Below are 230,686 nucleotides of genomic sequence, written 5' to 3'. Positions count from 1 at the left end.
GATGTCGCCGGGGCGGCCGAGATCCTCGGCCGCCCGCACCGCGTCGAGGGCATCGTGGTGCGCGGCGCGCAGCGCGGCCGGGAGCTGGGCTTCCCGACGGCCAACGTCGAGACCCTGCCGCACACCGCGATCCCCGCCGACGGCGTCTACGCCGGCTGGCTGGAGGTCAACGGCGAGTCGATGCCCGCCGCGATCTCGGTCGGCACGAACCCGCAGTTCGACGGCGTCGACCGGACGGTGGAGGCCTACGCCATCGACCGGGTCGACCTGGACCTGTACGGGCTGCACGTGGCCGTCGAGTTCCTCGCGTACGTCCGCGGCATGCTGAAGTTCGACACGATCGACGACCTCCTGGTCGCCATGGCCGCCGATGTGAAGCGCTCCAGCGAGCTGATCGCCGCGTACGACCGAGCGCACTGACGACAGGCCCCACGCCCACCGTGCGTCCCGCCCCGGGACGGCGGATGCTGACAGGGTGCGCGACATCCTGTCCGATCTCCGTGCCCGGTGCGCCGACGGCGTCCCCTTCGCCCTGGCGACCGTCGTCGCAGTGCACGGCAGCGCGCCCCGCGACCCCGGCGCGGTCATGGCCGTCGACGCGGCGGGCACGGTCCTCGGCAGCGTCTCCGGCGGCTGCGTCGAGGGCGATCTGTACGAGGTGGCCCGCGAGGTGCTCGCCGGGGCGGGGCCGCGCGTGGTGTCGTACGGGATCAGCGACGACGAGGCGTTCGGTGTCGGGCTGACCTGCGGCGGCACCATCGAGGTCCTGGTGCGCGCGTACGCCTCGGAGGGCGAGCGGGCCGAGCTCGCGGACCTGCTCGACCTGATCGCCGCCGACCGGCCGGTGGCCGAGGCCACCGTTCTGTCCGGCGAGGCGGAGACCGGCGCCCGCCTGGTGGTCCGCCCCGCCGACGCCGGGCCCACCACCGGCACGCTGGGGAATGAAGGGCTCGACGCCGCCGTCACCGACGACGCCCGGGGCCTGCTGGCCCAGGGGCTCACCGGCATCCAGCGGTACGGAGCGCACGGCCGGCGCCGGATGCAGGAGGTCGCCGTCTTCGTCCGGACGTACGCCGCGCCGCCGCGCATGCTCGTCTTCGGCGCGATCGACCACGCGGCGGCCACCGCCCGCATCGGCTCGTTCCTCGGCTACCGCGTCACCGTCTGCGACGCCCGCCCCGCCTTCGCCACCCGGGAACGCTTCCCCACCGCCGACGAGGTGGTCCGCGCCTGGCCGCACACCTACCTGGAGTCCACCGAGGTCGACGCCCGCACGGTGATCTGCGTCCTCACCCACGACCCCAGGTTCGACGTGCCCCTGCTCGTCGCGGCCCTGCGCACGCCCGCCGCGTACATCGGCGTGATGGGCAGCCGCCGCACCCACCACGACCGGCTGGCCCGGCTCCGCGCGGCCGGGGTGGACGAGGCGCATCTCGCGCGCCTCGCCTCACCCGTGGGCCTCGACCTCGGAGCCCGTACGCCGGAGGAGACGGCCGTCTCCATCGCCGCCGAGATCATCCAGCACCGCTGGGGCGGCACGGGCCGCCCGCTCGGCGATCTGACCGGCGCGATCCACCGGGACCGATGAGTTCCGGCCGGTCGGGAGGTCATCACACCGGAACATCCGCAGACCTGTACGCGCAGACCGCTGCACGCGCAGCCGGAGGACCCCATGGCCAAGCTCATCTACTCCATGATGACCTCGCTCGACGGCTACGCCGAGGCGGCGGAGGGCGGCCTCGGCGCCGGGGCCGAGGACCCGGAGGTGACACCTTCGTCAACGACCTCTTCCGCCCCGTCGGCACCTACCTCTACGGCCGGCGGATGTACGAGACGATGGTCTACTGGGAGACCGCGCACACCGAGCCCGACCAGCCGCCCCACATCGTGCAGTACGCCCGCGACTGGCAGGCCGCCGAGAAGGTCGTGTACTCCACGACGCTCGACTCGGTGTCCAGCGAGCGGACCAGGATCGAGCGGACCTTCGACCCGGACGCGCTCCGCCGGCTCAAGGCCGGGGCGGACGCCGACCTCACCGTCGACGGCCCGAACCTCGCCGCCCAGGCCATCGCGGCCGGCCTGGTCGACGAGTACCACCTCTTCGTCACCACGAGCGTGGTCGGCGGCGGCAAACGGTTCTTCCCCGACGGTGTGCGCCTCGACCTCGAACTCGTCGAGGAGCGTGCCTTCGCCGCAAGTGGGCTGATCCACGCCCGCTACCGGACCCGCTGAGGAGCACCGGCCTCAGTTCGCCGGCAGCTCGGCGCTCTCACCGCACGCCGCCGCCCAGTGGCATGCCACCTGGGTGTCCCCGCCCCCGTTCAGTACCGGCAGATCCACCGTGCGGCACGCCTCCGCCACCCCCGCCCGCTCCGCCTCGCCCGAGGCCAGCACCTGGCAGCGGACGTGGAACCGGCAGCCGGAGGGCACCTTCGAGGGGTCCGGCGGCTCCCCGGCCAGTACGACCGGTTCGCCCTCCGCCTCCGGGAGCACCGACAGCAGGGCTCGGGTGTACGGGTGCTGAGGGGCCGTGAGCAGCTGCTCGACCGGGCCCGTCTCGACGATCCGGCCCAGATACATCACCGCCACCCGGTCCGCGATGTTCCAGGCGAGCCCCAGATCGTGGGTGACCACCAGCGCGGAGAGCCCCAGCTCGTCGCGGAGCCGCAGCAGCAGCGCCAGGATCTCGCCCCGTACCGACGCGTCCAGCGAGGCCACCGGCTCGTCGGCCACGATCAGCTCCGGCTCCAGCACCAACGCCCCGGCGATCACCACGCGTTGACGCTGACCGCCCGACAGCTCGTGCGGGAAGCGCAGGAAGAACCGCTCCGGCGGGCGGAGACCGGCCCGGGAGAGGGCTTCCGACACGGCCGCCCGCTCGTCGCCCGCGTACCCGTGGATGCGCAGCCCCTCGGCCACCGCGTCGTACACCGTGTGCCGGGGGTTGAGCGAGCCGCTCGGATCCTGGAGGACCAGCTGCACGCGCTTGCGGTACGCCTTGAGCGCCCGGCCCGTGTAGTCGAGCGGTGCACCGCCGAAGGTGACCCGCCCCGAGGTGGGCGGCACCAGGCCGAGCAGCGACCGGGCGAGCGTCGTCTTGCCGCAGCCGGACTCGCCGACCAGCGCGACGATCTCGCCGGGCCTGATGTCGAGGTCGACGCCGTCGACGGCCCGGGCGGTGGCGGCCCCGCGCCGGCCGGGGAAGGCGACCTTCAGCGTCTCGGCGCTGAGCAGGGGAGCGGTGCCGGCCGGGGAGAGCCCGGCCTGAGGGGTGGTGCTCATCGGGTGCTCCTCGCTTCTTCGTCCCCGTGCCGTGCGCGGTCCGCTCCGACCAGCACACAGGCCGCCCTGCGCTCGGCCCCGGCCTCCCGCAGCTCCTGGTCCTCGGTGGCGCAGGGGTCGAGCGCCACCGGACAGCGCGGATGGAACGTACAGCCGCCCGGCAGCGCCGCCGGGTCCGGCGGGTCGCCCGGCAGCCCGCGCGGGGCGTGCCGGGAATACGGGTCGCCGATCCTCGGGAAGGCGGCGGAGAGCGCCTTTCCGTACGGATGGCGGGCGTCCGCGTACACCTGCCGGGCCGGGCCCTCTTCGACGACCCGGCCCGCGTACATCACCGAGAGCCGGTCGCAGGTGTCGGCGAGCACCGCGAGGTCGTGGCTGATCATGATCAGCCCGACGTCCTGGTCGGCCACCAGCTGCTCGATCAGCCGCAGGATCTGCGCCTGGATCATCACATCGAGGGCGGTGGTCGGCTCGTCCGCGACGATCAGGCGCGGATCGCAGGCCAGTGCCATGGCGATCATCACGCGCTGCCGCTGCCCGCCGGACAGCTCGTGCGGATAGGCCTGGGCGCGGGCGGCGGGCAGCCCGACCTGCTCCATCAGCTCACCGGCCCGCTTGCGGGCGGCGGCGGGCGTGGCCCTGCCGTGCAGCAGGATCGGCTCGGCGATCTGGTCGCCGATCCGGTGCACGGCGTTCAGCGAGTGCATCGCGCCCTGGAAGACGATCGACGCCCCCGCCCAGCGGACCGCCCGCAGCCGGCCCCACTTCATGGTCAGGATGTCCTCGCCGTCGAGCAGGATCTCGCCGGACAGCGTGGCCGTCGTCGGCAGCAGCCGCAGCAGCGCGAGGGCCAGCGTCGACTTGCCGCAGCCGGACTCCCCGGCGATGCCGAGCTTCTGCCCGGCCTCGACCCGCAGATCGACGCCCCGTACGGCGGGCACGGCGTCGGCCCCGCTCCCGTAGGTGACGGTCAGGTTCCGCACCTCCAGGAGCGGCGGATCACCGGTGGGCTTCGTCGTGCCGGGCGAGCCGGACGGGTCCGGGTTCGGTGTGGTGGTCGTGGTGGCGGCGGTCAACGGGACACCCCCAGTTTGGGGTTGAGCACGGACTCGATGGCGCGGCCGCACAGCGTGAAGGCGAGGGCGACGACGGCGATGGCGAGTCCGGGCGGAGCGAGGTACCACCAGTTGCCGGAGCTGACCGCGCCGGCCTCGCGGGCGTCCTGGAGCAGACCGCCCCAGGAGACGATCGTGGGATCGCTGAGCCCGAGGAAGGCGAGGGTCGCCTCGGTGAGGATGGCGGTGGAGATCACGAGCGTGGTCTGGGCCAGCACCAGCGGCATCACATTGGGCAGGACGTGCCGCGACATGATGTGGCGGTGTCCGCCGCCGAGCGCGCGGGAGCGTTCGATGTACGGGCGGGACTCGACGGACAGCGTCTGGGCCCGGACCAGCCGGGCGGTCGTCGGCCAGGTCGTCACGCCGATCGCCAGGATCGTCGTCCAGACCGACCGGGACAGGACCGTGGCCAGCGCGATGGCCAGCACCAGGGTCGGCATGACCAGGAACCAGTCCGTCACCCGCATGACGACGGTCGCGTACCAGCCCTTGAAGTGGCCCGCGGTGATCCCGACCAGGGTGCCGATCGCCACCGACAGGAACGCGGCGAGCAGCCCGACGGTCAGTGAGACCCGGGTGCCCCAGAGCATGAGAGCCAGCAGACTGCGCCCGAACTGGTCGGTACCGAGCGGGAACTCAGCGCTCGGCTCCTCCATCGGGCCGCCCGGAGCGTTGGTCACGCTCTGCGAGTCGGCCCCCACCAGCAGGGGCGCGGTCAGCGCGAGCAGGGCGATCACCGCGAGCACGGCGAGGCCGACGAGCCCGGCCCGGTGCGTGCGGTACTGCCGCCAGAAGCGGGCCACCGCCTGCCGCCGCCGGGCCCGGGTGAGCGCCCGCGGGCCCGGTCCACGGACCTCCCCGGGGGTCTTCGAGGGCTTCTCCATCGACGTCGTCATCGGCCCACCCGGGGATCGAGCAGCGGATAGATCACATCGGCGAGCGTGTTCATCAGGATCACCGCGGCGGCGAACACGAAGAACAACGCCTGCACCAACGGCAGGTCGGGCACGCTCAGCGCCTGGTAGAACAGGCCGCCGAGGCCCGGCCAGGAGAACACCGTCTCCACCAGGATCGCGCCGGCCACCGTCGTACCGAGGTTCACGAAGAGCAGCGTCACGGTCGGCAGCATCGCGTTCGGCACGGCGTGCCTGCGGCGCACGAGGTCGTCGCGCAGCCCCTTGGCGCGGGCGGTGGTCAGATAGTCGCTGCCCATCTCGTCCAGCAGCGAGGAACGCATCACCAGCAGGGTCCGCGCGTACTCCACGGCGACCAGCGTGACGACGGGCAGCACCAGGTGGTGGGCGATGTCCAGCACCCGGTCGAAGCCCTCGGTGTTCCCGGACTCCATCCCGCCGGTCGGGAAGAGCCCGGGGATCGGGCCGATGCCCACCGACAGCGTGATGATGAGGAGCAGACCGAGCCAGAACGAGGGCACCGAGTACAGCGTCAGCGCGAACGCCGTGTTGGCCCGGTCCCCGGCGCTGCCGTTGCGCCAGGCGGAGCGCGCGCCCAGCCAGATGCCGAGCAGCGTGTAGATCACGAAGGCGGTGCCGGTCAGCAGCAGGGTGGCGGGCAGCGCCTCGGCGACCTTGTCGATGACCGGGGCGCGGAACTGGTACGACGTACCGAAGTCGCCGGTCAGCGCCTTGCCGCAGTACTGCGTGAACTGCTGCCACAGCGGCAGGTCGAGGCCGAACTCGCGGCGCATCGCCGCGATCTGCTCGGTCGACACCTGACGGCCGCCGGTCATCTGCTTGACCGGGTCGCCGGGGATCAGCCGGAAGAGGAAGAAGCTGGTGACGAGGACGGCGAAGAGGGAGACGGCCGCACCGGCGAGCTTGCCCGCCGCATAGCGGGCGTAGGCGGCGGTGGAGCGGGAGCGCGGGGAGCGGGCCGACGGCCCGGCCGGAGCCGGGCCGCCGGATTCGGTGCTCTCCACGCCTGCCGCGCCTTTCAACAGCGCGGGAGTGCTTTCTGAGCTCATGGACTATTCACGGTCTTCCGCGGTGGAGCGGCGACGCATGGCGAACAGCAGTCCGCCACCGGCGAGGACGACGACGGCGATCCCGACCCCGATGAGCACCCCGGTGGAGGAGCCACCGGAGTCGGAGGAACCGGACGAGGAGGCCCCGGCGGCCGGGACCGCCGACCACCAGCTCCAGTAGCCGTCCTGGCCGTAGATGTTGCCCGCGGCCGACGGCATGGTGGTGATGGACTCGATGTGGTCGGTGCGGTAGGCCTCGACGGCATTCGGGTACGCCATGACGTTCATGTACCCGGTGTCGTACAGCCGCGACTCCAGTTGCTTGACCAGATCCGCCCGCTTGGCGGGGTCGTACTCCGCCAGTTGCTTCTTGTAGAGCTCGTCGTACTGCTTGTCGCAGATGAAGTTGTCGGTCGCGGCCGACTCCTTCGCCTTGGACGGCAGGGCGGCGCAGGTGTGGATGGAGAGGACGAAGTCGGGGTCCGGGTTGACGGACCAGCCGTCGAAGGCGAGGTCGTACTCACCGGCGTACCAGGGGTCGGAGACGTTGTCGAGGCAGTCGACCTTCAGCCCGATGCCCTGCGCGCCCCACCACTCCTGGAGGTACTTGCCGATCGCCTTGTCGTTGGGGTCGGTGGCGTGGCAGAGGATACGGAAGTCCAGCGGCTTGCCGTCCTTGCCGACGCGCTTGCCCGCGCCGTTCTTCTTGTACCCGGCCTCGTCGAGGAGGGAGGCCGCCTTCGCCGGGTCGTAGGCGAGCTTCTGGCCGTCCGCCGGCTTCCAGAAGTAGTCGCCGAAGCGCGGCGGGATGTAGCCCTCGCCCTCGACGGCGTGGCCCTGGAAGACCTTGTCGATGATGGTCTTGCGGTCGACCGCCATGAACAGCGCGTGCCGCACCTTCTGGTCCAGCAGCGCCGGGTGGCCGTCGCCGAACTTCTGTCCGTCCTTGGTCCGGGCTCCGGGGTTGACGGCGAGCGCGAAGAAGCGGCGGCCCGGGGCGTCGTTCACCTTGATGTCCGGGGCGCTCTCCAGCGAGGCGGACTGGGCGGGCGTCAGGCTGGGGCTGCCCGCGACGAAGGAGACCTCACCCTTGCGCAGGGCGGCCACCGCCGCGTCCTGGTCCTTGTAGTAGCGGAAGACCAGCTCGTCGAACTTGGGCGAGCCGCGCCAGAAGTCCTTGTTGGCCTTGAGCTTCACATAGCTGTCGACCTTGTAGTCCGTCAGGATGAACGGACCGTTCCCCACGATGGGGAATTCCTGGTCGTTGTTGAACTTCGAGAAGTCGTCGACCTTGTCCCAGAGGTGTTTCGGGACGATCGGGACGTCGAGCGCGGCCATCGTGGCCTGCGGCTCCTTGAGCTTGATGACCAGCTTGTCCTTGCTGGGCGCGGTCACTTCCTCGAAGTTTCCGACGAAGCTGCCGTTGGAGGTCGCGGCGCCCTCGTCGGTCATCATCGTGTTGAACGTCCAGGCCGCGTCCTCGGCGGTGGCCTGCTGCCCGTCGGACCACTTCGAGTCCGAGCGGATCGTGTACGTCCACGTCAGCTTGTCGGCGGAGGGCTCCCACGCGGTGGCGAGGCCCGGGATCGCCTTGTTGTCCTTGGCGTCGTAGTTGGTGAGGTAGTCGTACATCAGCCGGTGGATGCTCGTGCTGACCAGCCGCTGCGCGAGGAACGGGCTGAGCGAGTCGACGCTCTGCGCGACGGCGACCGTGAGCGTCGTCTTCCCGTCGTCGGCGCGGGCCTCGGAGGGCGTGGGCGCGAGCGGATTTCCCGGGACGACGGACCCGGCGGCGAGCGCCAGGGCGGCCGCGCCGGAGGCCAGCAGGAGGCGCAGACGTCGGCGTGGCCGGGAGGAGCGGGTGGGGACTCTTGTGACCATGGACGGGGACCTCGCGTCATCACTCGCTGGGAGAAGGCGGGTAGATCTCTGGTTCGCCAGTTGGTGAAGCGAAGGTTTATCAGCGGTGGTCGAGGCTCGTCAACGGTGTGTCAAACCGCGTGTGGGCTGCGGGAATGCGGAAGGGCTCGCACCGCGTGAGCGATGCGAGCCCTCATTGGTCTAAACCACTTTGGCCGGGTGGCGGCCTGCCGCCGGGCTTACTGCCGAGGCGCCGGCGGCGGCTGCGGAGGCGTCTGCTGCCAGCCGGCGGGAGGCACCGGACCGTGCGGATCGGGCTGGCCTGCCGGGTTGCCCTGACCGCCCTGCTGTTCCGGCTGTCCCTGCTGCGGCACACCGGCCCCGGGCGCACCCGGCCCGGCCTGCGGCGGCGGCGCCTGCTGCCACCCGTTCTGCGGTCCGCCCGGCGCCGCCTGCGGAGGGTAGGGGGCCTGCGGAGCACCCGGCTGACCCGCCGCCTGATATCCCCCGTACGGCGGCTGCCCGCCGTACGGCTGCTGCCCACCCTGGGGCTGCTGCGGCGCGTACGGCTGCTGACCGGGCATCGGCTGGCCCGGGATCTGCTGGCCGGCTCCGGGCGGTCCGGGAACCTGCTGTCCGGCTCCTGGCTGCCCCGGGATCTGCTGGCCGGGCATCGGCTGGCCCTGTCCCGGGTAGCCCTGCTGGCCGGGCAGCGGCGGGGCGTACTGCGGCGGCGGGTTCTGGCCGTCCGCCGTCCACAGCCCCTGCTGCTGCTGGGCCCGCGCGAAGTCCTCGGCCACCAGCGCCGAGAGGTGGAAGTACGCCTCACGAGTCTTGGGCCGCATCATGTCGAGGTCGACCTCGGCACCCGCCGCCAGGTGCTCGTCGAACGGCACGACGACGACACCGCGGCAGCGCGTCTCGAAGTGCTGGACGATGTCGTCCACCTTGATCATCTTGCCGGTCTCGCGGACGCCCGAGATGACGGTGAGCGAACGCTGCACCAGGTCCGCGTACCCGTGCGCCGAGAGCCAGTCCAGCGTCGTGGAGGCGCTGGACGCGCCGTCGACCGAGGGCGTCGAGATGATGATGAGCTGGTCGGCGAGGTCCAGCACCCCGCGCATCGCGCTGTAGAGCAGCCCGGTGCCGGAGTCGGTGAGGATGATCGGGTACTGCTTGCCGAGCACCTCGATCGCGCGCCGGTAGTCCTCGTCGTTGAACGTCGTGGAGACCGCCGGGTCCACGTCGTTGGCGATGATCTCCAGACCGGAGGGCGCCTGCGAGGTGAACCGCCGGATGTCCATGTACGAGTTGAGGTACGGGATCGCCTGGACCAGGTCGCGGATGGTCGCCCCGGTCTCGCGGCGCACCCGTCGGCCGAGCGTGCCCGCGTCCGGGTTGGCGTCGATGGCGAGGATCTTGTCCTGCCGCTCGGTGGCCAGCGTCGAACCGAGGGCGGTGGTCGTGGTGGTCTTGCCGACACCGCCCTTGAGGCTGATGACGGCGATCCGGTAGCAGGACAGCACCGGCGTACGGATCAGCTCCAGCTTGCGCAGCCGCTCGGCCTCCTCCTTCTTGCCGCCCAGCTTGAACCGGGAGGCGGCGGAGGGGTTACGGCTGCTCTTGGCCTTCTGCTTGCCGCGCACCAGCCGGTCGGAGGAGAGCTCGACGGCCGCGGTGTACCCGAGCGGGGCGCCGGGCACCGACCGCTCGCGCTGGTCGTGCGCGACCGGGGTGGGCCAGGCCCCGCCCGTACGCGGGTCGACGGGCGGCTGCTGCTGGTGCGGCGGCCGGCCCTGGGCCGGGGGCTGCTGCTGCCCGTACGCCTCCGGCTGCTGCGGGGCGACGGGCGCGGGGAGGTTCGGAGTGCCCTGGGCCGGGAACGGCGCGTTGGGCTGGGGCGGGTTGAGGGGCTGCCCCGGCTGGCCCTGCTGGGGCGCCGGGCCGGGCTGTCCGGGCTGGGGGAAGCCGTAGCCGCCCTGCGGCGGGAAGCCGTAGCCGCCCGCGCCCTGGGGAGCCTGGGGGTGCGCCTGCGGGGGCAGCGGTACGCCGGGCTGACCGGGCTGGCCGGGGTACGGCTGCAGCTGGTGCGGCGGCTGGGGTGCCTGCGGCGGCTGGGGTGCCTGGGCGGCCTGCGGGAAGCCGTAGCCGCCGGGCGCCTCGTTCGCCGGTGCGGAACCGGGCCACTGCGCCGCCGGCTGCGGCGCGGAGGGCGCCGGAGCGGCGGGCCGGAAGGCGGGCGGCAGCGGCGGCAGCGCACCGCCCTGCGCGGGCGGCGACCACGGCACCGGCGCGGCGGCGGGCTGCGGGGCGTCGGCGGCGGGCGTCGACGGCGCGTGCTGCGGCGGGGCGTCCTGGGGGACCGCGTCCGCGACGGCGTCGGTTACGGCGACGGGGCCCGGGGCCTCGTCGGAGCTCGCCCCGGCCGCGTCGCCGTCCTCGGAATCCGCGGAGCCCGCGTCCGTACGGGAGACGGCCAAGGAGTCGGTGTCGCCGGGCGCGGGAAGAGAGGCGGAAGGCTCGGAGGGCTTACCGGACGGGGACGCGTCCTCCGAGGACGTGACGGAGACGGGGGACGCGGGGGCGGATACAGGGGAGACGGGGGTGGATTCGGAGACGGAGGCATCGGCCTTCTCGTCGTTCCTGTCCCTGCCGTCCTCCTTGTCCTCCTTGTCCTTCGCTCCGGCACCGGCCTGGGCGGCGGCCTCCGCACCGGCCTGGGCGGCGGCCTCCGCCTCGCGCTCCGCGATCTCCCGCTTGAGCGCGGCGGGCGAGAACCGCATCGTCGCGCCGCTTTCCACATCGCCGCCGCCGAACGGACCGGTGTTCCCGGTCGCGTCGGTGACCGGAGGGGGCGGCGTCTGTACGGCCGGGGTCTGTGCCTGCGGCGTCTCCGGTACGGCGGGGGAGACCGGGGCCTCCGGAACCGCGGGAGCCACCGGCTCGGCCGGCGTCGGTGCCGGCGGTGCGGGCGCCCAGTTGGGGTCGAATCCGCCGGGCGCCGCCGACGGGTCGGGCGCGGCCACGGGTGTCCCGACCGGCGGCGGAGGGGGCGCCAGATGCGAGCCCGCTCCGCCCGAGGAGTCCCCCGCCGCGTTCTGCGTGTACCAGGCGGGAGGGGTGTAGTCGATGGTGAACTCACCCGTCATCTCGGCGGGATCCGCGTCGGACGACTCGTCGACGGGCAGGTCCCATCCGTCGCGGATCTCGTTCCGATCGCCGTTCACTTTGCCTCCTGATGTGGTCGAGCACCCTTGTGCCGTGGTGGGTGGGGGCGACCGTTCCCGACGTACCGGTCCGCCCGGCTCTCCCCCTTGCGACGCGCATCACCTGCTCGCAGGTTTCCTCTGCCGCGCCCCACCCACCCTAATCGCCATCCGGTGAACTCAGGCAGGCCGTTCGGCATCGCTCAACCTGTCCGTTACGTCACCGGCCGGCCAGGAGCGAACAGGGAGCGGTACGAGAACGGTCCAAGAGCGGCACGGGTGTGCAAAGTCCCCACAGGACCCGCGCACGCCGGCCGGGACGGTGACGAGCGTCTCCGGGCCGGAGCGCGGGGCCGCCGTCCGCTCAGTCCATCCGGCGTGCGGCGCCCAGCAGCCCGGATTCGGCGTCCGTGGCCTGGGTCATCACGAACTGGCGGTCCCGGTCCGTGCACCACAGGGTGACACCGTCGGCCAGGGTGGACAGCGCCTGGGTCTCGGCGGGCGAGAGGTTCATGATGCGGCCGATCTGCGCCGCCTCGTCCGGAGAGACCCGCTGGACGCCGACCAGCGCCGACTTCTTCATCAGCCGCGGCGCCACCGGGCTGAGATAGGGGAGCAGCGTCACCACGGACTGCCACGGCCCCGACACCACCCGGCCGCGCGGCGGCCGCATCCCGCAGTCGCGGACGACGACCACCGGCGAACCGGCGGAAGCGCCCTGCGGCGGCACCCGGCCGACGTCGTGCAGCGACATGCACGGCTGCCCGCCGCCCGCCGCCTGCGCCAGCGACGTCCAGGCCTGGGCCCGGCCCGTCTCCACCGCGATCCGGGCCCCGGTCGCGGCGGCGCGCAACGCCAGGACCTGGGCGGTCCAGATACCGCCGATCAGCGTCACCTCGTACGGGGTGGGCCGGTTGATGCCGATCACCGCGGGGCGGCCCTCGGCGTCGACCCCGATCACCGTGCCGTCGTCGCCGACCGGCAGCCCCAGCGTGGCCAGTTCGTCGAGGGAGACCGTGTGACGGCCGCGGCGGGGGCCGATCAACCCGAAACCGCGCCGGGCACGGCCGGCCGCCTGGGCGGGCCTCGTCGGAGTGGACATCAGTACCTGCTCCCGTACGTCCCGGTGACCATGACCGCGTTCTTCCCCGTCTTCTGCGCCGCAGGCTTCCTCGCCGTCGGCCGCTCCGCTGCCGTCTTCTCCGCCGCCGGCATCAGCGGGTCCCTCCCAGCGGCAGCGTGGCCAGGACGCCGGGCAGCTGTTCGCGGTCCAGCCGCACCAGCGCCGTCTTCACGCCGCGTGCGGTGCGCTCCAACTCATGGCGCGCGGCCACGAGTTCCTCGTCGCTGCGGCCGGTGATCCGGACATGGCCGGTGACCGAGACCTCGGAGCGGTTGCCCTGCGCGAGCGTCAGGCTGAACGTGGTGGCCAGCGCCGGGAGAGAGGTGAGCAGCGCCACGAGCTGCGGCATCGACGCACCGCCGCCTCCCAACTGCGGCCAGCGCGCCACCCAGTAGGTGGTGTGCCGCCGGTCGTCGCAGCGCCAGGTGCGCGCCGTCTCCTGGGTCCGCCGGCCCGGCGTCTCGGCGCGGCTGGCGTGGGTCATCGCCATCGGGCTGACGCAGGCCGACGTGGCGATCGCGGAGGTCAGCTCCTGCTCGGTCAGCACCGTCGCCCGGAATCCCGCGCCGGTGAGCCTGCTCGCCAGCTGGTCCGCCACTCGTACCGCGCACTTCTGGGCGCCGACGATGCCGCCGCCGCGTGCCGCCACGGCCTCCGGGCACAGCTCCGGGTCGACTTTCAGGGCGATCCAGGTGATCCGCAGCGCCGGGGAACCGGTCTGGGCCTGCAGCGGCGCGTAGTTGCGCGCCGCGACGGACTGCTGCGGGAGGTGCGGTGCGGGAGCGGGCTGGGTGTGCTGGACGACCTGCGCGGACTCCAGCCGGATGCCGTCGACCTCCAGCACGTCCCGGATCAGCGTCAACGGCAGCGGACGGGCCGAGCGGTCGGGCCGCAGCGCCGTGGCGTCCGATTCGACCTGCACGACCGCCGTCACGAACGTACCGTCGCCGATGATCCCGACCGGCCGCCGGTCGCCGTCGCTGAAGGAGAGTGTGCGCAGCGCCGGATCGCACTCGACGGCCGGCGCCAGCCCCGGCTCGACGTCCGGCGGCAGCGTCGACGAGGCCGCCCGGCGCGTACGGGCCCGCAGCGCGATGACCGTGCTCAGCCACTCCGGCAGCGACCGGCGGTGCCTGCGGACCACGGCCAGCAGCACCAGCACCGCCGCGATCATCCCGGCCGGAGCGAGCATCAGCGGATCGATCACCCAGGCGGTGAGCAGCAGACCGGCGGCGATTTCGATGAGTACGAGCTGTTGCAAACGGAACGAACCGAACTGTCCGGCACGTCCGTTCAGCCGTGGGGCGGCCGCTCCGCCGGTCCGGGCCGCGGGGCTCGACGGGCCCCGGGCGGCGGAGCGCGAACCCCGGCGTCCCGCCGGTGGCCCCCCTGCTCCGCGGACCCCCGAAGAGGCCCCGCGCCCGGCCTGACGTGTCCGCGTTGCGGATGCCATCATTCCGGCATTCCCCCGTTCGTAAGGCCCCAAGTCAACCCGATCGCCCCTGCCCCGCCGGGGGCTTGGGGGCTGGATCACCCTACCCGGCCCACCGGGGCCGGGCGTCAGCAGGCATAGTAGGGGGCCGGTCCGGCAGCAGGGTCCGGCATCGGGGGTCCGGCACGGGAGCGAGGGCATCGCCCGCTCCCGGGGCCGCGCGGGGAGACACGGGAGACAGACAGACTCATGGCATCACGGCGGGATGAGCTCAACGCGTACACCTTTGCGAAGAAGCGCACGGTCGCCGCATTCCTCCAACCGTCGGCCACCGGTACCGAGGAGGGCGCCCCCCGGCCGCTGCGCGCCGTCGTTCCCAGCCTGATCGTCGGTGCGCTGGTGCTGGCGGGCTTCGGCGCCTGGGGCATGTTCAAGCCGACCGCGCCCAAGGGCTGGGACAAGGCCGGATCCAAGGTGATCGTCGGCAAGAAGTCCACCACCCGTTACGTGGTGCTCCCCACCGGCAAGGGCAAGGACCGCAAGAACCTCCTCCACCCCGTGCTCAACCTCGCCTCGGCCCGGCTGCTGCTCACCCCGCAGGAGTTCGGCGTCATCCAGGTCGCCGACAACGTCCTGGACGCGGGCAAGCCGCCGCGCGGCCCGATCCTCGGCATTCCGTACGCGCCGGACCGGCTGCCGGAGGCGACCGACGCCGGCACCGGCAAGCGCTGGGCCGTCTGCGTACAGCCGGGCGGCAAGGGCAACACCGTGCAGAAGGCGGCCTTCGTCTTCGCGGGCCGCGACAACAAGCTCACCGAGGGCGCCAAGCAGCTCAGCGGCGGTCAGGTGCTGTACGTCCAGGGCCAGAAGGGCAAGGCCCGCTACCTCGTCGACGCGACCGGCACCAAGTACCTGGTGAACGAGACCGCCGCCGACAACGGCATCCTCACCAACGCGCTGGTCGGCAGCCGCGCACCGCAGCCCGTCACCGACGACTGGCTCGCGACCCTCCACAAGGGCAGCCCGGTCGCCTTCCCGGAGATTCCCGGTGACATCGGTGCGCCGGCGGGCGTGCAGGGGCAGCTCTCCGCCGGGGAGAACAAGATCGGCATGGTGCTCAAGACCCGTACCGGAGAGGGCACTCAGCACTACGTGGTCCTGGCGGGCAAGGTCCAGCCGATCTCCGAGTTCACCGCCTGGCTGCTCATCAACTCGCCGCAGACCGCCGAGCTGAACCTCAACAGCGAGGCCCGCGCGGTCGGCCTCCAGGACTTCGTCCCGGACGGCGAGACGTTCGCCGGACAGGGCCGGCGCTGGCCGGAGCGCAAGGCGGCGCAGGTCAACTCGACCGGCGGCGAGGGCAGTCGGGACACCGTCTGCAATGTGCTGACCAAGGTCGACGAGCGCGGTCGCACCACACTGACCACCTGGGCCGGCACCGCCTATCCCGCCGACATCAACGCCGGCGGCACCAGCACCTACGTCACTCCGGGCAGCGGTCTCCTCTACACGCAGATGCGGACCGGCCAGACGCGGCCGGACGGCTCGCTGTTCCTGGTCACCGACACCGGACTGCGGTACGCCGTGCAGGCCAACGGCGACAGTGACGCCGAGCGCTCCGACATCGGCGCCGGAGGCCAGAAGACCCAGGACGGCCGGCCCGAGCCCAGCCAGGCCCAGATCCGCCTGGGCTACGAGAAGGTGACACCGTCGCTGGTCCCGATCGAGTGGTCGGACTGGCTCTCCAAGGGGCCGCGGCTCGACACCAACAGCGCCCGCCAGCCGCAGGGCTCCTGACCGGCCGCCGGGCCGGACGCGCGATACCGTACAACTCGGGGGAGAGGAACAGATGGTGGACCGGAAGACCGCACGGCTGCCGATGGTGACGGCCGCCGCACTGGCGGTCCTGGCCGTGCCGCACGCCGCGTACGCCGTCGAGGGACCCGGTGCCGTGGGCCTCGGGATCGACGGCAGCGGCGAGTGCTCCTTCCCGATGAAGAAGCAGTTCGAGGGGCGGCCCTGGTCGCTCCAGCGCGTCCTGCTCGACGAGCTGTGGCAGGACACCAAGGGCAAGGGCGTCCGGGTCGCGGTCATCGACACCGGCGTGGACAACGTCAATCCGCAGCTCAAGCCGGCCGTCGACACGAGCGCCGGACGCAACCTCCTCAAGGGCGGCAAGGCGGACGGCACCGGCGACACGATCGGCCACGGCACGAAGGTCGCCGGCATCATCGCCGCACGCCCCGCCAAGGGCACCGGATTCGTGGGCCTGGCCCCCGAGGCCACCATCATCCCGATCCGGCAGAACGACGAGAAGAACAGCGGCAAGGACACCACCATGGCCACCGCGATCGACCACGCGATCGCCAAGAAGGCCGACGTCATCAACATCTCGCAGGACACCACCAAGCCGCTCACCGCCGACTCGGCGCTCGGCAGGGCCGTGGCACGGGCGATCCGGGCGGAGATCGTGGTCGTCGCGTCCGCGGGCAACGACGGTGTGGACGGCAAGCAGAAGAACACCTATCCGGCGGCCTTCGATGGAGTCCTCGCCGTCGCCTCCTCCGACCGCAACAACGAGCGGGCCGCCTTCTCGCAGGCCGGCGAGTTCGTCGGGGTCGCCGCACCGGGCGTCGACATCATCTCCACCGTGCCCGGCTTCGGACAGTGCAGCGACAACGGCACCAGCTTCTCCGCCCCGTACGTCGCCGGAGTGGCCGCCCTCCTCGTCGCCAAGTACCCGTCCTGGAAGCCCGCCGAGATCATCGCGCGGATCGAGCAGACCGCCGAACGCTCCGTCACCGGCCACGACCCGTTCGTCGGATGGGGCGTCGTCGACCCGGTCCGCGCCCTCGCGGGCGACAAGGACGACGTCCCGCAGCCCGCGCCGAAGCCCGATCCCCCCATGCCGAAGGCCCCCGCACCCGAGCCCGCCCACCTGGCCATGTCCGAGACGCCGCAGGAGCGCAGCGAGCGCTACGCCACCTACGCGCTCGCCCTCGCGGCCGTGCTCGTCTCCGTCGTGGCGGGCACCGCGACCGTCGTCCGTGATGTCCGGCGACGGAGCACTTTGCGTTGGGAGGGGCGGCGGGTGAGGTAGCTCTCTCCCGATAAACCGCAGTTGGGGTGAGATGACGAAGTGGCTAGGGTGGTAGCAGACTTCACGTGTGTGATGGGGGAACGAGAAGTGGCCGAGTCCGATGTCCGGGGGCGTGGGAACACCGCCACGCACCTCAGGGACCTGCCTGAACCCCACTCCTGATCCGGATCACACGGGGGACAGAGAACCTGCCCGCATCGCGCGGACAGGCCCGGAAAGCGAGAGAGAGGACCTCGGATGAGCACGCCCAACCCCTCGGCCAACTTCGGACTGGCCGACGACCCGGTCGTCCAGGCGAAGAACAAGATCATCGAGACGGCCACCGCCGTGTCCCGGCAGTCCCGGGAACTTGCCGACATCCTCGCCACCGCGAGCGCGGGCTGGACGGGTGTCGGAGCCGCGGGATTCGCGTCCGCGCAGATCCAGCTCAACGAGGACCACGACGTCATCCGGCGCCTCCTCAGGGTGCTCCTGGACGCCGTGGGCCAGACCAAGAACCTCAGCAACGCCAATGACGAAGAGGTCTACGCGGCCTTCGCCAAGGCCAAGAACAGCTCCGCGCTCAACGGCATCTGAGCCGTTCCACCACACCCATTACCGCCGCACACAGGGGAGACACCGATGGCCGGGGATCCGAGCAACACCAAGGTCAGGTACGACAGCGTCCAGGAGATGGCGAACCGCATCCGCCAGGTCTCGGCCAACATCGCCAAGGACCTGCAGGAGATGGACGCCGCCCTCAAGGTCGTCACCGGCACCTGGGACGGTGAGGCGCACGCCGAGTACGTCATCCTCCAGGGCAAGTACAAGAAGCGCGCCGACGACATGCACCTGCGCCTGAAGTCGGTCGCCCAGATCATCGAGAACGGCAAGGACAGCTACCGTTCCACGGACGTCAAGTCCTCGCGCCTGTTCACCGAGGCGTTCTGAACCACCCTCCGCACCATCGCGTGCGGACGGCAGAGAGGGGCACGCTCCACCGTGAGCGTGCCCCTCTGGCGTGCCGTACCGGCTACTTCAGGTCGAACTCCCCGTCGCGCGCCCCGAGTACGAAGGCGGTCCACTCGGCCTCCGTGTAGCGCAGCACGGTGTCCGGATCCAGCGAGGACCGCATCGCCACGGCACCACCCGGCAGATGAGCGATCTCCACCCGCTCCTCCGCCTCCTCCGTCCCCGGGGCGCTCAGCCACTCCACCCCCGAGATGTCGAGTGCGTACAGCTCGTCCTTCTCCTGCTGGGTGCCCATCGGCTGCCTCTCTCTCGCGCTGCGGGAACGTGCTCATCGCCCCGTCGCAGATTATCTCCGTCCCCGGCGCGCGGGGACGGAGATCGGCCATCGGCCGGGCCCCGCACAGCAGGTCACACCGCGCGCAGGACTCTCAGCGCACGTGAGGCGGTCCCGGACGCGTTGCTGAGGCACTGGTCCGTGGCCGCGGTGAGACCGGCCGCGTCGAGCATCACCGCGCACTGACGCTCCACGACCGCGTCCCGCTCCGACTCCGGTGCCCGGGTGAGCGCGCGCTGCCAGGCCCGCTCGATCCGCTCGGCGGCAGGCGCCGCCGCTTCCCGCGTGGCCGTCCCGGCGCTCAACTTCCGTACCACGGCGGCGTTCCACTCCCGGGCCTCGTCCTGGGAGAGCCCTTCTCGCACATGGTCGGCCACACCGTCCAGCTTCCCCAGCGCCCGGGCGCCGACGCTCCACCGCAGCACCTCGGAACCGGCCGGGAACGCGGCCAGCCGCCCTGCCTCCCAGGAGGTCCGCGCCTGACGGACCACCGCGTACGCCGCCGGGTCCATGGACACGGCCCTGATCACCCGTACGAGCGTGTCGTCGTTCACCGCCAGGTGAAAACCGTCCTCCGCCTCCCACGGCCCACGGGAGAAGAGACTCTCCCGTACATAGACGGAGTCCGTCGGGTCGGTGAGCATGACGTTGACGTCCGCGTAGGAGGCGAGCGACTCCGCCAGAGGCCGCCGCAGGGCCGCGTCGACACCCAGCTGCTCCCTGCGCCGGATGTCGTCGTCCACGGCCGGCAGGATGTTCTTCATCGCGGCGGCGGCTTCCCGGGTGTGCCCGTCCGCGGAAGAACCGGGCACGGCCGCCCGCTTCATGGCCCGGCCCAGCTCCTCGCATGCCATGCCCGGCCGGTGCGCCTCGCCCAGAGCCGTCCGCACGCGTGCGTCACGGCCCAGCTCCTCGCAGCCGGACGCGTCACCGCCGAGCCCCCGGCCGAGGAACAACCAGCGGCCCCCTGCCGCCACGGCCAGTACCGCACACCCGGCGACGAAGATCCTGGGAAGCGACTGCCTCCTTGAGCGGTTCAAGAACCCCATTCCCTCACCCACTCCCTGTCCTGCCCGCTCGTGTCTTGTCGGCCATCGGCCCGACAGCGGTGGTCACGAGAGACTCCGAACCACGTCCTGGTAGGAGTCCTCCGCCCGCTCACGGCAGTCGGAGACGTAGGCGGCACGCTTCTCCGCCGTGAAATCGTGGGCGTCGCTCCACGCCCTGCACGTGTGGGCGCCCTGCTTCTTCAGATGATCGATCCGTCCGCCGCCCGGAGCGGTGGTGAGAGTTTCGCGCCAGCTCCTGGTGATCTCGTCGGACACCGCGGTGGACGGCAGGGCACGGGGCAGGAAGCGCGACGGCTCGCGCAGGGCCCCGTAGACGGTGTCCGCCCACTCCTCGCCCGACGTTCCCTTCTTCGCCCGGACGACGTCCGCCGCGATGCCGTCATAAGTGCCCAGCGCGGCGGCGTTCACCGTGCCAAGCGTCGTCAGAGCGGCATCGGACGAATCCGCCGGGGCCGCTGAGAGCGTGCGTGCTCCCCAGTCGGTCTGGGCATTGCGCAGCACGGCGTACGCTTCGGGGCTTTCCGACAGAGCGCGTAGTACGGGGACCAGCGACGTCTTGTACACGGAGACGTGGAACCCGTCCGATCCCTTCCACACGGCCCCGGAGGGGCCCCCGGCGTTGTGGTAGCGCGAGTTCGTACCATCCAGGACTTCTTGGAGGTCATCCGTATAGCCCGCCAGGGCTTCGGCGAGGGGCCGACGAATCCCAGCCGGAAGACCATGGCCGTCTTCAACGCTGTTGCTGACCGCGTTGAAGACCTTCTTCATAGCCTTGGCCCGCTCTTCGGGCCGAGGCCCGGAGCTGTCACCCGTGGTGGCCGCCTTCACCGCGTCGCCCAACTCCGGGCACGTCATATCCCCGGAGTGGCCCTGTCCGAGTGCGGAGACCATGGCTGGGTTTCGGGCCAGGGACCCGCAGTCCGAGGTGGTGTCACCACTTACGACGAGACGCCATACACCCGTCGCAAGCACAAGGGCGGTGAGACCGGCGAGCACGGTGTAGAGGCGTCTACGACTGAGCGAAGGATTCATGGACGCTCCGGACATGCGAGTTCCTAACCGGATGAGTGCGGGCTGCGGATCAGTTGGTCGTGTCGGTCAGGTACGTGCCGGCCAGATCGCTGCCGGCCGTCCGGCCGGTGAGCCTCGCCCAGAGCCGTCCGCACGCGTGCGTCACGGCCCAGCTCCTCGCGGCCGGCCTGGTCGCGGTTCGCCTCCGGGCCGAGGAAGAACCACAGGCCCCCGGCTGCCACGGCGAGCACGGTGAGCCAGGCGACAAGGATCCTGGGATGCGACCACTTCCCAGAGCGGTCCACGAGGCCCCTCCCGTCACTCATCCCCTGCCCTGCCCGCCGGGGTTCTGCCGGTGGTCGCGCAGGCCCCGAACCGGACACGCATCAGTCTCCGCTCAGCGCGGCGACGGCGTCCTCGAAGCCGCCCTGCGCGTTCTTACGACAGTTGAGAAGCGTCGCGTCACGCTCCGGGGCGGGCAGCTTCCGGGCATCCGCCCACAGGGCGAACAGCCGCTCACTGCGCTGAAGCAGCAGATCCGCACGGTCCGGCTCCGCCGCTGCCCGCAAGGAGGACTTCCAGGACCCCGTGAGGTGACCGCCGATGTCCGACGCCGCCGACGGGACCTGTCGGCTGCCTTCGGTCAGAGTCGCGAAGACCTCCCCGTACCAGCGGTCCGCGCCTCCGCTCGCCCTCTTGGCCACCTGGTCGGCCACTCCGGCGAGGGCTCCCGTGACGCGGGCGTCGGTCGCGGCCACGGCCGTTGTCGCGCTTCCCCGTGCGTCCTTTGCCAGGGCGGCGAGCCGTCGTACGCCCTCGTCGTCCAGCGCGGAGCGGAGCGCGGCATACTCCGCCGGTTCGTCGGAGACGGCGCGGACGGCCCGGAGCGCGGTGTCGGCGGGCACGGCGAAATGCGCGCCCGTCTCGTCCTCCCAGGGACCGGACGAGGGGACTGCCGCAGTGTTGACGTAGGCGGGGTTCAGGCCGTGAAGGATCTCGTAGAGGTCACCGGCGTACCCCTGCAGCGCCTGCCCGAGCGGTCGGCGCAGTGGCGCGGGAACAGCTCCGCCGTCCCGCCCTGCCGCGCTTTCCACCGCGAGCACCACGTTCTTCATCGCACCGGCCTGCTCCGCCGTGCGCGGCCCCGGGGCATCGCCGCCGGTGACAGCGACGATCGCCGACCCGAGCTCCTTGCACCCCGGGCCCTTCGGCGCCTGGGCACCGAGAGCGGTCCGCATCCGCTGCTGCTCCACCAGACGCCCGCAGTCCGTCGGCCCGTCATCGGAGTCCGCGGTCACCAGCCACGTTCCCGTGGCGAGGGCCCCGGCGGCCAGGACGACGCTCACCGTTGTCAGGATGCCTCGCCGAGTGCGGCGGGAACTGCGCGGGCGCTGGGCGGTGTCGGGCATGGACGTTTCCTCGGGGCAGGCGGAGCCGAACGTGGGCGCGGGTCAGTTGGACGTATCGGACAGGTACTTGTGGGCCTGCTTCTCGCCTCGGTCGGAGCCGCCCAGCATCGTCGTCTTGAGGGTGGTCACAGTGTCCTTGTCGGTCGCGTTCGTGAGGTCGAGGTCGTTGCGCCCATTGGCCCAGCCCTGGACGGTGTTGGTGATCTGGCTGGAATCCTGGAGGTACAGGTCGGCGACGGCGGCGTTGGCCTTGGCGTCGTGCCCGCCCTTCATGTCGTTGCCCCACTGCCAGGCCCAGGTGTCCACACCGCGCTGGAGGGCGTCTCCGACCACGAGCGAACCACCCGCTGTGGGGATGGCCATGGGGGTCACGATGCCGCCGATGATGTGGTACGCCACCTTGGACTTCCAGTCGGCCTCGCTGTACCCGGCCATCCGCTCGTCGTTGATGACGTCCTCGCGGATCGCCGTGTACGTGCCGAGTACCGCCCCCGCCCGGTCCCAGTTGCCGCTCTGGGCGAAACCGGTCGCGCCCTCGGGGATCCGGTCGAGCTCGTTGTTGATGTGCCGCGCTTCGGCCTTGTGCAGCGCGGCGTAGGCGTCCGGATCCTCGGACAGCCCCCGCATCACCTGGGTGAGGTCCTTGGAATTGGTCGCCAGGTGACCGTTCCCGCCCTCGTCGAAATACCCCTCGGCCGCGGCATTGCTGTAGTCCTCGTTCACGAGGCCGAGGATCTCGTGGGTGTCCGACGCGTATTCCGCCAGAGCGTTCGCGACGGGGCGCCGGAGGTTCGCGGGTACTTCGGCGTCGGTGCCGTCGTTCTCGCCGGGGGCGAGCTGGTCGAGGATCCCGTTCATGACCCGGGCCTGCTCCTCGGTGTGCTTGGCTTCGGGCCAGGGGTCCTGCCCCGAAGCCAATGGCTCGCGCCCGGTCGCCGCGGCTTCCAGGGCCAGCCCCAGACCCATCCTGCTGGTCGGGTCGTCGTAGGTGACGTTGGCGATCCCCGTCACCGTGTGGCGGGGCCAGTCACGGGCGTTGTCGCCGTCGCCCACCAGATAGGCGAGATGCTTGTTGCCGACGTGGTTCTCCCCGCTGCCGTTACCGTCCGGGTCGAAGAACGCGGTGGCCGCGTCGGGGTTCCTGCTCATCACACCGAGCAGGCCGTCGATGGCGTCGGTCGTGATTCCGTCGTGGCCGGGGCCCCACTTGGTGAAGATTCCCGGCTTGTCCCCCTCCACCTCGATCATCTTGTCCCCCATCTCGTAGAGGAACTGATCGTCGAACTTGGTGTCGGCGTGCTGCATCAGGCTGACGAACGACTGGTACCCGTACAGCGGGTTGGTGTTCTTCGCCGTGTTCGTGGTGCCCTCGCGGTGCAGCTCACCGGTGAACTCCCGGTAGAACTTGCCCTGGTCCGACGCCACCCAGTCCTTGAACGCCTTCGATCCGGGCGGCGCGTCCTTGACGCTGCCCGGCACCTGGGTGGCGGTGGCGACGGTGTTGGCCAACCCCTTCTGGATCTCCAGGTACTGGCTCTTGTTCTTCGTGTCCGAGTCGTAGGCGCGGTCGTTGAGCTTGTTGTTGGTCTTGATCAGCCCGTCCGGGCCCAGGCTGTTGAGCAGCGTCTCGGAGAAGCGCTTGTCGTGGCTGTTGTCCCGCACCGAGCGCTGGAACTCCGCGATCTCGGCCGCGGAGACGTCGTCGCCGTTGTTGAGGCGGGTGGCGATGTCCGCGGTGTTCGCCGCCTCGTACGCCTCGACGTCGCCTTTCGCGTTCCCGTTGAAGCCGATGCCGAGCGTGTTGTCGTTCTTGTCGCCGTAGCCGTCCTTGGTGACGGCCTCCAGCGCGATCTTCACGCCCTGGTCCGCGTCGTCCACCGCCTTGACGCAGTCGTCGAGCGCCTTTGACCAGGATGCCACGGCCTTGCGGATGCTCTCCATGTAGTCCGGGTCGTGCCGGGCGGCGGACCGCTCGCCCTCCGTGAGGCGTTGGTAGTCGAACGAGACGACACCGCCCTCGGAGACGTTCATGCCCGCCTTGACCGCCGCGGCGCGCTGATTCTCCAGATTCCGCTTCAGCCGTACGAAGTCGTTGTGCGCGTCGCGAAGCAGCGAGGCGATGGCCTTGGCCTGGGTCTGCGCGGCGGTGTACTCGTAGCGCGTGGCGGCGAAGTTGAGCCCCGCGTCGCTCGCGCTCCGGCCCAACCAGGACGGGCCGATCGTGATGCGCTGGACGCTGTCCTTGTAGCGGGTCTCGACCTTCTTGATCTCCGCGGCCACGTCGTCCCACTTGTCCGCGGCCGTCGTCAGCTTGCCCAGGTCGGTCGTCATGACCTCGCTGTAGGTGAGCATCTCTCCCCCTTTGATGCGGTGTTCGTCGAAGCGGAAGGGCGGCGGGAACCGGGCCGTCCGCTGGCGGCGCCCGGTCAGCCGAGCTGAGCGTGCAGCGCCGATGCGAGGGCGGTGAGCTTCTCGCGGCCAGGCCCGGCGCCGTCGCCCTCGCCCGCCGTCACCACCAGTGCGGCGTCACCGGCGTCGACCGGCTTCACCCGAACGGTCACGCAGCCGCCGTTCTCGGTGGCCACCGCCTCACCGGGCGCGGCGGACGCCGTCCGCTCCAGGTACGACGTGCTGTCATAGAGCGAGAGCTCGCCGATGTTCATGATCACCGGCGTCAGCACGGTCTCGGCCGTCCGCGACTCCGTGGCGACCGTGTGGACCTCGACGCTCTCGCCGCCGACATGGAACAGACAACTGATCAGCGCTCCGGGATGGGTCGCGAAGCCGGCGGGCCCGTCCACGGCCCACTTGGACTCGCCGGTGACGGCGGGATCGTCCGAGTCGTCGCCCTGCGCGGGCCCCGCACCCGCCCTCCCGGACAGTCCGGCCTTCTTCGCCGCCTCGGCGATGTCGTACGGCAGAGGACACGTGTCCGCTCCGTCCGGCCCGACCTCGTCGACCGCCGCCCGCAGCGCGGACACGCTCACGGTCCCGTCCGCCGCGGTACCGGACGCACCGTCGTCGTCGCCCTGCCCGCAGCCGGTCAGCAGTGCCGCCGCGAGCAGCACACCCGGAGTGCCGCCGCGTCGGAGCCGTGTGCGTTCCATGGAGGGGGACCTTTCGTCTTGCACGTACAGGAAGGAGGAGGCGAAGAGGAAGCCGACATCGCGGCCCTAGGGCTTTCCGTCGCCGACCGAAGTCCCCGCGCCGTACGGGGATATGGGGAGCGAGTTGAACTGGTATCTGACGTCCAGTTCGAGCCCGGCGAAGTTCTTCGCCGTCCCGCTCAGACCGTCCCTCTCCGTCTGGAGCCGGTTCATCAAGGTCTTCACCTGCTTGTCCCAGGTCTCGTCCAGCTTCTTGATGGCCGGCCCCGTGGCCCAGTCGGTGAACTCCCTGGCCGCAGCCTTCGACGACTCGTCCGCCGTGTTCGTGGCCTTGGCGGTGCTGCCCAACAGCTCGTCCTGGATCGTCCGGGACGCCGCAGCCTTCTCCTGCGGCGTCGAAGCCAGGACGTTGTTCCCGAAGCCGGGGCCCGGCTCGTCGGGAACCCCGTTGAGCTGCATGTTCGTCGCCTGCCGCTGCGTGGCCTCGGCCCGCAGCTGCGCCCACTCCTCGTCGAAACCCATCACCATCCCCCTATCCGCCGGTCATGGCCGGTGCGGCCCTTCGTACGCACCGTTGGATCATCCCTCGGGCACCAGTACATCGTTCCGGTGTACGGCCCCGGGTCTCGGGTCTGTCTCAGTGCTGTTCCGGAAGCCGCCCGATCTGCACCATCGGCGCCCCGCGCCGCCGCGAGACGAAGTACCCGCGCCCCGGCGGCATCGCGTGGCCGCGCACCGTGCCGATCAGATCGCCTTCGGCCGGATCGCCCGAGAGCACCACACCCTGCGCGCCCAGCTCCTTGATGCGCTGCATGAACCCCTCGTACATCGCCCGCGACGCACCCGCCGAACTGCGCGCGATGATGAACCGCACCCCGGTGTCCCGGGCGAACGGCAGATACTCCCCGAGCGCCGCCAGCGGGTTGCCCGCGTTCGTCGCCACCAGGTCGTAGTCGTCCACGATGATGAAGATCTGCGGACCGGTCCACCAGCTGCGGTCGCGCAGCTGCTGCGGCGTCACGTCCGTCGGCGGCTGCCGCCGGGAGAACACCCCGGCCAGCGCCTCCATGTGCATCTGCATCGAGCTCGCCATCGGCGCGTACTCCAGCAGATGCTGCTCCGGCAGCGCGCCCAGCAGCGCCCGGCGGTAGTCGCCGACGACCAGCTTCGCCTCGTCGGGGGAGTAGCGCTCCGCGATCTGCTTGGCGATCAGCCGCAGCAGGTTCGTCTTGCCCGACTCGCTGTCGCCGAAGATCAGGAAGAACGGATCCGTCTCGAAGTCGACGAACACCGGCTCCAGCGCCGTCTCGTCGATGCCGATCGCGATGCCCCGCTCCGGGAACTCGAACCCCTTCGGCAACCGGTCCGCGTCCAGCTTGCGCGGCAGCAGCCGTACGGCGGGCGCCGACGGGCCCGACCAGTTGGCCTTCAGCGTGGAGACGAACGCCTCCGTGCCCTCCGACAGGTCCGCAGCGTCGCTGACCGAGTCGATACGTGGCAGCGCACCCATGAAGTGCAGCTTCTCCGGCACCTGACCGCGGCCCGGCACCCCCGTGGGGACGTTCGCCGCGACCTTGCGGTCGAACTCGGAGTCCATGGTGTCACCGAGACGCAGTTCGAGCCGGCCCAGCATCTGGTCCTTCAGCGCCGCGCGCATCTCCATGTACCGCGCCGCCGTGGCGATCAGGTGGATGCCGTACCCGAGGCCGCGCGAGGCGAGATCGGTGACGACCTCCTCCAGCATCTCGTACTCGGTCCGGAACGCGCTCCAGCCGTCGATGACCAGGAACACGTCGCCCCACGCCTCACCGGGCAGCTCACCACGGGCACGCCTGCGCCGATAGGTGGCCATGGAGTCGATGGAATTGGCCCGGAAGAACTCCTCGCGCCGGTTCAGGATCCCCGCGACCTCGGCGACCGTACGGCGTACCCGCTCGGGATCCAGCCGCGAGGCCATCCCGCCGACATGCGGCAGCCCCTCCAGCGAGACCATGCCGCCACCACCGAAGTCCAGCCCGTAGAACTGCACCTCGGCCGGGGTGTGCGTGAGCGCGAACGACGAGATCAGCGCACGCGCCAGCGTCGACTTGCCGGACTGCGGACCACCCACGATCAGCAGATGACCGGCCGAACCGGAGAAGTCCCGGTACAGCACCTCACGCCGCTGCTCGAACGGCTTGTCGATCAGACCCAGCGGCACGACCAGCCCGCCCGGACGCGTGTACTCGGTCGAGGTGAACCCCCGGTCCGCCGTCGGCGCGAGCCCCGGCAGCAGCTGGTCCAGGGTCGGCGCCCGGTCCAGCGGCGGCAGCCACACCTGATGCGCCGGCACCCCCTGGCCCTCCAGCCGCCGCACGATCACATCGAGCACGGTGTCCGCCAGCGCGTCGTCCTCCGCCTGCGCCCGCGCCGCCTCCGCGGCCAGCAGCTCGGGATCCGGCGCCCGGTACACCACCGGGACCGGCGCGGCCGAGAACACCGCCGGCCGCCGGTCGACCGACAGCTGCCCCACCGACAGATCCGCACCGCCCGTGCGGTACGTCCCCGACACGTACGCCGCCTTGAAGCGGGTCATCTCGTCCGTACCGAACTTCAGATAGCCGGAACCCGGCACCGACGGCAGGTGGTACGCGTCCGGCACACCCAGCGCCGTACGCGACTCCGACGCCGAGAAGGTCCGCAGACCGATCCGGTACGACAGATAGGTGTCCAGACCGCGCAGCTTGCCCTCCTCCAGACGCTGCGAGGCCAGCAGCAGATGCACACCCAGCGAACGGCCGATCCGGCCGATCTGGATGAACATGTCGATGAAGTCCGGCTTGGCGGTGAGGAGTTCGGAGAACTCGTCGATCACCAGAACCAGCGAGGCCAGCGGCTCCAGCGCCGCGCCCGCGGCCCGCGCCTTCTCGTAGTCGTGGATGTTGGCGTAGTTGCCCGCCGATCGCAGCAGTTCCTGCCGCCGCTGGAGCTCACCGCGGATCGCGTCGCCCATGCGGTCCACCAGCGTCAGGTCGTCCGCCAGGTTCGTGATGACCGCCGCCACATGCGGCATCTGGGACATACCGGCGAAGGTCGCGCCACCCTTGAAGTCCGCGAGCACGAAGTTCAGCGTCTCCGACGAGTGCGTCACCGCCAGACCCAGCACCAGCGTCCGCAGCAACTCCGACTTGCCGGAACCCGTCGCGCCGACACACAGCCCGTGCGGTCCCATGCCCTCCTGCGCGGCCTCCTTGAGGTCCAGCATCACCGGCGCGCCGCCCTCGCCGATACCGATCGGCACCCGCAGCCGCTCCGACACCGACCGGGGCCGCCAGGTACGCGCCACATCGACCGAACCCGCGTCACCCAGATTCAGCAGATCCGTGAAGTCCAGGTTCGCCAGCAGCGGTTCGTCGTCGTCGCCCCCGCCCGTCCGCAGCGGCGCCAGCTGCCTGGCCAGCGCCTCGGCGGCCGGCAGCGACAGGGTGTCCGGCACACCCTCGTACGCCAGACCCGCCCCCGACTCCAGCCGCAGCAGTCCCGGTCGTACCACCACCGACAGACCGCCGCGCTGCTCGTCCAGATCGCCGGAGATCACCTCGACGATGGTCACGCCCTGCAGTCCCTCGGCCGCCGCGAACAGCGAGTCCGGCGGCACCATCCCGCCGTCCAGGACCACCACGATGTGCGGCTGGTCCAGCACCGGCTGACTGTCCCGGCCGAACCGCGGCCGGCCCTCCAGACGGCCGGCCAGCAGCTGCTCCAGCTCCCCGAGGTCGTCGCCGAACAGCCGCTTCGTACCGGCCCCGTCGATCTGACCCGGCACCTGCGCGTGCGGCAGCCACTTCGTCCAGTCCCAGCGCTCCACCGCACCCGGGGCCGCCACCACGGCCACCATCAGATCCTCGGGGGAGTGCAGCGTCACCAGCTGCGCCACCATCGAACGCGCCGTGGACTGCGCCGCCTCCGGATGACCGGAGACCGTCACGTGGTAGAAGGCCCGCATCGAGACCGCCATCGGCAGCCCGTCCAGCGATCCGTGCACCGCCAGGAACCTCTGCATCGCGCCGGCGCACATCGGCTCCAGCTCGTCCACCGGCGCGGTGTCCGGAGCGACCAGCGGCGTCGACAGCTGCTGTGCGCCGAGGCCGATCCGCACCTGCGCGAAGTCCTTGTCGCCCACGCGCCGCTCCCACAGCCGGGAGCCCTCCGCCACCACCGACCACAACTGCTCGGGGGACGGGTGCAGATACAGCTGCACATCGCGCTGCTTGCGCGCCGTCCGCCGGACCGTGCGCCGCGTCTGCGCCAGGTACTTGAGGTAGTCACGGCGGACATCTGCCATTTGCCCCTGCGTACCGCGGCGATACCGGACAAGCTGGGCGACCACCATGCCGACCGTCGAGACGAGCATCAGAACACCCATGATCCGCATGAACGGAGGGGCCTGCGGAGAGAAGAAGAAGACCACCGACGAGCCCATGCCGAGCACCGGCAGGATCTGCATCAGCATGCCCTCCTGCTGCCCGCGCGGCAGCTCCGGAGGGGTCTCCAACGTCAATTCGTCCGCCGGTACTTCCGGCGGCAGGGACCGCGGAGGTCGTTTCACGACGATCTGGCTCACCGGAACATCAATCCCTCGATACGGACGGGCGGAAGGCCGGTCTTGATCCGCACCGACGCCCCCGTGGCTGCGTGCGCGCACAACTTCCGTCCGCGCGACGGCGATCCTACTTGCAGGCCGCCCGGCACCCTCCCGGTAGGGTGGCGCGCGCACCGTGCGCAACCGCGAATCAGGGGGACCAGACACGTGAGTACGACCGCAGCTACGGGCTTCTGCCGCGTCACCGTCGTGGCACCCGACAGCCGGATCGACGTCGCCCTGCCCGAAGACATCGCCGTCGCCGACGTCTACCCCGAGATCCTGCGTCTCACGGGCCAGACCCAGGCCGCCGGAACACCCACCGGCTACCACCTCGTCCGCCGCGACGGAACGGTTCTGGACGGCGCCCGCAGCCTCGGCGCCCAGCAGGTCCTCGACGGCGAGATCCTCAGCCTGCGCCCCTTCGCCCAGTCGCTGCCGCCCGCGGTCTTCGACGACGTCTCCGACGCCGTCGCCTCCGCCGTCACCCGAGACCGCCACCTGTGGAGCGACGAACTCCTGCGCGGCGCGGGCCTGGTCGGCGGCGTTCTGCTGCTCGTCCTGATGGCCTTCGTGATCTGGTTCGCCGACCCGGTGCGCCACGACATGCACAGCCTGCCCGGGATCATCGCGGGATCCGCCGGGCTGCTCCTCACCGCCTTCGCCGGCGTACGCGCCCGGGTCTACGGCGACCGCTCCACCGCCGTCGCCCTCGGCCTCGGCGCCCTCCCGCTCGTCCTCATCGCCGGCTCCGGAATCATCGGCCCGGACGCCGGCCAGGGGCCCGGCCGCCTGCAGTTCCTGCTCGGCTGCGTCGCCGTGCTGATCGCCTCGGTGGTCCTGGTCGCCCTGACCCCCAGTGGCGACGCGCCCTTCGTCGCGACCACCTTCCTGGCCACCGTCGGCACCCTGGCCACCTTCGTCGCGATCCTCACCGAGGCCTCCGCCACCGAGACCGCCGCCGTCTGCGCCCCCGTCGCCCTCGGACTCGTCGCCTTCCTGCCCGGCCTCTCCGCCCGCTTCGCACGCCTGCCCATCGGCTACGCCTCGCCGCGCACCGCTCCGGCCGGTTACGACGACACCGACCCGAACACCCCCGAGGGCGACCCGGAGCCCGTGGACGCCGAGCGCATCGCCGCCCAGGCCCGCCGCGGCCACGAGATGCTCCTCGGCCTCGTCGGCGGCTGCGCGGCCGTGGTCGTCGGCTCGGCCGCCGTCCTCGGCTTCTCCGACAGCATCTGGGGCCAGATCCTCGCCCTGGCCGCGGGCCTCGCCATGCTGCTGCGCGCCCGCCTCTTCCGCTACACCTCCCAGGTCGCCTGCGTCCTGGTGGCCGGCATCGGGGCCATCGGGCTCCTCGTCCTCGGCCTCTCCCTGAACCCGCCGACCGACCTCCTGTACGAGCTGGTCCGCTACGGCGACCGCGGCGCCCTGGACATCCGTACGATCTGGCTCTCCGCCGCCGTCGCCGCCGGAGCCGCCCTGCTCACCGCGATCGGCCTGGTCATCCCGCGCAAGGGCCTCTCACCGTTCTGGGGCCGTCTCCTCGACCTGACCGAGAGCGTGGTGCTGCTCTCACTGGTCCCGCTCTGCCTGGCGGTCCTCGACGTCTTCGTCCGGGCCCGCGCCCTCACCGGCTGATCACCCGCCGCCCCGCCGCCTGACCAGCGGCGGGCGGCGGGGCATGACCCGGACGGCTGGTAGTCTGTCCCGTGGCCGTTTGTGTACGCGTCCTCGGATCATCCTGGGGGCTGCGCTCATCGGACCTTCGCCTCCGAGTCACGGAAGCTCTCCTGAGATCAAGACCAGGGGCACTCGTGGGCGCTTCGAACACCAAGAGGAGTACGCGTGCCGCTCGACGCCGCTACGAAGAAGCAGATCATGTCCGAGTTCGCCCAGAAGGAGGGTGACACCGGATCCCCCGAGGTCCAGGTCGCCATGCTCTCCCGCCGGATCTCGGACCTGACCGAGCACCTCCGGACGCACAAGCACGACCACCACTCCCGTCGTGGTCTGCTGATCCTGGTCGGCCAGCGTCGCCGCCTCCTGCAGTACCTGGCCAAGAAGGACATCCAGCGCTTCCGTGCGCTCGTCGACCGCCTCGGCATCCGTCGTGGCGCGGCCGGCGGCGCCAAGTAAGGACGCTGTGGAAAGGGAGCGGTGCCCGCGTTCGAGGGGACCGCTCCCTTTGCCGTACGTGCACGACCGGTGTCAAGCTCAGTAACCTGGGCGTAGCGACACCCGCACGACCCGCAAGACCCGCGCGACGCATCACGCGCGACCCGCAGGAACGAGCAAGAACGAGGGAGAGGCGCTACGACGCCGCCGCCGGTCCTCGGTAGTGGCCCCCGGGAACATGCCCGGGAGCTTCGATCGAAGACCGGCCCGCATCCACGGTGCGCCTCTCCCGCACCGTCCCGCGCCATACGGGCGTGCGGACGAAAGACGACGAGTATGGAGAAATCACTAGTGGAGAACGAGACCCACTACGCCGAGGCCGTCATCGACAACGGCACCTTCGGCACCCGCACCATCCGCTTCGAGACGGGCCGCCTGGCCAAGCAGGCCGCCGGCTCCGCCGTCGCGTATCTGGACGACGACACCATGGTGCTGTCGGCCACCACCGCTTCCAAGCGGCCCAAGGACAACCTCGACTTCTTCCCCCTCACGGTGGACGTCGAGGAGCGGCAGTACGCGGCCGGCAAGATCCCCGGCTCCTTCTTCCGCCGTGAGGGCCGGCCCTCCGAGGACGCGATCCTCACCTGCCGCCTGATCGACCGCCCGCTGCGCCCCTCCTTCAAGAAGGGCCTGCGCAACGAGATCCAGATCGTCGAGACGATCATGGCGCTCAACCCCGACCACCTGTACGACGTGGTCGCGATCAACGCCGCCTCCTGCTCCACCATCCTGGCGGGCCTGCCCTTCTCCGGCCCGATCGGCGCCACCCGCGTCGCCCTGATCAAGGGCCAGTGGGTCGCGTTCCCGACGCACACCGAGCTCGAGGACGCCGTCTTCGACATGGTCGTCGCCGGTCGCGTCCTGGAGGACGGCGACGTCGCGATCATGATGGTCGAGGCCGAGGCCACCGAGAAGACCATCCAGCTCGTCAAGGACGGCGCCGAGGCTCCCACCGAGGAGATCGTCGCCGCCGGTCTGGACGCCGCGAAGCCCTTCATCAAGGCGCTCTGCAAGGCCCAGTCCGACCTCGCCTCCAAGGCCGCCAAGCCGGTCGGCGAGTTCCCGGTCTTCCTGGACTACCAGGACGACGTCTTCGAGGCGCTCGCCAAGGCCGTCACCTCCGAGCTGACGCAGGCGCTCACCATCGCCGGCAAGCAGGACCGCGAGGCCGAGCTGGACCGCGTCAAGGAGATCGCCGCCGAGAAGCTGCTCCCGGCCTTCGAGGGCCGCGAGAAGGAGATCTCCGCCGCGTACCGCGCGCTGACCAAGAAGCTGGTCCGCGAGCGCGTCATCAAGGACAAGGTCCGCATCGACGGCCGTGGCGTCACGGACATCCGTACGCTCGCCGCCGAGGTCGAGGCCATCCCGCGCGTGCACGGCTCGGCGCTGTTCGAGCGTGGCGAGACCCAGATCCTGGGCGTCACCACCCTCAACATGCTCCGGATGGAGCAGCAGCTGGACACCCTCTCCCCGGTGACCCGCAAGCGCTACATGCACAACTACAACTTCCCGCCGTACTCCGTCGGCGAGACCGGCCGCGTGGGCTCGCCCAAGCGCCGCGAGATCGGCCACGGAGCGCTCGCCGAGCGCGCCATCGTGCCGGTCCTGCCGACGCGCGAGGAGTTCCCCTACGCGATCCGCCAGGTCTCCGAGGCGCTGGGCTCCAACGGCTCGACGTCCATGGGCTCGGTCTGCGCCTCCACCATGTCGCTGCTGAACGCCGGTGTGCCCCTCAAGGCCGCCGTCGCCGGTATCGCCATGGGCCTGATCTCGCAGGAGATCGACGGCAAGACCCACTACGTCGCCCTCACCGACATCCTCGGTGCGGAGGACGCCTTCGGCGACATGGACTTCAAGGTCGCCGGCACCAAGCAGTTCGTGACCGCGCTCCAGCTCGACACCAAGCTCGACGGCATCCCCGCCTCGGTCCTGGCCGCCGCGCTGAAGCAGGCCCGTGACGCGCGTCTGCACATCCTGGACGTCATGAACGAGGCCATCGACGTCCCGGACGAGATGTCCCCGAACGCCCCGCGGATCATCACCGTCAAGATCCCGGTGGACAAGATCGGTGAGGTCATCGGCCCCAAGGGCAAGATGATCAACCAGATCCAGGAGGACACCGGCGCCGACATCACGATCGAGGACGACGGCACCATCTACATCGGTGCCCAGCAGGGCTCGCAGGCCGAGGCCGCCCGCGCCACGATCAACGCGATCGCCAACCCGACCATGCCGGAGGTCGGCGAGCGCTACCTGGGTACGGTCGTCAAGACCACCACCTTCGGTGCGTTCGTCTCGCTCATGCCGGGCAAGGACGGTCTGCTGCACATCTCGCAGATCCGCAAGCTCGCCGGCGGCAAGCGCGTGGAGAACGTCGAGGACGTGCTCGGCGTCGGCGCCAAGGTCCAGGTCGAGATCGCCGAGATCGACTCCCGCGGCAAGCTCTCCCTCATCCCCGTCATCGAGGGCGAAGAGGACGAGAAGAAGGACGACACCGACAAGTGACGTCCCGTAGTTCCGCGACGACGGCCCGCACCTCCTCGGAGGGGCGGGCCGTCGCCCGTACCCAAACGCTTCTCAAGGGCAGCAACGGCATCGGAACGGTCCGCCGGACCGTCCTCCCCGGCGGTCTGCGGATCGTCACCGAGACCCTGCCCTCCGTCCGGTCCGCCACCTTCGGCATCTGGGCGAACGTCGGCTCCCGCGACGAGACGCCCACCCTGAACGGCGCGACCCACTACCTCGAACACCTCCTCTTCAAGGGCACCGCCAAGCGCACCGCCCTCGACATCTCCTCCGCGATCGACGCGGTCGGCGGAGAGATGAACGCCTTCACGGCGAAGGAGTACACCTGCTACTACGCGCGGGTCCTGGACACCGACCTGCCGCTGGCCATCGATGTCGTCTGCGACATGCTGACCGGCTCGCTGATCGCCCCCGAGGACGTCGACGCCGAGCGCGGCGTCATCCTCGAAGAGATCGCGATGACCGAGGACGACCCGGGCGACTGCGTGCACGACCTGTTCGCGCACACCATGCTCGGCGACACCCCCCTCGGCCGCCCGGTCCTCGGCACCGTCGACACGATCAACGCGCTGAACCGGGGCCAGATCGCCCGCTTCTACAAGAAGCACTACGACCCCACGCACCTGGTCGTCGCCGCCGCGGGCAACGTCGACCACGCCACGGTCGTACGCCAGGTCCGCAAGGCCTTCGAGAAGGCCGGCGCCCTTTCCCGTACGGACGCGGTGCCCATGGCGCCCCGCGAGGGCTCCCGCACCCTGCGCACCGCGGGCAAGGTCGAGCTGCTCAACCGCAAGACCGAGCAGGCCCACGTGGTCCTCGGCATGCCCGGCCTTGCCCGCACCGACGACCGCCGCTGGGCGCTCGGCGTCCTCAACACCGCCCTCGGCGGCGGCATGAGCTCGCGCCTCTTCCAAGAGGTCCGGGAGAAGCGCGGCCTGGCCTACAGCGTGTACTCCTACACCTCGGGCTTCGCCGACTGCGGCCTCTTCGGGGTGTACGCGGGCTGCAGGCCCAGCCAGGTCCACGACGTCCTGAAGATCTGCCGCGACGAACTGGACCGGGTCGCCGCACACGGCCTGGACGACGACGAGGTCGCCCGCGCCATCGGGCAGCTCTCCGGCTCCACCGTCCTCGGCCTGGAGGACACCGGCGCGCTGATGAACCGTATCGGCAAGAGCGAGCTGTGCTGGGGCGAGCAGATGTCGGTCGACGACATGCTGGCCCGCATCGCGGAGGTCACCCCCGACGACGTACGGGAGGTGGCGGGCGAGCTCCTCACCCACCGCCCCTCGCTCTCGGTCATCGGCCCGCTCAAGGACAAGCAGGCGGACCGCCTCGACGAAGCGGTCTCCTAATCCCTTAAGGAATCACCATGAGTAAGCTGCGCGTAGCCGTTCTCGGTGCGAAGGGCCGTATCGGCTCCGAGGCCGTACGGGCGATCGAGGCCGCCGACGACCTGGAGCTGGTGGCGGCCCTGGGCCGCGGCGACAAGCTGGAGACCCTCGCCGACGCGGGCGCCCAGGCCGTCGTCGAGCTCACCACCCCCGCATCGGTGATGGGCAACCTCGACTTCTGCGTCCGGCACGGCATCCACGCCGTCGTCGGCACCACGGGCTGGACCGACGAACGGCTCGCGCAGCTGACCACCTGGCTGGACAACTCCCCGGGGACGGGCGTCCTGATCGCCCCGAACTTCTCCATCGGCGCCGTCCTGACCATGAAGTTCGCGGCGCAGGCAGCCCGCTGGTTCGAATCGGTCGAGGTCGTCGAGCTCCACCACCCCAACAAGGCCGACGCCCCCTCCGGCACCGCCACCCGCACCGCCCAGCTCATCGCGGCGGCCCGCGCCGAGGCGGGCAGCGCGCCCCAGCCGGACGCCACCGCCACCGCCCTGGACGGCGCGCGCGGCGCGGACGTCGACGGCGTCCCGGTCCACGCGATCCGGCTCCGCGGCCTGCTGGCCCACCAGGAAGTGCTCCTCGGCGGCGAGGGCGAGACGCTCACCATCCGCCACGACTCCCTGCACCACAGCAGCTTCATGCCGGGCATCCTGCTCGGCGTCCGCCGCGTGGCGACCACTCCCGGCCTCACGTTCGGCCTGGAACACTTCCTCGACCTGAACTGACTGAGCCCACCATGCGCGCAAAGATCACCTACCTCGTCACGGCCGCCGTCCTGGTCTTCTACTTCGTCCTGGTCGGCAGCCGCGGCCTGATGCTCATCCGGCACGGCACGCTCGTCACGGTCACGTTCGGCATCGCCGTGCTGATCCTGCCGGTGATCGGCGTCTGGTTCCTCTGGAAGAACACCCAGTTCGTCCGCCGCGCCAACGCCCTGGCGGCCGAGCTGGACGCGGAGGGCGGCCTGCCGGTCGACGACCTGGCCCGCACGCCGTCCGGACGCATCGACCGGGACGCGGCGGACGCGGTCTTCACCAAGCGCCGCGAGGAGACCGAGGACGCCCCGGACGACTGGCGCACCTGGTTCAGACTGGCGGTCGCCTACCAGGACGCGAGGGACACCCCCAGAGCCCGCAAGGCCATGCAGAGGGCCATCGCCCTGCACCGCTCCGGCCCGCGCTCCCCTTCAGCTCATCCCGCCCCCTCCAGCGCACCGGACACCCCCGCACCCTCCAGCCCGTCCGGTGCTTGAGGACACCGATCAAGCCCGTCCGGCGATCGAGGACATCTTTCCCGCCGTACGCAGATGAGCCCGGGACCGACAAACGGCCCCGGGCTCACTCACGTACAGGCGACGGCAGGAAGAACCTCACCCCTGCCGATACTCATCCGCCCAGGCCTCCACCGCATCCGTCGCCCGCTCGAACGCTTCCTCACGCCCGAGGAAATCCGCGTTGTGATCGGTGGCCAGCGGCGGCAGCGTCTCACCGCTCCGCCGGACCACGACGAGCGCCTGGCCCTGGACCGTACGGGGAAAGCCCATCCACTTCACGGGCTGCTGGACCGTACGAACCGCCGACGTGCCGCTCCAGGCCACCGTGGTGGTCACGAAGAAGCCGACACGCCGCACACCGTGGCGGCTGACCCACGCGCCGACCCGCAGCAACCGCAGGGCAGCGGCGATCACCGCACCGGCCAGAACCAGACACACGGTGGCGCCCGAAGGCGCTCCGGCCACACCGATGATCATGGCCGCGAGCAGAACGAACGAGGCCAGCAACAACAGGGTGGCCGCCGCCGCGACCCGCCACGGGCCGGGGCGGTAGGGCCGCCGCCAGCTGTCGTGGTCGTCGAACGGCAGCGCAACGTCCTCCGCGCTCGCATCGAATGCGCGGTCGGCCGTCAGAAAGGGCAGGGGCACGACTCATCCTCACTCACAAGCACGCTCGATTGCTGTGCCCGGTGAGGCTACCGAGGGTGCCACCGACCCGACCACCCCAGGGGGTCCGTACGAGTCAGCGGCTCACGTGGCCGACGACGGGGGAGTCAGCGGCCCTGGGACGCGGTGGACTGCTTGCCGTGCTGCGCGGACTGCCCGGAGTCGAGGGCCGGAAGCCCCAGCAGCAGTGAGCCCACGAGACCGGCGACCACGGTCAGCCCGACGAGGGACCGCCCCAGCAGCTCGGGAACGGTGACGCGGGCGGAGGGAGGGGGAGTGACATTACTGCGGAATCGGTCGGACTCGGCGACGAACGAGAACGGGACGGCTTCACGCCGGCGGAACATGAGGAAACTCTCCTTGATCTGCATGACGGGTGCTGCTATTGAGTCAGACGTACGACAGCCCGAATCGGTGCCCGAATCGCCGTACTTGTTGGGGGAACTCCACGAACGGCTGCCCGAGACCGCGACGTACCTGCACGGTCCCTCGGCCCGTAAAGTGGTCGCCGCCCGAGCGATGCCCCTGGAAGGACCCCTGTCGGTGACCGACACCCCCGAACCCGCAAAGCCCCACTTCCGCAGCGATGTCACCGTCGAGCTGGTGAAGAGCGACGCGCGCGACGCGGACGTGCTGTTCGCCGCCCGGGTCTCCACCGTCGGCGAGCAGTCGCTCGAAGAGGTCACGAAGGACCCCGAGCGCTCCAAGGGGCTCATCAACTACCTCATGCGGGACCGGCACGGCAGCCCGTTCGAGCACAACTCGATGACCTTCTTCGTCAGCGCCCCGATCTTCGTGTTCCGCGAGTTCATGCGGCACCGCGTCGGCTGGTCGTACAACGAGGAATCGGGCCGCTACAGGGAGCTGGAGCCGGTCTTCTACGTGCCCGGAACCTCCCGCAAGCTGGTCCAGCAGGGCCGCCCCGGCAAGTACGTCTTCGTCGAGGGCACCGAGGAGCAGTACGACGTCACCACCCGCGCCATGGAGGAGTCCTACCGGGCCTCCTACGCGGCCTACCAGGAGATGCTGGCGGAGGGCGTGGCCCGTGAGGTCGCCCGCGCGGTCCTGCCGGTCGGCCTGTTCTCCTCGATGTACGCCACCTGCAACGCACGCTCCCTGATGCACTTCCTCGGCCTGCGCACGCAGCACGAGCTGGCGAAGGTCCCGTCCTTCCCGCAGCGCGAGATCGAGATGGTCGGCGAGCAGATGGAAGCCCACTGGGAGCAGCTCATGCCGCTGACTCATGCGGCCTTCAACAAAAATGGACGCGTAGCCCCGTAGGCGGTGTCCGTATTGCGGCGTTTCGAGAAGTTCATCTAGGCTGATCAAACGGACCCGGCACTGCTTGAACCCCCGAGCAGGCAGTGCCGGGCTCCTCTTCCCCGTCCCCCCGAGGGGACCCCGCGCGCTGAGCAGCGAGTAGCGTGTTACCCATGGCTCCGATCTCCACTCCGCAGACCCCCTTCGGGCGGGTCCTCACCGCTATGGTCACGCCCTTCACGGCGGACGGCGCTCTCGACCTCGACGGCGCCCAGCGGCTCGCCGCCCACTTGGTGGACGCAGGCAATGACGGCCTGATCGTCAACGGCACCACCGGTGAGTCCCCGACCACCAGTGACACGGAGAAGGACCAGCTCGTACGAGCGGTGCTCGAAGCGGTCGGCGACCGGGCGCATGTCGTCGCCGGCATCGGCACCAACGACACCCGCCACAGCGTCGAGCTCGCCCGGACGGCCGAGCGCACAGGCGCCCACGGCCTGCTCGCCGTCACGCCGTACTACAACAAGCCGCCGCAGGAGGGCCTGCTCCGGCACTTCACGGCCATCGCCGACTCCACCGGCCTGCCCGTGATGCTGTACGACATCCCCGGCCGCAGCGGCGTCCCGATCGACACCGAGACCCTCGTCCGGCTGGCCGACCACCCGCGGATCGTCGCGAACAAGGACGCCAAGGGCGACCTGGGCCGCGCCAGCTGGGCCATCGCCGAATCGGGACTGGCCTGGTACTCCGGCGACGACATGCTCAACCTGCCGCTCCTCTCGGTCGGCGCGGTCGGTTTCGTCTCCGTGGTCGGCCACATGGTCACCCCGGAGCTGCGGGCCCTGATCGAGGCGCACCTGAGCGGTGACGTCCAGAAGGCCACCGAGATCCACCAGAAGCTGCTCCCGGTCTTCACGGGCATGTTCCGCACCCAGGGGGTCATCACCACGAAGGCCGCCCTGACCCTCCAGGGCCTCCCTGCCGGACCGCTGCGCCTGCCCCTGGTGGAGCTCACCGCCCAGGAGACGGCCCAGCTCAAGATCGATCTCGCCGCCGGCGGGGTACAGCTCTGATCACAGACTTCACAACTGAACACGCGAGGCGACTCGCATCGAGCATCACCCCAAGACAACAGCAAGTGCACGAATGACATGCGCGCCACGTGCCTCAGCGGTACGTGGCGTGCGTGGTAAGGAGAGTCTTTTGAGTCATCCGCATCCTGAACTCGGTACCCCGCCGAAGCTCCCGAAGGGCGCCCTGCGGGTCACCCCGCTCGGCGGCCTGGGCGAGATCGGCCGCAACATGACGGTCTTCGAGTACGGCGGCCGCCTGCTCATCGTCGACTGCGGCGTCCTCTTCCCCGAAGAGGAGCAGCCGGGCATCGACCTGATCCTCCCGGACTTCACCACGATCCGGGACCGCCTGGACGACATCGAGGGCATCGTCCTCACGCACGGCCACGAGGACCACATCGGTGGTGTCCCGTATCTGCTGCGCCTGAAGCCGGACATCCCGCTCATCGGCTCGAAGCTGACCCTCGCGCTCATCGAGGCGAAGCTCCAGGAGCACCGCATCCGCCCGTACACCCTGGAGGTCCAGGAAGGGCAGCGCGAGCGCATCGGTGTCTTCGACTGCGAGTTCATCGCGGTCAACCACTCGATCCCGGACGCGCTGGCCGTCGCCATCCGCACCCCCGCGGGCATGGCCGTGGCCACCGGTGACTTCAAGATGGACCAGCTTCCGCTGGACGGCCGTCTCACCGACCTGCACGCCTTCGCCCGGCTGAGCGAGGAGGGCATCGACCTCCTCCTCTCCGACTCCACGAACGCCGAGGTTCCCGGCTTCGTACCGCCGGAGCGGGACATCTCCAACGTCCTGCGCACGGTGTTCGCGAACGCCCAGAAGCGCATCATCGTGGCGAGCTTCGCCAGCCATGTGCACCGCATCCAGCAGATCCTGGACGCCGCCCACGAGTACGGCCGTCGGGTCGCCTTCGTCGGCCGCTCGATGGTCCGCAACATGGGCATCGCCCGCGACCTCGGCTACCTGAAGGTGCCCGCGGGCCTGGTCGTCGACGTCAAGACCCTCGACGACCTCCCGGACGACGAGGTCGTGCTGGTCTGCACGGGCTCGCAGGGCGAGCCGATGGCCGCCCTCTCCCGGATGGCCAACCGCGACCACCAGATCCGGATCGTTCCCGGCGACACGGTGATCCTGGCGTCGTCCCTCATCCCCGGCAACGAGAACGCGGTCTACCGCGTGATCAACGGCCTGACCCGCTGGGGCGCCAACGTCGTCCACAAGGGCAACGCCAAGGTCCACGTCTCGGGCCACGCCTCGGCCGGCGAGCTGCTGTACTTCTACAACATCTGCAAGCCGAAGAACCTGATGCCGGTCCACGGCGAATGGCGCCACCTGCGGGCCAACGCCGAGCTGGGCGCGCTCACCGGCGTACCCAAGGACCACATCGTCATCGCCGAGGACGGCGTGGTCGTCGACCTCATCGACGGCAAGGCCAAGATCGTCGGCAAGGTCCAGGCCGGTTACGTCTACGTCGACGGCCTCTCCGTCGGCGATGTCACCGAGACCTCCCTCAAGGACCGCCGCATCCTCGGCGACGAGGGCATCATCTCGGTCTTCATCGTGGTCGACAGCTCCTCGGGCAAGATCGTGGGCGGCCCCCACATCCAGGCCCGCGGCTCCGGCATCGACGACAACGCCTTCGTCGGAGTGACCCCGAAGATCCAGGAAGCCCTGGACAAGTCGGCACAGGACGGCGTGATGGAGCCCCACCAGCTCCAGCAGATGGTCCGCCGGACCGTCGGCAAGTGGGTCTCCGACACGTACCGTAGGCGCCCGATGATCCTTCCGGTCGTCGTCGAGGTCTGACCCCTCGCAACCGCCTGACCTGGAGCGGGGCCCTCGATTTGCATCGGGGAGCCCCGCTCCAGTACGTTTACGTCTCCGCCTGAACGGGAAGCACCGCGCGCACTCATGCGCCTGGAAACTCCCGAACGAGGCGGGAATTCCGACTCAGAATCTCTGATAAAGTCGGATCCGCCGAAAGGCAAGGCCACTCCACAGGCCACCGGAAATCGAATTCGGACCGGAAACGGAACGAAAAAGAGTCTGGTAAAGTTGGAACCGCTGGAAAGGGAAAACGCGAAAGCGAAGGACCTGGAAAGCGAGAACTGCTTGACCCGCTTCGGCCGGGAATCGGACACGAAAGAGTCTGATAGAGTCGGAAACGCAAGAACGAAGGGAAGCGCCCGGAGGGCCCCGGTGAAACGGGACCGAAGGAAGCGTCCGTTCCTTGAGAACTCAACAGCGTGCCAAAAGTCAACGCCAGATATGTTGATACCCCGGCCTGCTTCGGCAGGTTGGTGGTTCCTTTGAAAGTCCTACCGGGTTCACTTCGGTGACCGGGTAGGCAATTACACAGCGAGGACGTTGTGAACAGCGGGTCTTATTCCGACCGGTTGTTCCGCTCTCGTGATGTGTGCACCCGATTACGGGTAAACATTCACGGAGAGTTTGATCCTGGCTCAGGACGAACGCTGGCGGCGTGCTTAACACATGCAAGTCGAACGATGAAGCCTTTCGGGGTGGATTAGTGGCGAACGGGTGAGTAACACGTGGGCAATCTGCCCTTCACTCTGGGACAAGCCCTGGAAACGGGGTCTAATACCGGATAACACTCTGTCCCGCATGGGACGGGGTTAAAAGCTCCGGCGGTGAAGGATGAGCCCGCGGCCTATCAGCTTGTTGGTGGGGTAATGGCCTACCAAGGCGACGACGGGTAGCCGGCCTGAGAGGGCGACCGGCCACACTGGGACTGAGACACGGCCCAGACTCCTACGGGAGGCAGCAGTGGGGAATATTGCACAATGGGCGAAAGCCTGATGCAGCGACGCCGCGTGAGGGATGACGGCCTTCGGGTTGTAAACCTCTTTCAGCAGGGAAGAAGCGAAAGTGACGGTACCTGCAGAAGAAGCGCCGGCTAACTACGTGCCAGCAGCCGCGGTAATACGTAGGGCGCAAGCGTTGTCCGGAATTATTGGGCGTAAAGAGCTCGTAGGCGGCTTGTCACGTCGGATGTGAAAGCCCGGGGCTTAACCCCGGGTCTGCATTCGATACGGGCTAGCTAGAGTGTGGTAGGGGAGATCGGAATTCCTGGTGTAGCGGTGAAATGCGCAGATATCAGGAGGAACACCGGTGGCGAAGGCGGATCTCTGGGCCATTACTGACGCTGAGGAGCGAAAGCGTGGGGAGCGAACAGGATTAGATACCCTGGTAGTCCACGCCGTAAACGTTGGGAACTAGGTGTTGGCGACATTCCACGTCGTCGGTGCCGCAGCTAACGCATTAAGTTCCCCGCCTGGGGAGTACGGCCGCAAGGCTAAAACTCAAAGGAATTGACGGGGGCCCGCACAAGCAGCGGAGCATGTGGCTTAATTCGACGCAACGCGAAGAACCTTACCAAGGCTTGACATATACCGGAAAGCATCAGAGATGGTGCCCCCCTTGTGGTCGGTATACAGGTGGTGCATGGCTGTCGTCAGCTCGTGTCGTGAGATGTTGGGTTAAGTCCCGCAACGAGCGCAACCCTTGTTCTGTGTTGCCAGCATGCCCTTCGGGGTGATGGGGACTCACAGGAGACTGCCGGGGTCAACTCGGAGGAAGGTGGGGACGACGTCAAGTCATCATGCCCCTTATGTCTTGGGCTGCACACGTGCTACAATGGCCGGTACAATGAGCTGCGATGCCGCGAGGCGGAGCGAATCTCAAAAAGCCGGTCTCAGTTCGGATTGGGGTCTGCAACTCGACCCCATGAAGTCGGAGTTGCTAGTAATCGCAGATCAGCATTGCTGCGGTGAATACGTTCCCGGGCCTTGTACACACCGCCCGTCACGTCACGAAAGTCGGTAACACCCGAAGCCGGTGGCCCAACCCCTTGTGGGAGGGAGCTGTCGAAGGTGGGACTGGCGATTGGGACGAAGTCGTAACAAGGTAGCCGTACCGGAAGGTGCGGCTGGATCACCTCCTTTCTAAGGAGCACTTCTTACCAGGCTTCGGTTTGGTCAGAGGCCAGTACACCGGCGAATGTTCGGTGCTGGTTGCTCATGGGTGGAACGTTGACTATTCGGCACGACAGGTTGATTACTGCTAGTACTGCTTCGGCGTGGAACGTGGTGAGAGATCGGTTGTGTCGGGCACGTTGTTGGGTGTCTGAGGGTGCGGCCGGAATGGCTGTCCTTCTGATCCGGCCCCAGTGAACTCGCCTGTGAAGGGTGGGGTGATGGGTGGCTGGTCGTTGTTTGAGAACTGCACAGTGGACGCGAGCATCTGTGGCCAAGTTTTTAAGGGCGCACGGTGGATGCCTTGGCACCAGGAACCGATGAAGGACGTGGGAGGCCACGATAGTCCCCGGGGAGCTGTCAACCAAGCTTTGATCCGGGGGTTTCCGAATGGGGAAACCCGGCAGTCGTCATGGGCTGTCACCCGCTGCTGAACACATAGGCAGTGTGGAGGGAACGAGGGGAAGTGAAACATCTCAGTACCCTCAGGAAGAGAAAACAACCGTGATTCCGGGAGTAGTGGCGAGCGAAACTGGATGAGGCCAAACCGTATGCGTGTGATACCCGGCAGGGGTTGCGCATTCGGGGTTGTGGGATCTCTCTTTCATAGTCTGCCGGCTGTGAGACGAGTCAGAAACCGTTGATGTAGGCGAAGGACATGCGAAAGGTCCGGCGTAGAGGGTAAGACCCCCGTAGCTGAAACATTAACGGCTCGTTTGAGAGACACCCAAGTAGCACGGGGCCCGAGAAATCCCGTGTGAATCTGGCGGGACCACCCGCTAAGCCTAAATATTCCCTGGTGACCGATAGCGGATAGTACCGTGAGGGAATGGTGAAAAGTACCGCGGGAGCGGAGTGAAATAGTACCTGAAACCGTGTGCCTACAAGCCGTGGGAGCGTCGCTGGCAGTACTTGTGCTGTCAGTCGTGACTGCGTGCCTTTTGAAGAATGAGCCTGCGAGTTAGCGGTGTGTAGCGAGGTTAACCCGTGTGGGGAAGCCGTAGCGAAAGCGAGTCCGAATAGGGCGTTTGAGTTGCACGCTCTAGACCCGAAGCGGAGTGATCTAGCCATGGGCAGGTTGAAGCGGAGGTAAGACTTCGTGGAGGACCGAACCCACCAGGGTTGAAAACCTGGGGGATGACCTGTGGTTAGGGGTGAAAGGCCAATCAAACTCCGTGATAGCTGGTTCTCCCCGAAATGCATTTAGGTGCAGCGTCGTGTGTTTCTTGCCGGAGGTAGAGCACTGGATAGGCGATGGGCCCTACCGGGTTACTGACCTTAGCCAAACTCCGAATGCCGGTAAGTGAGAGCGCGGCAGTGAGACTGTGGGGGATAAGCTCCATGGTCGAGAGGGAAACAGCCCAGAGCATCGACTAAGGCCCCTAAGCGTACGCTAAGTGGGAAAGGATGTGGAGTCGCAGAGACAACCAGGAGGTTGGCTTAGAAGCAGCCACCCTTGAAAGAGTGCGTAATAGCTCACTGGTCAAGTGATTCCGCGCCGACAATGTAGCGGGGCTCAAGCGTACCGCCGAAGTCGTGTCATTCACACATATAGGGCCAACGCCTGTGTGGATGGGTAGGGGAGCGTCGTGTGCCGGGTGAAGCAGCCGCGGAAGCGAGTTGTGGACGGTTCACGAGTGAGAATGCAGGCATGAGTAGCGATACACACGTGAGAAACGTGTGCGCCGATTGACTAAGGGTTCCTGGGTCAAGCTGATCTGCCCAGGGTAAGTCGGGACCTAAGGCGAGGCCGACAGGCGTAGTCGATGGACAACCGGTTGATATTCCGGTACCCGCTTTGAAACGCCCAGTACTGAATCAGGCGATGCTAAGTCCGTGAAGCCGGCCCGATCTCTTCGGAGTTGAGGGTAGTGGTGGAGCCGATGAACCAGACTTGTAGTAGGTAAGCGATGGGGTGACGCAGGAAGGTAGTCCAGCCCGGGCGGTGGTTGTCCCGGGGTAAGGGTGTAGGACGCACGGTAGGTAAATCCGTCGTGCATATAGTCTGAGACCTGATGCCGAGCCGATTGTGGTGAAGTGGATGATCCTATGCTGTCGAGAAAAGCCTCTAGCGAGTTTCATGGCGGCCCGTACCCTAAACCGACTCAGGTGGTCAGGTAGAGAATACCGAGGCGTTCGGGTGAACTATGGTTAAGGAACTCGGCAAAATGCCCCCGTAACTTCGGGAGAAGGGGGGCCATCACTGGTGATCCGATTTACTCGGTGAGCTGGGGGTGGCCGCAGAGACCAGCGAGAAGCGACTGTTTACTAAAAACACAGGTCCGTGCGAAGCCGTAAGGCGATGTATACGGACTGACGCCTGCCCGGTGCTGGAACGTTAAGGGGACCGGTTAGCTGACTTTCGGGTCGGCGAAGCTGAGAACTTAAGCGCCAGTAAACGGCGGTGGTAACTATAACCATCCTAAGGTAGCGAAATTCCTTGTCGGGTAAGTTCCGACCTGCACGAATGGCGTAACGACTTCTCGACTGTCTCAACCATAGGCCCGGTGAAATTGCACTACGAGTAAAGATGCTCGTTTCGCGCAGCAGGACGGAAAGACCCCGGGACCTTTACTATAGTTTGATATTGGTGTTCGGTTCGGCTTGTGTAGGATAGGTGGGAGACTTTGAAGCGGCCACGCCAGTGGTTGTGGAGTCGTCGTTGAAATACCACTCTGGTCGTGCTGGATGTCTAACCTGGGTCCGTGATCCGGATCAGGGACAGTGTCTGATGGGTAGTTTAACTGGGGCGGTTGCCTCCTAAAGAGTAACGGAGGCGCCCAAAGGTTCCCTCAGCCTGGTTGGTAATCAGGTGTTGAGTGTAAGTGCACAAGGGAGCTTGACTGTGAGACCGACGGGTCGAGCAGGGACGAAAGTCGGGACTAGTGATCCGGCAGTGGCTTGTGGAAGCGCTGTCGCTCAACGGATAAAAGGTACCCCGGGGATAACAGGCTGATCTTCCCCAAGAGTCCATATCGACGGGATGGTTTGGCACCTCGATGTCGGCTCGTCGCATCCTGGGGCTGGAGTCGGTCCCAAGGGTTGGGCTGTTCGCCCATTAAAGCGGTACGCGAGCTGGGTTTAGAACGTCGTGAGACAGTTCGGTCCCTATCCGCTGTGCGCGTAGGAATATTGAGAAGGGCTGTCCCTAGTACGAGAGGACCGGGACGGACGAACCTCTGGTGTGCCAGTTGTCCTGCCAAGGGCATGGCTGGTTGGCTACGTTCGGAAAGGATAACCGCTGAAAGCATCTAAGCGGGAAGCCTGCTTCGAGATGAGTATTCCCACCCTCTTGAAGGGTTAAGGCTCCCAGTAGACGACTGGGTTGATAGGCCAGATGTGGAAGCCCGGTAACGGGTGGAGCTGACTGGTACTAATAGGCCGAGGGCTTGTCCTCAGTTGCTCGCGTCCACTGTGTTAGTTCTGAAATAATGAACAGCCGTGTAAACATCCGGTGTTCAAATTTTCATAGTGTTTCGGTGGTCATTGCGTTAGGGAAACGCCCGGTTACATTCCGAACCCGGAAGCTAAGCCTTTCAGCGCCGATGGTACTGCAGGGGGGACCCTGTGGGAGAGTAGGACGCCGCCGAACAATTTTTCCGGGAAAGCCCCGCACCTTTTGGTGCGGGGCTTTCCTGCGTTCCAGGTGCGATCGGCCGGCCTGTGCTGCACGGGGCCGGTACCCCGAGCGCCTTGCACCCTGACCGTATGGCCTGGTGGGAGAGGGTGCGGAGCCGTCAGGCGGGGGCCGGGCGCGATTATGAGCATCTCCGGATCCCGTGTATGGTTTACCTCGTTGCCACAGCGCAACGAGGCCCCAATAGCTCAGTCGGTAGAGCGTCTCCATGGTAAGGAGAAGGTCTGCGGTTCGATTCCGCATTGGGGCTCAGAACATAACGAAAGGCCCCCGCCATCTGGCGGGGGCCTTTCGCGTTGGTGGAGCGGGGCTCAGACGAGGGGCGGTTCCGGGACGCGCATGGCGAGGATGGCCATGTCGTCCGAGGCCGGCTCGGCGGCGAAACGCTCCACGGCCCGCAGGATGCGTGAGGCGACCGCTCCGGCCGTCAGGCCCGTACACGTCGACAGGACGTCCGCGAGGCCGTCGTCGCCCAGCATGCGGCTTCCCTCGCGGCGTTCGGTGACGCCGTCCGTGACGCACAGCAGGACGTCACCGGGGTTGAGGACGACTTCCTGCTCGTACAGGTCGAGGTCCTCGATGACGCCGAGCAGGGGCTGCGGTTCCGCGGCGGACTCCACGGAGCCGTCCTGGCGCAGGCGCAGCGGCAGCGGGTGGCCGGCACAGACGACCTTCAGGAGGGCGCTGCCGTCCTCCTGGGGCCACAGCTCGCCGTACAGAAGGGTCAGGAAGCGGCTGCGGGCCCCCTCGTCGAGGATCGCCGCGTTGAGGCGCTCCAGGACCGCGGGGCCGCCGAAGCCCTCGCGGGCGAGCAGACGCAGCGCGTGGCGGGCCAGGCCCGTGACGGCGGCCGCCTCCGGGCCCGTACCGCACACGTCGCCGATGGCGAAGCCGTATGCGCCGTCGCTGATCGGGAAGACGTCGTAGAAGTCGCCGCCGACCTCGTTGCCCTCGCCCGCGGCGCGGTAGATGACCTCGATCTCGACGTTCGGCACGTCGGGGAGGCCCGGGGGCAGCAGGCTGCGCTGGAGGGACTGGCTGATCGCCATGCGCTCCGAGTACAGGCGGGCGTTGTCCAGGGCCAGGGCGGCCCTGCGGGAGAGGTCCTCGGCCAGTTCCAGGATCTCCTGGCGGAAGTGGTCGTCCGAGGGCTTCCCGAGCGTCAGCATGCCGATCACGCGGTTGCGGGCGACCAGCGGGAGGACCACCGTCTCGCCGCCGACGGCCTGGGCCGTGGCGAGCGTCGTGCGGGTGGCCGTGCTCATGCTCAGCGGGGCGTCGTGCTGCAGGCTGCGGGTGGACGTGGACAGGGCCGCACGGTGGCCCGCCTCCGACGGGGCGGCCCAGACGCGGGCGCCCGGGGTCGGGACCGGATCCGGCGGGGCGATCTTGGAGAGCAGGGCCTTGAGGCCGTCGATGAGGTCCTCGTCCTCGTGCAGCACGTACGAGAGGTACGGCTCGGACGACTGGTCCGCGATCGTGTATACGGCGCACCAGGTGGCCAGCGTCGGGACCGTCATCTGGGCCATCAGCGCCAGGGTCTGGTCCCGGTCGAGCGTGCCGGCCAGCAGGTCGGAGGCCTCGACGAGGAAGGACAGCGAGCCTCGGCGCAGCCGTTCCAGCTCGCCGAGGCGGGCGGACTCCACGGCGAGCGCGATGCGGTCGGCGGCGAACTGGAGGCGCAGGGCCTCCTCGTTGGAGTAGCGGCCCGCGCCCTCCGCCGCGACGCCGAGGGAGCCGGTGAGGCGGCCCTCGACCTTCAGCGGCACGGTGACGACCGAGCGCATCCCGGTGTCGGTGAGGAGCGGGACGGCGCCGGGGACGGCGGTCAGGTCCTCGTGGACGGCGGGCATACGGGCGGAGCCGTAGCGTCCCGTACCGGCCTCGACCGGGACCCGGGCGAAGCGCTGGCGGGCCGAGGGCAGGCCCGTCGTGGCGCGGACCTCCAGCTCCGTCTCGTCGTCCGTGGCGAGCAGGAGGAACGCGGCGTCGGCGTCGAGCATGTCCCGGGCCCGCTCGACCGTCCGCTGGAGCAGGCCGTCCAGGTCGTCCGGGGCCGGGGAGCCGATGAAGACCTCGAACGGGTCCGCGGCGCGGCTGTCGGGAGAGGCGTCGGAGACCGGGGCGCGGACCGGGCTCTGGAGCACGGCGCGCTCGTCGTCGCGGACGAGGAGGCAGACCGTGGACGGGGCGCCGTCGTTGTCGCGGACCCGCAGGTGCGAGGCGTAGACGGCGATGGTCCGGCCGTCCGCGCCACGGATCCCGTAACTGCCCTCCCAGCGGGAGAGCTGAAGGGCGGCGGCGATGCCGGTGTTGGTCCCCGGGGTGTGCGGCCAGGCCACGAAGTCGGTGAACTGCTTGCCGGTGACCTGCTCCGCGGTGTGCCCGAAGACATACGCGGCGTCGTCGTTCCACGCGCTGATCGCGCCGGTGCTGTCGATCTGGACGACGGCGACCCGGACCCGCTGGTCGGTGACGGGGAGGAGCGAGGTGGGCAGGACCGGGCCGGCGGAGCGGATGCCCACCGGCCGGTCGGGCAGGTCCAGCTGGAACCAGACGTGCTTACGGGTGGGGGAGTACTCGACGCCCCAGCGGGAGGCCAGGGCGGCGCAGAGCAGCAGACCGCGGCCGTTCTCGCGGTCGGGGCTGCCGAAGTCGAGGCCGTTGCTCTGGAGCGGGACCTCGCGTTCCGGATAGTGGTCGGAGACCTCGACCCGGACGCCGTCCTCGGTGCGCAGGCACAGCACGTCGGCCGCGGTCCCCGCGTGCACGACGGCGTTGGTCACGAGCTCGCTGGTGAGCACGACGGCGTCGTCGACGACATCGTTGTAGCCCCACCCCTGGAGCGTGTCCCGGACGAAGGCGCGGGCGGTCGCGACGGAGCGTCCGACCGGTTCGAAGGTGGCGGCCGCGCGCGCGGTGATCACAGCACTCCCCATATTGGTGTCTCGTCGCTTCCCCGAGTCCTGTGCCCGTTTATCGCCGCTTCGATTCGCTTGCCAGGCTAGACGTATCTCAAGGGTGCCGGGTACACGAGGGCCGAGTTCGGGACAGAGCGGTCCGGCGGTGGTGCGCGGGCGCACAAGTATGGACTCCTGGTGCAAGGGATGGGGGGCAACCGGTGCAGGTTGCCCGCCGACCGGTTCCGGCCTGGTACGTTGCCATGATTTGACGTCCGCCCGGTCGCCCGTTGACGGTGTGCAGTGGCGGTGAGCCAAAGTGGAACTGGGCAAGCTTCCGGATAGGCCCGAGTGAAACGGTCAACCCCTGCGGGAGGGACACGGTGGAGTCTGGCGTGGCGGCGCAGGGTTCGAAGGCGCGTACAAAAGGCGGACAGTCCGTGAAAAAGCAGCGCAATGGCACCGTCGAAGTGGACGCGGCAGCTCTGAACAGAGTGCTCGCGGGCCTCGTGGCGATGCGCGACGGCAACTTCCGCCGGCGGCTCACCGTCTCCGGCGACGGTGTGATGACGGAGATCGCGGCGGTCTTCAACGAGGTCGCCGACCGGAATCTCCACCTCACCGGTGAGCTGGCGCGCGTCCGGCGGGTGGTCGGGCGCGAGGGCAAACTCACGGAGCGGCTGGAGACGGGCGCCTGCGAGGGCTCCTGGGCCGCCGCGATCGACGCCTCCAACGAGCTCGTCGACGATCTCGCGCGACCGGTGTCCGAGGTGGGCCGGGTGCTGTCGGCGGTCGCCGACGGTGATCTGGAGCAGCGGATGGAGCTGCGGTCGCACACGACGGACGAGACGGTCCGGCCGCTGCGCGGCGAGTTCCTGAAGGTCGCCCGTACGGTCAACAACCTGGTCGACCAGCTGTCGGTCTTCACCGAGCAGGTGACCCGGGTCGCCGTGGAGGTGGGCACCGAGGGCAAGCTCGGCGGTCAGGCGCAGGTGCGTGGGATGTCCGGGTCCTGGAAGGACCTCACGGACTCCGTGAACACCATGGCGTACCGGCTGACCGCCCAGGTGCGGGACATCGCGCTGGTGACGACGGCGGTCGCCAAGGGTGATCTGTCGCGGAAGGTCACCGTCCATGTGGCCGGCGAGATGCTCCAGCTGAAGAACACCGTCAACACGATGGTCGACCAGCTGTCCTCGTTCTCCTCCGAGGTGACGCGCGTCGCCCGTGAGGTGGGCACGGAGGGCGAGCTGGGCGGTCAGGCGACCGTGCCGGGTGTGGCCGGCGTGTGGAAGGACCTGACCGACTCCGTCAACACGATGGCGGGCAACCTCACCTCCCAGGTACGCGGTATCGCCGAGGTGACGACGGCGGTCGCCAGCGGTGACCTGACGCAGAAGGTCACCGTGAGCGCGCGCGGCGAGGTCGCCCAGCTCGCCGAGACGATCAACCAGATGACCGAGACGCTGCGCACCTTCGCGGACGAAGTGACGCGGGTGGCGAGCGAGGTCGGTGGCGAGGGGCTTCTCGGAGGTCAGGCGCAGGTGCCGGGCGCCGCGGGGACCTGGAAGGACCTCACCGACTCGGTGAACACGGTCTTCCGGAACCTGACGACGCAGGTGCGCGACATCGCGCAGGTCACCACGGCCGTGGCCAGCGGTGACATGTCGCAGAAGGTCACGGTCGACGTGGCCGGGGAGATGCTGGAGCTGAAGAACACCGTCAACACGATGGTGGACCAGCTCCAGTCGTTCGGTTCCGAGGTGACCCGGGTGGCCCGGGAGGTCGGCGTCGAGGGACGGCTCGGCGGCCAGGCCGAGGTGCCGGGGGCTGCCGGCACGTGGAAGGACCTCACCGACTCGGTGAACACCGCGTTCCGCAACCTCACCGGTCAGGTCCGGGACATCGCGCAGGTCACCACGGCGGTCGCCAACGGTGACCTGTCGCAGAAGGTCACCGTGGACGTGGCCGGGGAGATGCTGGAGCTGAAGAACACCGTCAACACGATGGTGGCGCAGCTGTCCAGCTTCGCCGACCAGGTGACGCGGATGGCCCGCGACGTGGGTACCGAGGGCCGCCTCGGCGGTCAGGCGCGGGTGGACGGTGTCTCGGGTACGTGGAAGGAACTGACGGACTCCGTCAACTTCATGGCGGGCAACCTCACCTCCCAGGTGAGGCAGATCGCCCAGGTGACGACGGCGGTGGCGCGGGGCGACCTGTCGCAGAAGATCGACGTGGACGCCCGGGGCGAGATCCTGGAGCTCAAGAACACCATCAACACGATGGTCGACCAGCTCTCCGCCTTCGCCGACCAGGTCACCCGGGTCGCCCGAGAGGTGGGCACGGACGGCCGGCTCGGCGGTCAGGCGCAGGTGCCCGGTGTGGCCGGAGTGTGGCGCGATCTCACCGATTCGGTGAACGGCATGGCCGGGAACCTCACCGCTCAGGTCCGTAACATCGCGCAGGTCGCCACGGCGGTGGCGCGCGGTGACCTGTCGCAGAAGATCGACGTGGACGCCCGGGGCGAGATCCTGGAGCTGAAGAACACCCTCAACACGATGGTGGACCAGTTGTCCAACTTCGCGGAGCAGGTGACGCGGGTCGCCCGTGAGGTGGGTACGGAGGGCATCCTCGGCGGACAGGCCGAGGTGCAGGGCGTGTCCGGTACGTGGAAGGACCTCACCCAGTCCGTCAACGGCATGGCGAACAACCTGACCCTCCAGGTCCGCAACATCGCCGAGGTCACCACCGCGGTCGCCAAGGGGGATCTCTCCAAGAAGATCACCGTCGACGCCAAGGGCGAGATCCTCGAACTGGTCACGACCGTCAACACGATGGTCGACCAGCTGCTGAACTTCGCCGACGAGGTGTCCCGGGTGGCCCGTGAGGTGGGCACCGAAGGGATCCTGGGCGGTCAGGCGCGGGTGCGCGGGGCGACCGGCATCTGGAAGGACCTGAGCGAGAACGTCAACCTGATGGCCAACAACCTGACCAGCCAGGTGCGGAACATCTCCCGGGTCTCCTCCGCGGTCGCCAACGGCGATCTGACGAAGAAGGTCACCGTGGAGGCGCGCGGCGAGGTCGCGGAGCTGGCCGACACGGTCAACACGATGGTGACGACGCTCTCCTCGTTCGCCGACGAGGTCACGCGGGTGGCCCGTGAGGTGGGCACCGAGGGCGAGCTGGGCGGCCAGGCCCGGGTGCCGGGAGTCGCCGGTACGTGGAAGGACCTCACCGAGTCCGTGAACTCGATGGCTTCCAACCTGACCGGTCAGGTGCGGCAGATCGCCACGGTCACCACCGCCATCGCCAAGGGCGACCTGACCAAGAAGATCGACATCGACGCGCGCGGTGAGATCCAGGAGCTGAAGAACACCATCAACACGATGGTCGACCAGCTGTCCTCGTTCGCCGAGCAGGTGACCCGGGTCGCCCGCGAGGTGGGCACCGAGGGGCAGCTGGGCGGTCAGGCGCGGGTGCGGGACGTGGACGGCACCTGGCGCGACCTCACCGAGTCGGTGAACGAGATGGCCGGGAACCTGACCCGTCAGGTGCGTGCCATCGCGGCCGTCGCCACCGCGGTGACCCGCGGCGATCTGAACCTCAAGATCGATGTGGACGCGGCCGGTGAGATCCAGGTCCTCCAGGACAACATCAACACGATGATCGCGAACCTGCGCGACACCACGCTCGCCAACAAGGAGCAGGACTGGCTGAAGGGCAACCTGGCCCGGATCTCCGGTCTGATGCAGGGCCGCCGCGATCTGGACGACGTGGCTTCGCTGATCATGAGCGAGCTGACGCCGGTGGTCTCGGCGCAGCACGGTGCGTTCTTCCTGGCCATGGCCGCGGGTGACTCGGACGAGGTGGGTCCGGACGACGGTGAGGCCGGCGCGTACGAGCTGCGGATGCGGGGGAGTTACGGCTACTCCGCGGGTTCGATGCCGACCTCCTTCCGGCCCGGTGAGACGCTCATCGGGACGGCGGCCGAGGAGAAGCGGACGATCCAGGTGGACAACGTGCCGCCGGGCTATCTGAAAATCTCCTCCGGTCTGGGTGAGGCCCCTCCGGCGCACGTGATCGTGCTGCCGGTGCTCTTCGAGGGCAAGGTGCTCGGCGTGATCGAGCTGGCCTCGTTCCAGCCGTTCACGCATATCCAGCGGGACTTCCTCAACCAGCTCGCCGAGATGATCGCGACGAGCGTCAACACGATCAGCGTCAACACCAAGACCGAGAAGCTGCTGGAGCAGTCGCAGGAGCTGACCGAGCAACTACGCGACCGTTCGCAGGAGTTGGAGAACCGGCAGAAGGCACTTCAGGCGTCCAACGCCGAACTGGAGGAGAAGGCCGAGCTGCTGGCCCAGCAGAACCGCGACATCGAGGTGAAGAACACCGAGATCGAGGAGGCGCGGCAGGTGCTGGAGGAGCGCGCCGAGCAGCTCGCGGTCTCGATGCGCTACAAGTCCGAATTCCTGGCGAACATGTCGCACGAGCTGCGTACGCCGCTCAACTCACTGCTGATTCTGGCCAAGTTGCTGGCGGACAATGCCGAGGGCAATCTCTCGCCGAAGCAGGTGGAGTTCGCCGAGACGATCCACGGGGCCGGTTCCGACCTGCTCCAGCTGATCAACGACATCCTGGACCTGTCGAAGGTCGAGGCGGGCAAGATGGACGTCAGCCCGACCAGGATCGCGCTGGTCCAGCTGGTCGACTACGTGGAGGCGACCTTCCGCCCGCTCACGGCGGAGAAGGGGCTCGACTTCTCCGTACGGGTGTCGCCCGAGCTTCCCGCCACGCTGCACACCGATGAGCAGCGTCTGCTCCAGGTGCTGCGCAACCTGCTGTCCAACGCGGTGAAGTTCACCGACAGCGGCGCGGTGGAGCTGGTGATCCGGCCCGCCGGCGCCGATGTGCCCAACGCGATCCGTGAACACCTGCTGGAGGCGGGTTCGCTGCGGGACGCGGACGCCGATCTGATCGCCTTCTCGGTGACCGACACCGGGATCGGGATCGCGTCCAGCAAGATGCTGGTGATCTTCGAGGCGTTCAAGCAGGCGGACGGCACGACGAGCCGGAAGTACGGCGGCACCGGCCTCGGTCTCTCCATCAGCCGGGAGATCGCACGGCTGCTCGGCGGCGAGATCCACGCGGCGAGCGAGCCGGGGCGCGGTTCCACCTTCACCCTGTACCTGCCGCTGCACCGCGCCGAACTGCCGCCCCAGGGCTACCCGCCGGTGGGTTCCGGTTCCGCCGAGGTGCTGGGCGGTACGGGCGAGATGGGGCAGCCGCAGTCCCCGCAGGGCCAGTCGGCTCCGTACGGCGATCCGGCCAACTCCGCCGGTATGTTCCGGCGGCGGCGCAAGGCGCTCGGGGAAGCGGCGGGCAGGGCCGCGCTGCCGGCCGGCCGCACCCCGTCCGAGAGCGCCTCGCAGCAGGAGGGGCGGGTGCCGGGGAGCCAGGGCGAGGGGCAGGTTCAGGGCCAGGCCGCGGCGGAGGAGCCGGCGCCCCGGCGGACGTTCCGCTTCCGCGGCGAGAAGGTGCTCATCGTCGACGACGACATCCGCAATGTCTTCGCACTCACCAGCGTGCTGGAGCAGCACGGACTGTCGGTGCTGTACGCGGAGAACGGCCGTGAGGGCATCGAAGTGCTGGAGCAGCACGACGATGTGACGGTCGTACTGATGGACATCATGATGCCCGAGATGGACGGCTACGCGACGACGACCGCGATCCGGCGGATGCCGCAGTTCGCAGGGCTGCCGATCGTGGCGCTCACCGCGAAGGCGATGAAGGGCGACCGGGAGAAGGCCATCGATTGCGGGGCTTCCGACTATGTGACGAAGCCGGTCGATCCCGATCACCTGCTCGCGGTGATGGAGCAGTGGATGCACGGAGAGTGATCGAGAACTGAACGAATTGGCGTGATTTGTTGACCGACTGTGCTCGAACGGGTGTGAACGCGCTGCATTCGGGGAACCTTCTGGTCTCCCACCGCGTTTGCGGTATGTGCACAGTGACATCGCGGTGACAGGGTGTGGTGACGGGCGGGGTGCGGCTACCATGACCGGCACAAGGACGGACGGCGCAAGGGAGTCGTCCCCTGGGGCGGCACCCGGTGCATTTCCGGGGCGAGGAGGGCGGGCCATGGTACAGAAGGCCAAGATCCTCCTGGTCGATGACCGGCCGGAGAATCTGCTGGCGCTGGAGGCCATCCTCTCTGCGCTCGATCAGACACTGGTCCGGGCATCGTCAGGGGAGGAGGCGCTCAAAGCGCTGCTCACGGACGACTTCGCGGTCATTCTGCTGGACGTCCAGATGCCGGGCATGGACGGTTTCGAGACCGCCGCGCACATCAAGCGGCGGGAGCGGACCCGGGACATCCCGATCATCTTCCTCACCGCGATCAACCACGGTCCGCACCACACCTTCCGCGGCTACGCGGCCGGTGCGGTGGACTACATCTCCAAGCCGTTCGACCCGTGGGTGCTGCGCGCCAAGGTCTCGGTCTTCGTCGAGCTGTACATGAAGAACTGCAAGCTCCGCGAGCAGGCCGCTCTGCTGCGGCTCCAGTTGGAGGGCGACGGCCACGCGGGTGGCGAGCACGAGAAGGAGCCGGCCGGTCTGCTGGCCGAGCTTTCCGCGCGGCTCGCGGCGGTCGAGGAGCAGGCGGAAGCGCTCTCCAAGCAGCTCGACGACGAATCGGCGGACGCCGCGGCGGTCGCCACCGCGGCCCACCTCGAACGCAAGCTGACCGGCCTGCGCCGCGCGCTCGACGCGCTGGAGCCGGGCACCGGCGGGGGCACGGGCGTGCTGCCCGCACAGGGCTGACCCGCTGCCGCTGCCGCTGCCGTGAGGCGGCGTCAGTTCCCGGCCGTCCGGAGGCGACACGGTCGAGTGAACCAGTAGGCGAACGTGTTCACGGGCGACGACAGCGGTAACCTCGGCATCATGGCCTCACGTACGTCCGGCAAGGGTTCCCAGGGCACGGCGGGCACCGCGAAGCGCGTCGGCCGTACCTCGGGCCCGGCGAAGAAAGCCGCGCCCGCCAAGAAGACCGCGCCGAAGAAGTCGGCGGCTCCCGCGAAGAAGGCCCCCGCGAAGAAGGCGGCGGCGAAGAAGCCCGCGCCCAAACCCGCGCCGTCACCCACCGGGGGCATCTACCGGTTGGTGCGGGCGGTCTGGCTCGGGGCGGCGCACGGCGTCGGCGCGCTGTTCCGCTCGATAGGGCGTGGCGCCAAGGGACTTGACCCCGCCCACCGCAAGGACGGCCTCGCGCTGCTGCTGCTCGGACTGGCACTGATCGTCGCCGCGGGCACCTGGTCCAATCTCCAGGGGCCGGTCGGCGACCTGGTCGAGATGCTGGTGACCGGGGCCTTCGGCCGGCTCGATCTGCTCGCGCCGATACTGCTGGGCGCGATGGCGGTACGGCTGATCCTCTATCCGGAGCGGCCCGAGGCCAACGGACGCATCGTCATCGGGCTGTCCGCGCTGGTCATCGGAGTCCTCGGCCAGGTCCACATCGCCTGCGGTTCGCCGGGCCGGGACGAGGGCACCGAGGCGATGCAGGACGCGGGCGGGCTGGTCGGCTGGGCCACCTCCAAGCCGCTGATCTTCATGATGGGCGAGGTCCTCGCCGTACCGCTGCTGGTGCTGCTGACCGTGTTCGGACTCCTCGTCGTCACCGCCACCCCGGTCAACGCCATCCCGCAGCGGCTGCGTCAGCTCGGCGTCCGCCTCGGCATCGTGGAACCGCTGCCCGAGGCCGGCGAGGAGTACGAGAACGACGACGAGCGCTACGACGAACAGTGGCGCGAGGCGCTGCCCGAGCGGCACCAGCGGCGTGGCGCGCGCCGCACGGACCCGGCGCACGACCACGACCACGACCAGGCCGAGGCGGAGGCGCTCACCAAGCGCAGGAGGTCCCGCAGGCCCTCCGTGCAGCCCGCGATGAACCGGCCGCTGGACGCGGTGGACGTCGCGGCCGCCGCAGCCGCCGCGCTCGACGGGGCCGTGCTCAACGGCATGCCGCCCTCGCCGATCGTCGCCGACCTGACCCAGGGCGTCTCCGTGGACCGCGAGCGCACGGGCACGCCCGTCCCCGGCGCCCGGGAGGCCGAGCGGGACGGAGCGGGGAAGAGCGGGGCGGGCCGGCGGTCCGGTGGCACCGACGAGCCGACCGGTGGTGACCGTTCCGGTGGCGCCTCCGACCGGTCCGGTTCCGTTCCCGACCTGACCAAGCCCGCACCGGAGCGTTCCGAGGGCCTGCCCGCCCGCGCCGAGCAGCTCCAGCTGTCCGGCGACATCACGTACTCGCTGCCCTCGCTCGACCTGCTGGAGCGCGGCGGACCGGGCAAGACCCGCAGCGCCGCCAACGACGCGGTCGTCGCCTCGCTGACCAACGTCTTCTCGGAGTTCAAGGTCGACGCCGCGGTCACCGGCTTCACCCGGGGCCCGACGGTCACGCGTTACGAGATCGAACTCGGCCCCGCCGTGAAGGTCGAGAAGATCACGGCCCTGGCCAAGAACATCGCGTACGCCGTGGCCAGCCCGGACGTGCGGATCATCTCGCCGATCCCGGGCAAGTCCGCCGTCGGCATCGAGATCCCCAACTCCGACCGCGAGATGGTCAACCTCGGCGATGTACTGCGCCTCGCGGACGCCGCCGAGGACGACCACCCGATGCTCGTGGCGCTCGGCAAGAACGTCGAGGGCGGCTACGAGATGGCCAACCTCGCCAAGATGCCGCACGTCCTGGTCGCCGGCGCCACCGGCTCCGGCAAGTCCTCCTGCATCAACTGCCTGATCACCTCGATCATGGTGCGGGCCACCCCGGACGACGTGCGGATGGTCCTCGTCGACCCCAAGCGCGTCGAGCTCACCGCGTACGAGGGCATCCCCCACCTCATCACCCCGATCATCACCAACCCCAAGAAGGCCGCCGAGGCGCTCCAGTGGGTCGTGCGGGAGATGGACCTGCGCTACGACGACCTCGCCAACTTCGGCTACCGGCACATCGACGACTTCAACCACGCGGTGCGCAACGGCAAGTGCAAGGCGCCCGAGGGCAGCGAGCGCGAGCTGTCCCCGTATCCGTATCTGCTGGTGATCGTCGACGAGCTGGCCGACCTGATGATGGTGGCCCCGCGCGACGTCGAGGACTCGATCGTCCGCATCACCCAGCTGGCGCGCGCGGCCGGCATCCACCTGGTGCTCGCCACCCAGCGCCCCTCGGTCGACGTGGTGACCGGCCTGATCAAGGCGAACGTGCCCTCCCGGCTCGCCTTCGCGACCTCCTCCCTCGCCGACAGCCGGGTCATCCTCGACCAGCCCGGCGCCGAGAAGCTCATCGGCAAGGGCGACGGGCTCTTCCTCCCGATGGGCGCCAACAAACCCACCCGCATGCAAGGCGCCTTCGTCACCGAGGACGAGGTCGCCGCCGTCGTCCAGCACTGCAAGGACCAGATGGCCCCGGTCTTCCGGGACGACGTCGTGGTGGGGACGAAGCAGAAGAAGGAGATCGACGAGGACATCGGCGACGACCTGGACCTGCTCTGCCAGGCCGCCGAGCTGGTCGTCTCCACCCAGTTCGGATCGACCTCGATGCTCCAGCGCAAGCTCCGGGTCGGCTTCGCGAAGGCGGGCCGGCTGATGGACCTCATGGAGTCCCGCAACATCGTCGGGCCCAGCGAGGGATCCAAGGCGCGGGACGTCATGGTGAAACCCGACGAGCTCGACGGGGTGTTGGCCGTCATCCGCGGGGAATCCGCTCCGTAACGGAATTCGCTCCGTAGAGGTTTTGTGGGCAACCGTTTCGTACGGTCGTACGTCCAGTTGAGGGGAGGGACGGAACCGTGCTCCTCCCCGCAGCCCGCTCCGTCGTCACCTCACCCGTACCCCCACCCCGTTCGGCCCACTACAGGTTGCCCAGTCCTCGATCGGGGCTGTGTTCCGCTCCCGCTCCGCCTCGGAGCCGGTGGCGGGGCCGTCCGGCGAGCCCGATGGCGTACAAGTCGTCCCTCCCGGTTGCCCCTCCCTTTCGTACCCCCCCTAGACTGAACATCCAGCAGGTGGCTCACGCTCGAAAGGCGCCCCCGTGTCCATCGGCAACTCCCCCGAAGACGACCGGCCTTCGATCGGTCGTGCCCTCCAGCAGGCTCGTATCGCCGCAGGTCTGACGGTCGAGGAAGTCAGCAGCTCCACCCGGGTGCGCATCCCCATCGTGCACGCGATCGAGCAGGACGACTTCTCCCGCTGCGGCGGCGACGTCTACGCCCGCGGTCACATCCGCACGTTCGCCCGTGCGGTCGGCCTCGATCCGGAACCGCTGGTCGAGAAGTACGACGCCGATCACGGCGGCCGTCCCGCACCGACCCCCGCGGCACCGCTGTTCGAAGCGGAACGCATCCGTTCCGAGCCCCGGCGGCCCAACTGGACCGCGGCCATGGTCGCGGCCATCGTCGCCGTCGTCGGGTTCGTCGGCTTCACGCTCTTCGACGGCGAGGACGAACCCTCCAACACCGCACAGATCGCGGAGGGCTCCAAGCCCGACAAGGCCACGGCCAAGCCCACCGCCCCCAAGCCCTCCGACCCCGAGCCCTCCGAGAGTGCCATCGCCGCCGCCCCCCGGGACAAGGTGACGGTCAAGCTCAGCGCGGAACGGGACAAGAGCTGGATCTCGGCCAAGGACCACAACGGCCGGCCGCTCTTCGACGGGCTGCTGCTCCAGGGCGAGTCCAAGACCTTCCAGGACAAGGAGCGCATCGACCTCGTTCTCGGCAACGCCGGGGCGATCGACCTCTTCGTCAACGGCAAGCAGGTCGAGGACCGCGGGCCCGGCCCGGTCGAGCGGCTCTCCTACACCAAGGGCGATCCCGAGGCCGGCTGATCCGCCGCCCTTCGTTCCCGTAGACGTCCGACGGGCGTCCGGCCTCGCGCCGGGCGCCCGTCGGCGTTCCCGGCCCGGTCCGCCTGCTACGGGGAGTAACAGCGGCGAGGGCAGGCAACCCTGCACGGCAGGGGGGCCGCCGGGACAAAGTAGTCTTGAGTCCATGCCCGAACGCCGTACCGTCGCCCTTGTCACTCTTGGCTGCGCCCGTAACGAGGTGGACTCGGAGGAGCTTGCAGGCCGCTTGGCAGCGGACGGCTGGGACCTCGTCGAGGATGCCTCCGACGCGGATGTCGCAGTCGTCAACACCTGTGGGTTCGTCGAAGCCGCCAAGAAGGACTCCGTCGACGCCCTGCTCGAAGCCAACGATCTGAAGGATCACGGCCGCACCCAGGCCGTCGTCGCCGTCGGCTGCATGGCCGAGCGCTACGGCAAGGACCTCGCCGAGGCCCTGCCGGAAGCGGACGGCGTCCTCGGATTCGACGACTACGCCGACATCTCCGACCGGCTCCAGACCATCCTCAACGGCGGCATCCACGCCTCGCACACCCCCCGCGACCGCCGCAAGCTGCTGCCGATCAGCCCCGCCGAGCGGCAGGACGCCGCCGTGGCGCTGCCCGGCCACGCCCAGGAGACGCCCGCCCCGGCCCCCGAGGACCTGCCCGAAGGCGTCGCACCGGTCTCCGGGCCGCGGGCGCCGCTGCGCCGTCGGCTCGGCACCAGCCCCGTCGCCTCGGTGAAGCTCGCCTCCGGCTGCGACCGCCGCTGCTCCTTCTGCGCCATCCCCTCCTTCCGCGGCTCGTTCATCTCGCGCCGCCCCTCGGACGTCCTCCAGGAGACCCGCTGGCTGGCCGAGCAGGGCGTCAAGGAGGTCATGCTCGTCTCCGAGAACAACACCTCCTACGGCAAGGACCTCGGCGACATCCGCCTCCTGGAGACCCTGCTGCCCGAGCTGGCCGACGTGGACGGCATCGAGCGGATCCGGGTCAGCTACCTCCAGCCCGCCGAGATGCGCCCCGGCCTCATCGACGTCCTCACCTCGACGCCGAAGGTCGCCCCGTACTTCGACCTCTCCTTCCAGCACTCCTCCCCGAGCGTGCTGCGCACGATGCGCCGCTTCGGCGACACCGACCGCTTCCTGGAGCTCCTGGACACCATCCGGAGCAAGGCCCCCGAGGCCGGCGCCCGCTCCAACTTCATCGTCGGCTTCCCCGGCGAGACCGAGGCGGACCTCGCCGAGCTGGAACGCTTCCTCACCGGCGCCCGCCTCGACGCGATCGGCGTGTTCGGCTACTCCGACGAGGAGGGCACCGAGGCGGTCGGCTACGCGAACAAGCTCGACGCCGACACCATCGCGGAGCGCCTGGCCCATATCTCCCAGCTGGCCGAGGAGCTGACCTCGCAGCGGGCCGAGGAGCGCGTCGGCGAGACCCTCCAGGTGCTGGTGGAGTCCGTGGAGTCGGAGGACGACGGCGAGGTCGCGATCGGGCGTGCGGCGCACCAGGCCCCCGAAACGGACGGCCAGGTGGTCTTCACCACACGCGAGGGACTCGTGCCGGGCCGTATGGTCGAGGCAAAGGCAGTGGGCACCGAGGGCGTCGACCTGGTGGCCGAACACCACGAGCTTGCGGAGGCAGCCAGATGACCGGAGTCCCGGCATCCGCGGCAGGCGGCTCCGGCGCGAAGCCGGTCCGCGGCGGCAAGCTGGGCACTGCGGCCGTCAACCAGGCCAGCCTCTGGAACATCGCCAACATCCTGACCATGGTGCGGTTGCTGCTCGTACCCGGCTTCGTGCTGCTGCTGTTCCACGACGGCGGATACGACCCGGTCTGGCGCTCCTTCGCCTGGGCGGCCTTCGCCATCGCGATGATCACCGACCTGTTCGACGGTCATCTGGCACGGGCGTACAACCTGGTCACCGACTTCGGGAAGATCGCCGACCCGATCGCCGACAAGGCGATCATGGGCGCGGCGCTGGTCTCCCTCTCCGTCCTGGGCGACCTGCCCTGGTGGATCACCGGCGTGATCCTCGCCCGTGAGCTGGGCATCACGCTGATGCGGTTCTGGGTGATCCGCCATGCGGTGATCCCGGCCAGCAGAGGCGGCAAGCTGAAGACGCTCGCGCAGGGGACGGCGGCCGGGATGTACGTCCTGGTGCTCACCGGGCCGCTGGCGACGCTGCGCTTCTGGGTGATGATGGTCGCCGTCGTGCTGACGGTCGTCACCGGACTCGATTACGTACGCCAGGCCGTCGTCCTGCGCCGCAAGGGCCTCGCCGCCGAGCGCGCCGCCGCCGCCGAGCGGGCCGCGGAGGCCGTGGAGGCCCTGCAGGCTCCTGCGGGCACTGCGGTCGGCACCGGTCAGGCCGCCGGTGCGGCGGGCCGTGTGACGGATGTACACGGTGCCGACGTGCGGAGCGCTGACGTACGCGGTGCCGACGTGCGCAGTGGCGCCGAGGCGCGCGACGCCGCGGAGGCCGAGCGGTGACAGCCGCTGCCCGGGTGCTCCGGCTGCTCGGAGCGCGGGGCGAGACGCTCGCCGTCGCCGAATCGCTCACGGGCGGCCTGGTCGCCGCCGAGCTGACCTCCGTACCCGGCGCTTCCCTGTCCTTCCGGGGATCGGTGACGGCATACGCCACCGTCCTCAAGCGGGACGTCCTGGGCGTGGACGGGACCCTCCTGGCTGAGCGCGGAGCCGTGGACCCCGAGGTCGCGCTGCAGATGGCGGCCGGTGTGCGCCGGGTTCTCGACGCGGACTGGGGCGTCTCCACCACGGGGGTCGCGGGGCCGGAACCCCAGGACGGGCAGCCGGTCGGCACCGTCTACGTTGCCGTGGCAGGGCCCTCCGGCGTCGAGAAAGTGACGGCACTGCGGTTGAATGGTGGGAGGGCGGATATCCGTAATGAGAGTGTGCGAAGCGTCCTCGACCTGCTCGCCGGCGAACTCGGTGAGAATGCGCGGGCACAGGATACGGAACAACACGGGGGGAATTGATGTTTGCAGCCCTGAGTGAACACGACATCGCTCCCCGCACGGCCGCAGCACAAGGCGGTACGGTAGGGCGTGAAGGATGCGGCTACGCGGTCCGAGGAGGGAGCCACCGATGATTCTGCTCCGTCGCCTGCTGGGTGACGTGCTGCGTCGGCAGCGCCAGCGCCAAGGCCGTACTCTGCGCGAAGTCTCCTCGTCCGCCCGGGTCTCGCTCGGTTATCTCTCCGAGGTGGAGCGGGGGCAGAAGGAGGCATCCTCCGAGCTGCTCTCCGCGATTTGCGACGCGCTTGACGTACGGATGTCCGAGCTCATGCGTGAAGTGAGCGATGAGCTCTCGCTCGCTGAGCTGGCCGAGTCGGCAGCTGCCAGTGATCCGGTCCCAGTACCGGTTCGTCCCATGCTCAATTCGGTCTCCGTCTCTTCGGTCGCAGGTGTGCCGTCGGGACGGGTGACCATCAAGGCGCCCGCGGAAGCGGTGGACGTCGTCGCCGCCTGATCCACGCGGCACCAGTGCTCGACCGGAGTCCCGGTCGGCCCCTGACGGGGGCCGGCCGGGATTTCTGCGTTCTGTGTGTGAGGCGGAGGTCAGTGGGCACACGGAGGACAAGGCCCGCATGACCGTTTTGGTTCAAATGTGCCATCGTGGGTTGATGCACCGAGACGGTCAGTGAAAGCTGACGGATGGGAGTAGCGCACATGTCTGTGGTCAAGAGCACGTTGTCCGAGGGCGATCTCAAGGTCGTGGGAACAGCGCTGCAAGGCGCTCTGGTCGACCTCGTCGACCTCTCCCTGGTGGCCAAGCAGGTCCATTGGAACGTGGTCGGTCCGCGCTTCCGCTCCGTACACCTTCAGCTCGACGACGTCGTCGTCACGGCCCGGCAGCACTCCGACACGGTCGCCGAGCGCGCCTCGGCGGTCGGGGTCAACCCGGACGGGCGCTCCGGCACGGTCGCCAAGGAGACCGCCATCGCGTCCGTGCCCGAGGGCTGGATCAAGGACACCGACGCCGTGCGGATCCTGGTGGACGCGCTGGGCGTGGTCATCGGCCGGATGCGGGAGCGCATCGAGGCGACCGACGAGCCGGACCCGATCACCCAGGACCTGTTGATCGGGCTGACGGCAGAGCTTGAGAAGCACGCGTGGATGTTCCAGGCGGAAAGCGCCTGACCGGCGTCTGAGCGAACCCGCGTGACCGAGTGATCCGAGTGAACGAGCGAGAGGGAGCGACATCGTGAGTGGTGACAGCGCCATGGACAAGCTCAAGGGCAAGGGCAAGGAAGCGGTCGGCAAGCTGACCGGCGACCACCGCAAGGAGGCCGAGGGCAAGACCGATCAGGCGAAGGGCCGGGCCAAGGACGCGGTGGACGAGGCCGGCGACCGCGCGAAGGGCATCAAGGACTCGCTCGGCGACGACGACAAGTAGTCCTTGGGCCCTGCTGTCCTGCGGACGCGTACCAGGGCTTGCGTGGCATCGGAGTGCCCCCGCCGGGATCGGCGGGGGCACTCCTGTCTGGGTGGCCCTTCGGCCGGACGTTCTGGATGCACCGCCGCCGCAGCCAGGGGAAACTGCCGGAAAGGACGTCGGCCGCAGGAGGCAGCGATGAAACGGCGTTGGGTGCCGGCGCTGGTCCTCGGCGGGCTGTGGTGGTGGGCGGTGCTCCGGCTGGCGCTGCAACCGGAGCAGGCGGGGCTGGTGGAGGGGGCGGTGGCGGCGGGAGGCTGGGGGCTGAGCCTGTTGCCGGTCCATGTCGCGTCGGTGGGCTCGGTGGGCTCGGTGGGGTCGGTGACGCCCGTCGGGCCGGTGGGGCCGGTGGGGCCGCCAGGGGTGGCGGGTCTGTCGGGGCTGCCGGGTTCGGTGGGGCCGGCGAGGGTGTCGGGTCCGGTGGGGTGGGTTCGGTGGTGGGGGCGGTCTTTCGGGCTGTTCACCAGGGCATGGCGACGCCGCCGTTCGGGCGGAGGATCTGGCCGGTCATGAAGGCCGAGGCGTCCGAGGCCAGGTGCAGCACGGTGTGGGCGACGTCGTCGGGTTCGCCGACCCGGCCCAGCGGAGAGATCCGGGCCATCGTCGCCTCCGTGCGGTGCTGACCCTCGGCATCGCGCCGGTCGGTCATCGGCGTACGGATCCAGCCTGGCGCGACGGCGTTCACCCGTATGGCGTGGGGCCCCAGCTCGGTGGCGAGCGTCTTGGTGAGCTGTACCACGGCGGCCTTCGCGACGCTGTAGCAGAGGAGGCCCGCGCTCGCGGAGTCCACGGCTCCGGACGCCATCGTGATCAGCGAGCCGGGGGCGGAGCGGGCCGTCATGGAGCGGGCCACTTCCTGGCAGGCGTACAGCACGCCTTTGAAATTGACCGCCAGCACCCGGTCCAGGTCCTCGTCCGCCGTCCCCAGCACGCTGCTCGTGTGCATGATCCCGGCCACCGCGACCAGGATGTCGAGAGGCCCGGCGGCCTCTACGGCCGCCCTGACCTGGTCGCGGTCGGTGACGTCCAGGGGGTGTGTACGGGCGCTGCCGCCCGCGTCGGCGATCCGGTCGTACGTCCGGCGCAGGCCCGTCTCGTCACGGTCCGCGCAGTGCACCGTGGCTCCGGCCGCCGCCAGCAGCAGGGCGCTCGCCCGCCCGATACCGCTCGCCGCACCCGTGACGAACGCGGCGCGGCCCGTGAGGTCGTACGCGGAGAGGGGCATGACGGGACCGTACGACCGGATCTGACGGGGCGTCAACTAGGGCGTCGGGCCTGATTGGCAGCCGGGGCACCAGTAGGTGGGCCGGTCGTCCTGGTCGGCGAGGCGGATCGGGGCGCCGCAGCGCAGACAGGGGCGGCGGGCGCGCCCGTAGACGTACAGCCGCTCCTGTACGCGAACGGGTGGCCGGGTACGGCGGCGGAGGTCGGCGGCCGTGGTGGGGCTCGGGGCCGCGCCAAGGGCCGGGGCAGGCCTCGGGGCCGGTCCGGGGCTCGTGTTCGGTGCCGGCGGGGTACGGAGTTCGGAGGTGATGGTCGTGGTGCGGGTGGGGCGGTCGCGGTTGGCGTGCAGCAGGCGCTCGGCCAGGGTGACGAGCCGGGGGAGTACGCCGTCGGGGAGGGCGCCCACGGGGAGCCAGGGGGTGACGCGGGCCAGGAAGCACAGCTCGCATTTGTAGACGTTGCCGATGCCCGCCAGATTGCGCTGGTCCAGGAGCGCCTCGCCGAGAGGGCGCTCCGGCGCGGCGAGCAGGTGGTCCACGGCGAGGCCAGGGTCCCAGTCGGGGCCCAGCAGATCCGGGCCCAGGTGACCCACGGCCCGGCTCTCCTCGCTGGTGCGGAGCAGTTCCAGCACGGGGAGCCGATAGCCGACCGCGGTGTGCTCCGCGTTGGCGAGGATCGCGCGGATCTGGTGCCCCGGGCCGCCCCGCCAGCGCTCGTCCGGGGCGTACACCCGCCAGGAACCGTCCATCCGGAGGTGGCTGTGCAGCGTCAGGCCGCCCTCGATCCGGGTCAGCAGGTGCTTGCCGCGCGCGGTGACGTCCAGGACGGTGCGGCCGGTGAGGTCGGCGGTGGCGAAGCGGGGGACGCGCAGGTCCGACCGGGTCAGCACCTGCCCCGCCAGGGCCTCGTGCAGCCGGGCGGCGGTCTGCAGGACGGTGTCTCCTTCGGGCATGCCTCCATGATGGGTGCGTCGGGGCACCCGTGCGTGTGCCGGGGGCGCCCGTGCGTCGTCCCGTGTCCGCCGACGGGCCGGGGAACGCGTCCCCGGTGTCCGGCGGTGGGCCGGTGAGTGAGCCTCCGTGTCCGCCGGCGGGCAGGGGCGCGGTCAGGTGGCCCGGGTCAGGCGCGCAGACGCAGGCCTCTCGGGGTGGCGAGGAACCCGGCCGCCTCCAGCGTCCGGCCCAGCGGCGAGGTGAGGGAGGAGACGCCGTTCGTCCGCTCCACCGTCACCGTGCCCAGGGCGCCGGCCCGGGCCGAGGCTGCCAGCGCCTCGGCCGCCGCGCGCAGGGCGGGCGCCTCGGGGTCGGACGGCCAGGCCAGGAGGGTCTTGCCGCCGCGCTCCATGTAGAGCGTCAGCTCACCGTCGACCAGGACCACCAGCGCCCCCGCCTTGCGGCCCGGCTTGTGTCCCGCGCCGTCCGGGGACTCCGGCCACGGCAGGGCCGCGCCGTACGCGTTGGCCGGGTCGGCGGCGGCGAGCACCAAGGCCTGGGGCGCGGTGTCCGGATCCCGGCGGTCCCGTGCGGTGGACGCCGCCCGCAGCCGGTCCACCGCGCCGTCCATCGCGAACTGGGCGGCCCCCAGCCCTTCGACCACATAGCCGCGCCGCGCCTGCCCGTTGTCCTCGAAGGCGGCCAGCACGCGGTACGTCGCGGAGAAGCCGCCCTCCACCCCCTCGGCCTGCACCGCGCCCCGGGTCACCACACCGTGCCGGTCGAGGAGGGTGCGGGCCAGGGCGTGGGCGCGGTGGGTCCGTTCCGGTTCGACCGGGGGCAGCAGCGACCAGCGGCCCGAGACCGTCGGCGGGCCGGTGCGGGACGCGGGGCGGGCAGCCGCGGTGAGCGAGCCGTAGCGACCGCGCGGGACGCTGCGCCGGGAGCGGTGGGCGGTGGAGCCCGCCGTCCGCCCCGAGCCCAGCAGCGAACGCAGCGGGGCCAGGGTGTCGTTGGTCAGCCGCCCGGACCAGGCCAGGTCCCACAGGGCGTCGGCCAGCTGCTGGTCCGTGCAGTCCGGGTGGGTGGTGGCCCGGACCTGGTCGGCGATCTGGCGGAAGAAGAGGCCGTAACCGCCGGTGAGCGTGGTGAGCGCGGACTCGTGGAGTGCCGACAGCTCCAGCGGGTGCGGGGGAGGCAGGAGCAGCGGCGCGCTGTCGGCGAGGTAGAGGGAGACCCAGCCGTCCTTGCCGGGCAGCGCTCCCGCACCTGCCCAGACGACCTCGCCCGTGGTCGTCAGCTCGTCGAGCATCGCCGGGTGGTAGCCCGTGACGCGGCTCGGCAGGATCAGTTTCTCCAGCGCCGACGCGGGCACGGGCGCGCCCTGGAGCTGCTCGACGGCGCGGGCCAGCCCGTCGATGCCCCGCAGGTTGCCGGAGCCGAAGTGCTGCCACTGGGGGAGGAAGGAGGCGAGGGCCGCGGGCGGCACCGGCTCCAGCTCCTGGCGGAGCGCCGCCAGCGAACGGCGGCGGAGCCGGCGCAGCACCGTGGCGTCGCACCATTCCTGGCCGATGCCCGCCGGGTGGAATTCGCCCTGCACGGTCCTGCCGGAGGCCGAGAGGCGTTGCAGCGCGCCGTCGGTGACGGCGGTGCCGAGCCCGAAGCGCTCGGCGGCCCGGGCGGCGGTGAACGGGCCGTGCGTCCGTGCGTACCGGGCGAGGAGGTCGCCGAGCGGATCCTTCACCGGCTCGGTGAACGCCTCGGGAACGCCGACCGGAAGCGCGGTGCCCAGGGCGTCGCGCAGCCTGCCCGCGTCCTCGATCGCCGCCCAGTGGTCCGCGCCGGCGATGCGGACCTGGATCGCCCGGCGGGCCGTCGCCAGCTCCGGCGCCCAGGACGGCTCGGCCCCCCGCTCCGCCAGCTCGCCGTCGGTGAGCGGGCCGAGCACGCGCAGCAGATCGGCCACCCCCTCGACGTCCCTGATCCGCCGGTCCTCGGTGAGCCACTGCAGCTCCCGCTCCAGCTCGGTGAGGACCTCGGGGTCGAGCAGTTCGCGCAGCTCCGCCTGGCCCAGCAGCTCGGCCAGGAGATGGGAATCCAGGGAGAGGGCGGCGGCGCGCCGCTCGGCGAGCGGTGAGTCGCCCTCGTACAGGAACTGCGCCACGTAACCGAAGAGGAGCGAGCGGGCGAACGGTGAGGGCTCCTGGGTGGTCACCTCGACCAGCCGGACCCGGCGCGCCTCCAGGTCGCCCATCAGTTCCGTGAGCCCGGGGACGTCGAACACGTCCTGCAGGCATTCGCGGACGGCCTCCAGGACGATCGGGAACGAGCCGAACTCCGAGGCGACCTGGAGCAGCTGGGAGGCCCGCTGGCGCTGCTGCCAGAGCGGGGTGCGCTTGCCGGGGGAGCGGCGCGGCAGCAGCAGGGCGCGCGCGGCGCACTCCCGGAACCGGGCGGCGAACAGGGCCGAACCGCCCACCTGGTCGGTGACGATCTGCTGGACCTCGCCCTGGTCGAAGACGACGTCGGCGGCCGCCACCGGTGGCTGGTCGCTGTCGTACGCCACGGATCCCGGCGCCGGTCCGCCGTTCCCGGAGTCCGGGGCAGGCGGGGCGTCGAAGTCGAGCAGATCCAGGCCCATCATGTCCGCGTCGGGCAGCCGCAGCACGATGCCGTCGTCGGCGTGCATCACCTGGGCGTCCATGCCGTACCGCTCGCCGAGGCGGGCCGAGAGGGCGAGCGCCCACGGGGCGTGCACCTGGGCGCCGAAGGGGGAGTGCACGACCACCCGCCAGTCGCCCAGCTCGTCCCGGAACCGCTCGACCAGGATCGTCCGGTCGTCCGGCACATGGCCGCAGGCCCGGCGCTGCTCGTCCAGATAGGCCAGGATATTGTCCGCGGCCCAGGCGTCGAGTCCGGCGGCGAGCAGGCGCAGCCGCGCATCCTCGTCGGACAGGCCGCCGATCTCGCGGAGGAAGGCCCCCAACGCGCGGCCGAGCTCCAGCGGGCGGCCCAGCTGGTCGCCCTTCCAGAACGGCAGCCGCCCCGGAACGCCCGGGGCCGGTGAGACCAGGACCCGGTCCCGGGTGATGTCCTCGATCCGCCAGGACGTGGTGCCCAGGGTGAAGACGTCGCCGACGCGGGATTCGTAGACCATCTCCTCGTCCAGCTCGCCGACCCGGCCGCCGCCCTTCTTCGGGTCGGCCCCGGCCAGGAAGACCCCGAAGAGCCCCCGGTCGGGGATGGTGCCGCCCGAGGTGACGGCGAGCCGCTGCGCCCCGGGGCGGCCCGTGACCGTACCCGCCACCCGGTCCCACACCACCCGGGGGCGCAGCTCCGCGAAGGCGTCGGAGGGATAGCGTCCGGCGAGCATGTCGAGCACGGCGGTGAACGCCGATTCCGGGAGCGAGGCGAACGGGGCGGCTCGCCGGACCAGGGCCAGCAGGTCATCGGCCTGCCAGCTGTCCAGGGCCACCATGGCGACCAGCTGCTGGGCCAGCACGTCCAGCGGATTGGACGGGATGCGCAGCGCCTCGATGGCCCCCTCGCGCATCCGCTCGGTGACGACGGCGGCCTGCACCAGATCGCCGCGGTACTTCGGGAAGACCACCCCGGTGGAGACCGCGCCCACCTGGTGCCCGGCCCGCCCCACCCGCTGGAGGCCGGAGGCGACGGAGGGCGGGGACTCCACCTGGATCACCAGGTCGACCGCGCCCATGTCGATGCCGAGCTCCAGGCTGGAGGTGGCGACCACGGCGGGCAGCCGGCCCGCCTTGAGGTCCTCCTCGACCTGGGCCCGCTGCTCCTTGGAGACCGAGCCGTGGTGGGCGCGGGCCAGCAGGGCGGGGGCGCCCCTGCCGGCGCCGGACTGGGCCATGATCTCCGCCGGCGCATGGGCCTCCGGGAGCGCGGGGGCCGGGTTGTCGGGGTCGAACGCGGTGCCGGTGGCCCGTTCGTACACGATCTCGTTCAGCCGGTTGCACAGCCGCTCGGCCAGCCGCCGGGAGTTGGCGAAGACGATGGTGGAGCGGTGCGACTGGACGAGATCGGCGATGCGCTCCTCGACATGCGGCCAGATCGAGGGCTTGTCCGCCTGGCCGGAGTCGCCGTCGGTGGCGGGAGAGCCGCCCAGCTCGCCCAGATCCTCGACCGGGACGACGACCGACAGGTCGAACTCCTTGGTGGACCGGGGCTGGACGATCTCCACCTTGCGCTGCGGCGACAGGAAACGGGCCACCTCGTCGACCGGCCGGACCGTCGCGGACAGGCCGATGCGCCGGGCGGGGCGGGCCAGCAGCTCGTCCAGACGCTCCAGGGAGAGAGCGAGATGGGCGCCGCGCTTCGTCCCGGCGACCGCGTGCACCTCGTCGAGGATCACCGTCTCGACGCCGGCCAGCGCGTCCCGGGCGGAGGACGTCAGCATCAGGAACAGCGACTCGGGCGTGGTGATCAGGATGTCCGGGGGTCTGGTCACCAGGGAGCGCCGCTCGGCGGGCGGGGTGTCCCCGGACCGGATGCCGACCCGCACCTCCGGCTCCGGCAGCCCCAGACGGACCGACTCCTGCCGGATGCCGGTCAGCGGCGAGCGGAGGTTGCGCTCGACGTCGACCGCGAGGGCCTTGAGCGGGGACACGTACAGCACGCGGCAGCGCTTCTTCGCCTCGGCGGGCGGCGGCCCGGCAGCCAGCCGGTCCAGCGAGGCGAGGAACGCGGCCAGCGTCTTCCCGGAACCGGTCGGCGCTACGACCAGGACATCGCTGCCCTCGCCGATGGCCCGCCAGGCGCCCTCCTGCGCCGCGGTGGGCGCGCTGAAGGCCCCGGTGAACCAACTGCGGGTCGCGGGCGAGAAGGCGTCGAGAGCGGAGCCGGTCATGTCCCCCATCGTGCACCCCGCCACTGACAACCGGCCGGAGCGACCTCCCGCGACCGCCCGTTCACGCCCCGGCGCACAGCCGGGACCTGCGAGAATGTCCCCATGACGGGAGCGGACGGCACGGCGGAATGGGCGCGGCACTGGCAGTACGCCGCCCTGCCCGACCTGGATCTGCTGCGCGCCCGGTACGTCCGCCACACCTTCCCCCGGCACAGCCACGAGGGCTACGTCTTCGGTGCGGTCACCGGCGGGGTGGAGGACGTGGGACTGCCGGGCGGCACCGTCCACGCGGTCCCCGGAACCGTCGTCATGATCAACCCGGAGGTGCCGCACACCGCCCGCTCCGGGGCGCCCGAGGGCTGGGTGTACGCCACGCTCTACCCGTCGGCCCAGGTCGTCAGCGACATCGCGGCCGAGGTGACGTCCCTGCGCGGCACGGTCGGCTTCGCCGAGAGCCGGGTGACCGATCCCCACGCGTCCCGGCTGATCACCGAGGTGCACCGGGCGGCGGAGGAGGGCAACGCACTGGCGGCCGACAGCCTGCTGCGGGTCCTGGTCACCCGGCTTCTCAGCCGGCACGGCAGCCCGTTGCCCGGCCTGACCACGCACGCCGGGAGCGCGCGGAACGCCGTACGCGCCCGTGCCGCGCTGGAGGAGCGCATGGCCGCCCCGCCCACGCTGGAGACGCTCGCCGCGGAGCTGGGCACCGGCCCGTTCGCGCTGCTGAGGGCCTTCAAGAAGGAGTACGGCATGCCGCCCCACACCTGGCTCACCGACGCCCGGGTGCGCAGGGCCCGCCGCATGCTCGACGCCGGTGTCGCCCCCGCCGAGGCCGCGACCGCCGTCGGCTTCACGGACCAGCCGCACCTCAATCGCCACTTCACCCGGATCGTGGGGGTGCCGCCCGGCGCCTACCAGCGCGAGCGCGGTGTGCTGCGGCCCGGTGGATGAGAACCCGATCGCCGGGTGGGTGAGAACCCGGTGGCGCCGGTGAGTGAGAAACCGGTGGCGCGGTGGGTGTGCAAGAACGTACAAGACCCGGCCCGAACGATCCCCGTAGCGTTCCGGGCGTGGCAGAACAGGCAGCACCCCCAGAGAGCACCGGCGCACCCGGTGCCATATCCGCCGGTCCGCCCGGCCCGGCGGCCGAGGTCCGACCGGACAAGCCGGACGCGGCGGTCGTCCGGGACGCGCTCGGAGTCGGCATCGCCGTCGGGCTCTCCGGTTTCGCCTTCGGCGTCACCTCCGCCGGCTCCGGCCTCAGCCTGCTCCAGACCTGCGTCCTGAGTCTGCTCGTCTTCACCGGCGCCTCGCAGTTCGCCCTGGTAGGCGCGCTGGCCGCGGGCGGCAACCCCTACACCGCGGCGGCCGGGGCGTTCTTCCTGGGCGTGCGGAACGCCTTCTACGGTCTGCGGCTCTCCCAACTGCTCGCCCTTCCCCGTGCGGTGCGCCCCTTCGCCGCCCACTGGGTCATCGACGAGACGACCGCGGTCACCCTGCCGCAGCCCACCCGGCGAGCCGCGCGCATCGGCTTCACGGTCACCGGGCTCACCCTGTACGTGCTCTGGAACCTCACGACCCTGGTGGGTGCTCTGGGCGCCGAGGCGCTGGGCGACACCGACGCGTGGGGCCTGGACGCGGCGAGTCCGGCGGTGTTCCTCGCACTGCTCGCGCCGATGCTCAAGAGCACCACCGAACGCGTCACGGCGGGCCTGGCGGTTCTGCTGGCCCTGACGCTCCTGCCCGTACTGCCGGCCGGTGTGCCCGTACTGCTGTCGGCGCTCGCGGCGCCGGTCGTCCTCTTCCTGATGGGACGTGCGAAGCGGGGACCGGGCACCGGGGACGAGGACGACGCGGTGACACAGCGGAAGAAGGGCGGGCGGCGCTCATGAACGTCTGGATCGCCATCGGACTGACCGTGGCGGGCTGCTACCTCGCCAAGCTCCTGGGCCTGCTGGTGCCCGCGGGCGTGCTGGAGCGACCGCTGGTCCAGCGGATGGCCGCTCTGCTGCCCGTGGCGCTGCTGGCGGCACTCACCGCGCAGCAGACCTTCGGCGACGGCCAGCAGCTCGTCCTCGACGCCCGTGCCGCGGGTCTCGCGGCGGCCGCGCTCGCCCTGGTCCTGCGCGCTCCGTTCCTGGTGGTCGTCGGTGCGGGCGTCCTGGTCACGGCGGTCGTACGCGCGCTGGCCTGAGCGAGTGGCCCCGTACCGCCCGGCCGCGCTTCCGTGGTGGTCAGCCGAGCGGGCGACCGTACGAACGGAGCGTCTCCAAGGCCCTGAGCGTCACCAGGGGACGTCCTTCCAGCGCGGTGCCCGGGGCCCACCGGCGCCAGTTCACGGGCCACCCGCCGTCGTCCTGCTGCTCGGCGGCCAGGTGGTCGAGCGAGCGCTCCAGCTCCTCGTCCGTGAACCAGCGGCGGGCCAGCGACCCGGGCGTACGGGCGTAGTCGTGCGGGAAGTGGTGCTCGCCCGGGGCGTAGCCCGTCGCCACCGGGTAATCCGCCGGCCGGGAGGGGTCGAGCACCGCGAGCCGCTGTTCGCGCACCAGGCGGCCGAGCCGGTCGGCCGCCGCCTCGGCGCGGGCCCGGTCCGGAGCGCCGTCCAGAAAGGCGATCGCGGCCTCGACCTCGTAAGGATGGGACTGTTCCAGCGCATCGACGGCGCTCCAGCAGAAGTCCGTCGCCCGGAACAGCCAGGCGTGCCACACCTGATTGGCGTGCAGCAGCCCGACGACCGGTCCGGTCGTGAGCAGCTCCGCCGGCGGATCGTCCACGATCGGGATGAACGGTGCTGCGGGATAGCCGCGCTGGGTGGGCAGCAGAGCGGGCAGTGCGCCTTCTTTGGTTGACACATCGGTCAGATAGCGACAGATCCGTTCCACGCGCTGTCCGTCGCAGCGGCCGATCGAGTCAAGAACGCTCAGTGCGTGGGCGGTGTGCAGCGGCTGGCTGACCGGACCCCGGAGGTCGGGTTCCAGCGCGTGACCGTAGCCGCCGTCCTCGTTCAGATAGGCGGAGAGGGCCGTCTCGACGGCGTCGGGGCCTGCGCCGAGGAAGCCATGGGCGAACCTCCGCTGTTCGAGGACGCGGGCCGTGAGCCAGATGAACTGCTCGGCGCGGGCGAGGGTGTTTGCTCCGGTTCCAGCCATGGACCGACCGTAGAGGGGAAAGGCGCCTGGCATGTGCCGGGCGGGTCGGCTGCACTCTCAGGAGCGGGATACTGGTGGCATGCGGTTGACGATTTTCTGGGAGCGGATGGCCGACCACTTCGGTGCGGCGTACGCGGACTCCTTCGCCCGTGACCACGTGATGGCCGAACTCGGCGGCCGCACGGTGCACCAGGCCCTGGACGCGGGCTGGGACGCCAAGGACGTCTGGCGCGGGGTCTGCGCGGCCATGGACGTCCCGGCGGACAGGCGCTGAACAGGAGAGGTCGACTCGGGGCGGGGGGACCGGTGGCCGGAGGCATGGGCCAGACTTGTCGCGTGCCATCGACAGACGAGACCGTCCCGGTCCAGCCGTCCGCATCCCCGCCCACCCCGCCGGCCGCGCCACCCGCGCCGCCGTCCGGTGCCGGCGGGGTCCGTATGCCCGGCTGGCTGCCGCGTGCGATGGTGCTGGCCCTGGCGCTCTACGCCTGCTTCCAGCTCAGCAGCTGGGCGTTCGACCAGCTCATCGGGCTGCTGACGAACGTGCTGATCGCGTTCTTCCTCGCGCTCGCCATCGAGCCCGCGGTCGGTCGGATGGCGCATCGTGGCATACGCCGAGGGCTGGCCACGTTCCTCGTCTTCCTCTGCCTGATGATCTTCGGTGTCGGGTTCGTGGTGCTGCTGGGGTCGATGCTCGCGGGCCAGATCGTCGACATGGTCGACGAGTTCCCCAAGTACATCGACTCGGTGATCAACTGGGTCAATCAGACCTTCCGCACCGAACTCTCGCGGGTCGAGGTCCAGGACAGCCTGCTGCACTCCGACTGGTTGCAGAAGTACGTCCAGAACAGCGCCACCGGAGTGCTCGACGTCTCCACCACGGTCATCGGCGGGCTGTTCCGGCTGCTGACGATCTTCCTGTTCTCGTTCTACTTCGCGGCCGACGGCCCCCGGCTCCGCCGCGCGCTGTGCTCCGTCCTGCCGCCGGCCCGGCAGACCGAGGTGCTGCGCGCCTGGGAGATCGCGGTCGACAAGACGGGCGGGTACATCTACTCGCGCGGTCTGATGGCATTGATCTCCGGCGTCGCGCACTACATCCTGCTGGTGATCCTCGGCGTGCCGTACGCCCCGGCGCTCGCGGTCTGGGTCGGACTCGTCTCGCAGTTCATCCCCACCATCGGCACGTATCTCGCGGGCGCTCTGCCCATGCTGATCGCCTTCACGGTCGACCCCTGGTACGCGGTGTGGGTGCTCGGGTTCGTGGTGATCTACCAACAGTTCGAGAACTACGTGCTCCAGCCCAAGCTGACCGCGAAGACCGTCGACATCCACCCCGCGGTCGCCTTCGGGTCGGTCATCGCCGGCACGGCCCTGCTCGGTGCGGTCGGCGCGCTGGTCGCCATCCCCGCCGTCGCCACGCTCCAGGCGTTCCTCGGCGCCTATGTGAAGCGGTACGACGTCACCGACGACCCACGGGTGCACGGCGGAAGCAGCCGCGCTCCCCGCAGGCCGTTGCCGTCACGGGTACGCCGTCTGCTGAACGGCCGCGGGGGAGCGGAGGACGGGCCGCGCCGGCGGTAGCCGGTCACAGGGGGCCGCCTCAGCGGTAGCCCGTCACGTCGGGCCGCCTCAGCGGTAGCCCGTCACGTCGGGCCGCCTCAGCGGTAGCCCGTCACGTCGGCCGGCAGGCCCGGGTCCTGGACCTCGGTCAGATACCGCCAGGCGTCGGGCCGGTCCCCGTCCACATCGGTGAAGCCGTACACCTGGGCGAGCTGTCCGCTGGAGAGCGACCTGCCGTTCCAGCGGGCCACGTCGGGATCGCCGGCGAGGGCGGCCACGGCGCGGCCGACGTACGCGGGGGACTCGGAGATCGCGAAGTGGGGCGCGTGCGCCACGGCGTCGCGCCAGGTGGCCTCGGTCACCCCGTGGGCCTGGAGCATGGCCTCGGACCGGAGCCAGCCGGGGGTGAGCGCCACGGCCGTCGCGCGGTGCGGTGCGAGTTCATGGCCGAGGGCGAAGGCCATCCGGTTCACCGCGGCCTTGGCCAGGTCGTAGAAGAACGAGACGCGGTAGTGGGACGCGTTGTACTCGTCCGTCCCGTCGGTCATCTCGACGACCAGGCCGCCCGGAGTCTCGATCAGCAGCGGCAGCGCGAAGTGACTGGTGATGGCATGGGTGTCGACGGCCAGCCGCAGGGTGTGCAGCCCGGTGTCGAGCGACGACTCCCACACCGGCCTGTTCCACTCGATCTCGGCGCCCCAGATGTCGTTCACCAGGATGTGCAGGGCCCCCTGCTCGCTCGCGATCCGGGCCACGAGCGCCCTGACCCGGTCGGGCACCAGATGGTCGACCTGGACGGCGATACCCCGTCCGCCCGCCGCGTCGACCAGGGCCGCGGTCTCCTCGATCGTCTCGGGCCGGTCCATCTCGGAGCGCTCGGACCCGCTCGTACGGCCGGTCACGTACACGGTCGCACCGGCGGCGCCGAGCTGGACGGCGATCCCGCGACCCGCCCCGCGGGTACCTCCGGCGACGAGCGCCACACGGCCCGCCAGGTCGGATGCGGGGGCCTGCCCTCCGTGGGGTGTTCCGGGTTCCGCGGTCGCTCCCATAACGATCGAATATAGGGCGATACGTTCCGGTGCGCAGGCGCTGCCGAGAGGGCGGGAGACGCTCCGGCTGCTCCAGTACCGTGCATGCGCATGACCGACACCGAGACCGAGAACAGGACCGAGTCCGGAGCCGAGATCACCGCAGAGCTGGTTCGGGACCTGTTGCGGGAGCAGCATCCGGACCTCGCGGGGCTGGCCGTCCGCGAAGTGGCGGGCGGCTGGGACAACCAGCAGTGGCGGGTCGGGGACGAGCTGGCCGTACGGATGCCGCGTACCGAACGCGCCCCCGATCTGCAGCGCAAGGAGCGGCGATGGCTGCCCGTCCTGGCCCCGCGCCTGCCTCTCCCGGTCCCGAACCCCGTGCGGACCGGTGAACCGTCCGCGCTCTTCCCGAAGCCCTGGACCGTCATGACGTGGGTCCCCGGAGAGCCCCTGGACCACACCTCCATCAGCAGTGGCGACCACGCGGCCGAGGCCTTGGCGGGCTTCCTCCGGGCGCTCCACGTGGAGGCGCCCGCCGGGGCGCCGATCGGCTCGGACCGCGGTGCCCACCCCAGCGGATGCACGGACGGCTTCGGCGATCTCTTCGAGGCCGTTGCCCCCGGCGGCGACATCGCCGATGCGATCCGGGCCGTCTGGGCCGATGCCGTCGCAGCCCCTGCGTGGGAGGGGCCGCCGGTATGGGTGCACGGTGACCTGCACCCGGCGAATGTCGTCGTCTCGGACGGGACGCTCTCCGGTGTGATCGACTTCGGCGACATGTTCGCCGGTGATCCGGCATGGGATCTGGCGGCCGCATGGGTGATCCTTCCGGCGGGCGCCGCATCGCGGTTCTTCGACGCCTACGCGCGTGCGGACGAGGGGACGATCCGGCGCGCCCGCGGACTGGCCGTTCTGAAAGGGCTGGTCCTCATGCTCGTGGGCCGGAACGGGGACCAGGGCCTTCCCGGCGGCAAGCCCACATGGGGGCCTGCGGGCCGGGCGGCCCTCGACCGTGTCCTGGAAAGCGCTCGGTAGTGCGCGTGGGGTCGGCGTGGTGCGCTTGACACCAAAATCGAACATCCATTCTGATGGGATTCCGGCCGGGTTTTCCCGGGCCCGACCGTGGAGTTGTCCACAGGCCGGGAGGACGTCGAGGCCCATTGTCAGTGGCAGGGGTTAGCGTCTGTGACGTGAAGCGATCGACTCAAGCAAATCGGGTGGAACCCATGGCAGGCAACGACCGCGAGAAGGCGCTGGACGCCGCACTCGCACAGATTGAACGACAGTTCGGCAAGGGCGCGGTGATGCGCCTGGGCGAGCGGCCCAACGAGCCCATCGAGGTCATTCCCACGGGATCGACCGCCCTCGACGTCGCCCTCGGCGTCGGCGGTCTCCCGCGCGGCCGTGTCGTGGAGGTGTACGGACCGGAGTCCTCCGGTAAGACGACGCTGACGCTGCACGCCGTGGCGAACGCGCAGAGGCTCGGCGGCTCGGTGGCGTTCATCGACGCCGAGCACGCGCTGGACCCGGAGTACGCGAAGAAGCTCGGCGTCGACATCGACAACCTCATCCTGTCCCAGCCGGACAACGGTGAGCAGGCGCTGGAGATCGTCGACATGCTGGTGCGCTCCGGCGCCCTGGACCTGATCGTCATCGACTCCGTGGCGGCCCTGGTGCCCCGTGCGGAGATCGAGGGCGAGATGGGTGACTCGCACGTGGGTCTGCAGGCCCGTCTGATGAGCCAGGCGCTCCGCAAGATCACCAGCGCGCTCAACCAGTCCAAGACCACCGCGATCTTCATCAACCAGCTGCGCGAGAAGATCGGCGTGATGTTCGGTTCCCCGGAGACCACCACCGGTGGCCGGGCGCTGAAGTTCTACGCCTCGGTGCGTCTGGACATCCGGCGTATCGAGACGCTGAAGGACGGGACCGACGCGGTCGGCAACCGCACCCGCGTCAAGGTCGTCAAGAACAAGGTCGCGCCGCCGTTCAAGCAGGCGGAGTTCGACATCCTCTACGGCCAGGGCATCAGCCGCGAGGGCGGACTGATCGACATGGGTGTGGAGCACGGCTTCGTCCGCAAGGCCGGCGCCTGGTACACGTACGAGGGCGACCAGCTCGGCCAGGGCAAGGAGAACGCCCGCAACTTCCTCAAGGACAACCCCGACCTCGCCAACGAGATCGAGAAGAAGATCCTGGAGAAGCTGGGTGTCGGCGTCCGTCCGGACGCCGAGACGGGCGAGCCCGCCGCGGACGCCGCCGCGACCGCGGCACCCGCGGCCGACGGGGCGGCGAAGCCGGCGACCACCGCGGCCGCCAAGGCCAAGCCGGCCAAGACCGCGGCGGCCAAGAGCTAGGCCGTGACACGTCGTACGGAGTGGCCGGGCAGCCCTGCCGAGCCCGGTGGCGACCTCGAATCCGGTTACGGTCACACCGACGCGTCCGCCGCCGCGCGGGGGGCGGCAGCGGACGACGTCGGGGCGCGGTCCGGGCGCCGCTCACGTGGAGCGGGCGCCGGGAGCGGATTCGGCGAAGGGGCGGGCCGCCGTGCCCGCTCCGGCAGCAGAAGCAGCGGCTCCCCTTCCTCGTCGAGGGCCGAGAAGGGGGAGCCGCGAGACCCGGTCGAGCAGGCGCGCAACATCTGTCTGAGACTGCTCACCGGGACACCGCGTACGCGCAAGCAGCTCGCGGACGCCCTGCGCAAGCGGGAGATCCCGGACGAGGCGGCCGAGGAAGTGCTCGCGCGCTTCGAGGACGTCGGGCTGATCGACGACGCGGCGTTCGCCGGGGCATGGGTGGAGTCCCGGCACCACGGCCGGGGGCTCGCGCGGCGTGCCCTCGTTCGTGAGCTGCGGACGAAGGGCGTGGACTCCGCCGTGATCGACGAGGCGGTCGGGCAGCTCGACGCGGATCAGGAGGAGGAGACGGCCCGCGAGCTCGTGGCCCGCAAGCTCCGCTCCACGCGGGGCCTGGACCGTGACAAGCGGCTGCGCCGTCTGGCGGGGATGCTCGCACGCAAGGGGTACGGGGAGGGCATGGCCCTGCGGGTGGTGCGACAGGCGCTGGAGGAGGAGGGCGAGGACACGGAGGGCCTGGACGAGCCCTTCTGAGGTCTGGACGCGCCTTTCGAGGAGAGCGGGGGACAGGATCCGTCGGTTCGAGGACAGCGGGGGAGAGTCCGTCGGTACGGGGCGAGCGGGGCAGGATCCGTCGGCCGGTCAGTGCCCGGCCGAGGCCGCGCGGCGGGCGGCCCCGTCGACGAGAGCCAGCGCGTCCGCCGCGGTGCGGCCCGGCACGCGGTTCCAGGGGCCGATCAGCCCGGGCCAGCCCTGCGCGCGCAGCTCCGTGATCAGCCAGGCGCCGGCCCGGTCCACGGTGTCGCGGGAGCCGTAGCCGAGGCGGTGCGCCGAGATCAGGGCGCCGCAGACGCAGCGTGCGCCACGGGCGTTCCGCAGCCGGTACGGGGTGTTCTGCCAGCCCCACTCGGCGAGGATCTGCCGTGCGTAGCCGAGCTGGGTCGAGGGGCGCAGGTCCCCCTGCCCGACCCGTCGCCAGAGGTGGATGCGGTCGGGCAGCATCGCACCCAGCCGCCCGGGCAGCGGGCGCTCGTCCGGAGGCGGGGCGGGCAGCGTCCGCAGCGTGTCGTCGACGAGCCGGTCCACGGGCACGGACAGCAGGCTCCGCCAGTCGAAGGGGCCCGCGGGCGAAGGTTCCGCCGGACTCGCGGGGGTGAGCGCGGGCTCGGGGGCGGTGTACTCCCACCCCGTGACGATCTGCTGCCACGCCTGGGTGTCGTGCAGCCGGGAGGCCTGGTCGTCGAGCAGTTCCGGGGTGAGGACAGCGATCGCCATGAGTGCGTCATCTCCGTACATTTCGGACCTCTGTGTGAGGCGAATGTCGGTCACGCACGGCGATCGCTCCAGTGGAACGTGGCGTTCGGGTGTGCGACACCCGGGGCCCGACACCCGAACTCAGGTGTCAGGCCCCAGATGTCAGGTCCCAGGCGTCAGACGGAGGTGACCGGGAGTCCCGCGGCCCGCCACGCCTGGAAGCCGCCGATCAGGTCGGTGGCCCGGTGCAGACCCAGCTGCCGCAGCGAGGCGACCGCGAGGCTGGAGGCGTACCCCTCGTTGCAGATGACGACGATCCGGAGGTCGTGGCCGACCGCCTCGGCGGCGCGGTGGCTGCCCTGGGGGTCGAGCCGCCACTCCAGCTCGTTGCGTTCGACGACCAGCGCGCCCGGGACCAGTCCGTCCCGGTCGCGGAGGGCCGCGTACCGGATGTCCACCAGCAGTGCCCCGGCCTCCGCCGCCGCGGCTGCCTCGGACGGGCCGATCCGGTCGTAGCCGGCCCGGACCCGCTCCAGCAGCTCGTCGATGCCCACCGGCGCAGTGCCCACTGGCGCAGTGCCCACTGGCGCAGTGCCCACCGGCGCAGTGCCCACCGGCGTCGAGGCGTCCTTCAGCGCCCCGGTCCGGTCCGCGCTCACTGCCAGTCCTCCGGGCGCTCGGTCTGCTCCAGGCGGAGCACCGCACCGGTGCGGCTGAACCGGCGGATCCGCGGCAGCGGCGGGTAGTAGGCGTGGACGGAGACCGCGTGGGTGTCGGTGGACTCGTTGAGGACCTCGTGGACGTGGTTCTGACCGAACGCCCGGCCCTGACCGGTCGCCAGCACCCTCGACCGGTCCACCCCCTCCGTCAGCTCCAGCGTCTTCCAGCCGTCGGTGGGCAGCCGCACGGCCAGCGAGTGTTCCTTGAGGGCGCCGGACGCGGTGGTGAACGCGCCGAACGAGTCGGCGTGATCGTGCCAGCCCGTGCCGGTGCCCGGCGGCCAGCCGATCAGCCACGCCTCGCTGCCGCCCGGTCCGTCGAGCCGGATCCAGGTGCGGCCCTCCGGATCGAGTGGGAGCGAGGCGATGAGGGTCTCGTCCCGGGCGGCGTCGCGGACGAAGTCCGTCAGCTCCGCGACCGTCGGCGCGGCAGTGGAGGACCCGGCAGGGGAGGACCCGGCAGGAGAGGACCCGGCGAGGGAGGACGCAGCGGCGGCCACGGGGGCGGAAGGGGAAGGAACGGAGACAGCCGTGGGCACGGCGGAGTGAGGGGAAGACACGAGGACCGTCCTGAGAGTTCGCAAGGGATCCCGGCCGTGCGGAAAGCGGCACGGACCGGCAGCGGAAAGCGATTCAGCAGGACGGGCGACACACGCAGCCTGCGTAACGGACGAGGTCCATATGGACCCTCCGCCACAGGCGCACATCGGTGTCGGTCATGATCCGGAGTACACCATGCGCGCCTGTGCCGGTCAATCGGTCAGGTGATCGCTGCGGTCCCGTCGGCGTGCACCCGTGCCCGTGCCCGGGGCGGCCGCTCGTGGTCCGTGTCCCGTCCGCCCTCGCCGCCCTCGCCGCCCTCGCCTTCCTCCGGTTCCGCGGGCTCCCGCGCGCCGTGTGGCGCACCGCCCAGCGCGGCCCGTGCCGCGGTGTACAGCTCCGCGGGCCGTACGCCGCCGAAGGCCGCCACCAGATGTCCGTCGGGCCTGACCAGCAGAACGGTATGGGCCGATGCCCCCGGATAGCTCTCGGTGACCAGCAGCTCCGTAGGCCCCGGGAGTGCCGCGACGGCGTCCGTGAGGCGGGGCATGACGCCGGCCGTCCGCCAGTGCCGCCGGTCCCAGACGCCGGTCCCCGGTGCGACCAGGATCACCAGCGGTCTGCCCTGCCCGAGCCGCTCCCGCAGCCGCGCCGTCGTTCCGTCCGGCGCCGTCACCGTCACATCGGTGACCGGCGCACCGGGGGGCGTACCGACAACGGTGTGCGCCTCGGCGTGCGGAGGCGCAAGAGGGGAGTGCGAGTACGAAGGAGGCGCACCGAGGGCCCCACAGCCCAGATGGCCGTCGGAGAGCAGGGTGTCGTGACCGCGCGCGGCGCCCGGGACCAGGGTCCGCAGGCCGCCTCCGCCGCGCAGTATCGGCAGCGACTGGTCGGCGGCGCGCAGCCGGGCGGCCACCGCGGCCCGGCGCTCCGCCTGGTAGCTGTCGAGCAGCTGCTCCGCCGGTCCGTGGTGCCAGGCGTGGGCCAGCTTCCAGGCCAGGTTCTCGGCGTCCCGGAGCCCCTCGTCAAGACCCTGCGTGCCCAGCGCGCCCAGCAGATGTGCCGCGTCCCCGGCGAGGAACGCCCGCTGCCTGCGCCAGCGCCGGGCGAGCCGGTGGTGGAGCGTGTGGACGCCGGTGTCCAGCAGTTCGTACGCCGGGGTCTCGCCGCACCAGCCGGCCAGCGTGTCCCGGATGCGGGTGACCAGGGCTTCGGGGGTGACCAGTTCGCCGCGCGGCGGCAGCAGCCAGTCCAGCCGCCAGACGCCGTCCGGCAGCGGCCGGGCGGAGATCTCGGCACCCCCGGTCCGCCAGGGAGGCTGCCGGTGCAGAACAGCCTCGTCGGGCCAGGGCAGTTCGGCCCGGAGCGCGGCGACGGCATGCCGCTCCACCGCCGTACGACCGGGGAACCGGATGTCCAGCAGCTTGCGCACGGTCGACCGGGCGCCGTCGCAGCCGACCAGATAACTCCCGCGCCACCAGGTCGATCCCGGCTCCCGGGTGTGCACCGTGATGCCGTCGGGGTCCTGCTCCAGCGTGTCGATCCGGCTCATCGGCACCAGCCGGACCAGCGGCGCCTTGTCCACCGCCGCACGCAGCGCGCCGCTCAGCGCGTGCTGCGGAACATGGAGCGGCGCGGGAAGGAGCCCGGGGAGCGGCTCCTCGGCCTCCTCGTGCCCGCGGCCCCCGTTCAGCGGCACGTTCCGGACCAGCTGCTTCCGGCGCATCGAACGCCATCCGGCCCAGCGCAGCCCGACGCGGTCCAGCTCCCGGCAGCCCAGGCGGCTCACCAGGTCGGCGGTGTCCTCGCGCAGCACGACCGTGCGGGCGGGACGGGGCTCCTCCGTGCCGGGCCCCTCGTCGAGGACGACGGAGGGGACGCCCTGGGCGGCGAGGGCCAGCGACAGCGTCAGGCCGACGGGCCCGGCGCCGACGACGATCACCGGGTCCACGGCGCGTACCCTCCGGCCCGTACGGTCATGCGGAACGTGGCATAGGAAGCCGGGTGCGTGATCACAGAACGTATGCAACCCACTGGTGGTGCTTGCGTCAAGTGACCGAGGCAGCGACGCGTGCGCCGCTGCCTCGAATGCTCCTGCCCGGAGGGGCCGGCGGGGCCCCGGGGTGGTCAGCCCTTCGTCACTCCGGCCCCACCGGCACCGCCGTCCGTCGGGCCTGCGCCCCCTGCGCCCCCGAGGTCCGGGCCGGGAACGGCGTCCACCGTGGGGATGCCGGCGGCCGGGTCGCCGGGCGCCACCTTGATGCCGGTCTTGGCGCGGCGGCCGCGCTTCTCGATCCAGGTCGCCAGCGCCGAGAGCAGCAGACACATCGCGATGTAGAGGGTGCCGATCACGACGATCGTGGAGACGTACGGGTACTGGCCGTTCACCTGGGTGTTGGAGGCGATCAGACGCGCGGTCTGGAGCAGCTCCGGGTACAGGATGATGAAGCCGAGCGAGGTGTCCTTGAGGGTCACCACGAGCTGACCGATGATCGTCGGCAGCATGGACCGGACGGCCTGCGGCATCAGGACGCTGACCATGACCTGCGTCTTGCTCATGCCGAGCGCGTACGCCGCCTCGCTCTGCCCCTTGGGCACCGAGTTGATGCCGGCCCGCAGCACCTCGGCCTGGACGCAGCCGTTGTAGACGGACAGGCCCGCCGCGAGCGCCCACATCGAGTAGTCGGTGAGGAAGCCGACCCAGATGGCGTAGATCGTGATCAGCAGCGGCAGCGAGCGGAACAGCTCGATGAAGGTGGTCGCCGCCCAGCGGATCGGCTTGTGGTCGGAGAGCCGGCCCACCACCAGGAGCACACCGAGGACCAGCGAGCCGATCGCGGCGAGACCGAACGCCTTGAGCGTGGCGATCAGGGCGTCGGCGATGTTCTGCCGGATGCCCGCGTAGTTGAAGATGTCCCACATCTCGGGGGCGAGGTGCCCCTTGTCGGCCAGCCGAAGGATGCTGACGACGATCAGCGCCGCGATGGCGAGGCTGCCGCCGACGGCGTAGATCCGGTTGCGGACGACGGCCTTGGGGCCCGGGGCGTCGTAAAGAACGCTGGCGCTCATCGGGCGACCTCCATGCGACGCTCCAGCAGCCGGAAGAGGCCGCTGATGGTAAAGGTGATGATCAGGTACCCGATGGCCACCCAGATGAAGACGGGGACGATGTCGTAGCCCTTGTCACTCATGAGCTTCTGCCAGCCGAACAGTTCGGCGTTGCTGAAGGCGCCGGCGATCGCGGAGTTCTTCGTCAGGGCGATGAAGATGCTGCTCAGCGGCGGGATCACCGTGCGCGTGGCCTGGGGGAGCACCACGATCTGCAGGGTCTGGGCGAACGTCATGCCGATCGAGCGCGCGGCCTCCGCCTGCCCCAGCGGCACGGTGTTGATACCGGAGCGGACCGCCTCGCAGACGAAGGACGAGGTGTAGAAGCCGAGGGCCAGGGAGCCGAGGACGAACGGGCTCATCCCCGGGAAGAGGATCTCCGGCACGACGAAGAAGAAGATCAGGAAGAGCAGCGTCAGCGGGGTGTTGCGCATCAGCGTGACCCACGCGGTGCCGAAGTACCGCAGCGGCGGCACCGGCGAGACGCGGAATCCGGCGACGACGACACCGAGAACCAGGGCGATAAGCGAGCTGACGGCGGTGATCGACACAGTTCCTATGAAGCCGTCGCGGAACGCTGGGAAATTGTCGAGCAGTACGTTCATGAGGTCTCCGCGTCGGCGGTCATCGGCATCGGGGCAGGGGAAGGAGCGCCCCGTACGACCGCCGCCCCAGGGGAGAGGGGTACGGCGGCGGAGTACGGGACGCCTGGGTCACTCGCGAGGCGCCGTGACGGGTGTCGGCGCTCGGGCACCGGGAGGTGCCGGGCGCCCGACAGTGCCGGGCGCCCGAGGGCGTCAGTAACGCTCGATGGCCGGCGGGGCGACGTAGTCCGAGCCGGACAGGCCGAGGGTGGCCTCGTAGATCTTCTTGTACGTGCCGTCCTTCACGCGGTCCTCCAGCGACTTGCTGATGGCCTCGCGGAGCACCTTGTCGTCCTTGTTCAGGCCGACGCCGTAGGGCTCGTCGGTGAACGGCTTGCCGACGACCTTGAGCTTGCCCTTGTTGGCGGCGGCGTAGCCCTTGAGGATCGAGTCGTCAGTGGTGACGGCGTCGACCTGCTTGGTCAGCAGCTGCTGCACGCAGTCGGAGTACTTGGCCAGCTCGACGACGCTCGCGCCGTACTCCGGCTTCTTGATCTCCTGCAGCGGCGTGGAGCCGACGATCGAGCAGACCTTCTTGCCCTTCACCGACTCCTTGCCGGTGATCGACGTCTCGTCCTTGCGTACCAGGAGGTCCGCGCCGGCCTTGTAGTACGGACCGGCGAAGCCGACCTGCTTCTTGCGCTCGTCGTTGATCGTGTAGGTGCCGACGTAGTAGTCGACCTGGCCCTTGGAGATGGCCGTCTCGCGGACACCGGAGTCGACGGTCTTCCACTCGATCTGCTTCTCCGAGAAGCCGAGGTCGGCGGCGACCATCTTGGCGATCTCGATGTCGAAGCCCGAGCGCTCCTTGGTCGACTGGTCCTCGAAGCCGAGGTACGGCTGGTCGGCCTTGGCGCCGATGACCACCTTGCCGCGCTCCTTGGCCTTCTTGAAGACCGGGGAGTCCAGGTCGACACCGGTGGCCGCGGTGTAGGTGGGGAGCGCGGGGGCGTCGGAGGAACCCGGCTTCGTGCCGCCCGGTTTGTCACCGGCGGAGCCCTCCTTGCCACCACACGCGGTGGCGGTCAGTGCGAGGACGGCGATGGCCGCGACGGCGGCGGACTTACGGAGCTTCATGTGAACAATCCTTAAGTTCGTAGGTCGTTGTCGTCAGTGGTGAAGGATCTTCGACAGGAAGTCCTTGGCCCGGTCGCTGCGCGGGTTGCTGAAGAACTGTTCGGGGGTCGCCTCTTCGACGATCTTCCCGTCGGCCATGAACACGACGCGGTTGGCGGCGGAACGGGCGAAGCCCATCTCATGGGTGACGACGATCATGGTCATCCCGTCCCGGGCCAGCTGCTGCATGACCTCGAGGACCTCGTTGATCATCTCCGGGTCGAGAGCCGACGTGGGCTCGTCGAAGAGCATGACCTTCGGGTCCATCGCCAACGCCCGTGCGATCGCGACGCGTTGCTGCTGGCCACCGGAGAGCTGCGCCGGGTACTTGTCGGCCTGTACGCCGACGCCCACCCGGTCGAGCAGCGTCCGGGCCTTCTCCTCCGCCGCCTTCTTGTCGGCCTTGCGGACCTTGACCTGGCCCAGCATGACGTTCTCCAGCACCGTCTTGTGTGCGAAGAGATTGAACGACTGGAAGACCATGCCCACGTCGGCGCGCAGCCTCGCCAGCTCCTTGCCCTCCTGGGGCAGGGGCTTGCCGTCGATCGAGATCGCTCCCGAATCGATCGTCTCCAAGCGATTGATCGTGCGGCACAGCGTGGACTTGCCGGACCCGGAAGGCCCGATGACGACCACGACCTCGCCACGGGCGATGGTCAGGTCGATGTCCTGGAGCACATGCAGCGCGCCGAAGTGCTTGTTGACGTTGCTCAGTACGACCAGGTCGTTCGCCGCGGGCGCGGCATCCTCGGCGTCCTTGGTCACTGAAACTCCGCTCATCGGCTTCTTGCTCCGTCCTCCTCGGTTGAAGAAGGACACTAATGACGCAGTGCGACCAACGTCATTACATCTGAGCGGAAATTGAGCATAACGATCCGGCGGCAACCGGACACTCCGCGTGAACAGGACGCCACGCGCCGCCCCGGGGCGTACCGGGTGCATAACGGAAACCCTGCTGTAACCGGCAGGCTCTTGACTGGTGTGCCGCTCATCGGCGTGGATGCCTTGAGCAAGGAAGACGCGAAGCGTCGACGAACGGAAGGTCTCGCAGACGATCTTCCGGATGAACCGGCGTGAAACGTGAGATAACACCTGGTGACACCGCGCAACGGTGGCGCCGACAAACCCGAGGAGCCGGACGGCCCCGGGAGACACGGAGAGGAGGGCCATGAGACTGCTGCTCGTCGAGGACGACGACCATGTCGCGGCGGCCCTGTCCGCCGTGCTCGCCCGGCACGGATTCCAGGTCGTGCACGCCCGCAACGGCGAGGAGGCCCTGCGCGCGCTGCTGCCCGCCGAGAAGAGGCCCTTCGGGGTGATCCTCCTCGACCTCGGCCTGCCCGACCAGGACGGCTACGAGGTGTGCGGAAAGATCCGCAAGCGCACCGCCACCCCCGTGATCATGGTCACCGCCCGTGCCGACGTGCGCTCGCGCATCCACGGACTCAACCTGGGCGCCGACGACTACGTCACCAAGCCGTACGACTCCGGCGAGCTGCTCGCCCGTATCCACGCGGTCGCCCGGCGCACCACCAGCGGCGAGGACACCGCGCCGACCCCCGTCGCCGCGCTGCGTCTCGGGCCGGTCGCCATCGAGCTGCCGACCCGCCGGGTCAGCGTCGACGGCGAGGAAGTCCAGCTCACCCGCAAGGAGTTCGACCTGCTGGCGCTCCTCGCCCAGCGCCCCGGCATCGTCTTCCGCCGCGAGCAGATCATCAGCGAGGTCTGGCGCACCAGCTGGGAGGGCACCGGGCGCACGCTGGAGGTCCATGTCGCCTCCCTGCGCTCCAAGCTGCGGCTGCCCGCCCTGATCGAGACCGTACGGGGCGTCGGCTACCGGCTCGTCGCGCCGTCCGCGTAACCGGCGGGTACGTTTCCCCGGTGCGCTCCCGTCTGCTCCCGCTGCTCATCGTCCTGATGGCCGCCATCCTGCTCACCCTCGGCCTGCCGCTCGCGGTCAGCGTGGCGGCGGCCGAACAGCAGCGCCTGGTGATCGACCGGATCGACGACACCGCACGGTTCGCCGCCCTGGCGCAGGCCATCACCGACACCTCCCCGGACAGCGAGGAGCGCCGCCGCACCCTCCAGACCGACCTGGAGGTCTACACCTCGGTGTACGACATCCGCGCCGGCGTCTTCTTCCGGGACGACCGGGCCCTGGCCAAGGCCCCCAGCTTCTGGGGCCTGCCCGCCGAGGGCGAGGGGCGTACGGCTTTCGACGAGGCGCTGCTGGGCCGACGCTCGCACGATCCGCCGCAGGTCTGGCCCTGGCGCGACGGCCGTGTCGTCGTCGCCTCGCCCGTGGTGCGCGACGGCGACGTGGTCGCCGTGGTCGTCATCGACTCGCCCACCGGCGAGATGCGGTCGCGGATCCTGCGGACCTGGCTGCTCATCGGCCTCGGCGAGGCGCTGGCGCTGCTGGTGGCGGTCGGCGCGGCGGTCCGGCTCACCGGCTGGGTCCTGCTGCCCGTGCGGACCCTGGACGCCGCCACCCACGACATCGCCGGCGGCCGCATGCGCTCCCGGGTCGCCGCCTCCGCCGGGCCGCCGGAGCTCCGACGCCTGGCGCGCTCCTTCAACGAGATGGCGGACAACGTCGAGGACGTGCTGGAGCAGCAGCGCGCCTTCGTGGCCGACGCCTCGCACCAGCTGCGCAACCCGCTCGCCGCCCTGCTGCTGCGCATCGAGCTCCTCGCTCTCGAACTGCCCGAGGGCAGCGAGGAGATCGCGGCCGTGCGTACCGAGGGCAAGCGGCTGGCCCGGGTCCTCGACGACCTCCTGGACCTCGCGCTGGCCGAGCACGCCGAGGCGGACCTCCAGCTGATCGACATCGTCCCGCTCACCGCCGAGCGGGTCGCCTCCTGGCGGCCGATGGCGGAGCGGGAGGGGGTGACCCTCACCCTGGACGGGGCCCCGGCGGCCACCGCCTGGGCCGACCCCATCGCGCTCTCCAGCGCCCTGGACGCGGTGATCGACAACGCCCTGAAGTTCACCCCGGCAGGAGAGGACGTCACCGTCACCGTCGCCGCCGGAGCCGTCGCGGCGACCGTCGTCGTCGCCGACCGGGGCCCCGGCCTCACCGAGGCGGAGCTGGAGCGCGTCGGGGACCGCTTCTGGCGCAGCACCCGCCACCAGAACGTCAGCGGATCGGGCCTGGGCCTCTCCATCTCCCGGGTGCTGCTCGCGGCGGGCGGCGGCTCGATCGCGTACGAGCACCACCCACCGCACGGCCTGCGGGTGACGGTCTCCGTCCCCCGCGACCTGCCGTCCGGCGGCTGAGCCGAGGACGGCAGGGGCCCGGGGCAGGCCGGGGTTCACACCCGACGCCGGTTCACGCGCAGCGACGGCTCACGGCTTCACCGAGCGGTAGTAGTCCTTCGCCCCGTCGTGCACATCCAGCGGATCCGTGTAGATCGCCGTCCGCAGATCCACCAGCTGCGCCGCGTGCACCTCGCGGCCGATCCGGTCCCGGCTGTTGATCACCGTCCGGGTGAAGGCCTCGGTCATCGCCGCGTCCGTGCGGTCGGTCGTGACGAGCAGATTGGCGACGGCGACCGTCGGCACCGACTGACCCTGCTGGGCCTCCGGATAGGCGTCGGCGGGCATCATCGCCGACCGGTAGAAACGGGTGGGGCCGGTCGCCGCCTGCAACTTCGCGACCAGGGCCGCCTCCAGCGGCACCAGCCGGATGGCGAAGCGCTGCGACAGCTCCTGCACGGCCGCGGTCGGCAGCCCGCCCGACCAGAAGAAGGCGTCGAGCCGGCCCTGCGTCAGCCGTACGGGCATGGTGTCGATGCCCACCGGCACCGGTGTGATGTCCTCGGCCGGATCGAGCCCCGCCGCCACCAGCAGCCGGTCCGCGACCAGCCGCACCCCGGAGCCCTGCTGGCCGACGCCCACCCGCTTGCCCCGCAGGTCGGAGGGGGTGCGGATGTCGGAATCGCGGGGGACGACCAGCTGGACGTAGTCGTCGTACAGCCGGACGCAGCCGCGCAGCCGCTGGGCCCCCGGCCGCCCGTCACGCAGATAGGTCGCCACGGCGTCGGCGGTGGCGATGGTGAAGTCCGCCTCGCCGGTCGCCACCCGGGCGAGGTTCTGCTGCGACCCCTCGCTGGTCCGCAGCCGTATGGACACCTCCGGCATGTCCTTGGCGAGCGCGCCCTCCAGCCGCTCCCCGTACCGCTGGTAGACGCCGCTGGGCACCCCGGTGGAGAAGGTGAGCGACCCGCTCGGGTCACCCCCGTCCCCTTGGGGCTGGAGCCACCACGCGAGCAGCCCGAGCACGACCGCGAGGACGGCGCCCGTCTGCAGGGTGCGCCGGCGGCCGAATCGGGACAGAGCGTGGAACATGCGCGCGATCCTGCCAGCTCACCCGCCCCCCTGGCCAGGCTTCCCCGTGAGGCCCGGCCCACAGCGGACGGCCACGGGAGGGGCGGCGGAAGGTTGCGGAAGGCTACGGGAGGGGCCTGCCCGGCAACCGCCTACCCTTGTCCCATGAGCAGCGGCAACCGGAGCGAAGCAGTGGACGTCCAGAAGAGCTACGAGGTGCGCACCTACGGGTGCCAGATGAACGTCCACGACTCCGAACGGTTGTCGGGTCTCCTGGAGGGCGCCGGCTACGTCCGGGCGCCCGAAGGTTCCGACGGCGACGCCGACGTCGTCGTCTTCAACACCTGCGCGGTGCGCGAGAACGCCGACAACAAGCTGTACGGGAACCTCGGCCGCCTCGCGCCCATGAAGACCAAGCGCCCCGGGATGCAGATCGCCGTCGGCGGCTGTCTCGCGCAGAAGGACCGCGACACCATCGTCAAGCGGGCCCCCTGGGTCGACGTCGTCTTCGGCACCCACAACATCGGCAAACTGCCGGTCCTCCTGGAGCGCGCCCGCATCCAGGAGGAGGCGCAGATCGAGATCGCCGAATCGCTGGAGGCCTTCCCCTCCACGCTCCCCACCCGCCGCGAGTCCGCCTACGCCGCGTGGGTCTCCATCTCCGTCGGCTGCAACAACACCTGCACGTTCTGCATCGTCCCGGCCCTGCGCGGCAAGGAGAAGGACCGCCGCACGGGCGACATCCTGGCCGAGATCGAGGCCCTGGTGGCCGAGGGCGTCTCCGAGATCACCCTGCTCGGCCAGAACGTGAACGCGTACGGCTCCGACATCGGCGACCGGGAGGCCTTCTCCAAGCTGCTGCGCGCCTGCGGCTCCATCGAGGGCCTGGAGCGCGTCCGCTTCACCTCGCCGCACCCCCGCGACTTCACCGACGACGTCATCGCCGCCATGGCCGAGACGCCCAACGTGATGCCGCAGCTCCACATGCCGATGCAGTCCGGATCGGACCGCATCCTGAAGGCGATGCGCCGCTCCTACCGTCAGGAGCGCTTCCTGGGAATCATCGAGAAGGTGCGCGCCGCGATGCCGGACGCCGCCATCTCCACGGACATCATCGTGGGCTTCCCCGGGGAGACCGAGGAGGACTTCGAGCAGACGATGCACGCCGTCCGCGAGGCGCGGTTCGCCAACGCGTTCACCTTCCAGTACTCCAAGCGCCCCGGCACCCCCGCCGCCGACATGGACGGCCAGATCCCCAAGGAGGTCGTCCAGGAGCGCTACATGCGCCTGTCCGCCCTCCAGGAGCAGATCTCCTGGGACGAGAACAAGAAACAGGTCGGCCGCACCCTGGATGTCATGGTCGCGGAGGGCGAGGGCCGCAAGGACGGCGCCACCCAGCGCCTCTCCGGCCGTGCCCCCGACAACCGGCTGGTCCACTTCACGCAGCCCGAGGAGGCCGTGCGCCCCGGTGACGTGGTGACCGTCGAGATCACCTACGCCGCCCCCCACCACCTGCTCGCCGAGGGCACGCCGCTCGCCGTACGGTCCACCCGCGCGGGCGACGCCTGGGAGAGGCGCACCACCGAGGCGGCCGCCAAGCCCGCCGGAGTGATGCTCGGCCTCCCCGGCATCGGCGCCCCGGACCCGCTCCCGGCCCCCGCGGCCCCGGCCTGCGGCATCGGCTGACGGCCCCGGGCCCGGCATCGGCCGGCGCTCCGGGCCTGCGAGGTCCACGGCCCGCGACATCGGCCGACGGCCCCGGGCCGCTGAGGTCCCCGCCGACGGACCCCGGCCCGCGGTCCGGGGCCGGTGGCCCCGGACCCGGCCGACACCCCGGGCAAGTACGCTGACCCGCATGCTTGTCGCCGCCGCCGTGTGCCCCTGTCCGCCGCTCCTGGTGCCCGAGGTCGCCGCCGGGGCCGCCCCCGAGCTCGACGCCGCGCGGGACGCGTGCCTCGACGCCGTGGGGGTGCTCGCCGCCTCACGCCCGGATCTGCTCGTCGTGGTGGGACCGGGCGACGACCGCTCCGCCGGGCGCTACCCGGCAGGAGCGCACGGCACCTTCCGGGGCGTCGGCGTGGACCTCGATGTGATGCTCGGCGACGCACCGCGGGGCGCGGCGGTCCCGGACCGGCCGCTGCCGCAGTCCCTCACCGTGGGTGCGTGGCTGCTGGGCCGGGCCCGGTGGACGGGCGCTCCCGTCGAAGGGCTCGCGGTGGCCGAGCGGGAGTCCGCCGAGGAGTGCGCGTCGGCCGGACGCGCACTCGCCGGACGTGCCGAGCGGGTCGCGCTCCTGGTGATGGGCGACGGCAGCGCCTGTCGCACCCTCAAGGCGCCCGGCTACCTCGACGAGCGGGCCGCCGCGTTCGACGCAGGGGCCACCGAAGCGCTCGGCTCCGCCGATCTCGACGCCCTCGCGGCGCTCGACGCCACGCTCGCCCACGAGCTCAAGGCGGCCGGCCGGGCCCCCTGGCAGCTGCTCGGCGGTGCCGCGCGGGACGCCGGGCTCGCCGGACGGCTGCTGTACGAGGACGCCCCGTACGGCGTGGGCTACACCGTCGCCGCCTGGTCCTGAACAGGACGGCGGCGGGCACGGAGCAGTCGGCTCCGTGCCCGCCGCCGGGGTACTGCCACCGCGTCAGGAAGCGGGCGGCGGCGGAGGCGGAGTGCCCCCGTCCTTCTGCCCCAGCTTGTCCACGGCCTCCTTGGCCTTGCGCGTACCCGAATCGATCTTGTCGCTGTACTTGCCCTTGGTCTTCTGGTCGACCGTGCGCGCGGCCTTGTCGAGGCCCTGCTCGATCTTGCCCCCGTGCTGCTGCGCGAGGTCGCCGACCTTGTCCTTGGCCGGACCCAGCTTGGCCTTCAGGTTGTCCAGGAACCCCATTGGGTCACCTTCCGTGCAGTGAGGACTGTTCGCGGGAGCGTTCTCCCGCCCCCATTGTCCGTCACCTGTCCGTTCCTGCCGTTTTTACTCGCCCTATAGCGCCCGCCGGCGTTTTCCGAGCGCATCCTTGACGTCGCTCTCCGCACCCGGCGGCGCCCCCCGCCCCGCCCGACGTGTTCGGGGCGGCCCGGATATTTGGGAGACTGTCCGGGTGACCCCTCCCACCTCCGCCCCCCGCGTCATCACCGTCGTAGGCCCCACCGCAGCCGGAAAATCGGATCTGGGGGTCTTTCTGGCCCAGCGGCTGGGCGGTGAGGTGATCAACGCCGATTCCATGCAGCTCTACCGGGGGATGGACATCGGCACCGCGAAGCTGACGCTCCCCGAGCGCGACGGCGTGCCGCACCGGCTGCTGGACATCTGGGACGTCACCGAGGCCGCCAGCGTCGCGGAGTACCAGCGCCTGGCCCGGCTGGAGATCGACCGGCTGCTCGCCGAGGCGCGCACACCCGTCCTGGTCGGTGGTTCCGGGCTCTACGTGAAGGGCGCCATCGACGCCCTGGAGTTCCCCGGTACGGACCCCGAGGTCCGCGCCCGCCTCGAAGCGGAACTGGCCGAGCGCGGCTCCGGCGCCCTGCACGCCCGCCTCGCCGCCGCCGACCCCGACGCCGCCCGGTCCATCCTGGCGAGCAACGGCCGCCGCATCGTGCGCGCCCTCGAAGTCATCGAGATCACCGGCAAGCCCTTCACCGCCAACCTCCCCGGCGACGAGCCGGTCTACGACGCCGTGCAGATCGGCGTCGACGTGGACCGCCCCGAACTCGACGAGCGCATCGCCCTGCGCGTGGACCGGATGTGGGAGGCCGGACTTGTGGACGAGGTGCGCGCCCTGGAGAAGTCCGGGCTGCGCGAGGGCCTCACCGCCTCCCGGGCCCTCGGCTATCAGCAGATCCTCGCGGCGCTCGCGGGGGAGTGCACCGAGGACGACGCGCGGGCCGAGACCGTACGCGCCACCAAGCGCTTCGCCCGCCGTCAGGACTCGTGGTTCCGCCGCGACCCGCGTGTCGTGTGGCTCGGCGGCGGACACCGTGACCGGGGGGAACTCCCGCACCGGGCGCTGACGTTGGTCGAACGAGCGGTCACAGCTTGATCGCATGTCCGAAGAGCGACGTGCAGTAGGGGCCCTCGGTACCGCATCGACGCAGTTCAGGAAGGACCCTGAGTCGCGAGGCCTCACCAGGCTTCGACAGCCAGGAACAGCCACTGCGGATGCGGGCCGTCCGCTTGCCGACTTCGCTGATGGGCAGTCGGTTGCGCGAGCGATGGGCGGGGGGCCCTGGTACCTGCCGCGCCATCCGGCCGTGATCCGGCCCGGCGTCGTGGCGGGGGTCCGACGACGACGCGAGGGATCCTCGGTTCGGCCGGCCGGGGGTCCGGACCAGGAGAGCGTCAGGGGAGACGCTGGCCGGGGGCGGCATCGAGGCGCATGGGAGCGATGGGGCGCCCGGAATGCGTGTGGGTTCGGGCCGCTCCGTTCCCGACGATTCCCGCGGCAGCGCACAGGCGCCGCAGAGTGCGGGAGAGCGCGGTGGCGTGCCGCCTCACGATCTCCGTACCTTGGTCGGCGTCCGGGAAGCGGGCGGTGACGGCATAGTGGCGGTTGCGGACCTGGATGGTCGCCATGGGCGTTGCCCGGAGATCCTGGTACCAGGCCGCATCAGGAGTGGAAGCCAGGGTCCAGTGCCCCCGCTCCGCGTCGTACGCGATGACCTCCAGCACCGTGTGGTGGATACAGCCACTGGCCCTGTCGGTGTGGTGCAGAAGCAGCAAACGCCGGCCGAGAACCGCCCCGAAGCCCCCGCGGTAGAGAGCTATGGGCAGCCGTGCGAGGCGCGACTGCCAGCCACGCCGCGGTAGAGAGCTGTCCTGGCCGGTGTGTCGTACTGGCGTCATCGAGCCGCCTCCTGGGGCAGTGCAGGGAACCGATTGCGTAACGGAAGCCAGAGTCAACCCTTAGCATAGGCAAGCTTTGCATAGTCTAAAGCTTGTCCGCTGAGGGGAAGCGGTCCTCTTGAACGTCGCCGATCTGCTGGGAGCACCGTGATCACCGAGAAGCGAAGGGACGGTTGGACGGGCCTGTCCTGGCTGCCGATCGTGATGATGGCGGTCGTGGCGGGGATGGATCTCACAGCCGGCCCGGAGGGCGGCTTCCTCCCGCTGGTGGCGCTCGGCCCCGCCTTCGCAGGGTTGATCGGCACCTGGCGGCGTACAGCTCTCATCGGCGCGCTGGCTCTGTTGCTGTGCGCCGGCCTGGGAATGTACGACGGGCTCTTCGATACCAGGCGTGGCTACACAGCGATGGCATCGGTCGCCGGAGTCACGGTTGCCGGCGCCTTGGCCGCGGGGTCGCGTATGCGGCGCGAGGCGGAGCTGGCCGGCGTACGCTCGATCGCCGAGGTGGCCCAGAGCGTGCTGCAAAGGCCCGTGCCTCGCCATGTCGGAGGGCTGAGGGCCGCTGCCTCCTACACATCCGCGGCCGCGGAGTCACGTATCGGCGGCGATCTGTACGAGGTGGTGGCGTCGCCGTACGGAGTCCGCGTCATCATCGGGGACGTCCAGGGCAAGGGGCTCGCCGCGGTGGAGACGGCGGCCTCGGTCCTGGGCGTATTCCGTGAGGCGGCGTACGACGAGCCCGACCTGACCGCGCTCGCCGCCCGGCTGGAGCGCACAGTGGCCCGCGAGGCGGACGGAGAGAAGTTCGTAACCGCCGTCCTCGCCGAGATACACACGGAGCAGGGGGTCGCTGTCTTTCTGAACTGCGGGCATCCCCCGCCCGTCATCGTCCGCGCGGACGGCTCCGTCGACCTTGCCGGCCCACCCGTCCATGCCCTGCCTCTGGGGCTGGGCGCGCACGGTGGAGAGCCACCCCGAACCTACCGGTCCGGTCTTGCTCCGGGCGACCAACTTCTCCTCTACACCGACGGAGTCACCGAAGCACGTGACGCCGACGGCACCTTCTACCCCCTGCGGGAACGAGCTGGACTGCTGTGTACCGCAGAGGCCGAGGAGGGTCTTGAAGCGCTTCGCGAGGACGTGGTGAACCACGCCGACGGTCCCTTGCACGACGACGCGGCGATGCTTCTGCTGCGTCACCGGCGGCGGTGAGCCATGGACGCCGTTGATCGCGGTGCGCACCGCGTCGGGAGCAAGGTAGAAAGGTGTCATGGCCAGGAAAGTCGCTCCCGCGGAGCGTATGGACGATGTGGATGCGGTGACCGGGGCGGTGCTGACGGCCTCCCGGTTGCTGGTCGCGGTGTCGGCGCGCTCGCTGGCGGAGGTCGAGGAGCGTGTGACGCTGCCGCAGTTCCGGATGCTGGTGGTGCTCTCCACGCGTGGTGCCACCAAGCTCGTCACGCTGGCGGAGCTGTTGGGGGTGGCGCCGTCGACGGCGATGCGTATGGTCGACCGGCTGATCGCGGCAAGGCTCGCGGACCGGCAGACCAATCAGCACAACCGCCGGGAGACGCTGCTCCGGCTCACGGAGGAGGGGCACCGCACGGTGGAGAACGTCACAGCGCGCCGGCGCCAGGAGATCGCGTCGATCGTTCAGCGTCTCGCTCCGCACCAGCGGACGGCGCTGATCGATGCACTGGCCGACTTCAACGAGGCGGGCGGCGAACGGCCGGCCCCGCTGCTGGACGAAGGTACCGGGCCTCACCCACTGGGCTGGGGCGAAACAGCAGGCTGACCAGGTGCGTTCTTGGTCTTCCTGTTCCGCATCCGGGAAGAAAGGAGACCTGGACAACATGACTCGTCGACCCGCAGATTCGTCTTCACGGTTCGGCCGGACACACAGGTCGCGCGCCGTGTTCCGCAACTCGACGGTGCGCGGCGCCAAGGCGGACCTACCGCCTCCCGTCATCGTGCACACCGCACACGAGGACGGCGGCCGATACGTAACGGTCCGAGGCAAGCAACTCGGCCTGGCCCGCTCGGTCTCCGATGTCATCGACTTCCTGTGCGCGGTGGGGATCGATCTCGACGGAGAGGAGATAGCCACGCCGGCGTTGGTCGAGTGGCGAGGAGGGGGCCCTGAGCAGTGGTGATCGGCTGTCCAACGGCGGCAGCACGCGCCTGCGGGTGCCCATCCCGCTCCTGGCCGCCGCTACTTCTCTTTTCAGGTCGGGTCAGCCGACTTCATGGCCCGGGGCCCGGCTGGACCGGACGCGAGCGAGGACATCGACAGAGCCCTGAAGACCAACTCAGGGGATCAAGAAGGCGATGAACAGGGCGAGCGGGAGGCCTATGAGGATCGCCGCAAAGAGCCAGCCCGTCCTTGCCGAGGTTTTCGAGCCGACCAGCGCGCAGAAAATCGCCGCGAGGGCGAGAAGGAAGAACAGCGGAACTGCGATGACGACGCTCGCACCGGATCCCATAGTGCATGCCTTTCAGTGTGGTGTCCCGGGGCCGCCATGAAGGCGGCCCCGGGTGCGTCAGCCTTGAGGCGTGACGTTCTTGCTCATGGCTCTATGGAGTGATGTTCTCGATGAATCCCTTGGACGGATCGTCGCAGTGCACGACTCCGGCCGGACGCTTGCCCGGGCCGTCACCGATAAACGGCACGGGCGGATCTATGATCCACGGGTTACCGCCGCTGCCGCGCTCGACGACGTCACACTTTCCGTACGCGTGGCCGTTGCCCGCAGGAAGGTTACCGAAGTTCCTCCAGTCGCCCTTCTCGATCGGCTTGCTCGACGGACGGCCAAGATTGTCGGTCATGGTGTCGTCGATGTAGAGGTACAGGTCGGGCATGTAGCTCTGGTAGACGATGCCGTTGGACGGGTTCGCGTCACGGTTGTCGGCCTTGTGCGTCGGTTTTACGCTGCCGTCCGCGCAGAAGGCGGCCGCGATGTCTTGCCAGATGGGCGGGGCGTTGCCGATCAGGCTGCCGAAGGCATTGTTGTTGCCGTCGTTCTTGAAGAACATCGAGTAGATGTCTCCAGCGAAGTCGGCGATGCCCTTGTTCATCTCAGGGTGCGCCTTGACCTTGTCGACCCATGCCTTGACATTGTCGTTGACGTGTTTGTTCGCGACCATCGGGCGGTAGCCATGGACTCCGCCACCGACGGCACGGATGTCAACGCACGTGTTGTCCTCGTTGACGCGCGCACCCCGCAAGTGCGGGAAGTATGCCTGCCCGGGAGTGTCGCCGTCCGTGTACGGGCGCACCTGCTGGTCACGTCCGTACTCGAGAGCGTCCTGGGTCGTGTAGTCGATGTACGGGGCAGTGATCCCGTAGTCCGCCTCGATGGCCTTGATGATGTTGGTGACGAAGTGCGGCAGATGCGCGTTGCCCACCCGGGCCCGGTAGCTTGCCGACTCGCTGCCGGAGACGATCTTGCCGGTGGAGTTGTCGACGATGAAGCTCACCTCGACATCACTTTTGATCTTGTAGGCGTTGTCGTCCTTCAGCGCGACGCTCGCGGGCTGCGACGGGTCGGGCCGCTGGTTGGACATAGCCATCCATACCGGGATGGACATGGACGGCTCCGAGTCATCTGCCCGCGGCTCCTTCCCGCCGGCCTTGATGTCCTTGGCCCACTGGTCGGCGGCGTCATAGGTCTTCTGCCCGCTGCACTCGCCCCGCGGCGTTGTGGTTGTGCAGCGTGCGCGCCAGGTGATGCCGAAGTGGTCAGCCTCCGGGTTCTGCCAGTCGGGCCCCGATTTCGCATGACCCATGGCCCAGTTGTACAAGGTGGTCATCGTGCGTAGCGGCGTCTTCAGCTCCTCCGGCATGTTGGAGTCGAGATTCTGGTTCGGGTCGAAGATCGCCGCAGCGGTCAGGTTCCGCTCGACGAACTTGCCATTGATCGGTGAGATGGCAATGGCGTCGAATGCGATGTCTTCGTCACCCGTGCCGTCCGGGGTGATGGTCGACAGCGTCACCTTGGGCTTGCCGCTGAACATGAACGCGCCGAGGGAAGCCCAGCGGTTCTTGTCGCCCTTCTGCGCCACGGTCCGGGTTTTCACGCCCTTGGCCGTGTGGATCTTGTACGTGGCGTACTTGGTGTGGGCGCCGTGGTCCGGCAGGTGCACCATGACCTTTGCGGGGCCGTTGACCTCCTTGTCCAGGGTCCAGGTGCCGGTGAACTTGAGCCGGTTGCCCTGCAAGTCATCCTTGCGGGTGTGGCCAAAGTAGAAGTGACTGCCGAATCCCGCGCCGAGCTGGTGCAGGTCGACCTTGGCCGGCCACTTCGTGTATGAGGTGGTGGGGTGGCTGCCGGATTCTCCGTCGCCGAAGTCGAAGGAGAAGGAACCCTGGTTGGTCCAGTCGGCGTTGCTGCACCCTGATCTGACGACTGGAGTGCCCTCCGGCAGGTCATCGATGATCATGGCGTTCGACGGCAGGCCCGAGGTGGAACAGTTGGGCGGGTAGGCGGTGCCGTCCGGTTCCTCGGCCCAGCTGGTGGGGAAGCGGGTGAAGTCGTTACCGCAGGAGTAGTCGCAGTCGTCCTTCCACTCCACCGGCAGGTGCCACCAGCACTTGAAGTCACTGCGGGTGCAGGGGCCGGCGCCGGCCTCGTTCTGAGTGCCGTCACCGATCTTGCCCGGATCGCAGCCGTTGCCCGCCGTGCAGAAGGTGTCCTCGGCGGGCTTGACCTGCGCGCGGTTGTACTTGGCCGAGCCTTCGACCTTGGCCGTGCCCTCGGTGCCGTTCCACCAGGCTGCGCGGAAGGCGGGCACCATCGTGCCGGGGGATTCCAGATAGGACGGCGGGTGCGCGGCGAAGCCGAGGACCTTCTCCTGGTAGGGCCAGTCCTGCGGGTGCGCGGCGTCGGAGGCTTCCTCGTTGCCGTAGAAGTCCTCCATGAACGGCGTGCGTCCGGCGTCCCACTCGGGGTTCGCAGGGTTGTTGGCCCAGCCCACGCCCCACGGGCTGCCGTCACCCTTGTTGGGGTAGAAGCCCGAGTTGTAGGCCCACAGGGCGAACGTCCAGTTCTCCAGCTTGGCCGGGTTGCCGTTGTTGATCTGGAGTCCGGCCTTGCGGGTGGTGTTCCACTTGTCGATCAGGATCTGCAGGCCCGCGGCGACGTTGGCGGCGTAGTCGAGCGCGACCGCGCGCTGCTTCTGGTAGTCCCAGGCGGCGCCGCCCTTGCCGTCCTCCTTGCCTGCCATACGCATGTGGTCGGTGACCTGGGTGATGCCGTAACCGCAGTCAGCCTCGGACCAGTCGATGTCCCACTCGTTGGAGGTGTCGCCGTCGTAGTAGTCGATGCCGTAGTAGTTGCCGATCAGCGGGTTGCCCGTAACTCCCGGTACAGCGACGCGGGAGGCCTGCCACATGTTGGACTCCTGCGCGGTGACGCCGAGCATCACCTGCGCGGGCACCGTGTCGCCCAGCCCGCCGCCCTCCAGTGGCATGCGGGGAAACAGTGACTGAGGCGAGTACACCGGCATCCCGAGGTTCTTCCAGTTGGCATGGCGGGTCGCATGCCGGTCCAACTCACCCCGGATGGCCTGGTTCACCGCCCACTCGACCTGCCGCGGCTTGGGCTGCATCGCCTGGTTCCCGGGGTCGTTGCGGGGTACCGAGCACACCCGCTCCGACTCCACGACCTCATTACGGTTCCCGGCCGCCAACACCTGAGCGCCGACCAGCTGGGTGCTCAGACCGTCGGCGGAAGACTTCTTCGCCGTGCGCTTGCCCTTGCCCGCAGGCCCCTTCAGGGCCGGTGTACGTTCCCGGCCCTCACCGATCCTGCTGCTGGGACGCTTCTCGGGATCGACCGTGAATGCCGCCGTCTTGCCGCTGTCCAGCGTGGTCATCTCGACGTTGACCGGACGCGTCGCCTGGTCCTCGAACTGGATCAGCGCGCCCTGGCCATCGCTCCAGGCGGTTTTTGTCAGCACCGCCGCGCCGTGGGTGCTGACCTTCGCGTCCTTGGGCGCCTTGGCCAGGTGGCGCACCGTTCTGGGCAGCTTCTTGCCGGAGACCTGCTCGGCCTTGCCGGTCAGAAAGACGGTGCCCGCACTCCGGGTGAGACCGGTGTCGGCCACCGGCCCCTCCGCCAGCACGGACGGCTTGGCCTTCCTGGCGTCGGGCCTGCCGATTTCACCGCCGGTGAGGCGCTTGGCCCGTGTCTTGTCCCCTGTGGTCGCCTTGCGGCTCTTGCTCTTCGTGGCCGGCTGCTTGTCCAGGAAGACGAGCCCGCCGTCCGAATCGGGCACCAGCCTGTAGGGCACCGCGTCCGTGTTGGCCACCGCGGTCTGCTCACCCTTGGTGTCGATCCTGACGATCTGAGGGCCAGACGCGCCGACGATCGCTCCGCTCTTGGTGATGACCGAGGACGTGACCTGGCCTTCGGTCACAATGGGCTCGGACAGCTTGCTCGTTGCCGCATCCAGCTTGATCAGCCGGGTCGCGGCCTTGTCCTCCCCGCCGGACTGGGTCAGCACCGCGCTCTCGCCGACACCGCAGCCCGGGTTGTAGTACGACAGTGATGCCCGCAGCGGCAGTTTGGTGACCTCACCGGTGTTCAGTTCGACCACCGCCGTGAAGGCGCCGCGGGCCATCAGTTCCGGCTTGTTGGTGAACGTACGTGGCGCGTACACCACCACAGCACGTTTGCCTGAGCCAGTCAGACACGCGTTGCCGATCCAGGCGTCGGTGTCGAAGCCCGGCTCCGACAGCGACGCTGTGGTCTGCCACGTGTACCCGTCCTTCTCCCGGGCGGTCAGCAGATGGAAGCCTTGTGCGTCACTCGTCGTCGTCCAGGCCAGGTCACCGGACTTCGTGTAGTCCTTGCCCAGCACTGCTGCACGCTCTGCAGGGGGCACCGTGTCCGGCTGCTTGCTGTCCGCCTTCTGGACGGACGGCTTCTTGCCGACGGGCTTGTCGGGGCCGAGCTCCTCGGCCCGGGCCGTAGCCTGCACCAGTCCCCCCAGCACGGCCGTGGCAGCTACGACCACCAGCGGGATCCGTGCTCTTCTTTGGAATCTCAAGTCTCTCCAGAACTAGTGGTGGTTCCCGCACGGCTGAGCGGTGCGGTGAGCCGGCCCCGCAGTCGGGGCCGGGGCTTGTGGCGACGCTTGGCGTCGGAGTGCCTCGACCGGTGAAACCCGGGAGGCGCGCCAGGCCGGGTGGAGACCGGCAAGGAGGCCGGCGGTCAGGGCCAGGGAGGGTGCGGCGGCCTGGTTTTCCGCGTCGATGACCGGCTGCTGACGGTGTGCGTTCACCGGTCGGCGTCGAGTACGGCGCGGGTGATGATTCCGGCGCTCGTGACGCCCTGGCCGGCGGCAGGCGCTACTGATGCGACGGCTACGTCCCCGTTGAACGCGGTGAACCACCCATGAGCTGCCTGACCGGCGCCCTGATCGGCCAGCCCAGCCATGGATCCGAATGAGCCGTCGCTCCCCGTCATGACTTCGGCCCCAGTGCCGTGTGACGCGTTGTGGTTCATCATCGCGCGCAGTTGCTGCGCGGTCCTGTCGGAGAGCGGGCGCTCGGCCTGTAGCCGTTCGGTGCCTGCCACGTCGGCGGTCACGAGGAGGGGTTCCTTGAAAGCGCCGCTTTTGACCGTGGCCGTGATGGACGCGAGGTTGAGTACGTTGAGGCGGACTTCGCCGCGGCCGACTGCCGCCGCCGCTCCGTCCGCGCCGGTGAGTTCTGGGACGGCTCCGTCCGATGTGGTGACGCCGGTCTGCCAGTTGAGACCGAGGCCGAAGACGTTCTTCGCCTCCTTGGCCAGTGCCCCCGGCGCGAGTTCGCCGGCCAGTTCCGCGAACGCGGTGTCACAGGAAGCCGCGAAGACATCGGTGAATGTGCCGCCTGTACCGGCGTTCTTCAGATTCTGGTTGGTGAAGGAGGTTCCGGCCACTGTGGCACGGTCGGGGCAGGCCACGGCAGAGGTCGCTGAGACCGCCCCCTGCTCCAGCAGGGCGGCGGAGGTCACGATCTCGAACACGGAGCCTGGTGCTTCGACACCTTCCAGAGCAGGGTTCACTTCACCCTTCGCTGAGGTCGCCACCGCCAGGATCTCTCCGGTGCTGGGCTGTACCGCGACGACGGAGGCTCCGGAGTTTTCGACGACTGCTGCCTCGGCCGCCTGTTGAAGGGCGGGATCGATGGTGGTGCGGATCGTGCCGGGCTTGCCCTTGATCACGTGCGCGATGGTCGTGCTCTCACCGTCGCCGAACTGCGGGGTCATGCGGACGTCGAGGGTTTCTGTGCCCGCTTGCGAGGTGTAGCGCTCCCTGAGCTGGTCGATGACCTGGGAGAGCCCGGGCTGATCCTGCTTGTTCAGCGCGGTGCCCTCGCGGCTGAGGACGGATGTCTCGGGGGCCGTCGTCACGGCTTTCAGCGTGTAGCCGTCGTGGCCGGCCAACTCCGGATGGATGAGGGAGGGCTTCCACACGACGCGTTCGCCTCCTTGCGGGTCGTCGCGGACGTCGAGTTGCGACTCGTACGACCAACTGCCTTTGGCGTCCCGGGTGGAGATGTGCGCTGTCACGGTGAAGGGAACGTGCCACCCTTCGACATCGTGGGCGGTGAAGTTCACGCCCGTGGTGGGCACGTGGTTCTTGTACGCCTTCAGGGCCAGGAGCGCCGCATGCGGGTCCGTGGTGAGCTTCGAAGCCTTGTCGAGGTCTCCGTCGGACCAGGCGGCGAAGAACTCCTCTGCGGCGTCCGGCACGTTCTCCGACACGATGAAGGAGGCTATGCCGTAGGCCCCGGCGGCGATGGCCCCGGTGACCGCAAGGGTGAACGCGGTCGTCCGTAGGGTGAAACGCATAAGTACTTCCTGTGGGGGTGAGGGCGGAAACGAAGGGGTTTCAGCGGCGCAGGGCCTCGACGGGCTGGATACGGCTCGCACGCCACGCCGGATACAGGCCGGCGGACACTCCTGTCGCGAGTCCGATGACCGGGGCGACAGCCACGACCATGGGGTCGAGGACGGGCGTCCACTCCCGGACCATCGCCACAGAGACGACGGTGACGGTCCCCAGCGACGTACCGACCAGCCCGCCCAGAGTTCCGAGGACCCCGGACTCGGCCAGGAACTGGCTGGTGATGTGGCGACCGCGCGCGCCCAACGCGCGACGTAGCCCGATCTCCCCGGTGCGCTCCAGCACAGCCACCAGCGTGGTGTTGGCTATCCCGATGGTTCCGATGAAGAGACAGATGGCCGCCAGGAGGAGGAAAAGCTGGTCGAGGTCCCCACTGACGTCATCGCGTAGGGCTCTGGGGTCCGGGGGCGGAATGACCTTGAAGTACTCGGCGTGAGCGGGGTCGAGAGCGATGGCCACCTCCCCGGCCGCCTGAGGAGCCGCACCCAGCCGGGTGGAGATCAGCATGGAAGCGGCGCTTTTCGGCGGCCCCCAGAGCTCGTAGGCGGTGGATCGAGGAATGATCACGCTGAGCAGCAGATCGGGCTTGCGTTCGACCGTCTCGACAATGCCCACCACCGTGAACGCCTCGTCACCGATGAACAGCGCTGGACGGGTCTCCAGGGTGGTGATGCCGAGCCTGGAAGCGATACCGGGCCCCACCACGGCGACGCGCTGTCGTGTCCGGTCGTGCCAGGTGTTCAGCGACCTGCCCTGCACGACGGTGGGTTCTGCCGCGGCAAGGACTCCGGACGAAGCGGCAAGCACAGGAATGCTCCGGCTGACGGTTCCCACGGTGACAGGCGAGGAGCGCACCTGCTCGTCGACGCCCAGATTCACCGGCCAGTGCACGCCGGCGTGCTGAACCCCGTTCAGCCTCTGCGCCCGTTCCTCCGCGTCTTCGGGAAAGCCCAGCTCCACAAAGGGGTTGGACTGTCGGGCGATGTCCTCGACGGTTATCTCGGTAGCGGTCAGGGCGTCGAAGTGTTCGTCGATCTGCGATGAGGCTGTCGACGTCAGACCCAGGATCGCAACGAACGTACCGACACCGAGCACAGTGCCCAGGGACGTGAGCGCTGAGCGTGCGGGGCGTTGCAGTACTCCCGCCATTGCCTCGGCCAGCAGGTCTCGCAGCGCCATACGGGAAGGGCGTACCACTGCAGGCCGCCTTCGGAGGTGCGCTTTCATCGCCGCGCCTTTTCGTTCAGGTATCCGTCTCGAATGCTGACTGTGCGCCGGCCTCGCGACGCCACCGTCGGGTCGTGCGTGATGACGATGACGGTCATGCCGTCATCGTGTAGTTCGTCCAGGAGATGCAGGACCGACTGAGCGGTGGCGGAGTCCAGATTTCCGGTGGGCTCGTCGCACAGCAGCAGCGACGGACGCCCGACCAAGGCACGGGCGATGGCCACGCGTTGTCGCTCCCCTCCAGAGAGAGTGGTGGGAAGAGCATCCATCCTGTGGCCCAGGCCCACCTGCTCCAAAGCGCTCCTCGCGAACGCTGCTCTCTCCTTGCGGGCGGTGCCACCGTAGGTCAGGGCCATGGCCACGTTCTCGCATGCCGTCCGATACGGCAGCAGGTGGAACGACTGGAACACAAAGCCGATGCGCCTGCCGCGCAACGCCGTGCGCTGCGCGTCGGACAGGGATCCCGTGTCAATACCGTCCAGCAGAAAACTCCCTGTGGTAGGGGTGTCCAACAGTCCGAGAACATTCAGGAACGTGGATTTTCCTGCTCCTGAAGGCCCGACGACGGTGACGAACTCTCCTGGCCGCACCAGAAGGTCGCAGGGCGACAAGCCCGTCACAGGAGGCGGGCCCGGGTAGGTGAGACCGCACTGGCGGAGTTCGATGACAGCAGGCGTGGGGGCCGACGTCACTGTGACGCCTTGCCGGTCACGTGCGTATCGCGAACTCCTGTGAGTACGTGGTCCCCCTGGTGCAGCTCTTCCTTGCCCTCGGCACGCACTTCTACGTATCCGTCGCCCGAGGCGCCGACCGTGACCGCGATGCGACGCTGTGATCCGTCAGGCTTCCGGACCGTCACCGCGGTCCGGCCGTCCGCACCGGCGGCGATGGCTGACACGGGGACCACCAGCGCCTTGCCCTTGGTCGACGCGGCGCGCACGGTGAGGCGTACATCCTGGCCCGCCATATCGCGGGGGAGTCGTTCGGTGGGCTTGACCACCATCAGATATCCCTTGGCTCCGGTCGCTGCGCGCTCATTGCTCTCCGAGGGGACGGTGCTCTGTTCGCTCGCGGCTGCTTCGGAGACGGAGGAGACGGTGGCGGCGGCGGACCTCCCGGTCAGTTCGGAGAAGACCTCTACATGTTGCCGTGGCCGCACAAGGCCCTTTTCGTGAGGCTGGAGATAGCCCTGAACCGTCAACGCGCCGGCAGAGAGTTTCAGCGCCCTGCCAGTGACGGTTGAACCGACCTTGGTGTCGATACCATCCACCCGTGCCGGGAACTCCGAAAGGAAGACGACTTCGGAGGCCGGCAGCATGGGCCCTGCAATCATCTCGGCCTGTGACAACTTCTCGCGTGCCTCGCGCAAGTCGTCCTTGGCGCGCTCAAGCTGCTTACGCAGGTCACTCGGCGTATCGACGCCGCCGGTCCGGTCCAGGGCGCCAGGTGCCGGCGCCGAATCCGGCGGAGACGCGGAAGGACCGGCCGGTGCGACACCTGTACGCGGAGCTTCGACGTTGGTGGCCGTACCCCGCGAGTCCTCCAGTGCATCCCGTGCATCTTCCACCGCACGCTGTGCATCCACGACCACGCCTTCGGCCTCTGAGACACCTGTCTCCCCCTCGGGGGCGGCGGGCCGCGGTTCGTAGCCCAGCTTCTTGTAGAAATCGGTCAGAGCCGATTTGGTGCCGGCACCGAAATGGCCCCGCCGATCCCCACTGATGTGGTGCCCCAAAGCCTGAAGCGCTGACTGCAGTTGCGCGACATCGTCGCCGTCGGCTCCCGGCTTGAGGTCCCTGTAGACCGGAAGGCTGCCCTTGAGCGCGACGACCGGGCGCCCGGAAACCTCCAACAACAACTGTCCGGCACGGACGTCCTGGCCCACGGAGACCGGCTGCTTCGTGACGACGGCCGACGCCGCCCCAGGCGCCCCGCCTGTCGGCGTCACGTCCACCGACTGTGCTGCGGTTACGGTGCCGCGGAGCATCACCGAGGTCTCCAGCACCCGGTACTCGACAGGAGAGGTCAGTACCGACGGAGCTGGCGGGGACGAATCCGCAATCGCCTGAGCCGGCGACTTGATCTGCTGGCCGATGCCCACACTGAGCGTGGACAGCACCACTGCGCCGACGACAACGCCACCGGCCCACCTGCGCCGGACACTCAAGTTTGACGACACATCCGAGTCATCCTTCGACACTGCGGAAATTTTCCATTCTGACCGATATGAGGAACACGAATTCCGAGGGCGCACTGCCCCTGGCCGCCGGGACTCAATTTTTCTTGCGGTGTACGGTGGCGCACGTCCGCCGACTCGGCCCCCGTCACCGTGGACATCGGACGAGGTCAGTTGCGCAGTGCCTTTTCTGCGGCCTTCACGGCAGCTGCGTTCTTCTCCTTGGCTTCACGCAGCTCCAGTTGATTTTGCTCGATCTGTGAGCGTTGAATTTTTGTTTCCTCGGCAAGCCAGATACCCAGGAGGTTGGTTGATTCCTTGCAGTCGAGATCTGCAAGCGCAACGGATATCTCCGCCTCGTCCGTCTTCGCGAGGTCCATGGCATCGAAAGGGGTCGCAGCCTCGTAGCCCTCGGCCTTCAGGCAGTCGGACCACTCATTCAGTGCGGCTCGGACAGCAGGTGCCTCCTGAGACTCGGCCAAGCTCTCGTAGCTGAGCTTGCTCGCCAATGCCATGTCGATCGCGTCCGCTCCGACCTTTCGGACGGACCATCCGCTGCACCCACCCTCCGGGATTTCCTTTCCCCGGTGTGATAGCTGTGCAGCATCACCGCCCTTGCCGGAGCGGCCAGACATGACAAGCGCGGCAGCTGCGCTCAACTCGGGCATCTCGGCGCCGGCTTGCTGCCCGCGTTCCACGATTCCGTATCCGTGATCCTTTGCGAGCGCCCGGTCGCTTATTCCGTAGCGTCTCTCAATGTTCACATCATTGTCGTTGGGAGGCGGAGTTCTCCCTGCAGGCGGCGGCTGGAAGTCGAATCCATATTTGGCCATGCATTCCGTCTGAAGAGCGCCGACAGCGTTGGTGATGGTGACTGTCTGCTCATAGGTTTGCATGTAGTCTTCCAGCGGAAGTGACTTACCTTTCAAGAGCCCTCGTTGGGGAGTGGAAGGAAGGGCTGGAATTCCGTCGGGATCACTTGAAGCGAGACCTTTTCGGGCGACGTCTTGAGGGCCTGCGTTGTCCCCGCAGCCTGCCGCAAGTGCCACCACGGTGAAGCACGCTGCCGCAACACGAAACTTCTTCACCATTATCGACTCCTAGGCGAAGTGCTGTGAGGCGTTGTTGTTGTGCAGTGTGCCGTTCAGGTCGACCTGCTTTCCTCCGGCGCAGTACATGCTGCCGTAAGTGTGCTGGAAGAACTGAGAACTTCCTGCATAGCCAGAGTTGTAGTAGACCCGGTAGGAGTCGGCAGGGGCACAGTTCTCAACAGAACCGGCCTGGTTCTTCACCGCCACGCCCGTCCCTGATGAGTTGTGCCCGCTGTCACTCTTACCGAAAACGAACTTGTAGTGAACGACTGCGGCACCGTTCGGGCTGACCGTCTGTCCCGCATAGTTGTAGATGTTGGCGTAGAAGGAAGCGCGGGCGGAAGTGTAGCCACCGTGAGCAATGGTGTTGTAATACAAATGGAGATCACCGTACGAGCAATTATTCTGCGGAATGTCGCAGTTGTCACTCACGTTGGCATAGGATTCCACTGCGGCGGCCGGCTGTGACGGCGAGAAAAGAGCCAGGGAGGCCAACGCGGAGAACAGTACAGAAGCCCGCTTTGTCGCAGCACGCATTATATTCACTCCAGCTCGGGTTGATTGCTCAGGCTTGATCCGAAAGCGAAGCAATGGATCGTTGCGGGGGAGTGTATGCGCGTCAAATGACACGTGCAGGGCCTCTCTCGGCGTCTCAGAATATGCACGCCGGTGCGGCCCTATTCCCCCTGTTCGGATCTTAGGCGACTACTCCGGGGATCGGTCTAGACCTGCCAGATAACGATCTTGTAGAGCGCGGATGTCGGCCGCGGTCTGTCGCTCGTGTGCGGGCTTCAAGGCCTATGTGCCGTCAACTCAATTGCGAGCATTGGCGGTTGGTCGGTCAGTGGTGGGTTCGGGGTTCCCGTAATCGCCATGCCGGTCGGGGATTCGTCGTCCCCTTTTCGTTATCTGCGCAGGGGGCTTGCGGGACTCTGGATGGCGGGTGGGCCGGCGGTCAGGTGTGGGGGTGAGGGAAAAGTCCGGGTTCGGTGAGCGCGCCCCGTGTGACCTGAAACGGGCCTTGCGTCGCCTACCGCTCTCTGGGAGCGACGAGCCGTCGGAGAGTGCGTGTTCGTCCGAGACGCCAAGGGCAAGGCTCACCCGCTGTCGGGGGAGGTTCGGCGGAGAACCCGGCGCCAGGGCGGACACCCGAGGTCCCCGCTTACCGCATTCGGAAATTCGTGAAGACACGTCTGCGGCAGCGAGCCATGCCTTCGCGTACTTCTCGGAGCGCATCTCGCCGAGGGGCTCCCGTTGTCCGGCGATGGTCCTCGGTGTGGTCCCGCGACCTTTGCAGAGCTCGCTCAGGCGCTCGACGGTCGTGTCGGAGGTGGGGAATCCCGACTCCTCGCTGCTTGCCCCGGGTGTTGCGGAAGCGCATCGTGCAGAGGTGCGGCAGCTTGAGGGTCTGCGACATGTGCAGGGCTTGAAGAAGCTCCAGCCATCCACGCAAGCTTGTTCGATGTGATCGAGCTGGTTCCCCGTCGAGGCGTGTCGCGACCGCTCAATCCGGCGCTGACCTGGGCCTATTGCTGACCTCTCGCAGGCCCTCCGGCCGGGGGCGGCCGCCTGACCTGCATAAACCCAAAAGCGGGGCGATAACAGCCTGATCACGTGATGGCATCGGGAAGCTCCGGCCGTCAATTCGGCACCCGTGATCGTGCCATCATCGAGCATCGATCCACCAGTGGAGTCCGAGTTGGGAGGGCGCGTGGCGATGGAGGCCGGCCCTCGCGACACGGAGCAGCGCGACACAGAGCACGAGGTGCCGTCACAGCGGGAGACCGCGGGACGGCTGAGCCCGGACGGGCCCGACGAGCAGGACGTGACCCCCGAGGTCGAGGTCGAGCTGCGGCCCACCCGCAAGCTGCGGATCTGGCAGCTCGCGCCCATCGTCATGCTGGCCGCGGTCGGCTCGCTGATGTTCGCCTTCCCGCTCGCCTTCGAGTTCGGTGACGGCGGCGCGATCGTCGCCATGCTGGGTCTCCTGATCAGCTGCTGCGCGGCCGGCTGGGGCATGATGGCGGCCCGCCGCGTCGGCCACACCTGGCCGGGACTGCCCACCCGCGGCTCGGGCGACCGCCCCGACTGGCGGGTGATCGCCCTGTACGCCGCGACCGGCGTCGCCCTGGTCGCCCTCGCCGTCTGGCGCGTGGCCCGGCTGCGCTGACGGCGTCGCGGCGCTGCCCGTACGACCGGCCGCTCGTGCGGGTTGTCGGCGCCGCCTCGTACAGTTGGCCTGTGAGCACCTCGCAGATCGCCTTCCTCAAGGGTCACGGCACCGAGAACGACTTCGTGATCGTCCCGGACCCGGACAACGCCCTCACGCTGCCCGCGGCCGTCGTCGCCCGGCTCTGCGACCGCCGGGCCGGCATCGGCGGCGACGGTCTGCTGCACGTCGTGCGGTCCGCCGCCCACCCCGAGGCACGGGACATGGCGGAGACCGCCGAGTGGTTCATGGACTACCGCAACGCGGACGGCTCGATCGCCGAGATGTGCGGCAACGGTGTGCGCGTCTTCGCCCACTACCTCCAGCGCGCAGGTCTCGTCGAGGAGGGCGACCTCACCGTCGCCACCCGGGGCGGCCCCAAACGGGTGCACCTCGCCAAGAACGGCGACATCACCGTCTCCATGGGGCGCGCCGTGCTGCCCGACGAGAGCGTCACGGTCACCGTCGGCGACCGCAGCTGGCCCGCCCGCAACGTCAACATGGGCAACCCCCACGCGGTCGCCTTCGTCGACGACCTCGACCACGCCGGCGACCTGTTCACCGCACCGCCGATCAGCCCCGAGGCCGTCTACCCCGAAGGCGTCAACGTCGAATTCGTCGTCGACCGGGGCCCGCGCCACGTCGGTATGCGCGTCCATGAGCGGGGCTCCGGCGAGACCCGCTCCTGCGGTACCGGCGCCTGCGCGGTCGCCGTCGCCACCGCCCGCCGCGACGGCGCCGACCCCACCGGGACCGGCCTCCCCGCGACGTATCGGGTGGATCTCCCCGGCGGCACCCTCGTCATCACCGAGCACCCCGACGGCTCGATCGACATGACCGGCCCCGCCGTGATCGTCGCCGAGGGCGTCATCGACCCGGCCTGGCTGGACACGGTCACCGACTAAGGGCTGTCCGGCCCTTCCGGCCGGCTCGAAACAGCCACCCGGCCGGTTTCGCTCGAAATGGTGATCGGCCGGAGCTTCGCTCGAATGGGTGATCCGTTTCACGCTGGGCGAGAGCTGGACCGTGCCACGTGGTGGGCTCGATAGCATCAAGCACCGGCCCCGAGGCGCATCCAGTCCTCGCCCCGCCGGCCGAGCCGCCGGAGGTGCCCATGAGTGCAGAGGCCGCCGATCCGGGCGCTCCCCTTCGCAGGCGGAGCCGCCCCCGGATCGATCTGCGCAGGCTGGGCCGGGTGGCACTGCGCGGCCCGGTCTCCCGCGACCGGCTGCCCGACGCCATCGGCCATGTCGCCGAGGCGCACCGCGCCCACCACCCCGACGCCGACCTGACCATCCTGCACCGGGCCTACGTCCTCGCGGAGTCCTCGCACCGCGGCCAGATGCGCAAGAGCGGCGAGCCGTACATCACGCACCCGCTGGCCGTCACCCTGATCCTCGCCGAGCTCGGCGCCGAGACCACCACCCTCACCGCCTCCCTGCTCCACGACACCGTCGAGGACACGGAAGTGACGCTCGATCAGGTGCGGGAGCAGTTCGGCGACGAGGTCTGCTATCTCGTCGACGGCGTCACCAAACTGGAGAAGGTCGACTACGGCGCCGCCGCCGAACCGGAGACCTTCCGCAAGATGCTCGTCGCCACCGGCAACGACGTCCGGGTCATGTCGATCAAGCTCGCGGACCGGCTGCACAACATGCGCACCCTCGGTGTGATGCGCCCCGAGAAGCAGGCCAGGATCGCCAAGGTCACCCGCGACGTCCTCATCCCGCTCGCCGAGCGGCTCGGCGTGCAGGCGCTCAAGACCGAGCTGGAGGACCTGGTCTTCGCGATCCTGCACCCCGAGGAGTACGAACACACCCGTGCCCTGATCGCCGCCGTGGCGGGCCCGGACGCCCCCCTCGACACCATCGCCGACAACGTACGCCACACCCTGCGCGACGCCGGTATCAGCGCCGAAGTCCTCATCAGGCCACGCCACTTCGTCTCCGTGCACCGGGTCCGCCGGAAACGCGGCGAACTGCGCGGCACCGACTTCGGCCGGCTGCTCGTCCTCGTCACCGAGGACGCCGACTGCTACGCCGTCCTCGGGGAACTGCACACCTGCTTCACCCCGGTGATCTCCGAGTTCAAGGACTTCATCGCCGCCCCCAAGTTCAACCTGTACCAGTCGCTGCACACCGCCGTCGTCGGCCCCGAGGGCGCGGTCGCCGAAGTCCTCATCCGTACGCACCGGATGCACAAGGTCGCCGAGGCGGGCGTCGTCGCGCTGGGCAACCCGTACGCCCAGGACCACGCGGCCGCCCAGCACGCCGAGCCGTCCGACGAGCGCGCCGACCCGACCCGGCCCGGCTGGCTCTCCCGGCTGCTGGACTGGCAGGAGTCCGCCACCGACCCCGACACCTTCTGGACCACCCTGCGCGACGACCTCGCCCAGGACCGCGAGATCACCGTGTTCCGCACCGACGGCGGCACTCTCGGGCTGCCCGCCGGGGCCAGCTGCGTCGACGCCGCCTACGCGCAGTACGGCGACCGGGCCCACACCTCCATCGGCGCCCGGGTCAACGGCCGCCTCGCCACCCTGAGCACCGTCCTCAGCGACGGCGACACCGTGCAGCTGCTGCTCGCCCAGGACACCGCGTCCGGCCCCTCGCCCGACTGGCTCGACCATGTGCGCACCCCCGCCGCCCGGATCGCGATCACCGGCTGGCTCACCGACCACCCCGACGAGGCGAAGCCCACCCCCTCGACGATGACGTCCGTGGGCGCGGGCACACCCGGCCCCGCCGACCCCGTCCCGGAACGCGACGCCCAGGTCACCGCACCGGCGCGCACCCGCTCCGGCCCCCGCGCCACGGGCGTCGTCGTCGAGGGGGCGGGTGGTCCGGTGCGCCTGGCCGGCTGCTGTACGCCGGTGCCCCCCGACGAGCTGACCGGCTTCGTCGTCCGCGGTGGCGCGGTCACCGTGCACCGCCGTGAGTGTCCCGCCGTGGCCGCCATGCAGGAGATCGGCCGTGCCCCGGTCGGGGCCCGCTGGGCGGACGCCGAGGGCCGGGAGTCCGAAGCGGGCTGCCGGGTCACCCTCGTCGCCGAGTCCTTCGGCCGCCCCCGGCTCCTCGCCGACCTCACCGAGGCCATCGCCACCGCCGAGGCGGCGATCGTCTCCGCCACCGTGGAGCCGCCCAGCGAGCAGCGGGTCCGCCACACCTACACCCTCCAGCTCCCCGACGCGGCGGGTCTTCCCGCCCTGATGCGGGCCATGCGCGAGGTCGCCGGGGTTTACGACGTCAGCCGCGCCCAGCACCCGGCACCGGCCGGCTGAACGGCCAGGGGCGGCTGGACGGTCAGGGCCGGCCGAACAGCCACGGGCGGCCGAGAGCGGCCACGGTCCGGGCGTTCTCGTTCGGGTGGTGCGGCGCGCGGCTCCCCTGCCGGGCGGCGCCGCGCTGATAGCGGTAGTCCATGCCGCTCCTGACCCGCCGCCTGCGCGCCGCCCTGCTGGCGACCGCCTCGGCCACCCTCGTCGCCGCCACACTGCCCGCACCCGAGCCCCTGGGCATCGGCGACCGGCTCTTCCCCGAGCTGGGCAACCCCGGCTACGACGTCCTCGCGTACGACATCGCCCTCACGTACCACGGCAGCAACACCGAGCCCCTGGACGCCGTCACCAGGATCAGGGCCCGCACCACCGCCCCGCTCGACCGGATCAACCTCGACTTCGCCCGGGGCACCGTCCGGGACGTCGAGGTCAACGGGCAGAGCGTCGACTTCGGCAGCAAGAACGAGGACCTCGTCCTCCAGGCCCCCCGCCGCCTTCCCGCGGGCGTACCGCTGAACATCACCGTCCGGCACACCAGCGACCCGAGCGGATCCGGCGACGACGGCGGCTGGGTCCGTACCGCCGACGGGCTGGCCATGGCCAACCAGGCCGACGCCGCCCACCGCGTCTTCCCCAGCAACGACCATCCCTCGGACAAGGCGTACTTCACCTTCCGGATCACCGCCCCCGAGAAGCTGACGGCGGTCGCGGGCGGCCTGCCCGTGGGGAAGACCCGGCACGGCTCCACGACCACCTGGACCTATCGCACCGAGCACCCCATGGCCACCGAGCTGGCCCAGGTCTCCATCGGCAGCTCCGCCGTCGCGCACCGCACCGGACCGCACGGGCTGCCGGTGCGCGACGTCGTCCCGGCCGCCGACCGGAAGAAGCTGGAGCCCTGGCTGCGGAAGACCCCGGCCCATCTGACCTGGATGGAGGAGAAGGTCGGCCGCTACCCCTTCGAGACGTACGGGGTGCTCGTCGCCGACAGTCCCATCGGCTTCGCCCTGGAGACCCAGACGCTCTCGCTGTTCGGCAAGTCCTTCTTCACCGAGCCCGGCTACCCGGAGTGGTACGTCGAATCGGTGATGATCCACGAGCTGGCCCACCAGTGGTTCGGCGACAGCGTCTCGCCCGCGAGCTGGTCCGACCTGTGGCTCAACGAAGGACACGCCAGCTGGTACGAGGCCCGGTACGCCGAGGAGAACGGCGGCGGGACCCTGGAGCGGCGGATGCGACAGGCGTACGAGCTCTCCGACGGCTGGCGCGCGGACGGCGGCCCTCCGGCGCACCCGGACGGCCCGGCCCCGGGGCAGAAGCTCAGCCTGTTCCGCCCGGTCATGTACGACGGCAGCGCGCTGGTGCTCTACGCGCTGCGCCAGGAGATCGGCGAGGCCGCCTTCGACCGGCTGGAGCGCACCTGGGTCCGGGTGCACCGGGACTCCACGGCGACCACCGCGGACTTCACGCGGCTCGCCTCCGGCATCGCGGGCCGTGATCTGACCGCCTTCTTCGACGGCTGGCTGTACGGCGAGAAGACCCCGCCGATGCCCGGACACCCGGACTGGAGCAGCGCGAAACCCGCGTGACGGGCCCGGCGGAGCCGTGCCACTATCGACGCGTCGGCACGGCGGACCGCACCGGAGTTCCCGGAAGGGAATCATCCGGGAAGATCACACGTTGTGACTGGCGTAAAGACTTCTATCGACGTAAGGATCCAATGACCTCCTCTTCTTCCCTTCCCCAGGACGCGCAGGACGCGCAGAGCGCCACGGAGAACACCACCGAGAGCCTCACCGAGGCCCGCCGGGCCGACGCCCTGATGGAAGAGGACGTCGCCTGGAGCCACGAGATCGACGGAGCACGGGACGGCGAACAGCTGGACCGCTCCGAGCGTGCCGCGCTGCGACGCGTGGCCGGTCTCTCCACGGAGCTCGAGGACGTCACCGAGGTCGAGTACCGCCAGCTGCGCCTGGAGCGCGTGGTGCTGGTGGGCGTCTGGACCTCGGGGACGGTGCACGACGCGGAGATCTCCCTCGCGGAGCTCGCCGCACTCGCCGAGACGGCGGGCGCCCAGGTGCTCGACGCGGTGTACCAGCGGCGCGACAAGCCCGACCCGGCCACCTACATCGGCTCGGGCAAGGCGTTGGAGCTGCGTGACATCGTGCTCGAATCCGGTGCCGACACCGTCGTCTGCGACGGTGAGCTGAGCCCCGGCCAGCTGATCCACCTGGAAGACGTCGTCAAGGTCAAGGTGGTCGACCGGACCGCCCTGATCCTCGACATCTTCGCCCAGCACGCCAAGTCCCGAGAGGGCAAGGCGCAGGTCTCGCTCGCGCAGATGCAGTACATGCTGCCCAGGCTGCGCGGCTGGGGTCAGTCGCTCTCCCGTCAGATGGGCGGCGGCGGTTCCAGCGGCGGTGGCGGCATGGCCACCCGTGGTCCGGGTGAGACCAAGATCGAGACGGACCGGCGACGGATCCGCGAGAAGATGGCGAAGATGCGCCGGGAGATCGCGGAGATGAAGACCGGCCGCGAGATCAAGCGGCAGGAGCGCAAGCGCAACAAGGTGCCCTCCGTCGCCATCGCGGGATACACCAACGCGGGCAAGTCCTCGCTGCTCAACCGCCTGACCGGGGCCGGAGTCCTGGTGGAGAACGCCCTGTTCGCCACCCTGGACCCGACCGTCCGCCGGGCCGAGACGCCGAGCGGCCGTATCTACACCCTGGCCGACACCGTCGGGTTCGTCCGGCACCTGCCGCACCACCTCGTCGAGGCGTTCCGCTCCACGATGGAGGAGGTCGGCGAGTCCGATCTCATCCTCCATGTGGTGGACGGCTCCCACCCGGTGCCGGAGGAGCAGCTCGCCGCGGTGCGCGAGGTCATCCGGGACGTCGGCGCGGTGAACGTACGAGAGATCGTCGTGATCAACAAGGCGGACGCGGCGGACCCTCTGGTCCTCCAGCGGCTGCTGCGCAACGAGAAGTACGCCATCGCGGTCTCGGCCAGGACCGGCGCCGGCATCGACGAGCTGCTCGCGCTCATCGATGCCGAGCTGCCCCGTCCTTCCGTCGAGATCGAGGTGCTCGTGCCGTACATCCAGGGGGCCCTGGTCTCCCGGGTGCACGCCGAGGGCGAGGTGCTCTCCGAGGAGCACACCGCCGAGGGCACCCTGCTCAAGGCCCAGGTCCACGAGGAGCTGGCCGCCGAGCTCGGGACCTTCGTCCCCGTCGCGCACTGACGGTGGCCCGATCGCACGACAGCCGAAGGCCCGGCCCCCTCTCTTCCGGGATAGGGGGCCGGGCCTTCGTCGTACGGTCGGCGGCCGGGACTACCGGCCGGCGAACTTGTCGCTCATCATCGTGAAGGTGCGCCGGGCGTCCTCACCGAGCTGAGGACCGGCCAGCCAGCCTGAAGTGACCGGGCCGATCGAGGTGTTGGACACCAGCATCGACTTCCCGTCAGGACCGGCGACGAACCAGCCGCCACCGGAGGAGCCGCCGGTCATCGTGCAGCCGATCCGGTACATGGTCGGGGTGCCCGGGGCGATCGAGAGCCGACCGGGACGGTCGACGCACTGGTGCATCAGCAGACCGTCGTACGGCGGACCGGCCGGGTAGCCCCAGGCGCCCATGCCGCTGATCTGCTGGACCTCCGGAGCGTCGAAGGAGACCGGCAGCGCGTTGCCCACCGTCTCCTCCAGGGACTTCGTGCCCTTCTCGGGCTTCACGTGCAGGATCGCGTAGTCGTACGGCGCGCCCGCACCGCCCGTCGGACCGCCGCCGGAGATCCACTCGCCGGAGGACGCGGCCCAGTCCGCCCAGTAGGTGCCGTAGGGGGCGATCTCCTGCGGCTGCGCGGTCCGCAGCTGCGCCGCGTTCTTGCCCTGGTCGTTGTACGAGGGCACGAAGACGATGTTGCGGTACCAGCCGCCGCCCGCGCCCGCGTGCACACAGTGTCCGGCGGTCCACACGAGGTTGGACCGGCCCGGGTTCCTCGGGTCCTTCACGACCGTGCCCGAGCACACCATGGAGCCCTTGGGGGAGTCGAAGAAGACCTTGCCGACCGGAGCGGCGTGCCGGTGGTACGGGGTCTTCTCCGGCTTGGCCTGCACCGGTGCGGGCTCCGGGTCGCTGACGTCCTGGCCCGCGGAGAGGTCGCCGGCCGCCATCGTCTTGGCGGGCTCGTCGGCCGAGGCCATCCGGTCCGGCTTCCACAGGCCCTCGATGACCGGGTTGACGAAGTCCTCGGCCTTGCGGAGCCAGCCGTCCTTGTCCCAGTTCTTCCACCCCCCGTCCTTCCACTTCTCCGGGTCCACACCGTGCTTCTCCAGGGCGTCGCCCAGATCACCGGGCAGGCCGCCGGCGGGGCCCTTGCCGGCCGCCCCGTCGGAGGCGGACGGCTTGGCGGCGGAGGCGGCGTCCTCGTCCGGGCCGCAGGCCGTGGCCGTCAGTGTGAGCGCCGCGACGAGGCCGGTGGCGGCCAGCAGCGGACGTATCGATCGCATGAAGAGATCCCCCTGAACAACTGAGTCGTACGGTGGCGCGCGGGCGCACGATGCGCGGAAGCGCGGTGGTGTGCGGGCGCGGTCGAGCATTCTGTCATGCGCTTGTCATGTCGAACGCCGGAGCCGAACGCCGGAGCCGAACGCCGGAGCCGGGTCCGTTTGCGTCCGTGGCCCCCGGCAGACGACTGCGGGGGCCACGGACGCACACGGACCCGGACGGGCGGGCCCTACTGACCCGCGTACTTCTCACTCACCGCGCGGTAGATGCCCTCGGCCTCCTTGCCGAGCCGCGGACCGGCCAGCCAGCCCGCCGTGACCGGGCCGATCGAGGTGTTCGAGACCAGAGCGGGCTTGCCGTCCTGCCCCGCCGCCACCCAGCCGCCGCCGGAGGAGCCACCGGTCATCGTGCAGCCGATGCGGTACATCGTGGGCTGGCTCCGGAAGACGGAGAGCCGGCCCGGCTTGTCCTTGCACTGGAGCAGCTTCTGACCGTCGTACGGCGGCGCGGCCGGGTAGCCGGTGGCCGTCATGTCGGTGATCTGCGGCACGGCCGGAGCGTTGAACTCCACCGGCAGCGCCGAACCGACCGTCTCCTCCAGCGACTTGCCGCCCGCACCCTTCTCCGGCGTCACGTGCAGCACCGCGAAGTCGTACGGCGCGCCCTGGCCGCCGACCGCGGCGCCCTGCTCGATCCACTGCTCGGAGGTCTGGGCCCACTGGCCCCACCACACACCGTACGGAGCTATCTTCTCCTTGGGCGCGGTCTCCAGCTGGTCCAGCGACAGGCCGTCGTTGTTGTACGCCGGGACGAAGGCGATGTTGCGGTACCAGCCGCCCTTCTTGCCCGCGTGCACACAGTGCCCGGCGGTCCACACCATGTTGGACTTGCCGGGGTTCGCCGGGTCCTTCACCACGGTCGCGGAACAGACCATCGAGCCCTGCGGGCCGTCGAAGAGCAGCTTCCCGGACTCCGGGGCGTTGTCGTGGTACGGCGTCGCGACACCGGCGGCCTGGACCGGGGCCGGCGTCGGATCCGTCACACCGTCGTCGCCCGAGATGTCGTTGTCGACCGGATTCTCCGGGGGCTTGTCGGCCTCCCGCATCCGGTCCGGGTCCCACAGACCGTCGATGATCGGGTTGACGAAGTCCTTGGCCTCACGCAGCCACTTGTCCTTGTCCCAGTTCTTCCACTCACCGTCCCGCCACTTGTCGGGGTCGATGCCGTGTTCCTTGAGACGGTTCTTGAGGTCGTCCGGAATCGTGACCTTGCCGTCGGAGGACTGTTCGGCGGAGGCGCTGGGCGTGGGGCCCGCGTTGTCCTCCTCCGGGCCGCACGCGGTGGCGGTGAGCGCCAGCACGGCGGCGACGGCGGTCGCGGCGAGCGCGGAGGAGGGCATGCGCCGTGCGCGCCTCCCGCGCCGTGCGGTATCGGTCGGGCGAATGGGTCGCATGTCGTGATCCCCCTGGGACTTCGTCACTCGGTACTCGTGCTGCGTTCGGACACTTCGGGCGCCGGAGCGGGTGCTTCCGCGCCGCTGTGCGGCCCCCACTATGCCGGTGCCGATGGTGACGGTACGCGGCAGGTCCGCGGTTCCGTCGCCGCGAGGATGTTCCGATTTACCCGTGATCCATCGCGGACGGCGTCGTTGGTTCGTACGGGGGACACCAGGACAGCGTTCACGCCCTTGGTGCGTCCGCGCGAAAACGTACCGACGTGCAACGCAACTGTTACCGCAGGAGGATCAAGAGCCGTGTCCGTGACCGAACCCGCACCGGTGGCGCCGCCCTCCGCGCACGAGGGCATCCTCCGCCGCCAGTCCCTGCGCGAATCGGCGGCCCGCACCTACGCACGGTCCCTGCCGATCGTCCCGGTGCGCGCCCGCGGGCTCACCATCGAGGGCGCGGACGGACGGCGCTATCTGGACTGTCTGTCGGGGGCGGGCACCCTGGCGCTCGGGCACAACCACCCCGTCGTGCTCGAAGCCATCCGAAAGGTCATCGACTCCGGCGCCCCGCTGCACGTGCTGGACCTCGCCACCCCGGTCAAGGACGCCTTCACCACCGAGCTGTTCGCCACCCTGCCGCGGCAGTTCGCCGACAACGCTCGCATCCAGTTCTGCGGCCCCGCCGGCACGGACGCCGTCGAGGCCGCGTTCAAACTGGTCCGCGCCGCCACCGGCCGCACCGGCCTGCTGACCTTCACCGGCGCCTACCACGGCATGACCGCCGGCGCCCTGGAGGCCTCCGGCGGAGCCACCGACGTACGGGTCACCCGGCTGCCCTTCCCACAGGACTACCGCTGCCCGTTCGGGACCGGCGGCGAGCACGGCGCGGCGCTCGCCGCCCGCTGGACCGAACACCTCCTGGACGACCACAAGGGCGGAGTGCCGGCCCCGGCCGGGATGATCGTGGAGCCGGTCCAGGGCGAGGGCGGCGTCAACCCGGCCCCGGACGCCTGGCTGCGCCGCATGCGCCGGATCACCGCGGACCGCTCCATCCCGCTCATCGCCGACGAGGTGCAGACCGGGGTCGGCAGGACCGGCACGTTCTGGGCCGTCGAGCACAGCGGGATCGTGCCCGACGTCATGGTCCTCTCCAAGGCGATCGGCGGCTCCCTGCCCCTCGCGGTGATCGTCTACCGCGCTGAGCTGGATCTTTGGCAGCCGGGCGCGCACGCGGGTACGTTTCGTGGCAACCAGCTCGCCATGGCGGCGGGCGCGGCCACGCTCGCGTACGTCAGGGAGAATCAACTGGCGGACCGCGCGGCGGTCCTGGGAGCCCGGATGCTCGCCCGCCTGAGGGAACTGAGGGCGCATCACCCGGGCATCGGTGACGTACGGGGGCGGGGACTGATGATCGGCCTGGAGCTGGTGGATCCCGAGCGCGCGCCCCTGCCCGCCGAAGCCGGCGACCCCGCCCCGGCCCCGCCGCCCGACCCGGCCCTCGCCCTCGCCGTCCAGCAGGAATGCCTGCGGCGCGGCCTCATCGTCGAACTGGGCGGCCGGCACGACGCCGTGGTCCGCCTCCTGCCGCCCCTCACCCTCACCGACGAGCAGGCGAGTGCCGTCGTCGACCGTCTCGCCGACGCGCTGGCAGCCGCGACACGCTCCCGGCACCGTCGGACCACCGCCGGGCCGACCACCTGAACCCGGAATCCCCACAAGGAAGAACGCCGTGAACCCCACCCCCGCGTCCGAGGCCGACGGCCCCGGTACCCCCCAGCTCCGAGGGCAGGACGGACCGGCCGCCCCCGGCACGGTCGAGGCGACGACGGTGCCCCGCCAGAAAACCCCGCGTGATCCCAACGCCGCCGCGTACGCGCCCGGTCCGGACCTGGTGGATCAAGGTCCGAGGCCCGACGCGCTCGACGACCCGGACCCGGTGCGGGCCGCCGACGCGGCGGGCACGGAGAGCCTGCTGCGCTGCTGGACCCGGGAGACCGACCTGCCCCGCCCCGAAGGCGACACCCTGCGCATCGCCTTCCCCGCCAGCGGCACCGCCCTCCTCGTCCCCGTGCGCTACTGGTCCGCCACCGGAGCCCACCGCTTCGGCGCGCCCGTCCTGGAGAACGCCCCCGCCGACGCCCCGCCCGCCGACGCCGCCACCGTCGCCGTCCTCATCGGCCGCGAGGGCGGCGAGAGCGGCGCGGGCGATCTGGTCGGCCGGGTCGCCGACTCCGTGCGCCACACCGCCGTCTTCATCGAGCAGCGCCGGCGCAGCCCGGCGGACCCCGCCGGGGCCGATCTCTTCCTCACCGCCGAACAGGCCCTGCTGCTCGGCCACCCGCTCCACCCCACGCCCAAGAGCCGCGAGGGCCTCTCCGAATCGGAGGCCCGCCGCTATTCGCCCGAGCTCCACGGCTCCTTCCCGCTCCACTGGTTCGCCGTCGACCGGTCGCTGACCGCCACCGACTCCGCCTGGACCGAGGGCGCTCCGGCCACCGCCGAGGAGCTGCTCGCCCCGCACGCCGAAGGGCTGACCCTGCCGCCGGGCACCGTCGCCGTCCCCGTACACCCCTGGCAGGCCGCCGATCTGCTGCACCGCCCCGGGGTCCAGGCCCTCGCCGCCACCGGCCTGCTCCACGACCTCGGCCCGCACGGCGAGCACTGGCACCCCACCTCCTCCATCCGCACCGTCCACCGGCCCGGCGCGCGGGTGATGCTCAAGCTCTCCCTCGGCGTACGCATCACCAACTCCCGCCGCGAGAACCTCCGCAAGGAGCTGCACCGGGGCGTCGAGGTCCACCGCCTCCTGTCGACCGGACTCGCCGAGCAGTGGCAGCGGGAGCACCCCGGCTTCGACATCGTCCGGGACCCCGCCTGGCTCGCCGTCGACGACCCGGAGGGCGCACCGGTCACCGGGCTCGACGTGGTGCTCCGCCACAACCCCTTCGGCCCGGGCGACGACGCCGCCTGCATCGCGGGACTCACCGCCGAGCGCCCCCGGCCCGGCAGTCCCGGCATGCGCTCCCGGCTCGCCGAGGCCGTCTCCTGGCTGGCCGCCCGCACCGGCCGCTCCACCACCGCCGTCTCCGCCGAATGGTTCCGGCGCTATCTGCACCACGTCGTGCGCCCCGTGCTCTGGCTCGACGCCCACGGCGGCGTCGCGCTCGAAGCCCACCAGCAGAACACCCTCGTGCTGCTCGACCCGGACGGCTGGCCCGTCGGCGGCCGCTACCGGGACAACCAGGGCTACTACTTCCGTGACTCCCGCCGCGCCGAGCTGGAACAGCGCCTTCCCGGCATCGGCACCGTCAGCGACACCTTCGTCTCCGACCCCGTCACCGACGAGCGGTTCGCCTACTACCTCGGCATCAACAACGTCCTCGGCCTGATCGGGGCGTTCGGGGCCCAGCGCCTGGCCGACGAACAGGAACTCCTCACCGTCCTGCGCCACTTCCTCACGGAGTCCGCGGAACTGGGCTCGCCCCTGCCCGCGTATCTCCTGGAGAACCGCCAACTGCGTTGCAAGGCGAACCTGCTGACCCGGCTGCACGGCCTCGACGAGCTGGTCGGGCCGGTCGACACCCAGTCCGTCTACGTCACCATCGCCAACCCGCTGCACAGCTGAGCACCCGCACCAGGCAGACTCCGAGCGCACCCGTTCCGGAGCAGCCCACCGACCGCACCCGGTCCAGAGAGGAGAGCGCCACCGTGCCTCCCGCCGACGCCTCAGCGGAACCCGACGCCTCAGCGGAACCCGATGCCGGCTTGGCCGACCCCGGCTTGGCCGAGCGGTCCGGCAGCGGTGCGGGTGAGCGTAACGCCGTCGAGGACACCCTCGACCTGAAGCTCACCGAGGAGCTCCTCGCGCTGATCGCCGAGGAGCGGAACACCGGGGCGGACCGGGCGAGGGTCCCCCAGGAGCTGCTGGGCGACCCGGGGACCTGGCCGCCCGCGGCCACGGCTGCGGGGGAGTTCGCGCTGCTGCCCGTCCGGCCGGAGCGCGATCTTCCCGTCCTCAGCCGCTGGATGAACGACCCCGCCGTGGCGGCCTTCTGGGAACTCGCCGGACCGGAGTCCGTCACCGCCGACCACCTCAGGCCCCAGCTCGAAGGGGACGGACGCAGCATCCCCTGCCTCGGCGTGCTCGACGGCACGCCCATGAGCTACTGGGAGATCTACCGCGCCGACCTCGACCCGCTGGCCCGCCACTACCCGGCCCGCCCGCACGACACCGGCATCCACCTCCTCATCGGGGGCGTGAACAGCCGTGGCCGGGGCGTGGGCACCACCCTGATCCGCGCCGTCACCGGCCTCGTCCTGGACAACCTTCCGCGGTGCGGGCGGGTCGTCGCCGAGCCCGACCTGCGCAACACCCCGTCCGTATCCGCGTTCCTCAGCGCCGGTTTCCGCTTCTCCGCCGAAGTGGATCTCCCCGACAAACGCGCCGCGCTGATGATCCGCGACCGAACGTACCGAGCTCAGCTGTGACTTACTCGCCGCACTTTCCACACCGCTCGAACCTCATAGGTTCCATCCGGAGGAGTCCCCGTGCCGACATATCCCGCGAGCCGTGATTCAGCCGAGTCCCCGCAGCTGTTCAGCCCTCCGGAGCTGGACCGGCAGATCTGGGACCGGGCCGCAGCACGGCTCCTCGCCAAGATGCTCGGCGAGTTCGCCTACGAGAAGATCATCGAGCCGGTCCCGGGGCCCGGGAGCGACGGGCTCCACCGGCTGACCCTCGACGACGGGGGCATGCTCGCCTTCACCGCCCGGCGCGGCGTCTACGGCAGCTGGCGCGTCGACCCCGACTCGATCGAGACCACCGCGCAGCCCCCGGCCGCCCGCACCGACGGCACACCGGCCGCCTCGCCCACCGACGCGCAGTCCAACGGCTCACCGGCCACCACCGGATCCGTCGACGCACCGTCCAACGGCTCCGCCTCCGCCGCCGGATCCCGGCCGTTCCGCGACCCGCTGACGTTCCTCGTCCGGGCCCGCGAGCTCCTCGGTCTCGACGGCACGACGCTCGGCCACCTCATCCGCGAGCTGACCCGGACCCTGTCCGCCGACGCCCGGCTCGACCACACCGCACTCACCGCGGACCGGCTCGCCGCCCTGGACTACGCGGAGCTGGAGGGTCACCAGACCGGCCACCCCTGGCTGGTGGCGAGCAAGGGGCGGCTCGGCTTCTCCGCCGCCGACGCCGCCCGCTTCACCCCCGAGACCCGCAGCCCGCTCCGGCTGCCCTGGATCGCGGTCAGCACCCGCATCGCTCAGTACCGGGGCGTCGGCCGTCTCACCACCCCCGACCAGCTGTACGCCGGTGAGCTCGACGGGGACGTCCAGGACGCCTTCGCCGAAGAGCTGCGGAGCCGGGGACACGACCCGCGGGACTACCTCTACCTCCCCGTGCACCCCTGGCAGTGGGACGAGTGGATCGTGCCGCTCTTCGCCCCGGCCATCGCCGACGGCGACATCGTGGCCCTGCACACCGACGGCGACGCGCGCCTCCCGCAGCAGTCCATCCGCACCTTCGCCAACGTGGAACGGCCCGAGCGGCACACCGTGAAGCTCCCGCTCTCCATCCTCAACACCCTGGTCTGGCGCGGCCTGCCGACCGAACGGACCCTCGCCGCGCCCGCGGTCACCGCCTGGGTGCAGGGCCTGTGCGAGGACGACCCGTTCCTGCGCGACACCTGCCGGGTCGTCCTCCTCGGCGAGGTCGCCTCCGTCGCCGTGGAACATCCGCTGTACGACCACCTCCCCGAAGCGCCCTACCAGTACAAGGAACTCCTCGGCGCGATCTGGCGGGAGCCCCTGCCGCCCCGCCTCGCGCCGGGCGAGCGCGCCCGCACGCTCGCCTCGCTCCTTCATACGGACCCGGCGGGCCGCGCGTTCACCGCCGAGCTGGTCGAACGCTCCGGCCTCTCCCCGGAGACCTGGCTGAAGCGGCTCTTCGCCGCGCTCCTGCCGCCCCTGCTGCACTTCCTCTACCGCTACGGCACCGTCTTCTCCCCGCACGGCGAGAACGCCATCGTCGTGTTCGACGAGAACGACGTGCCCGTACGGCTCGCGATCAAGGACTTCGTCGACGACGTCAACATCAGCGCCCACCCGCTGCCGGAGCACGACGCCATGCCCGAGGAGGTGCGCGCCGTCCTCCTCACCGAGGAGCCGTCCTTCCTCACCCAGTTCATCCACTCCGGACTCTTCGTGGGCGTCTTCCGCTATCTGTCCCCGCTGTACGAGGAGCAGCTCGGCGTCTCCGAGGACACCTTCTGGTCACTCGTCCGGGCGGAGATCGTGCGCCACCACGCACGCTTCCCGGAGCTGAAGGAGCGGTTCGAGCTGTTCGACATGCTCACTCCGGAGATCGAACGCCTCTGTCTGAACCGCAACCGCCTGCATGTCGACGGCTATCGGGACCGGGCCAGCCGCCCGCACGCGGCGATCCACGGCACGGTCCCCAACCCGTTGCATCCCTCCGCCAGGGTCCGGGAGTGACCGCCGTTGTCAGTGGTGCGCCGTAGGGTGGTCGGGCTATGACGAAGCCATCCCTCCCCGAGCTCCTGCACGCCGCCGTCACCGCCGTCGGCGGTACGGAAAGGCCCGGCCAGGTCACCATGGCCGAAGCCGTCGCCGAGGCCGTCGCCGACCAATCCCATCTGCTCGTCCAGGCCGGCACCGGTACGGGCAAGTCGCTCGGCTATCTGGTGCCGGCCCTGGCGCACGGGGAGCGGGTCGTCGTGGCCACGGCCACCCTCGCCCTCCAGCGCCAGCTCGTGGAGCGAGACCTTCCGCGTACGGTCGACTCGCTGCATCCGCTGCTGCGCCGGCGTCCGCAGTTCGCCATGCTCAAGGGCCGGTCGAACTACCTCTGTCTGCACCGGCTCCACGAAGGGGTTCCGCAGGACGAGGAGGAGGGGCTCTTCGACCAGTTCGAGGCGGCGGCCCCGTCCAGCAAGCTGGGGCAGGACCTGCTGCGGCTGCGGGACTGGTCGGACGAGACGGAGACGGGCGACCGGGACGATCTGACCCCCGGCGTCTCGGACCGGGCCTGGGCGCAGATCTCGGTCTCCTCGCGTGAGTGCCTGGGCGCGACGAAGTGCGCGTACGGCGCGGAGTGCTTCGCCGAGGCGGCCCGCGAGCGCGCGAAGCTCGCGGACGTGGTCGTCACCAACCACGCACTGCTCGCGATCGACGCCATCGAGGGCGCGCCGGTGCTGCCCTCGCACGAGGTGCTGATCGTCGACGAGGCCCATGAGCTGGTCTCCCGGGTCACCGGCGTCGCCACCGGTGAGCTCACCCCCGCCCAGGTCAACCGCGCGGTCCGCCGTGCGGCGAAGCTGGTCAACGAGAAGGCGGCCGACGCCCTCCAGACCGCGGCGGAGGGCTTCGAGCGGGTCATGGAGCTGGCGCTCCCCGGACGGCTCGAAGAGGTCCCCGAGGACCTCGGATACGCGCTGATGGCGCTGCGCGACGCGGCGCGCACGGTGATCTCCGCCATCGGCGCCACCCGGGACAAGTCGGTCGAGGACGAGAACGCCGTACGCAAGCAGGCCCTCGCCTCGGTCGAGACGATCCACGGCGTCGCCGAGCGCATCACCCAGGGCTCCGAGTACGACGTCGTCTGGTACGAGCAGCACGACCGGTTCGGAGCCTCCGTGCGGGTCGCCCCGCTCTCCGTCTCCGGGCTGCTGCGCGAGAAGCTCTTCGCCGAGCGGTCCGTGGTGCTGACCTCGGCCACCCTCAAGCTCGGCGGGGACTTCAACGGCGTGGGCGCGTCCCTCGGGCTGGCCCCTGAGGGCACGGCGGGCGAGGACGTCCCGCAGTGGAAGGGGCTGGACGTCGGCTCCCCGTTCGACTATCCGAAGCAGGGCATCCTCTATGTCGCCCGGCACCTGAACACCCCGGGGCGCGAGGGGTCGCGTACGGACATGCTGGACGAGCTCGCCGAGCTGGTGGAGGCGGCCGGCGGCCGCACGCTGGGGCTGTTCTCCTCGATGCGGGGAGCGAAGGCGGCCGCCGAGGAGCTGCGGGGCCGCCTGGACAAGCCGATCCTGCTCCAGGGCGAGGAGACGCTCGGCGAGCTGATCAAGAACTTCGCGGCCGACCCGGAGACCTGCCTCTTCGGCACCCTGTCGCTCTGGCAGGGCGTCGACGTCCCGGGGCCGAGCTGTCAGCTGGTGGTGATGGACCGGATCCCGTTCCCGCGGCCCGACGATCCGCTGATGAGCGCCCGGCAGAAGGCGGTCGAGGAGGCCGGCGGCAACGGCTTCATGGCGGTGGCGGCGACGCATGCCGCTCTGCTGATGGCCCAGGGCGCGGGCCGGCTGGTCCGGGCCACGGGCGACAAGGGCGTCGTCGCCGTGCTGGACCCGAGGCTGGCCAACGCGCGGTACGGAAGCTATCTGCGCGCCTCGCTGCCGGACTTCTGGTACACCACGGACCGGAACCAGGCGCGCCGCTCACTGGCCGCCATCGATGCCAAGGCCAAGGCGGACGGGGCGTAGACGGAGGGGGCCCGGGGCAAGGCAATGCCCCGGGACCGACGTCATGATCGACGTCCTAGGCAGAGATCCCGGGGCGGACGAGCCGTGACCGACGCTTCCGTCTCCTCAGACGCGGCGCAGCACCGCCACCACCTTGCCCAGGATGGTCGCCTCGTCGCCGGGGATCGGCTGGTACGCGGCGTTGTGAGGGAGCAGCCATACGTGACCGTCCTCCCGGCGGAAGCGCTTGACCGTCGCCTCGCCGTCGAGCATGGCGGCGACGATGTCACCGTTCTCCGCGACGGGCTGGCGGCGGACGGTGACCCAGTCGCCGTCACAGATCGCGGCCTCGATCATCGAGTCGCCGACGACCTTCAGAACGAACAGCTCACCGTCGCCGACGAGCTGGCGGGGGAGCGGGAAGACGTCCTCGACGGACTCCTCCGCGAGGATCGGGCCACCGGCGGCGATCCGGCCCACCAGCGGCACATAGGACGCGGCGGGCTTGCCCGTGGTGTCGGTCGGCTGGGTGCTGGGCTGGTCGGATCCGCGCACCTCGTAGGCCCGGGGCCGGTGCGGGTCCCGGCGCAGGAAGCCCTTGCGCTCCAGCGCCATCAGCTGATGGGCGACGGACGAGGTGCTGGACAGGCCCACCGCCTGACCGATCTCCCGCATGGAGGGCGGGTATCCCCGCCGCTGCACGGAGTCGCGGATGACCTCGATGACCCGCCGCTGCCGGTCGGTGAGCCCCGAGCTGTCCGCCCGGATGCCCGGAGGCCTGCCGGGCATGGATCGTCCCGGGCGTGCGGGCTCGGGCCCGTCCGTGTTCGTGACTGAGTCATTCATGGCATGCACCGGCTCAAGTCGGCTCTGGGAGCGATGGTCCCGGGCGGTGATGGTGGCACTGTCTGCGGTGGTGGTCACGTCGGCCCCTCTCGAATGTTCTCCCTAGCTGGACAACGGTAGTAGCTTTCGAAAGGTTGCGCCAAACACACGTTCGAGTGAAAAACGAATAAAGGGGTGTCGCGGTGCTACCGACAGGTGTATGAGCGGCAGTTCGGGGGGCGCGCACGGCCTCCGCGGAGGCGCTGTCGCGCTCCCGGCCCAAGTCTTTCATCCGGACCTGTGCGCCGGAGCCCCGGCGGCTCGGCGGCCACGCGTTTCCCGTACCCTCTTCTCTGGCCCACGCTCCCCCCCCGGGCGGCCTCGAAACGAGGTCCGGCGCGCGACACGCGATAGGGCCGAAAACGCGACTCAACCCTAGATCTAGTGGTTGGATTGCTCCAGTCACCCAGAAGTTGTGGTCTCGGTTCAACCGCGCCGTGGTCATCGCCTATGCTGGGGACTGCTTCCAGGGGCCGGAAACGGCCCTGAAGAGGCTATTCAGTCGTGCGTGTGAAGGAGGGTTGGGAGCCATGCACTGCCCCTTCTGCAGGCACCCCGACAGCAGGGTCGTCGACAGTCGCACCACCGACGACGGGACGTCGATCCGTCGCCGTCGGCAGTGCCCCGACTGCTCCCGCCGTTTCACCACGGTGGAGACCTGCTCGCTGATGGTGGTCAAGCGCAGCGGCGTGACCGAACCCTTCAGCCGCACCAAGGTCATCTCCGGCGTCCGCAAGGCCTGCCAGGGGCGACCCGTCACGGAGGACGCACTCGCCAAGCTCGGCCAGCGGGTCGAGGAGGCGGTGCGCGCCACCGGCAGCGCCGAGCTGACCACCCACGACGTGGGCCTGGCCATCCTCGGCCCCCTGCAGGAACTCGACCTCGTCGCGTACCTGCGCTTCGCGTCCGTGTACCGGGCGTTCGATTCCCTGGAAGACTTCGAGGCCGCCATCGTGGAACTGCGTGAGCAGCGGCCTTCCACCGAGGACTGCGGGAGCGGCGAGACCCTTGAGGTCCCCGCGCCCGCCATCGCCGCCGACTGAGAGCGGTACCCGCCCGGGACGCCAGTGCCCGCAGACGTATCTCTGTGGACCGGCGGCAGGGCGACATGAGAGTGCTTCCGGCTGCCGAGTGCGGCTTCCGGGGCAACGGACACACATTGTGCCTGGGAAGATCTGGGCACTTCAGGGCGTTTTCGCCCACATATGGGAGGCGGCATGACAGAGACGGCGAGCGGCCCGGCACGAGGTTCCCGCACCAAGGGCGCCAAGGCGAGCAAGGGTCTGCGTATCGAGCGCATCCACACCAACCCCGGCGTGCACCCGTACGACGAGGTGGCGTGGGAGCGCCGTGACGTCGTCATGACCAATTGGCGCGACGGCTCGATCAACTTCGAGCAGCGTGGCGTCGAGTTCCCCGACTTCTGGTCGGTGAACGCGGTCAACATCGTCACCAGCAAGTACTTCCGCGGAGCTGTCGGCACGCCGCAGCGCGAGACCGGTCTCAAGCAGCTGATCGACCGGATCGTGAAGACGTACCGCAAGGCCGGTGAGGAGAACAGCTACTTCGCCTCTCCCGCGGACGCCGAGATCTTCGAGCACGAGCTGGCCTACGCCCTCCTGCACCAGGTCTTCAGCTTCAACTCCCCGGTCTGGTTCAACGTCGGCACGCCCCAGCCGCAGCAGGTCTCCGCCTGCTTCATCCTGGCCGTCGACGACTCCATGGAGTCGATCCTCGACTGGTACAAGGAAGAGGGCATGATCTTCAAGGGCGGCTCCGGCGCCGGCCTGAACCTCTCCCGTATCCGCTCCTCCAAGGAGCTCCTCTCCTCCGGCGGCAACGCCTCAGGACCGGTCTCCTTCATGCGCGGCGCCGACGCCTCCGCCGGAACGATCAAGTCGGGCGGCGCCACCCGCCGCGCGGCCAAGATGGTCATCCTCGACGTCGACCACCCCGACATCGAGAACTTCATCGAGACCAAGGTGAAGGAAGAGGAGAAGATCCGCGCCCTGCGTGACGCGGGCTTCGACATGGACCTGGGCGGCGACGACATCACGTCCGTCCAGTACCAGAACGCCAACAACTCGGTCCGCGTGAACGACGAGTTCATGAAGGCCGTCGAGTCCGGTGGCAAGTTCGGGCTGCGCGCCCGGATGACCGGCGACGTCATCGAAGAGGTCGAGGCCAAGTCCCTCTTCCGCAAGATGGCCGAGGCCGCCTGGGCGTGCGCCGACCCGGGCATCCAGTACGACGACACCATCAACGCCTGGCACACCTGCCCGGAGTCCGGCCGGATCAACGGCTCGAACCCGTGCAGCGAGTACATGCACCTGGACAACACCTCGTGCAACCTCGCCTCGCTGAACCTGATGAAGTTCCTCAAGGACGACGACCTGGGCAACCAGTCCTTCGAGTCCGAGCGCTTCGCCAAGGTCGTTGAGCTGGTCATCACCGCGATGGACATCTCGATCTGCTTCGCGGACTTCCCCACGCAGAAGATCGGCGAGAACACCCGCGCCTTCCGCCAGCTCGGCATCGGCTACGCCAACCTCGGCGCCCTGCTGATGGCGACCGGTCACGCGTACGACAGCGACGGCGGCCGCGCGCTCGCCGGCGCCATCACCTCGCTGATGACCGGTACCTCCTACCGCCGCTCCGCCGAACTGGCCGCGGTCGTCGGCCCGTACGACGGCTACGCCCGCAACGCCGAGCCGCACCAGCGCGTCATGAAGCAGCACTCCGACGCCAACGCCAAGGCCGTCCACGTCGACGACCTCGACTCGCCGGTCTGGGCCGCCGCGACGGAGGCCTGGCAGGACGTGATCCGGCTCGGCGCGAAGAACGGTTTCCGTAACGCGCAGGCTTCGGTCATCGCGCCCACGGGCACCATCGGTCTCGCGATGTCCTGCGACACCACCGGTCTGGAGCCCGACCTCGCCCTGGTCAAGTTCAAGAAGCTGGTCGGCGGCGGCTCGATGCAGATCGTCAACGGCACGGTGCCGCAGGCGCTGCGCCGTCTCGGCTACCAGCCTGAGCAGATCGAGGCGATCGTCGCCCACATCGCCGAGCACGGCAACGTGGTCGACGCCCCCGGCCTGAAGACCGAGCACTACGAGGTCTTCGACTGCGCGATGGGCGAGCGCTCCATCTCCGCGATGGGCCACGTCCGGATGATGGCGGCCATCCAGCCGTGGATCTCCGGCGCGCTCTCCAAGACGGTGAACCTCCCCGAGACGGCAACCGTCGAGGACGTCGAGGAGGTCTACTTCGAGGCGTGGAAGATGGGCGTCAAGGCGCTCGCGATCTACCGCGACAACTGCAAGGTCGGCCAGCCCCTCTCCGCCAAGACCAAGGACAAGGAGAAGGAAGAGGTCACCGCGAAGGCCGAGGAGACCATCCGCGAGGCGGTCGAGAAGGTCATCGAGTACCGCCCGGTCCGCAAGCGCCTCCCCAAGGGCCGTCCCGGCATCACCACCTCCTTCACGGTGGGCGGCGCCGAGGGCTACATGACCGCCAACTCCTACCCGGACGACGGTCTCGGCGAGGTCTTCCTGAAGATGTCCAAGCAGGGCTCGACCCTGGCGGGCATGATGGACGCCTTCTCCATCGCCGTCTCGGTCGGTCTGCAGTACGGCGTCCCGCTGGAGACGTACGTCTCGAAGTTCACCAACATGCGCTTCGAGCCGGCCGGCATGACGGACGACCCGGACGTGCGGATGGCGCAGTCGATCGTCGACTACATCTTCCGTCGCCTGGCGCTCGACTTCCTGCCCTTCGAGACCCGCTCGGCCCTCGGCATCCACTCCGCCGAGGAGCGCCAGCGCCACCTGGACACCGGCAGCTACGAGCAGTCGTTCGAGGCGGACGGCCTGGACGCGGACAGCCTGGCCCAGTCGGCTCCGGTCCACGCCGAGCCTCTGAAGGTGGTGGCGGCTCCCCAGGAGTCCGCCGCGAAGCCCGCGCCGAAGACGGCGCACACCTCGGCCGAACTGGTCGAGATGCAGCTCGGCATCAGCGCCGACGCCCCGCTCTGCTTCTCCTGCGGTACGAAGATGCAGCGCGCCGGCTCCTGCTACATCTGCGAGGGCTGCGGCTCGACGAGCGGCTGCAGCTGACACCGGACGCGGGGCGTGTGCGGACACGCCCTGGCTGACCCGCGGCTCACGAAGGGGGACCGGCCACTGGCCGGTCCCCATTCGGCATGCCGCCCCGGGTTGTCCGGAACTGATTGTTGTCAGCCCTCGGCGGCCCGGCTTCCCATCGCGGCGGCGAACGCGTCGGGGTCGCCGTCGTAACCGCGTACGGCCGACCGGAAACCCCAGGGGCCCGAGCTGTCCCGGGTGAACTCCCCGACCACCGCCGCGGTCGCCCACGCCACGTCGGAGAAGTCGTTCTCCGCCAGCTTGGTGTAGCCCTCGGCGATCTCCATCGCCGTGCTCCCTATGGCGCCGAAGGTCTTGTGGCCCTCGCGCTGCTGGATGGCGACACCGACCACCACTCGCCCGTACCGCTCCGCCAGCCGGTTCAGCTCGATGGTCATGACCTCGTCGAAGCCGAACCCCTGGCCGGTCCGGCTGTCGCGGTTGAGCGTGATGGTGCCGTCCGGCGAGCGGCTGTCGAAGTGGACCAGATAGGCGGGGGCGCCGTACGGATCGTCGGCCGGGTAGGTCGCCGCGATGATGTCGAGGTCGTTGGCCGGTGCCCCGTGCGGGCTGGGGTCCCATTTGACCCGCACCTCGACCTTCTCGATGTCCTTGTTCGGAGTACTCAAGAAACTCCCCTCCCGGCCGACGGCCCGTGGACCGTTCTCTTCGCCCGATACACGACTGACCCGATCATGTACGGAACCGGCCGCTGAACCAACTGCCCCGGTACCGGACGGCGGATTCGGGCCACCCACCGGTACCGTGACCGGCGCCACGTTCCGCGCCGTACGATGGCGCGGTGCTGGTGAAGTGGATTCGCTGTTCCGTGGTGGACCGTCATGGTTTCGAACGGGGACAGCGGAAGTGGGCGGGGCTGCTCGGCGAGCCGGGGTTCAGAGGACAGAGCGGCGGGTGGAGCCGAACGCGCCCCGACGTCGCCCATGTCTTCGCTTTCTGGGAGAACCGCGTCTTCTACGACTCCTTCATGGCCCGCGGGCACGACCGGCTGGCAGCCGGGCAGTCGGGCATGTTCCGCGATATGCAGGTCACCCTCTTCGAGCGCAGCTTCGACGTGAAGACGGGCTTCGAGCCCCACTTCGCGGAGGCGGACGTCGTCAGGGTCGCGCACAGCCGGGTGCACGAGGAGCGCGCCGAGCACTTCGTACTGATGCAGAAGCAGGTGTGGAATCCCGCCATGGCCGGATCACCCGGCATGTTGCGCGGTGTGTTCGGCGAGGCGCCCGGCAACGAGTTCCTGGCGCTGTCCCTGTGGAAGTCGAGTGCCGAGCGCGGCAAGTACCGCACGGCGGGGGCCGAGCGGCTGGTGGCCCGGGCGCAGACCGAGACGGACGTGATCGAGCTGACGGGCGACGTCGTGGACCTGGAACCGTCCTGGACGGTGTGACCCGGGCGGCCCGGCCCCCCCCTGGACCGGGCGACCCGCGCGGCCCCCTCCTGCCGCCCCGACCGGTCGTGCGGCCCCGATCGGATCTAGGCTCGGGACATGGCACGACCGCAGCGCATAGTCCTCGTCCGGCACGGCGAGTCCGAGGGCAACGCCGACGACACGGTGTACGAGCGGGAGCCCGACCACGCGCTCCGGCTCACCGACACGGGTCTGCGGCAGGCCCGGGCGACCGGGGAGGAGCTGCGGGAGCAGTTCGGTGAGGAGCGGGTGAGCGTCTACATCTCGCCGTACCGCCGCACCCACGAGACGTTCCGGTCCTTCGGCCTGGACCCGGTACGCGTCCGGGTCCGCGAGGAGCCCCGGCTGCGGGAGCAGGACTGGGGCAACTGGCAGGACCGGGACGACGTACGGCAGCAGAAGGCCTACCGGGACGCCTACGGGCACTTCTTCTACCGTTTCGCCCAGGGCGAGTCCGGTGCCGACGTCTACGACCGGGTCGGCGCGTTCCTGGAGAGCCTGCACCGCAGCTTCGAGGAGCCGGACCACCCGGAGAACGTCCTGCTGGTCACCCACGGGCTGACGATGCGGCTGTTCTGCATGCGCTGGTTCCACTGGTCGGTCGCGGAGTTCGAGTCGCTGTCCAACCCGGGCAACGGCGAGACGCGGACCCTGCTGCTCGGCGAGAACGGCCGCTACACGCTCGACCGGCCCTTTCAACGCTGGCGAACCCCTGAGCCGTACGGCCGCACCGGATAGAGTGGCAGGGCGATGACCGCTGATTCTGCTTCCGCGCGGCGCTTCGAACGCGCCCTGGCCAGCCTGCGTGGGCTGTCCGTGGGAGACGCCCTGGGCTCCCAGTTCTTCATTCCCGTCAACTACCCCCTGCTGAAACAGCGGGCCCTGCCGCCCGGGCCCTGGCAGTGGACCGACGACACCGAGATGGCCTGCTCGGTCCTGGCCGTGCTCGCCGAGCACGACCGCATCGACCAGGACGCGCTCGCCCGCTCCTTCGCCGAGCGACACGACTTCGACCGGGGCTACGGCCCCGCCGTCAACCGGCTCCTCAGGCTCGTACGTGAAGGCGGCGACTGGCGGGAACTGTCCTCGGCGCTCTTCAACGGCCAGGGCTCCTGGGGCAACGGTTCGGCGATGCGCATCGCCCCGCTCGGCGCCTGGTACGCGGACGATCCCGAGCAGGCCACGCATCAGGCCGAGATCTCCTCGTACACCACGCACCAGCACCGCGAGGCCGTCGTCGGCGCGATGGCCGTGGCCGCCGCCGCGTCGCTCGCCGCCGCCCCCGGCGGGCCGCCGAGCCCCGAGGACCTCCTCGACGGCGTCATCGCGCTCGTGCCGCGCAGCGCCGTCGGCGCGGGGCTGCGCCGGGCCCGCGACATGCTGGACTACCGGGACGCCGGGACGGTCGCCGCGGTCCTCGGCAACGGCCGCCGGACCAGCGCCCACGACACCGTGCCGTTCGCGCTCTGGTCGGCGGCCAGGAGCCTCGGCGACTACGAGGAGGCGTTCTGGGTCACCGCCCAGGCGGGCGGCGACGTCGACACGACGTGCGCCATCGTCGGCGGTGTCGTCGCCTCGGGCGAGGCCGGAGCACCGCCTGCCGACTGGCTGGCACAGACGGAGGAACCGCCGGCGTGGATGACTCCGTCCCTGCGCTGATGCCGGTTCCCGCACTGATCCCGGCCGCCGCACCGATCCCGTTCCCGCGCTGAAACCGTTCCCGCCGTCATCTGTCACGGTCCTGCCACAGGATGCCCCGGCGTGCCGGTGAAGCGTCTACGAACGCGAGTTCGGGATTACTCTTTCGGCCACGCCGCCCCTGGTTGATCTTGAGGGCGTGCGCCGAATGAGACGCCGGGACAGGCGTACGGCCCCGGGCCGCGCGTGGACCCGGTCGGGGAGGGGTCCCATGTCCGATCAGCCGTCCGAGCCGTCCAGACCGCCGGAGAAGTCCGAGGAAACCGGTACGCCCCGGCCACCGGAGCAGCCGGATCCGCCGGTGACCTCGAAGGCCGCCAAGCCTGCCGAGGCCGCCGGCACACCGGCCGCGAACAAGCCACAGCTGCCCGAACCACGGCCGTCCGAACCGCAGTCGCCAGGCGCGGAGCCATCCGGAGCACCGGCGTCCGAACACGAGCCGGCCCGCGCGCGGACCGTCGGCGCGCGGACCGCCGCCGGCGCCGGTAAGCCCGGCGGCCCCTGGCAGTACGCCGCAGGGGCGCCCGGCGCCAAGGACGACGGTGTGACGGCCCGGCTCCGGCCCGCCGCTCCGCCCCTCATCCGCCCCGCCGTGCTCTGGTCGGTCCTGGCCACCGCCGTCCTGAGCATGCTCTTGCTGGGCGAAGGAATCGGGGTGAACCTTCTCATCGTGGCGGTGCCCGCCGCGCTGGCCGCGTTCTTCGCCGCACGGGCCGCGGGCCGCAGGCTGCGGCCCTGGACCGCGACCTGGGCGCTGGGAGGGCTCGCGCTGCTCGCGATACCGGCGCTCCGGGACGCGGGCTGGCCCACCTTCCTCGCCGTGGTGTCGGCCTTCGCGCTCGGCTCGCTGGCGCTGCACGGCAGCCGCAGCTGGCTGGGCGTGCTGGTCGGCTCGCTGGGCCTGTTCGACTCGGTCGTGCCCGGCATCATCTGGGGCGTACGGGGGATCCGCGCGCGGGCCGACGGCTCCCGGGCGCGCTGGGGCGCAGCCCTGCGGACCACGGCGGTGGCGCTCGTGCTACTGGTGGTGTTCGGAACCCTCTTCGCCAGCGCCGACGCCGCGTTCGCCGATCTGCTGGGCAGCCTGATGCCCGACGCCTCGATCGGCGAGGTACCGTGGCGGATCTTCCTGTTCGCGCTCGGACTGGCGGGCGCGCTCGCCGCCGCGTACGCCGCCGCGGCCCCGGTGCGCTGGGACGGGCTCACCGTACGGCCCGGCAAACCCCGGGGACGGGCGGAGTGGGCCCTTCCGCTGATGGTGCTCAACCTGCTCTTCGCCGCGTTCATCACCCTCCAGCTCGTCGTCCTCCTCGGGGGCTACGAGAAGGTGCGGGCGGAGACGGGTCTCGATCACGCCGAGTACGCCCGCCAGGGCTTCTGGCAACTGCTGTGGGCCACCCTGCTCACCCTCCTCGTGATCGCCCTGGCCCTGCGCTGGGCGCCGCGCGGCGGCAGCCGGGACCGGACACTGGTGCGCGCCGTCCTCGGCACCCTCTGTGTGCTCACCCTCGTCGTCGTCGCCTCCGCGCTGCGCCGCATGGATCTGTACGTCGAGGAGTACGGCCTGACCAGGCTCCGGATATCCGTGGCCGCGATGGAGCTCTGGCTCGGCGTGGTGCTGATCCTGATCCTGGCGGCCGGAGTCTTCGGGGCCCGGTTCCTTCCGCGGGCCATCGCGGTGAGCGCGGCGGCCGGGGTCCTGGCCTTCGGGCTGCTCTCGCCGGACGGACTGATCGCCGAACAGAACGTCCAGCGCTTCGAGAACAGCACGTCGACCGCCATCGACATCGACTACGTCAAGGACCTCTCCGCCGACGCCGTGCCTGCCCTGGACCGACTGCCCGAACCGGAACGCTCCTGCGCGCTGCGGATCATCCAGAACGAGGTCCTGTACGCCGACACCCCCTGGTACGCGACCAGCTGGGGCGAGGCGCGGGCGAAGGAGATTCTGGAAAAGCGGCCGGTCGAGGGCGATGGCCGCGACTGCTACCGGGCGGGCCGAAGCGGAACCCGCGACGGCTATCAGCCGGACGACGACGGTTACGACCCGTACTGAGCACGTCCCGCCGGAGCGACGGACCCGCTGAGCCCCATGGGTTCGGCGGGTCCGCGAGGTCTCGAAGCCGTCTCCGATGGCTGATTCGCGGCATGCCCGGCGCCCCGGGGTGTTGCTGCCGTGGCACTCGGCGTACGCTGTCAGGCGCCATGCCGTACGAACCACCCACGCACACCGTCGAGCGCTCGCTTCGCGCTACCACCGGTGCCAGGACCGTCGCCGGTGTCGACGAGGTCGGCCGCGGTGCGTGGGCCGGACCCGTCACCGTGTGCGCGGCGGTCACCGGACTGCGCCGACCGCCCGAAGGCCTCACCGATTCCAAGCTGTTGACCCCCCGGCGGCGTGCCGAACTCGCCCCCGTACTCCGGAGCTGGGTCACCGCCTACGCGCTGGGCGAGGCCTCGCCGCAGGAGATCGACGACCTCGGCATGACCGCCGCCCTCCGGCTCGCCGCCGTGCGGGCCCTGGACGGACTGCCGGTGCGGCCCGACGCGGTGATCCTCGACGGCAAGCACGACTACCTGGGCGCTCCCTGGAAGGTCCGCACCGTGATCAAGGGCGACCAGTCCTGTATCGCGGTCGCGGCGGCCTCGGTGATCGCCAAGGTGCACCGTGACGGGATGATGGCCGAACTGGGCGCCGCGTCCGAGGACTGCTCCGACTTCGCCTTCGACGCCAATGCGGGGTACCCCTCGCCGGTGCACCGGGCCGCGCTGGAGGAGCGGGGGCCCACGGCCCATCACCGTCTCTCCTGGGCGTATCTGGACGCGCTGCCCCGGTGGCAGCACCTGAAGAAGGTCCGTTTTTCCGCCGAGGCGGCCGCATTCGAAAGCGGGGGCCAGCTCGGCTTCGAATTCTGATCGCGCACACGCGCCCCTTTTACCGACGCCGACGACATCGGCGTTCGCACCGACCACCTGCATGCCTCCGATCTTCGAGGAGCCTCAGATTCCCGAGAGCGCCCAGGGTCCCCGCGTCACTCCGGCCGCCGGCCGCACCGCGCCGACCCCCCGTCCCGTACCCGGCCCGCGTTCCGCGGCCACCCCGCGTCCCGGTCGTCCGGGCCCCGGCCCCGCGCGCCCCGCGCCCCCGGCGCAGCGCGCCCACCCCGCCCCCGCGGCGCCCGCCGCACCGGCACCCACCCGCCCGGCGCCGACGGAGGATCGTTCCGCGCCGCAGATCCAGCTGATCCCGGCGCCGGCAGCGGGCGCACTCGACGCGGCCGAGGAGGCCGTCGACCTGCTGCTGGAGTCCGGTCGCGCACCGGGCGACATCCTGGTGCTCACCACCGGCGAACAGCACCCGTGGGCCGCCCACGAGCTGTCCTTCGGCGAAGCCGCGTACTGGGCCCAGCACGACGCGGGCGACGACGTCTTCTTCGCCGACGCCTCCGCGGAGAAGGCCGGCTCCCGGCCCGTGGTCGTCGTCGCGGTCAACGACGCCGACCGGACCGCGGCGGCCCGTACGCTGCCCGTCGCACGCGACCGTGCCGCAGCGCTGTTGATCGTCTGCGGAGACCCGCAGACGATCAACTCCGCGCTCGGCGCCGGGGTCTGAACACGGTCCGAACACACCCCACCGGTGCCCCCGGCCGCCCGCACGGGCGGCCGGAGGCGCCACCGCCTGTCTCCGGGGCCGTGCACCGGGCCTGACTCGATGCCTGCCTGATCGGTGACCCTTCAGCGGGCGGCGGTCCGGCGCAGTGCCTCCGCCGCGCCGCCGCCCGACCGGGTCGGGGAGGCCCGGCGATCGCTGACGGCGTCGGCCAGCAGTGAGGGCTCCGACAGGGAACTGGGCCGTCGCCCACCCCTTCCCTCGCCGAGCACCTGCCAGCCCCCTCGGGTGAGCGTGATGTAGGCCCCGCAGCGGAGCCCGTGCAGGGTGCAGGCGTCCCGGAGGCCCCACATCCACGCACCGTCCTCCTCGGTCCACCGTTCGTCGCCGTCACGGCAGTACAGCAGGACGGCCGTACGGACCGGAGTGCGGCGGCGCAGATCGTGCGGGATGACGCGCCGCAACTGCGCCAGCAGGGCGTTGCGGAACTCCCAGCCGTCCGCGGCCACTGTCGTCCGGCGGGCGAACGAGGCGCTCGCCGTGAGCCGTTCCTCATGATCGAGGACCGCGACCACGGCGGTGGCCGGCACCGGCCGGTGCCGGGAGTGCAGCCCGCTGACGACTTCCCGGGGACTGCGGAGCAGGGGTATGCCCGCCGAGGCCCACTCCGCTGGTTCGAGCATCCGGGCAAGGCGGTTGACGGAGTCTGCGGAAACCGAGGACGCCGCTGTCGAAGTGGCTGTGGGCGGGGCGAATCCGAAGGTCACGGTCCTCCCTTCGCTACGCGCCCGTGGTGCGGGCAGGGTCGAGTGAGGGCGCGCCGCGACACAGCCCTTCCGGGCCCGATGAGGAACTGTGCGGGGGCGTCTCCAATTCTCCCTGGCCTACCGGCAGGCGGCAACGAGCAATTACTGCGGCTGACGGGAATCAGCCGGAATGACACTGATATCCCTGCCCAGACCCGCCCGGGATGACTCCTCCTGTCACGCCTGAACCGCGAGGACCAGCGGAAACACCCCCTGGGCCCCGGCCCGCCGCAGCAGCCGCCCGGCCACGGCCAGGGTCCAGCCGGTGTCCGAAAGATCGTCCACCAGCAGAACGGGGCCGTCCGCGGCCGCCAACGCCTCCGCCAGCTCCGGCTCCACGACCAAGGCCTCGTGCAACGCCCGCACCCGCTGCGCGCTGTTGGTCTGCGACATCATCACGTCTTCGGCGCCCGGCGCGTAGGAGACCGTCCCGAGCAGGGGCATCCGGCCGATCTCGGAGATGCGCAGGCCGAGCGACCGGACCAGTTGCGGCCTGCGGCGCGAGGCGACGGTCACCACACCGACCGGCCGCGGAGCCGCGTCCGCCGAACCGGAGGACCAACCGCCCGGCCCCTTCGCCCAGTCGGCGAGCACGGTGACCACGGCGTTCGTGACGTCGTCCGGCACCGGCCCGTCCGGAGCCTGTGCCGCGAGCATGGGACGCAGCCGGTTGCCCCAGCCGATGTCGGAGAGCCGGCCGAGCGCCCGGCCGGTGAAGGACAGCTCTCCCGCCGGGATGCGCCCCTTGAGGTCGATGCCCACCGCGGGCAGGCCGGTGGGCCACATCTTGCGGGGGTCCACCTCGACACCGGGCCGGCCCAGTTCGTTGCGCGCTCCGTCCAGGGCGGCGGTGGAGACCTTGTCGTCGAAGCGGGCGCCCGCGCAGTTGTCACAGCGTCCGCAGGGCGCGGCCTCCTCGTCGTCGAGGCGCAGCCGCAGGAACTCCATCCGGCACGCCGTCGTCGAGGCGTAGTCACGCATGGCCTGCTGCTCGGCCTCCCGCTGCCGGGCTACCCAGGCATAGCGCTCGGCGTCGTAGACCCAAGGGGTACCCGTGGAGATCCAGCCGCCCTTGACGCGCTTCACCGCACCGTCGACGTCCAGCACCTTGAGCATCGTCTCCAGCCTGGTCCGCCGCAGATCGACCAGGGGCTCCAGCGCTGGGAGGGAGACCGGCCGTTCCGCGCGGGCCAGAACGTCCAGAGTGCGCCGCACCTGCTCCTCCGGCGGGAAGGCGACGGAGGCGAAGTACTGCCAGATCGCTTCGTCCTCCTTGCCGGGGAGCAGCAGCACCTCGGCGTGCTCGACACCGCGCCCCGCACGCCCGACCTGCTGGTAGTAGGCGATGGGGGAGGAGGGCGAGCCCAGGTGCACGACGAAGCCGAGGTCGGGCTTGTCGAATCCCATGCCCAGCGCGGACGTGGCGACCAGCGCCTTGACCCGGTTGGCCAGCAGGTCGTCCTCGGCCTGCTGGCGTTCGGCGTTCTCGGTCCGCCCGGTGTACGAGGCCACCGCGTGTCCGTTCTGGCGCAGATAGGCCGTGATCTCCTCGGCCGCCGCGACGGTCAGCGTGTAGATGATCCCGGAGCCGGGAAGCTCGCCGAGGTGGTCGCCCAGCCAGGCCAGCCGGTGTGCCGCGCCCGGCAGCTGCAGCACACTCAGGCTCAGGCTCTCCCGGTCCAGCGGGCCTCGCAGCACCAGCGCGTCGGTGCCCGCGCCGGTGCCCAGCTGTTCCGCGACGTCCGCCGTCACACGGGCGTTGGCCGTGGCGGTGGTGGCGAGCACCGGGACCCCCGTCGGCAGATCGGCGAGCATCGTCCGCAGCCGTCGGTAGTCGGGTCGGAAGTCGTGCCCCCAGTCGGAGATGCAGTGGGCCTCGTCGACCACCAGAAGCCCGGTCGCCGCCGCCAGTTTCGGCAGCACCTGGTCGCGGAAGTCGGGATTGTTGAGGCGTTCCGGGCTCACGAGCAGGACGTCGACCTCGCCCGCCGCCACCTCGGCCTGGACGCTCTCCCACTCCTCCGTGTTGGACGAGTTGATCGTGCGGGCGCTGATCCCGGCCCGGGCCGCCGCCGCGACCTGGTTGCGCATCAGGGCCAGCAGCGGCGAGACGATCACCGTCGGGCCGCTGCCCTGCGCGCGGAGCAGCGAGGTCGCCACGAAGTAGACCGCGGACTTGCCCCAGCCGGTGCGCTGCACGACCAGGGCTCTGCGTTTGTCGGCGACGAGCGCCTCGATGGCCACCCACTGGTCCTCGCGCAGCACGGCTGTACCGGTGGCATCGCCCACCAGGCGGGCGAGGACGGAATCGGCCGAAGCCCTGAGCGCTGCACGATCTGCGTTGGTCATGCCCCCATGCAACCCGATGGCTACGACAAACCGCGAACGACAGGGCGAGCCTGTGGATAACGTTATCCACAGGGGTCGCGGGATCTGGCGGGCTGCGGGACCGTCAAGCCATGAACAAGCACCACGAATCCACCGGCCCGGCCGGGGAACAGCAGATCACCCTGCGCGGCCCCGCCGAGCTCGCCGACGCCCTCCCGTATCTCATGGGCTTCTACCCCAACGACAGCGTCGTGATGGTCGCCCTGCACGGCGGGCGGGGCCGGTTCGGCGGCCGACTCCGGCTCGGCATTCCGCAGGCGCCCGGCGAATGGGGGCCGGTCGCCGATCAGCTGGCGGAGTGCCTGGTATCGGGGAGCGAGCGCCGTGAAGGACGGCCCGACGCGATCGTGATCTTCCTCTGCCAGGACTCGCCGGACGGCTCGGGCGGCCCGCTGACCATGGAGCGGCTCAGGCCGTTCGCGCAACGCCTGCGCACGGCGTGCGGAGCGCTCGACGTGCCCGTCCTCGAAGCGCTCTGCATCTCCGACGGCCGCTACTGGTCCTACTGCTGCCCCGACCCCCGCTGCTGCCCCGAGCAGGGAAATCCGCTGGCCATGCCCGGCACCACGGTGATGGCCGCGGCCGCCACCTATGCGGGCGTCCATGTCCGGGGCACGCTGCGCGACATGGAGGCGAGGCTTCAGCCCTGGCGGACCCCGGTCGACGTGACCACGCAGCAGGAGGCCCTGGACAGGGCCGTGCCGGTGCTGATGCCGAGGCTCCTGGACGAGCGGGCCAGGCGGGAGGTCGCGGCGGAGACCCTTCAGCTGGCGCGCACCCTCATGGACCGCATCGAACGGGCGCAGCCGGCCCCTCCCGCGCTCGCGGACGCCGGGGACGACCAGCTCATCGGCTCCGACGAGGCAGCCGCGGTCATCCTCGGGCTCCAGGACCGGGAGACCCGGGACAGGGCCGCGGCCTGGATGGAGGGGGCGGAAGCACAGTCGGCGCTGCGTCTGTGGCGGGTCCTGGCACGGCGCTGCGTCGGGCGGTACGGGGAGCACGCGGCCGCTCCGCTCACGCTGGCGGGCTGGGTGTCCTGGTCCACCGGAGACGAGCCGGGCGCACGGGTCGCTCTGACGCTGGCACTGCGCGCCGACCCCGACTACACCTTCGCCCAGCTGCTGCACCGGGCCTGCAACGAAGGGCTCGATCCGGAGGCTCTGCGCCGCTGCCTGCGCGAGACCGTGGACGAGGGCCCGGACAGGGGACCGGGCGAGGGAGAGGCCGTGGGCGCGAAGCCGGGCTCCGGTGCCGGGGCGGCGGACGCATCGGTCTCCACCGCCGCCGACCGGGGTGACACCCCGTTGCGTGTCCGCAGGGTCCGTCCGCTGCCCGACGGTGGTCGGCGGCGCGGGCGTGCTCCCCGGCCTCCGGGTGCCGAGCGGGGAAAGGCGGCACCGGGATCGGTCCGTCCCCGGCCCTCGGTGGCCGGGCGACGGCCGCGCGAGGCCCGGCGGTACGGCCGACGCGGCACCAGGACGCGCCGATGACCCGTCACCCGGAACCGACCGCGGCACCCGGACCGATCACGAGCATGCAGAAGGGAGTGTTTATCGTCAGGCAGACGACTATGATCGCGACATGCCGCCCTACGACCCGTCGACCTTCCCGCCCTTCGCCGTCACCGTCGACCTGGTCGTGCTCACGGTGCGCCGTCACGCGCTCTGCGCGTTGGTCGTCCGTCGCGGAGAGACCCCGTTCCAGGGCCGATGGGCGCTGCCCGGCGGATTCGTCAGGACGGACGAGGACCTGGGGTCCGCAGCGGCACGTGAACTCGTCGAGGAAACCGGCCTCTGCGCACACGATCCGGCGAAACCCGCCGTGGGCAACGGCGCGCATCTGGAGCAGTTGGCCACCTACGGCGATCCGGCGCGCGACCCCCGGATGCGAGTGGTCAGCGTCGCCCACCTCGCCCTCGCACCGGACCTGCCCGCGCCCCGGGCCGGCGGTGATGCCAACAGTGCGCGCTGGGCGCCGGTCGAGGACCTGCTGCACCCCGGCACCGGACGTGAGGGCGAACAGGCGGCGCCGCTGGCCTTCGACCACGCCCGGATCCTGGCCGACGGAGTGGAGCGGGCCCGCTCCAAGATCGAATACTCCTCGCTGGCCACGGCGTTCTGCCCGCCGGAGTTCACGGTCGGCGAGTTGCGCCGGGTGTACGAAGCGGTGTGGGGCGTGGTCCTCGACCCCCGCAACTTCCACCGAAAGGTCACCGGAACGCCCGGATTCCTGGTGCCTTCCGGCGGGACGACCACGCGACAGGGCGGCCGGCCCGCGCAGTTGTTCCGGGCCGGGGCGGCCACGGTCCTCAATCCGCCGATGCTGCGGCCCGAGGTCTGAGTCACCGGGCGTTCCGCCGTCGATGGCCGCGCGGAACGCCTGTCGGCTCACCCCTGCACCAAAAGTCGGAAATGTCGCGTTATGTTGCTGGGTAACCCCCTGCCGCCGAGCGGTCTCACCTTCCGCGAGAGACGCGAGAGAAGCGATGCTCCAGGCCATCGGACTCACCAGCACCCCCCGTCGCGACGCTCCGCCCGCCGTGAACGATCTGACCTTCGAGGCTCCGCCCGGCCGTGTCACGGCCCTGCTGGGCGCCCCGGGCTCGGGCAGGACCACGGCCCTGCGTCTGATGCTCGAACTGGACGCCGGGCGGGGCGTCGCCTACTTCCGGGGGCGGCCGCTGCACCGCATCGCCCATCCGGCACGGGAAGTGGGCGTACTGCTCGGCGATGTACCGGGCCACCCCTCCCGGACCGCCCGGGGGCAGCTCCGTATGCTCTGCGCGGCAGCCGGAGTGCCCGCCACCCGGGCCGACGAAGTGCTCGAAGTGGTCGGTCTCGCCGGGCTCGGGGACCAGCGTCTGGGCACTCTCTCGGTGGGCATGGACCGTCGGCTCGGCCTCGCCTGCGCGCTGCTCGGAGACCCGCACACGCTGATCCTGGACGAGCCCGCGGAGGGGCTGTCCCCACGCGAGAACAGCTGGTTGTACGGGCTGTTGCGCGCGCACGCGGCCCAGGGCGGCACGGTTCTCCACACCACCGGCGACCCCAAGGAGGCGGCCCGCACGGCCGACCGCGTCGTCACCATCGGCGGCGGGCGCCTCGTCGCCGACCAGGACGTCGCCGACTTCGCCCGCACCCGGCTCCGGGCACGGGTCGCCGTCCGCACCCCGCACGCGGCCCGGCTGGCGGCCGTGGTCAGCCGGGAGGCCCGGGCCGCACAACGCTCCGTCGAAGTGGTCGAGGAGGCGGCCGGCCGGCTGACGGTCTACGGCAGCAACTGCGCGGAGATCGGCGACACCGCCTACCGGCACGGCGTCCCTGTGCACCAGCTCGCCGACGAGATCGGCGACACCGGACCCGCCGCCCCGGCGGAGAGCGGGAGCGGGGAGCGCGACGACTCGGCCGCCGCCCTGTCCGAGCTGCCGCCCCCGATCCGGGTGCGCCCCGCACGTGGCCCTCTGCGCCCGCTCCGGTACGAACTGCGCCGCTCCCTCGGCGTCAGGACAACCGCCATGATCATGGCGGCCGTTCTGGTGGTGTCGGCCGCGGTGTCCGTTCTGCTCGCCCGCACCGACGGCACCGCGCTGCCCCGCGTGCTCGCCGCGTGGCCCGCCCTGCTGCCGCTGCCTCCCGCCGCGCTCGGCGCGGGTCTGCTCGGGGCGCTCTCGTTCGGGGACGAGTTCCGCTATCCGGCACTTGCCGCCGCGCGCGGCACCGTGCCCCGGCGGCTCGGGCTGCTGCTGGCCAAGCTCACCGTGACCGCGGGTTTCGCCCTGCTGCTCGCCGGTCTCGCGGTGGTGTGCGGAGCGCAGTGCCTCCGGCTCGTATACGGACCGGACTTGATCGAGGTCCCTTCGAACGCCGTTGCAATGGGCGTGAGTTGGGCCGCTCTGACGGTCGGCTGCGCCTGGGCGGGGCTGTTGGCGGCCGGCGTCTTCCGGGTGGCCGGAGCAGGGATCGCGGCGGTGCTGGCCGTTCCGGTGCTCGTCGTTCCGCTGGTGCAGAAGGTCTTCGCGGCACCGTCCGCGCGTTCGGTCGCCGGACTCCCGGGCAGGCTGCGCGAACTGGCCGGATGGCAGCTGCCGCTCCAGGCCGACCACTGGGTCCTCGCCGTCGCGCGGGTGGTGGCTCAACCCGTCGGGACGGCGCTCGCCCTGTCGCTGTCAGCCCTGATCTGCGCGTATCTGTTCACCAGCCTTCGAGGAAAGGCGCGTTGGTGATCACCGTCGTCCCACGCCGAGGACAGGAGCCCGCAACTCCCTGAGAAATGCCGGGATTGTAGGTATATGGCGTCAATTGCGGAGCGAGCGCCGATCACCCTTTCGTGTGCTTTTCACCAAAGACCTCAAGGGGCGGGCGAGCCGCGCCGAAAAAGGATGCGTGAGTACCCTTGCGCACACCATGATGACCGCCGCCCGCACCGTCGACTCCGGCCTGGCCGGCCCGGGCGAACTCGACCGCTATCCCTATACGGAGGCGCAGGCCGGCGAGCGTGCCGCATCCCGGTCCTGGGGCGGTGCCGATTCCGAGTTGGGACGGGTGAGCCGACGGGGGGCGGCCAGCCGCGGGCGCGGTCTCCACGGCCAACTCGTCCAGCAGCTGGGCCAGATGATCGTTTCCGGCGACCTCGGCGCGGACCGCCCCCTCGTTCCCGAGGAGATCGGCCAGCGGTTCGAGGTCTCCCGCACCGTCGTACGCGAATCCCTGCGCGTCCTCGAAGCCAAGGGGCTGGTCAGCGCGCGCCCCAATGTGGGGACGAGGGTCCGCCCGGTCAGTGACTGGAACCTGCTGGATCCCGACATCATCGAATGGCGGGCCTTCGGTCCGCAGCGGGACGACCAGCGCCGTGAGCTGGCCGAGCTCCGCTGGACCATCGAACCGCTCGCGGCCCGCCTCGCGGCCGGGCACGGCCGGGACGACATCCAGCAGCGCCTCGGCGACATGGTGGAGATCATGGGGCACGCGATGGGGCAGGGGGACGCGATCACCTTCTCCCGCGCCGACGCGGAGTTCCACGCCCTGCTCATCCAGGCCGCAGGCAACCGGATGCTCGAACACCTTTCCGGCATCGTCTCGGCCGCCCTCCATGTCTCCGGCGGTCCCGTCACCGGCTGTGACCGGCCCGGCGAGACCTCGCTCGCCCATCACGCGCGCATCGCCGACGCCCTGGCCTCGGGGGACGCCGGGGCCGCCGAGACGGCCATGCGTCAGCTGCTCGTCGTCCACCCCGACGTCGAGCGTGTGGTTCCCGCGCCGCGCGAGCACTGACCGGGGCGCGGCCGGAAGTGTGGACCCGTGCCGCCGGGCCGCACGGGTCCGGCGGCACAATTGTGAGGGGATGCCGCCCATCGCCCGGTTCGCCGCAAATGAGGTGTGACTCGGGCCACGCGGATTGGCCGTAACACTCCTCGAAGCAGCGCGATGACTTAAGAGGTGAGCGTCGCGGAAGGAATACAGCAGCCCTTGGGCGCGCTGTGCAGTTCTGAGGCCTGACCCGCGCCGTCGGCGACATCCCCAGTCGACGGTCGTCGGTTCCCGCCCTCTCCAGGGCAGGGCCGGAAGCCGTTTCCATCGTTCCGAGAGGTTGTTCGTGTCGGCCAGCACATCCCGTACGCTCCCGCCGGAGATCGCCGAGTCCGAGTCTGTGATGGCGCTCATCGAGCGGGGAAAGGCTGATGGGCAGATCGCCGGCGATGACGTGCGTCGGGCCTTCGAGGCTGACCAGATTCCGCCAACCCAGTGGAAGAACGTTCTGCGCAGCCTCAACCAGATCCTCGAGGAAGAGGGTGTGACGCTGATGGTCAGTGCCGCGGAGTCGCCTAAGCGCGCCCGCAAGAGCGTCGCAGCGAAGAGCCCGGTCAAGCGCACCGCCACCAAGACCGTCGCGGCGAAGACCACCGTGACCAGGACCGTCGCGGCCACCGCCGCCCCGACGGCCGAGAGTGCGGACGCGGTGGCCGACGACGCCGTCGCGGCCGCTCCCGCCAAGAAGGCGGCAGCCAAGAAGACGGCTGCCAAGAAGACCGCCGCGAAGAAGACGGCGGCCAAGAAGACAGCGGCGAAGAAGTCCGGCAAGCAGGACGACGAGCTCCTCGACGGTGACGAGGCCGCCGAGGAAGTCAAGGCGGGCAAGGGCGAGGAAGAGGAGGGCGAGGGCGAGAACAAGGGCTTCGTCCTCTCCGACGACGACGAGGACGACGCACCTGCCCAGCAGGTCGCCGTCGCCGGCGCCACCGCCGACCCGGTCAAGGACTACCTGAAGCAGATCGGCAAGGTTCCCCTCCTCAACGCCGAGCAGGAGGTCGAGCTCGCCAAGCGCATCGAGGCCGGTCTCTTCGCCGAGGACAAGCTGGCGAACGCCGACAAGCTCGCGCCGAAGCTCAAGCGCGAGCTGGAGATCATCGCCGAGGACGGCCGCCGGGCCAAGAACCACCTCCTGGAGGCCAACCTCCGTCTGGTGGTCTCCCTGGCCAAGCGCTACACCGGTCGCGGCATGCTCTTCCTGGACCTGATCCAGGAGGGCAACCTCGGTCTGATCCGCGCGGTCGAGAAGTTCGACTACACCAAGGGCTACAAGTTCTCCACGTACGCCACCTGGTGGATCCGTCAGGCGATCACCCGCGCCATGGCCGACCAGGCCCGCACCATCCGTATCCCGGTGCACATGGTCGAGGTCATCAACAAGCTCGCGCGCGTGCAGCGCCAGATGCTCCAGGACCTGGGCCGCGAGCCCACCCCGGAGGAGCTGGCCAAGGAACTCGACATGACCCCCGAGAAGGTCATCGAGGTCCAGAAGTACGGTCGCGAGCCGATCTCGCTGCACACCCCGCTCGGCGAGGACGGCGACAGCGAGTTCGGTGACCTGATCGAGGACTCCGAGGCCGTCGTCCCGGCGGACGCGGTCAGCTTCACGCTCCTCCAGGAGCAGCTCCACTCGGTGCTCGACACGCTCTCCGAGCGTGAGGCCGGCGTGGTCTCGATGCGGTTCGGTCTCACCGACGGCCAGCCGAAGACGCTCGACGAGATCGGCAAGGTCTACGGCGTGACGCGTGAGCGCATCCGTCAGATCGAGTCGAAGACGATGTCGAAGCTTCGCCACCCGTCGCGCTCCCAGGTGCTGCGCGACTACCTCGACTAGATCGCGGTATCTTCACCGGCCGAGGGCCCGGAACCCCCAGGGGATCCGGGCCCTCCGGCGTGTCCTCGGGTGCGTACCCGGACCGGCTGGATCACGCTGGGTGGATTACTTGTCAACTCAGCGTCAGGAGCCTCCATGCCCCGTCCCGTCGTCCGTGCCCTGACCGGGGTGCTCGCCCTGACCGCCGCCGCGGCCGTGCTGCCCTTCGCCTCGCCCGCCCCGGCGGCCGCGGACAGCATCATCGTCGGCGGCCGGCCCGCCCCCGTGGCCGACAGTCCCTGGGCGGTGGCGCTGTCGAGCCGGGACCGGTTCGGAGGGGCGCGCTCGGGCCAGTTCTGCGGCGGCGTCGCCGTGGCGCCCACGAAGATCCTGACGGCCGCCCACTGTCTGAGTGACGAGGCGCTCGGCGGACCGGCGAACCGGGTGAAGGACCTGCTGGTGATCGCCGGCCGGGAGCGGCTGAGCGACTCCGGCGGCCAGGAGATCCCGGTCCGCTCCATCTGGGTGAACCCGGCGTACGACCCTGTCTCCAACGCCGGCGACCTCGCGGTGCTGACCCTGTCCCGCGCGCTACCGAAGGACGGCGTCATCCCGATGGCCAGGGGTGGGGACGCCGCCTACCGGGCCGGGACGGCGGCGGACGTCTACGGGTGGGGTGACACGACCGGAAGCGGTACGTACGCCTCCGTGCTGCGCTCCGCGCGGGTGCGGGTCCTGCCGGACAGCGACTGCGCGCGCGCCTACCCGGGTGGCCAGGAGGGCACCTACAAGGCCTCGGCGATGGTCTGTGCGGGCGATCCCGCGGGCGGCCGGGATGCGTGCCAGGGCGACAGCGGCGGGCCGCTGGTGGCCCGTGGGCGGCTCATCGGCCTGGTGTCCTGGGGCAGCGGCTGTGGGCGCGCGGGCAGCCCCGGGGTGTACACCCGGGTCTCCGCCGCCCTGGAATGGGCCGCGGGCCGCATCTGAGCCGGGCCGGGCCGCGTGGGCGGTCCGGCCGTCACGACGAGAACGGGCGGCTCCCCCGGTGGGGGAGCCGCCCGTCGGCCGGTCCTGGACCGGCCCCTGGCTCGTCGTGGATGCGAGGTGTCAGTGTTGGTCCTCGTCGGCGGAAGCCGTCTGCACGGCGGTGAGCCGATCCGTCTCATCCTGTATTTCCGCGGCGATCTTCTTGAGTTCCGGCTCGAACTTGCGCCCGTGGTGGGCGCAGAAGAGCAGTTCACCGCCGCTGATCAGGACGACGCGCAGATATGCCTGGGCGCCGCAACGGTCACAGCGGTCTGCTGCGGTCAGCGGGCTCGCGGGGGTCAGAACAGTAGTCACGTCGCCTCTTCTCTAGCTCGACGAGCTGTCGTACCAGGGTCAACATCCAACCAGGCCGAAAACGTTCCCGCTCGTGGCTTTTCTTCGAAACTTCTTCTCGGTGTGGCTGTCTGTTGCCGGTTGGCGGCGAATGTGCCGTATGCGGAGCGCTACGGTTTCGCATTGCTTGTCTAGGGGGTCGGTCCCGCCGGCCGGCTTGCCGGTTTGTTCATGAGGACGTGCCCGGAGCCTAAATGGTTCATGCGTCGAAGGGAACGTGATGTGCACGTCACTCCAACGAATGATCGAACATCCATGCGAGCCTGGAAGAAGCTCGACTAGCATGAGGATTCCCCGAGGGTGGCGTTACAACCGCTCTACCAGGCCTCTGTAGGCTCTCAGCGGCAACCGAAGCCCAGCCCTGTACCCACGGGGGCCCAGATGAAATTCAGCGAGGAGCGAACCGCGTGACCGCCGAAACGTCCGTGCCGTCCACCGCGATGCTGACCGGAGCAGGCGGCGACCGGGACAGCTCCAACTACACCGCGCGGCACCTTCTCGTCCTCGAAGGCCTGGAGGCGGTCCGCAAGCGCCCCGGGATGTACATCGGGTCCACCGACAGCCGTGGCCTGATGCACTGCCTCTGGGAGATCATCGACAACTCCGTCGACGAGGCTCTCGGGGGCTACTGCGACCAGATCGAGGTCATCCTCCACGACGACGCCTCCGTCGAGGTCCGGGACAACGGCCGCGGCATCCCGGTCGACGTCGAGCCCAAGACGGGCCTCTCCGGCATCGAGGTCGTCATGACCAAGCTGCACGCCGGAGGCAAGTTCGGCGGCGGTTCCTACGCCGCGTCCGGCGGCCTCCACGGCGTCGGCGCCTCCGTCGTCAACGCCCTCTCCTCCCGCCTGGACGTCGAGGTCGACCGCAACAGCGCGACCCACTCCATCAGCTTCCGGCGCGGTGTCCCCGGCATGTTCACCGAGCAGGGTCCGGACAGCCCGTTCGACCCGGCCAACGGCCTGCGCAAGGGCAAGCGCGTCCCCAAGACCCGTACCGGTACCCGGGTGCGGTACTGGGCGGACCGCCAGATCTTCCTCAAGGACGCCAAGCTCAACCTGGAGACGCTCTACCAGCGCGCCCGCCAGACGGCCTTCCTCGTCCCCGGTCTCACGATCATCGTCCGCGACGAGCGCGGGCTCGACGGCGAGGGCAAGACCGAGGAGACGTTCCGCTTCGACGGCGGCATCAGCGAGTTCTGCGAGTACCTGGCCCAGGACAAGGCCGTCTGCGACGTCCAGCGCCTCAGCGGCACGGGCACCTTCAAGGAGACCGTCCCGGTTCTCGACGACCGCGGCCACATGACCGCCACCGAGGTCACCCGAGAGCTGGCCGTCGACATCGCCCTGCGCTGGGGCACCGGCTACGACACGACCGTACGGTCGTTCGTGAACATCATCGCCACCCCCAAGGGCGGCACCCACGTCACCGGCTTCGAGCGCTCCCTGACCAGGACGGTGAACGAGGCGCTGCGCTCCGCCAAGATGCTGCGGGTCGCCGAGGACGACGTCGTCAAGGACGACGCCCTCGAAGGCCTCACGGCCGTTGTGACCGTCCGGCTCGCCGAGCCGCAGTTCGAGGGGCAGACCAAGGAGGTGCTCGGCACCTCGGCGGCCAACCGGATCGTGGCCAATGTGGTCGCCAAGGAGCTCAAGGCGTTCCTGACCTCGACGAAGCGGGATGCCAAGGCCCAGGCCAGGGCGGTGCTGGAGAAGGCCGTGGCCGCCGCCCGGACCCGGATCGCGGCCCGCCAGCACAAGGACGCCCAGCGCCGCAAGACCGCGCTGGAGTCCTCCTCGCTGCCCGCCAAGCTCGCCGACTGCCGCAGCGACGACGTCGAGCGCAGCGAACTGTTCATCGTCGAGGGAGACTCGGCGCTCGGCACGGCCAAGCTGGCCCGGAACAGCGAGTTCCAGGCACTGCTGCCGATCCGCGGCAAGATCCTCAACGTACAGAAGTCGTCCGTCTCCGACATGCTGAAGAACGCCGAGTGCGGCGCGATCATCCAGGTCATAGGAGCCGGGTCCGGGCGGACCTTCGACATCGACTCCGCGCGTTACGGGAAGATCGTCCTGCTGGTGGACGCCGACGTCGACGGCGCCCACATCCGCTGCCTGCTGCTGACCCTCTTCCAGCGCTACATGCGCCCGATGGTCGAGGCCGGGCGGGTCTTCGCCGCCGTTCCGCCGTTGCACCGGATCGAGCTGGTCCAGCCCAAGAAGGGGCAGGACAAGTACGTCTACACCTACTCCGACAGCGAGCTGCGCCAGACCCTCCTGGAGTTCCAGCGCAAGAACGTCCGGATCAAGGAATCGATCCAGCGCTACAAGGGCCTGGGCGAGATGGACGCCGATCAGCTGGCGGAGACGACGATGGACCCGCGCCACCGCACGCTGCGGCGCATCAACATCGGCGACCTGGAAGCCTCCGAGCAGGTCTTCGACCTGCTGATGGGCAACGAGGTCGCGCCCCGCAAGGAGTTCATCACCAGCTCCGCGGCCACCCTGGACCGCTCGCGCATCGACGCCTGACCCCCGTACACCCGCCCGGCCCCCGCTCCCGTCCCACGGAGCGGGGGCCGTGGACGGTTCGCGGGGCTCTGCCGGGGAATCGCGCAGCCGTCCGGGACTTCTGTCACCTGAAGGGGTGAAGTCGGGCGAATGACGCGCCCGCGATCTTCCCGAACCGCCCATGGTTGGCCGTGCGGCCGAAAAGGTCGGCGGAGCAGGGGAGTTGTTCGGTGGAGAAGGAAGCAGGGCCGAAGACCGCGGGAGTGCGGCTCGACGACCCGTGGGACGACGCGCCGGTCGCCGACCGGGGCGACCGGGACGGGACGGGAGGCGCCGGCGGCCTCGACGCGTCCGGCACACCATGGCCGGATCCGGCCCCCAGCGCGGCCGACATCTATCTGGAAGTGCACCGCAGCGCCGCCTTCCGCGAGGTGCGCCGCCGCTACCGCCGCTTCGTGGTCCCCGCCGCCCTCGCCTTCCTCCTCTGGTATCTCGCCTATGTCGTCGCCGCGACCACCGCACCCGAGCTGATGGCCCGCCCGGTCGCCGGCGCGGTCAACGTCGCGATGGTGGCGGGTCTCGGCCAGTTCCTCACCACGTTCCTGCTCACGTGGGCGTACGCACGCCACGCACGGCTGCGCAGGGACCGCGCGGCGCTCGATCTGCGGTGGGACACCCAGGAGATGACGAGAGGGCTCGGACGTTGAGAGGCGACCACCAGACACTCGCCCTGCTGCTGTTCAGCGCGTTCATCGCGGTGACGCTCTTCATCACCACCTGGGTCGGCCGCAACCGGCAGGGCTCCGCCGAGGAGTTCTACGCCGGCGGACGCCTGTTCTCGCCCATGGAGAACGGATTCGCCATCGCCGGCGACTACATGTCGGCGGCCTCCTTCCTCGGGATCTCCGGGCTGATCGCCCTCTTCGGGTACGACGGCATGCTCTATTCCGTCGGCTTCCTCGTCGCCTGGCTGGTCGTCCTGCTGTTCGTCGCCGAACTCGTCCGCAACTGCGGCCGGTTCACCCTGGCCGACGTGGTCGCCGCGCGGATGGCGGAGCGCCCGGTGCGCACCGCGCTCGGCACCTCCTCCGTCACCGTCTCCGTGCTCTATCTGGTGGCCCAGATGGTCGGCGCGGGCAGCCTCGTGGCCCTGCTGCTCGGCGGTACGAGCGACGCGGCCCGGTCCTGGACGGTCGTCGGCGTCGGCGCGCTCATGGTGATCTACGTGTCCTTCGGCGGCATGCGCGCCACCACCTGGATCCAGATCGTCAAGGCCGTCCTGCTGATGGCGGGGGCCGTCGCACTCACCGTGCTCGTTCTGGTCCACTTCCACGGGAACATCAACAACCTGCTCGACACCGCCGCCGAACGCAGCGGCCACGGCAAGGACTTCCTCGCGCCCGGCCTCCGCTACGGCGGGGACTGGACCTCACGCTTCGACTTCATCAGCCTGGGCGTCGCCCTCGTCCTCGGCACGGCCGGGCTGCCGCACATCCTGTCGCGCTTCTACACCGTGCCCACCGCCCGTGCCGCGCGCCGCTCGGTCGTCTGGTCCATCGGCCTGATCGGCAGCTTCTACCTGATGACGATCGTGCTCGGGTTCGGCGCGGCCGCGCTCGTCGGCTCCGCCGAGGTCCGCTCGTCGAACGCGGCGGGCAACACCGCGGTCCCGCTGCTGGCCCTCCAACTCGGCGGCGGTGAAGGGTCCACCGGTGGAACGATTCTCTTCGCCGTGGTCGCCGCCATCGCCTTCGCCACCATCCTGGCCGTCGTCGCGGGCATCACGCTCGCCTCGTCCGCGTCCGTCGCCCACGACCTCTACGCCTCGCTCCGCCGCCCGGGGCGCAAGAAGCACGGTGAGGTCGCCGTGGCGCGCGTCGCCGCCGCGGGGATCGGCGTCGTCGCGATCGGCCTCGGACTGCTCGCCCAGAACCTCAACGTCGCCTTCCTGGTGGGCCTCGCCTTCGCCGTGGCCGCGTCGGCGAACCTCCCGGCTTTGCTCTACTCGCTGTTCTGGCGCGGCTTCACCACCCGGGGCGCGGTCTGGGCGGTGTACGGCGGGCTGATCCCGGCGGTCGTGCTGATGCTGGTCTCGCCCGTCGTCTCGGGCAGCCCCACGTCCCTGTTCCCGGGCGTCGACTTCCAGCTCTTCCCGCTGGAGAACCCGGGCCTGGTCTCCATCCCGCTCGGCTTCCTGGCCGGCTGGATCGGTACGGTCACCTCGCCCGAGAAGCCCGACGAGGCCAAGCACGCCGAGACCGAGGTACGGGCGCTGACGGGCGCCGGGGCGGCTTAGAGGGCCCGACGAGGGCTCAGCCCGCGGCCCAGGCGTACCGGTGTTCCGGGCGGCCCGTCTCGCCGTACCGCAGGGTCAGCCGGACCTTGCCGGTGCGCTCGAGGAGCTTCAGATAGCGCTGGGCCGTCTGCCGGCTCATCCCCGCGCTGTCCGCGATCTCCTGGGCGGAGAGCGGGCCCTCCGCGCCGCGCAGGGCCTGCCGGACGAGCTCGGCGGTGGTGGGGGAGTGGCCCTTGGGGAGGTCCGGCTCGCCCGCCGCCCACAGCGCGCCGAAGAGCCGGTCCACCTCCGCCTGTTCGGCCTCCCCGCCCCCGTCGAGCGTGTGCCGCAGGGCCGCGTACGCCTCCAACTTGGAGCGCAGGCCGGCGTACGTGAACGGCTTCACCAGGTACTGGAGCGCGCCGTGCCGCATCGCGTCCTGCACGGTCGCGACGTCCCGGGCGGCCGTCACCATGATCACGTCGACCTGACGGCCGAGGCGGCGCAGTTCCCGTACGACGGCGAGGCCGTTGTGGTCGGGCAGGTAGTGGTCCAGCAGGATCAGGTCCACCGGGACCTCCTCGACCGTCGCCAGCGCCGAGGCCGCCGAGTGGGCCTGCGCCGCCACCCGGAATCCGGGCACCTTGGCGACGTACGCGGCATTGATCTGCGCCACCCGGACGTCGTCGTCCACGATCAGGACCTGGATCACCGCCGCTCTCCCGTCGTGGCCGGACGCGCGGGCGGCGGCGGGCCGTCGGCTCCGGTCACGGTCCCCGGACCGGGCTCGGCCAGCGCGTCCGGCAGCACCACCGTGAACACCGCACCGCCCCCGTCCGCCGCCGACACCGTCACGCTGCCTCCCTGGCGCTCCGCGAGCCTCCGTACCAGGGCGAGCCCGAGGCCGCGCTTGCCGTGCGCCGGGAGGTCCTTGGTGGACCAGCCCTCCGTGAAGATCGACGCGTGCTGCTCCCGCGGGACGCCGGGGCCGCTGTCGCGCACCCCCAGGATCACCGTACGGCCCTCCGTCCGCAGCCCGACCTCGATCCGCGCGGCGTCCGATCCGGCCGCCGCGTCCGTGGCGTTGTCGACGAGGTTGCCGACCACCGTGACCAGGCCCCGGGGATCGACCACCCGGTCCGGCAGCAGCGTGCCGGGAGCCAGCCGCAGCGAGACGCCGCGCTCGGCGGCGACCGTCGTCTTGCCGACGAGGAGGGCGGCCAGCAGCGGGTCCTGGACCTTCTCGGTGACCTGCTCGGCCGTCGCCCGGTGCACGCCCACCACCTCCGTGACGAACTCCATCGCGTCCTCGTGCATCTCCAGCTCCAGCAGCCCCAGCAAGGTGTGCAGCCGGTTCGCGTGCTCGTGGTCCTGGGCGCGCAGGGCGTCGATCAGCCCCGTGGTGGAGTCGAGTTCGCGGCCCAGATGCTCCAGCTCGGTCCGGTCGCGCAGGGTCACCACCGCTCCGCCGTCGTCCGTGGGCATCCGGTTGGCCAGCAGCACCCGGCTGCCCCGTACTGCCAGCAGGTCGTCGCCGACCACCCGGCCGGCCAGCACATCGGCGGTCCGGCCCTCGCCCAGTACCTCCTCCAGCGTCCGGCCCGCCGCCTCCGGGCCCACGCCCAGCAGTCGCTGCGCCTCGTCGTTCAGCAGCCGGACGCGCCCGGCCCCGTCGAGGGCGACGACCCCCTCGCGGATGCCGTGCAGCATCGCCTCGCGTTCGGTGAGCAGCGCGGAGATGTCGGAGAACGCCAGGTCATGGGTCTGCCGTTGCAGCCGGCGGGAGATCAGGTACGCGGCGAGCGCCCCGACGGCCAGGGCGCCGCCCGCGTACGCGAGCAGCCCCGGGATCGCCGCGAGGAGACGGGCGCGGACGCTGTCGTACTCGATCCCGACCGAGACCGCGCCGATCACCTCGCCCGAGGAGCCGAACAGCGGCACCTTGCCCCGCGCCGAGCGGCCGAGGGTGCCGCTGTCGATCTCCATCACCTCGCGGCCGCGCAGCGCCTCACCGGGGTCGGTGGAGACGACCGCGCCGATCCGGTCGGTCTCCGGGTGCGACCAGCGCACCCCGCGCCGGTCCATCACGACGACGTACTCCGCCCCGGTCGCCCGCCTGACCCGCTCGGCGGCCGACTGGACAGGCCCCCAGTCGGACGGGTCGGTGCTGCTCAGGTCCCGCACGATCTCCGGCTGGGCGGCGGTGCTCTGGGCGATGGCCAGCGCGCGGCGCATCGCCTGGTCGTCCAGCTGCTCGCCGAGTGGGGCCAGGAACAGGCCGGTGACCAGGACGATCACGCCGGTGATGATGGCCAGCTGCATCAGCAGGACCTGGGAGAAGACCCGCTGGGGCCAGCCGAACCGGCGCGGTCCTCGGCCGGAGGTCGGTGGGGCGTTCATCGTAGAGACGGTAAGGGCCGGGCGGCCGGGGCGGAAATTCGGCTGTGCGGCGGCCGCGTATCCCGGGCTCGTTCGAGGGCTCGCTCGGGGCCTCGTACGGTCGTGCACCGAGGGCTCCGCCGTGCCCGCCTCTTGCATCCCGGCGCCATGTCTGTGAGCGTTCCGGCTGTGCAGGCGGGTGTTCCAAGGGAGTTCGCCATCAACGCAATCTTCTTGCTTTTCTTGCGCTAATCTTGCGCTCATGACGCGACGACTTGCTCAGGTGGCCCAGAAGGTGGGAGTCAGCGAGGCGACGGTCAGCCGGGTGCTGAACGGCAAGCCGGGCGTCTCCGACGCCACCAGGCAGGCCGTCCTCTCCGCGCTGGACGTCCTCGGATACGAGCGCCCGACCCAGCTGCGCGGCGAGCGGGCCCGGCTGGTCGGACTGGTCCTGCCCGAGCTGCAGAACCCGATCTTCCCCGCCTTCGCCGAAGTGGTCGGCGGCGCGCTCGCCCAGCAGGGGCTCACCCCGGTGCTCTGCACCCAGACCAAGGGCGGCGTCTCCGAGGCCGACTACGTCGAGCTGCTCCTCCAGCAGCAGGTCTCCGGCGTGGTCTTCGCGGGCGGCCTCTACCACCAGGCCGACGCCCCGCACGACCACTACAAGGTGCTCGCCGACCGCAAGATCCCGGTCGTGCTGATCAACGCGGCCATCGAACACCTCGGCTTCCCCGGTGTCTCCTGCGACGACTCCGTCGCCGTCGAACAGGCGTGGCGTCACCTCGTCTCACTCGGCCACGAGCGCATCGGATTCGTCCTGGGCCCGTCCGACCACGTGCCCTCGCAGCGCAAGCTCGCCGCCGCCCGGATCCTCGCCGACGAGGCAGGCACGACCATCCCCGACGAGCGGGTGGCGCGCGCGATGTTCTCGCTGGAGGGCGGACAGGCCGCCGCGATGCGGCTGCTGGAGCAGGGCGTCACCGGCATCATCTGCGCCAGTGACCCGCTCGCGCTGGGCGCCGTGCGCGCGGCCCGCCGCCGGGGTCTCTCGGTGCCCGACGACGTGTCGGTCGTCGGCTACGACGACTCGGCCTTCATGAACTGCACCGAGCCGCCGCTGACCACCGTCCGCCAGCCCATCGAGGCCATGGGGCGGGCGGCCGTGGAACTGCTCTCGGTCCAGATCGGCGGGCGGACCGTGCCCTCGGACGAGCTGCTCTTCGAACCGGAGCTGGTGGTCCGCGGCTCCACCGCCCAGCCGCCGCGCGAGAATTCCCTGTGATCCGTAGCTAATTTGCGCTGCCCGACCCTTGGTCCGGACCTGATCCGTCCCAGGGGAGGGGCTGGGGCGGCCGGGGGCCGACGTACTGCCCGCTCGGCCGGATCCGCAGAGGGCGCTCCCCGTACTCCTCCAGCGCGTGCGCGATCCAGCCCGCCGTGCGGGAGACCGCGAACACCGTCTCGCCCGCGTCCGCCGCCATCCCACGGGAGACGGAGAGGACGGCGAGCGCCAGGTCGATGTTGGCGTGCAGCGGTGTGTGGCGGGCCGTCGTGGCGACCACCTCGCGGGCCGCCGCCAGCGCCCCGGCCGCCTGCGGTACGTCCTCCAGCAGCGCGAACAGGGCCGTCGCCCGAGGGTCCTCGCCCCGGTACAGCCGATGGCCCAGGCCCGGCACCCGCCGCCCGGTCCGCAGATGATCGGCGACCACGGGGACCGCGCTGCCCCGGTCCACCGCCTCCCGCAGCATCCGGTGCGCCAGACCGCTCGCCGCCCCGTGCAGCGGCCCCTCCAGTACACCGAGGCCTGCCGAGACCACGGCGTACGGGTGGGCCCGCGCGGAGGCTGCGACCCGGGCAGCCAGCGTGGAGGCCGCCAGATCGTGGTCGACGAGGAGGGTCAGGGCCGCGTCCAGCACGGCGAGGGAAGCGGCGTCGGCCGGCTCCGGGGTGAGCCGTGACCACAGCGCCGCCGCCAGCGAACCCCCTTCGCCCTCCGGGCCGCCCAGCGCCGGCAGTGCGCCCACCAGCGTCGGGATCAGGCCCCGGGCGCTGCTCAGCACCGCCTCCGGCGACAGGTCGAACCGCAGCGGATCCGTGGCCGCCGCAGCGGTCACCGCCACCCGCAGCCGGTCCGTCGACCCGCTGTGCGCGGGCAGCGCGCCGACCGTCCGGCGGGCCGCCGCAAGCGTCGCGGCGGGTGCGGTGAACCGGGCTCCGGACCGCAGCTCGCCCGTCCACAGCCACTCGGCGACCTCCTCGTAGCCGTACCGCCGGGCCAGCTCCGTCGCGTCGACCCCCCGGAAGAAGCAGCGGTCGCCCTCGATGAGCGTGATGCCGGTGCGGAAGGCGAGGTCGCCCCCGGCCGGGGACGGCTCGCGCCGCCCCGAGCGCCGGGCCAGCGCCCGCACCTCCTCGGTGTCGAACGTGCTGCCGCGGCCTCCGGCCGCCCGCACGCTGCTGAGCTGGCCCCGGCTGACGTACGCGTACACCGTCTCGGGCTTCACGCCCAGCAGCTCGGCCGCCTCGCGGGTGGTCAGCCGGGGTGCGTCCGGTCGGGAGCCGGGCTCTGGTTGATCCGTCATGGAGACCACCGTAGCCACCACAGGTTGACATTGATTCAATCAACATTGACAGATCTCAAGTCAAGCATGGACAGTCGAATCAATGTTGCATGCACGGAGGAGAGAACGGCCATGACCACCACCCCTGTCGTCCCCGCCGTCCCCCGCGGCCTCGCCGGCGTCGTCGTCACCGACACCGCCCTCGGCGACGTCCGCGGCCGCGAGGGCTTCTACCACTACCGTCAGTACTCGGCGATCGAGCTCGCGCGTACCCGCGGCTTCGAGGACGTCTGGTACCTGATGGTCCACGGCGAACTGCCGGACCGGGCGGCCGCCGCCGACTTCGCCGCCCGCACAGCGGCGCTGCGCACCCTGCCCGCCGAGGTACGCGAGGCACTGCCCGCCATCGCCCGCGCGAGCGCCGTCTCCGGCCCGCTCGCCGGACTCCGTACGGCGCTCTCCCTGCTCGGCGCCTCGGCCGGCTTCCGCCCGGTGTACGAGATCGGGGCCGACCGCCGACGCGAGGACGCGCTCGCCGCCTGCGCGGCCGTCCCCACGATCCTGACCGCCCTCCACCGCCTGGGCGAGGGCCTCCAGCCGGTCGAACCCCGCGCGGACCTGCCGCACGCGGCGAACTACCTGTACATGCTGACCGGATCGGAGCCGGAGCCCGACCGGGTCCGGGCCGTCGAGCAGTACCTCATCTCGACCGTCGACCACGGCTTCAACGCCTCCACCTTCACCGCCCGGGTCGTCGCCTCCACCGGAGCCGATCTGGCCGCCTGCCTGGTGGCGGCGGTCGGCGCGCTCTCCGGACCGCTGCACGGCGGAGCCCCCAGCCGGGCCCTGGACACCCTCGACGCCATCGGCACCCCGGACCGCATCGACGGCTGGATCCGCGAACAGGTCCTCGCCGGCCGCCGCATCATGGGCTTCGGCCACCCCGTCTACCGCACCGAGGACCCCCGGTCCCGGATGCTCAAGTCCCTCGCCCAGTGCTTCGGAGGCCCGCTCGTCGACTTCGCCGTGGAGGTGGAACGCCAGGTCGAGGCCATCCTCGCCGAGCTGAAGCCGGGCCGGGAGCTGCACACCAACGTGGAGTTCTACGCCGGAGTGGTCATGGAGCTGTGTGGGCTGCCGCGTGCGATGTTCACCCCCACCTTCTGTGCGGCGCGGGTGGTCGGCTGGAGCGCCAATATCCTGGAGCAGGCGGAGGACTCGAAGATCATCCGCCCGGCGGCCCGCTACGTCGGCGCACCCCCGCCGCAGCCGGTCCCGGCACCCTGACGACGTCCCCAGGAAGGCTCCCGTTGACCCCGCCCCGCACTCCGCAGATCCCGGTCGTCGTCCTGGCGGGCTTCCTCGGCTCCGGTAAGACCACGCTCCTGAACCATCTTCTCCGCAACCGGGCGGGCACCCGGATCGGCGTGATCGTCAACGACTTCGGGGCCATCGAGATCGACGCCATGACCGTCTCGGGGCAGGTCGGCTCGACGGTCTCGCTGGGCAACGGCTGTCTGTGCTGTGCCGTCGACGCGAGCGAACTCGACACCTTCCTGGAGACCCTGACCCGGCCCTCCGCCCGGCTGGACGTGATCGTCATCGAGGCGAGCGGACTGGCCGAACCCCAGGAACTCGTGCGCATGCTGCTGGCCAGCGACAACCCGCACATCCGGTACGGGGGTCTCGTCGAGGTCGTCGACGCCGCGGAGTTCGACAGCACCCGCAAGCGGCATCCGGAGCTCGACCGCCATCTCGCCGTCGCCGACCTCGTGGTCCTGAACAAGGCCGACCGGGTGGGGGAGGCCGAGCGGGAGCGGCTGCGCGCGACGGTCGCGGAGCTGAGCGGTCCGGCCGCCGTGATCTCCGCCGTGCACGGCCGGATCGACCCCGAGCTGTTCTTCGACCCCGCGCTGCGGCCGGACCACGAGGAGATGGCGGGGCAGCTGACCTTCGAGGACCTCCTGCGGGAGGAGGAGGCGTGCGACGGGCACGAGGGCCATGGCGGGCACGGCGACTACGAGGGGCACGGCGATCACCTCCACGCCTCGTACGAGAGCGTCGACTTCACCTCCGACGTGCCGCTGGACCCGCGCCGCTTCATGGCGTTCCTCGACTCCCGGCCCGAAGGGCTGTACCGGATCAAGGGGTTCGCGGACTTCGGCGCGGGCGACCGGGACAACACGTACGCGCTGCACGCGGTGGGCCGCTTCCTGCGCTTCGTGCCCCGGCCGTGGGCGCGCGGCGAACAGCGGCTCACCCAGCTCGTCATGATCGGCGCGGGCATCGACGCCGGAGCGCTGCTGGCCGGACTCGCCGCCTGCCGCGCGGACGAGTCGGCCCCCGGCGCGTCCACCTCCGACGCGTCCACCTCCGACGCGTCCGCCGACGCCGTCGAACGGGGTATGTGGGGCGTGCTCCGGTACGTACAGGAGCACGCCCCCGAACAGGAAGCGGCCGCGGAGGCGTAATGCCCCCGGGCCGCTCCTTGCCGTACGAAAAGCGTGCCTACAGGGGCGGTCCCGCGATCACGGCCACCTTCTCCAGCAGTGGCGTGCCCGAACCGTCCCGCCTCGGGTCCGGCTCCGGCAGCTTCGCCGGGGTGCCGTTCTTCTGGGCGGCCCGGGCCGGGGTGGCGCCCGCCCAGGCGAACACCAGGACGTCCTCGCCCTTCAGGAACCGCTGGCAGCGCACGCCGCCGGTCGCCCGGCCCTTGCGCGGATACTGGTCGAACGGGGTCAGCTTGGACGTCAGCACCGAGTCGTCCAGCGTGCCGTGCGAGCCGGCCACCGTGAACACGATCGCCTCGGCCGCCGGGTCCACCGCCGTGAACGACAGCACCTCGGCCCCGGCCGCCAGCTTGACGCCCGCCATGCCTCCGGCGGGCCGCCCCTGCGGGCGTACCTGGGCCGCCGGATAGCGCAGCAACTGGGCGTCGGAGGTGATGAACACTAGGTCCTCCTCGCCGGTGCGCAGCTCGGTCGCGCCGACGATCCGGTCACCGTCCTTGAGGGTGATGACCTCCAACTCGTCCTTGTTGGCCGGGTAGTCCGGCACGACGCGTTTCACCACGCCCTGGAGCGTGCCGATCGCCAGACCCGGCGAGGCCTCGTCGAGCGTCGTGAGGCAGATCAGCTCCTCGTCCGCCTCCAGGCTCAGGAACTCCGAGATCTGCGCCCCGCCCGAGAGATTCGGCTCCGCGTGCGTGTCCGGCAGCTGCGGCAGGTCGATCACCGAGAGCCGCAGCAGCCGGCCGGTCGACGTGACCGCCCCGACATCGCCCCGGGCCGTCGCCGCCACCGCCGACACGATCACATCGTGCTTGGTCCGCCGGGCGTCCTCGGAGATCTCCACCGGGTCCGCGTTCGCCGTACGGGCCAGCAGACCCGTCGAGGAGAGCAGCACCCGGCACGGGTCGTCCGCCACCTCCAGCGGCACGGACGCGACCTGAGAACCGGCCGACTCCAGCAGCACCGTGCGCCGGTCCGTGCCGAACTTCTTCGCCACCGCCGCCAGCTCCGAGGAGACCAGCTTGCGCAGCTCCGCGTCCGACTCCAGGATCGCGGTCAGCGCCTCGATCTCGCCGTTGAGCTTGTCGCGCTCGCTCTCCAGCTCGATCCGGTCGAAACGGGTGAGCCGGCGCAGCGGGGTGTCCAGGATGTACTGCGTCTGGATCTCGCTCAGCGAGAAGTGCGCCATCAGGCGCTCCTTCGCCTGCGCGGAGTTGTCGCTGTCCCGGATGATCCGGATGACCTCGTCGATGTCGAGCAGGGCGACGATCAGGCCCTCGACCAGGTGCAGCCGGTCGCGGCGCTTGGTGCGGCGGAACTCGCTGCGCCGGCGCACCACCTCGAAGCGGTGGTCGAGATAGACCTCCAGCAGCTCCTTGAGGCCCAGGGTGAGCGGCTGGCCGTCGACCAGTGCCACGTTGTTGATACCGAAGGACTCCTCCATCGGCGTCAGCTTGTAGAGCTGCTCCAGCACCGCTTCCGGCACGAAGCCGTTCTTGACCTCGATGACCAGACGCAGGCCGTGCGCCCGGTCGGTGAGGTCCTTGACGTCGGCGATGCCCTGGAGCTTCTTCGCCGAGACCAGGTCCTTGATCTTGGCGATCACCTTCTCCGGGCCGACGGTGAAGGGCAGTTCGGTGACGACGAGGCCCTTGCGGCGGGCCGTCACGTTCTCCACGGAGACGGTGGCGCGGATCTTGAACGTGCCGCGGCCGTTCGTGTACGCGTCCTTGATGCCGCCCAGCCCGACGATGCGGCCACCGGTGGGCAGGTCGGGTCCGGGGACGTAACGCATCAGCGTCTCGACGTCGGCGCCCGGGTGCTTGATCAGATGCCGGGCTGCGGCGATGACCTCGCCCAGATTGTGCGGGGGCATGTTGGTGGCCATGCCCACGGCGATCCCGGAGACCCCGTTGACCAGGAGGTTGGGGTAGGCGGCGGGGAGGACGACCGGCTCGCGCTCCTGGCCGTCGTAGTTCGACTGGAAGTCGACGGTGTCCTCGTCGATGGCCTCCGTCATCAGCGAGGTGGCGTCGGCCATCCGGCACTCGGTGTACCGCATGGCGGCCGGCGGGTCGTCGTTGCCGAGAGAGCCGAAGTTGCCGTGGCCGTCGACCAGGGGGAGCCGCATCGAGAACGGCTGCGCCATGCGCACCAGGGCGTCGTAGATCGAGGCGTCGCCGTGCGGGTGCAGCTTGCCCATCACCTCGCCGACGACGCGGGCGCACTTCACATAGCCGCGGTCGGGGCGCAGTCCCATCTCGTTCATCTGGGACACGATGCGCCGGTGCACCGGCTTCATGCCGTCGCGGGCGTCGGGCAAGGCCCTGGAGTAGATCACCGAGTACGCGTACTCGAGGAAGGAGCCCTGCATTTCGTCGACGACGTCGATGTCGAGGATCTTCTCCTCGAAGTCGTCCGGCGGCGGGGTCTTCGTGCTACGGCGGGCCATCGCGGCTGCGACTCCTTCACGGATTCTGTTCGGACAACCTGAGCTTGTTCGGTACAACACGAGCTACTGACGCGGTCCATTGTGGACCTCGCCACTGACAACGCCGACCTCGACCCGTCCGAAGGCCGGTCCGAAGCGGTCGGGGCGGCGCGCCCGCGAGGGCGTCCACGACACCATCGACGGAAACATCCACGGAACGGGAACTTCGCCAGGTGCCGGTGCGCTTGCTTAGAGTGGCAGGTCTGGCAGGAAGTCCAGTATCGCGATCGAAGGGACGTACATGCCCATGGGTCACACGGCCACCGCACAGGCCGGCTCCGGCGGCTTGACAGCGACCGAGCACCGCCTGGCCAACGGCCTGCGTGTGGTGCTCTCCGAGGACCATCTGACCCCGGTCGCCGCGGTCTGCCTCTGGTACGACGTCGGTTCGCGCCACGAGGTCAAGGGACGCACCGGTCTGGCTCACCTCTTCGAGCACCTGATGTTCCAGGGCTCGGGACAGGTCAAGGGGAACGGCCACTTCGAGCTCGTCCAGGGGGCCGGCGGCTCGCTCAACGGGACGACCAGCTTCGAGCGGACCAACTACTTCGAGACCATGCCCACCCACCAGGTGGAGCTGGCTCTCTGGCTCGAGGCCGACCGGATGGGCTCCCTCCTCGCCGCGCTCGACGAGGAGTCCATGGAGAACCAGCGCGACGTCGTCAAGAACGAACGCCGCCAGCGTTACGACAACGTGCCCTACGGCACCGCGTTCGAGAAGCTGACCGCCCTCTCCTACCCCGAGGGCCACCCCTACCACCACACCCCGATCGGCTCCATGGCCGACCTGGACGCGGCCACGCTGGAGGACGCCCGCGCGTTCTTCCGTACGTACTACGCGCCCAACAACGCGGTGCTCTCGGTGGTCGGCGACATCGACCCCGAGCAGACCCTCGCCTGGATCGAGAAGTACTTCGGCTCCATCCCGTCCCACGACGGCAAGCAGCCGCCGCGCGACGGGACGCTGCCGGAGATCATCGGCGAGCAGCTGCGCGAAGTGGTCCACGAGGAGGTCCCGGCGCGCGCCCTGATGGCCGCCTACCGCCTCCCGCACGACGGCACCCGCGCCTGCGACGCGGCCGACCTGGCGCTCACCGTGCTGGGCGGCGGAGAGTCCTCCCGGCTGCACAACCGCCTGGTGCGCCGCGACCGTACGGCGGTGGCGGCGGGCTTCGGGCTGCTGCGGCTGGCCGGGGCGCCCTCGCTGGGCTGGCTGGACGTGAAGACGTCCGGCGGGGTCGAGGTGGAGCAGATCGAGGCCGCCGTCGACGAGGAGCTGGCCAGGTTCGCCGCGGAGGGGCCCACCCTCGAGGAAATGGAGCGGGCCCAGGCGCAGTTGGAGCGCGAGTGGCTGGACCGGCTCGGCACGGTCGCCGGCCGCGCCGACGAACTGTGCCGCTACGCGGTGCTGTTCGGCGACCCGCAGCTCGCCCTGAGCGCCGTGGGCCGGGTCCTGGACGTCACCGCGGAGGAGGTGCGCGCGGCGGCCGAGGCTGCCCTGCGCCCCGACAACCGGGCGGTGCTGGTGTACGAGCCCATCGAGCCGACCGACGAGGCCGATGAGGGCGCCGAGGGCGAAGAGGGCACCGACGCGCACGAGGGGGCGGCCAAGTGAGCGACGCCGCCGTGACTGGAGTAGCCATGGAGTTCCACCCGCAGCCCACCGCCGGCACGGCCCGCCCCTGGGCCTTCCCGGCGCCCGAGCGCGGCGCCCTGCCCAACGGGCTGACCGTGCTCCGCTGCCACCGCCCCGGCCAGCAGGTCGTCGCGGTGGAGATCTTCCTGGACGCGCCGCTGGAGGCCGAGCCCGAGGGCCTGGACGGCGTGGCCACGATCATGTCGCGGGCGCTCTCCGAGGGCACCGACAAGCACAGCGCCGAGGAGTTCGCCGCCGAGCTGGAGCGCTGCGGCGCCACCCTCGACGCGCACGCCGACCACCCCGGCGTCCGGGTCTCCCTGGAGGTTCCGGCCTCCCGGCTGGCCAAGGCCCTCGGCCTGGTCGCCGAGGCGCTGCGGGCCCCGGCCTTCGCCGAGAGCGAGATCGAGCGCCTGGTGGGCAACCGCCTCGACGAGATCCCGCACGAGCAGGCCAACCCGTCCCGGCGCGCCGCCAAGCAGCTCTCCAAGGAGCTGTTCCCGGCCACCGCCCGGATGTCCCGCCCGCGCCTGGGCACCGAGGAGACCGTCCGGCGGATCGATCAGGCCGCCGTGCGCGCCTTCTTCGACGCCCATGTCCGCCCGTCCACGGCGACGGCCGTGATCGTCGGCGACCTGACCGGCATCGACCTGGACGCGCTGCTGGCGGAGACCCTCGGCGACTGGTCGGGCAACGCCGGCCAGGCCCGACCGGTGCCGCCCATCACCGCGGACGACACCGGCCGTGTGGTCATCGTGGACCGCCCCGGCGCGGTCCAGACCCAGCTGCTGATCGGCCGCATCGGCGCCGACCGGCACGAGCGCGTGTGGCCGGCGCAGGTCCTCGGCACGTACTGCCTGGGCGGCACCCTCACCTCCCGGCTGGACCGGGTGCTGCGCGAGGAGAAGGGCTACACCTACGGCGTACGCGCCTTCGCCCAGGTGCTGCGCTCCAGCGGCCCCGACTCGGGCGGCGCGGCGATGCTCGCGATCAGCGGTTCGGTGGACACGGAGTCCACCGGACCGGCGCTGGAGGACCTCTGGAAGGTTCTGCGGACGCTGGCCGCCGAGGGGCTGACCGACGCCGAGCGTGAGACGGCCGTGCAGAACCTGGTGGGCGTCGCCCCGCTGAAGTTCGAGACCGCCGCCTCGGTCGCCGGCACGCTGGCCGACCAGGTCGAGCAGCACCTCCCCGACGACTACCAGGCCGACCTCTACGCCCGGCTCGCCGAGACGGGCACCGTGGAGGCGACCGCCGCCGTGGTCAACGCCTTCCCGGTGGACCGCCTCGTCACGGTCCTCGTGGGTGACGCCGCGCGGATCGAGGAGCCTGTCAAGGCACTCGGCATCGGCGAGGTGTCCGTCGTCACCGGCTGACGGCATCCGTGGCACACCGCCGCGAAGAGGACCCCGACGAACGGAAAGTTCACCGGGGTCCTCCATTTTTGACCGATTGGCGAGCTTCGCTCCCTTTTGTTGGAGAGGTTGCCTGTCTGCCCTGTGGGATGCGCGACAAATCCCCCTGTCCGTTTGGTGATGGGAAGTCGCCCCGCCTAGCGTCGGCCCGGCTGTCCGTCACCCGTATGCCGCATCCGCGGCGCCGGGCAGTCATCGCCGAGTCCCCGTCAGGCGCGAGCCTGGGGAGCCGGGGACCCACACGCAGTCCCTGGGGTGAATCGGAGGCCCGTGCCGTGAACCGGCGCGGGGATCCGTAGGAGACCTTCCTGCTCCTAACCCGTCAGCTAACCCGGTAGGCGAGAAGGAAGGAAAGGATCAGCCTCTCCATGGCGTTCACCCGTGCCACCGGGAAGCACCGTGCCCCGAGCCGCCTGACGCGCCGCAGCGCCCAGGCCGCCGGCATCGCGGCCCTGGCCACCACCGGAGTCATCGGCTCGCTGTCCTCCCCGGCGCTCGCCGCGGACGCCGAGGCCGCCAAGGTCGCCGACACCGGCCTCACCCAGGCCATCGCCCTCGACGCCACCCTCGCCGACCAGATCGACGCCCAGGCCCAGGCCCAGAAGCAGCAGGCCGAAGTGGTCGCCAGGGCGAAGGCGAAGGCCGCCGCCGAGGCTCGTGAGAAGGCCGCCAAGGCCAAGGCCAAGGCGAAGGCGGAGGCCGAGCGCAAGGCCGAGGCCCGCGCCAAGGAGATCCGCGAGGAGAAGGCCCGTGCCGCCCGCGCCGCCGAGCGCGCCCGGCTGAACGCCTTCCACCTCCCGGTCGCCGGCTCCCACGTCACCACCGGCTACAAGACCGGCGGTTCGCTCTGGTCCTCCGGCAGCCACTCCGGCGTGGACTTCATGGCCGCCTCCGGCAGCTCCGTCGTCGCGGTCGGCGCCGGTACGGTCGTCGAGGCCGGCTGGGGCGGCGCGTACGGCAACAACATCGTGCTCCGGATGTCGGACGGCACGTACACCCAGCACGGCCACCTCTCCTCGATCGGCGTCTCCGTCGGCCAGAGCGTCTCCTCCGGCCAGCAGATCGGGCTCTCCGGCTCCACCGGCAACTCCACCGGCCCGCACCTGCACTTCGAGGCCCGCACCACCCCCGACTACGGCTCCGACATGGACCCCGTCGGCTACCTGCGCTCGCACGGTCTGAACGTCTGACCCGCCTCCGCACGCCTCCGCCCGAAGGCCCCGGCACCCGCCGGGGCCTTCGGCAATTCCAGCCTGAAGATTTCCATGGATTCCGGCCTGCCATCGGAAATTCCGGCAGATTGCAATAGAGTCACGGAACAGACGTCGGGCGGCCGCGTTTCGCGGGGATCAAGGCGGAGGTTCGGACATGCGCATTCCCGCGCATTCGGTATGCACGGCAATCCGTGACGACATCGTCTCCGGTGTCTACGAGCGCGGCAGCCGCCTCACCGAGGAGCTGCTGGCCCGCCGCTACGGGGTCTCCCGCGTCCCCGTCCGCGAGGCCCTGCGCACCCTGGAGTCCGAGGGCTTCGTGGTCACCCGCAGACACGCCGGCGCCTGTGTCGCCGAACCCACCGCGCAGGAGGCGGCCGACCTCCTGGAGCTGCGGATGCTCCTGGAGCCGCTGGGCGCGGCACGCGCCGCCCAGCGCCGCACGGAGGCCCATCTGAAGGTGCTCCGGGGTCTGGTCAGGCTGGGTCAGGAGCGGGCCCGCCGGGGCGAGGGCGAGGATCTGCGCTCGCTGGGCGGGTGGTTCCACGAGACCCTCGCCCAGGCGTCGAGCAGCCCCGGCCTCATCGCGCTGCTCACCCAGCTCCGGCACAAGATCGCCTGGATGTACGCGGTCGAGCAGCCGGCCCGTCCGGTCGACGCCTGGGCCGAGCGCGGCGCGATAGTGGACGCCGTGGCGCGCGGCGACGCGGAGCGGGCGAGGGCGCTGACCGCCCAGCACGCGGAACGCGCCACCGGCGTCCACCGGCTCCGCCGCCCGGATCTCGCGGGGCGTCGCACCGCCGCCGTTCCGCCGGTGAGAAGTTCGCAACACGGCGTAAACACTGCGGGCGTCCGGCATTAACAGAAGAGCCGTATACAAAGAGAGGCAATTCCGGTGCGCCATTCAGGCTGCCCGCATTATCGAGGTGCGGCTCTTTCCTGAATCTTTCCCGAAAGCGAAAGAGCCGTGATCCCTTCACGGGATCACGGCTCTTTCGCCGGTCGCATCCGGGCGGACCCGGAGTCGCATGGGTCAGACGGTCTCCGGAAGCTCTTCCAGGCCCTCGGCGACGAGCTTCGCCAGCCGGTCCAGAGCGGCCTCGGCGTCGTCCGCGTCGGACGCGAGCACGATCTCCTCGCCGCCCTGCGCGCCCAGACCGAGCACGGCCAGCATGGAGGCGGCGTTCACCGGGTTGCCGTCGGCCTTGGCGATCGTCACCGGGACGCCGGAGGCCGTGGCGGCACGGACGAAGATGGAAGCGGGGCGGGCGTGCAGGCCCTCGGCCCAACCGACGTTTACGCGGCGCTCAGCCATGGTTCTGCCCTTCACATATCAACGGTTGTCTAGACCAGTCTCTCATGCAGTGCGTGGTGCTGTGCCCGGCCTCCTGTCCGGCCGTAGGCTTTGGCCATGGAGCCCACGCCGGAGCAGAGTCCGCATCACGCGTACCCCGACCACTGGGAAGCGGATGTGGTGCTCCGCGACGGGGGCACCGCGCGCATCAGGCCGATCACCACGGACGACGCCGAGCGACTGGTCAGCTTCTACGAGCAGGTGTCCGACGAGTCGAAGTACTACCGCTTCTTCGCCCCGTATCCCCGCCTATCCGACCGGGACGTGCACCGCTTCACCCATCACGACTACGTCGACCGGGTGGGACTGGCGGTCACGATCGGCGGCGAGTTCATCGGGACCGTTCGCTACGACCGCATCGACGACCGGGGCCGCCCCGCCTCCGCGCCCGCCGACGAGGCCGAGGTCGCCTTCCTCGTCCAGGACGCCCACCAGGGCCGCGGAGTCGCCTCGGCGCTGCTCGAACACATCGCCACGGTCGCCCGCGAGCGCGGCATCCGGCGCTTCGCCGCCGAGGTGCTCCCCGCCAACAACAAAATGATCAAGGTGTTCCGGGACGCCGGGTACACCCAGCGCCGCAGCTTCGAGGACGGCTCCGTCCACCTCACCCTCGACCTCGAACCCACCGAGAAGTCCCTCGCCGTCCAGCGCGGCCGCGAACAGCGCGCCGAGGCCCGCTCGGTGCAGCGCCTCCTCGCCCCCGACTCCGTCGTGGTCATCGGCGCCGGGCGCACCCCCGGCGGAGTGGGCCGCACGGTCCTGCGCAACCTCCTCGCCGCCGGCTACACCGGCCGCACCTACGCCGTGAACCGCGCCTTCGACGAGGGCCTGGCCACCCTCGACGGCGTTCCGGCCCACCGCTCGCTCGGCGAGATCGACGAGCAGGTCGACCTCGCCGTGATCGCCGTCCCCGCCCACCGGGTGCCCGAAGCCGTCGCCGACTGCGGGGAGCACGGCGTCCAGGGCCTGGTCGTCCTCTCCGCCGGTTACGCCGAGCGGGGCGCCGACGGCCGCGAGCTCCAGCGCGAACTGGTCCGCCAGGCCCGCTCGTACGGCATGCGGATCATCGGCCCGAACGCCTTCGGCATCATCAACACCGCCGAGTCCGTCCGGCTGAACGCCTCGCTCGCCCCCGAGTCGCCCGCCCGCGGCCGGATCGGTCTGTTCACCCAGTCCGGCGCGATCGGCATCGCGCTGCTCTCCGGCCTCCACCGGCGCGGCGCGGGCCTGTCCTCCTTCATCTCGGCCGGCAACCGGGCCGACGTCTCCGGCAACGACTTCCTCCAGTACTCCTTCGAGGACCCGGACACCGACGTCGCCCTGCTCTACCTCGAATCGCTCGGCAACCCGCGCAAGTTCACCCGCCTCGCCCGCCGCACCGCCGCCGTGAAGCCCGTCGTGGTGGTGAAGGGCGCCCGGCACAGCGGCTCCACCCCGCCCGGCCACGCGGTCCCGGTCAGCCGCATCCCCGACGCCACGGTCTCCGCGCTGATGCGCCAGGCCGGCGTCATCCGGGTCGACACCGTGACCGAGATGGTCGACGCCGGGCTCCTGCTGGCGGGCCAGCCGCTCCCGGTCGGCCCCCGGGTCGCCATCCTCGGCAACTCCGAGTCCCTCGGCCTGCTGACGTACGACGCCTGCCTGGCCGAGGGGCTGCGCCCGCGCCCGCCGATCGACCTCACCACGGCCGCCTCCCCGCAGGACTTCCGGGACGCCCTGGCCGAGGCGCTGGCGGACGGCACCTGCGACGCCGTGATCGTCACCGCCATCCCGTGGGTGGGGGAGAACGGCGAGGCCGAGACCGGCGACGGCCAGGTGCTGGCCGAGGCCCTGACCAAGGCGGTGGCCGGGGGCTCCGCCAAGCCGGTGGCCGTCGTCCACGTCGAGATCGGCGGCCTCGCCGAGGCACTGGCCGCCGCGAGCAGCACGGCCGCCCCACGCCCCCGTACGGTGACCCCCGCCGCCCGGACGCGAGCGGCCGCCACGGCCACGACGGCCGGCACGCCCGCAGCACAGGAGGCCACCACCGCCCCGGCCGCGCCCGCCACCCCCGAAGCGACCACCGCCCCGGAAGCCGCCACCAGCCAGGAAGCCGCCCCCCGCCCCGGCCGCATCCCCGCCTACCCCGCCGCCGAACGCGCCGTACGGGCCCTCGCCGAGGCCGTGAAATACGCCCAGTGGCGGCGCCAGGCGGCCGTGCCCGGCAAGGTCCCCGAGTTCCTCGACGACACCATCGACGAGGCCGGGGCCGCCGCCCTGATCGAGGCGCAGCTCGCCACCGCACCCGACCCGCGCGGGCGCCCGCTCGCCCACGACGAGGCCCGCGAACTGCTCGGCCGCTACGGCATCGCCGTACGCCCCACCCTGCCCGCCCCCGACCCGGAAGCGGCGGTCGCCGCGGCGGCGCTGCTCGGCTACCCGGTGGCCCTCAAGACCACCGCACCCCACCTGCGCCACCGCGCCGACCTCGGCGGGGTCCGCCTCGACCTCGCCGACGAGGAGGCGCTGCGCCGGGCGTACGGAGACCTGACCGACCTTCTCGGCAAGCCCGCCGAACTGCTCCCCGTCGTCCAGGCGATGGCCCCGCGCGGCGTCGACACCGTCGTACGGGCCTCCATCGACGCGGCCGCCGGGGCCGTCCTCTCCTTCGGCCTCGCGGGCGCACCCTCCGAACTGCTCGGCGACACCGCGCACCGCCTGGTCCCCGCCACCGACCGCGACGCCGCCGAACTGATCCGGTCCATCCGGGCGGCCCCGGTGCTGTTCGGCTGGCGGGGCTCGGCCCCGGTCGACACGGCCGCGCTCGAAGAGCTGCTGCTCAGACTGTCCCGGCTGGTCGACGACCACCCCGAGGTGGTCTCCGTCGCCCTCGAACCGGTCGTCGTCGCCCCGCAGGGACTGACCGTGCTCGGCGCGAGCGTCCGGCTCGCCCCACCGCCCGCCCGGAGCGACCTCGGTCCCCGCCGCCTTCCGAACTACTGAGACCCACCGGCAATCGGGGGGCGGCGTCGCGGGGCTGGGCACGCGCATCTGCGGCGTTGTCGTCCATCACCACGGCTCCGCCCTGCCTCGATCCTCCGCCTTGCAGCCGCACGCACCCGGCCCCGCTCCTTCACCCACCCCCCGATTGCCGGTGGGTCTGCCCACCGGTGCCCACCGGGGCGTCCCGGCAGTCACCGGCCCGCCGTAGGATGGTGCGCATGGCAAAGACCGGTACGACGACCCAGGGGCTGCGCGCGGCGATCGAGCGCAGCGGCTACTACCCGGCCCTCGTGGCCGAGGCGGTGGAGGCCGCCGTCGGCGGGGAACCGGTCGCTTCGTACCTGGTGCACCAGGAGACCACGTTCGACTCCAACGAGGTGCGCCGTCACGTCACGGTCCTCGTCCTGACCGAGCACCGCTTCATCGTCAGCCACACCGACGAGCAGGCCGCCGACACCAGCTCCCCGACGCCGTACGCCACCACTTCCACCGAGTCGGTGAAGCTGGAGCGGATCTCCTCCGTCGTGGTCAGCCGGGTGGTGGCCAACCCGGAGAAGTACGTCCCGGGCACCCTGCCCCGCGAGGTCGTCCTCACCATCGGCTGGGGCGCGGTCTCCCGGATCGACCTGGAGCCCGCCGCCTGCGGCGACTCCACCTGCGAGGCCGACCACGGCTACACCGGCAGCTCCACCGCCGACGACCTGAGCCTGCGGGTCAGCGAGGCCGGGGACGGCCCCGACGCGGTCCGCCAGACCCTCGCCTTCGCCCAGTCGCTCTCCGAGGCCACGGCCGCCACCGCGGCGAGTGGCCGCTGATGGCCCAGCCCGCCTGGCAGGACCCCGTCCCGCTGTCCCTCGACACCGCACCCGTGCCCGCGTACGGCAGCGGTTCGCTCGCCGACCTGCTGCCGACCCTCGTCGCCGGACAGGAGGTGCCGGGGTTCACCGCCGTGATCCCCGAGCTGACCCCGGCCGACCGCAACTGCGTCTTCCTGATCGACGGCCTCGGCTGGGAGCAGATCAAGGCCCACCCCGACGAGGCGCCCTTTCTGCACTCGCTCCTGCCCACCTCGCGCGGCGGCACCGGCCGCCCGCTCACCGCGGGCTTCCCCTCCACCACCGCGACCTCGCTCGCCTCGGTCGGTACGGGGCTGCCGCCCGGCGAGCACGGCCTGCCCGGCTACACCGCGCGCAACCCGGAGACCGGCGAGCTGATGAACCAGCTCCGCTGGAAGCCGTGGACCGCGCCGAAGGTCTGGCAGCCCTACCCCACGGTCTTCCAGCTGGCCGACGCGGCGGGCGTGCACACCGCGCAGGTCTCCGCGCCGACGTTCGAGCAGACGCCCCTCACCAAAGTCGCGCTCAGCGGCGGCTCCTTCCTCGGCCGGCTCTCCGGCGAGGACCGGATGGACGTCGCCGCCCAGCGCCTGGCCGCCGGCGACCGCTCGCTCGTCTACACGTACTACAGCGAGGTCGACGGCAAGGGGCACCGCTTCGGCATCGACTCCGACGCCTGGCGCGGTCAGCTGATGTACGTCGACGGGCTCGCCCGACGCCTCGCCGAGCAGCTCCCGCCGCGCTCCGCGCTCTACATCACCGCCGACCACGGCATGATCGACATCCCGTTCGACGAGCAGTCCCGGATCGACTTCGACGAGGACTGGGAGCTGCGCGCGGGCGTCGCCCTCCTCGGCGGCGAGGGCCGCGCCCGCCATGTGTACGCGGTGCCGGGCGCGCAGTCCGACGTCCTGGCCGTCTGGCGCGAGGTGCTCGGCGAGCAGTTCTGGATCGCGAGCCGGGACGAGGCCGTCGCGGCCGGCTGGTTCGGTCCGACGATCGACGAGCGGGTGTACGGCCGGATCGGCGACGTGGTCGCCGCCGCCCACGACGACGTGATCATCACGGCCTCCGTCAACGAGCCGCACGAGTCGGCGATGGCCGGGGTGCACGGCTCCCTGACCCCCGTGGAACAGCTCGTCCCCCTCCTCGAAGTACGCTCGTAGCCCCTCCCGCCGTACCACCCCCTCCGAAAGGTGCTCGACCTCTCATGCCCGAGCTGGTGTTCTTCTCCGGAACCATGGACTGCGGAAAGAGCACGCTGGCCCTGCAGATCGGTCACAACCGTTCGGCACGCGGCCTCCAGGGCGTGATCTTCACCCGCGACGACCGCGCGGGGGAGGGCAAGCTCTCCTCCCGGCTCGGCCTGGTGACCGACGCCGTCGAGGCCGAGGAGGGCATGGACGTCTACGCGCACATCGTCGACCGGGTGAGCAGGGGCGGCCGGGTCGACTACGTGATCGTGGACGAGGCGCAGTTCCTCGCCCCCGGCCAGATCGACCAACTGGCCCGTGTCGTCGACGATCTGGGGCTCGACGTCTTCGCCTTCGGCATCACCACGGACTTCCGCACCAAGCTGTTCCCCGGCTCCCAGCGGCTGATCGAACTGGCCGACCGGATAGAGGCCCTCCAGGTCGAGGCCCTGTGCTGGTGCGGCGCCCGCGCCACGCACAACGCCCGTACGGTGGACGGCGAGATGGTCGTCGAGGGCGCCCAGGTCGTCGTCGGCGACGTCAACCGCCAGGCGGGCGAGGTCGGTTACGAGGTGCTGTGCCGCCGGCACCACTGCCGCCGCATGACGAGCGGTTCCGCCCGCGCCGGCGCGCTCTCGCCGGACGTCCTGCCGGTGTCGTCGGACTGAGGCGCGCGGTCCGCCGGTCCGCCGCCAGCGGGTTTCAGCCCGGGGCCACCTCTCCTACGCCGAGACGTCACCGAAGTCGGCAAGGCTTCCCTCGACCGACCCCGTACAGGGGCGTACCACGAAGGAAGTACCGCCGATGGATCGCAGATCGTTCATGGCCACCACGGGCCGCGCCTCGCTCCTGGCGGGTGGGGCCCTCACCGTCGGCACCGGGCTGACGGCCCCGTCGGCCACCGCCGCGCCGGCCGCCTCGGAGCACGGGAGGCACAGCCACGGCAGTGGGCGCGAGACGGTCCGGTTCAACATCATCAGCGACATCCAGGGCGACCTGGCCGACTTCGGCAAGGCCCTCGACGACCTGCACCGGATCAACCCGCACAGCGCCGGGCTGGGCGTCGCCGGTGACATCACGCCCCGCGGTTACGACTTCGAGTACGCGGAGGTCCGCCGCACCCTCGATCGGCACCGGCACCCCAGGAACGTCGCGTGGGCCATCGGCAACCACGAGTTCTACGTCCCGAAGTACAGCGACCCGGACACGCTCGCCCAGGACACCTGGCCCAACGGCACCACGGAGGGCTCGCTCTTCCGCAGCTTCTACAACTTCGCGGGGCGCAACAAGGTCTACGCGGAGACGTCGTTCGGCGGGGTCCCCGTACTGACACTCGGGACCGAGCGCTACGCGCACTACCACGACGCGAAGCTGTGGGACGAGGTGTGGATCGGCGACGCGCAGTTCGCCTGGCTGGAGGACCGGCTCGCCCACTGGGCGCGGCGGCGCAAGCCCGTCATGGTGATGACCCACCACCCGCTGCCCAACACGGTGTCGGGCACCCGGAACAAGCTCTACCTGGGCGACTACCTCCAGCCCGACCGGCTGCTGTCCGTCCTCGGCCGCCACAAGGACGTGTTCCTCTTCTCCGGCCACACCCACTGGGACCTCAACCTGTCCGACTGGGTGGTCCGCAGGGTCGTACCCGGCACCGGGAACCTCGACGGCTTCACCGTCGTCAACACCGCGGCGGTCCAGACAGGCTGGACGGACGACGGCAAGGGCGGTGAGGTCGCGGTGGGAGGTACGTTCAACCAGGGCCTCCAGGTCGAGGTGGGCCCCCGCACGGTCGTGATCAAGGCGCGCGACTTCTCCACCGGAACCTGGCTCAAGCAGCTCACGGTTCCGCTGCACACGGCGGCAGGCTGAGGGAGCTCAAAGGCGTGTCCTACGAGAACGGTGGCCGAGGATGACGGACGAACAGAGCGGGGGCGCGCCGGCGCCGCAGTTGGCGAAGGCCGGGCTGGAGGTCCTGGCGCAGGGCGTCGCCGAGGAACTGCCCTCGTACGCGCGGGCCTTCAAGGCTGTCGTCAACTTCGAGGTGGTCCCGCGGGCCACCGTGGCGTGCTCGGCGCCGGGGCGCCGACGGAGGCCGACCGGCTGTGGCTGGAGCACGCGCGGACCGCTGCCGTCATCGATGACGAGGGCTGCTTCCTGGTCCGGGGCGCCGATCGCGACTGGGTCCGGGTGCGCCTCACCCCGCACACCGCGCTCTCCGCCGCCCTCGTACCCGGGGCCGGCTCCATGGTCATCGCGATGTCCCCGGACGGCCGGCGGCTGTGCGCCCTCACCGACGAGGACGACGACTACTGGATCGTCGTGCACCGTTTCGGGGACAGGCCTTAGCTTGATCTTAAACCTGTGCGGCGTGGGCGAGGAGAAGTGGACTTCTTCGCTTTCGGTTTCGTGATGCCCGTTTTGCGGGCTGTGTGGACGTCGTGGCGTGGGGTCGGCCGGGTGTTCTTGCGTCCGGGTGGTCGTCCGGGACCGGGGCGGGAGGGTTTCGGTGCTCCGGCGGGACAGGTGGCCTTTGGGCGGAGGTGCCGGAAGTCGCGGCGGACCCGGGCAGGGGTGAGCCTGTCGGTCGGGGCCGGTTTCTCCCACGGCCGGCGGAGGTCAGCGGCGAGAGGGCGGGCGAGCCGTAGCTGGGTGAAGGCCGCGAGGATCAGCCAGGTCCAGCGGTCGGCGGCTTCCGGGGTGCGGATCTTCGGACAGGTCCAGCCCAGAGTCTGCTTGAACAGGCGGAAGGTGTGCTCGATGTCGAAGCGCCGCAGGAAAGCTTGCCAGAGCAGGTCGACCTGGGCGGTGGTGGCGTCGGTGCCCGACCACCACAGCCGTACCGGCTTGGGGGTGGCGCCGCTGGGCAGGCGCTCGACACAGAGAAGGATCACTGTCCCCTCGATCACCGGCAGCGTACCCAGCTGGGCGGTCCAGGCGGAGCGATGGGTCAGCCGCGGGTGGAGCCGGTCCCAGGCCCTGGCGGCAGCGGCGCCGTAGAGGCGGGTCTCGGTCAGTGTCTGGGCGTCTGGGGTGTTCCAGGTGGCGGGGTCGCCGAACACGAACTCACCGCCATGGCGGTGCGGGCGGCCCCGCGTGCCGGGCTCACGTGCTGGTGCTGCCCGGCGCAGGACGCGGTCCGAGCGCATCCGGCCCAGCACCTGCACTGGCAGATCCCTGAGCAAGAAGGCCAGGCGGGGCACGTCGTAGCCGGCATCGACCACGATCAGGATGTCCGGGTCGCCGTGGTGCCACTGGCCGGCGCTGACGAGCCGCTCGATCAGTTCACGCATCTGCCCGGCGGTGACCGTGGCGGCGTCGTCGCCCGGTGCGAGACGCAGTGCGTCCAGAGGAGCGGTCCACGAACTGCGACCCGTCTCCAGCGCGCAGATCATCGAGTACGGCCAGCCGGGGACGGGAATGTGCTGGTCCTTGCCGCGTCCGTAGGTGTGACACAGGATCCGCTGCGGTGAGGTGTGCGCGTCGGGTCGCAGCCAGCAGGTGATGTCTGCGGCCAGTACCAGCCGCCCGTCCGCTGCCCGCGGCAACGGCACCGCGGCCAGTGCTCGACGCAGCCGGGCCACCTCCATCCGGCCGGCGGCCAGGGCGTCGTAAAGCCCGCCATGCCCACGACGGTGCTCGCCCACCAGCGACAGCTCCACCAGCGACCGGACCGGACCGTCCGCACACAACACGGCGTCGGCCAGCTCGAACAGAGCATCCGCACGCCGGGTCAGACAGGAGTAGAACTCGCCCCGGAAGCGTGACAGTCCCGCAAACGGATCCTGCCGGACAACATGATGCGCCAGACTCATCCCCACGGCCTTCGTGCTGAGCGTTGTGTGTTCCTTGGTCGGATCACATGCTCAGCCGAAGGCCCCCCGCATGTAAGGCAGTTACCGGTCCGAGTGATCAAGTACGAGGACGCGTTCAGGCTCCGAGGTTAAAGATCAAGTTAGCGGTCCGCGGATTCGCTCCCGGCCGACCTGATGACCGTGAACACGGCCCCCTCCGGGTCCGCGACCGTCGCGAGCCGCCCGCTCGACCCCTCGCGCGGCGGCTGCAGGACGTGCCCGCCCAGCTCCACCACGCGGGCCGCCGCCCGGTCGGTGTCGGCGACCTCGAAGTACGTCATCCAGTGCGGCCCCCGGTCGCGCGGCAGCGCGTGGCCGACACCGTGCAGGGCCGCCACCGGAACACCGTCCAGGTGCAGGGTCTGGTAGTCGAAGTCGGCCGAGACGACCGCCTCCGTCTCGTAGCCGAAGACCGTCTGGTAGAACTTCGCGACCATCGAGGTCTCGCGGGTCACCAGCTCGTTCCAGACGGGGGTGCCGGGCACGCCCGCCGTCATCGTGCCGATGTGCCGAGAGCCCTGCCAGATGCCGAAGACCGCCCCGCTCGGGTCCGAGGCGATGGCGAGCCGCCCGGCCTCGCCCGCGTCCAGCGGTCCGACCGCGACCGTCCCGCCGCAGGAGCGGATCGCCTCGGCGGTGGCGTCCGCGTCGTCCGTGGCGAGGTAGGTGGTCCAGGCGATCGGGAGGTGCCGGTCGGGCGGCAGCTGGCCGATGCCCGCGACCTCCTTGCCGTGCAGCAGTCCGCGGACGTAGGGGCCCAGCGGTTCGGGGCCCGGCCGGAACTCCCAGTCGAACAGGGCTCCGTAGAACTCCTGGGTCGTGGTCAGGCCGTGCACGATCAGACTCACCCAGCAAGGTGTTCCGGGCGTGCGTCGGGCGGCAGCCTCGGTCATCGTCTTCTCTCTCCTCGGACCGTTGTGGTGGCCGTGCGGGGGAACGGGACAGGGACGCCGTCCCGGGTCGGGAGGCGGTACGTGTGTCCCGTGCAGATGCTTGCACCCCCCGACGCGGGAGGCGCACCGGCCGCGCCGCGTCGTCCGGGTTCTCGACGAAGGACGGCCGGATTCCCGACGGCCGCTCCTTCCGATGCTGTTACGGGCGCCGGTTCCGCTGCGCGAGGATGGCACCCATGAAGCCCATCATCACCGCATCCGAATATGCGAGCGAGTCGGCCGGAGCGCGGCCGCCGGTGCTCCTGGACGTCCGCTGGCAGCTCGGCGGCCCCCACGGCCGCCCCGACTACGAGGCCGGTCATCTGCCCGGCGCGGTCTACGTCGACCTCGATACGGAACTGGCCGCTCCGGCGGGCGACGGCGGCCGCCACCCGCTCCCGGACCCGGAGGCCTTCGGAGCCGTGATGCGCCGGGCCGGGGTCGGCCAGGACACCCCCGTCGTGGTGTACGACGGCGGACAGGGCTGGGCCGCGGCGCGCGCCTGGTGGCTGCTGCGCTGGACGGGACACGGAGACGTGCGGGTCCTGGACGGTGGCCTCCCCGCCTGGACGGGCGAGCTCTCCACCGAGACCCCGCGCCTGGTCGAGGGCGATTTCCGGCCGAAGCCGGGGGCTCTGCCCACGCTGGACGCGGAAAGTGCGGCGGCCTTCGCCCGGTCGGGTCTGCTGCTGGACGCGCGCGCGGCGGAGCGCTACCGGGGCGATGTGGAGCCGATCGACCGCGTCGGCGGCCATATCCCCGGCGCCGTCTCCGCACCGACCACGTCGAACGTCGACGCGGACGGGCGCTATCTCCCGGCCGAGCGGCTCGCCGAGCGGTTCGCCGGGCTGGGTGCGGCGGACAGCACCGAAGGCGTCGGGGTCTACTGCGGATCCGGGGTCTCCGGCGCGCACGAGGTGCTGGCCCTGGAGATCGCGGGCTTCACCGGTGTCCTCTACCCCGGCTCCTGGTCCGAGTGGTCCTCGGACCCCTCCCGGCGGGTCGCCACGGGCCCCGAGCCCCAGTAGTCCCGCCGCACGACGGGCGGGCGGTAAGGCAGCGGGGTCCGTACGCGAACGCGAACGGACCCCGCTGCCACCGGTCGTCATTCCCGGTCAGTCCTGCTTCTTGCGCCGGGTGCCGAAGACGATCTCGTCCCAGCTCGGCACGGCCGCCCGGCGGCCCGGCCGGACTCCGTCCGCCTCGGCCTGACGGTCCGTCGTCCCGGTCAGCCGGTCGCGGTGGCCGGCCACCGCCCGGGGCATCAGCACATCCGCGTACGCCGACCCCGCACCCGCCGAAGCGGCGGCGGGCGGTTCGTCCGCCTCCGCCTCCTCCGCCGGTTCCAGCGCGGGCGGTTCGGGCTGCGTGGGCCGCTCCGGGACGACCATGTCGCCACGGAAACTCGGCACCGCCTCCAGCAGGCTGGTCAGCGAGTCGCGCTCACCGGCCGAGGCACTGCTCACATACTCCTCGGGCTCGGCGGCGGCCGGGGCGGGCCGCTCGATCTGCCGGTCGAGGCTCCGGTCCAGCGGCCGGTCGCGCGGCAGCCGGGCGATCCGGGGCACGAACGGGAAGCTGGGCTCGGGCGCGGCGACGTCGTCGGTCTCGCCGATCAGCGAGCGCGCCTCGTCGTCCACGGCCTGGACCAGCCGCCTGGGCGGGTCGTACGTCCAGCTCGCCGAGTGCGGTTCGCCCGCGACCCGGTAGACCAGCAGGACCTCCCAGGTGCCGTCGTCGCGGCGCCACGAGTCCCACTGGACGGTTTCCTTGTCGGCGCCGCGCAGCAGGAGACGCTCCTGCACCGCCTCGCCGAGCTGGGGGCCGGTGTTCTCGCCGGGACGGCGCACAGGAGTCTTCCGGGCCCGCTCGGCCATGAAGGCGCGCTCCGCGAGCACGGGGCCCTCGAAGCGGCGTACACGGTCGACGGGAATGCCCGCGAACTGGGCGACCTCCTCCGCGGAGGCACCGGCCCGTATGCGGGCCTGGATGTCGCGGGGCCGGAGGTGGCTCTCCACCTCGATCTCGATCTGGCCGAGCCGTGCGCGGTCGTTGCGCACGGCGGCACGCAGCCGCTCATCGATCGGAAGCGTGTACTCCGTGCTGTCCGCAGCCTTGAGCACCAGTCGTGTGCCGTCGTTGGAGACGGCCACGACACGCAGTTCGGGCATGGGAACCTCCCGGGTGGTGCCTGCCGACGTCACGTGCGTCGCTGCTTCCGCTAGTCGAGTGTGACCTGCCCGGGTGCAGCCTGTCACAACCTTGCCAAGTTGCCCGGCGTGTCGGGCGCTCGTCCTGGTGCACCACCATGACACGGTTACCCATTGCGGCCCAAAGCAACCGATTTGGGCCGCTCTGTGCAGCAAGCACCCGTGTGCTGCCGTGACGCCCCCGGTTCGAGTGCCGCCCTCGGCCCCCTCCGGTGACTGCGGATTCCCACGTCGGACTCCGCCCCAGGGTTCGTCACAGTACTCCATTCGGGCCACCGGGGTGGAGCGGCGCGCCGCCGAAGTTCTCACCGGACGCGGGAGTTGGGATACCCGGTTCTCCGTGAAATGCCCCTGATGCGTGTTGTGCTTCACACAATCACCGGAAACGGAACTATCCACTTCGCTCATTTGTCCCTTCCTGTTGCATGGTGGGAGAGATGTCAAGCAGGGGCTGGTAATGGTTCAGAAGCCGGAAAGTGACACAGAACCAAAGGAAAGGCGCATAGATCTGAGTCTCCCGCAGGTCGCCGGGAGCGCCGTGGCGGCCGTCGCGGCAGCGGTGGCGGCCTCGCAGCTGGGCGTGTACGGCACGATCGTCGGCGCGGGCGTGATGAGCGTCGTCGCCACCTGTGGCGGCTCGGTCTTCCAGCACTTCTTCCGCCGTACCGGCGAGCAGATCCGCGAGGTGACGGTCCAGGTGACCCACCCGGAGGGCCGCCAGGTGACGGTGCACACCAAGGAGACGACGCCCTCGGCGCACAGATCCGCCGCGCGGCGGTCCGAGCCGGAGCCGGCCGACGACGCCACCACGGTGCTGCCCACGGTCGACCCGGGCACGGTCCCGGAGGTGGTCCCGGACGCGGAGAGCACCCGGTTGCTGAGGCCCGTCGACCCGGACCGTACGCAGCTGCTCGACCTCGGCGACGCGCGGACCCGGATGCTCCGCGTCCCGCCGGCCGATGGTTCCGGCGCCGACGACCGTACGTACGCGATCCCGCGGGCCGACGACCGTACGCAGCTGCTCCCGCGGGCCGGAGCGGGCGAGCCCGTCGCCGACGACGCGTTCGGCGACGGTGTCACCCACGGCACCCGGATGCGCGGCTGGAAGCGTCCCGCGCTCGCGGCGGCCGCGGTCTTCGCCGTCTCCATGGCCGGGATCACCGCGTACGAGGCGATCTCGGGCAGCGACCTCAGCGGCGGCCAGGGCACCACGCTCAGCTCAGTCGTCCGCGGTGGCGGCGACCGGGACCCCGGGCCCGCCGACCCCACGCCCTCCGGGGACACCGGACAGGACAAGGGGGCCGACGAGCGGCAGCCGACCCCCGGCGACGGCACCGGATCGGCCCCCGCGACGGACGGCGGCGACGGCGGCGGCGCGAGCCCGGACCCCGGTACGGGCACGGGCGGTGAGAACCCGACCACCGGGCCCACCCCCACCCCGACGCCCTCCGGCTCCGGCGGCGGGACCACGCCCGACCCGACACCGCCCACCCCGTCGGCCTCCGGCGACGCCGGAACCGGGGCACCCTCGACCGGCACGGGCGTCGCCCCCGGACAGGGCGAGCAGGCCCCGCCCGGCGCCGGCGCCGAGTGACGGCGTACCAGAAGAGGGCACGACACGCATCGGCCCCGGCTCCCTCCCGACCAGGAGGAAGCCGGGGCCGACGGCGTACCGGTGGCCGGCTGGGCTCAGTCGCCGAGCACGCGCCGCAGATAGTCGTTGCCGAACAGGCGGTCCGGGTCCAGCCGGTCGCGCAGCGCGGTGAACTCGCCGAAGCGCGGGTAGACCTCCGACAGATAGGCCGCGTCCCGGGTGTGGATCTTTCCCCAGTGCGGCCGGCCGGCGTGCGCGGTCATGATCCGCTCGACCGCCGTGAAGTACGAGCGGTGGGGCGTGCCCTTGTAGAGGTGTACGGCGAGGTACGCGCTGTCCCGGCCCGAGGCGGTCGACAGGGCCATGTCGTCGGCCGGCGCGGTGCGCACCTCGACCGGGAAGCTGACCTTCAGCGGTGACCGCTCGACCATGGCCTTCAGCTCCCGCAGCGCCGCCATCGCCTGCTCGCGCGGAACGGCGTACTCCATCTCCACGAACCGCACCCGGCGCGGGCTGGTGAACACCTTGTACGGGATGTCGGTGTACGTACGCGCCGACAGCGCCCGGCTGGAGAGCCTGGCGATCGAGGGGATCGTCCGCGGGACCGCGCGGCCGAGCGAACAGGCCACCTGGAAGGCGCCGTTGGACAGCAGCTCGTCGTCGATCCAGCTGCTCACCCGCCCGGGCGGGGCGGCCGGACCGGCGCTGCGGTTGTTGCGCTTGGTGTTGCAGTTGCCGGTGTGCGGGAACCAGTAGAACTCGAAGTGCTCGTTCTCGGCGACCAGGGCGTCGAAGTCCGCGGTGACCCGGTCGAAGGTCATCGGCTCCTCACGGGCCGTCAGCAGGAAGATCGGCTCCACGTCGAGGGTGACCGCCGTGATCACCCCGAGGGCGCCGATCCCGACCCGGGCCGCGGCGAAGATCTCCGGGTTCTCCCCGGCCGAGCAACGCAGCACCGTGCCGTCGGCGGTGACCAGCTCCAGCGCCCGGATCTGCGCGGATATCGACGCCGAGTCGCGGCCCGTGCCGTGCGTACCGGTGGAGGTCGCCCCGGCGATCGTCTGCTCCATGATGTCGCCCATGTTGGTGAGCGAGAGGCCCTCGCGGGCGAGTGCGGTGTTGAGCCGCTTGAGCGGAGTGCCCGCCTCCACCGTCACGGTCATCGCCTCACGGTCGATGTCCCGGATCCCGGTGAGCAGGTCGGGGCGTATCAGCACCCCGTCGGTGGCGGCCGCCGCGGTGAAGGAGTGGCCGGTGCCGACCGGCTTCACCCGCAGGCCGTCCTCCCGGGCCCGGCGCAGCACGTCCGCGAGCTCGTCCACGGACGCGGGGGACTCGGTGCGGGCGGGCCGGGCTGTGACGGTGCCCGCCCAGTTACGCCACGCGCTCGTCGTCCGTGCGTAGGTGTCGGTCATCTTCCCCGCGCCCTCCCGTCGCAGCCGGCCCGGCCAGCCGGCGATACCCCAGGAACGCCACCGCCGCCGCGAGCGCTCCCGCCGCGACGGGCACCGCGTACCCCGCCTTCGCCCCGGCGGCGTCGACCACCCAGCCGGCGGCCGAGGAGCCGAGCGCCACTCCGACGGCGAGCCCGGTACTGGTCCAGGTCATGCCCTCGGTCAGCTTGGTGCGCGGTACGTGCGCTTCGACGAGGGCCATGGTGGTGACCATCGTCGGTGCGATGGCGAGGCCCGCGACAAAGAGCGCCACGGCCAGCAACGGAAGGTTCCCGGCCAGTTGGAGGGGGATCATACTCACGGCCATCGCGCAGACACCCACCAGCCACCTGGTCGAGGGGTTCCCCTTGAGGTGCAGCAGTCCGAACACGGCCCCCGCGAGACACGATCCGAGCGCGTAGACGGCCAGCACCAGGGAGGCCGCGGCCTTGTGGCCGCGCTCCTCGGCGAAGGCCACGGTCACCACGTCCACGCCGCCGAAGATCGCGCCCGTCGCCACGAAGGTGGCCACCAGGACCTGCAGTCCCGGCGAGCGCAGCGCGGAGCCGCCGGTGTGCTGCGACTTCGGGTGCGGCACCGGCTCGGTGGCGCGCTGCGCGGTCAGCCAGAACACGCCGACCAGCAGGAAGGCGGCGGCGATCAGCGGTCCGGCCTCCGGGAACCAGGCGGTGGAGAGACCGATGGAGATGATCGGGCCGAAGATGAAACACACCTCGTCGACGATCGACTCCCACGAGTAGGCGGTGTGCAGATCCCGGCTGGAGCCCCGGTAGATCGCCGCCCAGCGCGACCGGACCATCGATCCCACGCTCGGCACACAGCCCGCGCCCACCGCGAAGACGAACAGCGTCCACTCCGGCGCCCCCTGCTGGGCGCAGATCAACAGACCCGCCACCGCCGCCACCGCCACCAGCGTGATCGGGCGCAGCACCCGGCGCTGCCCGTAGCGGTCGACCAGCCGGGAGACCTGGGGGCCGCAGACCGCCGCCGACATCGCCAGGGTCGCCGAGAGCGCCCCGGCCAGCCCGTAACGGCCGGTGAGCTGGGAGATCATCGTCACGACGCCGATGCCCATCATGGACAACGGCATCCGGCCGAAGAAGCCTGCGGCGGAGAACCCCTTGGTACCGGGGGCGGAGAAGATGACGCGGTAGGGGCTGGGCAAGGGGTACTCCGGTCGTGCCTGTCAGGCGTATAGCTGGCCCATACAGCTTACGGCCGGGCGGATACGCCGGACACCGGATCACGGGGCGGCCCGGGGGAGCGGAAGCAGGTGTACGAGCCCCGGCTTTCGCGGCCTTGTCGCTCTTCCCGACGGGGCGTCGGATGTCGGTTGCCGTCCGGTCACCGGCGGGTGGCAGGATCGACGTCATGTCCGATCTGCGCGATCCCGCTCCCTACGACGCCCTGCTGCTGCTCTCCTTCGGCGGTCCCGAGGGCCCGGACGACGTGGTCCCGTTCCTGGCGAACGTGACCCGCGGCCGCGGCATCCCCGAGGAACGCCTCAAGGAGGTCGGCAAGCACTACTTTCTCTTCGGCGGTGTCAGCCCGATCAACGCCCAGAACCGCGCCCTGCTCGACGCCCTGCGCAAGGACTTCGCCGACCACGGCCTGGACCTCCCGGTCTACTGGGGCAACCGCAACTGGGCCCCGTATCTGACCGACGTGCTGCGCGAGATGACCACCGACGGACACCGCCGGATCGCCGTCCTCGCCACCAGCGCCTACGCCTCCTACTCCGGCTGCCGCCAGTACCGCGAGAACCTCGCGGAGTCGCTGGCCGCCCTGGAGGCCGAAGGCCTGGAGGTGCCCCGGGTCGACAAACTGCGGCACTACTTCAACCACCCCGGCTTCGTGACACCCATGGCGGACGGCGTCCTCGCCTCGCTCGCCGACCTCCCCGAGGACGTCCGCGCGGGCGCGCACATCGCGTTCACCACCCACTCCATCCCCACCTCCGCCGCCGACGCCTCCGGCCCGGTGGAGGCGCACGGCGAGGGCGGCGCGTATGTCGCCGAGCACCTCGACGTGGCCCGGCTGATCATCGAGGCGGTGCGCGAGGAGACCGGCGTCGAGCACCCCTGGCAGCTCGTCTACCAGTCCCGCAGCGGCGCCCCGCACATCCCGTGGCTGGAGCCCGACATCTGCGACCACCTGGAGACCCTGCACGGCGAGGGCGTCCCCGCCGTCGTGATGGCGCCCATCGGCTTCGTCTCGGACCACATGGAGGTCCTGTACGACCTCGACACCGAGGCCACCGCGAAGGCCGCCGAGATCGGTCTGCCGGTCCGCAGGTCCGCCACCGTCGGGGACGACCCGCGCTTCGCCGCCACCGTGCGGGACCTGGTCCTGGAGCGCGCCGCGAGTGAGCGCGGCCGGGCGGTGGAGCGCTGTGCGCTGGGTTCCCTCGGGCCCTCCCACGACCTCTGTCCGGTCGGCTGCTGCCCCGCCAGGGCCCCGAAGCCGGCGGCCGCGGGCGCCGACAGCCCGTACGCGTAGAGCCCTCAGTCCCCGTCGAGCCCCCTGGGAGCACCCGTGACCGACCCCGCCCTGTCCGAACTGCTCGACCTCGCCCTGGAGGCGGCCCGCCGCGCCGGAGCCCTGCTGCGCGACGGCCGCCCGGCCGACCTGGGGGTGGCCGCGACCAAGTCCAGCCCCATCGACGTGGTCACCGAGATGGACATCGCCGCCGAGAAGCTGATCACCGGCTACCTCACCGACTTCCGCCCGGACGACGGCTTCCTCGGCGAGGAGGGGGCCAGCTCCCCGGGCAGCACCGGCATCCGCTGGGTCATCGACCCGCTCGACGGCACGGTGAACTACCTCTACGGCCTGCCCACCTGGGCGGTCTCCATCGCCGCCGAGCGCGACGGCGAGCGGGTCGTGGGCGTCGTCGAGGCCCCGATGCGCCGGGAGACGTATCAGGCGGTCCTCGGCGGCGGTGCGTTCGCGAACGGCGAACCCCTGCGCTGCCGGCCCGCCCCGCCGCTGGACCAGGCCCTCGTCTCGACCGGTTTCAACTACGTCGCCCACGTCCGCGCCCACCAGGCGGACGTCGCCCGGCAGCTGATCCCGAGGCTCCGGGACATCCGGCGCGGCGGCTCGGCGGCCGTCGACCTCTGCGATGTGGCGGCGGGCCGGCTGGACGGCTACTACGAGCGCGGACTGCACCCCTGGGACCTGGCGGCGGGCGACCTCATCGCCCGGGAGGCGGGCGCGCTGACCGGCGGCCGCCCCGGGCTGCCCGCCGACGGCGACCTGACGGTGGCCGCCACCCCGGGCGTCTTCGAGCCGCTGCAGGCCGCCCTCGACGAACTGGGCGCCTGGCACGACTGACAGGCCCCAGGCCCGCGGAAGGCCTGACGAAGGCCCTGACGAGGGTCCTGAGGCCGTCGCACACGCCACGGGGCCCCGGACACCATGACGGTGTCCGGGGCCCCGTGGCATACGGCTCAGACGCTGGTGGCGCCGATTTCCACGCCGTGCTCGGCGGCGAGCCGGCGAAGATCGTCCAGCTCGCCCTGCTCGACGTCCGCGAGGAAGTCGTCGCCGTCCTCGCGCGCCCGCGTGAGGCCGGACTCGGTCGTCTTGATGCGTTGCAGCAGACCTGCGGTGAAAGCGTCCATGATGCGCCCCCTCATCGTGGGTCGGTGGCACGGGGTGTGCCCGGGGTCCCCCGGCCAGGGGAGCCGGAGGAGCGGGTGATCGCGCCGCCGCTCCGGGGAAAAAGGAGCGGGCCGTGGCAGGCCACGTGACAGGCGTGATCGCGGGTGTGAACCCCTCTTCCCCACGCCATGGCTCAGAGAAACCTCAACTGGCCCGGAAGTCCGCCGCTTTCCGGGCGGGGCGCCGCCGGAAGGTCCGGCCCGCCGCCGTCTTACCGCCGGTTTATACGCGTTGCGGGCAGGATGGAGGCGCACAGTCGGCATTGCTGCCCGTGTCCGAGCGGCCCCGCGTGGGCCGCTCGATCTGTGAACCCATCGAAGGACCGAAGGAAGGACTGCGCCGTGCGCGTACTCGTCGTCGAGGACGAGCAGCTGCTCGCCGATGCGGTGGCCACCGGACTGCGCCGGGAGGCCATGGCCGTCGACGTCGTCTACGACGGTGCCGCGGCCCTGGAGCGCATCGGGGTCAACGACTACGACGTCGTCGTGCTGGACCGGGACCTCCCGGTGGTGCACGGCGACGACGTCTGCCGCAAGATCGTCGAGCTCGGCATGCCCACCCGGGTGCTCATGCTCACCGCGTCCGGCGACGTCAGCGACCGGGTCGAGGGCCTGGAGCTGGGCGCGGACGACTATCTGCCCAAGCCCTTCGCCTTCAGCGAGCTGACCGCCCGGGTGCGCGCGCTGGGCCGCCGTACGACGGTGGCGCTGCCGCCCGTCCTGGAGCGCGCCGGCATCAAGCTCGACCCGAACCGCCGCGAGGTCTTCCGCGACGAGGTGGAGATCCAGCTCGCCCCGAAGGAGTTCGCGGTGCTGGAGGTCCTGATGCGCAGCGAGGGCGCGGTCGTCTCGGCGGAGCAGCTGCTGGAGAAGGCCTGGGACGAGAACACCGACCCCTTCACCAACGTGGTGCGGGTGACGGTCATGACGCTCCGCCGCAAGCTCGGCGAACCGCCCGTGATCGTCACCGTGCCGGGCTCCGGATACCGGATCTGAGGACCATGGCCACCACCCCCGAGCCCCCCGCGGCGCCCCCGAAGCCCACCTGGGAGCCCAAGCAGCAGGACCCCTCGTACCCCTGGCTGCGCCCGACCATCCGGATACGGCTCACGCTGCTGTACGGCGGGATGTTCCTGATCGCGGGCATCGTGCTGCTGTCGATCATCTACATGCTGGCCGCGCAGGCGCTGCACGTGGGCAGCGAGCTGCCGTTCGAGATCGTGAGCGGCAAGGTCACCAGCGAGATCTGCGACCTTCCCTCGAACGCCAGCCCGGACGCCTTCAACGCCGCGATGAACGCCTGCGTCAACAATCAGCGCAAGGCGGCTCTGGACACCCTGCTCAACCGTTCGCTCCTCGCCCTGCTCGGCCTCAGCGTCATCGCCTTCGCCTTCGGCTACGCCATGGCCGGACGCGTGCTGTCCCCGCTCGGCCGGATCACCAGGACCGCGCGCCGGGTGGCCGGGACGGACCTCACCCGGCGGATCGAGCTGGACGGCCCGGACGACGAGCTGAAGGAGCTGGCGGACACCTTCGACGACATGCTGGACCGGCTGGAGCGGGCCTTCACCGCGCAGCAGCGGTTCGTCGGCAACGCCTCGCACGAGCTGCGCACCCCGCTGGCGATCAACCGCACCCTGCTGGAGGTCTCGCTCTCCGACCCGGAGGCCCCGCCGGAGCTCCATCAGCTGGGCAAGACCCTCCTGGCCACCAACGAGCGCAGCGAGCAGCTGGTGGAGGGCCTGCTGCTGCTGGCCCGCAGCGACAACCAGATCGTCGAACGCAAACCGGTCGACCTCGCCGAGGTGGCCGAGCGCGCCATCGACCAGACCCGGGCGGAGGCGGTGGCCGGGAAGACCGAGATCCGCGGCGAGCGGGGATCGGCCGTGGTCCAGGGCAACGGGGTCCTGCTGGAGCGGATCGCGCTGAACCTCGTGCAGAACGCCGTGCGCTACAACGTGCCCGAGGACGGCTGGGTGCAGGTCACCACCGAGGTACGGGACGGGCAGGCCCTGCTGGTCGTCTCGAACACCGGCCCGGTGGTCCCGGCGTACGAGATCGACAACCTCTTCGAGCCCTTCAGGCGGCTGCGTACGGAGCGCACGGGCAGCGACAAGGGGGTAGGGCTCGGCCTGTCGATCGCGCGGTCCGTCGCGCGGGCGCACGGAGGCCGTATCATCGCGGAGCCCCGCGAGGGCGGCGGTCTCGTGATGCGCGTCACCCTGCCGGTCTGAGAGGCTGCACGATGTGACTCTGCACCGAATCTTCATGTTCGCTTTGGGCGGAATTTTCAGGACCCGTTCCCGGGCGAGTCGTGTGTGATCGATCACAGAGTCGATTTTCCGACCATCTACGCTCCGTGATCGCGACTCTGTCGGAAAGCCGGTAATCGTCCGGGTTTTCGGGGATCGTTATCACGGGAAGTACACGGGGTAGCGCCTGTGAACTGCGCAGTCGGGACCGTGTACGGTCCCCATCGCCACCCAAGCCGAGCCTCGCCGAGGCGACCGGTTGGGTGTCGATTGAGTAACAGACCTTGATGTGAGGCAAAATCTCCGCCTCAGGTCGGGCACAAGTCCGGCCTCTCACGCGTTACGTGCGCTGAGACACCCGTAGACACCCAAGAGGGGGAGAGCGACATGGCAACGGATTACGACACCCCACGCAAGACCGACGACGACGTGGACCAGGACAGCCTCGAAGAGCTCAAGGCGCGTCGGAGCGACAAGACGGCATCCGCCGTCGACGTCGACGAATTCGACGCGGCCGAGGGACTCGAGCTGCCCGGCGCGGACCTCTCCAACGAGGAGCTGGCCGTCCGGGTGCTGCCCAAGCAGGCCGATGAGTTCACCTGCATGAGCTGCTTCCTGGTGCACCACCGCAGCCAGCTGGCCCGCGAGAAGAACGGTCAGCCCATCTGCCGCGACTGCGACTGAGGTCGAGTCGGCCGTGGCGGGCGAGACACCGTTCCGGAAGCGGCGCCCGTGGCGTCGGGACGGTCGGCAGGCCCATCAGGACGGTACAGGCGGCACAGGCCCGGCAGAAGGCGTTCACGCGTCTGCCGAGCGGTCCGCCGCCCTGCCGGATCACTCCGGCGGCTCCGACGACGAGCGAGGCCGTTGGGCCTCGCTCGAAGTGGCCGGGGCGGCAGCACTGCCGGACCGGGCCGGGGAGCAGGACGAGCAGGACCAGGCGGATCCCACGACCGGGGGTCGCCTGCACGCAGTGAAACGGGGCGTACGCAAGGGCGGGGAGAGCGCAAAGGCACTGGCCGCACAGCTGGCCGACCGCATCATCGACACGGCCCCGCGCGTGCCGGTGCGCGACCTCGCCACCCTGCGGAGGCAGTTCCCCGGGCTGGGGCCCGAGGAGCTGGCCGACAAGCTGGTCACGGGAGCCTGCCGGGGCACCGCGACCGTCGGCGCAGGCATCGGGGCCGCCGCCATGATGCCCGTACCGCCCGCCATGCTCGCCGAGCTGGCGGCGGAGGTGACCGGCGTCGCCGCGATCGAGATGAAGCTCGTCGCCGAGCTCCACGAGGTCTACGGCCTCCGCCCCCCGGGCAATCTCGGCCAGCGCAGCACCGCGTATCTGACGTCGTGGACGGAGGAGCGCGGCATCGACGTCACCCGGCCCACCACGCTCAACGCCGCCCTGGGCGGCCAGATGAAGCGCGAGCTGCGCCAGCAGATCATGAAGCGCATGGCGCGCAATCTGCCCAACCTGATCCCGTTCATGATCGGCGCCACCGTCGGCGCCGTGATGAACCGCCGCGACACCCGCAAACTCGCCGACAAGGTCAGGGGCGACCTGCGCAGGCAGCAGATCCCCTGGGACCGGCTGGCCGCGCTGCCTCCGCTGGAGCAGCCGCTCCACCCGGCCGAGCTGCCCAAGGAGATCGAGGGCCCCTGACCGGCGGGCCGCTGTATCAGGCGGCCTTGGCGCCGCTCAGCGCCGCCGCCAGGCCCTGCGGATCCCGGGTGGAGAGATAGATGTACGGAGTCGGGTCCTCCGGATCCGTGACCTCCACCCGCACCGCCGTCTCCACATAGCCGCGCAGCAGCATGAACGCCCGCGCGTCCGCCCGGTGCGTGCGCCAGGCCCGCGCCTCCTCGGCGTCCAGCGCCTCGGGCTCACCGAGCGCCGAGAGCGGGATCCGGGCGTCGCCGGCGACGAGCGCCCCCGCCACCACCCGGATCCGGGCGGAGCCGTAACTGCTCACCAGGACCGCGGCCGCGGCCGCGCCGCCGACCAGTCCGGCGAGCAGCGGCAGGGTGCCCAGCGGCAGCAGCATCAGAGCACAGGCGATACCGATCCCGAAGGCGATGAACCACCAGGAGCGGGGTGCGGTGAGACGTTCGTCGAAGGGCGCTGCGGAAGGCTGCATGGAACCAAGCTTGGCACGGCGCGACCGGCGCACTGCCGCGCGGGTAAGGTCTGCGCCTGTGAGTGGAACATCAGCAGCTCTGACACCCCCGGCCGACGCCGTCGCGCCGGTCCGGCACCCCGACGCGCCCGCTCCCGGCGAGCTCCTCGGAGCGCACTACGAACACTGTTTCGGCTGCGGCGGGGGACAGCCGCACGGACTGCACCTGATGGCGCGGGCCGGTGAAGGCGTGAGCGTGACCGCCGAGTTCACCGTGCAGCCCGCCCACCAGGGCGCCCCCGGCCTCGCCCACGGCGGTGTGCTCGCCACGGCGCTGGACGAGACCCTCGGCTCGCTGAACTGGCTGCTGCGCACGATCGCGGTGACCGGACGGCTGGAGACCGACTTCGTCCGCCCCGTCCCCGTGGACACCGTGCTGCACCTCGACGCCCGGATCACCGCCGTGCACGGCCGGAAGATCTACTCCACCGCCACCGGCCGGATCGGCGGCCCCGACGGCCCCGTCGCGGTCCGGGCCGACGCCCTCTTCATCGAGGTCAAGGTCGACCACTTCATCGACAACGGCCGGCCCGCCGAGATCCAGGCGGCCATGTCCGACCCCGACCAGGTCAGGCGCGCCCGCGCCTTCGAGGTGAACCCGTGACCCGCAGCCCCGTCGACGTACTGATCCGCCTCCTCGACCCGGACGTGCCGATTCCGGCGTACGGACACCCGGGCGACGCCGGAGCCGACCTGGTCACCACCGAGGCCGCCGAACTCGCCCCCGGCGAGCGCGCGGTGCTGCCCACCGGTGTTTCGATCGCCCTGCCCGACGGGTACGCCGCGTTCGTGCACCCGCGCTCGGGCCTCGCGGCCCGCTGCGGAGTGGCCCTCGTGAATGCCCCAGGGACCGTGGATGCCGGGTACCGTGGGGAGATCAAGGTGATCGTGGTCAACCTCGATCCACGCGAGAGCGTGCGATTCGAACGGTTCGACCGGATTGCCCAATTGGTTGTCCAGCAGGTCGAGAAGGTGCGCTTCCACGAGGTGGCGGAACTTCCCGGCTCGGCGCGGGCCGAAGGGGGCTTCGGGTCCACCGGCGGCCACGCGTCGGTGGACGGCGCCGAGGGCGGGATCACCCACGGTGGGAACAGCTACGCTTCGGTCGTATCCGACCGGGAAGGACAGTGACGTGTTCGGACGTCGCAAGAAGAGTGGTTCCGCCGAGGACGCGGCGGACGAGGTGCGCGAGGCCGAGCAGGTCGCCGACGAGCCCGAGGGCAGCGACGGTGCCGCGAAGGGCACCCGTCGGATGAATCTTCCGCCGGCCCCCAGGCCCGACGGACCCTGGGACAGCTCCGAGGTCTCCCAGCCCGGCGAGGGCCGGGTCGACCTGGGCGGCATCTTCGTCCCCGGGGTCGAGGGCATGGAACTGCGCGTCGAGGTGGCCGGGGACGCGATCGTCGCCGCCACCGTGGTGCTGCGCGACAGCGCGGTCCAGCTGCAGGCCTTCGCCGCCCCCAAGAAGGAGGGCATCTGGGGCGAGGTCCGCGACGAGATCGCCTCGGGCATCACCCAGCAGGGCGGCACCATCGACGAGGTCGAGGGCCCGCTGGGCTGGGAGCTGCGCGCGCAGGTCCCCGTACAGCTGCCGGACGGCACGGGCGGGGTGCAGCTCGTGCGCTTCGTCGGCGTCGACGGGCCGCGCTGGTTCCTGCGCGGAGTCATCTCCGGCCAGGGCGCCGTCCAGCCGGAGGCCGCCGGGCTGCTGGAGACGATCTTCCGGGACACCGTGGTCGTCCGCGGCGAGGGCCCGATGGCCCCCCGCGACCCGATCGTCCTCAAGCTCCCCAACGACGCCCAGATGGTGCCCGAGGGCGTGCAGCAGGAGGAGCAGGAGAGCTCGAAGTTCTCCGGCGGCATGGGCCAGCTCCAGCGCGGCCCCGAGATCACCGAGGTCCGCTAGCAGCGTCCGGTGCCACGCCGCGGCAGCTCGCGGCACAGGCCGGTGGGCCGCACCCTTTCCCCGGGTGCGGCCCACCGGCCATTGCCCGGCCCTGTCCCGCACACACATACTTGGCGGGCGACGACGCGGGCCACGTACGTACGACGGGGGAACAGCATGACCGAGAGCACCAGCGGGCAGTCCGGCACGGCCCTGGCCGAGGACCCGGCCCGTACGGTCATGGTCACCGTCGAGGACCTGCACCGCTCGTACGGCAGCGGGGCGGCGGCCGTGCACGCCCTGCGCGGGGTCTCCTTCGAGATCCCCCGCGGTGAGCTGGTCGCGCTCAAGGGCCGCTCGGGATCAGGCAAGACCACCCTGCTCAATCTGGTCGGCGGCCTGGACACCCCCGACGGCGGCCGGATCACCGTCGACGGCACCGAGCTGGCGGGGCTCGGCGAGAAGGGCCTGCTGGAGCTGCGCCGGGACCGGGTCGGCTTCATCTTCCAGTCCTTCGGCCTCATCCCGATCCTCACCGCCGCCGAGAACGTCGGCGTGCCCCTGCGGCTGCGCAAGGCCGACCCGGCCGAGCGCGACGAGCGGGTCGCGCTGCTGCTCTCCCTCGTCGGCCTCGCCGACCACGCCGAGCAGCGCCCCGGCGAACTCTCCGGCGGCCAGCAGCAGCGCGTCGCCATCGCCCGCGCGCTGGCCAACCGCCCCGCCCTCCTGATCGCCGACGAACCCACCGGGCAGCTCGACGCCGAGACCGGGCTCGCCGTGATGGAACTGCTGCGCGCGGTCGTCCGCAGCGAGAACGTCACCGCCCTCGTCGCCACCCACGACCCCCAGCTGCTGGGCCTGGCCGACCGGGTCCTGGAGCTGAGCGACGGCCATATCGTCGAACAGGCCTGAGCCCCGGCCCTGCTCTCCCGGGCCCTCCCGGCGCGCATCAGAGTTCCGTCAATACGCCCCCCACCTGCACTCCCGGGACCGAAGCACGGCCCGCGGCGGAGTAGCGTCGAGTCCGGCGGCCGCACCGGGCGCCACCGGCCGTCGACAGGACGCCGCCGGACGGAAGAAGACAATGGGGCCATGGGACGCGGCACACTCCGGATCTACCTGGGCGCGGCACCGGGCGTCGGCAAGACGTACGCGATGCTCTCCGAGGCGCACCGCAGGGTCGAGCGCGGCACCGACTGCGTGGCGGCCTTCGTGGAGCACCACGCCCGGCCGCGCACCGAGGTGCTGCTGAACGGCCTGGAACAGGTCCGGCGCAGCGAGATCGGCTACCGCGGCGCCGTCTTCACCGAGATGGACGTCGACGCCGTCCTGGAGCGCGCCCCGGCCGTGGTCCTGGTGGACGAGCTGGCCCACACCAACGTCCCCGGCTCCCGCAACGCCAAGCGCTGGCAGGACGTCGAAGAACTCCTCAGGGCCGGGATCGACGTCATATCCACGGTCAACATCCAGCACCTGGAGTCGCTCGGCGACGTCGTCGAGTCGATCACCGGCGTCCGGCAGCGCGAGACCGTGCCCGACGAGGTGGTCCGGCGGGCCGACCAGATCGAGCTGGTCGACATGTCGCCCCAGGCGCTGCGCCGCCGGATGGCGCACGGCAACATCTACCAGCCCGACAAGATGGACGCGGCCCTCTCGAACTACTTCCGCCCCGGCAACCTCACCGCCCTGCGCGAGCTGGCCCTGCTCTGGGTCGCCGACCGGGTCGACGAATACCTCCAGCAGTACCGGGGCGAGCACAACATCCGCACCCCCTGGCAGGCCCGCGAACGCATCGTCGTCGGACTGACCGGCGGGCCCGAGGGCCGCACCCTCATCCGCCGCGCCTCCCGGATGGCGGCCAAGGGCTCCGGCAGCGAGATCCTCGCCGTCTACATCGCCCGCAGCGACGGCCTGACCTCCGCGTCCCCGAAGGAGCTGGCCGTCCAGCGCACCCTGGTCGAGGACCTCGGCGGCACCTTCCACCACGTCATCGGCGACGACATACCCGCGGCCCTGCTGGAGTTCGCCCGCGGCGTCAACGCCACGCAGATCGTGCTCGGCTCCAGCCGTCGCAAGGCCTGGCAGTACATCTACGGACCCGGGGTCGGCGCGACCGTCGCCCGCGAGTCGGGCCCCGACCTCGACGTCCACATCGTCACCCACGAAGAGGTCGCCAAGGGCCGCGGCCTGCCCATCGCCCGCGGCGCCCGGCTCGGCCGCGCCCGGATCATCTGGGGCTGGCTCGTCGGCGTCGTCGGCCCCGTCCTGCTCGCGGTGGTGCTGCGCGGCATGGAGGACGCACCCGGCCTCGCCAACGACGTCCTGCTGTTCCTCTTCCTGACGGTGGCCGCGGCCCTGCTCGGAGGACTGAGACCCGCGCTGGCTTCCGCCGCCGTCGGTTCCCTGTTGCTGAACTACTGGTTCACCCCGCCCACCCACACCCTGACCGTCCAGGACCCGGAGAACCTCGTCGCCATCGTGATCTTCTTCGCGGTGGCGGTGGCGGTCTCCTCCGTGGTCGACCTCGCGGCCCGGCGCACCCACCAGGCCGCCCGGCTGCGCGCCGAGTCGGAGATCCTCTCCTTCCTCGCGGGCAGCGTGCTGCGCGGTGAGACCGCCCTGGACGCCCTGCTGGAGAGGGTCCGGGAGACCTTCGCGATGGAGTCCGTCGCCCTGCTGGAGCGCAGCAGCGACGTGGAGCCGTGGACCTGCGCCGGATCCGTCGGGCCGGCCCCGGTCACCCGCCCCGAGGAGGCCGACGTGGACATGCCGGTCGGCGACAACATGGCCCTCGCGCTGTCCGGCCGGGTGCTGCCCGCCGAGGACCGCCGGGTGCTCGGCGCGTTCGCCGCCCAGGCCGCTGTCGTCCTGGACCGCCAGCGCCTGGTCTGGCAGGCCGAGCAGGCCCGCAGGCTCGCCGAGGGCAACCGGATCAGGACCGCGCTGCTCGCCGCCGTCAGCCACGATCTGCGCACCCCGCTCGCCGGGATCAAGGCCGCCGTCAGCTCGCTGCGCTCCGACGACGTCGCCTGGTCCGAGGCGGACGAGGCGGAGCTCCTGGAAGGCATCGAGGACGGCGCCGACCGGCTGGACCACCTCGTCGGCAACCTGCTGGACATGTCACGCCTCCAGACCGGCACCGTGACCCCACTGATCCGCGAGATCGACCTCGACGAGGTGGTCCCGATGGCGCTCGGCGGCGTCCCGGAGGGCAGTGTCGACCTCGACATCCCCGAGACGCTGCCGATGGTCGCCGTCGACCCCGGGCTCCTGGAGCGGGTCGTCGCCAACATCGTCGAGAACGCCGTCAAGTACAACCCCGGCCCGGAGCCCGTCGCCGTGGCCGCCAGCGCACTGGGCGGCCGGGTCGAGCTACGGGTCGTGGACCGGGGCCGGGGCGTCCCCGACGAGGCCAAGGAGCGGATCTTCGAGCCCTTCCAGCGGTACGGGGACGCCCCGCGCGGCGCCGGCGTGGGCCTCGGCCTCGCCGTCTCCCGGGGCTTCGCCGAGTCCATGGGCGGCACGCTGGACGCCGAGGACACCCCCGGCGGCGGGCTGACCATGGTCCTGACGCTGACCGCGGCGCCGAGCGGCGCCCGGGCCGACGCCGAACTGCCGGCCCAGGTCACCTCGTGACCCGCCCCCGCGCCCGCCCGGCCCCCTTCCCGTACAGCAGAGCCCTTCCCCCCTTCCCGTACAGCAGAAAGGCAGGACCGCGATGACCAGGGTGCTTGTGGTCGACGACGAGCCGCAGATCGTCCGCGCCCTCGTGATCAACCTGAAGGCCCGCCAGTACGAGGTCGACGCCGCGCCCGACGGGGCGACCGCCCTCCAGCTCGCCGCCGCCCGCCACCCCGACGTGGTCCTGCTCGACCTCGGGCTGCCCGACATGGACGGGGTCGAGGTGATCAAGGGCCTGCGCGGCTGGACCCGGGTGCCGATCCTGGTCCTCTCCGCGCGCCAGACCTCCGACGAGAAGGTGGAGGCCCTGGACGCCGGGGCGGACGACTACGTCACCAAGCCCTTCGGCATGGACGAGCTGCTGGCCCGGCTGCGCGCCGCCGTACGCCGTGCGGAACCGCTCGGCCAGGAGGGCGGCACCGAGGACATCGCCCTCGTCGAGACGGCCGGCTTCACCGTCGACCTGGCGGCGAAGAAGGTGCACCGGGGCGGCCGCGACGTACGGCTCACCCCCACCGAATGGCACCTGCTGGAGGTCCTCGTCCGCAACGGGGGCCGGCTGGTCAGCCAGAAACAGCTGCTCCAGGAGGTCTGGGGCCCCTCCTACGGCACCGAGACCAACTATTTGCGGGTCTACATGGCCCAGCTGCGCCGCAAGCTGGAGGCGGACCCCTCGCACCCCCGGCACTTCGTCACCGAGCCGGGCATGGGCTACCGCTTCGAGCGCGGCTGACCCCGCACCGGCTCACCCTTTCGAGTGGTCCCCGCGGGCCCGCGTGTACCGCCCGCGGGACCGGTACTCTTCGGGTATGAGTGCTGTTCCCCGATCCGAGAAAGCCGGGAAGGCCGGGAAGGCGGCGCGACCTTCCGGGCGATTCCGCCGTATGCTCGACCGGCTGTCCAGCTCCCAGGAGGACCTGGAGTCCCAGGAGCTGCGGGAAGACGCGCAGGCCACCGGATGCACCCGGATCTCCGAGTGCTCCGACCGGCAGATCGTGAAGGTGGCTGGTACGTTGCGGACCGTCACCCTCCGTCCCCGGGCCGGAGTGCCCGCCCTGGAGGCGGAGCTCTTCGACGGCACCGAACCGCTGGACGTGGTCTGGCTCGGCCGCCGCTCCATCGTCGGCATAGAGCCCGGCCGCAGAATCATCGCCTCGGGGCGGGTCGCCATGAGCCACGGCCGCCGGGTGCTGTTCAACCCCACATACGAACTCCGACCGCTCGCCAAGGAGTAGCCGGTGACGTCTCTCGACAAGCCGACGTCCGACACGGACCAGCCCCACCGCACCGACCCGCAGCACACCGGCGGGAGGCACGCGGCCCAGCAGGACGCCGAGGCGAAGGCCGTCACCGAGGCCGCCCTCTTCGAGGCCTTCGGCGGGGTGCGCGGCATGGTGGAGACAGTCCTGCCCGGGCTGCTCTTCGTCACGATCTTCACGATCAACAAGAACCTCCACGTCTCGGCCATCGCCGCCCTGGCCGTCTCCCTGGCCCTCGTCGTCGTCCGGCTGGTCCGCCGGGACACCGTCAAGCACGCCTTCAGCGGCGTCTTCGGGGTGGCCTTCGGTGTCGTCTTCGCGATGATGACGGGCAACGCCAAGGACTTCTATCTGCCGGGCATGCTCTACACCCTGGGCCTGTCGGTCGCCTACATCGCCACAGCCGCCGCCGGGGTGCCGCTGATCGGCCTGATCCTCGGCCCGGTCTTCAAGGAGAACCTCTCCTGGCGGACCCGTAACCCGGGCCGGAAGAAGGCGTACACCAAGGCCAGTTACGCCTGGGGCTTCATCCTGCTCGCCAAGTGCGCGATCCTCTTCCCGCTCTACTGGTGGGCCGACACCACGCAGTTCGGCTGGGTGCTGATCGCGCTGAAGATCCCGCCGTTCCTGCTCGCGGTCTATCTGACCTGGGTCTTCCTCGCGAAGGCGCCGGCGCCCATCGACGTCTTCGCCGAGATGGAGGCCGAGGAGCAGGCCGAGAAGGAGCGCAAGGCGGCGGCGGCCGCGCTCCGCGACCCGGAGGCCTGAGCCCGCACGGTACGACGGAAGGGCCCGGAACCGCTCAGCGGTTCCGGGCCCCTTTCACATGGTGGTGGCTTGCTCAGCCGTCCTCAGGACTCCGCCGGACCGACAACAGGTCCTCCAACTGCTCCTCGCGCGCCTGGGCGGCCACGAACAGCAGCTCGTCACCGGCCTCCAGCGACTCCTCGGGGCCCGGCGTCAGCACCCGCGTACCGCGGATGATCGTCACCAGCGAGGTGTCCTCGGGCCAGGCCACATCGCCGACGCGGGTACCGGCCAGCGCCGACTCCGGCGGCAGCGTCAGCTCCACCAGGTTGGCGTCGCCGTGGCTGAAGCGCAGCAGCCGGACCAGATCGCCGACGCTCACGGCCTCCTCGACCAGGGCCGACATCAGACGCGGCGTCGAGACGGCGACGTCCACGCCCCAGGACTCGTTGAACAGCCACTCGTTCTTCGGGTTGTTCACCCGGGCCACCACACGCGGCACGCCGTACTCGGTCTTGGCGAGCAGCGAGACGACCAGATTGACCTTGTCGTCCCCGGTCGCGGCGATCACCACGTTGCACCGCTGCAGCGCCGCCTCGTCCAGCGAGGTGATCTCACAGGCGTCCGCGAGCAGCCACTCGGCCATCGGGACCCGCTCCACCGAGATGGCGGTCGGCGCCTTGTCGATCAGCAGCACCTCGTGCCCGTTCTCCAGCAGCTCGGCGGCGATGGAACGGCCCACCGCACCCGCCCCGGCAATCGACACACGCATCAGTGACCGTCCTCCTCGGGACCCTGGGCGAAGGCCTCTTCGACCTGGGCGATCTCGTCCGTACGCATCATCACGTGGACCAGGTCGCCTTCCTGGAGGACGGTCTGCGAGGTCGGCAGTATGGCCTCGCCCAACCGGGTGAGGAAGGCCACGCGGACCCCTGTCTCCTCCTGGAGCGTGCTGATCTTGTGGCCGATCCAGGACGGCGTCGTGTGCACCTCGGCGAGCTGCACACCCCCGCTCGGATCGCGCCACAGGGGCTCCGCGCCCGACGGCAGCAGCCGCCGCAGCATCTGGTCCGCCGTCCAGCGCACGGTCGCCACGGTGGGGATGCCGAGACGCTGGTAGACCTCGGCGCGCTTGGGGTCGTAGATCCGCGCCGCGACGTTCTCGATGGAGAACATCTCGCGGGCCACCCGGGCCGCGATGATGTTGGAGTTGTCGCCGCTGCTGACCGCGGCGAACGCCCCGGCGTCCTCGATGCCCGCCTCGCGGAGGGTGTCCTGGTCGAAACCGACCCCGGTGACCCGGCGGCCGCCGAATCCGGAGCCGAGGCGGCGGAACGCCGTGGGGTCCTGGTCGATCACCGCGACGGTGTGCCCCTGCTGTTCCAGGGTCTGCGAGAGAGCGGCACCGACGCGCCCGCAGCCCATGATGACGATGTGCACTGTGCGCCTACCCCGCCGTCCTGGTCATCCGGCTGACCTGCGAAAACACGCTGCTCACACTTCTCTCTGGCTTGCTGGGCAAACAACGGGGCACACACCCGCGGTGTGGCCCGGAGTCGAGCTTATGCGCCGGGGAGGTCCCTGCCTCATCCGCGGGTCCGTATCCTCGCGCACTCCGGTAAAGGGAAAGCAAAACGGGGTGGGCGGACGCAAAGATCGCGTTAAGGAATGGCCGGGTTTTCTCGGCCGACCGCAGGAGATTGCGGGGCCACGTCGAAAGGGCGTGCGTTTCGGCCACGGGCTGCGCTTACGATCCTCACCGTGTCCAAACTGACCGACGTGCCCAAACGGATCCTGATCGGCCGGGCGCTGCGCAGCGACAAGCTCGGGGAGACCCTTCTCCCGAAGCGCATCGCGCTCCCCGTCTTCGCGTCCGACCCGTTGTCCTCGGTGGCGTACGCACCCGGAGAAGTCCTCCTCGTGCTGTCCATCGCGGGGGTGTCGGCGTACCACTTCAGCCCTTGGATCGCCCTCGCGGTCGTCGTGCTCATGTTCACGGTCGTCGCCTCCTACCGGCAGAACGTCCACGCCTACCCGAGCGGCGGCGGCGACTACGAGGTCGCCACCACCAACCTCGGCCCGAAGGCCGGACTGACCGTCGCCAGCGCCCTGCTCGTCGACTACGTCCTCACCGTCGCGGTGTCGATCTCCTCCGGTGTCGAGAACCTCGGCTCCGCTGTCCCGTTCGTCGTCGAGCACAAGACGCTCTGCGCGGTCGGCGCCATCGTCCTGCTCACGCTGATGAACCTGCGCGGCGTCAAGGAGTCCGGGAAGCTTTTCGCCATCCCCACCTATCTTTTCGTGGCCGGCGTCTTCCTCATGATCCTTTGGGGCGCTTTCCGCGGACTGATCCTCGGCGACACGATGCACGCCCCCACCTCCGACTTCGAGATCAAACCCGAACACGAGGGACTGGCCGGTTTCGCGCTCGTCTTTCTGCTTCTGCGCGCCTTCTCCTCCGGCTGCGCCGCCCTCACCGGCGTCGAGGCGATCAGCAACGGAGTGCCCGCCTTCCGCAAGCCCAAAAGCAAGAACGCCGCGACCACGCTCGCCATGATGGGCCTGCTCGCCGTCACCATGTTCTGCGGCATCATCGGCCTGGCCCTGGCCACCGACGTCAAGATGGCCGAGAACCCGGCGGCCGACCTGATCCGCGACGGGGTCCCGGTCGGCGCGGACTTCACCCAGGACCCGGTGATCGCCCAGGTCGCCGAGGCGGTCTTCGGCCACGGTTCCTTCCTCTTCATGGTTCTCGCGGCTGCCACCGCCCTGGTCCTCTTCCTCGCCGCGAACACCGCGTACAACGGCTTTCCGCTGCTCGGCTCGATCCTCGCCCAGGACCGCTACCTGCCGCGCCAGCTCCACACCCGCGGCGACCGCCTCGCCTTCTCCAACGGCATCGTGCTGCTGGCCGGTGCGGCGATCCTGCTCGTCCTGGTCTACGGCGCCGACTCCACGAAGCTGATCCAGCTCTACATCGTCGGGGTGTTCGTCTCCTTCACCCTCAGCCAGACCGGCATGGTGCGGCACTGGAACCGCCTGCTGACCGACGAACAGGACCAGGCCAAGCGCCGCCACATGGTTCGCTCCCGCGCCATCAACGCCTTCGGCGCCTTTTTCTGCGGCATGGTCCTGGTGGTCGTCCTCGCCACCAAGTTCACCCACGGCGCCTGGGTGGCCCTGCTCGGCATGGTCATCTTCTACGGCACGATGACCGCGATCCGGAAGCACTACGACCGGGTCGCCGCCGAGATCGCCGCCGACGAGACGCCCATGGACGAGACCGTGCGCCCCTCCCGCGTCCACGCCATCGTCCTCGTCTCCAAGCTCCACCGCCCCACGCTGCGCGCCCTCGCCTACGCGAAACTGATCCGCGCCGACCACCTGGAGGCGCTCTCCATCAGCGTCGACCCGGACGAGTCGAAGGCGCTGCGCGAGGACTGGGAACGACGCGGCATCAACATCCCGCTCAAGATCCTCGACTCGCCGTACCGCGAGGTGACCCGCCCGGTCATCGACTACGTCAAGGGCCTGCGCCGCCAGAGCCCGCGCGACGTGATCAGCGTCTACATCCCCGAGTACGTGGTCGGCCACTGGTACGAGCACCTGCTGCACAACCAGAGCGCCCTGCGGCTGAAGGGCCGACTGCTCTTCACACCGGGCGTCATGGTGACCTCGGTGCCGTACCAGCTCCAGTCCTCCGAGGCCGCGAAGAAGAGGGCCCGCAGGCGCGCGGACTGGAGCGCTCCGGGGTCGGTGCGCCGGGGTCTGGTGGGGCGAGGGAACAAAGAGCCGAACCGCAAGGAGTGAGGGCACGGGACGACGGGAGGCGGCGGCCGGTCGTGGTAAGCGCCCCGACCGCGCCCGCGTAGACTGGTGGGCTGTCGTCCGGCCGCAGGGCGCGACCCGTTGCACCCCTTCCTCCCCTTCTTCCTGGAGCCTTCCCTCATGCAGAACGAACCCACGTCGTCGCTGGTCGGGGAGGAGTACGAGGTCGAGGTCGGGCCCGTCGCGCACGGCGGCCACTGCATCGCCCGCACCGCCGAGAACCAGGTCCTCTTCGTCCGCCACACGCTGCCCGGCGAGAAGATCATCGCCAAGGTCACCGACGGCGACACGGACTCCCGCTTCCTGCGGGCCGACGCGGTACGGATCATCGAGCCGTCCAAGGACCGCATCGAGGCGCCGTGCCCGTACGCCGGTCCCGGCATGTGCGGCGGCTGCGACTGGCAGCACGCCAAGCCGGGCGCGCAGCGCCGCCTCAAGGGCGAGGTGATCGCCGAGCAGCTCCAGCGCCTGGCGGGCCTGACCCCCGAGGAGGCCGGCTGGGACGGCACGGTCATGCCGGCCGACGGCGACAAGCTTCCCGCGGGCGAGGTGCCGGCCTGGCGCACCCGGGTCCAGTACGCCGTCGACGCCGAGGGCCGCGCGGGCCTCCGCAAGCACCGCTCGCACGACGTCCAGCCGATCGACCGCTGCCTGATCGCCGCGCCGGGTGTCTCGGAGCTCGGCGTCGAGAAGCGCGAGTGGCCCCAGATCGCCGCGGTGGAGGCCATCACCGCCACCGGCTCGAACGACCGCCAGGTCATCCTCACCCCGAAGCCCGGCGGCCGACTGCCCCTGGTCGAGCTGGACAAGCCGGTCTCGGTACTCCGCGTCGACGAGAAGGACGGCGGCGTCCACCGCGTCCACGGCCGCGCCTTCGTCCGCGAACGCGCCGACGACCGCACCTACCGCGTCGGCTCCGGCGGCTTCTGGCAGGTCCACCCGCAGGCGGCCGACACCCTGGTCCGCGCGGTCATGCAGGGCCTGCTGCCCCGCAAGAACGACACCGCCCTCGACCTCTACTGCGGCGTCGGCCTGTTCGCCGGCGCCATCGGCCAGCGCATCGGCGAGAAGGGCGCGGTCCTCGGCATCGAGTCCGGCAAACGAGCGGTCGAGGACGCCCGCCACAACCTGAAGGACCTCGACCGGGTCCGCATCGAACACGGCAAGGTCGACCAGGTCCTGCCCCGCACGGGCATCACGGAATGCGACCTGATCGTCCTGGACCCGCCGCGCGCGGGCGCCGGCAAGCAGGTCGTCAAGCACCTGTCGGGCCTGGGCGCCCGCAAGATCGCCTACGTGGCCTGCGACCCGGCGGCCCTGGCCCGGGACCTGGCGTACTTCCGGGACGGGGGGTACAAGGTGCGGACGCTGCGGGCGTTCGATCTGTTTCCGATGACGCACCACGTGGAGTGCGTTGCGATCCTCGAACCTGCGGGCAAGGGCTCCTGACCTGCGCTTTTGATGTCCGGGTGGGTTGCTCGACCTGTTTCCCTCCGTGCAGCGGTTCGAGCGGACAGATCGATCTCTGAGAGCTCTCTGACCTGCGAATTCGTGAGCGAGGCGCTTGCAACGGCGACGCCTTCAAGTGGCTCTCGCGGGATTCTTGACGCTCGGATGACGCTCGCGACGGAAGTCTTCGGGCCTCCGCGGTAGCGATGCGCACGGCTGCTTGGTCCCACGCTCCGCGGAGCCGAGCGTCGCCCGACCGTGCCACTTGATACCGGCCTGGTATCATTCCTGTATGGCGATGACACTTCGACTCCCCGAGGACCTTGACGCGAAGCTCACCGAGCGGGCCCGTCGGGAGGGCCGCAGTAAGCAGGAACTTGCCATCGAGGCAATCCGTAACGCCCAGGACCGGGCCGAGCTGAAGGTCGATGACGTCCTCGCAGAGCTGATGGACAGCGATGCGGAGATCCTGGACTACCTGAAGTGACGGACCTGCGCTACATCCAGATCGACGAGATTCTGGCCATCGCCCGCACGGTCAACGGCACAGAGCACAGCGTGCGTGACATGGGTCTCCTGGTGTCGGCGATCGAGCGGCCCCGGACGAACGTGTTCGGGGCCGAGCTGTATCCCACGCTGCACGAGAAGGCTGCGGCACTGCTGCACTCCGTCGCTCGCAACCACGCGCTGATCGACGGCAACAAGCGCACCGCCTGGCTCGCCATGCGTGTCTTCCTGCGGTTCAACGGCGTGAGCGTGAGTACCGTCCCGCCCCCCGTTTCCGTGGCCGGCCCGTTCGTCGAGGAAGTCGCGCAGGACAACGTCGATGTACCGGCGATCGCCAAGCGCCTCGCGACCTGGTTCCCCGTTTCCTGACGTTCGACGAGGCAAGGGCGCCTCATGTGGAGTACGTGGCGATTCTGGAGTTTACTGCAAAGGGGATCTGACCTGCGGTTTTCGTGGGTTGCTCGGGCCTAGCCGGGTGTGCTCGACACCTGCGGTTCCAATCCGGGAAGGGAGGGTGGGCGAGTGTTGCCCCAGGTCTTCACAGGGTCCGCGCAAGGCGTCCCTGACGCTCATGGGGCATTCGCTTTGATAGGGCGTCAGCTCATGTATGAGGTCGTATGCGGTCCGTGCGTCGAGTTGCACGGACCGCGGCGATGGGCGGCCACATCAGGAAGGTGACCGGCGGTCCGGTGTCGACGGGGATGGTGGAGTGCGGCGGTACGAGCAGCCCATGCACCGGGCTGTGCCTGTTGCGCATCATGGACCTGGCCGTGGGGGACCACGACCGTCGGCGGGTGGCCGTTGCCGTCCACGGGGTGGTGGATCTTTCTCGTCAGGCCGCTACGAGATTGGCCCATTGCCCGGCCGGCTCGCCCCTGGTGGGAAGAGCCTTGCTGCTGCTGCGACAGGTGGGGGCGCTGGTGTACCTCTCCGGCCGGGCCGTGTTCGTGGCGTTGACGCTCCATACGGAATGTGTGAATGCGGTAGGCGGAGTCGATCGTCGTGGGCCATCGCAAAGTGATGAAAGTGCCACAGGAACCTCAAGGATGGGCATACTCTGCGGGAACACCGCAGGTGGGCTGGGCGACCTGTAATGCGGCGGAGGTGTCATGGGTGGGGACCCGTATGTGTCAGCAAGAGGGGTCGGAGAACGCGAGCGCACAGGGGTGCCGGATCCGTACGGTGACCAGGCTCTCCTGACGTCTGCCATGACGGGGGGCTACGACGCCGTCCCCGGCCGGGAATGCAGTCGACTGCGGCGCTATCTCGAAGCTGTTGTCGCGGCCCGTCCGGCGCCGGTGCACACCACGGTCGCCTTCAACGCCGTGTACTTCGGGTACGAGCTCGGCGGCGACGGCTACGGCGGAAGCCCGCTGTGCCTCGATGATTTTCCGGTCATCACTTTCGGTGAGTGCGCTCCCGTGCTCCCGGTCGGGGCCATGGTGTGTGTCGCCACCGGATCGGACCCGCTTTACGCGGAAATCGTCTACAGAGAGGGCGCGCACGCGGAGGTGGACGCGCTCGGTGACGTACCGGCTTGGGTGTCGGGGGCGCCCGCGGGCGCCGAGGGCCCGGGTAGACCGGGTACAGACGCCGAACCACGGCGCAGGGAGCTGCTGGTGCCGGACCTCCACGCCTTCGGTCCGGCACTGAGTCTGTCACCGGCCCAGCTTCATCGCTTACGCACGCGCGGGCGATGGATCAATGAGGACGGGCATGTCGTCGTCGACGTGCGCTATCCGTCCTTGCAAGCAACCCGGCGCGACGATCTGACGGCCTACGCGGACCATCTCCTGACGACGGCTCGGGAACAGCTTCTCAGCCCCTTCGTCCCTGTTTCCCTTGCCTCCCTGGTCGGCGGCACGCACGACGACGATCTGCGGGCGGGACTGCTCGGTCTCCTCGACACGGTGCGGGGTGTCCTCAACTCCAGTGCAGTGTTGCGCACCTGGGGCCACTATGCCCTGACCCGTACCTCCCTCGCGGACTGCTGGCGGGACACCGGACCGCTGGGCGGCGACGACCTCAGATCTCTCGTGGCCGCGGTTGAGCGCGCGGCTACCCCGGCGAGGCGGCGACACGGCCTCGCCGCTCCGGTCGCTGTGTACACGGCGGTCGGACCACGGCTCCGCGGTTTTCCCGGGGCGGAGGAACGGCTCAGGGGCGTGGGGTACGCCGCTGCGGTGTGCCGGTCGAACGTGGCGCTTGCCGACGTGGTCCAAGGGGACAGCGAGCAGGGCCTGTTCGGCAACGGCTCCCGGATCACCCTCGATGACGCTTTCGAGGGAGGAGGGGTGTGGCGGTCCCACCATCCTGGTGACGCAGAGGCACCCGGAGGCCCCCTGGTCCCGGCCGGGCGAGGCTGGAACTCCACACTGCCCGCACCGCCGGAGCCGGAAACGGAAGTGGAGCTTGAACCGGTAGACGCGCCCCTCGCCGACGACGACGCCCTCGGCACCGGCGATCTCCTGCGAAGCGACGCGCAGGAGATCGTCTGGAGGGCGCCCCTGCGGCTGGCCCATCTCATCGGCGGCTGGTTTCCCCTGCACCCGTTCGTCGCGCAGGACTTTCGCCGGCCCCGCGGCGCGCACCCCACGCTTCGCCTCGAACTCGACCATGCTGGTGAGACGTTGGACGAGAAGGAGGCGGTGCAGTACGTCGCGGCCGAACTCGGGGACGACTCGGGTCGGTTGGCGGGAATCGTCTGGCCCGGTGACTTCTTCCCCGGCCTGATGCTGGAGCTGCGCCGGCTCCGTGGCGACACGGTGATTCGGCTGGCCACGAGGCGGTTGAAGGACCGGGCGCAGGCCGGTGACCGTGAGACGGGGCACTGTTACGACCCTCGCGTGCTCACCAGGGAGGACGTGCCGGGCAGCAGCCACCACGGTGACAGCGCGGTCGGGCTGGGTCCCCGGCAACTGGTGATGCGCACCGTGCGCCGTTGCGGTCTGCTCACTCCGGACGGTCACGCCCTGATGGACCGGTCGGTCCTGCCGAGCGCGGTCTATGGGCGCCGACCGGCCCGGTCGCAGGCCGCCGCCCTGGACTCGGCCGTCGCGGAACTGCTCGCGGAACGTCTTCTGGAGCCGGCTCTGGGCAGCCGGGACGCCTGGGGGCAGCCGCACTTCCCGCCGCGGGACGGACAGCGGACCATTCTCCTCATTGGTTACCGCCCAGCCAGGCCGCGGGTGATACGTCCCTGGGGCGGTGGCGAACCGGGCGGTGAGGGACTGCGCGGCGCTCAGTTCGTCGCAGGTCATCTGCGACGCCTGCGGCCGGGGTGCCTGCCCAGCGACGTTCAGCGCGCGGCCTTCCGGGAGCACTGCCGAAGGCTCGGCAAGGCGGACGGCTGGGAACTGCCGTACGGCTACACGTTCGTGACCGAGCACGCGCGCGGCCGCTGACCTTTCACGGGTTCGCGAGTCCACGGCTCCGGCCCTCTCTTTCCCTCCCGTCACCCACAGACATCTTCCTGTCACCAACGGAAACGGAGTGCGTGTACATGCAGGACCGCTACCGCGTAGTCACAGGGCCGCCGTGGTCCCCGCCGAGCGTCTCGGCCGAGGTCCTGGGAGGCTTGGCCGCCGCGCTCAACGCCTTGCAAGCCCCGGCCGTGGCCGCCCTGAACGACCTCACGGCGGACATGGTGGAACTCGCTTTCAACTCCCTGAGGCCCAAACACCGCCAGGAGTTGCTCACCAGTCTGGGCATTCGCATGTCGGCCCCTCGACGGGTGAGCAGTGCCCTGTGCCGGGACGTCCTCACCAGGCTGCGGCGCGAGTTGCGGCAGCACGCCTGCACATGCGGGATCAAGGGACTCACGGTCACCGTGATGAAACAGATGGGCGAGTTCGTCCTGGCGCACGACGGGGAGCCGGTACCCGACCCTGTTGCCCGGTGGGGCGCCACGCTGGTCCGGGCCACCGTGTTCGCATGGTGCAACGCCTCCGTCACCGATGCCCACATCCTTGCCTGGGCGGCGGACCAGGACTGGTTCGGGGCGACGGCCGACGACGAGGAGGCTGCCCGGCTCGCCGCCGTCGCTGCCGCGGCGCGGCCTCTAGTGGAGGCGTACCCCGATTTCGTTCTTGGTGCGGCGGAAGACGACGGGCTGGCGCTCGCGGAGGAGAGTGAACCAGGGGCCGCTGCCGTCGCCGACCGGCCGGGCACCAGCGCCCCCGCATCACGGGCCGCGGCAGCGGACACCGGTACTTCGCACGAGGAGACCGCTACCGCGTCCGACTGCACCGGGACCAAGGCCGGGACAGCTCCCGAGGAAGCATGTCAGCAGCTGGAATCCGCCTTGGCGGGGGCCCGCCAGGCCGCTGAGAAGGTCACCGAAGCGGTCATGGACGGCCGCCCTCCGCAGGACGAGGACCTGGCTCGGCTTGCTGCGCTGAGCACTGTTTTCAACGACGTGGAAGCGGTGTTCCGGGCCGCGGGCATCGAGGGGGTGCCTCGTCGTCTGGAGGACATCACGCGCGCTGCACACGCACACCGGACAGCGCGGGAGCGTGATCTCCAGGCCCGCGAGCCGCTGCGGGAACTGCTGGATGTCGCCTGCCGCCCGGACTGCTCCGCCGCTGCCGCCGCTGCCGCCGAGGCCGTGCGCGGGGCGGCTCGCCGCCTGCTGGACGTGCCGGTGTGGGAGGAGCTGCAATACGAGGAGAGCGCCGCGCTCGCCGCCCTGGCCCGGCTCATCAGGCTGGGACGACAGGCGGATGCCGCCACGGAGATCCTGGCACTGCAGGGACAGGTCGTACGGGTCCTGCCGACGTGCGCCATGGCCGTGCTCATCGCTCCCGAGCTGACACTGGACCAGCCGGTGGACGCTGACCCGTACCCCGCCGGGTCCGACGAGGCCTACGGCACCGCCGAGCCCGCCGACGCCGAGACGACCGCAGAACACGAAACCGTGCAGTCGGCCGCATCGACCGAGGCGATCGCGGCCCAGCCCGCCGCCGAGCCGGAAGCCACGACGACCGCCGTGCCGGTCCACGCACCCAAGGCAGACGCCAGGCCTGCCGCCGACAGCGACTCGGCACTCCCCACGTCCGCTGGCGCGCCCGTCCAGGCACCCGCTGCACCCACGCTTTCTCCCGTTGATGACACGCCCGTCCGAGCAACGGCCCCGGCGTCGGACGACGCCACCGATGAGGCCGCAGTTGAGGGGGCCCTGGTGCAGCTGGTCGTGGAGCGGCGATTCGGACTCGCCCACCATGTGGCAAGGGCCGTCGGCCACCCCGAGCCCCAGGTGGCGGCGATCCGCCTGGCCGGTGCCGCCGCGCTGCTCACCTCCGGGGACAGCCAGAGTGCCCGGCTGACGGCGGACCTACTCCAGGAGTACGGCGGATATGCGGGCCAGGACACCGAGGGCAGCGAACTTCTCCTGCTGCCCGCCCTGCTGCGTACCGCGCTGATCACCGGTGACCACGCTGCAGGCGCTCAGCTCAAGGCGCTGGTGCCGAGGCTCCCGGACCGGCTGGGGGAGGCGGCGGCCGCCGTCGCCGACCGTGCCCTCAGCGGCGCCCTGCTGATCGCCTCGCCGCTGGTCGCCGACGTCTCCGAGACCGAGGTCCGGCTGCGGGAACTGCGCGATCAGAGCCGTGCCCTGCTCTCGCCGCAGCGGCTTCGGTTCGCACGGGCGACGGAGATCGCCAAACGCTGGCTTGCCCCCGATGACGGGATGCTCGGATCGCTGCTCACGACTGTCGTCGGCGACGACCGCGAAGCGCTGCAGCAGGTGCGGGAGCAGGCCGATCGGCTGTCGAAACTGGCCGAGGTCAACAGCGAGATCGACCGCATGGACCGCAAGTACCGCTCGTCCAGCGGTAAGCCGCTCCAGGGCTCCGGGCGGCAGGATCTGGTGCATCTCGTGGAGCGGGCCGTCAGCCTGGTCAAGGAGTGGTGCCTGGCGGTCGACGGCACCCGTCGCGGCGACCGTTCCGACGGCAGCCGGTCGGTCAAGGAGATCTCCTCCCTGCGCCAGTCCCTGCTGGACGGCAGGGAAGCGGCGCTGGGCGAACTGGAGCGGTTGGCGCGGCGCCCGGACGCCCTCTCGGGCGCGATGGCCTGGGCGGCCCACGCCTCGATGGAGGACCTGTTCGCGCTGCTGGCTGACGCCACCGTGACCACGCGTTCCGGTGGTCCCGTCGACCCAGCGCTCGTTCTGGACGCGGAGCTGCTGAAGGTGTGTGACACCCGTGACGAGCGGCCGTCGCCCGACGAACTGTTGACCGCGGTCCACCGGAGCTGGCAGGAGGCTCTGGACGAGCGGCTCTCCCACGACGCGTTCACCGCGGCCCGTGACATCGTCGAGCTGGCCGGCCGTGGGCTGTTGCCTGCCTTTGGGGCGGGGGAGTTCGTCCCGCCTGCGGAAGCCGAGATCGACGACAGAGAGACCACCCGGCGTGCGCAGCTGCGGAAGGCACACGACGCACTCGTCGCCGAACTGCACCGTGCGCAGGCCGACGGTGCCGTGACCGAGGACCAGGACCTGGGCCTTCAGGAGTTGCTCGCCGACGCCCAGAACAGCCTCGACAGAGGTGACCGACACGACCTGCTGCACGTGCGGCAGGCGCTCGACACGGTACGGGGTCGCCTGCCGGCCTTCCGGGAGCAGGCAGCGGATCGAATCCGGGCTCGGCTCGACGCCCTGGACCCCTCCGTGGAGGAGCGGGCCCAGGTCCTGCGGCGCCTGGAGACGAACGACCTGGCCACCGCTGCCGACCTCGTCTACTTCCTGGAGATCGGCGAGCCGGTCCCGGAGATCGAGGGTGGCGAGTCCCATCTGACCGAGTTCTTCCCGGCCGTGCCCGACGGCCTGCCCGGAGGGATCGACCATGAGCTCGTCGAGCTGGTCCGGTCCGGCGGCAAGCATCCGATGGTCCCCGTCCTGGACTACGGCAGCCTCTCCACCGACGAGGCGGCGCTGGCGGCCGATGCCCTCGGCGAGTGGCGCGCGCTTGCCGTCACCGAACGCAAGGACCGGCTCCAGGTGGCTCCGACGCGACAGGTGCCGCCTCTCCTCAAGCTCCTCGGTTACGACGCCAAGAGCGCCAGGCCGCTCGACGACCGATCCCAGCACCGGCGGGAATACCGTCTCTTCGAAGCGACCGGCGTGGAGATCAACGGTAGAGCGAAAGCGCCCGCGTTCGGCTCGCAGATCAAGGAGCAGGGCGGCAACCTGCGGGTGATGATGGTCTGGGGCAGGCCGCCCGCCAAGGTTGTCATGAGCTGGGCGGAGCGCGACACCAGTGGAGCGAGCCTTCTCGTCGTCTACTTCGGCACGCTGAGCCGTGAGGCACGAGTCGAACTCGCCGCCGGTTCCGACCGGTTGCAGCCGCTGCTCGTGGTGGACGATGCCGCCCTCGCCTATCTCGCGGCCTGCGGCAACCGCCAGGTCAGCGCCGCCACGCAGACCCTGCTGCCCTTCTCCGGCGTCAACCCGTACATCAGGGAGAAGCGCGGCCGGATCGGCGGCGAGATGTTCTACGGCCGCGACGCCGAACGCAAGAGCATCCTCGACCCGCGCGGCACCCAGGTCATCTACGGCGGCCGGGGCCTGGGCAAGTCGGCGCTGCTCGCCGACGCCGGGGAACTGTTCACGGAGCAGCGCCCCGGATATCACCAGACGGTGTACGTCAACCTCGACCAGGAGAACATCGGCAAGGGCAGCTCGCGCGGGCCGGAGGCGCTGTGGAGCGTCCTCCTGAGAGAGCTGACCGCGGCACAGGTACTCGATGACCGGCCGCAGGGGCGCGGAAAACGACAGGAGACCTCCGAGCGGGTGCGCGCCGGCATCCGGGCCTGGCTGGATGGCGACTCCCGTCGCCGACTGCTGATCCTGCTCGACGAGTGCGACCAGTTCTTTGAGGCCGACGCCCCGCGGTTCGACCAGACCAAGAAGCTCAAGGGCCTCGGGTCCGACACCAAGGACGCGGCAAAGGTTGTCTTTGCGGGACTTCACTCCGTGCAGCGCTTCTCCAAGCTCGCGAGTAACGGGCCGTTCGGCCACCTCGCTCAGACCCCGAAGGTGATCGGCCCGCTGGCTCCCCAGTCGGCTGCGGAGCTGCTGGTCGTGCCGATGCGGGCGCTCGGGTTCGAGTTCAAGGACCTGGATCTCGTCAACCGTGTGCTCGGTTACTGCTCGTACCAGCCGTTCCTGCTGCAGATGTTCGGGCACCGACTGGTCGAGCTGATGCACCGCAGACGGACTCGGCGCGGCGCCGGGCAACCCCCTTACGAGGTGGAGGTGACCGACATCGAGATCGTGGAGTCGGACGCCGCGCTCCGGGAAGGCATCTCGGCGGCTTTCAAGGACACGCTGAGCCTCGACCACCGCTATGACGTGATCGCCAATGTGCTGGCGTACCACGCCCGCCATCACGGCCTGGAGGTGCGGCTGAGCGACACCGAGCTGCGCGAGGAGTGCGAGACGTACTGGCGCAAGGGGTTCGAACAGCTCGACACTGAGGGTTTCCGCGCCTACCTCTCAGAGATGGTGGGTCTCGGTATCCTCGCGCCCAACCACGACGGACTGGGCTGGCATCTGCGCGGTCCCAACGCCCTGCGCATGATCGGGACCTCGCACGAGGTGGAGGCACGTCTGCTTAGGGCCGAACAGGACTGTGAATTGCAGGAGAGCATCGTGCAGGAGGGCCGCCCCGAGCTCCCCGACGAGCGGCCGGCTCCGCTGACCAACACCCAGCTCGACGACCTCCTGGGCGAGCGGTCCAACCGGACCCGAGTCGTCCTCGGCAGCACCGCCACCGGAGTCACCGACGTCGCCCGGACGTTGCGTACGATCGCCGGACCGATCGACGGCTGGACGCTGCCACCCGTGGGCAAGCCCAGCGTCTACAAACAGGAACTCACCGGCGGACGCCCCCGAGAACGACGGGTCGTCATCAGCGACTTCGTCAACTACCGGGATCCGGTCCGGCCCGAGACCTGCCGCGAAGCCGTCGACCTGGCCGAGACGCTGCTGCCCGCCACTTCGGGGGTCACCCGCGCGGTCGTCATCGTCACCGACCCCGCTCAGCTCACCCTGTGGCGCTCCCTGCTGACGGGAACCGAGCCCACCTCGGCCGCACCGGTGGTGCTGCGTAGGCACGACCATCGCAGCCTGCGCGGCTGGGCCCAGCGCATCAACGTGTTCCACACGGAGGACCGCCTGGACCGTCTCCACGAACTGACCGGCGGCTGGCCGCTCCTGGTGGACCGGGCCCACCGCCTGCACGAGGAATTGGGCGACCCCGACGAGGTGTTGCGCCGTCTGGCCGACCTCCGCGCGGACCGGGCCCAAGCCCGCGCATTCGCCGAGGCGACCGGCGTGTACGAGGATCAGCTACTGGCCGCCGGATACCGGGCCCTCACCGACGAGTTCAAGGACGGCCTCTTCGACCTGGAAGGCGCGGTGACCGCCGTCGCACTCAAGATCGATGATGAGGACGAGGCACGGTGGATCGTCGACTTCCTCGACGCCCTCCAGGTCTTCGATCGCGAGGACACCCAGCTGCGCCTGGAACCGGTGCTCCGGGAGTGCGTGGCGCTTAACGGGTGACAGAGCCGCACGTGCATCGTGACCGGACATGACCGTGGCGATCGCGGGCATGCCGGTCGCGGTTCCGCAGTGGGCGGAGGACCTGTTGCGCCGACGAGAGTGGGGCGTGTCCAGGCGAGACCACGAATCCTGGTAGACCGCGCGATCTCCTCCGTGCTGCTCAAGCTGAACAGACTGCGGCAACCGGATCATCCCGAAGGATCCCGCTCACTCGCCCGCGAGGCCGGGGTGGCCCGACACCGACCCGGCACTGTCCGCCGTGACGCTCGTTTGACGCTCTGGGCCCCTTCAAGCTCGCGAAGATCCCAGCGTGATGATCAGCGTCGAACACAGGGGCGGCCGCAGCGTCAGCATTGCTGTCAGAGGTGCGCCCGACGGTCGTCCCGGCGGCGGGGACCGTGACCAGCAGACCTGCCCGCGCCACGCTGACCTGCACATCGCCTGCGATCTGAGGCAGCAGACCCGCCACGACGAAGTCGGTCGCGCCCATCAGGAACGTGCTCAGGACGAGCGCGTACCCGGCCGACGGAGGCCGGGTGCCGGACGCTCTCGGCCCGAACGACAGCGGTGGCCTGTATCTCGTCGCCCTCGGCTCCGGCGTGGTGGTCGGCTGGCGCGCCGAGGGCGTCCTGCGCCCCACGGCCATCGCCCACTCCCGCGAGCAGGATCTCCAGAACCGCATCCGGCTGTCCGGTATCCGCACGGCCCTGAACACATCGCGCTCGCCGAGATCCTTCAGGAGCCGGGCCCTTCGCGTGGCATCTCACGAACAGGGACTCCTGCTCGTGACCCCCGGCTGAAGCGCTGGCTCGGCATCACTGTTCACGGGCCTGCTCGGCACTTTCACGGGGCTGACCGTCCGAAGGGCGGCGCCGCTACACGCTGACGGGAACTCATCGATGCGCGTGGGGCAGGCGGAGCTGCGCGTGATGATCCTCGGGCGGGCGATCTCGGCGAAGCCGGGGCCGAGCTCCTCGCCGGGGAGGAGCCGTTCGATGGAGGAGGTGCCGGCACTCGCGCTCACGGCGGGGCCGCGGGGCCTCTGGGCTCTTCGGCCCGCTGCGATGCCTGCGAGACCGTACGAGTGACGCCTTCTTGCCCGCCGACGGCGGTGGTTCGGCGAGGGCGCGCTGAGGTGGGGTGTTCCCGGAGGTGGGGCGCGCCGCGCCCTGTGGCGGGGTCCGGAGGTGAACGGCCCGAACCGTATTATTCCGGCCACTCCTACGGGAATCAGACAGGAGTGTTCGTCCCCGCCGGTGGCTGCCCCGGGTGGGGGACAATGGGGGGCGATGACCGCCACCCCCTCGGCCGGTCCGGCTGCCGAGCCGGACCGATTCGGCCCCTTCGCCCACCTCACTGTGCCGAACACCCCGCTCTACCGCCACGTGATGCGGGTGTTCCTCGTCGCCAAGGAGCGGTTCGCGGTGCATCTGCGCCCCGAGGAGGTGCACGCCGCACTGCCGGCGGACATCCGCCCTGCCGAACTGGAGGCGGTCGCCGCCGCGCTCGACAGGCTCGTCGTCTGGGGCAATCTGCGGGCCGATCCGGACACCGCGCGGGTCACGGCCGTCGAGGATTTCTACCGGAAGCGGTTCATCTACCAGCTCACGCGCGAGGGGGAGGCCGCCGAGGCGGCGCTGTCCGTCTACGACGAGGCGCTCGGCCGGCGGGGCGCTCTTCAGGTCGTCGCGCTGCACGACATCGTCACCCAGCTGCGTGCCCTCCTCGTCCTGGCCGCGGAGGAGGAGCCCGACCCGGCCAAGGCACACCTGGCCCTCGACACGCTGGCCAGCCGTTTCGCCGCGCTCGCCGACAACGCGCGGGCCTTCATGGGGTCGCTCCAGCGGACCATCGACCTGCACGACGTCGAGGAGGAGGTCTTCCTCGCGTACAAGGACCGGCTCATCCAGTATCTGGAACGGTTCATCCAGGACCTGATCACGCTGGGAGGGCGGATCGCCCGGCTGATCCTGGAGCTGGAGGAGGACGGTCGGGTGGATCCGCTGCTGAGGGCCGCCGCCCGGCGCGAGGCCGCCGACGCCTCGCCGGAGGAGACCGCCGACGCCGAGCGGGAGGTGTACGAGCGGTGGGCCGCGCGCTGGGAGGGGCTCGGCGCGTGGTTCATGAGCAGGGACGGGCGCGAGTCGCAGGCCCGGCTCCTGCGCGGCCGGGCATTGGGGGCGATTCCACAGCTCCTGGCGGTCGTACGGGCGCTGCACGAGCGCCGGGCAGGGCGCTCGGACCGGTCCGCCGACTTCCGGACCCTGGCCCGCTGGTTCGCCGAGGCACCCGACGACGACGCCCGGCACCGGCTGTGGCGAACGGCCTTCGGTCTCTACCCGGCCCGGCACCTCACCGTCGACGCCGACACTCTCGCCGCGCGGGCCGCGAAGCCCGTTCCGGCCGCCACACCGTGGGCCGGCGCTGAGCCGCTGCGGATCAGCCCCCAACTGCGCCGCACAGGCAGCTACGAGCGGCGCGGCAAGCCCCGCAAGGTCGAGGACCGCGAGACGCGGCGGCGCGCTCTGGCCGAGGCGGCCGCCAAGCAGGCCGCGGAGACGGCCGCCGCCCGCGTCCGGCTCGTCACCGACGGCGTCACGCGCCTGTCCGAGCTCGGCGACCTCGACCCGGCCTCCTTCGGCCTGTTCCTGCACCTTCTCGGCGACGCCCTGGCCACATGGCGCCCAGGGATGAGGCACACCGTGACCACCAGCAACGACGGCTCCATGGAGATCCGGCTCACCGCGCTCGCCGACGGCACCACAGCGGAAGTCCGTACGCTCGGCGGAGTCTTCAGTGGCCCGGACCACCTCATCGAGATCGTCGACCTGACGGACGGCACCCCGACGGACGGAGCCCCCGGCCGATGACCACTTCCCTCGCCGAGGTGCTGGACGGCCAGCACGCCGCCGACCTGCGCAAGGCTGCGCGCGCCCTGCTGAAGCATCCTCTCCTCCTCGCGCGCGGCCGCGACGCGGACGAGTTCCGCCTTGTCCGCCGGCATGCGCCCGAACTCCGTGAGTGGTTCGACCGCAACACCGGCTGGTCCCTCCATGTGGACGCCGAGACGGCACGGCTGCGCAAGATCCCCGGCGTACTGACCGACGCCACGCACCCGGCGCGCGAGGCGAGCCGCGGCGCCACCCCCTTCACCCGCCGTCGCTACGTTCTGCTCTGCCTCGCGCTCGCCGCCCTCGAACGCGGCGAGGCCCAGATCGCCCTCGGGCGCCTCGCCGACCAGATCGTCCTCGACGTCGCCGATCCCCGACTCGCCGCGACGGGCATCGAGTTCGCCCTGGAGCGCCGTGACGAACGCCGCGACCTCGCCGCCGTCGTACGGCTCCTGCTCGACCTCGGCGTGCTGCGCCGGGTGGCGGGCGAGGAAGATGCGTATGTCAGCGGGGCGGGAGACGTCCTCTACGACGTCGAACGCCGGGTACTCGCCGGTCTTCTGGCCTCCCGCCGCGGCCCCTCCACCGTCCATGCCGAATCCCTCGACGACCGCCTCGCCGAGCTCGTTGCCGAGACCGCCCTGGACAGCGACGAACTGCGCTTCCGTGCTGTGCGCCGCTCGCTCACCCGCAGACTGCTCGACGACCCGGTGCTCTACTACGAGGACCTGACCGATGCCGAACTCGGCTACCTCACCCGGCAGCGCGGCTTCCTCATCGCCAAGATCACAGAGATGACCGGACTGGTCGCCGAGGTGCGGGCCGAGGGGATCGCCATGGTCGACCCCGACGACGACCTCACCGACCTCCGCATGCCCGAACAGGGCACCCATGGCCATGTCACCCTGCTGCTCGCTGAGCACCTCGCTTCGGCCGCCGGCCCGGTGACCCTCGACGGCCTGGCACTTCGTGTCCGTGAACTTGCTGCCCAGCACGGCGGCTTCTGGTCGAAGTCCGCGCGGGATCCGGGCATGGAAGCCGAGCTCGTCGAACAAGCCGTCGCCCGGCTCACGGCCCTGGGCCTGGCCACCCGTACGCCCAACGGGATCGCGGCCCGCCCCGCCCTCGCCCGGTACGCGGTCGGCGAGACCGTCATCCGAGAACCCGCCTCCGCCACCGTGCCTCCGCAGCGAAAGGCCGCCTCGTGACCCGCCTCCCCACACCGCTGCGTTCCCGCTGGCAGCCCCTGCGCGCCGGACTCGTCGACCTGTTCCACTACGACGTGGAGGAGTTCCACTTCCGGGACGGACGCCTGCTGCTCCGGGGCAACAACGGCACCGGCAAGTCCAAGGTGCTCGCCCTGACCCTGCCGTTCCTGCTCGACGGCGACCTCAGCCCACGCCGCGTCGAACCCGACGGCGACCCGGGCAAGCGGATGGAGTGGAACCTGCTCCTCGGCGGCGAGCACCCGCACACCGAACGACTGGGCTACACCTGGATCGAGTTCGGCAGGCTCGACGACACGACCGGCGAGCAGCACTTCCGCACGCTGCTGTGCGGGCTCAAGGCCGTCAGCGGGCGGGGTATCGCCCGACACTGGTACGCCGTCACCCGCCAGCGCGTCGACCACGGCTCCACCGAACGCACCGAGGAGACCTTCCGGCTGCTCGACGCCACCGGCACGGCCCTGTCACGGGACCGGCTCGCCGAGGCGGTCGCCGGACACGGCATGGTGTACGACCAGGCCAAGGTGTACCGCCGAGCCGTCGACGAAGCACTCTTCGGCCTCGGGGAGCAGCGGTACGCCGCCCTGGTCGACCTACTCATCCAACTGCGCCAGCCCCAGCTCTCCAAGAGGCCCAACGAAGCCGCCCTCTCCCGGGCCCTCACCGAGGCGCTGCCGCCCATGGACCAGGCCGTCATCGCCGACGTGGCCGAGGCGTTCCGGTCCCTGGACGAGGAGAAGGACGAGCTGGCCGCCGCGTCCGCCGCCGAGCGGGCCGCTTCCGCCTTTCTGGACCACTACCGGCGGTACGCCCGGATCGCGACTCGGCGCCGCGCCCGGCTCCCGCGCGCCGAGCACTCCCGCTACGAGCGTGTGCAACGCGATCTGGCCGAGGGCCAGGAACACCGGACCCGCGCCGAGGAGAAGCGAGCAGCGGCCGAAGAGGAGATCAGCTCCCTGGCCGAGACGGGGGAACGCCTGCGGGCCCAGGAGAAAGCGCTGCGCGAGGCGCCCGAGATGCGCGACGCCCGGGAGCTGGAGCACGCTGCTCAGGCCGTGACGCGAACGGCGCGGGCGGCGGACCGGGCGCGGGAGGACCGGGAGCAGGCGGACGCCCTCCACACCAAGGCGCTCGGGCGGCTCGGGACCGCCGACAACCGGCTGCGTGCGGCGCGGGGCCGGGCCGAAGAGACCTACGCCCAGGTGCGGGAGCAGGCAGCCGCCGCGCACGTGGCCCTGCCGGCGGACGACCTGCTGCCCGAGCCCGGATCGCGGCGCGCCGTCGAGGACGCCGTGGCCCGCGCCCAGCGGGCTCTCGCCCACGTCGATGACCGCCTCGAAGCGTCCGGGCAGGCCGCAGACGCGCACCGCCGGGCGTCCGGCCTTCTGGACGAAGCGGAGACCGACCTCACGCAGGCCGCCGAGACGCACGCCGAGGCCGAGGAGAACGCGACGCGGGCAGGCCGGGCCCTCCTGGACGACGTACGCGAACGCGCCCGCGCCTGGCAGGAGCTGTCCTACTCCGACGAGACCGGCCTCCTGGACGAACTCCAGGAGTGGACCCATCACCTCGCCGGCCCCTACCCGGCGCGGGTCCACGCCACCCGGGCGCACACCGCCAGCTCGGCGGACCTCGCCGACCAGGCGGCCGAAGCGGCCCGCAAGACCACGGAGCTGGCAGAGCGCACCGACGAGGTCCGTCGGGAGTTCGCCGCGCTGAAAGCCGGTACCGGACGCGAGCCCCAGCCCCCGGCGACGCGCACTCCCGGCCTGCGTGAAACGCTGCCGGGCGCGCCGTTCTGGCGCCTGGTCGACTTCCGTGACGAACTGCCCGAAGCGGACCGAGCCGGGCTCGAAGCTGCGCTCGAAGCCTCCGGCCTCCTCGACGCCTGGGTGCTGCCCGATGGTTCCGCCCTTGCGGTGGACGGACACGACGTCCTGCTCTCCCCGTCGCACGGGCCGGCGAGCGGCCCCTCGCTGGCGGACGTGCTGTGCCCGGCCGTGGACCACGGCGAACGGCGGGCCGCCGCTGTGGACGAGGCGACGGTGACCCGACTGCTCGCCGCCATCGGTCTCGGCGGCGGGGCAGAAGCCGCGACATGGGTGGCACCCGACGGGCGCTTTCGGGTCGGCGCGCTCACCGGTACGTGGGCCAAGCCCGCTGCCGCGTACATCGGCGAGGGCGCGCGCGAGGCGGCGCGCCGGGCCCGCGTCGCCGCGCTCGGCATCGAACTCGCCTCCCTGGGCGAGGAGTCAGGGACCGTCGCGGCTCGGTCCGACGCCATCGCGGCACGCCGTCGCACGCTCGACGCCGAGCTCGCCGACGTCCCCGACGAGTCGCCGCTCACCCGGGCGCACGCGCTCGTGAGCGCTGCGACCGAGACCGTACGCAAGGCCCGTGCCCGGTATGAAGGGCGTGTCACCGAGGTCGCCGAGGCGGCCGGGCACGCCGAGCGGGCCGCCGTCGAACTCGCCGAGGCTGCCGACGATCTGGGGCTGCCCGCCGACCGGGCCGGACTCACCGTTGTGCGTCACGCCCTCGGCTCCCTCGCCTCCGCGTTGGCGGCTCTGTGGCCCGCGCTGCGCGAACAAGGGGAGGCCGCACGGCAGGTGGACGACGAGCGTGCCGACGCGGCCGAGGCGGAGCGGCGGGTCGTCGACCTCGCCCAGCGGGCGGAAGAGGCGGCGCGCGAGGCGGCGGCGGCCGACGAGCGGCACCGGACTCTGCGTTCCACCGTCGGCGCCGCCGTCGCCGAACTCGAACGGCGCCTCGCCGAGACCATCGAGGCACAGCGGATCTGTGAGACCGACCAGAGGAACGCCCGCCAGCGTCACGCTCAGGCGGACCGGGAGGCGAGCCGGGCCGAGGGGCGGATCGAGCAGTTGGACAAGGACCTCGCCGAAGTCGTTGACGCACGTGCGGAGGCCATCGCCGCGCTCCAGCGCTTCACGGCCACCGGCCTGGTCGCGGTCGCGCTGCCCGAGCTCACCGTCCCCGCCTCGGACGAGGGCCCCTGGGCCGCCACCCCGGCCATCGTGTTCGCCCGCGCCATCGACTCCGGTCTGTCGTCCGTCGACGACACGGACGCCGCCTGGGAACGCGTTCAGCGCCGGCTCAGCGAGGAACACAAGTCGCTGCAGGACACCCTGTCCCGGCACGGACACAGCGCTTCTGCCCGCATGGTCGAGGACGGCATGGTCGTCGACATCGTGTATCAGGGCCGTGAGCGCGCCGTGCCCGAACTCGCCGAAGCGCTCGCCACGGAGGTCGGCGAGCTCACCCGCATCCTGTCCGCGCACGAACGCGAGATCCTCGAAACCCACCTGATCACCGAGGTCGCCGGCACCCTTCAGGAACTCATCGGTGCCGCCGAACGGCAGGTGCGCACCATGAACACCGAACTGGAGGACCGCCCCACCTCGACCGGCATGAGACTCCGCCTGGTGTGGCGGGCCTCGCGCAAGGCCCCGTCCGGACTGGCTCAGGCCCGCGAGAGGCTGCGTCAGTCCGCGGACGCCTGGACTCCGGAGGACCGTGCGGCGGTGGGCGAGTTCCTCCAGGCCCAGATCGCCCGCCAGCAGTCCGACGACGGCTCGGGCAGCCGGCTGGAACACCTCACCGCCGCGCTCGACTACCGCTCCTGGCACGAGTTCGGCGTCGAACGCCACCAGCACGGGCGCTGGGTGCCGGCCACCGGCCCCGCCTCCGGCGGCGAACGCGTCCTCGCCGTGTCCGTACCGCTGTTCGCCGCCGCCTCCTCGCACTACGCCAGCGCGGGCAGCCCGCACGCGCCCCGACTGGTCACCCTCGACGAGGCGTTCGCCGGCGTGGACGACGACTCGCGCGCCAAGTGCCTCGGCCTGCTGAGCGCCTTCGACCTCGATGTGGTCATGACCAGCGAACGGGAGTGGGCCTGCTACCCGCAGGTGCCCGGCATCGCCATCGCCCAGTTGTCCCGGATCGACGAGGTGGCGGCGGTTCTCGTCACCCGCTGGGAGTGGGACGGTACGCGACGGCAGCGCCGCGAGGACCCCGTACGGCACCCGCCCCAGGACACTCCCGGCCGCCAGGAGCCCGAGCCGCTGTGGAACTGACCCACGGGCCTGAGCCCGGGACCGAAGGGGTCGACAGTCCGCGGCTCGCCCGGCTGCTCGGCACACCGGACCTCTCCTGGCTCGTCGAGCGAGCGCGGCGACGGCTGGTGGCCGGGCAGTCTCTGAGTGGTTCCGTGTCCCTGGGCGATCCCACTCCGGCCCAGCGGGCGGCGGCCGAACGACTTCTCGCCCGGGCCCCCGGCGGCGGCAGGTCGCTGACCGTACGGCTGGACGCGGTCGACGCCGTACTACGCCGCTCGGGCGCCAGCCCCGGCGGCCTGGCCGCCGCCGTCGAGGCGCTCACCGGCCCTGTCGTCCCGCTCGCCCAGGCCCGACACGAGGAGGAGACCGCGTGGGAGGGGGCGCATGCCCCTCTCGAAGAGCTCACCGCAGCGATCCCTCCGCTGGCGGACTGGGCCGCCCGGGTACGGGCCGACGGCCTGGCACGACGCCTCGGCCGCACCCCCGACACCACGCGCACCCTGCTCGCCGGGGTGTGCGCCGCTCTGCGCGTCCTTCCCGCCGATCCGGCCGTCTCGCTGCCCGCGTTCGCCGCCCAGGTCCTCGGCTCGGCCCACGCCCTCGACGACGGCACACCGCTGGCCACGCTCACCCTGTCCGGGGCCCGCGCACTGACCGACTTCCCCGACGGCCAGGGCGCCGAATGGAGACGTGAGGCGTGGGCCTCGGCGGGACTGCTCCGGGACGAGTTGTCCTCGACCGTCCTGACCCTGAACCTACGTGGCGCCCCGGCCCTGGACCGGATGGCCGAGGAAGGCGAACCGTTCGTGCTCACCCTTCGCCAGCTCACCCGCCGGCCGCCGTCCGGCGCCCCTCCGGCGGTGTGGATCTGCGAGAACCCGACCGTCCTCGCGGCGGCGGCCGACACCCTCGGCCCCGCGTGCCCGCCCCTGGTCTGTCTCCAGGGGCAGCCCTCCGCAGCCGCACTTACTCTGCTCCGTGGACTGCACGAACACGGTGCGACCCTGCACTACCACGGTGACTTCGACTGGGGCGGGCTTCGCATCGCCGGAGTCCTTCACCGCCGCGTCCCGTGGCGGCCCTGGCGTTTCACGGCCGCGGACTACCGCGCGGCCGTGGCCCGTAACGCCTCACCCACTCCGTCATCACTCGCCGGCGCCCCGACAGATACCCCGTGGGAACCCGCACTCGCGGAAGCCGTCGCGGAACTCGGCGTACGTGTCGAGGAGGAGAGGGAACTGGCGCTGTTGCTGTCCGACCTTGCGTGAGGTGGCTGGGCAATCAGGCACAAGGCGTCGCTCGGGGCCGGCGTGGTGCCACGCATCCGACTGGGTCTGCGCTATGGGCGTTACGTGTGTTAGGTGCGGTGTCTTGACGCATGTTCGACGCACGAGCGGCGCAGTTTCTGATGCATCGTCATGCGTGCCCGGTGGTCGCCGGGTGAAGCCCTCAACCGTGTAGCCGTAGCTGCCTCGAGGTGGTTGGGGCACTGGCTGCCGAGCTATCGGCTGACCCTGCCCGTCCCTGGTAGGGCAGTGACGTTC

General features: G+C 70.6%; 173 protein-coding genes, 1 tRNA gene, 3 rRNA genes, 2 pseudogenes and 1 riboswitch (1 of these 180 running past the window's edge). Of the genes and pseudogenes, 113 read left to right on the top strand and 66 right to left on the bottom strand.

Going from position 1 to position 230,686, the window contains the following annotated elements:
- From AC0VY3_RS25835 to AC0VY3_RS25825, 3 genes and pseudogenes are all read left to right on the top strand, one after another.
- Nucleotides 1-420 carry the end of a bifunctional riboflavin kinase/FAD synthetase gene (locus AC0VY3_RS25835; protein WP_242737012.1) on the top strand. It extends 537 nt beyond the left edge of the window, so only the last 420 of its 957 coding nucleotides appear in the window; its start codon lies off the left edge, out of view; the stop codon is at nt 418-420.
- 55 nt (nt 421-475) lie between these two features.
- Nucleotides 476-1,588: an XdhC family protein gene (locus AC0VY3_RS25830; RefSeq protein ID WP_475550705.1), complete on the top strand. Its 1,113-nt coding sequence runs from the start codon at nt 476-478 to the stop codon at nt 1,586-1,588.
- An 84-nt stretch (nt 1,589-1,672) separates the two neighbouring features.
- A pseudogene (locus AC0VY3_RS25825) lies at nt 1,673-2,232 on the top strand (dihydrofolate reductase family protein).
- A 12-nt stretch (nt 2,233-2,244) separates the two neighbouring features.
- On the opposite strand, the gene AC0VY3_RS25820 reads toward AC0VY3_RS25825, so the two are convergent.
- The 8 genes from AC0VY3_RS25820 to eccE all read right to left on the bottom strand — a co-directional run bounded on the left by AC0VY3_RS25820 (nt 2,245) and on the right by eccE (nt 14,026).
- Nucleotides 2,245-3,282: an oligopeptide/dipeptide ABC transporter ATP-binding protein gene (locus AC0VY3_RS25820; RefSeq protein ID WP_103507355.1), complete on the bottom strand. Its 1,038-nt coding sequence runs from the start codon at nt 3,280-3,282 to the stop codon at nt 2,245-2,247.
- Complete coding sequence (locus AC0VY3_RS25815) at nt 3,279-4,358, bottom strand: ABC transporter ATP-binding protein (RefSeq protein ID WP_103507356.1); 1,080 nt, start codon at nt 4,356-4,358, stop codon at nt 3,279-3,281. Before AC0VY3_RS25815 ends, AC0VY3_RS25820 begins: the two co-directional genes overlap by 4 nt.
- Nucleotides 4,355-5,296: an ABC transporter permease gene (locus AC0VY3_RS25810; RefSeq protein ID WP_181010714.1), complete on the bottom strand. Its 942-nt coding sequence runs from the start codon at nt 5,294-5,296 to the stop codon at nt 4,355-4,357. The genes AC0VY3_RS25815 and AC0VY3_RS25810 overlap by 4 nt, the downstream gene beginning before the upstream one ends.
- On the bottom strand, nt 5,293-6,384 hold the full coding sequence (locus AC0VY3_RS25805) for an ABC transporter permease (protein ID WP_103507358.1): 1,092 nt from the start codon (nt 6,382-6,384) through the stop codon (nt 5,293-5,295). The genes AC0VY3_RS25810 and AC0VY3_RS25805 overlap by 4 nt, the downstream gene beginning before the upstream one ends.
- Before the next feature lie 3 nt (nt 6,385-6,387).
- The gene (locus tag AC0VY3_RS25800) at nt 6,388-8,265 is read right to left on the bottom strand and encodes an ABC transporter substrate-binding protein (RefSeq protein ID WP_103507359.1); all 1,878 of its coding nucleotides are present in this window, start codon (nt 8,263-8,265) and stop codon (nt 6,388-6,390) included.
- 218 nt (nt 8,266-8,483) lie between these two features.
- A complete protein-coding gene (locus tag AC0VY3_RS25795; protein WP_475550704.1) occupies nt 8,484-11,471 on the bottom strand; it encodes an SCO5717 family growth-regulating ATPase in 2,988 nt (995 codons plus the stop codon).
- 343 nt (nt 11,472-11,814) lie between these two features.
- Nucleotides 11,815-12,552: a hypothetical protein gene (locus AC0VY3_RS25790; RefSeq protein ID WP_218524548.1), complete on the bottom strand. Its 738-nt coding sequence runs from the start codon at nt 12,550-12,552 to the stop codon at nt 11,815-11,817.
- A 112-nt stretch (nt 12,553-12,664) separates the two neighbouring features.
- Nucleotides 12,665-14,026 carry a type VII secretion protein EccE gene (gene eccE / locus AC0VY3_RS25785; protein WP_374935527.1) on the bottom strand — a complete coding sequence of 454 codons (1,362 nt, stop codon included), beginning with the start codon at nt 14,024-14,026 and terminating at the stop codon, nt 12,665-12,667.
- 228 nt (nt 14,027-14,254) lie between these two features.
- Here eccE and eccB point away from each other — a divergent pair, with 228 nt between their 5' ends.
- The 4 genes from eccB to AC0VY3_RS25765 all read left to right on the top strand — a co-directional run bounded on the left by eccB (nt 14,255) and on the right by AC0VY3_RS25765 (nt 18,035).
- Complete coding sequence (gene eccB, locus AC0VY3_RS25780; RefSeq protein ID WP_103511609.1) at nt 14,255-15,802, top strand: type VII secretion protein EccB; 1,548 nt, start codon at nt 14,255-14,257, stop codon at nt 15,800-15,802.
- 52 nt (nt 15,803-15,854) lie between these two features.
- A complete protein-coding gene (gene mycP, locus AC0VY3_RS25775) occupies nt 15,855-17,105 on the top strand; it encodes a type VII secretion-associated serine protease mycosin (RefSeq protein WP_475550703.1) in 1,251 nt (416 codons plus the stop codon).
- Nucleotides 17,106-17,342: 237 nt separating this feature from the next.
- Nucleotides 17,343-17,681 (top strand): hypothetical protein, encoded by a 339-nt coding sequence (locus AC0VY3_RS25770; RefSeq protein ID WP_103511611.1) that lies wholly within the window; start codon nt 17,343-17,345, stop codon nt 17,679-17,681.
- Nucleotides 17,682-17,726: 45 nt separating this feature from the next.
- Nucleotides 17,727-18,035: a WXG100 family type VII secretion target gene (locus AC0VY3_RS25765; RefSeq protein ID WP_103511612.1), complete on the top strand. Its 309-nt coding sequence runs from the start codon at nt 17,727-17,729 to the stop codon at nt 18,033-18,035.
- Between the two features lie 82 nt (nt 18,036-18,117).
- On the opposite strand, the gene AC0VY3_RS25760 is transcribed toward AC0VY3_RS25765, so the two are convergent.
- The 8 genes from AC0VY3_RS25760 to eccCa form a co-directional block, all read right to left on the bottom strand.
- Nucleotides 18,118-18,351, bottom strand: a complete 234-nt coding sequence (locus AC0VY3_RS25760) for a DUF397 domain-containing protein (RefSeq protein WP_030085280.1) — start codon at nt 18,349-18,351, stop codon at nt 18,118-18,120.
- Between the two features lie 113 nt (nt 18,352-18,464).
- Entirely contained in the window at nt 18,465-19,439 is a 975-nt protein-coding gene (locus tag AC0VY3_RS25755) for a hypothetical protein (RefSeq protein WP_475550702.1), read from the bottom strand.
- Between the two features lie 63 nt (nt 19,440-19,502).
- The gene (locus AC0VY3_RS25750; RefSeq protein ID WP_475550701.1) at nt 19,503-20,300 is read right to left on the bottom strand and encodes a hypothetical protein; all 798 of its coding nucleotides are present in this window, start codon (nt 20,298-20,300) and stop codon (nt 19,503-19,505) included.
- 557 nt (nt 20,301-20,857) lie between these two features.
- Nucleotides 20,858-21,880 (bottom strand): hypothetical protein, encoded by a 1,023-nt coding sequence (locus AC0VY3_RS25745; protein WP_103511615.1) that lies wholly within the window; start codon nt 21,878-21,880, stop codon nt 20,858-20,860.
- 42 nt (nt 21,881-21,922) lie between these two features.
- A complete protein-coding gene (locus AC0VY3_RS25740) occupies nt 21,923-24,232 on the bottom strand; it encodes a hypothetical protein (protein WP_475550700.1) in 2,310 nt (769 codons plus the stop codon).
- A 74-nt stretch (nt 24,233-24,306) separates the two neighbouring features.
- Nucleotides 24,307-24,987, bottom strand: coding sequence for a hypothetical protein (locus tag AC0VY3_RS25735; protein WP_475550699.1), 681 nt, complete (start codon nt 24,985-24,987; stop codon nt 24,307-24,309).
- Nucleotides 24,988-25,053: 66 nt separating this feature from the next.
- Nucleotides 25,054-25,509 carry a hypothetical protein gene (locus AC0VY3_RS25730; protein ID WP_146065935.1) on the bottom strand — a complete coding sequence of 152 codons (456 nt, stop codon included), beginning with the start codon at nt 25,507-25,509 and terminating at the stop codon, nt 25,054-25,056.
- Between the two features lie 115 nt (nt 25,510-25,624).
- A complete protein-coding gene (gene eccCa / locus AC0VY3_RS25725; RefSeq protein ID WP_242737042.1) occupies nt 25,625-29,590 on the bottom strand; it encodes a type VII secretion protein EccCa in 3,966 nt (1,321 codons plus the stop codon).
- A gap of 186 nt (nt 29,591-29,776) precedes the next feature.
- On the opposite strand from eccCa, the gene eccD reads away from it, so the two are divergent.
- The 6 genes from eccD (at nt 29,777) to AC0VY3_RS25695 (ending at nt 36,964) form a co-directional block, all read left to right on the top strand.
- On the top strand, nt 29,777-31,249 hold the full coding sequence (gene eccD, locus AC0VY3_RS25720) for a type VII secretion integral membrane protein EccD (RefSeq protein ID WP_475550698.1): 1,473 nt from the start codon (nt 29,777-29,779) through the stop codon (nt 31,247-31,249).
- A gap of 207 nt (nt 31,250-31,456) precedes the next feature.
- On the top strand, nt 31,457-31,747 hold the full coding sequence (rpsO, locus tag AC0VY3_RS25715; protein ID WP_030085294.1) for a 30S ribosomal protein S15: 291 nt from the start codon (nt 31,457-31,459) through the stop codon (nt 31,745-31,747).
- 330 nt (nt 31,748-32,077) lie between these two features.
- Complete coding sequence (locus AC0VY3_RS25710; protein ID WP_030810377.1) at nt 32,078-34,291, top strand: polyribonucleotide nucleotidyltransferase; 2,214 nt, start codon at nt 32,078-32,080, stop codon at nt 34,289-34,291.
- On the top strand, nt 34,288-35,667 hold the full coding sequence (locus AC0VY3_RS25705) for a M16 family metallopeptidase (RefSeq protein ID WP_242737046.1): 1,380 nt from the start codon (nt 34,288-34,290) through the stop codon (nt 35,665-35,667). Before AC0VY3_RS25710 ends, AC0VY3_RS25705 begins: the two co-directional genes overlap by 4 nt.
- A 17-nt stretch (nt 35,668-35,684) precedes the next feature.
- Nucleotides 35,685-36,437 carry a 4-hydroxy-tetrahydrodipicolinate reductase gene (gene dapB / locus AC0VY3_RS25700; RefSeq protein ID WP_103511622.1) on the top strand — a complete coding sequence of 251 codons (753 nt, stop codon included), beginning with the start codon at nt 35,685-35,687 and terminating at the stop codon, nt 36,435-36,437.
- 11 nt (nt 36,438-36,448) lie between these two features.
- Nucleotides 36,449-36,964, top strand: coding sequence for a tetratricopeptide repeat protein (locus AC0VY3_RS25695; RefSeq protein ID WP_475550697.1), 516 nt, complete (start codon nt 36,449-36,451; stop codon nt 36,962-36,964).
- Nucleotides 36,965-37,081: 117 nt separating this feature from the next.
- Here the strand turns inward: AC0VY3_RS25695 and AC0VY3_RS25690 are convergent, their stop codons facing one another.
- Together AC0VY3_RS25690 and AC0VY3_RS25685 are read right to left on the bottom strand one after the other, a co-directional pair.
- The gene (locus AC0VY3_RS25690; RefSeq protein WP_103511624.1) at nt 37,082-37,633 is read right to left on the bottom strand and encodes a hypothetical protein; all 552 of its coding nucleotides are present in this window, start codon (nt 37,631-37,633) and stop codon (nt 37,082-37,084) included.
- A gap of 125 nt (nt 37,634-37,758) precedes the next feature.
- Complete coding sequence (locus AC0VY3_RS25685; protein ID WP_103511625.1) at nt 37,759-37,998, bottom strand: hypothetical protein; 240 nt, start codon at nt 37,996-37,998, stop codon at nt 37,759-37,761.
- A 196-nt stretch (nt 37,999-38,194) separates the two neighbouring features.
- On the opposite strand from AC0VY3_RS25685, the gene thyX reads away from it, so the two are divergent.
- From thyX to AC0VY3_RS25650, 7 genes are all read left to right on the top strand, one after another.
- Nucleotides 38,195-38,932 (top strand): FAD-dependent thymidylate synthase, encoded by a 738-nt coding sequence (gene thyX / locus AC0VY3_RS25680; protein WP_103511628.1) that lies wholly within the window; start codon nt 38,195-38,197, stop codon nt 38,930-38,932.
- A 152-nt stretch (nt 38,933-39,084) separates the two neighbouring features.
- Nucleotides 39,085-39,984, top strand: coding sequence for a 4-hydroxy-tetrahydrodipicolinate synthase (gene dapA / locus AC0VY3_RS25675; RefSeq protein WP_103511626.1), 900 nt, complete (start codon nt 39,085-39,087; stop codon nt 39,982-39,984).
- A gap of 130 nt (nt 39,985-40,114) precedes the next feature.
- The gene (locus AC0VY3_RS25670; protein WP_103511627.1) at nt 40,115-41,800 is read left to right on the top strand and encodes a ribonuclease J; all 1,686 of its coding nucleotides are present in this window, start codon (nt 40,115-40,117) and stop codon (nt 41,798-41,800) included.
- Between the two features lie 633 nt (nt 41,801-42,433).
- Nucleotides 42,434-43,959: ribosomal RNA gene (locus AC0VY3_RS25665) — 16S ribosomal RNA — on the top strand.
- Nucleotides 43,960-44,261: 302 nt separating this feature from the next.
- Nucleotides 44,262-47,386, top strand: a 23S ribosomal RNA gene (locus tag AC0VY3_RS25660).
- Nucleotides 47,387-47,464: 78 nt separating this feature from the next.
- A 5S ribosomal RNA gene (gene rrf / locus AC0VY3_RS25655) occupies nt 47,465-47,581 on the top strand.
- Together the 16S, 23S and 5S rRNA genes with 1 tRNA gene alongside form the textbook arrangement of a ribosomal RNA operon.
- Nucleotides 47,582-47,803: 222 nt before the next feature.
- Nucleotides 47,804-47,876 (top strand) — tRNA-Thr (locus tag AC0VY3_RS25650).
- A 61-nt stretch (nt 47,877-47,937) separates the two neighbouring features.
- Here the strand turns inward: AC0VY3_RS25650 and AC0VY3_RS25645 are convergent.
- The gene (locus AC0VY3_RS25645) at nt 47,938-50,565 is read right to left on the bottom strand and encodes a SpoIIE family protein phosphatase (protein ID WP_103509938.1); all 2,628 of its coding nucleotides are present in this window, start codon (nt 50,563-50,565) and stop codon (nt 47,938-47,940) included.
- A 401-nt stretch (nt 50,566-50,966) separates the two neighbouring features.
- Between AC0VY3_RS25645 and AC0VY3_RS25640 the strand changes: the two genes are divergently transcribed.
- From AC0VY3_RS25640 to AC0VY3_RS25595, 10 genes are all read left to right on the top strand, one after another.
- On the top strand, nt 50,967-56,426 hold the full coding sequence (locus tag AC0VY3_RS25640) for a HAMP domain-containing protein (RefSeq protein ID WP_103509937.1): 5,460 nt from the start codon (nt 50,967-50,969) through the stop codon (nt 56,424-56,426).
- Between the two features lie 244 nt (nt 56,427-56,670).
- A complete protein-coding gene (locus AC0VY3_RS25635; RefSeq protein WP_030080218.1) occupies nt 56,671-57,354 on the top strand; it encodes a response regulator in 684 nt (227 codons plus the stop codon).
- 120 nt (nt 57,355-57,474) lie between these two features.
- Nucleotides 57,475-60,300 (top strand): DNA translocase FtsK, encoded by a 2,826-nt coding sequence (locus AC0VY3_RS25630; RefSeq protein ID WP_475550696.1) that lies wholly within the window; start codon nt 57,475-57,477, stop codon nt 60,298-60,300.
- A gap of 319 nt (nt 60,301-60,619) precedes the next feature.
- Nucleotides 60,620-61,411: a helix-turn-helix domain-containing protein gene (locus AC0VY3_RS25625; RefSeq protein ID WP_475550695.1), complete on the top strand. Its 792-nt coding sequence runs from the start codon at nt 60,620-60,622 to the stop codon at nt 61,409-61,411.
- Between the two features lie 163 nt (nt 61,412-61,574).
- Nucleotides 61,575-63,056, top strand: coding sequence for a 30S ribosomal protein S12 methylthiotransferase RimO (gene rimO / locus AC0VY3_RS25620; RefSeq protein WP_475550694.1), 1,482 nt, complete (start codon nt 61,575-61,577; stop codon nt 63,054-63,056).
- Nucleotides 63,053-63,898, top strand: a complete 846-nt coding sequence (pgsA, locus tag AC0VY3_RS25615; protein WP_242742657.1) for a CDP-diacylglycerol--glycerol-3-phosphate 3-phosphatidyltransferase — start codon at nt 63,053-63,055, stop codon at nt 63,896-63,898. Before rimO ends, pgsA begins: the two co-directional genes overlap by 4 nt.
- The gene (locus AC0VY3_RS25610; protein ID WP_103509933.1) at nt 63,895-64,404 is read left to right on the top strand and encodes a CinA family protein; all 510 of its coding nucleotides are present in this window, start codon (nt 63,895-63,897) and stop codon (nt 64,402-64,404) included. Before pgsA ends, AC0VY3_RS25610 begins: the two co-directional genes overlap by 4 nt.
- Nucleotides 64,405-64,513: 109 nt before the next feature.
- Complete coding sequence (locus AC0VY3_RS25605) at nt 64,514-64,897, top strand: helix-turn-helix domain-containing protein (RefSeq protein ID WP_003965837.1); 384 nt, start codon at nt 64,514-64,516, stop codon at nt 64,895-64,897.
- 200 nt (nt 64,898-65,097) lie between these two features.
- A complete protein-coding gene (locus AC0VY3_RS25600; RefSeq protein WP_030594655.1) occupies nt 65,098-65,568 on the top strand; it encodes a Dps family protein in 471 nt (156 codons plus the stop codon).
- A gap of 82 nt (nt 65,569-65,650) precedes the next feature.
- Entirely contained in the window at nt 65,651-65,824 is a 174-nt protein-coding gene (locus tag AC0VY3_RS25595) for a CsbD family protein (protein WP_103509932.1), read from the top strand.
- Between the two features lie 499 nt (nt 65,825-66,323).
- On the opposite strand, the gene AC0VY3_RS25590 is transcribed toward AC0VY3_RS25595, so the two are convergent.
- The 3 genes from AC0VY3_RS25590 to AC0VY3_RS25580 all read right to left on the bottom strand — a co-directional run bounded on the left by AC0VY3_RS25590 (nt 66,324) and on the right by AC0VY3_RS25580 (nt 72,892).
- Nucleotides 66,324-67,088 carry an SDR family NAD(P)-dependent oxidoreductase gene (locus AC0VY3_RS25590; RefSeq protein ID WP_475550693.1) on the bottom strand — a complete coding sequence of 255 codons (765 nt, stop codon included), beginning with the start codon at nt 67,086-67,088 and terminating at the stop codon, nt 66,324-66,326.
- 36 nt (nt 67,089-67,124) lie between these two features.
- Nucleotides 67,125-68,039 (bottom strand): Fpg/Nei family DNA glycosylase, encoded by a 915-nt coding sequence (locus AC0VY3_RS25585; protein ID WP_475550692.1) that lies wholly within the window; start codon nt 68,037-68,039, stop codon nt 67,125-67,127.
- Nucleotides 68,040-68,206: 167 nt separating this feature from the next.
- A complete protein-coding gene (locus AC0VY3_RS25580) occupies nt 68,207-72,892 on the bottom strand; it encodes an Lhr family ATP-dependent helicase (protein WP_475550691.1) in 4,686 nt (1,561 codons plus the stop codon).
- A 102-nt stretch (nt 72,893-72,994) separates the two neighbouring features.
- Here AC0VY3_RS25580 and AC0VY3_RS25575 point away from each other — a divergent pair, with 102 nt between their 5' ends.
- From AC0VY3_RS25575 to AC0VY3_RS25565, 3 genes are all read left to right on the top strand, one after another.
- On the top strand, nt 72,995-73,843 hold the full coding sequence (locus AC0VY3_RS25575) for an AraC family transcriptional regulator (RefSeq protein WP_103509927.1): 849 nt from the start codon (nt 72,995-72,997) through the stop codon (nt 73,841-73,843).
- Nucleotides 73,844-73,962: 119 nt separating this feature from the next.
- On the top strand, nt 73,963-74,784 hold the full coding sequence (locus AC0VY3_RS25570) for an AzlC family ABC transporter permease (RefSeq protein WP_103509926.1): 822 nt from the start codon (nt 73,963-73,965) through the stop codon (nt 74,782-74,784).
- The gene (locus tag AC0VY3_RS25565) at nt 74,781-75,086 is read left to right on the top strand and encodes an AzlD domain-containing protein (RefSeq protein ID WP_030633392.1); all 306 of its coding nucleotides are present in this window, start codon (nt 74,781-74,783) and stop codon (nt 75,084-75,086) included. Before AC0VY3_RS25570 ends, AC0VY3_RS25565 begins: the two co-directional genes overlap by 4 nt.
- Nucleotides 75,087-75,126: 40 nt before the next feature.
- Here the strand turns inward: AC0VY3_RS25565 and AC0VY3_RS25560 are convergent, their stop codons facing one another.
- Nucleotides 75,127-76,041 carry a hypothetical protein gene (locus AC0VY3_RS25560; RefSeq protein ID WP_103509925.1) on the bottom strand — a complete coding sequence of 305 codons (915 nt, stop codon included), beginning with the start codon at nt 76,039-76,041 and terminating at the stop codon, nt 75,127-75,129.
- 79 nt (nt 76,042-76,120) lie between these two features.
- On the opposite strand from AC0VY3_RS25560, the gene AC0VY3_RS25555 reads away from it, so the two are divergent.
- The gene (locus AC0VY3_RS25555; protein WP_030080190.1) at nt 76,121-76,315 is read left to right on the top strand and encodes a DUF3046 domain-containing protein; all 195 of its coding nucleotides are present in this window, start codon (nt 76,121-76,123) and stop codon (nt 76,313-76,315) included.
- 164 nt (nt 76,316-76,479) lie between these two features.
- The gene (locus AC0VY3_RS25550; protein WP_103509924.1) at nt 76,480-77,622 is read left to right on the top strand and encodes an AI-2E family transporter; all 1,143 of its coding nucleotides are present in this window, start codon (nt 76,480-76,482) and stop codon (nt 77,620-77,622) included.
- Nucleotides 77,623-77,699: 77 nt separating this feature from the next.
- Here the strand turns inward: AC0VY3_RS25550 and AC0VY3_RS25545 are convergent, their stop codons facing one another.
- Complete coding sequence (locus tag AC0VY3_RS25545) at nt 77,700-78,653, bottom strand: SDR family oxidoreductase (protein WP_258047219.1); 954 nt, start codon at nt 78,651-78,653, stop codon at nt 77,700-77,702.
- Nucleotides 78,654-78,743: 90 nt separating this feature from the next.
- Between AC0VY3_RS25545 and AC0VY3_RS25540 the strand changes: the two genes are divergently transcribed.
- From AC0VY3_RS25540 to recX, 3 genes are all read left to right on the top strand, one after another.
- A complete protein-coding gene (locus AC0VY3_RS25540) occupies nt 78,744-79,670 on the top strand; it encodes an aminoglycoside phosphotransferase family protein (RefSeq protein ID WP_103509940.1) in 927 nt (308 codons plus the stop codon).
- A 191-nt stretch (nt 79,671-79,861) separates the two neighbouring features.
- Nucleotides 79,862-80,992 (top strand): recombinase RecA, encoded by a 1,131-nt coding sequence (gene recA / locus AC0VY3_RS25535; protein ID WP_103509923.1) that lies wholly within the window; start codon nt 79,862-79,864, stop codon nt 80,990-80,992.
- Nucleotides 80,993-80,995: 3 nt separating this feature from the next.
- Complete coding sequence (gene recX / locus AC0VY3_RS25530) at nt 80,996-81,745, top strand: recombination regulator RecX (RefSeq protein WP_103509922.1); 750 nt, start codon at nt 80,996-80,998, stop codon at nt 81,743-81,745.
- A 108-nt stretch (nt 81,746-81,853) separates the two neighbouring features.
- Here the strand turns inward: recX and AC0VY3_RS25525 are convergent, their stop codons facing one another.
- The 9 genes from AC0VY3_RS25525 to AC0VY3_RS25485 all read right to left on the bottom strand — a co-directional run bounded on the left by AC0VY3_RS25525 (nt 81,854) and on the right by AC0VY3_RS25485 (nt 89,372).
- Nucleotides 81,854-82,486, bottom strand: a complete 633-nt coding sequence (locus AC0VY3_RS25525; protein WP_103509921.1) for a DUF6197 family protein — start codon at nt 82,484-82,486, stop codon at nt 81,854-81,856.
- 155 nt (nt 82,487-82,641) lie between these two features.
- A complete protein-coding gene (locus AC0VY3_RS25520) occupies nt 82,642-83,064 on the bottom strand; it encodes a rhodanese-like domain-containing protein (RefSeq protein ID WP_475551733.1) in 423 nt (140 codons plus the stop codon).
- Between the two features lie 56 nt (nt 83,065-83,120).
- A complete protein-coding gene (locus AC0VY3_RS25515) occupies nt 83,121-83,744 on the bottom strand; it encodes a cupin domain-containing protein (RefSeq protein ID WP_475550690.1) in 624 nt (207 codons plus the stop codon).
- A gap of 73 nt (nt 83,745-83,817) precedes the next feature.
- Nucleotides 83,818-83,904 carry a putative leader peptide gene (locus AC0VY3_RS25510; protein ID WP_311605579.1) on the bottom strand — a complete coding sequence of 29 codons (87 nt, stop codon included), beginning with the start codon at nt 83,902-83,904 and terminating at the stop codon, nt 83,818-83,820.
- 40 nt (nt 83,905-83,944) lie between these two features.
- The gene (locus AC0VY3_RS25505) at nt 83,945-85,675 is read right to left on the bottom strand and encodes an FAD-dependent monooxygenase (RefSeq protein ID WP_475550689.1); all 1,731 of its coding nucleotides are present in this window, start codon (nt 85,673-85,675) and stop codon (nt 83,945-83,947) included.
- A gap of 176 nt (nt 85,676-85,851) precedes the next feature.
- Nucleotides 85,852-86,793 (bottom strand): amino acid ABC transporter permease, encoded by a 942-nt coding sequence (locus AC0VY3_RS25500; RefSeq protein ID WP_103509918.1) that lies wholly within the window; start codon nt 86,791-86,793, stop codon nt 85,852-85,854.
- Nucleotides 86,790-87,437, bottom strand: coding sequence for an amino acid ABC transporter permease (locus tag AC0VY3_RS25495; protein WP_006128036.1), 648 nt, complete (start codon nt 87,435-87,437; stop codon nt 86,790-86,792). Before AC0VY3_RS25495 ends, AC0VY3_RS25500 begins: the two co-directional genes overlap by 4 nt.
- Nucleotides 87,438-87,629: 192 nt before the next feature.
- Entirely contained in the window at nt 87,630-88,553 is a 924-nt protein-coding gene (locus AC0VY3_RS25490) for a glutamate ABC transporter substrate-binding protein (protein WP_475550688.1), read from the bottom strand.
- A gap of 33 nt (nt 88,554-88,586) precedes the next feature.
- Complete coding sequence (locus AC0VY3_RS25485; RefSeq protein WP_030080163.1) at nt 88,587-89,372, bottom strand: amino acid ABC transporter ATP-binding protein; 786 nt, start codon at nt 89,370-89,372, stop codon at nt 88,587-88,589.
- Between the two features lie 388 nt (nt 89,373-89,760).
- Between AC0VY3_RS25485 and AC0VY3_RS25480 the strand changes: the two genes are divergently transcribed.
- Together AC0VY3_RS25480 and AC0VY3_RS25475 are read left to right on the top strand one after the other, a co-directional pair.
- Nucleotides 89,761-90,453 (top strand): response regulator transcription factor, encoded by a 693-nt coding sequence (locus tag AC0VY3_RS25480; protein ID WP_103509916.1) that lies wholly within the window; start codon nt 89,761-89,763, stop codon nt 90,451-90,453.
- Nucleotides 90,454-90,473: 20 nt separating this feature from the next.
- Nucleotides 90,474-91,871, top strand: a complete 1,398-nt coding sequence (locus tag AC0VY3_RS25475) for a sensor histidine kinase (RefSeq protein ID WP_103509915.1) — start codon at nt 90,474-90,476, stop codon at nt 91,869-91,871.
- 69 nt (nt 91,872-91,940) lie between these two features.
- Here the strand turns inward: AC0VY3_RS25475 and AC0VY3_RS25470 are convergent, their stop codons facing one another.
- Nucleotides 91,941-92,942, bottom strand: coding sequence for a TAXI family TRAP transporter solute-binding subunit (locus AC0VY3_RS25470; RefSeq protein WP_103509914.1), 1,002 nt, complete (start codon nt 92,940-92,942; stop codon nt 91,941-91,943).
- Nucleotides 92,943-93,086: 144 nt separating this feature from the next.
- Between AC0VY3_RS25470 and miaB the strand changes: the two genes are divergently transcribed.
- The gene (gene miaB / locus AC0VY3_RS25465) at nt 93,087-94,607 is read left to right on the top strand and encodes a tRNA (N6-isopentenyl adenosine(37)-C2)-methylthiotransferase MiaB (protein WP_475550687.1); all 1,521 of its coding nucleotides are present in this window, start codon (nt 93,087-93,089) and stop codon (nt 94,605-94,607) included.
- A 169-nt stretch (nt 94,608-94,776) separates the two neighbouring features.
- Nucleotides 94,777-95,496 carry a class III extradiol dioxygenase subunit B-like domain-containing protein gene (locus AC0VY3_RS25460; RefSeq protein WP_475550686.1) on the top strand — a complete coding sequence of 240 codons (720 nt, stop codon included), beginning with the start codon at nt 94,777-94,779 and terminating at the stop codon, nt 95,494-95,496.
- 63 nt (nt 95,497-95,559) lie between these two features.
- Here AC0VY3_RS25460 and AC0VY3_RS25455 read toward each other — a convergent pair whose 3' ends face one another.
- On the bottom strand, nt 95,560-95,805 hold the full coding sequence (locus AC0VY3_RS25455; RefSeq protein WP_030080154.1) for an antitoxin: 246 nt from the start codon (nt 95,803-95,805) through the stop codon (nt 95,560-95,562).
- A 211-nt stretch (nt 95,806-96,016) separates the two neighbouring features.
- Between AC0VY3_RS25455 and miaA the strand changes: the two genes are divergently transcribed.
- Entirely contained in the window at nt 96,017-96,955 is a 939-nt protein-coding gene (miaA, locus tag AC0VY3_RS25450; protein ID WP_103512809.1) for a tRNA (adenosine(37)-N6)-dimethylallyltransferase MiaA, read from the top strand.
- A 299-nt stretch (nt 96,956-97,254) separates the two neighbouring features.
- On the opposite strand, the gene AC0VY3_RS25445 is transcribed toward miaA, so the two are convergent.
- The gene (locus AC0VY3_RS25445) at nt 97,255-97,584 is read right to left on the bottom strand and encodes a nitroreductase family deazaflavin-dependent oxidoreductase (protein WP_475550685.1); all 330 of its coding nucleotides are present in this window, start codon (nt 97,582-97,584) and stop codon (nt 97,255-97,257) included.
- Between the two features lie 381 nt (nt 97,585-97,965).
- Between AC0VY3_RS25445 and AC0VY3_RS25440 the strand changes: the two genes are divergently transcribed.
- The 3 genes from AC0VY3_RS25440 (at nt 97,966) to AC0VY3_RS25430 (ending at nt 99,911) form a co-directional block, all read left to right on the top strand.
- A complete protein-coding gene (locus AC0VY3_RS25440; protein ID WP_475550684.1) occupies nt 97,966-98,970 on the top strand; it encodes a PP2C family protein-serine/threonine phosphatase in 1,005 nt (334 codons plus the stop codon).
- An 88-nt stretch (nt 98,971-99,058) separates the two neighbouring features.
- Complete coding sequence (locus AC0VY3_RS25435; protein WP_181011124.1) at nt 99,059-99,553, top strand: MarR family winged helix-turn-helix transcriptional regulator; 495 nt, start codon at nt 99,059-99,061, stop codon at nt 99,551-99,553.
- Nucleotides 99,554-99,671: 118 nt separating this feature from the next.
- On the top strand, nt 99,672-99,911 hold the full coding sequence (locus AC0VY3_RS25430; protein WP_242742680.1) for a hypothetical protein: 240 nt from the start codon (nt 99,672-99,674) through the stop codon (nt 99,909-99,911).
- Nucleotides 99,912-100,067: 156 nt separating this feature from the next.
- Here AC0VY3_RS25430 and AC0VY3_RS25425 read toward each other — a convergent pair whose 3' ends face one another.
- From AC0VY3_RS25425 to AC0VY3_RS25385, 9 genes and pseudogenes are all read right to left on the bottom strand, one after another.
- Nucleotides 100,068-100,241 (bottom strand): hypothetical protein, encoded by a 174-nt coding sequence (locus AC0VY3_RS25425; RefSeq protein ID WP_181011123.1) that lies wholly within the window; start codon nt 100,239-100,241, stop codon nt 100,068-100,070.
- Between the two features lie 91 nt (nt 100,242-100,332).
- Nucleotides 100,333-104,619 (bottom strand): golvesin C-terminal-like domain-containing protein, encoded by a 4,287-nt coding sequence (locus AC0VY3_RS25420; RefSeq protein WP_475550683.1) that lies wholly within the window; start codon nt 104,617-104,619, stop codon nt 100,333-100,335.
- Nucleotides 104,620-104,898: 279 nt separating this feature from the next.
- Nucleotides 104,899-105,042: pseudogene (locus AC0VY3_RS25415) on the bottom strand (ABC transporter permease); the annotation flags it as partial.
- A complete protein-coding gene (locus tag AC0VY3_RS25410; protein WP_103512814.1) occupies nt 105,039-106,598 on the bottom strand; it encodes a penicillin-binding transpeptidase domain-containing protein in 1,560 nt (519 codons plus the stop codon). The gene AC0VY3_RS25410 and the pseudogene AC0VY3_RS25415, both read right to left, overlap by 4 nt.
- A gap of 40 nt (nt 106,599-106,638) precedes the next feature.
- The gene (locus tag AC0VY3_RS25405; RefSeq protein WP_103512815.1) at nt 106,639-107,880 is read right to left on the bottom strand and encodes an ABC transporter permease; all 1,242 of its coding nucleotides are present in this window, start codon (nt 107,878-107,880) and stop codon (nt 106,639-106,641) included.
- The gene (locus AC0VY3_RS25400) at nt 107,877-108,572 is read right to left on the bottom strand and encodes an ABC transporter ATP-binding protein (RefSeq protein ID WP_475550682.1); all 696 of its coding nucleotides are present in this window, start codon (nt 108,570-108,572) and stop codon (nt 107,877-107,879) included. The genes AC0VY3_RS25405 and AC0VY3_RS25400 overlap by 4 nt, the downstream gene beginning before the upstream one ends.
- Entirely contained in the window at nt 108,569-110,080 is a 1,512-nt protein-coding gene (locus AC0VY3_RS25395) for a peptidoglycan-binding protein (protein WP_475550681.1), read from the bottom strand. The genes AC0VY3_RS25400 and AC0VY3_RS25395 overlap by 4 nt, the downstream gene beginning before the upstream one ends.
- Before the next feature lie 146 nt (nt 110,081-110,226).
- Complete coding sequence (locus AC0VY3_RS25390) at nt 110,227-111,147, bottom strand: hypothetical protein (RefSeq protein WP_475550680.1); 921 nt, start codon at nt 111,145-111,147, stop codon at nt 110,227-110,229.
- A 9-nt stretch (nt 111,148-111,156) separates the two neighbouring features.
- The gene (locus tag AC0VY3_RS25385) at nt 111,157-111,684 is read right to left on the bottom strand and encodes a hypothetical protein (protein WP_475550679.1); all 528 of its coding nucleotides are present in this window, start codon (nt 111,682-111,684) and stop codon (nt 111,157-111,159) included.
- Between the two features lie 1,180 nt (nt 111,685-112,864).
- On the opposite strand from AC0VY3_RS25385, the gene AC0VY3_RS25380 reads away from it, so the two are divergent.
- The 5 genes from AC0VY3_RS25380 to hflX all read left to right on the top strand — a co-directional run bounded on the left by AC0VY3_RS25380 (nt 112,865) and on the right by hflX (nt 119,874).
- Complete coding sequence (locus tag AC0VY3_RS25380; protein ID WP_103512819.1) at nt 112,865-113,317, top strand: hypothetical protein; 453 nt, start codon at nt 112,865-112,867, stop codon at nt 113,315-113,317.
- Between the two features lie 71 nt (nt 113,318-113,388).
- On the top strand, nt 113,389-114,261 hold the full coding sequence (gene dapF / locus AC0VY3_RS25375) for a diaminopimelate epimerase (RefSeq protein ID WP_103512820.1): 873 nt from the start codon (nt 113,389-113,391) through the stop codon (nt 114,259-114,261).
- Between the two features lie 209 nt (nt 114,262-114,470).
- The gene (locus AC0VY3_RS25370) at nt 114,471-116,636 is read left to right on the top strand and encodes a RelA/SpoT family protein (RefSeq protein WP_103512821.1); all 2,166 of its coding nucleotides are present in this window, start codon (nt 114,471-114,473) and stop codon (nt 116,634-116,636) included.
- A 140-nt stretch (nt 116,637-116,776) separates the two neighbouring features.
- Nucleotides 116,777-118,222, top strand: a complete 1,446-nt coding sequence (locus tag AC0VY3_RS25365; protein WP_103512822.1) for a M1 family metallopeptidase — start codon at nt 116,777-116,779, stop codon at nt 118,220-118,222.
- A 131-nt stretch (nt 118,223-118,353) separates the two neighbouring features.
- Nucleotides 118,354-119,874 carry a GTPase HflX gene (gene hflX / locus AC0VY3_RS25360; RefSeq protein WP_103512823.1) on the top strand — a complete coding sequence of 507 codons (1,521 nt, stop codon included), beginning with the start codon at nt 118,354-118,356 and terminating at the stop codon, nt 119,872-119,874.
- Between the two features lie 90 nt (nt 119,875-119,964).
- On the opposite strand, the gene AC0VY3_RS25355 is transcribed toward hflX, so the two are convergent.
- Nucleotides 119,965-121,140, bottom strand: coding sequence for a trypsin-like serine peptidase (locus tag AC0VY3_RS25355; RefSeq protein WP_103512824.1), 1,176 nt, complete (start codon nt 121,138-121,140; stop codon nt 119,965-119,967).
- Between the two features lie 227 nt (nt 121,141-121,367).
- The gene (locus tag AC0VY3_RS25350; RefSeq protein ID WP_103512825.1) at nt 121,368-122,537 is read right to left on the bottom strand and encodes a trypsin-like serine peptidase; all 1,170 of its coding nucleotides are present in this window, start codon (nt 122,535-122,537) and stop codon (nt 121,368-121,370) included.
- A gap of 354 nt (nt 122,538-122,891) precedes the next feature.
- On the opposite strand from AC0VY3_RS25350, the gene AC0VY3_RS25345 reads away from it, so the two are divergent.
- The 5 genes from AC0VY3_RS25345 to AC0VY3_RS25325 all read left to right on the top strand — a co-directional run bounded on the left by AC0VY3_RS25345 (nt 122,892) and on the right by AC0VY3_RS25325 (nt 131,098).
- Nucleotides 122,892-124,286, top strand: coding sequence for a diaminobutyrate--2-oxoglutarate transaminase family protein (locus AC0VY3_RS25345; protein ID WP_475550678.1), 1,395 nt, complete (start codon nt 122,892-122,894; stop codon nt 124,284-124,286).
- A gap of 28 nt (nt 124,287-124,314) precedes the next feature.
- Nucleotides 124,315-126,210, top strand: a complete 1,896-nt coding sequence (locus tag AC0VY3_RS25340) for an IucA/IucC family protein (protein ID WP_475550677.1) — start codon at nt 124,315-124,317, stop codon at nt 126,208-126,210.
- An 83-nt stretch (nt 126,211-126,293) separates the two neighbouring features.
- Entirely contained in the window at nt 126,294-127,073 is a 780-nt protein-coding gene (locus tag AC0VY3_RS25335) for a GNAT family N-acetyltransferase (RefSeq protein WP_103512828.1), read from the top strand.
- A gap of 60 nt (nt 127,074-127,133) precedes the next feature.
- On the top strand, nt 127,134-129,089 hold the full coding sequence (locus tag AC0VY3_RS25330) for an IucA/IucC family protein (RefSeq protein WP_103512829.1): 1,956 nt from the start codon (nt 127,134-127,136) through the stop codon (nt 129,087-129,089).
- Nucleotides 129,090-129,127: 38 nt separating this feature from the next.
- A complete protein-coding gene (locus AC0VY3_RS25325; RefSeq protein ID WP_103512830.1) occupies nt 129,128-131,098 on the top strand; it encodes an ATP-dependent DNA helicase in 1,971 nt (656 codons plus the stop codon).
- Between the two features lie 105 nt (nt 131,099-131,203).
- Here AC0VY3_RS25325 and lexA read toward each other — a convergent pair whose 3' ends face one another.
- Nucleotides 131,204-132,001, bottom strand: coding sequence for a transcriptional repressor LexA (lexA, locus tag AC0VY3_RS25320; RefSeq protein ID WP_010072358.1), 798 nt, complete (start codon nt 131,999-132,001; stop codon nt 131,204-131,206).
- A gap of 491 nt (nt 132,002-132,492) precedes the next feature.
- On the opposite strand from lexA, the gene nrdR reads away from it, so the two are divergent.
- Both nrdR and AC0VY3_RS25310 read left to right on the top strand, forming a co-directional pair.
- Nucleotides 132,493-133,005 carry a transcriptional regulator NrdR gene (nrdR, locus tag AC0VY3_RS25315; RefSeq protein ID WP_030633345.1) on the top strand — a complete coding sequence of 171 codons (513 nt, stop codon included), beginning with the start codon at nt 132,493-132,495 and terminating at the stop codon, nt 133,003-133,005.
- 174 nt (nt 133,006-133,179) lie between these two features.
- A complete protein-coding gene (locus AC0VY3_RS25310; RefSeq protein WP_475550676.1) occupies nt 133,180-136,077 on the top strand; it encodes a vitamin B12-dependent ribonucleotide reductase in 2,898 nt (965 codons plus the stop codon).
- 119 nt (nt 136,078-136,196) lie between these two features.
- On the opposite strand, the gene AC0VY3_RS25305 is transcribed toward AC0VY3_RS25310, so the two are convergent.
- Nucleotides 136,197-136,733, bottom strand: a complete 537-nt coding sequence (locus tag AC0VY3_RS25305; protein WP_103512832.1) for a TerD family protein — start codon at nt 136,731-136,733, stop codon at nt 136,197-136,199.
- Nucleotides 136,734-136,906: 173 nt separating this feature from the next.
- Here AC0VY3_RS25305 and AC0VY3_RS25300 point away from each other — a divergent pair, with 173 nt between their 5' ends.
- The 6 genes from AC0VY3_RS25300 to AC0VY3_RS25275 all read left to right on the top strand — a co-directional run bounded on the left by AC0VY3_RS25300 (nt 136,907) and on the right by AC0VY3_RS25275 (nt 142,844).
- Complete coding sequence (locus AC0VY3_RS25300; protein ID WP_103512833.1) at nt 136,907-137,512, top strand: YdbC family protein; 606 nt, start codon at nt 136,907-136,909, stop codon at nt 137,510-137,512.
- Nucleotides 137,513-137,611: 99 nt separating this feature from the next.
- On the top strand, nt 137,612-138,271 hold the full coding sequence (locus AC0VY3_RS25295) for a histidine phosphatase family protein (RefSeq protein ID WP_103512834.1): 660 nt from the start codon (nt 137,612-137,614) through the stop codon (nt 138,269-138,271).
- 12 nt (nt 138,272-138,283) lie between these two features.
- Nucleotides 138,284-139,192 (top strand): ADP-ribosylglycohydrolase family protein, encoded by a 909-nt coding sequence (locus AC0VY3_RS25290; protein ID WP_475550675.1) that lies wholly within the window; start codon nt 138,284-138,286, stop codon nt 139,190-139,192.
- 250 nt (nt 139,193-139,442) lie between these two features.
- On the top strand, nt 139,443-141,287 hold the full coding sequence (locus AC0VY3_RS25285) for a DUF4153 domain-containing protein (protein ID WP_475550674.1): 1,845 nt from the start codon (nt 139,443-139,445) through the stop codon (nt 141,285-141,287).
- Nucleotides 141,288-141,436: 149 nt separating this feature from the next.
- Nucleotides 141,437-142,147: a ribonuclease HII gene (locus AC0VY3_RS25280; RefSeq protein WP_475550673.1), complete on the top strand. Its 711-nt coding sequence runs from the start codon at nt 141,437-141,439 to the stop codon at nt 142,145-142,147.
- 61 nt (nt 142,148-142,208) lie between these two features.
- Nucleotides 142,209-142,844, top strand: a complete 636-nt coding sequence (locus tag AC0VY3_RS25275) for a hypothetical protein (RefSeq protein ID WP_475550672.1) — start codon at nt 142,209-142,211, stop codon at nt 142,842-142,844.
- 122 nt (nt 142,845-142,966) lie between these two features.
- Here AC0VY3_RS25275 and AC0VY3_RS25270 read toward each other — a convergent pair whose 3' ends face one another.
- Complete coding sequence (locus tag AC0VY3_RS25270; RefSeq protein ID WP_103511652.1) at nt 142,967-143,608, bottom strand: hypothetical protein; 642 nt, start codon at nt 143,606-143,608, stop codon at nt 142,967-142,969.
- Nucleotides 143,609-143,824: 216 nt separating this feature from the next.
- Entirely contained in the window at nt 143,825-145,996 is a 2,172-nt protein-coding gene (locus AC0VY3_RS25265; RefSeq protein WP_242742706.1) for a RecQ family ATP-dependent DNA helicase, read from the bottom strand.
- Nucleotides 145,997-146,106: 110 nt separating this feature from the next.
- Here AC0VY3_RS25265 and AC0VY3_RS25260 point away from each other — a divergent pair, with 110 nt between their 5' ends.
- From AC0VY3_RS25260 to AC0VY3_RS25235, 6 genes are all read left to right on the top strand, one after another.
- Complete coding sequence (locus tag AC0VY3_RS25260) at nt 146,107-147,528, top strand: DUF4192 domain-containing protein (protein ID WP_103511650.1); 1,422 nt, start codon at nt 146,107-146,109, stop codon at nt 147,526-147,528.
- Nucleotides 147,529-147,619: 91 nt separating this feature from the next.
- A complete protein-coding gene (locus tag AC0VY3_RS25255; RefSeq protein ID WP_103511649.1) occupies nt 147,620-148,378 on the top strand; it encodes an NUDIX hydrolase in 759 nt (252 codons plus the stop codon).
- A gap of 145 nt (nt 148,379-148,523) precedes the next feature.
- A complete protein-coding gene (locus tag AC0VY3_RS25250; RefSeq protein ID WP_103511648.1) occupies nt 148,524-150,260 on the top strand; it encodes an ATP-binding cassette domain-containing protein in 1,737 nt (578 codons plus the stop codon).
- 160 nt (nt 150,261-150,420) lie between these two features.
- Complete coding sequence (locus AC0VY3_RS25245) at nt 150,421-151,308, top strand: FadR/GntR family transcriptional regulator (protein ID WP_181011045.1); 888 nt, start codon at nt 150,421-150,423, stop codon at nt 151,306-151,308.
- Nucleotides 151,309-151,630: 322 nt separating this feature from the next.
- On the top strand, nt 151,631-153,178 hold the full coding sequence (locus AC0VY3_RS25240; protein ID WP_137230149.1) for an RNA polymerase sigma factor: 1,548 nt from the start codon (nt 151,631-151,633) through the stop codon (nt 153,176-153,178).
- Nucleotides 153,179-153,313: 135 nt separating this feature from the next.
- Nucleotides 153,314-154,144 (top strand): S1 family peptidase, encoded by an 831-nt coding sequence (locus AC0VY3_RS25235; RefSeq protein WP_103511646.1) that lies wholly within the window; start codon nt 153,314-153,316, stop codon nt 154,142-154,144.
- Between the two features lie 120 nt (nt 154,145-154,264).
- Here AC0VY3_RS25235 and AC0VY3_RS25230 read toward each other — a convergent pair whose 3' ends face one another.
- Nucleotides 154,265-154,498 (bottom strand): DUF7455 domain-containing protein, encoded by a 234-nt coding sequence (locus AC0VY3_RS25230; RefSeq protein ID WP_030080091.1) that lies wholly within the window; start codon nt 154,496-154,498, stop codon nt 154,265-154,267.
- 446 nt (nt 154,499-154,944) lie between these two features.
- Here AC0VY3_RS25230 and AC0VY3_RS25225 point away from each other — a divergent pair, with 446 nt between their 5' ends.
- The 3 genes from AC0VY3_RS25225 (at nt 154,945) to AC0VY3_RS25215 (ending at nt 159,346) form a co-directional block, all read left to right on the top strand.
- Nucleotides 154,945-157,071, top strand: a complete 2,127-nt coding sequence (locus AC0VY3_RS25225) for a DNA gyrase/topoisomerase IV subunit B (RefSeq protein WP_103511645.1) — start codon at nt 154,945-154,947, stop codon at nt 157,069-157,071.
- A 209-nt stretch (nt 157,072-157,280) separates the two neighbouring features.
- Entirely contained in the window at nt 157,281-157,757 is a 477-nt protein-coding gene (locus AC0VY3_RS25220) for a DUF485 domain-containing protein (RefSeq protein WP_242742711.1), read from the top strand.
- On the top strand, nt 157,754-159,346 hold the full coding sequence (locus AC0VY3_RS25215) for a solute symporter family protein (RefSeq protein WP_103511643.1): 1,593 nt from the start codon (nt 157,754-157,756) through the stop codon (nt 159,344-159,346). Before AC0VY3_RS25220 ends, AC0VY3_RS25215 begins: the two co-directional genes overlap by 4 nt.
- A 16-nt stretch (nt 159,347-159,362) precedes the next feature.
- Here AC0VY3_RS25215 and AC0VY3_RS25210 read toward each other — a convergent pair whose 3' ends face one another.
- Together AC0VY3_RS25210 and AC0VY3_RS25205 are read right to left on the bottom strand one after the other, a co-directional pair.
- Nucleotides 159,363-160,037, bottom strand: coding sequence for a response regulator (locus tag AC0VY3_RS25210; protein WP_103511642.1), 675 nt, complete (start codon nt 160,035-160,037; stop codon nt 159,363-159,365).
- Nucleotides 160,034-161,725 carry an ATP-binding protein gene (locus AC0VY3_RS25205; RefSeq protein WP_475550671.1) on the bottom strand — a complete coding sequence of 564 codons (1,692 nt, stop codon included), beginning with the start codon at nt 161,723-161,725 and terminating at the stop codon, nt 160,034-160,036. The genes AC0VY3_RS25210 and AC0VY3_RS25205 overlap by 4 nt, the downstream gene beginning before the upstream one ends.
- 241 nt (nt 161,726-161,966) lie before the next feature.
- Here AC0VY3_RS25205 and AC0VY3_RS25200 point away from each other — a divergent pair, with 241 nt between their 5' ends.
- On the top strand, nt 161,967-162,986 hold the full coding sequence (locus tag AC0VY3_RS25200; RefSeq protein WP_103511640.1) for a LacI family DNA-binding transcriptional regulator: 1,020 nt from the start codon (nt 161,967-161,969) through the stop codon (nt 162,984-162,986).
- 7 nt (nt 162,987-162,993) lie between these two features.
- Here the strand turns inward: AC0VY3_RS25200 and AC0VY3_RS25195 are convergent, their stop codons facing one another.
- The gene (locus AC0VY3_RS25195; protein ID WP_103511653.1) at nt 162,994-164,286 is read right to left on the bottom strand and encodes a citrate synthase; all 1,293 of its coding nucleotides are present in this window, start codon (nt 164,284-164,286) and stop codon (nt 162,994-162,996) included.
- A gap of 111 nt (nt 164,287-164,397) precedes the next feature.
- Between AC0VY3_RS25195 and AC0VY3_RS25190 the strand changes: the two genes are divergently transcribed.
- Together AC0VY3_RS25190 and AC0VY3_RS25185 are read left to right on the top strand one after the other, a co-directional pair.
- Entirely contained in the window at nt 164,398-165,552 is a 1,155-nt protein-coding gene (locus AC0VY3_RS25190) for a citrate synthase/methylcitrate synthase (protein ID WP_475550670.1), read from the top strand.
- 23 nt (nt 165,553-165,575) lie between these two features.
- Entirely contained in the window at nt 165,576-166,736 is a 1,161-nt protein-coding gene (locus tag AC0VY3_RS25185) for a CobW family GTP-binding protein (protein WP_103511638.1), read from the top strand.
- Between the two features lie 37 nt (nt 166,737-166,773).
- Here the strand turns inward: AC0VY3_RS25185 and AC0VY3_RS25180 are convergent, their stop codons facing one another.
- Nucleotides 166,774-169,227, bottom strand: a complete 2,454-nt coding sequence (locus AC0VY3_RS25180) for a DNA gyrase/topoisomerase IV subunit A (protein WP_103511637.1) — start codon at nt 169,225-169,227, stop codon at nt 166,774-166,776.
- 280 nt (nt 169,228-169,507) lie between these two features.
- Here AC0VY3_RS25180 and AC0VY3_RS25175 point away from each other — a divergent pair, with 280 nt between their 5' ends.
- From AC0VY3_RS25175 to AC0VY3_RS25160, 4 genes are all read left to right on the top strand, one after another.
- Complete coding sequence (locus AC0VY3_RS25175; protein WP_475550669.1) at nt 169,508-170,881, top strand: M16 family metallopeptidase; 1,374 nt, start codon at nt 169,508-169,510, stop codon at nt 170,879-170,881.
- Between the two features lie 26 nt (nt 170,882-170,907).
- Complete coding sequence (locus tag AC0VY3_RS25170) at nt 170,908-172,278, top strand: M16 family metallopeptidase (protein ID WP_242743149.1); 1,371 nt, start codon at nt 170,908-170,910, stop codon at nt 172,276-172,278.
- Nucleotides 172,279-172,503: 225 nt separating this feature from the next.
- A riboswitch (cyclic di-AMP (ydaO/yuaA leader) is annotated at nt 172,504-172,672 on the top strand.
- A 13-nt stretch (nt 172,673-172,685) separates the two neighbouring features.
- A complete protein-coding gene (locus AC0VY3_RS25165) occupies nt 172,686-173,507 on the top strand; it encodes a M23 family metallopeptidase (RefSeq protein WP_475550668.1) in 822 nt (273 codons plus the stop codon).
- Nucleotides 173,508-173,685: 178 nt separating this feature from the next.
- The gene (locus tag AC0VY3_RS25160; RefSeq protein WP_103511633.1) at nt 173,686-174,393 is read left to right on the top strand and encodes a GntR family transcriptional regulator; all 708 of its coding nucleotides are present in this window, start codon (nt 173,686-173,688) and stop codon (nt 174,391-174,393) included.
- 171 nt (nt 174,394-174,564) lie between these two features.
- Here AC0VY3_RS25160 and AC0VY3_RS25155 read toward each other — a convergent pair whose 3' ends face one another.
- Complete coding sequence (locus AC0VY3_RS25155) at nt 174,565-174,846, bottom strand: HPr family phosphocarrier protein (RefSeq protein ID WP_007449776.1); 282 nt, start codon at nt 174,844-174,846, stop codon at nt 174,565-174,567.
- A gap of 96 nt (nt 174,847-174,942) precedes the next feature.
- On the opposite strand from AC0VY3_RS25155, the gene AC0VY3_RS25150 reads away from it, so the two are divergent.
- The 6 genes from AC0VY3_RS25150 (at nt 174,943) to AC0VY3_RS25125 (ending at nt 182,242) form a co-directional block, all read left to right on the top strand.
- Nucleotides 174,943-177,867: a bifunctional acetate--CoA ligase family protein/GNAT family N-acetyltransferase gene (locus AC0VY3_RS25150; RefSeq protein WP_475550667.1), complete on the top strand. Its 2,925-nt coding sequence runs from the start codon at nt 174,943-174,945 to the stop codon at nt 177,865-177,867.
- A 218-nt stretch (nt 177,868-178,085) separates the two neighbouring features.
- Nucleotides 178,086-178,682 (top strand): DUF5998 family protein, encoded by a 597-nt coding sequence (locus tag AC0VY3_RS25145; protein ID WP_103512442.1) that lies wholly within the window; start codon nt 178,086-178,088, stop codon nt 178,680-178,682.
- A complete protein-coding gene (locus AC0VY3_RS25140) occupies nt 178,682-179,869 on the top strand; it encodes an alkaline phosphatase family protein (RefSeq protein WP_103512441.1) in 1,188 nt (395 codons plus the stop codon). Before AC0VY3_RS25145 ends, AC0VY3_RS25140 begins: the two co-directional genes overlap by 1 nt.
- 44 nt (nt 179,870-179,913) lie before the next feature.
- Nucleotides 179,914-180,564: a thymidine kinase gene (locus AC0VY3_RS25135; RefSeq protein ID WP_030080052.1), complete on the top strand. Its 651-nt coding sequence runs from the start codon at nt 179,914-179,916 to the stop codon at nt 180,562-180,564.
- A gap of 136 nt (nt 180,565-180,700) precedes the next feature.
- Complete coding sequence (locus AC0VY3_RS25130) at nt 180,701-181,765, top strand: metallophosphoesterase family protein (RefSeq protein WP_475550666.1); 1,065 nt, start codon at nt 180,701-180,703, stop codon at nt 181,763-181,765.
- A 195-nt stretch (nt 181,766-181,960) separates the two neighbouring features.
- Nucleotides 181,961-182,242, top strand: a complete 282-nt coding sequence (locus tag AC0VY3_RS25125; protein WP_103512439.1) for a hypothetical protein — start codon at nt 181,961-181,963, stop codon at nt 182,240-182,242.
- Here AC0VY3_RS25125 and AC0VY3_RS25120 read toward each other — a convergent pair.
- Both AC0VY3_RS25120 and AC0VY3_RS25115 read right to left on the bottom strand, forming a co-directional pair.
- Nucleotides 182,239-183,708: an NF041680 family putative transposase gene (locus AC0VY3_RS25120; protein ID WP_475550665.1), complete on the bottom strand. Its 1,470-nt coding sequence runs from the start codon at nt 183,706-183,708 to the stop codon at nt 182,239-182,241. The genes AC0VY3_RS25125 and AC0VY3_RS25120 overlap by 4 nt on opposite strands.
- Nucleotides 183,709-183,848: 140 nt before the next feature.
- Complete coding sequence (locus tag AC0VY3_RS25115) at nt 183,849-184,640, bottom strand: VOC family protein (protein ID WP_103512448.1); 792 nt, start codon at nt 184,638-184,640, stop codon at nt 183,849-183,851.
- A gap of 236 nt (nt 184,641-184,876) precedes the next feature.
- Between AC0VY3_RS25115 and AC0VY3_RS25110 the strand changes: the two genes are divergently transcribed.
- On the top strand, nt 184,877-185,707 hold the full coding sequence (locus AC0VY3_RS25110) for a sulfurtransferase (RefSeq protein WP_475550664.1): 831 nt from the start codon (nt 184,877-184,879) through the stop codon (nt 185,705-185,707).
- A gap of 87 nt (nt 185,708-185,794) precedes the next feature.
- Here the strand turns inward: AC0VY3_RS25110 and sepH are convergent, their stop codons facing one another.
- On the bottom strand, nt 185,795-186,850 hold the full coding sequence (gene sepH / locus AC0VY3_RS25105) for a septation protein SepH (RefSeq protein ID WP_103512450.1): 1,056 nt from the start codon (nt 186,848-186,850) through the stop codon (nt 185,795-185,797).
- Between the two features lie 496 nt (nt 186,851-187,346).
- On the opposite strand from sepH, the gene AC0VY3_RS25100 reads away from it, so the two are divergent.
- Nucleotides 187,347-188,483 (top strand): hypothetical protein, encoded by a 1,137-nt coding sequence (locus AC0VY3_RS25100; protein WP_475550663.1) that lies wholly within the window; start codon nt 187,347-187,349, stop codon nt 188,481-188,483.
- Between the two features lie 95 nt (nt 188,484-188,578).
- On the opposite strand, the gene AC0VY3_RS25095 is transcribed toward AC0VY3_RS25100, so the two are convergent.
- Both AC0VY3_RS25095 and AC0VY3_RS25090 read right to left on the bottom strand, forming a co-directional pair.
- Entirely contained in the window at nt 188,579-189,898 is a 1,320-nt protein-coding gene (locus AC0VY3_RS25095) for a D-arabinono-1,4-lactone oxidase (protein WP_475550662.1), read from the bottom strand.
- Nucleotides 189,858-191,102 carry an MFS transporter gene (locus AC0VY3_RS25090; RefSeq protein WP_475550661.1) on the bottom strand — a complete coding sequence of 415 codons (1,245 nt, stop codon included), beginning with the start codon at nt 191,100-191,102 and terminating at the stop codon, nt 189,858-189,860. Before AC0VY3_RS25090 ends, AC0VY3_RS25095 begins: the two co-directional genes overlap by 41 nt.
- A 206-nt stretch (nt 191,103-191,308) precedes the next feature.
- Here AC0VY3_RS25090 and AC0VY3_RS25085 point away from each other — a divergent pair, with 206 nt between their 5' ends.
- Together AC0VY3_RS25085 and AC0VY3_RS25080 are read left to right on the top strand one after the other, a co-directional pair.
- Nucleotides 191,309-192,436 carry a ferrochelatase gene (locus AC0VY3_RS25085; protein ID WP_475550660.1) on the top strand — a complete coding sequence of 376 codons (1,128 nt, stop codon included), beginning with the start codon at nt 191,309-191,311 and terminating at the stop codon, nt 192,434-192,436.
- Between the two features lie 36 nt (nt 192,437-192,472).
- On the top strand, nt 192,473-193,273 hold the full coding sequence (locus AC0VY3_RS25080) for an inositol monophosphatase family protein (RefSeq protein WP_475550659.1): 801 nt from the start codon (nt 192,473-192,475) through the stop codon (nt 193,271-193,273).
- Between the two features lie 116 nt (nt 193,274-193,389).
- On the opposite strand, the gene AC0VY3_RS25075 is transcribed toward AC0VY3_RS25080, so the two are convergent.
- A complete protein-coding gene (locus AC0VY3_RS25075) occupies nt 193,390-193,563 on the bottom strand; it encodes a hypothetical protein (RefSeq protein ID WP_475550658.1) in 174 nt (57 codons plus the stop codon).
- 381 nt (nt 193,564-193,944) lie between these two features.
- Between AC0VY3_RS25075 and AC0VY3_RS25070 the strand changes: the two genes are divergently transcribed.
- The 4 genes from AC0VY3_RS25070 to AC0VY3_RS25055 all read left to right on the top strand — a co-directional run bounded on the left by AC0VY3_RS25070 (nt 193,945) and on the right by AC0VY3_RS25055 (nt 197,514).
- Nucleotides 193,945-194,598, top strand: coding sequence for a response regulator transcription factor (locus tag AC0VY3_RS25070; protein ID WP_006128158.1), 654 nt, complete (start codon nt 193,945-193,947; stop codon nt 194,596-194,598).
- Nucleotides 194,599-194,603: 5 nt separating this feature from the next.
- A complete protein-coding gene (locus tag AC0VY3_RS25065) occupies nt 194,604-195,836 on the top strand; it encodes a sensor histidine kinase (RefSeq protein WP_475550657.1) in 1,233 nt (410 codons plus the stop codon).
- Nucleotides 195,837-196,241: 405 nt separating this feature from the next.
- Nucleotides 196,242-196,538 (top strand): DUF4193 domain-containing protein, encoded by a 297-nt coding sequence (locus AC0VY3_RS25060; protein WP_003965732.1) that lies wholly within the window; start codon nt 196,242-196,244, stop codon nt 196,536-196,538.
- Between the two features lie 13 nt (nt 196,539-196,551).
- Nucleotides 196,552-197,514: a hypothetical protein gene (locus AC0VY3_RS25055; protein WP_475550656.1), complete on the top strand. Its 963-nt coding sequence runs from the start codon at nt 196,552-196,554 to the stop codon at nt 197,512-197,514.
- Between the two features lie 16 nt (nt 197,515-197,530).
- On the opposite strand, the gene AC0VY3_RS25050 is transcribed toward AC0VY3_RS25055, so the two are convergent.
- Nucleotides 197,531-197,989 carry a DUF3093 domain-containing protein gene (locus AC0VY3_RS25050; RefSeq protein ID WP_475550655.1) on the bottom strand — a complete coding sequence of 153 codons (459 nt, stop codon included), beginning with the start codon at nt 197,987-197,989 and terminating at the stop codon, nt 197,531-197,533.
- Between the two features lie 58 nt (nt 197,990-198,047).
- On the opposite strand from AC0VY3_RS25050, the gene AC0VY3_RS25045 reads away from it, so the two are divergent.
- The 8 genes from AC0VY3_RS25045 (at nt 198,048) to AC0VY3_RS25010 (ending at nt 205,621) form a co-directional block, all read left to right on the top strand.
- Nucleotides 198,048-198,632, top strand: a complete 585-nt coding sequence (locus AC0VY3_RS25045; protein ID WP_050360243.1) for a PaaI family thioesterase — start codon at nt 198,048-198,050, stop codon at nt 198,630-198,632.
- The gene (gene dut, locus AC0VY3_RS25040) at nt 198,629-199,159 is read left to right on the top strand and encodes a dUTP diphosphatase (protein ID WP_030080026.1); all 531 of its coding nucleotides are present in this window, start codon (nt 198,629-198,631) and stop codon (nt 199,157-199,159) included. Before AC0VY3_RS25045 ends, dut begins: the two co-directional genes overlap by 4 nt.
- 1 nt (nt 199,160) lies before the next feature.
- Complete coding sequence (locus AC0VY3_RS25035) at nt 199,161-199,934, top strand: DUF3710 domain-containing protein (RefSeq protein ID WP_475550654.1); 774 nt, start codon at nt 199,161-199,163, stop codon at nt 199,932-199,934.
- A 156-nt stretch (nt 199,935-200,090) separates the two neighbouring features.
- Nucleotides 200,091-200,825 carry an ABC transporter ATP-binding protein gene (locus AC0VY3_RS25030; protein WP_103512459.1) on the top strand — a complete coding sequence of 245 codons (735 nt, stop codon included), beginning with the start codon at nt 200,091-200,093 and terminating at the stop codon, nt 200,823-200,825.
- Between the two features lie 180 nt (nt 200,826-201,005).
- Complete coding sequence (locus AC0VY3_RS25025) at nt 201,006-203,549, top strand: DUF4118 domain-containing protein (RefSeq protein ID WP_475550653.1); 2,544 nt, start codon at nt 201,006-201,008, stop codon at nt 203,547-203,549.
- Nucleotides 203,550-203,631: 82 nt separating this feature from the next.
- Nucleotides 203,632-204,327, top strand: a complete 696-nt coding sequence (locus AC0VY3_RS25020) for a response regulator (RefSeq protein ID WP_103512461.1) — start codon at nt 203,632-203,634, stop codon at nt 204,325-204,327.
- Between the two features lie 76 nt (nt 204,328-204,403).
- Nucleotides 204,404-204,829, top strand: a complete 426-nt coding sequence (locus tag AC0VY3_RS25015) for an OB-fold nucleic acid binding domain-containing protein (RefSeq protein WP_181011098.1) — start codon at nt 204,404-204,406, stop codon at nt 204,827-204,829.
- 3 nt (nt 204,830-204,832) lie between these two features.
- Nucleotides 204,833-205,621 carry a DUF3159 domain-containing protein gene (locus AC0VY3_RS25010; protein WP_103512463.1) on the top strand — a complete coding sequence of 263 codons (789 nt, stop codon included), beginning with the start codon at nt 204,833-204,835 and terminating at the stop codon, nt 205,619-205,621.
- Nucleotides 205,622-205,694: 73 nt separating this feature from the next.
- On the opposite strand, the gene AC0VY3_RS25005 is transcribed toward AC0VY3_RS25010, so the two are convergent.
- Both AC0VY3_RS25005 and AC0VY3_RS25000 read right to left on the bottom strand, forming a co-directional pair.
- Nucleotides 205,695-206,372, bottom strand: a complete 678-nt coding sequence (locus AC0VY3_RS25005) for a potassium channel family protein (RefSeq protein ID WP_103512464.1) — start codon at nt 206,370-206,372, stop codon at nt 205,695-205,697.
- A complete protein-coding gene (locus AC0VY3_RS25000) occupies nt 206,372-207,040 on the bottom strand; it encodes a potassium channel family protein (RefSeq protein WP_103512465.1) in 669 nt (222 codons plus the stop codon). Before AC0VY3_RS25000 ends, AC0VY3_RS25005 begins: the two co-directional genes overlap by 1 nt.
- A 321-nt stretch (nt 207,041-207,361) precedes the next feature.
- On the opposite strand from AC0VY3_RS25000, the gene AC0VY3_RS24995 reads away from it, so the two are divergent.
- From AC0VY3_RS24995 to AC0VY3_RS24945, 11 genes are all read left to right on the top strand, one after another.
- Nucleotides 207,362-209,410 carry an APC family permease gene (locus AC0VY3_RS24995; protein WP_242742739.1) on the top strand — a complete coding sequence of 683 codons (2,049 nt, stop codon included), beginning with the start codon at nt 207,362-207,364 and terminating at the stop codon, nt 209,408-209,410.
- Nucleotides 209,411-209,548: 138 nt separating this feature from the next.
- On the top strand, nt 209,549-210,877 hold the full coding sequence (locus tag AC0VY3_RS24990; RefSeq protein ID WP_475550652.1) for a class I SAM-dependent RNA methyltransferase: 1,329 nt from the start codon (nt 209,549-209,551) through the stop codon (nt 210,875-210,877).
- Nucleotides 210,878-211,169: 292 nt separating this feature from the next.
- Nucleotides 211,170-211,364 (top strand): ribbon-helix-helix protein, CopG family, encoded by a 195-nt coding sequence (locus AC0VY3_RS24985; protein WP_030577341.1) that lies wholly within the window; start codon nt 211,170-211,172, stop codon nt 211,362-211,364.
- Complete coding sequence (locus AC0VY3_RS24980) at nt 211,361-211,753, top strand: type II toxin-antitoxin system death-on-curing family toxin (RefSeq protein WP_356828113.1); 393 nt, start codon at nt 211,361-211,363, stop codon at nt 211,751-211,753. The genes AC0VY3_RS24985 and AC0VY3_RS24980 overlap by 4 nt, the downstream gene beginning before the upstream one ends.
- Nucleotides 211,754-212,592: 839 nt before the next feature.
- Complete coding sequence (locus AC0VY3_RS24975) at nt 212,593-214,788, top strand: hypothetical protein (RefSeq protein WP_475550651.1); 2,196 nt, start codon at nt 212,593-212,595, stop codon at nt 214,786-214,788.
- A gap of 98 nt (nt 214,789-214,886) precedes the next feature.
- Nucleotides 214,887-220,949, top strand: coding sequence for a hypothetical protein (locus AC0VY3_RS24970; RefSeq protein WP_475550650.1), 6,063 nt, complete (start codon nt 214,887-214,889; stop codon nt 220,947-220,949).
- A gap of 497 nt (nt 220,950-221,446) precedes the next feature.
- Entirely contained in the window at nt 221,447-221,749 is a 303-nt protein-coding gene (locus AC0VY3_RS24965; RefSeq protein ID WP_181011099.1) for a hypothetical protein, read from the top strand.
- 489 nt (nt 221,750-222,238) lie between these two features.
- Nucleotides 222,239-223,819 (top strand): TIGR02677 family protein, encoded by a 1,581-nt coding sequence (locus AC0VY3_RS24960; protein WP_103512490.1) that lies wholly within the window; start codon nt 222,239-222,241, stop codon nt 223,817-223,819.
- Entirely contained in the window at nt 223,816-225,048 is a 1,233-nt protein-coding gene (locus AC0VY3_RS24955) for a TIGR02678 family protein (protein WP_475550649.1), read from the top strand. Before AC0VY3_RS24960 ends, AC0VY3_RS24955 begins: the two co-directional genes overlap by 4 nt.
- Nucleotides 225,045-229,160 carry a TIGR02680 family protein gene (locus tag AC0VY3_RS24950; RefSeq protein ID WP_475550648.1) on the top strand — a complete coding sequence of 1,372 codons (4,116 nt, stop codon included), beginning with the start codon at nt 225,045-225,047 and terminating at the stop codon, nt 229,158-229,160. Before AC0VY3_RS24955 ends, AC0VY3_RS24950 begins: the two co-directional genes overlap by 4 nt.
- Nucleotides 229,151-230,410, top strand: coding sequence for a TIGR02679 family protein (locus tag AC0VY3_RS24945; RefSeq protein ID WP_475550647.1), 1,260 nt, complete (start codon nt 229,151-229,153; stop codon nt 230,408-230,410). Before AC0VY3_RS24950 ends, AC0VY3_RS24945 begins: the two co-directional genes overlap by 10 nt.
- Nucleotides 230,411-230,686: the final 276 nt, after the last annotated feature.

It is taken from the genome of Streptomyces sp. iso_384, from assembly GCF_056172905.1.
This window is presented reverse-complemented; position numbering and strand designations above follow the sequence as displayed.

What these genes read in the sequence shown, in the direction of transcription:
- AC0VY3_RS25820 (WP_103507355.1), bottom strand. Translation starts at nt 3,282, where the DNA reads ATGAGCACCACCCCTCAGGCCGGGCTCTCCCCGGCCGGCACCGCTCCC.
- AC0VY3_RS25810 (WP_181010714.1), bottom strand. Translation starts at nt 5,296, where the DNA reads ATGACGACGTCGATGGAGAAGCCCTCGAAGACCCCCGGGGAGGTCCGT.
- AC0VY3_RS25805 (WP_103507358.1), bottom strand. Translation starts at nt 6,384, where the DNA reads ATGAGCTCAGAAAGCACTCCCGCGCTGTTGAAAGGCGCGGCAGGCGTG.
- AC0VY3_RS25800 (WP_103507359.1), bottom strand. Translation starts at nt 8,265, where the DNA reads ATGGTCACAAGAGTCCCCACCCGCTCCTCCCGGCCACGCCGACGTCTG.
- AC0VY3_RS25790 (WP_218524548.1), bottom strand. Translation starts at nt 12,552, where the DNA reads ATGTCCACTCCGACGAGGCCCGCCCAGGCGGCCGGCCGTGCCCGGCGC.
- eccE (WP_374935527.1), bottom strand. Translation starts at nt 14,026, where the DNA reads ATGGCATCCGCAACGCGGACACGTCAGGCCGGGCGCGGGGCCTCTTCG.
- eccB (WP_103511609.1), top strand. Translation starts at nt 14,255, where the DNA reads ATGGCATCACGGCGGGATGAGCTCAACGCGTACACCTTTGCGAAGAAG.
- mycP (WP_475550703.1), top strand. Translation starts at nt 15,855, where the DNA reads ATGGTGGACCGGAAGACCGCACGGCTGCCGATGGTGACGGCCGCCGCA.
- AC0VY3_RS25770 (WP_103511611.1), top strand. Translation starts at nt 17,343, where the DNA reads ATGAGCACGCCCAACCCCTCGGCCAACTTCGGACTGGCCGACGACCCG.
- AC0VY3_RS25765 (WP_103511612.1), top strand. Translation starts at nt 17,727, where the DNA reads ATGGCCGGGGATCCGAGCAACACCAAGGTCAGGTACGACAGCGTCCAG.
- AC0VY3_RS25760 (WP_030085280.1), bottom strand. Translation starts at nt 18,351, where the DNA reads ATGGGCACCCAGCAGGAGAAGGACGAGCTGTACGCACTCGACATCTCG.
- AC0VY3_RS25755 (WP_475550702.1), bottom strand. Translation starts at nt 19,439, where the DNA reads ATGGGGTTCTTGAACCGCTCAAGGAGGCAGTCGCTTCCCAGGATCTTC.
- AC0VY3_RS25745 (WP_103511615.1), bottom strand. Translation starts at nt 21,880, where the DNA reads ATGCCCGACACCGCCCAGCGCCCGCGCAGTTCCCGCCGCACTCGGCGA.
- AC0VY3_RS25740 (WP_475550700.1), bottom strand. Translation starts at nt 24,232, where the DNA reads ATGCTCACCTACAGCGAGGTCATGACGACCGACCTGGGCAAGCTGACG.
- AC0VY3_RS25735 (WP_475550699.1), bottom strand. Translation starts at nt 24,987, where the DNA reads ATGGAACGCACACGGCTCCGACGCGGCGGCACTCCGGGTGTGCTGCTC.
- AC0VY3_RS25730 (WP_146065935.1), bottom strand. Translation starts at nt 25,509, where the DNA reads ATGGGTTTCGACGAGGAGTGGGCGCAGCTGCGGGCCGAGGCCACGCAG.
- dapB (WP_103511622.1), top strand. Translation starts at nt 35,685, where the DNA reads ATGAGTAAGCTGCGCGTAGCCGTTCTCGGTGCGAAGGGCCGTATCGGC.
- AC0VY3_RS25695 (WP_475550697.1), top strand. Translation starts at nt 36,449, where the DNA reads ATGCGCGCAAAGATCACCTACCTCGTCACGGCCGCCGTCCTGGTCTTC.
- AC0VY3_RS25685 (WP_103511625.1), bottom strand. Translation starts at nt 37,998, where the DNA reads ATGTTCCGCCGGCGTGAAGCCGTCCCGTTCTCGTTCGTCGCCGAGTCC.
- dapA (WP_103511626.1), top strand. Translation starts at nt 39,085, where the DNA reads ATGGCTCCGATCTCCACTCCGCAGACCCCCTTCGGGCGGGTCCTCACC.
- AC0VY3_RS25645 (WP_103509938.1), bottom strand. Translation starts at nt 50,565, where the DNA reads ATGGGGAGTGCTGTGATCACCGCGCGCGCGGCCGCCACCTTCGAACCG.
- AC0VY3_RS25635 (WP_030080218.1), top strand. Translation starts at nt 56,671, where the DNA reads ATGGTACAGAAGGCCAAGATCCTCCTGGTCGATGACCGGCCGGAGAAT.
- AC0VY3_RS25630 (WP_475550696.1), top strand. Translation starts at nt 57,475, where the DNA reads ATGGCCTCACGTACGTCCGGCAAGGGTTCCCAGGGCACGGCGGGCACC.
- rimO (WP_475550694.1), top strand. Translation starts at nt 61,575, where the DNA reads ATGCCCGAACGCCGTACCGTCGCCCTTGTCACTCTTGGCTGCGCCCGT.
- pgsA (WP_242742657.1), top strand. Translation starts at nt 63,053, where the DNA reads ATGACCGGAGTCCCGGCATCCGCGGCAGGCGGCTCCGGCGCGAAGCCG.
- AC0VY3_RS25605 (WP_003965837.1), top strand. Translation starts at nt 64,514, where the DNA reads ATGATTCTGCTCCGTCGCCTGCTGGGTGACGTGCTGCGTCGGCAGCGC.
- AC0VY3_RS25600 (WP_030594655.1), top strand. Translation starts at nt 65,098, where the DNA reads ATGTCTGTGGTCAAGAGCACGTTGTCCGAGGGCGATCTCAAGGTCGTG.
- AC0VY3_RS25595 (WP_103509932.1), top strand. Translation starts at nt 65,651, where the DNA reads ATGGACAAGCTCAAGGGCAAGGGCAAGGAAGCGGTCGGCAAGCTGACC.
- AC0VY3_RS25590 (WP_475550693.1), bottom strand. Translation starts at nt 67,088, where the DNA reads ATGCCCCTCTCCGCGTACGACCTCACGGGCCGCGCCGCGTTCGTCACG.
- AC0VY3_RS25585 (WP_475550692.1), bottom strand. Translation starts at nt 68,039, where the DNA reads ATGCCCGAAGGAGACACCGTCCTGCAGACCGCCGCCCGGCTGCACGAG.
- AC0VY3_RS25580 (WP_475550691.1), bottom strand. Translation starts at nt 72,892, where the DNA reads ATGACCGGCTCCGCTCTCGACGCCTTCTCGCCCGCGACCCGCAGTTGG.
- AC0VY3_RS25575 (WP_103509927.1), top strand. Translation starts at nt 72,995, where the DNA reads ATGACGGGAGCGGACGGCACGGCGGAATGGGCGCGGCACTGGCAGTAC.
- AC0VY3_RS25565 (WP_030633392.1), top strand. Translation starts at nt 74,781, where the DNA reads ATGAACGTCTGGATCGCCATCGGACTGACCGTGGCGGGCTGCTACCTC.
- AC0VY3_RS25560 (WP_103509925.1), bottom strand. Translation starts at nt 76,041, where the DNA reads ATGGCTGGAACCGGAGCAAACACCCTCGCCCGCGCCGAGCAGTTCATC.
- AC0VY3_RS25555 (WP_030080190.1), top strand. Translation starts at nt 76,121, where the DNA reads ATGCGGTTGACGATTTTCTGGGAGCGGATGGCCGACCACTTCGGTGCG.
- AC0VY3_RS25550 (WP_103509924.1), top strand. Translation starts at nt 76,480, where the DNA reads ATGCCCGGCTGGCTGCCGCGTGCGATGGTGCTGGCCCTGGCGCTCTAC.
- AC0VY3_RS25545 (WP_258047219.1), bottom strand. Translation starts at nt 78,653, where the DNA reads ATGGGAGCGACCGCGGAACCCGGAACACCCCACGGAGGGCAGGCCCCC.
- AC0VY3_RS25540 (WP_103509940.1), top strand. Translation starts at nt 78,744, where the DNA reads ATGACCGACACCGAGACCGAGAACAGGACCGAGTCCGGAGCCGAGATC.
- recA (WP_103509923.1), top strand. Translation starts at nt 79,862, where the DNA reads ATGGCAGGCAACGACCGCGAGAAGGCGCTGGACGCCGCACTCGCACAG.
- AC0VY3_RS25525 (WP_103509921.1), bottom strand. Translation starts at nt 82,486, where the DNA reads ATGGCGATCGCTGTCCTCACCCCGGAACTGCTCGACGACCAGGCCTCC.
- AC0VY3_RS25510 (WP_311605579.1), bottom strand. Translation starts at nt 83,904, where the DNA reads ATGACCGACACCGATGTGCGCCTGTGGCGGAGGGTCCATATGGACCTC.
- AC0VY3_RS25500 (WP_103509918.1), bottom strand. Translation starts at nt 86,793, where the DNA reads ATGAGCGCCAGCGTTCTTTACGACGCCCCGGGCCCCAAGGCCGTCGTC.
- AC0VY3_RS25495 (WP_006128036.1), bottom strand. Translation starts at nt 87,437, where the DNA reads ATGAACGTACTGCTCGACAATTTCCCAGCGTTCCGCGACGGCTTCATA.
- AC0VY3_RS25490 (WP_475550688.1), bottom strand. Translation starts at nt 88,553, where the DNA reads ATGAAGCTCCGTAAGTCCGCCGCCGTCGCGGCCATCGCCGTCCTCGCA.
- AC0VY3_RS25485 (WP_030080163.1), bottom strand. Translation starts at nt 89,372, where the DNA reads ATGAGCGGAGTTTCAGTGACCAAGGACGCCGAGGATGCCGCGCCCGCG.
- AC0VY3_RS25480 (WP_103509916.1), top strand. Translation starts at nt 89,761, where the DNA reads ATGAGACTGCTGCTCGTCGAGGACGACGACCATGTCGCGGCGGCCCTG.
- AC0VY3_RS25470 (WP_103509914.1), bottom strand. Translation starts at nt 92,942, where the DNA reads ATGTTCCACGCTCTGTCCCGATTCGGCCGCCGGCGCACCCTGCAGACG.
- miaB (WP_475550687.1), top strand. Translation starts at nt 93,087, where the DNA reads ATGAGCAGCGGCAACCGGAGCGAAGCAGTGGACGTCCAGAAGAGCTAC.
- AC0VY3_RS25460 (WP_475550686.1), top strand. Translation starts at nt 94,777, where the DNA reads ATGCTTGTCGCCGCCGCCGTGTGCCCCTGTCCGCCGCTCCTGGTGCCC.
- AC0VY3_RS25455 (WP_030080154.1), bottom strand. Translation starts at nt 95,805, where the DNA reads ATGGGGTTCCTGGACAACCTGAAGGCCAAGCTGGGTCCGGCCAAGGAC.
- AC0VY3_RS25440 (WP_475550684.1), top strand. Translation starts at nt 97,966, where the DNA reads ATGGCGGTCGTGGCGGGGATGGATCTCACAGCCGGCCCGGAGGGCGGC.
- AC0VY3_RS25435 (WP_181011124.1), top strand. Translation starts at nt 99,059, where the DNA reads ATGGACGATGTGGATGCGGTGACCGGGGCGGTGCTGACGGCCTCCCGG.
- AC0VY3_RS25425 (WP_181011123.1), bottom strand. Translation starts at nt 100,241, where the DNA reads ATGGGATCCGGTGCGAGCGTCGTCATCGCAGTTCCGCTGTTCTTCCTT.
- AC0VY3_RS25410 (WP_103512814.1), bottom strand. Translation starts at nt 106,598, where the DNA reads ATGCGTTTCACCCTACGGACGACCGCGTTCACCCTTGCGGTCACCGGG.
- AC0VY3_RS25405 (WP_103512815.1), bottom strand. Translation starts at nt 107,880, where the DNA reads ATGAAAGCGCACCTCCGAAGGCGGCCTGCAGTGGTACGCCCTTCCCGT.
- AC0VY3_RS25390 (WP_475550680.1), bottom strand. Translation starts at nt 111,147, where the DNA reads ATGGTGAAGAAGTTTCGTGTTGCGGCAGCGTGCTTCACCGTGGTGGCA.
- AC0VY3_RS25385 (WP_475550679.1), bottom strand. Translation starts at nt 111,684, where the DNA reads ATGCGTGCTGCGACAAAGCGGGCTTCTGTACTGTTCTCCGCGTTGGCC.
- AC0VY3_RS25380 (WP_103512819.1), top strand. Translation starts at nt 112,865, where the DNA reads ATGGAGGCCGGCCCTCGCGACACGGAGCAGCGCGACACAGAGCACGAG.
- AC0VY3_RS25370 (WP_103512821.1), top strand. Translation starts at nt 114,471, where the DNA reads ATGAGTGCAGAGGCCGCCGATCCGGGCGCTCCCCTTCGCAGGCGGAGC.
- AC0VY3_RS25365 (WP_103512822.1), top strand. Translation starts at nt 116,777, where the DNA reads ATGCCGCTCCTGACCCGCCGCCTGCGCGCCGCCCTGCTGGCGACCGCC.
- hflX (WP_103512823.1), top strand. Translation starts at nt 118,354, where the DNA reads ATGACCTCCTCTTCTTCCCTTCCCCAGGACGCGCAGGACGCGCAGAGC.
- AC0VY3_RS25355 (WP_103512824.1), bottom strand. Translation starts at nt 121,140, where the DNA reads ATGCGATCGATACGTCCGCTGCTGGCCGCCACCGGCCTCGTCGCGGCG.
- AC0VY3_RS25350 (WP_103512825.1), bottom strand. Translation starts at nt 122,537, where the DNA reads ATGCCCTCCTCCGCGCTCGCCGCGACCGCCGTCGCCGCCGTGCTGGCG.
- AC0VY3_RS25325 (WP_103512830.1), top strand. Translation starts at nt 129,128, where the DNA reads ATGACGAAGCCATCCCTCCCCGAGCTCCTGCACGCCGCCGTCACCGCC.
- nrdR (WP_030633345.1), top strand. Translation starts at nt 132,493, where the DNA reads ATGCACTGCCCCTTCTGCAGGCACCCCGACAGCAGGGTCGTCGACAGT.
- AC0VY3_RS25310 (WP_475550676.1), top strand. Translation starts at nt 133,180, where the DNA reads ATGACAGAGACGGCGAGCGGCCCGGCACGAGGTTCCCGCACCAAGGGC.
- AC0VY3_RS25295 (WP_103512834.1), top strand. Translation starts at nt 137,612, where the DNA reads ATGGCACGACCGCAGCGCATAGTCCTCGTCCGGCACGGCGAGTCCGAG.
- AC0VY3_RS25290 (WP_475550675.1), top strand. Translation starts at nt 138,284, where the DNA reads ATGACCGCTGATTCTGCTTCCGCGCGGCGCTTCGAACGCGCCCTGGCC.
- AC0VY3_RS25285 (WP_475550674.1), top strand. Translation starts at nt 139,443, where the DNA reads ATGTCCGATCAGCCGTCCGAGCCGTCCAGACCGCCGGAGAAGTCCGAG.
- AC0VY3_RS25280 (WP_475550673.1), top strand. Translation starts at nt 141,437, where the DNA reads ATGCCGTACGAACCACCCACGCACACCGTCGAGCGCTCGCTTCGCGCT.
- AC0VY3_RS25275 (WP_475550672.1), top strand. Translation starts at nt 142,209, where the DNA reads ATGCCTCCGATCTTCGAGGAGCCTCAGATTCCCGAGAGCGCCCAGGGT.
- AC0VY3_RS25265 (WP_242742706.1), bottom strand. Translation starts at nt 145,996, where the DNA reads ATGACCAACGCAGATCGTGCAGCGCTCAGGGCTTCGGCCGATTCCGTC.
- AC0VY3_RS25260 (WP_103511650.1), top strand. Translation starts at nt 146,107, where the DNA reads ATGAACAAGCACCACGAATCCACCGGCCCGGCCGGGGAACAGCAGATC.
- AC0VY3_RS25255 (WP_103511649.1), top strand. Translation starts at nt 147,620, where the DNA reads ATGCCGCCCTACGACCCGTCGACCTTCCCGCCCTTCGCCGTCACCGTC.
- AC0VY3_RS25250 (WP_103511648.1), top strand. Translation starts at nt 148,524, where the DNA reads ATGCTCCAGGCCATCGGACTCACCAGCACCCCCCGTCGCGACGCTCCG.
- AC0VY3_RS25235 (WP_103511646.1), top strand. Translation starts at nt 153,314, where the DNA reads ATGCCCCGTCCCGTCGTCCGTGCCCTGACCGGGGTGCTCGCCCTGACC.
- AC0VY3_RS25205 (WP_475550671.1), bottom strand. Translation starts at nt 161,725, where the DNA reads ATGAACGCCCCACCGACCTCCGGCCGAGGACCGCGCCGGTTCGGCTGG.
- AC0VY3_RS25200 (WP_103511640.1), top strand. Translation starts at nt 161,967, where the DNA reads ATGACGCGACGACTTGCTCAGGTGGCCCAGAAGGTGGGAGTCAGCGAG.
- AC0VY3_RS25195 (WP_103511653.1), bottom strand. Translation starts at nt 164,286, where the DNA reads ATGACGGATCAACCAGAGCCCGGCTCCCGACCGGACGCACCCCGGCTG.
- AC0VY3_RS25190 (WP_475550670.1), top strand. Translation starts at nt 164,398, where the DNA reads ATGACCACCACCCCTGTCGTCCCCGCCGTCCCCCGCGGCCTCGCCGGC.
- AC0VY3_RS25180 (WP_103511637.1), bottom strand. Translation starts at nt 169,227, where the DNA reads ATGGCCCGCCGTAGCACGAAGACCCCGCCGCCGGACGACTTCGAGGAG.
- AC0VY3_RS25175 (WP_475550669.1), top strand. Translation starts at nt 169,508, where the DNA reads ATGCCCATGGGTCACACGGCCACCGCACAGGCCGGCTCCGGCGGCTTG.
- AC0VY3_RS25170 (WP_242743149.1), top strand. Translation starts at nt 170,908, where the DNA reads ATGGAGTTCCACCCGCAGCCCACCGCCGGCACGGCCCGCCCCTGGGCC.
- AC0VY3_RS25165 (WP_475550668.1), top strand. Translation starts at nt 172,686, where the DNA reads ATGGCGTTCACCCGTGCCACCGGGAAGCACCGTGCCCCGAGCCGCCTG.
- AC0VY3_RS25160 (WP_103511633.1), top strand. Translation starts at nt 173,686, where the DNA reads ATGCGCATTCCCGCGCATTCGGTATGCACGGCAATCCGTGACGACATC.
- AC0VY3_RS25155 (WP_007449776.1), bottom strand. Translation starts at nt 174,846, where the DNA reads ATGGCTGAGCGCCGCGTAAACGTCGGTTGGGCCGAGGGCCTGCACGCC.
- AC0VY3_RS25150 (WP_475550667.1), top strand. Translation starts at nt 174,943, where the DNA reads ATGGAGCCCACGCCGGAGCAGAGTCCGCATCACGCGTACCCCGACCAC.
- AC0VY3_RS25145 (WP_103512442.1), top strand. Translation starts at nt 178,086, where the DNA reads ATGGCAAAGACCGGTACGACGACCCAGGGGCTGCGCGCGGCGATCGAG.
- AC0VY3_RS25140 (WP_103512441.1), top strand. Translation starts at nt 178,682, where the DNA reads ATGGCCCAGCCCGCCTGGCAGGACCCCGTCCCGCTGTCCCTCGACACC.
- AC0VY3_RS25135 (WP_030080052.1), top strand. Translation starts at nt 179,914, where the DNA reads ATGCCCGAGCTGGTGTTCTTCTCCGGAACCATGGACTGCGGAAAGAGC.
- AC0VY3_RS25130 (WP_475550666.1), top strand. Translation starts at nt 180,701, where the DNA reads ATGGATCGCAGATCGTTCATGGCCACCACGGGCCGCGCCTCGCTCCTG.
- AC0VY3_RS25120 (WP_475550665.1), bottom strand. Translation starts at nt 183,708, where the DNA reads ATGAGTCTGGCGCATCATGTTGTCCGGCAGGATCCGTTTGCGGGACTG.
- AC0VY3_RS25115 (WP_103512448.1), bottom strand. Translation starts at nt 184,640, where the DNA reads ATGACCGAGGCTGCCGCCCGACGCACGCCCGGAACACCTTGCTGGGTG.
- AC0VY3_RS25110 (WP_475550664.1), top strand. Translation starts at nt 184,877, where the DNA reads ATGAAGCCCATCATCACCGCATCCGAATATGCGAGCGAGTCGGCCGGA.
- sepH (WP_103512450.1), bottom strand. Translation starts at nt 186,850, where the DNA reads ATGCCCGAACTGCGTGTCGTGGCCGTCTCCAACGACGGCACACGACTG.
- AC0VY3_RS25100 (WP_475550663.1), top strand. Translation starts at nt 187,347, where the DNA reads ATGGTTCAGAAGCCGGAAAGTGACACAGAACCAAAGGAAAGGCGCATA.
- AC0VY3_RS25095 (WP_475550662.1), bottom strand. Translation starts at nt 189,898, where the DNA reads ATGACCGACACCTACGCACGGACGACGAGCGCGTGGCGTAACTGGGCG.
- AC0VY3_RS25085 (WP_475550660.1), top strand. Translation starts at nt 191,309, where the DNA reads ATGTCCGATCTGCGCGATCCCGCTCCCTACGACGCCCTGCTGCTGCTC.
- AC0VY3_RS25075 (WP_475550658.1), bottom strand. Translation starts at nt 193,563, where the DNA reads ATGGACGCTTTCACCGCAGGTCTGCTGCAACGCATCAAGACGACCGAG.
- AC0VY3_RS25065 (WP_475550657.1), top strand. Translation starts at nt 194,604, where the DNA reads ATGGCCACCACCCCCGAGCCCCCCGCGGCGCCCCCGAAGCCCACCTGG.
- AC0VY3_RS25060 (WP_003965732.1), top strand. Translation starts at nt 196,242, where the DNA reads ATGGCAACGGATTACGACACCCCACGCAAGACCGACGACGACGTGGAC.
- AC0VY3_RS25050 (WP_475550655.1), bottom strand. Translation starts at nt 197,989, where the DNA reads ATGCAGCCTTCCGCAGCGCCCTTCGACGAACGTCTCACCGCACCCCGC.
- AC0VY3_RS25030 (WP_103512459.1), top strand. Translation starts at nt 200,091, where the DNA reads ATGACCGAGAGCACCAGCGGGCAGTCCGGCACGGCCCTGGCCGAGGAC.
- AC0VY3_RS25025 (WP_475550653.1), top strand. Translation starts at nt 201,006, where the DNA reads ATGGGACGCGGCACACTCCGGATCTACCTGGGCGCGGCACCGGGCGTC.
- AC0VY3_RS25020 (WP_103512461.1), top strand. Translation starts at nt 203,632, where the DNA reads ATGACCAGGGTGCTTGTGGTCGACGACGAGCCGCAGATCGTCCGCGCC.
- AC0VY3_RS25015 (WP_181011098.1), top strand. Translation starts at nt 204,404, where the DNA reads ATGAGTGCTGTTCCCCGATCCGAGAAAGCCGGGAAGGCCGGGAAGGCG.
- AC0VY3_RS25005 (WP_103512464.1), bottom strand. Translation starts at nt 206,372, where the DNA reads ATGCGTGTGTCGATTGCCGGGGCGGGTGCGGTGGGCCGTTCCATCGCC.
- AC0VY3_RS24990 (WP_475550652.1), top strand. Translation starts at nt 209,549, where the DNA reads ATGCAGAACGAACCCACGTCGTCGCTGGTCGGGGAGGAGTACGAGGTC.
- AC0VY3_RS24985 (WP_030577341.1), top strand. Translation starts at nt 211,170, where the DNA reads ATGGCGATGACACTTCGACTCCCCGAGGACCTTGACGCGAAGCTCACC.
- AC0VY3_RS24975 (WP_475550651.1), top strand. Translation starts at nt 212,593, where the DNA reads ATGACGGGGGGCTACGACGCCGTCCCCGGCCGGGAATGCAGTCGACTG.
- AC0VY3_RS24970 (WP_475550650.1), top strand. Translation starts at nt 214,887, where the DNA reads ATGCAGGACCGCTACCGCGTAGTCACAGGGCCGCCGTGGTCCCCGCCG.
- AC0VY3_RS24960 (WP_103512490.1), top strand. Translation starts at nt 222,239, where the DNA reads ATGACCGCCACCCCCTCGGCCGGTCCGGCTGCCGAGCCGGACCGATTC.
- AC0VY3_RS24955 (WP_475550649.1), top strand. Translation starts at nt 223,816, where the DNA reads ATGACCACTTCCCTCGCCGAGGTGCTGGACGGCCAGCACGCCGCCGAC.